The sequence below is a fragment of the Pseudomonas sp. RIT-To-2 genome, from assembly GCF_029623465.1.
Lineage (GTDB): Bacteria > Pseudomonadota > Gammaproteobacteria > Pseudomonadales > Pseudomonadaceae > Aquipseudomonas > Aquipseudomonas silvicola.
Genome location: NZ_JAPYKM010000007.1, coordinates 1 through 229,502, shown reverse-complemented (window position 1 = coordinate 229,502; position 229,502 = coordinate 1). Strand labels below are relative to the sequence as shown.

The following is a 229,502-nucleotide window of genomic DNA, read 5'->3' as shown; positions in this document are numbered from 1 at the left end:
AGATATCTCAATATCTAATTTTATTTTCCGAGAGTCGGGATTGTGCGGGGGTGGGTTTTGTGGCGCCCTTGAGAGCGAGCGCCGCCCGCGCGGCGCGTTCGCGAGCAAGCTCTGCTCCAATACCAGGCTGTACACCCAAGCGTCCCGGCTGCGCCAGGCCGCTGGCTGAAGACGCTCAGGCGTCGCTGACCCGTTCCACAAAGCCCCAGCGAGCGAATTCCGGTGCGAACTCATTGAGCGTCAGCAAGCCCATGCAAGGCACCGCGCCGGTCTGCTGCACTTGGCCGCGGGCCAGTTTGCACGCCAGAAGGACCGTGGCCATGCAGGGGATTTCCGGGCCGTTGCCATCCGGGGCGGTGAGGTGCCAGGTGCGGTCGGCTTGGCGGCCATCGGCCTGCTGGCCCTTCACGCGCACACGCATGCCGCCCAGATCGCTGCCGAAGCGGTCCAGCAAAATGTTGGCCAGGCGGTTCAGCCGCCCGGCGTGGCGGGCCACGGGAAGCGCCAGGCCTACCCGGCGCAGGGCAGCCACCAGCCACAGGCCCAGGTGCTGGATACGCAGTTCCAGCGCCGCATGAAAGCTGACCCGCTGCACACCCGGATAACGTTCGGGAAACAGCGCCAGGTCCGGTACGTCACAAGCTGCGCCCCAGCGGCTGCCCAGCTCGGCGAAGCTGAAGCGGCGCAGGTCCTGCCAGCCATGCACGGTGGCCCAACGCCCCGCCTGCCAGCGCTTGAAACCTTGGCCGGCGTAGCCGAACACGGCCTTGATGGTGGCCTCGCCCCGCGGTGCCTGCTGGCCCGGCGCGATGGCGACCTCGACAGTGTCAAGCCGCGTCCACCCCGTGGTCATCTGGTCTACCACCGCCGAGGACAAACCGGGCAGGGTGCTGGCCCCGGTGACGGCCAACACCCCGGCGGCGCGGGCGGCGGCGTCGACATGCTGGCTGAAGTCGGCGACGAAATCGCGGCCGTCCGACAGGTCCAGGTAATGCGCGTGTACCGCACAGGCCGCCAGCGCCACGCGGTAGTCCTGGCCTTGATAAGGGCCGGCGCAGTGGATCACGAGGTGGGGGCGCAACTGGGCGAGACGGGCCTGAAGGTCAGGGCTGTCGATATCCAGCGCCGCGGTCGTGATCTGGCTGGCCGGCCCGAAGCATTCGCTGCCGCTGACGGGTTTGCGGCCGGTGGCGATCAGTTCCAGGCCAGGTTCCAGGGCCAGGCGACGGCAGATGCGGGCACCGAAGTTGCCCAGGCCGCCGATGATGATGACGCGCATGGTCGTTCCTTGAGTGGGGGCGTGGGGGCAGTATAAGGGGGGACGGCCGTTGAGCGCATGGCTGGCTACCCCAATTCACCCCCCCTGCAACTGCCGCCGATACTGCCCCGGCGGCAACCCATGCAACTGCCGGAAGCGCCGCGAAAAATAAGCCTCGTCGGCAAACCCGCACTGCCGCGCGATATCGCCTACCGGCCTCAGGCTCCCCTCCAGCAACTGGCGCGCCAGGTGCATGCGTCGTTCCAGCACCAGTTCGCTGAAGCTCTTGCCGATTTCCTTGCGCAGCCAGTGGGTCAGGTAATGCGGCGACAGGTAGGTGGCGGCGGCGACCTTCTTGAGGTCCAGTTCGGGGTCGGCCAGGTGCTTGCGCACGTACTCGCTCATGCGCTTGAGTGCGTCGCGACGGCTGACCTGGGCGGCCTTGCCGCTGGCCAGGGCCTTGAGCGGTTCGGCGAACTGGCTGCATACCCCGCCGATCATCTGCAGCAACAGGCCCTTGAGCGACTCGCGCATGCCGAACTGGCGGTCGCGGTCCAGTGCCTGCATCTGCTCCAGCAGGCCGCACACCTGGGCAAATGCCTCAGGTTCAAGGATGAAGTCCAGGTGCTCCTGGAAACGGAAGGGCGCCAGCTCCGGCGCCTGGGCGATGGACACGTCTTCCAGGTCCAGCGGGTCGCACGCCAGGTGCGGCAGCAGGAACGCCTGGGAGAAATTGATCACGCGAAAGTGCGCCTGTAGCGGGTGCGGGATCATGTGCACCCGGTGCGGCAGGATGAACGCCAGGGCACGGGTGGGGAAAGGCCGCTGCACGTTGCCGATGTGCTGCACGGTATCACCGCCCAAATTGACCTGGATCTGGAAATACTCGTGGCGGTGCGGGGCGGTTTCGGCCTTGCGCACGTTTTCGTCGCGAATGTAGAAATCGGGGTGTTCACTGCGTTGCTGCATGCCGAAGGTGGGCACGCGGCTGGAAGACTGCATGGGCGTCGCTCCTGTTGGCCAGCCGTGGCGGGTGGGCGGTCAGGTCTGTTGTTTGGTGTGATTGTACGATCTCCTGTTCAGGTTTGCGCAATTTTGTGCCGTGGCCACTGTGCAAAAAGTCGAGTGCGAAGAATTTCGAAGCAACCGCTCTGCTTCCGCACGCGCAGCCATTCAAAGCCAGTTCTGGCGGCATTTTTCTTTTTGGACTTTTGCCTGTGCACTGCGCGCTCAGTGCAAAAACGTTCTAACCCTGCCATTGCTTTCCGGCGGTTGTACGATCACTTTGAGGGCGTCCCATTCGACATCTATCAACAATAATTAGAAGGTGTTCGTACCATGCAGACGACTCCCCGCGAGTACCTGGTCCCGTCCAGCCGGCAGATGCCCAATGTGGACCCCGACCTCACCACCGCCCCCCAACCCGAGGCGGTCGAACAGACCCTCAGCGCCGCCCAGCTCCCCACCCGCCGGCGCTGGTTCATGCTCTCGCTGTTGCTGATCGCGACCATCATCAATTACGTTGACCGGGTGAACATTTCCATCGCTGCGCCGTTCATGGCCAAGGACCTGGGCCTGGACAAGATCCAGATGGGCCTGGTGTTTTCCGGTTTCGCCTGGACCTACGCCCTGGCACTGGTACCCGCCGGTTTCATCGCCGACCGCTTCGGTTCCCGCTTCACCTACGGCTTGTCGTTGATCACCTGGTCGGCCGCCACCGTCGGCCAGGGCCTGGTGGGCGGTTTTGCTTCGTTGTTCGGCCTGCGCCTGGCCGTGGGGGCGCTGGAAGCCCCGGCCTTTCCAGCCAACAGCCGGGCGGTGACGGTATGGTTCCCGGCCAGGGAACGGGGCTTGGCCAGCAGTATCTACGTGTGCGGTCAATACCTGGGCACGGCACTGTTCACCGGTGGCCTGCTGTGGCTGGCCACCACCTATGACTGGCGCCATGTGTTCTACAGCACCGGGCTGGTGGGCATCCTGTTCGGCATCGCGTGGTTGTACCTGTACCGCGACCCGCTGGCCTGCAAGCGTGTCAGCGCCGCGGAGCTCAAGTACATCGAAGACGGTGGCGGCCTGGTCAAGAGCAGCCAGCAGCGTACCCGCTTCAATTGGCGCCAGGTGAGTGAACTGTTCGGCTACCGGCAGATCTGGGCGATCTGCATCGGCAAGTTCGCCAGCACCTCGGCGCTGTATTTCTTCCTCACCTGGTTCCCCACCTACCTGATCGAAGAGCGCCACCTGACCATGATCAAGGTTGGCATTTTCGCGGTGATGCCGTTCCTGGGCGCCACGGTCGGCATCCTGCTGGCCGGTATCGTGTCGGACACGTTGATCCGTCGCGGCTACTCCATGTCGTTTGCCCGCAAGCTGCCGCTGGTGGTCGGTTCGATGCTGGGCATGTCCATCGTGCTGGTGAACTTCACCGACTCGAACCTGGTGTGCATCGCCGTGCTCACCACCGCGTTCTTCGCCCAGGGCATTGCCTCGGCATCGTGGGCCGCAGTGTCGGAAGTGGCGCCCAAGGAACTCATCGGCCTGACCGGGGGTGTCACCAGCCTGGCGGCCAACATCGGCGGCATCGTCACCCCCATCGTGATCGGCGGGATCGTTCATGCGACCGGCTCGTTTGCCTATGCCTTCTGGTTCATTGGCGCGGTGGCGCTGTGCGGCACCCTGTCTTATTCGCTGCTGCTGGGGCGCCTGTATCGCATCCAGTTGCGTGCCCGATAGCACTGCTTTATCCATGACGGCGCTGGTTTCGTCCAACTTTTCCGGCCCCCGGCGACGTACGCTGGGGGTGTCTACCGCACTGCTGCGAGAACGCTCATGACCCCATACGTGTTTGCCCCCGCCCAAAGCGTGACCCTGGATGTGCAGGGCAGTGATGCGCGCTTTCCGGTCAACCGCATTTTCTGCCTGGGCCGCAACTACCCCTGGGGCGATGCCCAGGACGCGGTGCGCCAGGCGCCGTTGTTCTTCATGAAACCGGCCACTGCCGTGGTGCCGGCCGAAGGCGAACTGGCCTACCCGCCGCTGACGGGCGATTTCTGCCACGAGATTGAATTGGTCGTGGCCATCGGCACCGACGGTGGCGATATCCCTCAAGAGCAGGCGCTGGCCCATGTATGGGGCTACGCTGCGGGGCTGGACCTGACCCGCCGCGACCTGCAGATGGCCGCCAAGGCCGCCGGCCAGCCCTGGGAAGCAGCCAAGGCCTTCGACGGCTCGGCGCCCATCAGTGCCGTAGTGCCGGCCAGCCGCATCGGCCATCCCGACACGGGAGCGGTGTGGCTGCGTGTCAATGGCGTGGAGCGTCAGCGTTCCAGCCTTGAGCAGCAGATCTGGTCGGTAAGCGAAATCATCAGCCGCCTGTCCCAGTCCATCCGCTTGCGTGCCGGCGACCTGATCATGACCGGCACGCCGCCGGGCGTCGCCGCCCTGCAACCGGGCGATGTCATCAGCGCTGGCATCGACGGTGTCGGCCAACTGGACGTGCGCGTGGGCGCACGTCCTGACCTGAATTCGATTTGACCCAAGGAGCAACAATCATGACCGCAACCAACTCCCGCAAAGTCGCCCTGGTCACCGGCGCCGGCAGTGGCATCGGCCGCGCCGTGGCCCTGGGCCTGCTGGCCGACGGCTTTACCCTGGTGCTGGCCGGGCGCCGCCCCGAGCCCTTGCATGAACTGGTGGAAAGCGCCCGTGCCAGCGGCGGCGAAGCCTTGGCGGTGCCCACCGATGTACGTGACCCGGCTAGTGTCGACGCCCTGTTTGCGACGGTGGAAGAGGTGTACGGGCGCCTGGACGTCATCTTCAACAACGCCGGGGTCAACACCCCGGCGGTGCCCATCGATGAACTGGCGGTGGACCAGTGGTTGAACGTGATCAACACCAACCTCACGGGCGTGTTCCTGTGCAGCCGTGGTGCTTTCGGCCTGATGCGCCGCCAGCAACCCCAGGGCGGGCGCATCATCAACAATGGCTCGATCTCGGCTCATGCCCCACGGCCATTCAGTGCTCCGTACACCGCCAGCAAACACGCCGTGCTGGGCCTGACCAAGAGCCTGGCGCTGGACGGCCGCGAGTTCAACATCGCCTGCAGTCAGATAGACATTGGCAATGCCCTCACCGAACTGTCGGTGCGCATGACCAAAGGCGTGCGCCAGGCCAACGGCGAGATCGCCGTGGAGCCGATGGTGGACGTGCAGCATATCGCCGACGCCGTGCGTTACATCGCCGGGCTGCCGTTGTCGGCCAACGTGCTGAACATGACTGTGATGGCGACCAACATGCCGTTTGTGGGGCGTGGGTAAATCCGTCAGCGGCCCAAAGCCCTCGAGCCATGCACCAAGGCGGACCAGGTGATGCCACCGGCATCACTGGCCCGCCTTGTATGGCCTGCGCCGGAGCGCCGCGATGCCGTCAAGCATTCAATCATTCTGTTGAGGTCCTGCCATGAAACCCGAAATCCTCCAACTCAGCCCCATCCTCATCCCCGAGATCCGCGAGCGCCTGGAAACGCTGTTCACCGTGCGCCCCTATTACCAGCAAACCGACAAGGCCGCTTACCTGCGTGAGGTAGGCGGGCAGATTCGCGGGGTGGTCACCGGCGGGCACACCGGCATCACCCGCGAGGTCATGGCGCAACTGCCACGCCTGCAAGTGGTGGCGGTCAATGGCGTGGGCACCGATGCCGTGGACCTGGCCTATGCCCGCGACCGGGGCATTACCGTGACGGCGACCCTGGGCGCGCTCACCGATGACGTTGCCGACCTGGCCCTGGGCCTGCTGATCGCCGCCTGCCGCGGCCTGTGTACCAGCGACCGCTATGTGCGCAGCGGCCAGTGGCCGCACAGCGCTACGCCGCTGGCCCCCTTGCCCCTGGCCCGGCAGGTCAGCGGCATGCGCGTGGGTATCGTGGGCCTGGGGCGGGTGGGGCGCGCGGTCGCCACCCGGGCCGCGGCGTTCGGTTGCCCTATCAGCTACACCGACCTGCGGGCCATGGACGATGTGCCTTACACCTTCGTCGCCGACCTGGTGGAACTGGCGCGCCAGAGTGATGCGCTGATCATTGCCGCGGCGGCCGACAAGGCCGAGGGCATCATCGACGCCAACGTCCTGCGGGCCCTGGGCGAGGGTGGCTACCTGATCAATGTGGCGCGCGGCAAGTTGGTCAACGAGCAGGACCTGGTGGCGGCGCTGCAGGCCGGTCATATCGCCGGTGCCGGGCTGGATGTGTTCGTGGACGAGCCCCATGTGCCCGCGCCCTTGCTGGGCCGCGAGGACGTCGTGCTGCAACCGCACCGCGCCAGCGCCACGGTGCAGACCCGCACGCGCATGGGTGAAATGGTACTGGCAAGCCTTGTGGATACCTTTGCCGGCAAGCGCCCGGTCGGTTGCGTCACCGGCTGATGCAGGTGCGGCGGCCGGGTGTGTATCACGCCGGGCGCCATGGCCTACAAAGTCGAAATACTCCCGCTGTAGTGGCAGGCGCATAGTTTTTCCAGCGACGGAACGACACGCCAGAGGCGGGAGGCCCCATGAAAGGTTTGGCTGCTGCAATCGGATTGCTATTGAGTGTTACCGTGCTGCCTGGACAGGCAGCCACCTACTCCAACGGAACGGCCACGGCGACATTCCTCGTGTCGCTGACCATCACCGCCAGCTGTACGGTGTCGGCCAATGCCATGGCCTTCGGCAGCACCGGCCTGCTGACTACCGCCGTGACCGGCAGTACCACGCTGTCGGTGACCTGCAGCAACAGCACCCCCTACAACATTGGCCTCAACGCCGGCGGCGTCACCAGCTCCACGACCACCACGCGGCTGATGGCCGGCACCGCCACCGGCAATACCACCAGCACCGTGTCGTACAAACTGATGCAAGACTCGGCGCTCAGCACCAACTGGGGCAACACCCAGGGCAGCGACACGGTGGCCGGCACCGGTACCGGCAGTGCCCAGAGCCTGACGGTGTATGGCCAGGTACCGACCCAGACCACGCCTACCCCTGATACCTATAACTCGACGGTCACCGCCACGGTTTATTTCTGACGGGGAGTTTCACCCATGTCCATGTTTCGCAGCACGCTGTGCGGCCTGTGCGTGGCCGCGTGCCTGAACGCTCAGGTACTGGCAGCGACCTTGCAAGTGGCACCGGTCAAGGTGGACTTCACCCAAGGGCAGAACGCCGCGGGCCTGGCACTCGACAACCCCGGGGACACACCGGTGTACGGCCAGGTCCGGGTGTTCCGGTGGGACCAGGACGCCAACGGCGATGTGCTCAGCCCCAGCCCCGAAGTGGTGGCCAGCCCGCCGATCATTCAACTGGCCGGGCATGGTCAGCAATTGATTCGGCTGATACGGGTGCAAGCCGGCAACCCGGCGGTGGAGCAGAGCTACCGGCTGCTGATCGACGAGATCCCGCCGCCGGGCAGCGACCAGCCGGTGGGCGTGGCCATTCGCATGCGCTACTCGGTGCCGGTGTTCGTCGCCCCCGCCCGCACCGCGCCGGTGAGCCTGGCCTGGCGGGTGGTACGCGACGCGGGTCAGTGGCAGTTGCGCTTGGCCAACAATGGTCAGCGCCACACCCAGGTAGGCGCCTTGAGCCTGGTGGACAGCGCCGGCCACGCCTTGCAGGTCAGCAAGGGCCTGCTCGGGTATGCCCTGGCCGGCCACGCGCGGCAGTGGCCGTTGCCCGCCGCCAGCCCGGCGCGGCTGGATGGGCCGCTGCTGATCAAGGTCAACCTGGACGGCCGCCCCAGCACGTTCAAGGTGGCGGGCGAGGGCTGAGGTGGGGCGCTGGCATGGCAGGTTCGAGTGAGTCGAGATGAACCCCGTTCGCGCTCCTCGCGTTACCGGATGGTCCTGGCCATGGGCATGATGGCTGCCTTGGGCATGGCCGCGGGGCAGGCGCGTGCCGCGGGCGAGTTGTACCTGGAGGTGCAGCTCAACGGCCAGCCCACGGGCACCGTGGCACATTTCAGCGAGCAGGGTGGGCACCTGAGCACCGATGGTCAGTCGCTGGATGAGGTGGGGCTGAACCTGGCGGCTCTGGGGGTGAGCCCCTCGCGCGTGGTGCGCCTCGATGACCTGCCTGGGGTGACCTACCGTTATGACGCCGGCCAGCAGAGCGTGGACCTGCGCCTGGCCGACAGCCTGCGCAAGCCCCGCCACCTGAACCCCGGCGCCACGGCGCAGCCCCGGCCCAGCGCGGTGGACCGCGGCCTGGTGTTGAACTATGACGCCTATGCCTCGCACGATGACAGCGGCAACCGGCTGGCGTTGTGGAGCGAAGAGCGCTTCTTTGATGCCCATGGTGTCTACAGCACCACCGGTACCGCCTATTCCTACCCGGCCACCGCCGGCCAGCATTATGTGCGCTATGACAGTGCCTGGAGCCATTCGGACCCCGACACCCTGAGTACCTGGCAACTGGGCGACACCATCAGCGGCTCGCTGGACTGGACCCGTTCAGTGCGCCTGGGTGGCGCACAGTACAAGAGCAATTTTGCCCTGCGCCCCGACCTGGTGACCTTTCCGTTACCCACCTATAGCGGTTCGGCGGTGGTGCCGTCGGCGGTCAGCCTGTACGTCAACGGCATCCAGCAGTACAGCGGCTCGGTCAGTAGCGGGCCCTACATCATCGACCAGACGGTACCGGGCATTACCGGTGCCGGCCAGGCGACGGTAGTCACCCGCGACGCCTTGGGGCGGTCGGTCAGCACCTCGGTGCCGCTATACGTGGACACTCGCCTGATGGCACCCGGGCTGTCCAGCTATTCGCTGGAACTGGGCTACCTGCGACACAACTACAGCGTCGACTCGTTCGACTATTCGCCGCGCACCGCCAGCAGCGCGTCGGTGCGCTACGGCCTCAGCGATGCCTTGACCGTGGAAGGCCATGGTGAGGTGACGCCGGGCGTATACAACGCCGGTGGCGGTGCTCTGTACCGGCTGGGACAGCACGGCGTGGTCAATGCTTCGCTGGCGGCCAGCGCTGGCATGGCGGGCATGCAATGGGGGCTGGGCTACCAGTACATCACCCCGCGTTTCAGCATCAATGCCCAGACCTTGCGCACCGCGGGCAATTACGGCGACCTGGCGGCCCGCGACGGTACGCCGGTGCCCAGCGTCAGCGACCGCCTGACTCTGTCGTTCCCAATGGCCAGCAACCAGAGCCTGTCGCTCAGTTACCTGGGCTACAAGGTGCCGGGCAGCGGTGCCTCGCATGTGATCAGTGTCGGGCATTCCCTGAGCCTGTCCCATCGGCTGTCGGTGACGCTCAACCTGTACCAGGACGTGCGCGACCCTGCATCCCGCGGAGCGTTTGTGAACCTCAGTTACTCTCTGGGGGAACGTACGTCGGTGAGCAGCAGTGCCAGCTACCAGGGCAAACAGGCCGGCTATGCCGTCAGCGCCGCCCAGGCCCCGGACTACGGCGGTGGCTGGGGTTGGGGCGCGCAGACCAGTGGCGGGGGCGGCAGCGACTACCAACTGGCCCAGGTGCAGTACCTGGGCGACCACGCTCAGGTCACGGCCAGCACCCAGCAGGTCGCGGGCAGCCAGTTGTGGTCAGTGGACACCACGGGCGCGCTGGTGTGGATGGATGGCAGCGTGGAGACCGCCCGGCGTATCGGCGACGGTTTCGCCCTGGTGTCCACCGACGGCGTGGCCGGTATTCCGGTGGTTCACGAAAACCGCGAGATCGGTACCACCGACAGCAGTGGCCATTTCCTGGTGCCGGACCTGGATGCCTACCGTGGCAATCAGGTGTCGATCAACAGCCTTGGGTTGCCCGCCAATGTGCAGGTGGCCGCCACCAACCAGGCAGTGGTGCCGCAGTCGCGCTCCGGCGTGCTGGTGCGCTTTGCCCTCAAGCCCTACCAGGCGGCGTCGATCATCGTCCAGGACCTGGCCGGCAAGCCGTTGCCGGCCGGTTTGCGCGTTCACTCCATGGAAGCCGGGGCCGACACCGTCATGGGCTATGACGGCATCACCTTCGTCGACGGGCTGGTGGCGCTCAACCACCTGCGGGTGGAGGGGCCGCAGGTGCGATGCCAGGTCACGTTCGCCTTCAACCCGCCCACCGGGCAGGTGCTGCCTACCCTGGGGCCGTTTCCCTGTGTACCGCTCAAGGAGGGCGATTGATGAGGCAAGCCAGGATGATCAGGCCAGATCGGCGTGGGTACAGGAGTTGGCGTGGCGTCGGGATGAAACGCGTGTGCGCTGGCCTGTTCTTGCTGCTGACGCTGGGCTTCTGCGCGTCGGCGCAGGCGACCAATTCCTGCACCGCCAGCAGCTCCGGCGTGGCCTTCGGCACCATCAGCCCGATTGCCAACATCGCCACCAGTGCCAGCGGTTCCATCACCGTGACCTGTACCTGGGACGCGGCGACGCTGCTGCGCTATGTACTGGTGTGTGCCAACCTGGGCACCGGCGACAGCTCCAGCAGCGCCGCGCCCCGCAGCCTGGCCAATGGCAGCAACCTGCTCAGCTACAACCTGTACACCGACTCGGCGTATTCGGCCATCTGGGGCTCCACCAGCAACACCAGTGCCACCACCCCCTTGTCCATGACCCTGAGCAGCACGCTGGCGCTGGTGTCCACCAGCAGCTCCGCCACGGCGACGATCTATGGCCGGGTACCCGCGGGCCAGACCACAGTGCCCACGGTGAGCAATAGCAGCACGGTCTACAGCGAGAGTTTTTCCGGCGCGTACACGCGGCTCGACTATCAGTTCTACGAACTGATTGTCCCCACGTGTGCGTCCATGGCCGCCCAGACCGTGCGCTTTCCCTTCGTGGTCAACGCCACGGTCATCAACAATTGCAACATCACCACCACACCCCTGAGCTTTGGCAGTACCACCTTGCTGAACAGTGCCGTGACCTCGAGTACGAGCATCAGTGTGCAATGCACCAATGGCGATGCCTATGAAGTGGCGCTGGATGGCGGTACCACCAGTGGCACCGTCGCCAGTCGGCAGATGGTGGGTGCCAGTAGCGGCGGCAAGGTCAGTTACCAGTTGTACCTGGACAGTGCCCATGCCACGCCCTGGGGCGATGGAACCAACAGCACCAGCATGGCTGCGGGCACCGGCAGTGGCAGTGCCCAGGCGCTGACGGTGTACGGCCGTGTGCCCGTGCAGTCGGTGCCGACACCAGACAGTTACAGCGATACGGTCAAGGCCACCGTCTACTTCTGAGTCGGCTGGTCATGCAGAGCGGTGACGGCCTGCAGGCAGCCATTGGCCAGCCACGGGCAGGCTCGCTGCCAGTGGAACCGGGCGGTGGCGATGGCGTGCTCGTTGTAGAACACCAGGTCCAGCTGGCTGGCACTGAGGTCCAGCTTGACGAAACCGGCCTCGGAGGCGGCGAAGGCATGGGGTTGGTTGACGTGCAGCAACGGGTAGAGTTTCTGCCCGCCACCGCCGGAGATCACCCAGGCGGGTTCGCCCGGGCGCAGCAGCAACTGATGACTGTGGTCGTGGCCGGACAGGTACAGGTCCACGTGGTGGCGTAACAGCGTGGGTAGCAAGGCAGCGGCCAGTTGTGAATCCTCGTTGTGCTCACCGACATTACGCAGGGGGTGGTGGGCGGTGACAATGCGCCATACCGGTTCGGGTCCCGGTTGCTCGAAGGCCTGCTCCATGACCTGCACCTGAGCTTCCAGATCGGCGGCGGCCACCGATGTGTCGAGGAACACCACGCGCAGCAGCGGCCGGCCATCGACCTGGCCGAAGTCTCGGGTGTAGCTGTGGTCGGGCATCTGCCAACGGCCGGAGCCCACATGGCGATGCGCATAGTCGAGCTCAACCTGCTGCGACACCGGGTAGTCGTGGTTGCCCAGCACCGCATAAAACGGCACATGGCTGAGCCATCGGCCGCGGTAGACCTTCTCGAACCGGGTCTGCCAGCTGACGTCGTCGACACCGGTCAGGTCCTTGCCGTAGAAGTTGTCGCCCAGCAACGCCACCAGGTCCAGGCGCCCGTCACGCTCTGCCACCGTTTCCATGGCCCGGCCCACGGCCCATTGCTGCAGGCTGCCACTGCCCTGGTCACCCAGGGCGATCATTGCCACATGCCCGGGGGCCAGGCCGGTGAGGGGCGTATAGGCTGCCACTGGGTAGTAATACACCCAGCTCGCGCCCGCGAGGGCACAGGTGCCGCCAGTCAACAAGATAGCCAGCAAACCGTTGCGCAGCCGCCGCCAGCCGCTGCGCCGGTGTGGGGGAGTGTGGCGTATCGCACTGCCCATGGGTGTGTTGCCTTGCCAGGTGTCCCGGCATCAAGGGGTGGACGGGAGTCGCGGGTAGAACAGCAGGGTCATTTCGCCGCGGTCGTAGCGGGTAGCGCCGGTGGGCAAGATGGCCAGTTCACGTTTATCAGTCTGCGAGCGCACCCGCAACAGCAGGGCTACCGGCCCCGCCTGGCGCTGGCGGGCCAGCCATGGGTTGATGCCGTCCATGTCCACGGCACGGCCTTGGGCATCGGGGTAGCCCAGGCCGTATTGCGCTTCGCCGGTGACGTTGTACAGGGTGATGTCGGGGCGCCCGGTGTGCCAGGCCAGCCCCGACGCCGCCCCCAACTCGTTGCTGGCCAGGGCGTGGGCTTCACGCAGGGCATCGAGGTGCTGGGCAGTGAAGGTGTCCGGCGTTTCGCTGTCGGTGATGCTGCGCGGTACCGCTGCTGGCAGCACGGCCACCAGTGCGAGCATGGCCAGCGCCGGAGTCAGAGGGTGGCGTAACGGCCGCATCACTGCCAGGGCGTTGGCGACGGCGAATACCCCCAGCCCCAGGCTGATCAGCAGCAGGTGCAAAGGCTCATCCACGTAGAGCGGCCGGGTGAGTTGCAGGCCCGCCAGCACCAGCAGGGCAGCAGCCCCCAGCGCCAGGTTGAACAGGGCGTTGGCGCGCAGCCAGGCGCCGGCGCCCGCCCTCAGACGCTCCACCAGGGCATGGCCGATCAACAGGGCCAGGGGTAGCAGGCAGGGCATGATGTAGGTGGGCAGTTTGCCGCGGCTGAGGCTGAAGAACGCCAGTGGCAAGGCAAACCACAGCAACAGGAAGGCGATGGGCTGCGAACGTCGCTCCCGCCAGCCCTGGGCCAGGGCCTTGGGAAGCCACAGTGCCCATGGCAGGCTGCTGGCGACCAGAATGGGCAGGTAGAACCACAGGGGGCGGGCGTGCTGGGCATTGTCCGCGGCGAAGCGGCGTACGTGCTCATGCCAGAAGAAAAAGCGCCAGAAATCGGCTTCCTGCTGGTGGATGGCCAACGCCCAGGGCAGGGTCAGCAGCAGCGTGACACCGACCGCGATCAGCCCGTGGCTGACCAGTTCCGGCAGGCGACGTTGCCAGGCCATGTACGGCACGGCGACCAGTACCGGCAGCAGCAACGCCAGGAAGCCCTTGGTCATGAAGCCCAGGGCGCAAGCCGCGCCAACGAGTGCCCAGCCCACCCGCCGCTGGCGGCGGCCGGAGCTGGCCAGGGCAAACCACAGGCTGGCCAGGCTGGCATTGACCCACAGGGTGAACAAGGGGTCGAGGTTGGCGTAGCCGGCCTGGCCGGCGATCAGCCCAAAGCTCATGTACACCAGTGCGCAGCTCAGGCGCTTGTCGCTGCCCGGCCACAGGCGCCCGGCCAGGAAATAGGCCAGCAAGCCGCTGAGGCCCAGGCTGATGGCTGAGGCAATACGCACGCCGAACAGGGTCTGGCCGAACAGGGCCTGGCCCAGCGCCAGGAACCAGTAGCCGCCGGCGGGTTTTTCGAAGTAGCGCAGGCCCATGAAGTGCGGGGCTGCCCAGTGGCCGCTCGAGAGCATTTCCTGGCTGATCTGCGCATAACGGGTTTCGTCGGGAATCCATAAACCGTGGAAAGGCAACGGCACGGCATACGCCAGCACGAAGACTGCCGCAATCAACAATAGCCCATGGCGCGTAGTAGCCGCGCGCAGGACCGTGGCCGGCACGCGGTGTAACAAAGTATTCATCGTCAAAGACCCACGAAAGAGTATTACGGCGTGGTGATCAGGCACGCTGTTGTTACACAGTTATTAAGGGCGACAACTATAGAGTAATCAGTGATTGGAAATTAATGATGAAACTTCACATTACAAATTGCTCGGTGGCTGGGCCAACTTCAGGCGGGCGAGGGCCTGCGTCCATTTCTCCACGTTCATGACCCCGAGAACGGCCGCCTTGCCCTGTTCGTCCACGGTCATGAACAGTGCGCTGCTGTACTCGGCGCTGGCTGCGCGGGGGTAGCCCAGTTGCTTCTCCACATGGCCGATGCAGCCGCTGTGGGTCACCGCGACCAGGTTGCGCTGGGGCACCTTGTGGGCGATGACATTGGCCAGCAGCGAGGCGTCGCAGTCTGCCAGCCACTGTGGCGCGGGGACCGTGCGGTCGACCATGTAGAGGGCGGTCTGGGTGGTGCGGGTCAGGGGGCTGGCGAGCACGTCGGCATGGCCCATGCCCAGGCTTTTAAGGGCCTGGCCCACGGCCGCGGCGGTTTCGCCGCCCTGCCGGGTGATGCCATCGGCAGGCCCCAGGCAGGGGTTGCCGGAGCGGTCGCAGCGTTCGGCGTGCCGGACCAGCACCACCAGTTCGCCCGCCTGCCAGTGGGTCAGCAAGCCAGCCGCAAGCGCGTTGTCACCGCGGCCCAGGTCCATCGGCGAACGTGGCCACAGGCCGAACGCCCATAGCAGGCCCGCGATGATCGCCGCGGCCAGGGTGGTGGTCAGGGTCGCGCGCAGCCAGAGTGGCCGGCGCCGCGGTAGGGTGGGCGGCGAAGCGGCGGCGCTGAGGGTCTGGGCCATCGGTGATGCTCCTGCTGAACGGGGTGAACAGTGATTCACCGAGTTGAGTGCTCGATTGTTACAATGGAATGAGCACTAAGGGTGAGGAGCAAAATAAAAGGCAAGGCGTGGCAACGCGATGAAAAAGATGTAAAAAAATCGGAACGAGAAAGTGCAGGAGAAGTTGGGTTGGAGAATGTTCAGCGTTTGTTTGGGTGCCGGGTTGGAAAGTGTGTTAGCAGGAAATCTTTTGTAAGTATTTAATCAGGTCATTGCCTTTATCGGGCGCCGCAGAATCACAGGGGGCCAACAAGGCGGTCACGGTGAGCTCACAAACATGACGGGCCCGAAACAGAGGTGGGAGCCGAGCTTGCTCGCGAACGCGCCGCGCGGGCGGCGCTCTATCTCAAGTACGGCATGAACCCCATGCCATGCACGCCCTTACCCCGCCTTGCGCAAGGTAAAGTTGATGCGCTGTGGCCCCATCACCGGGTGGTGGCCTTCTTTGAGCGGCAGCACCCCGTGAAAGCGCAGGCGGTCGACACCTCCCCAGACCATCACATCGCCATGCAGCAGCGGCACCCTCAGCGCTCGATCGCTGCGCTGCAGGCCTCCCATCTGGAACATCGCTGGCAGGCCCAGGGACACGGAAACGATGGGCGCATCGAAATCGCGCTCATCGCGGTCCTGATGCAACGACATGCGCGCGCCGGGTACGTAGCGGTTGATCAGGCAGGCATCGGCCCGGAAATCGACGAAGCCGGCCTGGGCCGCCGCGGCGGCGGCAAGGCGCAGGAAACTCTGCGGCAGGCCAGGCCAGGGCAGGCCGGTCTGCGGGTCGACACCGGTGTAACGGTAGCCACGGGCGTCGGTGGTCCAGCCCAGCGGGCCGCAGTTGCTCAATGCCACCGACATGTTCTGCCCGCCTGGCGTCACCATGCGTCGAAAGGGCGCAGCCTTGAGTACCGCGCGCAAGGGTGGCAGCAAGTCGTCGATGAAGGGCAGGGCGAAGGCACGCAGCACGAAGGTCTGCGGGCCGATCTGCTCGGTTCTGGGCGGCTGATGGCTGGCCGCCTCGTCGAACAGGTCCAGGTTCATGGCGCGGGGTTACAGCGCCTTGCTGATACGAATATCGGTGATAGGGTCGGCGCCCTCGCCATGAATGGCCGCCAGGGCGGCCTTGGCTTCGTCCAGCGAGCCGGTTTCAAGGTGGGCGAAATCCCAGCGGCGTTCGCCGTTGATCTTGTAATGGATGACGTACTTGGTCACGGTGGTACCTGCAGGTAGGGTCAACTGAACTTGGAAGCCGAGCGGCGCACGATTTTGATCTTGTGGGTGAAGGCCTTGCGGTGCGCGCCCATGGCCAGCTTGGCGCCGGTGGTGTCGATGGTGATGTTCCAGAACCCGGTGCTCGGCGCAGTGATCTTGGCCGGGAAGGTATCGAACTGGCCGCCGTGGTAGGTGTGGCGCCCGCCATTCTTGAAGCTGCGGAAATTGGCGTCGCTCATCAGGCGAATATTGCAGCGCTGGGAGCATTCGATGACGACCAGGTCGTCTTCGTTGAGGTGCTCGCGCTGGTGTACGAATTTCATGCGTTTCTCCGGGATGCATCTTTTGGCAAACCAAAACGATACCATGGTCGGCCCTGCGCCGCCGTGTTTCATGCGCAGGGGCAGGAATATTTGCGACCAATTGGAGCAAATGGCCACTTGAGGTGGTCACACAGTCTTTTGCAAGGGAGTTTCGGGTATGAAATGGGCGTGGCTGGCGGTAGTGGGATTGCTGGGTGGATGTGCCAGCGTGGCGGAAATCGAAAAGAGCCCGGAGACCATGGCGGTCATTTCCGGCAAGTCGCCCCGCCAGTTCAGTGACTGCGTGGTGGGGCACCTGGCCGAGACGCGCAAGCCCTCCACGGTCGAGCCCTGGCGCGAGGGGTTCCGGGTTATCGTGCCGCAGAAGCTGTCTTCCAGCCCGGCGGCGATCATCGATATCGACAGACGCTCCAATGATGGCAGCAGCATCCGGCTTCACGAGCGCATTTCCAACGTGCCCATCCGGCCGCATGATGTGCAGCGGGCGGTCACGGCGTGTATTTCCGGGGAGTGAATGGTTGAAGGCCTGCCGTTGTGCCTTTATCGCCCTTGAGATCGCGCGCCGCCTGCGCGGCGCGCGATCTCAAGGGCGGCGAAAAGGCCAGAGGCACATACCTGGCAGGTTCTACTTGCACACCACCGTCACCGTGCGGCTCGTGTAGTTGCCGATGTCTGCCCCCAAGGTCTTGTCACTGTCCTTGGGGGCCGTGCCCGCTGTGCCGACGATGTCATAGCGGCCGCCGTCGCAGGCCTGGGCGGCTTTCTGGTAGCAGGCGTCCCACGACGCCGCGGCGCCAGAGCAGTCGATGCTCAGGCCTTGCTTGCCGTTTTTCAATACCGTGGGCGTGGCGGACGCACACCCACCCAAAGCCAGGACCGCGAAAAGTGCCAGGAGTCTGTTCATCAAAGGTTCATCATTGCAGAAAGGTGGAAGGGCGGCGACGCGAGGGTCGGCCATCCTGCCGCGGGCGCCAGGGTGCGCCATCGGGGGATGCCTGATGCTATACAAGGCGCCGGTCGGCGAACAGCCCTCGCGTGAAATTCTGCCTTGCGATGCTGGCGTCAACTGCTAAAACCATCCCCATGGGATGAAAATTGATGGCAGCATGGAACTATCTCCCCGTGGTTTTCTCTATTTCTCCATCGGTCGGCCAGTGGCAGGGCATTGTAAGGTGGCCGCCGCCTGATTAGACTGCGCCGAAACTCGTAAGCACAGCCCTTTGTAAGGACTCATATGATCAAGAAATGCTTGTTCCCAGCAGCCGGTTACGGCACTCGCTTCCTCCCAGCGACCAAAGCCATGCCCAAGGAAATGCTGCCGGTGGTCAACAAGCCACTGATCCAATACGGTGTCGAAGAGGCATTGGAAGCGGGTCTGAACCAGATCTCCATCGTCACCGGCCGCGGCAAGCGCGCGCTTGAAGACCACTTCGACATCAGCTATGAGCTGGAAAACCAGATCAAGGGCACCGACAAGGAAAAATACCTGGTCGGTATCCGCAAGCTGCTGGACGAGTGCACCTTCTCGTACACCCGCCAGACCGAAATGAAAGGCCTGGGCCACGCTATCCTCACCGGCCGCCCACTGATCGGTGACGAGCCGTTCGCCGTGGTGCTTGCCGATGACCTGTGCGTCAACCTGGAAGGTGACGGCGTGCTGGCGCAGATGGTCAAGCTGTACAACCAGTTCCGTTGCTCGATCGTTGCCATCCAGGAAGTCGACCCGTCGGAAACCAACAAGTATGGCGTGATCGCCGGCGAGATGATTCGCGACGACATCTACCGCGTCAACAGCATGGTCGAGAAGCCCAAGCCAGAAGATGCACCGTCGAACCTGGCCATCATCGGCCGCTACATCCTGACCCCGGACATCTTCGACCTGATCGAGCAGACCGAGCCAGGCAAGGGCGGCGAAATCCAGATCACCGACGCCCTGATGAAACAGGCCCAGAACGGCTGTGTGCTGGCGTACAAGTTCAAGGGCAAGCGTTTCGACTGCGGCGGCGCCGAAGGCTACATCGACGCCACCAACTTCTGCTTCGAGCACTTCTACAAGACTGGCAAGGCGTTCTAAGCCCAGCCCTGTCGCTGTACCCGAACACGCCGCGGCTCAGCCCGCGGCGTTTTCGTTTTCGCTTTGTGCCACAGCCGGCTGCGGTATATTGGCCGTCTGCCAAGGAGACCTGACATGGCCCACGATTTTGATCTGTTTGTAATAGGCGCCGGTTCCGGCGGTGTTCGCGCGGCGCGGTTTGCCGCTGGTTTTGGTGCCAAGGTAGCGGTGGCCGAGAGCCGCTACCTGGGCGGTACCTGCGTCAACGTCGGCTGTGTACCGAAGAAACTGCTGGTGTACGGCGCCCATTTCGCCGAAGACTTCGAGCAGGCCAAGGGGTTTGGCTGGACCCTGGGTGACGCCGATTTCAACTGGCAGACGCTGATCGCCAACAAGAACCGCGAAATCCAGCGCCTCAACGGTATCTACCGCAACCTGCTGGTCAACAGCGGCGTCACGCTGCTCGAAGGCCATGCCCGTATCGTCGATGCCCACCACGTGGAGGTCGACGGCCAGCGTTTCAGCACCGAGCGGATCCTCATTGCCACCGGTGGCTGGCCGCAAGTGCCGGATATTCCGGGGCGTGAGCATGCCATCAGCTCCAACGAGGCGTTCTTCCTGCCACAGTTGCCCAAGCGCGTGCTGGTAGTGGGTGGCGGCTATATCGCCGTCGAATTCGCCGGCATTTTCCATGGCCTGGGTGCGGAGACCACCTTGTTGTACCGCCGTGATCTGTTTCTGCGCGGCTTCGACCGTTCGGTGCGTGAGCACCTGAGCGAAGAACTGACCAAGCGTGGCCTGAACCTGCAGTTCAACAGTGACATCGCGCGCATCGACAAGCAGGCCGATGGCAGCCTGCTGGCCACACTCAAGGATGGGCGCGTGCTGGAAGCCGACTGTGTGTTCTACGCCACCGGCCGCCGGCCGATGCTGGATAACCTGGGGCTGGAAAACGTCTCGGTGAAGCTGGACGACAAGGGCTTCATTGCCGTGGACGAACTGTTCCAGACCAGCGAGCCGTCGATCCTGGCCCTGGGCGATGTGATCGGCCGCGTGCAACTGACCCCCGTGGCCTTGGCCGAAGGCATGGCCGTGGCGCGCCGCCTGTTCAAGCCTGAGCAATACCGCCCGGTGGACTACGCCCATATCCCTACGGCGGTGTTCAGCCTGCCGAACATCGGTACCGTGGGGCTCACGGAAGAGCAGGCACGGGAGCAGGGCTTCGACGTGCAGGTGTTCGAGAGCCGTTTCCGGCCCATGAAGCTGACGCTTACCGAGTGCCAGGAACGCACGCTGATGAAGCTGGTGGTCGATGCCGCCAGCGACCGCGTGCTGGGCTGCCATATGGTGGGCCCCGAGGCGGGCGAGATCATCCAGGGCCTGGCCGTGGCGATCAAGGCCGGTGCGACCAAGCAGGTATTCGACGAGACCATCGGCGTGCACCCCACGGCGGCCGAAGAATTCGTGACCATGCGTACGCCCGTGGCAACATAATGAATTGATACGTATTGGGATGTATCAACTGGTATTTCCAACAGTATCGGTGGATCCATCCCTACGGTATCGCCCTGGCCCTGTCGAGCTGTATTTGCGTTTTGTTACATCTTTGAAAGTGCCGCTTTTGAGCCTTTGTTGTGGGGCGGCGGGCATTTTCCGATAGCGCCAACGCTACCTTCCTACAGGCAGGGTCACCCCTGCCGGCATTTATTTTTGGTTTCCCGATTACATACTGCCGCCGCGCAATGAAGCGCAGGGCAATGGCACCACCGGTGCACTGCCTGCCAACGTATCCACGGGAAACTGAACGCATGAAAACCCAACGCGCAACACTGATTGTCGGCCTTTGCTCCCTGCTGGCCTTGCCAGCTGCCATGGCCGCTGATGGCCAGATCGACTTCGTCGGTGAAATCAAGGGCACTACGTGTGAAATCAACGGCGGCACGCCCGACTTCCAGGTAGACCTGCCCTCCGTGACCTTGACCGCCTTGTCTGCCCCCGGCCAAGGTGCCGGCCGTACACCATTCGACATCCGGCTGAGCAATTGCACGCCCGACAGTGGCCGGGTCATGACCTATTTCGAGCCGGGCCCTACCGTCAATCCCCTGACGGGGCGCCTGCTTATCGATGGCGGTGTTGATCAGGCCACCGAGGTGGAGGTGGGCCTGCTCAACGTCCGTCACGAGCCGATGGACGTCAGCAAAGGCGCCGGTGAGCAGAATTCCCAGGCCGTCGACCTGGTGGACGGCAACGCCCGACTGGATTACTTCGCTGAATACGTCGCGGTCGGCGCCGTCACCCCGGGTCAAGTCCAGACCCGCATTCTCTACTCCATCGTGCACCCCTGACGTGCTCGCGAGGCCGGCCGCTGCGCCGGCCTTCGCGCCTTCCTGCGCCTGAAGGGAATCATTGCGATGCTCAAATCATTTCTGGTTTCGCTGGCAGCCTTGCTGCTGGCAGGGACTGCCCATGCCAGTGTGGTCATCGGGACCACGCGGGTGATCTACCCGGCCGGCGCCGCCGAGGTGACCGTGCAGGTATTGAACCGCGACCCCACGCCGGCTTTGCTGCAGGTATGGCTGGATGACGGTGACGCCGCGGCCGACCCTCAGGCCATCCAGGTACCATTTCTGGTCAGCCCCGCCATGTTCCGCGTGGAGGCCGACAAGGGCCAGGCCCTGCGCATCATGCACACCGGTGAGCCATTGGCCAGCGACCGCGAGAGCCTGTTCTGGCTCAACATGCTGCAGATACCGCCGCGTGCCGAGGTACCTGCCAACCAGTTGCAAATGGCCATTCGCACGCGGATCAAGCTGATGTATCGCCCCCAGGGCCTGCCTGGCAAGGTCGCCGAAGCGCCCGCCGGCGTTCGCTGGCGCCTGGTGAGCGAGGGGGGCCGGCAGGTTCTGCTCGCTGACAACCCAAGCCCTTACGTGGTCAATCTGGGTGAGGTGAACCTGGTGTCGGGCGGGCGTGCGCTGCAAGCCGGTGCCGGGCATGTGCTGCCCTTTGCCCAGGCGCGTTTTTTTCCGGATGGCACCGCCTCCATGGGGGCCAATGCTTCTGTCCGGTACATTGCCCTCGACGATTATGGTGCCGGGCGGCCGGGTGAGGCCCAAGTGGGTATGCTATGAGCCGCTTGCCGGCGCGTGCGGTCGCCGTTGCTGCCTGTACCGCCATTCAGGGAGCCTTGGCGATGGAGCCCCGGGTTGAATTCGAGCCGCGTTTCCTGCGTCCAGGGGCTTCCGGCGACGTGGACCTGAGTGCCTTCTCCCTGCCGGCACAGGCGTTGCCGGGCGAGTATTGGCTGGACACCCAGGTCAACGGCCGTGCGCTGGGGCGCCTGTTGATCCCCTATCGCCGCGATGAGCGGGATGGGCGGGCTCACGCCTGTTTCGACCTGCCACTGCTCAAGCGTCTGGGCGTGGATATCAGCCGCCTGGCCAGTGCCGATGAATCCTGCCGTTGGCTGCCCGAGTGGGTCGCCGAGGCAGACCAGCAACTGGACCTGGCCGAACAGCGCCTGGCGTTGCAGGTGCCCCAGGCATGGCTGGCTCGTGAGGCCCGCGACCAGGTACCGGTCGAGCGCTGGGAGGCAGGTGTCAGCAGTGCGTTCGCAGGTTATGACCTGTCGTTTTTCGATGTCGACAGCCCCCAGGGTGGCGCCCGCACACAAGGCTACGCGGGCCTGTCCAGTGGGGTGAACCTGGGGGCCTGGCAATGGCGCCACCAGGGGGCATTGTCCAGCAACGGCGGTTACCAGGTGCTTGGCCATTACCTGCAGCGCGAGGTCGCGCCCTTGGGCGCTCAACTGCGCATTGGCCAATTGAACACCCAGGGTGAGTTATTCGAGTCCGTGCAGATGCGAGGGGCCTCGCTGTTCAGCGATGATCGGATGTTGCCCGCTTCCCAGCGTGGTTTCGCACCGGTGGTGCGGGGGGTAGCGCGCAGCAACGCACGCGTGGCGATCCGCCAGGGCGAGCGCCTGTTGCGCGAAACCGTGGTGCCGCCCGGCCCCTACGTGATCGATGACCTGTACGCAGCCACGGTGGGCGGTGACCTGCAGGTGACAGTGACCGAGGCTGACGGTAGTGAGCAGCGTTTTACCGTGACCAATGCCGCCGCGCCGCTGGCCTTGCGCAGCGGCCAATCGCGCTTCAGCCTGGGGCTGGGGCAACAGCTGGGCCACCAGCAGGAGAACGCGCCGTGGTTCGCCCAGGGTGCCTGGCAGCAGGGCTTCAACGACACCTTGACGGGCTATTCCGGCGCTATCCTGGCCGCCGATTACCAACAGGCGCTGCTCGGTGCGGCGCTCAACACACCCATGGGGGCCATGGGTCTGGATGTGGCTCAGGCCCGAGCCCGCGACGACCAGGGCCATCGGGCGCGGCTGTCCTGGGGCCATTTGCTGGCCGACAGTGACACCCGCCTGGGGCTCAGTGTGCAGCATGCCTTCAGCCCGGGTTATCAGTCGCTGGCGCAGGCTGGCCGCGCGCAGGGCAAAGGCGCAGACGCTCACTGGCGTGAACGTACGCGGGCCACCCTGAACCTGAATCAGCCGCTGGGCAGTGCCTGGGGCCAGCTCAATGTCAGCGCCTGGCGGTCCAGCGGCTGGGAGCAGAGCAGCGACTTCCAGGGGTATTCCTTGAGTTACGCCCACCGGTTCGCCGACCTCGGTTATGCGCTGAGCGCCAGCCGGGAGCGCGACGCCCACGGGCGTGACAGCACCCTGTTGCAGTTGAGCATGAACATGCCCCTGGGTGGGTCGCGTGGCAGCCTCACGAGTGGGCTGTCCCATAGCCCCCGCCTCAGCCAAGGGCAAGTGGGTTACCGCAACACGCACGGGCCGTTCAACTACGGCGCCAGCGTCAGCGCCAGCCAGCCCGGTGACAACGGCTACCTCAACGCCTACGCCGGCTGGCGGGAACCCTACGGCGAATACAACGTAGCTGCTGGGCAGGGGGCGGGCAGCCGTCAACTCTCGGCCAGTGCGCGCGGCGCGGTGGTTGCCCACGGCGGGGGAGTGACCCTGGCCCAACCTCTGGGTGAAACCTTCGGCATCGTCCAGGTGCCCGAGGCCAAGGGCGCTCGGCTGGTCAATGGCAGCGAGCTGCGGGTCGACGGCCGCGGGTTCGCCATCGTTCCCAACCTCATGCCCTACCAGGTCAACCGGGTGGACATCGATCCGCTGGGCTTGCCGCTGTCGGTGGAACTGGCCACCAACAGTCAGGAAGTGGTGCCGCGCGCCGGCGCCGTGACATTGCTGCGCTATCCCACCCAGTCGGGGCGTACGGCGCTGATTCACCTGCGCCTTGCCGATGGGCGGCTGTTGCCGTTCGGTGCGCAGGTGGCCGGTACCGACGGCGTGGCCCTGGGCGTGGTGGGCCAGGGTAGCCGGGTGCTGGCGCGCGGCCTGAAAGCCCAGGGGCAGTTGCGCCTGCAGTGGGGCGAGCGCGGTGAACACCAGTGCGCCGCCGATTACGCTTTGGGCAGGGCAACAGAAGCGCTGGAGGTGATCAGCGTGATGTGTGAGCAGACCATGGAGGAGGCGACATGAAACAGACCAAGGGCTGGGCGCTGGCGTGCCTGGTGGCGGCCAGTGGCCCGCTGCACGCGGCGTGCCAGTATTACGACGGGCAGGGTCCGGTGGTGGCCTTGGCCACCCTGGACTCCCCGATCGTGGTCTCCGCGCTGCTTCCGGTAGGGGCTACACTGAGCTCCCGCGTCTTCAGCGGCGGGTCCACGGGGTTGGCGTGCACCCGGGACACAGAGCTTGATACAGGCTGGGTTCACGCGCCGGCGGCAGGCGCGGGAACGACCGAGCTGGAGGGCGTATACGCCACCAGCGTGCCTGGCGTAGGCATCCGGATCCGCGACCAGGGAACGGACGAGGCGTATCACTGGCCGCGTCGGCGAACGCCGCTCGCCGCAGATCATTACACCCCTAGGGCAAGTTACCGGGTCGAATTGATCAAGACCGGCCACGTGGTCGAAGGGAGTCTGCGCTTGCCTGTGGAGGCGGTATCGCAGCAGTACGGGGAGCTGGAACCTACCCGCCTGCGGTTCTTGTCGCCAGAGGTCGAGGTCATGCTCGACAAACCAACGTGCGACGTCGCCTCGGACGCTCATGTGATGGAGGTGAACCTGGGCGAGCATCATCCCAGGGATTTCGGTGGAATGGGCAGCGGGACTGTCCCGCAGCCGTTCAGCTTGCGCCTGGCCTGCCAGGGTGGGCAAGGCGGGGACCCGCTCTTCGTGCACGTGACCCTGACCGACGCCACCGACCCCGGCAACCGTGGAGACGTGCTCAATCTGCGCAGCAGCGCTACCGCCACCGGGTTGGGCGTCCAGGTGCTGCGCCCCAATGGCCAGCCCGTGTCCTACGGCGCCGACTCACCCGTGGTCGGCAACCAGGGGCAGTTTCAGGCCGGTTCGGTCGTGTACGGCGAAGCGGTGTTCACGGTGCCGCTGCGGGCCCGTTACGTGCAGACGGGCCGTGTAGTCACCCCGGGGTCCGCGGGGGCCCTCGCAACCTTCACATTCGCGTACAACTGATCTTCATGCAATTCTTCTATATATTAGGCACGCTGATAGGCAAAACCAATCATGCAGATCAGCTTTGCCAATGAGCGTTCAGCGGCTCATGTGTCTAGTATGAGCCTCACAACGTTTTTCACCCGTTCGACAACCCATGGAGATTTACCGATGCCGATCATCAACAGCCAAGTCAAACCTTTCAAAGCCCAGGCTTACCACGGCGGCAAGTTCGTTGAAGTCACCGAAGCCGACCTGAAAGGCAAATGGTCTGTCGTATTCTTTTACCCAGCCGACTTCACCTTCGTCTGCCCAACCGAACTGGGCGACCTGGCTGACAACTATGCTCAGTTCAAAGACCTGGGCGTTGAGATCTACGGCGTGTCGACTGACACCCACTTTACCCACAAAGCCTGGCACGACACCTCGGAAACCATCGGCAAGATCCAGTACCCGCTGATCGGTGACCCGACCCACGCCATTTCGCGCAACTTCGACGTGCTGATCGAAGAAGCCGGTATCGCTGACCGCGGCACCTTCGTGATCAACCCGGAAGGCCAGATCAAGATCGTCGAACTGAACGACGGTGGTGTTGGCCGTGACGCTTCCGAGCTGCTGCGCAAGGTCAAGGCTGCTCAGTACGTTGCTGCCCACCCGGGCGAAGTCTGCCCAGCCAAGTGGAAAGAAGGCGAAGCCACCCTGGCTCCTTCCCTGGACCTGGTCGGCAAGATCTGAGTCCCCATGGCGATGATCAGCTGCATCATCCCATAGCTTCATCATCGCCCTGAACACGCCCGGGCGAATTCGCCCGGGCGTCGTTTTTTATACTGTCTGAAAAAGGAATCGCCCGCATGTTGGACGCCAATCTTAAAGCCCAGTTGAAGTCGTACCTGGAACGGGTCACCCAACCGATCGAGATCGTCGCCTCCCTCGATGACGGCGCGAAGTCCCAGGAATTGCTGAGCCTGCTGCGTGACATCCAGACGTTGTCGGACAAGATCACGCTGCTGGACAACGGGAATGACGCACGCAAGCCGTCGTTCTCCATCAACCGCCCTGGCGCGGATATCAGCCTGCGTTTCGCCGGCATCCCCATGGGCCACGAGTTCACCTCCCTGGTACTGGCACTGCTGCAAGTCGGTGGCCACCCTTCCAAGGCGAGCGCCGAAGTGATCGAACAGATCGCCGGGCTCAAGGGTGAATTCAATTTTGAAACCTACTTCTCGCTGTCGTGCCAGAACTGCCCGGACGTGGTCCAGGCGCTGAATCTGATGGCGGTGCTGAACCCCAACGTGCGCCATGTGGCCATCGACGGCGCGCTGTTCCAGGCTGAAGTCGACGCCCGCCAGGTGATGGCCGTGCCTAGCCTGTACCTCAATGGCGAAGTGTTCGGCCAAGGCCGCATGGGCCTGGAAGAGATCCTCGCCAAGATTGACACCAGTGCCGGTGACAAGGCGGCCGAGAAACTCAACGCCAAGGACGCCTTCGACGTGCTGGTGGTCGGGGGTGGCCCAGCCGGTTCGGCCGCGGCTATCTACGCTGCCCGCAAAGGCATCCGTACCGGCGTCGCCGCCGAGCGCTTTGGCGGCCAGGTGCTGGACACCATGGCCATCGAGAACTTCATCTCGGTGCAGCACACCGAAGGCCCGAAACTGGCCGTTGCCCTGGAAGAGCACGTCAAGGAATACGACGTCGACATCATGAACCTGCAGCGTGCCGAAGCGCTGATCCCGGGCAAGGATGGGCAACTGCACGAAGTGCGCTTCGCCAGCGGCGCGAGCCTGAAGGCCAAGACCGTGATCCTGGCTACCGGTGCGCGCTGGCGCGAAATGAACGTGCCGGGCGAGAAGGAATACCGCAACCGTGGCGTGGCGTACTGCCCGCACTGCGATGGCCCGCTGTTCAAGGGCAAGCGTGTGGCGGTGATCGGCGGCGGCAACTCTGGTGTCGAGGCGGCCATCGACCTGGCCGGTATTGTTGCCCACGTGACCCTGCTGGAGTTCGACAGCCAGTTGCGTGCCGACGCGGTGTTGCAGCGCAAGCTGCACAGCCTGCCGAACGTCACGGTCATCACCAGCGCCCTGACCACCGAAGTGACCGGCGACGGCCAGAAGGTCAACGGCCTGCGTTACAAGGACCGCCAGACCAGCGAAGTGCACACCGTGGACCTGGAAGGCATCTTCGTGCAGATCGGCCTGCTGCCCAACACTGACTGGCTCAAGGGTACCATCGAGCTGTCCCAGCGTGGCGAGATCATGGTCGATGCCCGCGGTGAAACCGACCTGCCGGGTATCTTCGCGGCAGGCGACGTGACGACCGTGCCGTTCAAGCAGATCGTCATCGCCGTGGGCGAGGGCGCCAAGGCTTCCCTGGCGGCCTTCGACCACCTGATCCGCACCTCCGCGCCGGCCTGATCACCCGGCACCTGCGAAAAAGCCCGCTGGCCTCATGAAGGTCAGCGGGCTTTTTTGTGGCAACGAGGGGGTGTCAGAAATTCGGCTGAATGATCTCTACCCAATATTCGTCCGGGTCCTTGATGAACGCGATGTTCTTCATGCGGCCATCGGTCAGGCGCTTCTGGAAGTTAACGCCCAGGGCTTCGAAACGCTCGCACGCGGCCTGGATGTCGGGTACCGACACGCAGATGTGGCCAAAACCGCGCGGGTCGGTATTGCCATTGTGGTAGGCGAAATCGGCATCGTGTTCGGTGCCGTGGTTGTGGGTCAGCTCCAGAATGCCCGGAATCGACTTCATCCAGGTGTGGCGTTCGGCGTCGTCACTCGGGATCTGCGCTTTGTCCACCAGCGCCAGGAAGTACAGGCTGAACTGGGCTTCAGGGAAGTCACGCTTTTCCACCAGGCTGAAACCCAGCACACGGGTATAGAAGTCCAGCGATTGCTCGATGTTCTTCACCCGCAGCATGGTGTGGTTGAAGACAAACTGCTGGGTGGCGGCATCAGGCTCGGCGGTCACGCCGGGGAAGGTATTCAGTTCATGCAGGCTCATGGGAACTCCGAACAGGAAAGATAGAAGGCGATGAAACGACCAAGTCGTTCCAGCACAATGGGATAAGAGTTCTTGTTAAGGCCTGCCATGATACGCAACTGTGTCGCTCAGGCCAAATGCGCGGGCAATAAACACAAATCGCGGGCAATAAGAAGCCCGCCGAAGCGGGCATTGGGGCGCTAGTCCATTAGCAGATTCCATCCTGTAAGATTCGATGTGAAAATCCTGTGAAAAAAAATCGACCTTACTCGCCGTTTGTCAACGACGGACCCAGCTTTCCACCGTCGCGGGCCCGTACTGCTGTTTCCAGGCCTTGAGGCCGCGGTGGTTGCCGCCCTTCGTTTCGATCAGCTCGCCGGTGTGCGGGTTCTCGTAGACCTTGACCGTACGCGGACGGCGATGCTGGCGCGGCGGGTTGAAGGCCGCGCGCTGCAGCCCCTGAGCAGGGTCGAGAATGGCGACGATATCGCGCAGGCCCTTGCCATACTGTTTCATCAGCTCCTGCAATTTCTGCTCGAACTCGATTTCCTTTTTCAGGCCTGTATCGTTCTTCAGGGCTTCCAGTTGGGCAAGCTGCAGCTGAAGTGCCTTTTCGGCGGCACGGAACTCGGCGAGTCTGGACAATGGCGTTCTCCAATCTTTTATTCATGAGCGTATCGGCCACGCGCCCGCATCGGCGGGAGGGCCGGGGCGCAGGGCAATGAAGTTGCGGGCACATCGTGAGGGCTACGGTGTGAAAGAGTAGTAGGCCTTGGTGGGGAAGTAAATGGTAATGCCTATGGACTTGTCAACTGTCACGGATGTTCGCGTTATTCATTGCTGTTTAATTGTAGGAAATAAAGGTTGGTAATTTCCGATAACTTTGTAAGAACTTTCTGGCGGTACTACAAGTTCTGCCTAAGTATTAATCAGTTGGTGCAAGTATGCAGCAAAGGGCGCTGCCTCCCCAGCGCACGGGTTTTGGCAGGATGGAGCGCCCGGGCCGCCGCTGGGCTCACAGCGCTGCGATGTGCTGGCGATAGTGGCGGTAAACCTGCTCATAGGCCTGTACGTGCGCACTGATCGGCCGGGCTGCCAAATCGTTGTCCAGGTGCACGCAGCGCTGGCACAACGTCGCCAGTTCGGCGACGTTGTCGCACCAGGCGGCCTGAATCGCGGCGCCCAGCGCCGCCGCTTCGGTCTCCCTCGGGCAGGTGATGTCAGTGTTCATGATATCGGCCACCATCTGCCGCCATGCGGCGCTGCGGGCACCCCCGCCTATCAGGCGGATACTCTGGCTGCTCAGGCCGGCGCCGCGCAACAGGTCCAGGCCGTAGCGCAGGCCGAAGGTGGTGCCTTCCACGGCCGCCCGGCACAGGTTCGCCGCCGTCAGGTTGCCTGGTGTCAGCCCCAGCAGGGTTCCGGTGGCGTTGGGCAGGGCGGGCACCCGTTCACCATTGAGAAACGGCAGCATCAGTACCCCGTCAGCCCCGATGGGGGCCATTTCCACCTGGCGGTTGAAAGCCTCCAGGCTCAGCGCGAACAGGTCCCTAACCACCCGGGTGACGTTGGTCAGGTTCATGGTGCAGATCAACGGTAGCCAGCCGCCGGTGGATGAGCAGAACGTGGCCACCTCCGGCTCCACGCTGACCCGGGGCTGGTCACTGAAGGCGTACACCGTACCGGACGAGCCCAGGCTCATGGTCACCACCCCGGGCTGGATGTTACCGGTGCCGATGGCCCCCATCATGTTATCGCCGCCGCCACTGCTGACCCGCGCCTGTGGGCTCAGGCCCAGGCGCCGCGCCACGTCGGGTAGCAGCGTGCCCACTGCCTGGCGCGGCTCGATCAGGGTGGGCAGGGCCTGTTGCAGCCGCCCGGCGGGGTCGATATCGCGCAGCATCTGCAGGTCCCACTGGCGTTGTCGGATATCGAAATAGCCGGTGCCGGAAGCGTCGCCATACTCGCTGCACGCGCGGCCCGTAAGCCAGAAATTCAAGTAGTCGTGGGGCAACAGGATGCGCGCGATCTGGCGGAATACCTCGGGGTGTTCCTCCAGGGTCCATAACAGCTTCGACACGGTGTAGCCCGGCGCGATGGCCACACCCAGGCGGTCCAGGGAGCCCCGGGTGCCGCCCATGTGGTCCAGCAGCCGCTGGTTCTGCGGGCTGGACTCGGTGTCGCACCATAGCTTGGCCGGGCGCAGCACATGGCCATGGCTGTCGAGCAGCACCAGGCCGTGCTGTTGGCCCGACACGCCGATGCCGCGCACCTGCTGGCCGTCGACACCCGCTTCGGCCAGTGCCTGGGCGGTGGCCAGGCACAGGGCCTCGACCCATTGGGCCGGGTCCTGTTCGCGCCGCCCACCGTCACCGCTGAGCATGTCGTGGGGGGCGCTGCCCTGGCCCAGCACGCGGCCGTTGATGGGGTCCAGCAACAGCGCCTTGGTGCCTTGGGTGCCGCAATCTATGCCCAGGTACATGGCCTTACTCCTCGTAGCTCAGCAGGCGTTCCAGGGTTTTGTCGACGCCCAGTTGGCGCAGGTGCTTGAGCTGGTTTTCGAAGGCCGCGATAAAAGCCGCCGACCTCGGGATGCGCGTGCCGAATATTTCTTCCACGCCCAGCAGGCGCTGGGTCAGCATCACGTCGTCGGCCACCAGCGCCTGGCAGAACTCGGCGCGTGGGTCGGGAATGCTGTAGTGGGTGCCTTTCTCGTCCACACCCTTGAGGTACAGCGCCCAGGCGGCCACGACCAGGGCGGCGCGGTCCAGCGCGGCGCCGTCCTCGATCAAGCGGTTGAGGGTCGGAATGGTGAACTTGGGAAACTTCGACGAACCATCCGAGCACACCCGCTCCAGCTGGTCGGCGATGGCCTGGTTGCTGAAACGCTCGATCAGGGTGTCCTTGTAGCCTTCCAGGTCAATGCCCGGCACCGAGGCCAGCTGCGGGGTCACGTCGCGGTCCATGTAGGCGCGGATGTAGCGCACGAACAGGGGGTCGTTCATGGTTTCGTGAACGAAGCGGTAGCCCTTCAGAAAGCCCAGGTATGTGAGGGCCAGATGGCTGCCGTTGAGCAGTTTGATCTTCATCTCTTCATAGGGCGTGACGTCGTCGGTGAACTGCACGCCGACGTTTTCCCACGCCGGGCGGCCGTTGTTGAACTTGTCTTCCAGTACCCATTGCACGAATGGCTCGCACACCACTGGCCAGATATCCTCCACGCCATGTTGCTCCAGCAGGTGGCGCTTGTGGGCCTCGCTGGTCATGGGGGTGATTCGGTCCACCATGGCGTTGGGGAAACTGACCTTTTCGCCTATCCAGCCGGCCAGCCCCGGGTCACGCAGGTGCGCGAACGCGAGCAGCGCCTTGCGCGCCACCGCGCCGTTATGGGGCAGGTTATCGCAGGACATCACCGTGAAGGCCGGTATGCCGGCCTCGCGGCGTCGCGCCAGGGCCGCGCAGAGGAAGCCGAATACCGTGCGCGGGCTGGCAGGGTGCTCCAGGTCATGCTGGATGGCCGGGAGGTGGGCCATGAACTCACCCGTGCTGTCGTCCATGCAGTAACCACCCTCGGTGATGGTCAGCGAGACGATGCGGATGGCCGGATCTGCCAGCTTGTCGATCAGCGTCCGGGGGTTGTCCTCGCCCAGCAGCATGCCGCTGATGGCCGCGATGACGCGTACCTCATGACCACTGCCGTCCCCCAGTTCCACCAGGGTGTAGAGCGAGTCCTGGGCGGCCAGGGCATCGCGCATCTTTTCGTCTTCCTTGCGCAGGCCGGCGCCGCAGATGGCCCAGTCCAGGCCTTCGCCGGTGTTCATCAGGGCGTCGGTGTAGAACGCCTGGTGGGCGCGGTGAAAGCCCCCCACGCCAATGTGGACGATGCCCTGGCTGATATCGCCCTGGTCATAGTGGGGGCGCTTGATGTGCTCGGCCAGTTGGCTGAGGTTGTCGCGGGTCAGTTTCATCGGTCCATATCCTTTCAGGCCGCGGCCTGCAATGGCTTGGCCACGGCGACGCCCTGGGCGTCGAACAGGTGGCAGTGGTGGGGCGGCAGGTGCAGGTTCAGGCGTTCGCCGTACTGGCTGGCCAGGTCGCCGCGTATGCGCAGGGTCAGGGGTTCGCCGGAGTCGGTGAGCACATGGCAAAAGGTGTCGCTGCCCAGGCGTTCGCCGACATCGGCGGTCACCGCCAGCGACGCCTGCCCGGGTTGGGCCAGTTCCAGATGCTCGGGGCGGATACCCAGGGTCACCTCGCTGCCTACGCTCAGGTTGGCATTGCTGCGCGGCAGGCTCACCCGGGTGCCCGCGGCCAGCTCCACTTCGCAGCCCTGGCTGTCGATGCGGCTGACCTTGCCCTTGAGAAAGCCCATCTTCGGCGTGCCCAGAAAACCGGCCACGAACAGGTTGGCCGGGTGGTGGTAAAGCTCCAGCGGCGAGCCCACCTGCTCGATGCGCCCGGCACTGAGCACCACCACCTTGTCGGCCAGGGTCATGGCCTCCACCTGGTCGTGGGTGACGTAGATCATGGTGGCTTGCAGTTCCTTGTGCAGCCGCGCGAGTTCCAGGCGCATCTGCACCCGCAGGGCGGCATCGAGGTTGGACAGCGGCTCGTCGAACAGGAAGATCTTTGGGTTGCGCACGATGGCGCGGCCGATGGCCACGCGCTGGCGCTGGCCGCCCGACAGTTGCTTGGGCTTGCGCTCCAGCAGCGGTTCCAGCTCCAGGATGCGCGCGGCCTCGCCGACCTTGCGTTGCACCTCGGCCTTGTCGGCGCCGGCCAGGTCCAGGGCGAAGGACATGTTCTTGCGCACCGTCATGTGCGGGTACAGGGCGTAGGTCTGGAACACCATGGCCAGGTCGCGCTTGGCGGGGCTGACCTGGGTGATGTCGCGGCCGTCCAGTTCGAGGGTGCCGCTGGTGACCTCTTCAAGGCCGGCGATCAGGCGCAGCAGGGTCGACTTGCCGCAGCCCGAGGGGCCGACGAACACCACGAATTCCTTGTCGTTCACCTGCAGGTCGATGCCCTTGATGATCGCCAGGCCTTCAAAGCCTTTTTTCAGGTTTTTTATTTTCAATGTGGCCATGAGCAACTCCAACGGTTTTGGTTCGACACACTCCCCTGTGGGAGCGGACGAAGCTCGGGAATCAGGCGACGCGGTACGTCAGGCAATAGGTGGTGCTGCGTTCCCGAGCTTCGCCCGGTCCCACAAAAAAAGCGTCATTTGACGGCACCGAACGACAAGCCGCGCACCAGCTGTTTCTGGCTGATCCAGCCAAAGATCAGGATGGGCGCACAGGCCAGGGTCGAGACCGCCGACAACTTGGCCCAGAACAACCCCTCGGGGCTGGAATAGGAGGCAATCAGCGCAGTCAGCGGCGCGGCGTTGGAGCTGGTCAGGTTCAGTGACCAGAAGGCTTCGTTCCAGCACAGGATCAGCGACAGCAGCAGGGTCGAAGCCAGGCCGCCCTTGCTGATCGGCAGCAGCACCCGCACCATTTCCTGCAGCAGCGTGGCGCCGTCCAGTCGCGCCGCTTCGAGGATGTCGCGGGGTATGTCCTTGAAGTAGGTGTACACCATCCACACCACGATCGGCAGGTTGATCAGGGTGTAGATCACGATCAGCACCAGCTTGCTGTCCAAAAGCCCGAAGCCCTTGGCCAGCAAGTAGATGGGCATCAGCACGCCCACCGGTGGCAGCATCTTGGTGGACAGCATCCACAGCAGCGTCTGCTTGGTACGCTTGGTCTCGTAGAAGGCCATTGAATAGGCCGCCGGCACCGCGATGAGCATGCACAGCAGCGTGGCGCTGAACGAGATCAGCACCGAGTTCCAGGCGAAGTGAAAGTAGTCGCTGCGTTCCTGGATGTGCAGGTAGTTCTCCAGCGTCGGGGTAAAGATGAACTGGGGTGGCGTGGCGAAGGCGTCGATCTCGGTCTTGAAGCTGGTCAGCACCATCCAGAAGATCGGAAAGAACAGTACCAGGGCGATGACCCAGGCCAGCAGGCCCAAGCCCACGCTTTGCAGGCGCCGGTGTTGCTTGAGTGTCAGGTTCATGGCACGGGCCTCAAGGCTGGTCGGTGAGGTTTTTGCCGATCATCCGCACCAGGATGATGGCGGCGATATTGGCGATGACCACGGCGATCAGGCCGCCGGCCGATGCCATGCCCACGTCGAACTGCACCAGTGCCTGGTTGTAGATCAGGTAGGCCAGGTTGGTGGAGGCAAACCCCGGCCCGCCGTTGGTGGTGGTAAAGATCTCGGCGAACACCGACAGCAGGAAAATGGTCTCGATCATCACCACCACGGCAATCGGCCGGGCCAGGTGTGGCAGGGTCAGGTGCCAGAAAATAGCGACTGGCCCGGCACCGTCCAGGCGCGCGGCTTCCTTCTGTTCCTGGTCCAGAGACTGCATGGCCGTCATCAGCAGCAAAATGGCAAAGGGCAGCCACTGCCAGGAAACGATGATGATGATCGACAGCAGCGGGTAATTGGCCAGCCAGTCCACCGGCTGGGCGCCGAACACGCGCCACAGGGCGGCGAGGATGCCCGACACCGGGTGGAAGATCAGGTTCTTGAAGATCAGCGCACCCACCGTGGGCATGATGAAGAACGGTGAGATGAGCAATACCCGCACGATGCCGCGGCCGAAAAACTCGCTGGCCTCCAGCAGCGCGGCGATCAGCACGCCCAGTACCACGCTGATCAGCAGCACGCTGCCCACCAGCAGCAGGGTATTGGTCATGCCGGGTATGAAGCCTTCATCGGTGAAGAAGAAGGTGAAATTGCCCAGGCCGGTGAAGGTCTTCTCGCCACCGTCGAGCAGGTTGTAGCGCATCAGCGAGAAGTACAGGGTCATGGCCAGCGGCACCACCATCCACAGCAGCAACAGCGCCACGGAGGGGGTGACCAGAAACCAGCCAGGGTTGTTGAGGCGGTGCTTGCCTGGGTCCGGCTGGACCTCAAGCTGCGCCTTGGCAGTGGACGTGCTCATGATGGGTACCTTGAGTGGCCGAACAGGCTGGCCAGCCCCAGGCCGGGGCTGGCCATGGCAGCGCTGTTACTTGGGGTAGCCGGCGCGCTTCATTTCGCGCTCGGTGGTCGCCTGGGCGTCGGCCAGGGCCTTGTCCACGGTGCTGGTCCCCACCAGGGCGCCGGCGAACAGCTTGCCCACCTGGGTGCCGATACCCTGGAACTCGGGGATGGTCACCAGTTGGATGCCCACGTAGGGCACAGGCTTGGCCGAGGGGCTTTTCGGGTCAACCGACTTCAAGGACTCCAGGGTGATCTTCGCGAACGGCGCAGCCTTCATGTAAGCGTCGCTGTAGGTCGACGCCCGGGTGCCCGGCGGCACGTTGGTGATGCCGTCCTTGTCGGCCACCAGCTTGGCGTACGCCTCGGAGGTTGCCCACTGGGTGAAGGTGCTGGCAGCGTCCTTGGCCTTGGAACTGGTGGGGATGGCCAGGGCCCAGGAGTACAGCCAGGCCGAGCCCTTGTCGGTTTTTTCATGGGGCGCGTAGGTGAAGCCGACGTTGTCGGCCACTTTGCTCTGAGCCTTGTCGGTGACGAAAGAGCCGGCCACCGTGGCATCGACCCACATGGCGCACTTGCCGCTGTTGAACAGCGCCAGGTTTTCATTGAAACCGTTGCTGGAGGCACCGGGCGGGCCGTACTGCTTCATGGTGTTGACGTAGAAGTTCAGCGCACCGGTCCATTCCGGGCCGGTGAATTCAGGCTGCCACTTCTCGTCGAACCAGCGCCCACCCCAGGCGTTGGCCAGGGTGGTGATCAAGGCCATGTTCTCGCCCCAGCCGGCCTTGCCACGCAGGCACATGCCGTACTGGCCCTGGTCGGGCTTGTTGAGCTTGGCGGCAAACTCGCCCATCTGTGTCCAGGTAGGCCGCTCGGGCATGGTCAGGCCTGCCGCCTTGAACAGGTCGGTCCGGTAGTAGGTCATCGAGCTTTCGGCATAAAAGGGCAGGGCATACAGCGTGCCCTTCACCGACAGGCCGTCGCGCACCGAGGGGAATACGTCATCGAGCTTGTAGTCGGGGGGCAGGTCCTTGATGGGCTCCAGCCACCCCTTGGCGCCCCAGAGTGCCGCTTCGTACATGCCGATGGTCAACACGTCGAACTGGCCACCCTGGGTGGCGATATCCGTGGTCAGGCGCTGGCGCAGCACATTTTCTTCCAGCACCACCCATTTGAGCTTGATATCGGGGTGTTGTTCTTCGAAGGTTTTCGACAGCCGCTGCATGCGGATCATGTCGCTGTTGTTGACCGTGGCAATGGTCAGGGTCTGATCGGCCTGAGCCGTGGCGCAGAGCCCCAGCAGGGCAGCGAAGCTGGTACGGGCGAGTAGGGTCTTGATGGGCATCGACATCACACACTCCTCTTCGGGCCCGGTGGGCGCGAAGCCTGGTTATTGTTGTTGTGTCTTCCTGAAGTGGGGAAGCAGCTGCGTTGATTACAGACCTAAAACGGCCGGGGGACAAATCCGCGAAGGCAGTTGCGCTGATACTATTTTGCACTGGCCGCCAAGGCCGGGCGCTGCGCGGCACCCGGCACACCGGCCTGTACCGCCGCCGCGGCCAGGTCCGCTGCAGAGGGCGGGAATGCCTCAGGCGTTGCGCGGGTGCTGCTCGGTGACGCGCTGCACCGCCAACCTGCGGTAATCGGAAGGGGTCATGCCCTTGAGCTGCTGAAAGCGCCGGTTGAAGTTGGAAATGTTGTTGAAGCCGGACTGGAAACACACGTCGGTCACGGCCTTGCGCCCATCGGCCAGCAGTTCGCAGGATTTGCTGATGCGCAGCCGGTTGACGAACTCGACAAAACAGCGCCCCGTGGCCTGTTTGAATACCCGCGAAAAATACGTCGGCTTCATGCCCAGGTGCTGGGCCACCTCTTCGAGCGGCAGGTCGCGGCTGTAGTGGCTGAAAATATAGTCCACCGCGCGGTTGGTACGGTCGATGCTGTTCTCGTCGGCCAGCGGTGGCGCGTTGCTGTCGGACAGCAACTGGTAGTCCTCGCACGCCGCCAGACGCTCCATCAGGATCAGGAAGTAGCCCAGGCGGCTGACACCGCGGCTGTCGGCGATGCATTGCATCAGTGTCGTGGCCTCGGCCAGGGTGCGGGGGCAGCGGAACTCGATGCCATGGCGGGCGCGCTCCAGCAACGGGCTCAGGCCCTTGAGCTCGCTGAACACTGGCAGGGCATTGTCGAATAACTCGTCCGTGAAGTTGACCAGCATGTCGCGCTTCTCCACCACCTGGTCTGGCGCCACCTGGCTGATCCAGTTGTGGGGCAGGTTCGGGCCGGTGAGGAACAGGCTGTTGGGGTGGAAATTGCCGATGTAGTCGCCAACGAACACCTTCCCGGAACTGGCCACGATCAAGTGCAGTTCGTATTCCTTGTGAAAATGCCAGCGCACCAGCGGGCACGGGAAGCCGTGCTGGCGGTAGATGATCGACAGGCCTTCGTGGTCGTCCATCAACTCATAGGACGGATCGGTGATTCTGCTGGGTCTGGTCATGCCGTGGCCGCTTATTGTTGTTTGCCAGGGACCCCCAGCCTACTCATAAAGCCATCGCCTCGGCAATGGCGGTTCACGCACAGCCCTTGCGTTGCACATACCTGAGTGCGTCTTCGGCCAGGCGGATGGATTCGTTCACCGGCTCCAGGTTGCGCAGGCGCACGGCACTGGCCAGCGCCTCGATCATGACCAGCATCGCCACCTTGGAGTTGCGCAGCACCGGGTGCGTGGGCGGTGCGAACAGGCACTGGTGGGCCACGGCCATCATGGGCGAAGCCGGCGAGTCGGTGATCGCCATCACGGCCGCGCCGCGGCTGGCGGCGTACTGCGCCAGGCGTAATGTGTCGTTGGCATAGGGCTGCAGGGCCAAGGCCAGCAGGGTATCGCCGGGGCCGATGGCCGCCATGCGATAGGCGGCGTTTTCACTGCCACCTTCCATGTTCAGCGCGACCACGTGGGCACAGTGGGGCACCAGGCAGGTGGTAGCCAGCCCGGCCACGTAGTGACAGTTGCCAAAACCCAGCACGTACAGGTGCCGGGCCTGGGCCAGGCTGCCGACCACGTTGTCGAAGCGTTCGTCATCATTGGCGCTGAGGGTGGCGTCGAGGTTGCCATTGCTCAGACGTACCTGCTGGCCCAGGCCGAAACCGCGCTCGGGATGCTGGGCCACCTCTGCCCGTACCCAGTCGGCGGGCGATACCAGTTCAAGCAAGTGCAGTACCAGGGCCTCGCGCAGGCCAGTGAAACCGTTCATGCCCATGTAATTGGCCAGGCGGTTGACAGCTGCCGTGGACGTACCGGCGCCAGCGGACAGGTGCTCGATGTTCAACGTCGGTGAAAGCCAGGGGTTCTGCAGGATGTAATCGGCTACCTTGTACAGCGCCGGCTGACGGTCATGCGCAAGGCCCTGGCGAGCCAGCTCCTTGGCGACCTGGACCATGCGTTGCATCAGCGGCGTTTTATAGACTTTATGGCTGAAGTCGGGAGCTGAGGTATCCATCATGACAGCGGCAACCTATGCGGGTTGGTGGGGAAATATCCACGGCTCCCGGCAGTGTAGACGCTTTTTTATATTGGATCCAATATCTCGGTATTTTTTCGCTTGGCCTCGATCCACTGGGCCATGTACTGGGTGCTCTTGTGCTGGTGATGGCGCAGCATGGCGCCGGTGAAATTACCCAGGCGGTGGGTGTCCAGGTTGTGGCGCAGGGTGTCGATGCGTGCCAGCAACGCATCGGCATGGGGACGGTAGCGGTAGCGAGCCTGCAATAACGCAGGGGCGTGGGCGTTGGCCTGCTGCCAGGCGGCTTCATCCTGGTACAACGTGACCGCGGCGTTCACCAGGCCCTCCACGTCACTGGCGACCAGGCCTGGCCACGCCAGCGTGCCATGCATGCCCTCGGCGCCAATGGGCGTGGTGACGCTGGGGGTGCCACAGACCATGGCGTCGAGCAACTTGCCCTTTATACCCGCACCGAAGCGCAGCGGGGCCAGGGCCACGCGGGCATCGCCCATCACCTGCAGGGCGTCCTCGGCCCAGTTCAGCACGCGAAAACCCTGCGCCGGGTTGTTCAGTGCCGTGGCCTTGGGCGGGGTGTAGGCGCCATACACATGCAGCTCGGCCTGGGGCAGGCGTTGTCGAATTCGTGGCCACAGCACGGTCTTGAGCCACAGCACGGCATCCCAGTTGGGCGCATGGCGGAAATTGCCGATGCTGAGGAAATGCGCACGCTGCTCAAAGGATTTGCCGGGGCCTGAGGCCTCGACCATCAGGGGGCAATGGTGCAGCAGCGCGCCGGGCACGCGGAACTGGCCGGTCAGCAGTTCGATCTCGGGTTCCGAGATCATCAGGCTGAGGTCACTGCGGTAGATCGCCGCCACTTCTCGCTGGCTGATGTCCGCCGCCGCCATGTGGCGGTACAGGTCGGGATGGTCGAGGCCGAACAGGGTGCTGAAGTCGTCGCGCTGCGGGTCCGCCTTGAGGGCGTCCTTGAGCCGCAACTGACGCGCATCGCGCAGGCTCTGAAGGTCGCTGGTTTCCAGCACCCGCAGGGCGGTGGGGCAGTGTTTCTCCACCCGCCAGCCAAACTGTTCTTCCATCATGAACCGGTCGAACAGGACCACGTCGGGGTTCAGTTCGGTGATGAAGCGGTCGAAGCTTTCGTCGTTCAGCTTGATGGCCTGGCGGGCAATGCCCAGCGCGGCCAGGTCGGCCATGTGCTCGCCATCGCCGGCGGGGCTGGCGAAGGTGACCTGCCAGCCCTGGTCGAGGAAGGCCTGAAGTATCTGCATGATGTGCCCGCCGGCTGCAGAAGAACGGGGTTCCGGCCAGACGTAGCCGATGACAAGGAGGTGGGCGGGTGGCATGGGTTGAACATTTCCGAAAAAGGTAGAAGGTAAACCTGACTGTATGCCAGACCAACAAGGCGGCCTAGGCAATGGGACAGACATAACTGGCCCGAAACAGATGCGGTCTAAAGGGCCCCAAAAGCATCAAGCCATGCACCTGGCGGCCCTGACCCAATCTCCAGGCGAACAACCGAGGCGGTCCAGGCAATCCCACAGACATAACTGGCCCGAAACAGATGTAGGAGCGGGCTTGCTCGCGAAGCGCCGCGCGGGCGGCGCACGGTCTCAAGGGCGCTGGAGAAACCCAAGCCATGCACCTGGAGGCCATGATGCGGTCTCAAGCCGGAAAAACAAGGCGGACAAGGCAATCCCACAGACATAACTGGCCCGAAACAGATGTAGGAGCAGAGCTTGCTCGCGAAGCGCCGCGCGGGCGGCGCACGGTCTCAAAGGCGCTGGAGAAACCCAAGGCATGCACCTGGAGGCCATGATACGGTTTCATGACAGGCTTTTGGGACCCAGCTGGAGATTTCATCATGGCCACCAAGCGCCAGTCGATGGTTTTGTAGCGCCCTTGAGACCGTGCGCCGCCCGCGCGGCGCTTCGCGAGCAAGCCCGCTCCTACATCTGTTTCGGGCCAGTTATGTCTGTGCCATTGTCTGGACCGCCTTGTTGGTTTGGCTTGGGATTGGGTCAGGGCCTCCATGTGCATGGCTTGGTTTTTCCGGCGCCCTTGAGACCGTGCGCCGCCCGCGCGGCGCTTCGCGAGCAAGCCCGCTCCTACATCTGTTTCGGGCCGGTTATGTCTGTGCCATTGTCTGGACCGCCTTGTTGGTTTGGCTTGGAATTGGGTCAGGGCGGCCATGTGCATGGCTTAGGTTCACCGGCGCCCTTGAGACCGTGCGCCGCCCGCGCGGCGCTTCGCGAGCAAGCCCGCTCCTACATCTGTTTCGGGCCAATTATGTCTGTGCCATTGCCTGGACCGCCTTGTTTTTCCGGCTTGAAACCGTATCAAGGCTGCCAGGTGCATGGCTCAAGGTTTCTGGCGCCCTTGCGACCGGGCGCCGCCCGCGCGGCGCTTCGCGAGCAAGAGCTCGGCGCCCCCCCTCGCTCCTACACCTGTTTCGGGCCAGTTATGTCTGTGAGATTACCTGGCCCCCCCTGGGTGCCAGGCGCCAGATTCGCAGCGCAGCGATCAGCCCTGCGCCAGTATTCCCTTGACCTTGTCGCGCAGCTGGTCGATGGAGAAGGGCTTGCCAATGCTGTGCATGCCAGGGGGGATGTCGATGTTTTCAGCATAGCCACTGGCAAACAGGATCGGCAGGTCGGGGCGTTTAGCGCGGGCGGTCTTGGCCAGTTCAGACCCGGAAGTGTCCGGCAGGCCCTGGTCAGTCATCATCAGGTCGATGGGGGCATCGCTGTCATTGATGTGCGCCATTGCCTGCTCGCCATCGGCAGCCTCCAATACCCTGTACTCCAGCTCCTCGAGCACGTCGACAATCAACATGCGCACGATCGAGTCATCCTCGACGACAAGAATGGTGTGGGGGGTGGTTTCTGGCATTGGAGCGATCCTGGACGGTGACGAGGAGGCGCAGGCTGCGCCGCCAGTCTTTAATAGTAAGCGGCGCTTTCGGCAAGTTCCGTACCGCGGCAGCAAAAGTGAAAATTACCGGCGCCTAGGATACCGGCGCGGGGTGCATATGCAAAATATCCCCCGCAAATACTGGCCAAAACCTTTGCGGCCTTCTAGAAAGCGTAGGAGATCAAGAAAAGTTCAATAAGAAATTTCTTCATCTGGTGCGGGAAATTTTGGATCTTTTACATGGAATTCCGGCAAACTCTGCCGTTTTACCACCATCTCCAAGGGCGCATGGACATGAGCAAACCCTCCAGCATCGATGAGCAGAGTTTTCGCAAGCTGCTGACTCGCAACGTCAGCCTGCCCTTGGGCGTGGGCCTGCTCAGCGGCGTGGTGTTCGTTGGCATCATTGCCTACCTGATGAACACCATCGACTGGGTCGAGCACACTGACCGGGTCATCAACAACGCCAATGAAGTCGCCAAGTTGTCCATCGACATGGAAACCGGCATGCGCGGTTACCTGCTCAGCGGCAAGGAAGACTACCTGGACCCCTTCGAGCTGGCGAAGCCGCGCCTGGCCGCCGAAGTCCCGGCGTTGCAGCAATTGGTGGCGGATAACAACACCCAGGTTGACCGCCTGACCCGCATCATGGCCCTGCAGAAAGAGTGGATGGCGTACTCACAGGCCATGATCGACATGAAGCGTACCTCCGGTGATTACTCATCGGTGGTCCAGACCGGCCGCGGCAAGCGCCTGACCGACGCCATCCGCGGTGAGTTCGACGATTTCATCGCCATGGAGCACTCACTGCGCGTCCAGCGAAGCGAAGACGTCAGCCACACCATCACCCTGTCGGTGACCCTTTATATCCTGTTCCTGGTGCTGATCAGCGGGGCGCTGGCGTTCTTTGGCCGTCGCGACATGGTCAGCCTCTCCACCACCTATGGCGAAAACCTCGACGCCCAGCGCCGCAGCGCCGAACGCCTGGAAGGCCAGGCGTGGCTGCGCACCGGGCAAACGCAACTGGCCGAGCAGGTGCTGGGCCAACTGACCCTGCAGATGCTGGGCCGCAACATGCTGCAGTTCTTCGCCGCCTACCTGGGCAGCGTGGTCGCCGCCGTGTACGTGCGCGAAGAGCACGGCAGCCTGCGCCGCGTCGCCACCTATGGCTTCTCGCGCGAGCAGGAAAACCAGGACCAGATCATCATCAGTGGCGAAGGCGTGATCGGCCAGGCCGCCCAGACCGGGCGCCTGATGCGCCTGGACGATGTACCCCAGGACTATTTCAAGTTCGCCTCCGGCCTGGGCGAAGGCCTGCCCCACAGCGTGTTGATCATGCCGACCCACAACGATGACGGCATCAACGGCGTGGTGGAACTGGGCTTCCTGCGCCCGTTGAGCGACCGCGACGTCGAGCTGCTGGAACTGCTGGCCAGCAACCTGGGCACGTCGATCGAGGCTGCCCGCTACCGCCAGCGCCTGCAGGAAGTGCTGGCCGAGACCCAGCAGCTCAACGAAGAGCTGCAGGTGCAGCAGGAAGAGCTCAAGACCGCCAACGAAGAGCTGGAAGAACAGTCGCGGGTGCTCAAGGAGTCCCAGGCCCACCTGGAAACCCAACAGGCGGAACTGGAACAGACCAACGAGCAGCTGGCCGAGCGTACCGACGCCCTGGCCGAGCAGCGTGATGCCCTGGACCTGAAGAACCTGGAACTCAACCGTGCCCAGGTCGAGCTGGAAGAGCGCGCCGAAGAGTTGCAGCGCTCCAGCAAGTACAAGTCCGAGTTCCTGGCCAACATGTCCCATGAACTGCGCACCCCGCTCAACAGCTCGTTGATCCTGGCCAAACTGCTGGCCGAGAACGCCGAGGACAACCTGACAGGCGAGCAGGTCAAGTTCGCCGAGTCCATCTATTCGGCCGGCAACGACCTGCTCAACCTGATCAACGATATTCTCGACATTTCCAAGGTCGAGGCCGGCAAGCTCGACGTGCGCCCCGAGAACACCAGCACCGCGCGGCTGGTCGATGGCCTGCGGACCCTGTTCGAACCCCTGGCGGCCGACAAGCAGTTGAGCTTTACCGTCGAACTGCTGGAGGGCACGCCGGCCCACCTGTTCACCGACCGCCAACGGGTCGAGCAGATCCTCAAGAACCTGTTGTCCAACGCCCTGAAGTTCACCGAAAAGGGGCAAGTGACCCTGATCGTCGCGCCGCAACCGGACAATGGCATTGCCTTCCATGTGCGTGACACCGGCATCGGCGTGGCGGTGGACCAGCAGCAGGCGATCTTCGAAGCCTTCCGCCAGGCCGATGGCACCACCAACCGGCGCTACGGCGGCACCGGCCTGGGCCTGTCGATTTCACGCGACCTCGCCAACCTGCTGGGCGGCTACATCAGCGTCAGCAGTACCCTGGGCAAGGGCAGTGAGTTCACCTTGATCCTGCCCCAGCATTACGAAGACATGGAACGCACCGAGGTGCACCCGGCGCCCACGGTGATCCAGGCCCCGGCCATCGCGGTCAACGAGCCTGCGCACGTGGCGGTGCCGGACGTGATCATCGCGCGCTTCCCCGATGACCGCGACAAGGGCCCCTTCGAGCGCCGATGCATCCTGGTGATCGAGGACGAGCCGAACTTCGCCCGCATTCTCTACGACCTGGCCCACGAGCTGAACTACCACTGCCTGGTGGCCCACGGCGCCGACGAGGGCTTCAACCTGGCGGCGCAGTTCGTGCCCGATGCCATTCTGCTCGACATGCGCCTGCCTGACCATTCAGGCCTGACCGTGCTGCAACGCCTCAAGGAACTGCCGGCCACCCGGCACATCCCGGTGCACGTCATTTCCGTGGAAGACCGCGTCGAGGCGGCCATGCACATGGGGGCCGTTGGGTATGCGGTGAAACCCACCACCCGTGACGAACTCAAGACGGTTTTCGCCCGCCTGGAAGCCAAACTCACGCAGAAGCTCAAACGGATTCTGCTGGTGGAAGACGATGACCTGCAGCGCGAGAGCATTGCCCGCCTGATCGGCGATGAAGACATCGAGATCACCGCCGTTGGCTTGGCCCAGGAAGCGCTGGACCTGCTGCGCGAGAACGTCTACGACTGCATGATCATCGACCTCAAGCTACCGGACATGCTCGGCAATGACCTGCTCAAGCGCATGTCCACCGAAGAGATCTGTGCATTCCCGCCCGTGATCGTCTACACCGGCCGCAACTTGACCCGCGACGAAGAGGCCGAGCTGCTCAAGTATTCTCGCTCGATCATCATCAAGGGCGCGCGTTCACCCGAGCGTCTGCTGGACGAAGTGACGCTGTTTCTGCACAAAGTCGAATCCCAGTTGTCTCAGGAAAGGCAGAAGATGCTCAAGACCGCGCGCAGCCGCGACAAGGTCTTCGAGGGGCGCAAGATTCTGGTGGTGGACGACGATGTGCGCAATATCTTCGCCCTCACCAGTGCCCTGGAGCACAAGGGCGCGATCGTTGAAATCGGTCGCAACGGCCGCGAGGCCATCGACAAACTCAATCAGGTGGAAGACATCGACCTGGTGCTGATGGACGTGATGATGCCGGAGATGGACGGCTACGAAGCCACGCGCGAGATCCGCAAGGACACCCGCTGGCGCAAGCTGCCGATCATCGCCGTCACCGCCAAGGCCATGAAGGACGATCAGGAGCGCTGCCTGCAGGCCGGCGCCAATGATTACCTGGCCAAGCCCATCGACCTGGACCGTCTGTTTTCCCTGATTCGTGTGTGGTTGCCACAGTTGGAGCGCATTTAGTGCCGTACAGCGTCATTACCCAGGGGCACCGTCCATGACGGTGGAGCGCAATACCGATATCGAGATCCGTCTGCTGATCGAGGCTATCTACCTCAAGTACAGCTACGATTTTCGCGACTACTCCGGGGCTTCCATCAAGCGCCGGATACACCATGCGTTGCGTCAGCTGGACTGCGCCACGATTTCCGCGTTGCAGGAGCGGGTGCTGCACGACCCCACCACGTTCATGCAGTTGCTGCAGTACCTGACGATTCCGGTCAGCGAGATGTTTCGCGACCCCGAACACTTCCTGGCCATACGCCGGGAAGTGGTGCCGCTGTTGCGCACGTATCCGTCCATCAAGGTCTGGATCGCCGGCTGCAGTACCGGGGAGGAGGTGTACTCCATGGCCATCCTGCTGCGCGAGGAAGGCCTGCTGGACCGCACCATCATCTACGCCACGGACATCAACCCGCAGTCGCTGGAGAAAGCCAAGCAAGGCATCTACTCCATGGAGAACGTGCGCACCTACACCGAGAATTACCAGCGCGCGGGGGGCTGTGAAGCGTTTTCCAGCTACTACACCGCAGCCTACGGCAATGCCATTTTCGACAGTTCGCTGCGCGAGAACGTGACCTTCGCCGACCACAGCCTGGCCACCGACAGCGTGTTTTCCGAAACCCAGCTGGTGTCGTGCCGCAATGTGCTGATCTATTTCAACAAGAAGCTCCAGGACCGGGCCTTCGGGCTCTTCCATGAGTCCCTGTGCCACCGCGGCTTTCTGGTGCTGGGCAGCAAGGAAACCCTGGACTTCTCCGCCTACAGCGGCCGGTTCGAGGCCCTGGCCAAACCTGAGCGGATCTACCGCAAGACATGAACCCACGGGCAGGCTATTCGGCAGTAGTGGTTGGGGCATCGGCTGGCGGGGTCGAGGCCTTGCTGCGGGTGTACGGCATGCTGCCGGCCAGCTTCGCCCTGCCGGTGCTGACCGTGTTGCACCTGCCCGATGACCGCCACAGCCAACTGGCCGAGGTGTTCGCACGGCGCATGCACCGCGCGGCCAAGGAGGCCGTGGACAAGGAAGACATACAACCAGGGATGTTCTATTTCGCGGGTCCCGGGTACCACCTGTCGGTGGAGCAGGACCGCAGCCTGTCGCTGAGCCAGGAAGAGCGCGTGCATTACTCGCGCCCCTCCATCGACATCCTGTTCGAATCGGCGGCCGATGCCTATGGCGCACAGCTGGTCGGGGTGTTGCTCACCGGTGCCAACGAAGATGGTGCACAGGGCCTGGCAACGATTGGCGAACGCGGTGGTCTGACCATCGTCCAGGACCCGGCCGAGGCGCGCGTGGCGATCATGCCCGAAGCGGCGATGCGCCTGCGCCGACCCGACCATATTCTCCCATTGAATGGCATAGGCTCATTGCTCGCCAAGCTGGAACGAAGCGCATGCTAAGCCCCATAAAAGCCAAATTGCTGATCGTTGACGACTTGCCGGAAAACCTTCTGGCCCTGGAAGCGCTGATCAAGGCTGACGACCGCGAGGTGCACAAGGCACTCTCCGCCGATGAAGCCTTGTCGCTGCTGCTGCAACACGAATTCGCCCTGGCCATCCTCGATGTGCAGATGCCGGGCATGAACGGTTTCGAGCTGGCCGAGCTGATGCGCGGCACCGAAAAGACCAAGAGTATTCCCATCGTCTTCGTCAGCGCTGCCGGGCGCGAGATGAACTACGCCTTCAAGGGCTATGAAAGCGGTGCGGTGGACTTCCTGCACAAACCGCTGGAGATTCATGCGGTGAAAAGCAAGGTCAATGTGTTCGTTGACCTGTACTGCCAGCGCAAGGCCCTCAAGGAGCAGCTCGAAGCCCTGGAGCGCAGCCGCCAGGAGCAGGAAGTATTGCTGAAGAAGTTGCAGGCCACCCAGAATGAACTGGAGCACGCGGTACGCATGCGCGATGACTTCATGTCCATCGTCTCTCACGAAGTGCGCACGCCGCTCAATGGCCTGATCCTGGAAACCCAGTTGCGCAAGCTGCACTTGGCCCGGGACAACGCCGATGCCTTCACCCTGGACAAGATGCGTGGCATGGTCGAGCGCGACGAACGTCAGATCCAGAGCCTGATTCGCCTGATCGAAGACATGCTCGACGTTTCGCGCATACGAACCGGCAAGCTCTCCATCCGCCCCAGCCAGTTTGACCTGACGCAGCTGGTGGCCAACCTGCTGGACAACTTCGCTCCGCAAGTCGCCGCCGCCGAATGCGCCCTCAGCCTGCACGCTACCGAACCGGTGGTGGGCACCTGGGACGAGTTTCGCATCGAACAGGTGATTTCCAACCTGGTGTCCAACGCCTTGCGTTATGGCGGGCGCGGCCCCATCGAGGTCAGTGTGTACGCTCACAAAGGCAACGCACGGGTCGAGGTGCGTGACCACGGCATCGGCATCAGCAAGGAAAACCAGGCACGTATTTTCCAGCAGTTCGAGCGGGTATCGGCCACCCATGTGGTGGCGGGGCTGGGGCTGGGACTGTTCATTTCCGAGCAGATCGTGGTGGCTCACGGCGGTTCGATCACGGTGGACAGCGCGCTGGGCGAAGGCTCGACGTTTATCGTTAGCCTGCCGCTATAGGAATGTTCCCAACGGCACGCAACCTCTACCGGCGGCCAGGGTCACATAGGCAGCCAACCAGACAGTACATAGGCGTTACCATGAGTGAAGATGCACAAGACGTAGTCCTCATCGTCGAGGATGAGCCCTCGATTTTGATGGTGTTGTCCGATTACTTGAGCGGTGAGGGTTACCACGTGCTGCAAGCGAAGGACGGCGAGGAAGCATTCGAAATCCTGGCCCGCAAGCCGCACCTGGACCTGATGGTCACCGACTATCGCCTGCCCAAGGGCATTTCCGGCGTGCAGATCGCCGAGCCCGCGGTGAAGTTGCGGCCGGAGCTGAAGGTGATCTTCATCAGCGGCTACCCCCAGGAAATCGTCGACTGCGATAGCCCGATCACCCGCAAGGCGCCGATCCTGGCCAAACCGTTCGACTTGAATACGCTAGGCGAACAGATCCAGCGCCTGCTGGTGTGAGCCCCTGCGACGAGGTCGGCCTGAGCCTGGGCGCGTAGGGCGGCCCGATGAGCGCCTTGCTGGTCGGCTGGGTGGCACGGCTGTCGTAACGCTGCTGCAGAGCCAGGGCGGTATCGCTGCCCAGGTCCCGCGGGGCATCGCTGGTCTGCGTGCACGCGCACAGGCACGACAGCAGGGCAAGTACCAGGAGCACTCTGGCTCGGGCGGTCATCAGTGGGTTCACCTCAGGGTGACGCGCAGGTAGCGAGAAAACATCAAGGTGGTGCTGTTGGCGGGGGCTGGGTTGATGGCATAGTTGATGAAAACCGAGTTACCGATGTTGGCGTTGTACACATTGTCGGGGATGGTGAAGGTTGCCCAGTAATTCTGCTGGTCGAACATCGGCTCCCAGCCGCTTTGCCAAATGCGGCTGTCCGTGGTGAACCGCACGACATCGACTCGCGCGATGTGGGTACCCGATTGCCCGGTGTACTGCACGGTAATGTCCTTGCCGTGGATCTGAGGCGCCACCAGCGTGTACGGGTAAGGGTCAACGGTGACTGTCAAACGTTGGGATGTATAAGGGATGCCTGCGGCGTCGGTGATCACGTAGGTGACCTGAACATCGAGGCCCACGTTATCGATGAACTCTCGCCGCGGAACCCGCACCACCTTGATGCCGGGAGCGCCGACGGGCTGGATCTCCGACTCCCAGGTCGCGCGACCTTGCCAGATCAAATGAAAGCGGTCGCTGCCCTGAGCGGTGGAGAGCGGTAGCTCCACGCTCAGCGCTTGGTCATTGTAAAGGTCGCTCATCCTCAGGAACTCATGGCCGGGTTGCTTGGTATAGGCCTTGGGAATGGTGACGGGGGCCAGAGTCCTGCGCGCGTTGATGATGCGGTAGGTGCGGATCGGAAAGGTGAAGACGCTGGTGGTGGATCCGGCGGTGTCTGCGGGCTGGTTCATGGCGTGGCTCCGGCTGAAGGAGTCACCATTAAAAACAGTCGTGCGCCCTGCTGCTACTGACAGAACTGACAGGGTTGACGGGCCAGCCGGCACGGATCATGATCGAGAGCTTTCTAGCTTTCGATCATTTCCCGCACCTTGGCCGTCAGTCGGTCGAAGGTGAATGGCTTGGTGATCATCTGCATGCCTGCATCCAGAAAACCACCCCGCACCGCCGCATGCTCGGCATAGCCCGTGACGAACAACACCTTGAGGCCCGGGCGCAATTGGCGGCCGATCTCGGCCAGTTGCCGGCCGTTCATGCCGCCGGGCAAGCCGACATCGCTTACCAGCAAATCGATGCGCTGGGGCGAGTTGAGCACCGGCAGGGCGCCGCTGGCCTCGGCGGCCTCGATGTAGGCGTAGCCCAGTTCGCGCAGCACTTCGCACACCAGCAGGCGTACCGCGCTGTCATCCTCCACGACCAATACCGTTTCGCCGCTGCGGGCCCGGTGGGTTTCGCCGGCAGGTTGAGGCGAGGTAACCGGCGTGTCGCCCTTGAAACGCGGCAGGTAGAGGTTGACGGTGGTGCCTTTGCCGATCTGGCTTTCGATGGCCACATGGCCGCGCGATTGCTTGCTGAACCCATAGATCATCGACAGGCCCAGGCCGGTGCCCTGGCCGATGGGCTTGGTGGTGAAGAAAGGGTCGAATGCGCGGTTGATCACGCTTTGCGGCATGCCGCAGCCAGTGTCGCGGACGCTCAGGCGCACATAATCGCCCACCGCCAGAGCCCCCTGTTGGCGGGTGTAGGCCTCGTCCAGGGTGTGGTTGCTGGTTTCCACCACCAGGTCACCGCCATTGGGCATGGCATCGCGTGCGTTGATCACCAGGTTGAGCAGGGCGCTCTCCAGCTGGTGGGGGTCGGCTTCTGCCACCCACAGGCCGGGGTCCAGGTGCATGTCCAGGCGAATGCTCTCGTCCAGGCTGCGTTGCAGCAGCTCGTCCATGGCCAGCACCAGGCGGTTCATTTCCACGGGCTGCGAATCCAGCGACTGGCGGCGCGAAAACGCCAGTAGCCGGTGGGTCAGCCCGGCTGCGCGGTTGGCCGAGGTGATGCCCAGGTCGATGAGGTTGCCCAGGTCTTGCGTCTTGCCTCGCGACAAGCGCCGGCGCATCAATTCGAGGCTGCCGATGATGCCGGTGAGCATGTTGTTGAAGTCGTGGGCGATACCCCCGGTCAACTGGCCCACGGCTTCCATCTTCTGTGATTGGCGCAGGGCTTCCTCATTCTGCAGCACCTGAGCGGTGCGTTCCTGCACCTGCTGCTCCAGGGTTTCGTTGAGTTGGCGCAAGCGCTCTTCTCCCAGACGTCCGGCGTCCAGCGCGCTCTGCAGCCGTTGCTGGCTTTCGCCGAGGTCGTGCAGGCGGTCACGCGCTTCATATTGGCGGCGCCGGCCACGGATGGCGGTGCTCACCAGGCTGATCAGGGCCACCGGGTGGAAGGGGCGTTCCAGGAATGTAACGTTACCCAGTTGTTTGCCCAGGCGCATCGACGGCGGATGGTCGGGGCCGCCATGGTGGGTGATCAATACGATGGGCAGGTCGGACCACGCAGGCTGTTGCTGCAGGTACGCCACCAAAGGCGCGATGTCGGCACCGTTGAACGCCTCCTCGGCAATCACCGCCATACCCGCGCCGTCGTGCAGTTGGGTGCAGAGTTCGTTCAAGGTACCGGCGGCCTCTCCCTGATAGCCGGCTTCACCTATGATCGACAGCGCCACCTGGCTGTCGCGGCCCAATGGGGCGAGGACCATGACGCGTTCCGGCGCGGCAGCTACAGGGGTCACGGTCGTGGGTCCTTCAGCAGCGGGTTGCTTTCACCCACATAGGTGGGTACCCCGCGCAGCACTCCCTGGAAGTCATACAAGGGCTCCCCGACGGTCATGCCCTGGTTGCCTATCTTGTACTCGCGGATGGTGGACTCGTGGCCGCCATAGCGTTTCTTGATCACCGACATGGCCCGGCGCACCTGGCCCACAGCTTCGAAGTAGCGCAGCAGGATGACCGTATCGGCCAGGTAGGTCAGGTCCACGGGGGCCTTCATGTCGCCCACCAGCCCCTGCTGCGCCACCGTCATGAAGGTGGCGGCACCGCGGCGGTTGAGAAACAGCAGCAGTTCGTGAATATGCAGCACGGGTGAGCCTTCGCCCATCATCGCTGCCTGGTAGCCGTTGATGCTGTCGATGATCACGGTCTTGATCGCGTTCTCGTCGACCTTGCTGCGCACCCGGTGGGCGAATTCGCCGGGGGACAACTCGGCGGCGTCCACCTGTTCGATGATCATGTTGCCGCTGCGCTGCATGGCATCCAGGTCAATGCCCAGGTACTTCATGCGCTCGAACAGCAGACCCAGCTCCTCGTCGAAGATGAACAGCGCCACCTTCTCCCCCCGGGCCACGGCGGCCGCGGCGAATACCATGGCGATCAGCGATTTGCCGGTGCCCGCAGGGCCGAGTATCAGAGTGCTGGAGCCGTTTTCGACGCCACCCCCAAGCAGCGCATCGAGGGCACCGATGCCGCTGCTCAGCGGGGTGCGTTCATAATGGGCGCGGTGTTCGGCTGCCACCAGGCGCGGGAATACCTGGATGCCGCTCTGGTGGATAGTGAAATCGTGGTAGCCACCCCGGTACTTCTGCCCGCGGTATTTCATGATGCGCAAGCGCCGGCGTTCGGCGCCGTAGTCGGGTGCCATCTCTTCCAGGCGGATGACCCCGTGGGCGATGCTGTGCAGAGTCTTGTCCAGCGGCTCGCTGGTCATGTCGTCCAACAGCACCACGGTGGCATTGAAGCGCGCGAAGTAGTGCTTGATGGCCAGGATCTGGCGGCGGTAACGCAGCGAACTCTGGGCCAGCAGGCGCACTTCCGAGAGGCTGTCGAGTACCACGCGGTCGGGTTTGATGCGCTCCACCACGTCGAAGATCTGCCGCGTGGCCTCGCCCAGTTCCAGGTCGCTGCTGTACAGCAGGCTCTGTTGCTGCTGGGCATCGAGAATCATCTCTGGCGGCGTCAGCTCGAACACTTCGATGTGCGGGTCCAGCTCCCAACCATGGGACAAGGCCCCCTCACGCAGTTCGCGCTCGGTTTCCGAGAGCGTGATGTACAGGCAGCGCTCGCCCTGGGCGGCGCCCTCGAGCAGGAACTGCAAGGCTACCGTGGTCTTGCCCGCACCCGGTTGGCCTTCCAGCAGGAAAATGTGGCTGCGGCTCAGGCCGCCATTGAGAATGTCATCCAGGCCGGTGATGCCGGTGGAGGCTTTCGGTTTCATCAAGCGGGGCTCCTCGCGTCACGATGGCGTTGGCGCAAGGGCCTTGCCAGGGGCCGCTGCACTTACACTGGACAGCGGGCCCGTGGCGCAGTTCAACGAGAAGTGCCGCCCCGGCGTGCGCGGGCTAGCGAGGGCGGCGCTCCTTCAAGGGCTGACCACCTGATCGCTGGCCGAGTAAATGAAGGGGGAGGTCTGGCTGATGGAGAAGCGCACCACGGGGACGAACTTGCCCGTGACGTTCTTGTAGTCGCGTTGGATGTTCTGGGCGCCTGCTAGCCCGGCACCGCGGGTATTGGCGTTGTGGTAGAAAATAGCTTCAAGGGGCAGGTCGGTGCGGTTCTGCGGCCACGTCTTGAGCACCACCTCATTATGGAAGCGTCGGTCGGCGGCTACCTGGAACGCGGGGCGCACGGACAGCCCGAGTTGGAACATGCTTTGACTGCCGGCGAAGCTGCATTGGTGCTGGTTGCGCGCGCTGAATGATCCCGAGCCCGCCACCGCGTGGTAATGAGTCGCCCACTTGGCGACGGTGTTGATGCCTTGCGTGGAGCAATAGATGCTTTGGCTCGGGTAGGTTGGGTGAGCACCGCAGCCGTTATTGGCTCGGTAAATGCTGGCGGCGTCCGTGGGGAAATAACAGAGGAGTGTAATGAAGTAGTTGCCGTCGCGAATCGAGGCGTTGTAGTTCTTGAATATCAGCCCTTCCGACAGTGGCTGGTTCCAGGCCAGTTCGGTGATGGCCTGGTCACGCCTCAAATAACTGAACGACACGCCGCCCAGGGTCACGGAGGCTGGGCCGGGGTTCCACACGTGGTAGCCGGGGCCATAGGTGGTCATGCGGATCAGCACGCCGTCGCAGTAGAAAGCGGCCTGGCCATTGCAGCTGTTGTCCAGTTTCAGGAAGCGCCGGTTGAGCTCCGCCGCCACGCCCGCACCGCGGTCGCCCGTGGCGTTGGGCAGCAGGAAGGCATTGCGGTCCGGCGCCCTCAGGTCCAGCTTGACCACGGGGATGAGTTGGCCGGTGGCCGCCTGATAATCCTTTTGCAGATTGACGGCGTACGGCTGTGCTGCCGGCTGGCTGGCGTCGTAGAAAAAAGCTTCGATGGGCAAGCGGTCCGGCCGGCTGGGGTCCCAGGTCGCCACCACCAATTCATTGGCCCATGCAGCCTTTGCAGCGCCGCCCTGATGGCCCTCCAGGCTGGCTCGGAATTGGGTGGTGTTGGCGCTGAGCGAGCATTGGTTGTGGCTGTCATGGCCATGGGCTGCAAAGTTGGCCAGCCATAGCGGCCCGGTGATGGCTGGCGGGTTCGCAGACTGACAACTGCTTTGGTCGGCCTCGGGTGCCGCCTGCGAGGGGCTGGCGGGCGCGGTGGAGGTGGTGGCGAAACCGCAGCCGTTGGCAGGCCGCCCCTGGATGCCCGCCGTGAAGGGGTAGATACAGCGAATCTGCGGGGCCTTTCCGGCTGCGGCGGCTGTGCTGTAGTCGCTGTAGATGAAACCGACGCTGCCTTGCAGTGAACCGGTGCTGATATCGCTGCGTACCCAGCTGAAACTGACCGAGCCCAAAGCCGTCGCCGCGGGGCTGTGGGTCCAGAATTTATAGGAGGTGCTGTAGGTAACGGTGCGCAGCATGATGCCAGAACAGTAATAGGCAGGGGTGCCACCGTCGCAGGCGCCTACCTCGTTCTTGAAGCGCGTGTTCAGGCGGGCAACCAGCGCCGCGTCCTGCACTCCTGCCTCGGTGACCGCCTGGGCAGGTGGCGCGCTGGTCATTTCCGGGGGCGCGGGAGGGGCGGGCTGGGTGCAGGCGTATAGAGCGGCGGTGAGGGCAAGAACCAATGGTCGTTTCATGGTGCGCGCCTCAAGGGTGGGCCTTCATTAAAGAGGCCCGGGCCGGTGTGGCGAAACTGTCAAATCTTACAGGTGGCGACCAGTGGCGGTCACAACCCCTGTTGCAAGGCGGGGTCGTCGGGGTTCTGCTGTTCCAGCTCGGCCAGCAGCACTTGCACGTTCTGCAACTGCCCGGTCTGCTTCCAGTATTCGATCAGCAACACCCGCGCCTTGCGGTTGGCGGGCTGCCTGCGCAATATCTCGTCCAGTTGGCGCTGAGCGGCTTCCACCTGGTCCATCTGATGCAGGGTGACAGCCAGGTTGTAGCGGTAGTCGCTGTTGTCCGGCTCCAGTTCCGATGCCCGCGCCAACGCCAGCAGGGCGTACTCACCCTGGCCGTGGCGAATCAGCCACTGGCCCAGTTCGTGCTGCAGCAATGCCGAGTCGGGGTGGGCGATCAATTGTTCGGCCAGCAGTTGCCGTGAGGCATCATTCTGCCCTTGTTTTTCCAGCACGCGCACTTGCACCGCCACGGTTTCCAGGTCGCCGGGCACCAGTTCGTGGGCGTGCGCGAGCGTCGCCAGGGCTTGGGTGTAGTCGTCGTTGTAGAGGTAGATCTTCGCCAGCTCCAGTTGGCCGTCGGCATCATCCGGGGCGCTGATCAACGCTTGCACGTAATCATCCAGCACGGCATTGAGACGGGCGAAATACAGCCCCAGGTCATCGGGCGACAGGCCCAGCAGGGCCCGGGCCACATGGAAGCGGATGTCTTCATCGTCGTCATCCAGCAGCGGCCCCAGCAGCAGGCTGCGCTGTGCGTCGGGCACCAGGTGGCTGACAGCGTCGATGGCGCCGTGGCGCACCAGCAGGTTCTGGTCTTCCTTGAGGTCGGCCTTGATCAGTTTCAATGCCTGGGGGCTGGGGTAGTTGGGGAGTTCGGCCAGCAGGCTGATGCGCCTTACGGGGGAAAGGTCGGTGCGCGCCAGTTGCTGGTAAAGGACCCGTGCCGCGCCGGGCTTGCCGTTGTGAGCCTGGTCCAGCGCCTTGGAGTAACTGTGCCGCAGCTCCGGCGACGCAGGTGTCGGGGCAGGGCGCAACAGGTGCCAGGCGACACCCAGGGCAACGATGAGCAGGGCAGACAGCAACAGGGAGCGAACAAGCTTGGGCATTGACCAGTCCGAAGCGCGGCGGCTTTTCCAGGGACGGTCAGCTTGGGGCAGACGAGGGGTGGAGTCAAACGCCGGTGCAGGGCCTGCCCGTACCAATGCCGCGGGCAGGCCCTTGGGGTCACGCGGCGCTGTCGTAGGCGCCGGCTTTCTTCTGCACCTGACTGCGGCAGGCCTGGCCGAAGGCTTCGAAGATTTTCACCGAGTCGGGGTTCTGCGCGGCCTGCCATTCAGGGTGCCACTGCACGGCGAACAGGAAGGGTGACAGGCTTGGGCCATGGATGGCTTCCACCAGCCCGTCTTCGGCGCGGGCGATGGCTTCCAGGCCTTTGCCCAGGGTTTTCAGGCCTTGGCCATGGAGCGAGTTGACCTGGATCGAGTCGCTGCCCAGCAATGTGTGCAACCAGCTGCTGGCGGCCACCTGGACGCTGTGGGCGGGTGCATACTGCACGTTCACCGGGTCGTCCGGGTTTTCGCGGTGGTCATTGAAGCCGGGCTCGGCATAGACCTTCTGATACAGGTCGCCGCCCAGGGCCACATTGATTTCCTGCATGCCACGACACACGCCGAAAATCGGCAACCCGCGGGCAATGGCCGCGCGCACCAGGGGCAGGTCGAACAGGTCGCGGTCGCGGTCCTGGCCCTTGCCGGGGGTCTGGTTCTCCTGGCCGTAGAGCGCCGGATCGATGTTGCTGCCGGCGCCGGTCAGGTACACGCCGTCGGCCATGTCCAGGTACTGCTCCAGGTCATCGGTGCCGCAGCAGGTCGGAACCAGCACCGGCACACAGCCAGCGTGTTCGACCAGAGGAAGGATGTATTTGTGGGTCATGACCTGATAATCGTGCCCCTTGCGTTCCTGGGCACCCATGGACATGAGGACGACGGGTTTGCGCGATTTTTGTTTTTTATTGCCAATGTTGCTGTTGGACATATATCACCTTGGGACAGGCACAGCCTATCGTTTCTGTGCAGGCGCGCCGTTCGTGAAGGCAGGCGCTACCTGAGGTTCCGAGCACTGCCGGTCATGGCGCGAAGGGGCGATGCCGGTCGGTAACCTGGGCGATAGCGTGCCAGAGCCGTTTATTATGTCAAACGCTTTTGTTGTGAGGTGTGCAAAATATTTTTATGTTTGGAGCTCAGGTGAGGGTCGTGATTCCTCTCGGCGCCCTTGAGGCCGAGCGCCTTCCGTGTGGCGCTGGGCCTGAAGAACACGGAAACTTCAAGCCAGGCACTTCTTGCGAGCTGAACACCCCACCAGACCGTCCCAAATTCAGAACACCCGCCCCGTCCATAATATGCAACCCCCCGTGACCAATCGTCACCAACCCCTCTACCCCGTTGTACCGGTGCCCCCCCAGGCGTAGAATTCTGCTCATCTGGCTTCACCCTCTAATACCCATAAAAATCCGACTGAACGCTCTGCCCCGGGCCATCCACGGTCCTGGCAGGGCGTTTTTGCGTGGATTTTTCGAGGGGGTGCAGTCTTTATCCAGAAGAGGCAATGACGGCACTTCATGAATATCACCGATACCCGCAACGGCAGTTGGCTGAGCGTGATCGCCCTGGCGCTGGCCGCTTTTATCTTCAACACCACCGAGTTCGTGCCGGTGGGGTTGCTCAGCGCGATCGGCGGCAGCTTTCAGATGACGCCGGCCCAGGTCGGCCTGATGCTGACCGTGTATGCCTGGGTGGTGTCGCTGATGTCGCTGCCGATGATGCTGCTCACCCGCAACATCGAGCGGCGCAAGCTGCTGATGTTCGTCTTCGGCCTGTTCATCGCCAGCCATGTCCTGTCGAGCCTGGCGCCCAGTTTCGGCGTTCTGCTGGTGAGCCGTATCGGCATCGCCGTGGCCCACGCGGTGTTCTGGTCGGTGACCGCTTCGCTGGCGGTACGCGTTGCGCCCGCTGGCAAGCAGGTGCAGGCACTGGGGTTGCTGGCCACGGGTACGTCCCTGGCGATGGTGCTGGGTATTCCACTGGGCCGCGTGGTGGGCGAATGGCTGGGCTGGCGCTCGACGTTCCTGGCCATCGCCGGTGTATCGGCCGTGACCGTGCTGGGCCTGGCTCGCTCGTTGCCGCTGCTGCCCAGCCAGAACTCCGGCAGCCTGCAGAGCCTGCCGATTCTGTTCAGGCGCCCGGCGCTGATGTCGCTGTACCTGCTGACCGCGGTGGTGGTGACTGCGCAGTTCACTGCCTACAGCTACATTGAACCGTTCGCCCAGAGCGTCGCCCACCTGAGCGGCGAGATGACCACCGTGCTGTTGCTGCTGTTTGGTGGCGCCGGCATCATCGGTTCGATTGTCTTCAGCTTGTTCAACAACCGTTTTCCGCGCGGTTTACTGATTGGCTCCATCGGTGCTCTGGCACTGTGTCTGGCACTGCTGTTGCCGCTGGCCGGGCATGCGGCCGGGCTGGGTAGCATGAGCGTGGTGTGGGGCATGTCGATCATGTGCTTCGGCTTGATCCTGCAGGCCCGGGTACTGTCGCTGGCGCCTGACGCCACGGACGTGGCCATGGCCCTGCATTCGGGTATCTACAACGTTGGCATTGGCGGCGGGGCATTGCTGGGTAGCGTGGTCAGCAGCCACATGGGCGTGACCAATGTCGGTGTAGTGGGGGGCGTCCTGGCGCTGGCCGGCCTGGCCTGGTGTGGCATCCTCACGCACCGTTATGGCCAGCCCCAGGTGGCCGCGAACGAACATTCAGGCCGCGAGCGCACCCAGGAAGCCTGAGCGCCCCGCCAGAATTCGTGCTTTAGTGTCCTCATGCATGCTTGCCCGAGGACACCGCCTGATGCGTCATGACCCCTTTCGAATTCCTACCGATGCCGAGATAGACGCTGCCGAGCAGCGTCTGGGCATGGATTTCCCCGAGGCCTACCGGGCCTTCCTCAAGGGCGGCAGTGATGTCGCCGACGCTCGCTTCGAACCTGCCGTGGTATTGCCCGGCTCCGCGGACCTGGACCTGATCGACATGGCCCATACGGCCTGGAAGCGCCAGGGCGTCCCCCGGGATCTGCTGCCGTTCATTGAAGACAACGGCGATTACTTCTGTGTCAACGCCCGCGGCCAAGTGTTGTACTGGTCTCAGGAAGGGCCGCCACAGCCGCGCTGGTCCAGTTTCAAGGTCTGGCATGAACAGGTCTGCCAGGCCACCGACTGAGATCGCTTGCCGCCCGGCGTGACATGTTGTAAAACATTGGCTCGATAAAGGTTGTCCATAATCTATTTTCAACAACAACAGGAAACCCGCCATGCCCCTCGTGCGTATCGATGTTGCTCAGGACACCTCTGCTGAAACGGTCAAGGCCATCAGCGACGTGATCTACGACGCCATGATCCACACGGCCAACGTGCCGACCCATGACAAGTTCCAGATCATCAACCGCCACGCCCGTGACGAGTTGGTGTACCCGGCCGAGGGCTACCTGGGCATCCAGTACAGCCCGCGTATCGTGTTTGTTCAGGTGACCTGGAACAGTGGGCGAAGCGTGGACGTGAAGCGGGCGTTCTACCAGGCGGTGGCCAACGGTATTCACGAGCGTACTGGTGTGCCCAGGGAAGATGTGTGGATCAGCCTGGTAGAGGTGAACCGCGAGGACTGGTCGTTTGGCCAGGGTGAAATGCAGTACGTGCCCAAGGCCTGATCGACACTGTTCAAGGAGCGCCCCATGCTGTCCAATCTCGTCGCCAGCCGCCTGGCCCCGCGCAATGTCCACTATGGCTGGGTGGTGGCCGCCACGACCTTCCTGACCATGCTGGTGATGGCGGGGGCCATGGGCGCCCCCGGCGTGTTCATTGTGCCCCTGCAGCAGGAGTTCGGCTGGAGTAGCGCGCAGATCTCGTCGGCGCTGGCGGTTCGTTTCGCCTTGTACGGGCTGATGGGGCCTTTCGCCGCGGCCTTCATGAACCACTTCGGCCTGCGCCGGGTGGTGCTGGTGGCGTTGGCCGTGGTGCTGGGCGGGTTGCTGGGTTCGATGTTCATGAACCGCTTCTGGCAACTCGTGTTGCTGTGGGGCGTGGTCGTTGGGGTCGGCACCGGGCTGACGGCCATGGTGCTGGGGGCCACGGTGGCCACCCGCTGGTTTTCCAAGCGTCGCGGCCTGGTGGTGGGACTGCTCTCGGCCAGCACCGCTACCGGGCAACTGGTGTTCATGCCGCTGTTGGCATCGCTCACCGAGCACCATGGCTGGCGGGTGGGGTTGTCGCTGATCTGCGGCGCCATGGCGGTGGCCGCGGTGGCGGTGCTGGCGCTACTGCGCGACCGCCCGGCCGACCTGGGCCTGACGGCCTACGGCGATGCCACGGTGGTCGCGGCGCCAGGCAAGGCGAGTCTGTGGGCGATGCTGGCCAGCCCGTGGCGAGTGTTGCGTGACGTCAGTGGTAGTTGGACGTTCTGGGTGCTGTTCCTGACTTTTTTCGTCTGCGGCGCCAGCACCAATGGCCTGGTGCAGACGCACTTCATCAGCCTGTGCGGTGACTACGGCCTGGTGGCCACCAGTGCCGCGGGCATCCTGGCGATGATGGGCATCTGTGATTTCTTCGGTACTGTGGGTTCAGGGTGGCTGTCCGACCGGTTCGATAACCGCTGGCTGCTGTTCTGGTATTACGGGCTGCGGGGTGTGGCGTTGATGATTTTGCCGTTCACGGACTTCACCGTCTGGGGGCTGTCGTTCTTCGCGGTGCTGTACGGCCTGGACTGGATCGCCACGGTGCCGCCCACCGTCAAGCTGGTGGCCCAGACCTTCGGCAGCGAGCGGGCCAACATTGTCTTCGGCTGGGTATTCGCCGGCCACCAGTTGGGCGCGGCGTTCGCCGCCTACGGCGCGGGCTTGACCCGCACGCTGATGGCAAGCTACCTGCCGGCGTTTTTCGTCGCGGGGTTGCTGTGCGTGCTGGCGTCGCTGATTGCTTTGTCCATCCCGGTGCTGCGCGCCAGGACGGTGCTTGCTCGCTGAAGGTCTGCTGCTTCCCTGTGGCACCGGGCGAGGCCTGGTCCCACAGGGAGAGTGGTGTCACACCTTCTGCAGGTTCAACAGGTTATCGGCGGCGGTGGCGTTGGAGCTGGTACGCAGGAACGTCCCGTCGATGACTTCAACTTCGGCGCCGTCGCGCCAGTCCTCGCCGTCTTTGTAACGCGTCTTGAAGCACAAGCCCGAATTGATCAAGTGGGCGACAAAGGCGCGGGGCACCAGGTAGCTTTCGTTGGTCTTGCGCTTGCGCACCCGTACGGTTTCGATGTGTTCAGCGGCGCTGTCCAGACGGATACCGTTGATGAAATATTGCTGGGTCATGGTCACTCCTGAGGGTTGTGGGTGTGTCTGCCGACCTTTGTGCGTTGTCGACAAGACCCGTTGTATCGAGAAGTACAGGTTCGGGCTGTAGGAAAATTCCCAAGATGCAATTGGAAATATCCGGCGGGCAAGGTATGAAGGCGTCGGGAAATTAGACGCAGTTAGCTGCATGCGCTATCGTCGCGCCCGCGATAGTGCGCCGTTCGAACAGGGAGTGATTGATGCAAACGCTTTTCAGAGGCCGGAGTGCGGTTGTGCTCCTGGGGATCGCTTTCGTGGTGGCCGATCAATTGGTCAAACTGCTGGCGCTGTCAGCCTTGCAGGCCGGCGGTTTTCGTCTGGGCGCACGTCCGGTGAGCCTGGCGCTGGAACTGAGCCTGAATCCCGGTGCCTTCCTCAGCCTGGGCGCGGCGATGCCCGAGTGGGTCAAGCAGATGATCTTCGTCCTCGGCGTTGCCGGGGTAGTGGGGTGGGCCGGTTACTGGGCGCTGCGCAACTGGGCAGTGTCCACTCGCCAAGCCATGGCGGTGTACGCGATCGCGTTGGGCGGGGCCGGCAATCTGATTGACCGGGTGTTTCGCCATGGTCACGTGGTGGACTACATGATCATCAACGTCGGTTCGCTGCACACTGGCGTGTTTAACCTGGCTGATATCGCCATCACGGCCGGAGCGCTCTTCCTGGCCTTGGACATGCTGCGCACGCCGCGCCCAGGTCCATGATACCTCTGGCGGGAGCCGCTACTGGTTATAACGATAGTCTATATCGTTCTAAACGTTCATAACGGAAGCGGCTATGCTGCCCGCCAGTTTTTGCGCGTGATTTAAGGCTCAGCAATGGATGTCGGTAATTTCGGTTTTGTGGTTGCGGGGCTGATCGTCGGGTTCGTGGTAGGCATGACGGGTGTAGGCGGCGGGTCACTGATGACGCCGATCCTGCTGTGGTTCGGGATCAACCCGGCGACGGCGGTGGGCACCGACCTGTTGTATGCGGCCATCACCAAGTCGGGTGGCGTGCTGGTACACCGCAAGAACAAGAACATCGACTGGGGTGTGACCGGCTGGTTGACCCTGGGCAGTGTCCCGGCAGTGGCCGTGACCCTGTGGTTCCTGAAGAATTTCGACACCAACCCCAAGGCCCTCAACGCGGTCATTACCCAGGCGCTGGGCATTGTGCTGCTGCTCACGGCGGGCGCTGTACTGTTCAAGCACAAGCTGCTGGCCTTCGCGCACCGCAACAGCGGTGACAAGTCGCTGTTCACCGGCACCAGGCTGAACGTGCTCACCGTCATCACTGGCCTGATCCTGGGTACCATGGTCGCCCTGACCTCCATCGGCGCGGGGGCCCTGGGCACGGTTGCCCTGTTCATTCTCTACCCGCTGTTGCCCACCCGTCGCCTGGTCGGCACCGAGATCGCTCACGCCGTGCCGCTGACCCTGGTGGCTGGCCTGGGCCATGCCAGCATGGGCAACATGAACTGGGAGTTGCTGGGTTTTCTGCTGATGGGCTCGCTGCCGGGTATTTACCTGGGCAGTCACCTGACCGGGCGCGTGCCTGACAAGGTACTGCGCCCCTGCCTCGCTTTCATGTTGTTTGCCATTGGCTACAAGCTGGCCTTCTGAGGCCTGAGCGGGTCCCTGTTCCGCAAAGGTGCAACAACATGTGTATCCGGCGAACCTTGCCCTTCGCCGGGCGTCCGAGCTGTGTAGTGAATGTTACGCAGCCCGGAGATCCCGCCTTTTGAAAGATGCCATTCGCAAGAAATACCGGTTGATGATCAAGACCCTCGGGTACGTCGGCTGGGCGCTGTTCTGGTTGTTGATCTGGGACATTCTGGTGACGGTGGATTTCATGCTCTACCTCAACAGCAAGGTCACCCTGCCGCTGATGCCCCTGACCCTGCTGGGTTCGGCGCTGGTGGTGCTGATCAGTTTTCGCAACAGCAGTGCCTATAACCGCTGGTGGGAGGCCCGTACCCTGTGGGGCGCGGTGGTCAATAGCTCGCGTAGCTTCGGCCGCCAGGTGTTGACCCTGGTGGACGACGAAAATGGTGACGTCAATCCGGTCAAGGCCGCTTTGTTGCGCCGCCAGGTGGCCTACGTCCACAGCCTGACGGCCAGCCTCAAGGGCACCCCGTGCCCCGTGGAGTTGCAGGCGTTCGTGCGCGCCGAAGAATTCGAGCGTCGTGGGCGTTCCAACAACTTCTCCAACGACATCCTCAACGGCTCGGCCAACCTGCTGGCGCGCGAATACAAGGCGGGGCGGTTGGACAGCATCCGCCTGGCGCGGCTGGAATCGACCCTGGTAGACCTGTCCAACAGCCAGGGCGGTCTGGAGCGCATCGCCAACACGCCGCTGCCGTACCCTTACGTGTACTTCCCACGCCTGTTCATTTCGCTGTTCTGCCTGATCGTGCCGGTGGGCCTGGTGGAATCACTGGAGTGGTACACGCCGCTGGCCTCCACGGTGGTGGGCTTCATGCTGCTGGCCATCGAACGCATCGGCACCGACCTGCAAAGTCCGTTCAAGCCCAGCGAGCACCAGATCCAGATGGACACCATTTGCGAGACCATCGAGAAGAACCTCGAGTCGATGCAACGCGAAGCGCAGCATGCAGAGTTGATCGACTGATTCCGCCATCGGCCCCTGGCCCCGCAGGCGAACCCGCCCCGTATAGCCAACCCTGTGGACCGGGCGCCAGCTCGCGAAGCAGGCGCCGCGTGGCGTCAGGCCTGTCGCGTCAGGGCCTACCCCCAGTCCCACAGGGGGATCACTTTTGCGGTGGCAAGGCGATCCATTCGCTCTGGGCCTGGCGGTAGGCGCCGGTCACCTTGGCCAGGTGCAGCCACTGGTCCACGTACAGCTTCCAGGTGATGTCGTCCCGGGGCAACAGGTAGGCTTTCTCGCCGTATTGCAGGTACTGCGCGGGGTTGACCGCGCACAGGCCTGGGCTCAGCTTCTGGTGGTACAGGGCTTCGGAGGCGTCGGTGATCATCACGTCGGCCCGGTGCTCGCGCAGTTCGTCGAAGATGCTCACGTTGTCGTGCAGGCTCAGGCGCGCCTGGGGCAAGTAGGCATGCACGAACGCTTCATTGGTGCCGCCCGCCGGTTCCACCAGGCGGACTTCGGGGCGGTTCAATTGCGCCACGCTCTGGTACTTGGCCTGGTCTTCGCAACGCACCAGCGGGACCTTGCCGTCCACGTCCAGGGTGCTGCTGAAATAGGCTTTTTTCTGCCGCTCCAGGGTCACCGAGATACCGCCCACGGCGATGTCGCAGTGGCCAGCCAGGAAGTCTGGCATAAGGGTTTTCCAGGTGGTGGGCACCCAGTTCACGGTCGCCCCCAGGCTCTGGGCCAGTGACTGGGCGAGAGTGATGTCGATGCCTTCGTAGCCGCCATCGGCTTTCTTGAACGTGTAAGGCTTGTAGTCGCCGGTGGTGCACACATTCAACTGGCCGCGTTGTTGCACCTGGTCCAGGTGCGAGGGTGCGGCGTCCGCCAGAACCAGGCCTGGTAGCAGGGCGCTCAGCAGCCAGGGCAGGGGGGCAAGCTTCATTCGGTGCTCTCTTGTTGTCGTGGATGGCCGGGGGATGAAATCACAGTCAGGCAGGGCCGTCCACGGCCGGCACAGGCCATGGTTTTGCGGCTGAATCAGCCTGTGGCTTGACCCACATCACTGGACAGGATAAATGGCTGAAATCAAACGGAAACATTGTTGTCCTACAGTCCACGCCCAGATAACGAGGACCGACAACGTGAACCGAGCTGCAAGACACCTGCGCAAAACCCTGGACGCCGTGGCCGCCAACAACGAATCGGCGGCCTTGGACGTGATGCGCACCCTGGACCGCCTGGGCGACGAAGTGCTGCGTCAGCGCCTGCTGGGTGTGATCCACCGCTTGAACCAGGACGCGGCGGAACTGCGCCTGGCCCGCGACGACGTGCAGGGCAGCGAGTGCAAGCGCGCCTGACGTATCGCCTGCGCTAATGGGGCATGGGCAATGGTGGTTTCCCCCCGGGCCGTCTTGCAACCGGGTCGGGGCTGATAGGTGCATGGCTTGATTCTTCTGCCGCCCTTGAGACCGAGCGCCGCCCGATCTCAAGAACCCCACAACACCATCGCCTGGCGCTTGGAGGCCCTGACGCAATCCCCAGCGAGGAATATCGAAGAACCCTCGATAGGCCTGTCTTGCAACCGGGTCGGGGCTGATAGGTGCATGGCTTGATTCTTCTAGCGCCCTTGAGACCGAGCGCCGCCCGCGCGGCGCGTTCGCGAGCGAGCTCTGCTCCAACGTTTGTTTCGGGCCAGTTATGCCAGTGGCATCACCTGGTCCGCTTTGTTGGTTCACTGCAGATCTGGGTTGATGCCAACAAGGCGGTCGCGGTGATCTCACAGGCAAAATTGGCCCGAAACAGATGTTGGAGCAGAGCTTGCTCGCGAAGCGCCGCGCGGGCGGCGCTCGATCTCAAGAACCCCACCACACCATCGCCTGGCGCTTGGAGGCCCTGACGCAATCCCCAGCGAGGAATATCGAAGAACCCTCGATCGGCCTGTCTTGCAACCGGGTCGGGGCTGATAGGTGCATGGCTTGATTCTTCTAGCGCCCTTGAGACCGAGCGCCGCCCGCGCGGCGCGTTCGCGAGCAAGCTCTGCTCCAACGTTTGTTTCGGGCCAGTTATGCCAGTGGGATCATCTGGTCCGCTTTGTTGGTTCACTGCAAATCTGTGTTGCTGCCAACAAGCCAGTCAGGCCTGCGGCCACGAAAGCCAGCCACTGATGGCGATGGCCGGCCGGGCTCACGCCTTGAGCCGCGCGGTGTACTCGGCGACACGGCGGCCCAGCAGCTTGGCGGTTTCAAGGTCGCCGCTGCGCGGCGCTTCATCAGGCGAGGCGTCCGAGGGCGATACGGCCAGGGCACCGGCGAAGCCTGCGGTCCAGTTGATGTCATCGGGGCCGTGGGCCTTGGTGTTGGCGGGCATCAGGCCGGTGCCGATCCACACTTGGGCATGCTGCTGGGACAAGGTCCAGAAGTAGGCGATGGTGGAGAATTTGTCGCCATTGACCGACGCTGAATTGGTGAAGCCCGCCGCGACCTTGTCTTTCCAGGCCTGGGTAAACCAGGGTTTGGAGGAGGTGTCGGCGAATTTCTTGAATTGCCATGCCGGGCCGCCCATGTAGGTGGGGCTGCCGTAGATGATGGCGTCGGCGGCGCTGATGGCTTCCCAGGCTGCATCGCTGAGGTCGCCGTTGGCGTCGATCTGATACAGGGTAGCCTGGGTGCCGGGTGCGGCGGCCGCGCCGGCGTGCACGGCTTCGGCCTGTTTGGCAGTGTGGCCGTAGCCGCTGAAGTAGACAATGGCGATAGCAGTCATGGGGTGCTCCTGTCAGTCAAAGGAACAAGACACTATAGGTGCAATTTGGCATCGTGTTGAATTAACCCAAGCGTTGCGCCAGCGCGGGCAGCACCTCATCGCAGGCGCTTTCCAGTTTGAGGGCCAGCAGGTCATCGCCGCGCGTATGGCCCAGGTTGATCGCCACCACCGGCTGGCCACGCTCCGCCACGCTGCGGCATAGGCGGAACGCCGAGTAGGCCATCAGCGAAGAACCCACCACCAGCAGGGCAGGGGCCGCAAGGGCCAAGGCCATGGCGCGCTCGGCGGTGGCGGCAGCGACGTTCTCGCCGAAGAACACTACGTCGGGTTTCAAGCGTTCACCGTGGCAATGGGGGCACACCGGCAGCTTGAAACGCGCTTCGAAGCGAGGGTCCAGCAGGGTGTCGCCATCAGGCGCCTGGTGGGCATCCACGCCCGCCAGGTAAGGATTTTCGGCCTCCATCACGGCCTGGATATCGTCACGGGCCATGCGCTGGCCGCAGTCCAGGCACAGCACCCGGTGCAGGTTGCCGTGCAGTTCCACCACGGCGGTGCTGCCGGCCTGGTCGTGCAAACCGTCGACATTCTGGGTGATCAGGCCACTGACATGGCCGCGTGCCTGCAGGTCGGCCAAGGCCTGGTGGGCGACGTTGGCGCGGGCCTGGCGCACCTTCGGCCAGCCGAGCATCGCCCGGGCCCAGTAGCGCTGGCGCAGGGCCGGGCCGCTGAGAAATTCCTGGTACATCATCGGCGCGCGGCCGCGGCGCACGCCTTCGCGGTCGCGGTAGTCGGGAATGCCCGAAGGTGTGCTGATGCCGGCACCGGTCAGCACCACGAACGGCTGTTCGGCGAGGAGTGTGCACAGGGTGTCGAAGTCGGTCATGGGCAGCCTCCGGAAAACACCTAGCATAGCCGCCATCGCCTTCCCCGTGGCAGCGGCCGTGAAGCCGCGCCAGGGGCACAGCGGCACGTCAGCGTCGGTGTTGCTTCACCGTGGGGCGAAACAGCAGGCTCAGTAAAAACATCACCGTCTTGAAGTCCAGCAGTTTCAGCGCTGCCCGCGCTTCCTCCGGGCGCACCTTGGCAATCATCGGCATGGCGCCGAAGATCTTGCCCTTGAGCACCAGCTCGTTGCCCTTGCGCTCGATGGTGCTCACGGCCATCAGCTCACTGTTGTCGCTGCCAAAAATCTTCATCAGTCGCTCCTCGTTGTGCGTGTCACTTGTTCAAACTGTCGAAATCCATGCCCAGGTCATCGAACATCTTGATGGCCGTGCCACGTCCGGCCCCGAACACCCCTCCGCCGGGGTGCATGAACGGTCCCACCAGGTACAGGTTGTCCAGCCCCGGCACGCTCAGGCGGCCCAGGTCAGGGGTAGGGCGGTGGGCGAAGTTCTGGTAGAAGTAAGGCGCCACGCCATGCACGTCACCCTTGACCATGGAGTTGGGCGAACTGCGTTCCAGGTCCAGTGGCGAGCACAGCGTGCGGGCGATGATGTTGTCGGGCGTGAGGTTCTTCACGAACCGCCGGTAGGCCTGCAGGCTGAGGTCGCCGAATGCTTCCTTGTACTCGTCCCAGCGTGCCGCGCCGCCGTCAGCCAGGTTGTAGGGGGCGAAGGTCATGCCGTGGAACATGCCCTTGCCGGCCGGTACTCGCGTCGGGTCGTTGATGCTCTCGTCCCCGCCGGCCACCAGGCGCCGCTGTGACACGCGGCCACGCCGCAGTTCGTCGAAGTCGTCGAGCATATCGCTCAGGCGGTCGCTGCTCATCATGGTCAGCATGGTCGCGCGCCCTACGTCGGGCCCGGCGTGAAACTCGGCGTTGCGGTGCAGGTCATAGTGGCTGACGAAGAGGCTGAAGGGGGCCAGGCTGGCGCGTTCGGCCCGTTGCACCACGCCGGCGTCCAGGCCGTCGACAAAGCGGCTGATGACATGGGGGTGCAGGGCGCCGATCACCGCGTCGCGGGCCAGGATGCGCTCGCCATCGCTCAACTCCACTCCGGCGGCGCGGCCATCGCTGACGATCACCTTGTGCACCTCGCTGTTGCAGCGGATCTCCCCGCCATGGTGCTCGATGCAGCGGGCCAGCGACTCTGCCAGCTTGCCGCTGCCACCCACTGGCTGTGACACGCCGTGGCTGTGCATGATGCCCACGAAGGCGTACACGCCCATACCGGTGCCCAGCTCATCCGGCATCTGCAGGTTCTCGGCAATCACCCGCAGCAGGTGGATCTTGACCTTGTCGTGCTCGAACAGGTGGTCGATGATGTCCAGGGTACTGCGCTGCATGGCGTCGAACAGCTCGCGGCCTTCCAGGCTCTGGTCGAGCATGGCGACCATGGCGCCCATGGGCAGCGGCGGGGAATAGAACCCCGACATGAACATCGGCAGCAGGCCCATGGCCTTGGTCGCCAGGCGCCGGTAGGTTTCCGCATCGCGTGCCGACACGCTGGCGATCGACTCGCAGGCCTTGTCCAGGTCGCGGTAAGTGATCAGCGCGCTGCCATCGGCGAAGACCGTGGCGTGGGGAATGTCGGAGTAGTTGTATTTCAGTCCGAAGTGCTTGAACAGGCCCAGTTCGTCCTGGGTGATCATGGGGTTGCCCTGGATCATGATGTGCACGCTGGAGTGCTCGTCATGCCAGAAACCCGGCGTGTTAAGCTGGCGTGTCGACACGCCACCGCCCACGTAGTCCTTGCGTTCCAGTACCAGGACTTTCTTGCCGGCCTTGGCCAGGTAGGCCGCGGCCACCAGGCCATTGTGCCCGCCGCCGATGGCGACGACATCGTAGTGATTCATGGGGACCTTCCGCGTCTTGTTGTTCTTGTCTTTCAGCCCGTTTGGCTGACGGGGCGATGATAGGAGCAGCCCGACGGTGGGCGGAAGATCGCACTTTTATGTGGGTCGGTTACCTTCATGTGCGTACCCTGCGCCAATGACAAGGAATACAGCGTGAACGACGATGCACAACGCCAGGCCCTGGACCAGCTGCGCGCTCGGGTGCGGCACAACGGCAACGCCCCCCAGGGCCCCATCCGCGATACCCTGGCGCGCCTGGGCGACCGTTGGAGCCCATTGCTGCTGCTGATACTGCGCCACGGCATGCTGCGTTTCACGGAACTGCAGCGTGAAGTCAACGCCATGGCCGACAGCGAGTTGTCCCAGCGCATCCTCACCGTGAAACTGCGCGCGTTCGAGCGTGACGGGATGGTCAGCCGCACGGTGATCCCCACCATACCGCCGCAGGTGGAATACCGGCTGACGCCGCTGGGGGAGGCGCTGGTCGCAAGGCTCGAAGCGCTGGTGGGGTGGCTGGAAGAGCAGGCGCCTGCCATCGCGGCGGCGCGCGCGGCCTATGACGGCCAATGACGCACCCCGAAGCCGCCGCCACAAGGCTACGCTTACAGCTGGACATTCCCCCGCCGAGGCGACTGCAATGAAACAGCCATCTGCCGACCACCCCATCACCGTCACCCCGTTGCCCGGTACGCTGGAGGTGAAATTCCACGGTGTAGCCGTCGCCCGTACTCGTGGGGCGCTGGCGCTGAACGAGGCCCACTATCCAGCGGTGTATTACCTGCCGCGTGCCGACATCGTGGCGGCCCATTTTCGCCCCTCGACCCACTCCAGCCACTGCCCCTACAAGGGCAAGGCGAGTTATTTCACCTTGGTAGTGGGTGAGCAGGTGAGCGAGAACGCGGTGTGGAGCTATGAAGCGCCTTTCCCATCCGTGGCCGCGATCGAAGGGTACGTGGCCTTCTACCCAGACCGGGTAACGTTTACCCACAGCGCCGCTGGTGTGTAGCGGCGGCTGTCTGTGTGGCAGCTCGGTGTCAGCCGCGCTTGGGCAATTTCCAGCCCGGGCGGATGAAGTGGCACGTGTACCCATTGGGAATGCGCTCCAGGTAGTCCTGGTGCTCCGGCTCCGCTTCCCAGAAAGGCCCCGCCGGTTCGATCTCGGTCACCACGCGGCCTGGCCACAGCTTTGAGGCGTCGACGTCCGCGGCGGTATCTTCGGCAATGTCGCGCTGGGCTTCACTGAGGTAGTAGATGGCCGAGCGGTAGCTGCGACCACGGTCGTTGCCCTGGCGGTCGGGTGTGCTGGGGTCGTGGATCTGGAAGAAGAATTCCAGGATCTGCCGGTAGCTGATGCGCGCCGGGTCGAAGGTGATTTCGATGGCTTCGGCGTGGTCACCGTGGTTGCGGTAGGTGGCGTTGGGCACATCGCCGCCGGTGTAGCCGACGCGGGTCGAAATCACCCCGGGGTAGCGGCGCAGCAGGTCTTGCATGCCCCAGAAGCAGCCGCCGGCGAGAAGGGCGGTTTCAGTGTGTGTGGTCATGGTCGGTGCTTCCCCTTTTGCGGTGTGAATGCGCTTGTAATGAGGGCGCTTTATGACTTTGCAAGGGCCTCAGGCGAGGTTCGCCGCCGTCTCGATCATCAGGTTGCGCAACCATGCCAGGCCCGGGTCATGCTGCTGGTACCGGTTCCATTGCAGGCTGATGGTCATCTGCGGCGCCGCCCAGGGCGTAGGTAGCAGGCGCAACGGCAGGTATCGGGCCCAGCGTTCGGCCAGACGCTTGTGCATGGTAGCGATGCGCGAGGTACCGATCAGGTACGGCGGCACGCTGTTGAAGGTGTGGGTGGTGACCTCGACCTTGCGCTCGAAGCCGAAGCTGCGCAAGAACCAGTCGTCCACCGTGGGGGCGCGGTGTTCGGTACCAAAGCGCACCAGTACATGCCCAAGGGCCTTGTAATCATCGAACGACAGGGCCTGGGGCCCGCTGTCCTGGCATACCACGCAGACGAACTCGTCACTGAACAGCGCTGAGGATGGGTGCTGTTCCAGGATGTGGGTGTCAGGCAGCAGCAGAAAGTCCACGTGCCCGCGCTCGACTTCCAGGGCCGCGTCGTCGGTGGGTGAAAATAGCTCGATAGCGCATTGCGGGGCGATGCTGTTCAGCCGCCGGCTGACTTCAGGCATCAGCACCATGCCGACGTAGTCGGAGGCCATCAGGGTGAACGTGCGGCTGGACAGGTGTGGCTGGAACTGGCTGCGGTTTTCCAGGGTGGAGCGCATCTGGATCAACAGGTCGCGCACCGGCTGGGCCAGGGTTTCGCCCATGGGCGTGCGCACCATCTTGCGCCCGATCTGCACCAGCAGGTCATCCTCGAAATAGCTGCGCAACCGGGCGAGGGCGGCGCTGGTGGCCGGTTGGCTGAGGTGCAGGCGCTCGCCGGCGCGGGTGATGTTCTGTTCGGCGAGCAGCACGTCCAGCACCACCAGCAGGTTCAAATCCAAACCATGGAAACGCATGGTCTTGCTCCGTTTTTCTTATGATTGTGGGCACAGGCATTTATCGCCTTTATACCTGTGAGCCACCTTGCGGCTCAATGGGCGCGATGAAGCGATGGCTTTTCTCCGAACAACTTCTGGTATTGGGCGCAGAAATAACTGGTGTGCTCGAAACCCCAGTGCGCGGCGATGTCGCTGATGCGGGCTTCGGGGCTGTGGCTCAGCGCGCGGCGTGCTTCATTGAGGCGCACCGAGCGCAGGTACTGCACCGGATTGACGTCGGCGACGCTCTGGAAGCTGTATTGCAGGGTGCGGCGGGAGATCCTCAGGCGCTTGCACAGGTCCACCAGGCTGGCGATGCCCTGGGGGTCTTGAACCACGAGTTCATGGCAGCGCTGAACGATATAGTGGCGGGTACTGTAGCTGGGCTGCAAAGCGGGCAGGGCGTCCAGGCCTGCGAGCAACTGGCAGGTCAGGTCCAGCACCCGTTGCCGCGCATGGGCAGGCTCCGGGCGGCACAGAAGCTCAAGCAGCTCGCGGCGGGCATGCTGGTGCAGCGGTGCCGCCAGGCTCACACCGCGCACCGCCTGGCTGGCGCGGCAGCGGGCCAGGGTGGCGTCGCTGAGCAGGCCGTGCAGCTCGGCATACGGCATGGACAGGCACAGCACGTCCATGCCGGCGCCGCTGACCGTGCGAAATTCGCTCTGGCTGGGCAGCAGGTTGAGGCCGTCGAGCAGCCACGGCTGCTGGGCGTCGCGCTGGGGCCAGGCCAGGGGAAAGATCAGGTTGAGGTGTTCGCGGGGCAGTTGCATGTGCTGCACCGCGGCCTGGTTCAGGCGCTCGCGGAACAGGCGAATGGGGCCGATGTCCAGCACCCAGAGCGCGGCGTCCACGGGGCCGCCGCTGAGTTGGTCATAGCGTTGTTGCCAGCCGCTGAGGCGGCTGGCGTGTTCGGCCATGTCGGTGGACTGAAAGAAGTGCAGCATCAGACGACCTGTTCATCAAAGGGGAGGCAGTCGTAGCAAAGCCTGTGCCGGCCCCTGGCACTGCGCGGTGGCTGGGGCGCGGCCTTATGGCCGTTTCACCACCAGGGTCAGGATGTCATAACTGGCCACCACCTCATCCCGCTGGTTGGTCACCTCCACATCCCAGGTCACTACCCCCTGCGCAATGCCTTGGGGGCTGGCCTTGCCCTGGTCGGTCTTGCGCTTGCAGGTCAGGCGCGCCCGGATGGTGTCGCCGATGGCCACCGGGTTGATAAACCGCAGGTTGTCCAGCCCATAGTTGGCCAGCACCGGCCCTTCACCTGGCGAGACGAACAATCCGGCGGCGGCGGACAGCACGAAATAGCCATGGGCGATGCGCTGGCCGAACTGGGAGTTGCGGGCGGCGATGTCGTCGAAGTGCATGTAGAAGTGGTCACCCGACAGGCAGCCGAAATTCACCAGGTCGGTTTCGGTGACGGTGCGGCGATGGGTGAGCAGGGACTCGCCAATCTGTACGTCCTGGAAGTGCCGGCGGAACGGGTGCACGTCGGTTTCGATCAGTGCCGCGCCACGCACGTACTCACCGGTGATGGCTGCCAGCATGGTCGGCGAGCCCTGGACGGCTGCGCGTTGCAGGTAGTGCTTGACGGCGCGCAGGCCACCGAGTTCTTCGCCGCCGCCGGCGCGGCCCGGGCCGCCGTGCTTGAGTTGCGGCAGCGGTGAGCCATGGCCGGTGGACTCCACGGCAGCCTGGCGGTCGAGCACCAGCAGGCGCCCGTGCCAGGCGGCCGCGGCAGGGATGACCCTGGCGGCGATCTGCGGGCTGCGGGTGACCAGGCTGGCCACCAGGCTGCCCTTGCCGCGGGCAGCCAGGGCCACGGCTTCGTCCAGGTCGTCGTAGGCCATCAGGGTGCTCACCGGGCCGAAGGCCTCGATGTCATGGGCACCGCCTTCGGCGTGCGGGTCACGGGCGTGCAACAGCGTCGGGGCGAAGAACGCGCCTTCGCCGACGCCTTCGCCGCGCGGGCTGAAGCCGTCGGCGGCACTGAACAGTGTGTCGCAGCTCTGCTGCAGCAGGGCCAGGCGCTCGGCCACGTCGCGCTGTTGCGCATGGGAAGCCAGTGCGCCCATGCGCACGCCGTCCACCGACGGATCGCCCACCACCACCTTGGCCAGGCGCTCGCGAATGCGCGTGGCCACGGCATCCAGATGCTGGCGGGGCACTATGGCGCGGCGAATGGCGGTGCATTTCTGCCCGGCCTTGGCGGTCATTTCCCGCACCACTTCCTTGACGTACAGCTCGAACTCTTCATCGTCCGGGGTCACGTCGGGGGCCAGGATGGCGCAGTTCAGCGAGTCGGCTTCGGCGGTGAACGGCACCGAGTGGCGGATCAGGTTCGGGGTGACACGCAGTTTCGCCGCTGTGTCCGCGGAGCCTGTGAAGGTCACCAGGTCCTGCCCTTGCAGGCGGTCGAGCAGGTCACCGGTGCTACCAATCACCAGCTGCAGGCTGCCGGCGGGCAACAGCCCGGACTGGTCCATCAACCGCACCACGGCCTCGGTCAGGTAGCTGGTGGCGGTGGCGGGCTTGACCACGCACGGCATGCCCGCCAGGAAGCACGGGGCGAATTTTTCCAGCATGCCCCAGATAGGGAAGTTGAAGGCATTGATGTGCACCGCCAGGCCACCCCGTGGCACCAGGATATGGCTGCCGGCGAACTGGCCAAGTTTGCCCAGGGCGACCGCCGGGCCTTCATGCACCACGTTGCCGGAGGGCAACTCGCGGCTGCCGAAGCCGGCGTAACTGAACAGGGTGGCGTTGCCGCCCTCGATGTCCACCCAACTGTCGGCGCGAGTGGCGCCGCTGTGGTGGGACAAGGCGTAGAGCTGCTCCTTGCGCTCGGCCAGGTACAGGGCCAGGGCCTTGAGGCGTTGGGCGCGTTGCTGAAAGTCCAGCGCGTGGAGGCTCTGGTTGCCGACACGGCGGCCGTGGTCAATGGCCTCGGCGAAGTCCGGGGTTTCCTCGTGGGTACGGGCCAGGGGCTGGCCATTGAGCGCACTGCGCAGGGGCTGCGCGCCATGCTGGCCGACCCAGCGGCCGGCGATGAAGGATTGCAGGATGGGGGTCATGAAGTGCTCCGCGAATATATTGGAATTGTTTTGGTCGGTGCAGGTGCTGGCTTGCCAGCGAGCTGTTCAGGGGTTCAACAGCTCGCAGGCAATCCGCTTGCCACGCCATTCGCACGGTTCTTGAGGTAACGGTCAGATCTGGTCGAAGTCGAGCACCACCCTTTGGCTGATGGGGAAGGTCTGGCAGGACAGCACGTAACCGGCGGCCACTTCGTAGTCTTCAAGGGCGTGGTTGGCGTCCATCTCCACTTCGCCCTCGATCACCCTGCACTTGCAGGTCGAGCACACCCCGGCCTTGCAGGAATACGGCAGTTCGGCGCCAATGGCATTGCCGGCATCGAGCACGCTGACGGTGTTGCGCGGCAAGTCGAACGCCAGGGCGCGGCCGTCGCTGATCACGGTGATCTGGCTGACCGCCGTGTCCAGCTGGCGAGCAGCCTCGCGAGCTTCACGCTTGCTGTCGTCGGTGGCCGCGCCGAACAGTTCGAAGTGGATGCGGCGGCTGTCCATGCCATGGGCCTTGAGCTGGTCGCGCACGGTCTCGGTCATGGCCTGGGGGCCGCAGATGAAGGCGGCGTCCAGGGTCTTGACCTCGACCCAGCGGCTGAACAGGCGCTGGCATTTGTCGGCGTCGATGCGGCCGTTGTACAGGTCCACGTCCTGCTGCTCACGGCTGAACACGAAGACCAGGTTCAGGCGTTGCAGGTAGCGGTTCTTGAGGTCTTCCAGCTGTTCGCGAAACAGCGCGCCGGCGCTGGAGCGGTTGCCGTACAGCACGGTGACATGGCTGTGGGGTTCGTGTTCCAGGGTGGTCTTGACGATCGACAGGATCGGCGTGATACCGCTGCCAGCGGCCACGGCCAGGTAGCGGCCGTGGCGCGCCGGGTCCAGCGGTACGCTGAACTCGCCGGCCGGTGGCATGACCTCCAGGCAGTGGCCAGGCTGCAGTCGCTCATTGGCGTAGGCCGAGAAGCGCCCGCCGGCTACCTTCTTGATAGCCACCCGCAGCTCGTCATCGTTGACCCCGGTGCAGATGGAGTACGAGCGGCGCACTTCCTCGCCGTCCAGGTGGGTGCGCATCACCAGGTGCTGGCCCTGGGTGTAGCGAAATTCCTCGCGCAGGTGCTCGGGCACGTCGAAGACGATGGACACGGCGTCGCGGGTCTCAGCACGTACCTGCTTGATGGTCAGGCTGTGAAACTGGCTCATGGTTGATCTCCGTTGGCCATCAGATGCACTTGAAATAGTCGAACGGCTCGCGGCAGTCGCAGCAGCGGTACAACGCCTTGCAGGCGGTGGAGCCAAACTGGCTGAGCAGCTCGGTGTGGGCGCTGCCGCACTGCGGGCACAGCACCTGGGGCGCCTCGCCCAGCAGCGTGCGCTTGCTGGTGCTGCCGTCGGGCGGGGCGATGCCGTACTCGCGCAATTGCGCGCGGCCGCGTTCGGTGATCCAGTCGGTGGTCCAGGCCGGGGTCAGCCGACGCTGCAGGCGCGGCGCATGGAAACCGGCTTGCACCAGGGCGTCGCGGATGTCGCTTTCGATCACCTCGGTGGCCGGGCAGCCGGAGTAGGTGGGGGTGACCACCACCTCCAGGTGCCCCGCCTGCCAGGCCAGGCCGCGGACGATGCCCAGGTCGACCACGCTGACCGCCGGCACCTCCGGGTCCATGACCTGGCCCAGCACGTGCCAGGCCTGCGCCAGGTCATCGGGCTGGGCCGGCCGTGCGCCGCGGTCGCTGGCGATCAGCTCACCAGACCGCATCGGGGTAGGCTCGCGGCAGGTACTGCATTTCGGCCAGCAGCAGGCCCAGGTGTTCGCTGTGCAGCCCTTCGCGCCCATTGAGGTAGAAGGCGCTGGCGGGCTCGGGCACTGGCAGGGTGGCGCGGGTGAACACCTCGGCCACCTTGGCGTGCCACGCCGCCGCCAGCGTTGCCGGGTCACCGATCAGGCCGGCCGCGGCCAGGCGTTGCTCACCGGCGTCGGCATTCACCAGCTCGACCGTGAAACGCCACACCTTGGGCAGGGCGGCGAGCATGCGCGCATGGCTTTCGTCAGTGCCATCGCCCAGGCGCTCCACCCATTCGCTGGAGCGGCGCAGGTGGTAGGTCACCTCCTTGAAGCCCTTGGCCGCGATGCCGGCGATGCGCTCGTCACGGGAGCCGCTCAGTCCCTGCAGCACCTGACAATGCCAGGCGTCGTAGAAGAACTGCTTGAGCATGGTGACCGCATAGTCGCCGTTGGGTTGTTCCACCAGCAACAGGTTGCGCAGTTCCCGCTCGGTACGCAGGAAGGCCAGGGCATCGGCATCGCGGCCGTCGTCCAGCCGTTCGGCGGCGTAGTCCAGCCAATTGCGCGCCTGGCCGAACAGGTCCAGGCCGACGTTGGCCAGCGCCAGTTCCTCTTCCAGGGCCGGCGCGTGGCCGACCCACTGGCTCAGGCGCTGGCCCTGGATCAGGGCGGTGTCGCCCAGGTGCAGCAGATAGCGGGTCAGATCGTCTTCAATACTCATGGTCGGCCTCACATGTGCCCGACTTCGGGTGGCAGCTCGTAGAAGCTGGCATGGCGGTAGACCTTGTCATCGGAGGGGTCGAACAGCGGGTCCTTGTCGTCGGGCGACGAGGCGACGATCAGCGCCGAGGGCACCACCCACAGGCTCACGCCTTCGCTGCGCCGGGTGTACAGCTCTCGGGCGTTCTCGATGGCCATGACGGCGTCGGCGGCGTGCACGCTGCCCACATGTTTGTGATTGAGGCCGTGCTTGCTGCGCACGAAGACTTCGAACAGGGTCCAGTCGGACATGGGGTTTCTCCAGCTCAGGCAGCGTGCTTGTCGTGTTGTTTGCGGGCGTAGGCCACCGCGGCCTCGCGCACCCAGGCGCCGTCTTCGATGGCCTGCTTGCGGGTAGCCACGCGCTCGGCGTTGCAGGGGCCGTTGCCCTTGAGCACTTCGTAGAATTCGTCCCACTGGATGGCGCCGAAGTCGTAGTGGCCGGTTTCGGCGTTCCACTTCAGGTCCGGGTCGGGGCAGGTGCAGCCCAGCAGCTCCAGTTGGGGGATGGTCTGGTCGATGAAGCGCTGGCGCAGCTCGTCGTTGCTCTGGCGCTTGATCTTCCAGGCCATGGACTGGGCGCTGTTGGGGGAATGTTCATCGCTGGGCCCGAACATCATCAGCGACGGCCACCACAGGCGGTTGATGGCGTCCTGCACCATGTCCTTCTGGGCCTGGGTGCCGTGGCGCATCATGGTCAGCAGTATTTCGTAGCCTTGGCGCTGGTGAAAACTTTCCTCCTTGCAGATGCGCACCATGGCCCGGGCGTATGGCCCGTAGGAGGTGCGCTGCAACACCACCTGGTTGACGATGGCGGCGCCATCCACCAGCCAGCCCACCGCGCCCATGTCGGCCCAGCTCAGGGTGGGGTAATTGAAGATGCTCGAATACTTCGCCTTGCCGGCGTGCATCTTGGCGATTTCCGTATCGCGATCGGCGCCTAGCGTCTCCATGGCGCTGTACAGGTACAGGCCGTGGCCGGCTTCGTCCTGGATCTTGGCCATCAGTTGCAGCTTGCGCTTGAGCGTGGGGGCGCGGGTCAGCCAGTTGCCCTCGGGCAGCATGCCGACGATTTCCGAGTGGGCGTGCTGGGAAATCTGCCGGATAAGGGTCTGGCGATAGGCGTCGGGCATCCAGTTCTTGGCTTCGATCTTGATCTCGGCGTCGATCTTTTCCTGGAAGGCGCGTTCCTGGTCACTCATTTCGTCCAGGGTCTTGAGGCGCTTGACGCCGGTTTCCACTAGCTGTGCGTACATGAAGGGTCTCCAGCCATGCAGGGGGATGGCTATTGTTATAAGTGATACAGAATTAAATATCAAACACAAAAAATAGGTATCAGATAGGTTTCTGTATCACGAACTTCAAGCGCGCTTGTCGAAGACGTGCGCAGCCTTGCCTTCCGAGCGTTTGAGGGTCTGGGCTGGCTGCAGCACCACCCGGGTACTGATCCCGATGTGGGTCTTGATCTGTCGGCTCAGCTCGCTGCACACCGCTTGTTGTTCGGCACTGCCCAGGTGCAGATGCTCGGGGCGCAGTTCGACGTGGATATCCACCGAGTCGAGGTTGCCGTTGCGATACAGGTGCATCTCATAGCACTCGCACAGCTGTTTGGTTTTGAGCACCTGTTCTTCCACCTGGGTGGGGAACACGTTGACGCCGCGGATGATCAGCATGTCGTCGCTGCGCCCGGTGATCTTGTCCATGCGCCGCATGGGCCGGCCACTGCCGGGCAGCAGCCGGGTCAGGTCGCGCGTGCGGTAACGGATCATCGGCAGGGCCTCCTTGCTCAGCGAGGTCAGCACCAGTTCGCCGAATTCACCGTCAGGCAACACCTGGCCAGTGACCGGGTCGATGATTTCCGGGTAGAAGTGATCTTCCCACAGGGTCGGGTGGCCACGGCTGTCGGCGCATTCCATGGCCACGCCCGGGCCCATGATCTCCGACAGGCCGTAAATGTCCTGGGCCTGTATGCCCAGGCGCCGCTCGATGGCGCCACGCAGCTCATCGGTCCAGGGTTCGGCGCCGAAGATACCCAGGCGCAGGGCCAGGTTGGCCGGGTCGATACCCTGGCGTTCCAGTTCGTCAGCGATGTTGAGCATGTACGACGGAGTGACCATGATGATGTCGGGGTTGAAGTCGCGGATCAGTTGCACCTGTTTCTCGGTCTGCCCGCCTGACATGGGGATCACCGTGCAGCCCAGGCGCTCGGCGCCGTAATGGGCGCCCAGGCCGCCAGTGAACAGGCCGTAGCCGTAGGAGATGTGCACCTTGTCGCCTTTGTGACCACCCGCGGCGCGGATCGAGCGGGCAACGATGTTGGCCCAGGTGTCGATGTCGTTCTGGGTGTAGCCCACCACGGTGGGCTTGCCGGTGGTGCCGCTGGAAGCGTGCAGGCGAACCACGTCCTGCAGGGAGACCGCGAACATGCCGTAGGGGTAGTTGTCGCGCAGGTCGTTCTTGCCGGTGAAGGGGAAGGCCGCCAGGTCATCCAGCGATTTCAGGTCTTCAGGGTGCAGGCCCAGGGCATCGAAGCGCTGTCGGTACAGCGGCACGTTCTGGTAGGCGTGGCCAAGGCTCCAGCGCAGGCGTTGCAGCTGGTGTTCGCGCAGGCGGTCGACGCTGGCGGTTTCGAAAGGGTCCAGCAAGGCATCTGGGTTAAGGTGCATGTTCATGGCTTCACTCGAATTGTTTTTGTGTGAGTGTCCGGCCGCCTCGCGGGTGGTCCGGGGGCTGGGTAACAGGCTACAGGCGTTCAGGGGTCAAAGCGTCACTTGTCGATGGCCTCCTGGGCAAGCACGGTGCCGCGCACCTGGTAGGACTTGCCCCGGAACAAGGCGACTGGCTGGCCGTGCTGGTTGTCGATGCGCACGTCATAGGTGCCGGTGCGTTTGCCCCGGTGCAACTCCTGGGCGTGGGCCACCAGTTCGTCGTCCAGTTGCCCGGGCACCAGGTATTCGATGCTGCAGCCCTGGGCCACGGTGGCCGCGTCATGGCTGTTGCAGGCCAGGGCAAAGGCGGTATCGGCCAGGGCGAAGAGGAAGCCGCCGTGGCAGGTGCCGTGGCCTTGAAGCATGTCGTCGCGCACGCGCATGCTGACTTGGGCCCTGCCGGGCGCGGCGCTGATCAGGGTGATGCCCAGCGCACGGCTGGCGGCGTCCCGTTGCAGCAAGGCTTCGGCGCAGCGCCGGGCCACATCGTGTGGGTTCAGGTCAGTCATGCAGGCGGCTCCCCTCGGCCAGGTGGCGACGCAGCAGCAGGGAAGGGCGGTAGCGCTCTTCGCCGTAGGCGGCTTGCAGGTTTTCCAGCACCTTGACCACGGTGTCCAGGCCCAACGTATCGGCCCAGGCCAACGGGCCCCTGGGGTAGTTGACCCCGGCGCGCAGGGCCAGGTCGATGTCGGCCACCGAGGCCACGCCTTGCAGGGCCGCGTCGGCGCCTTCATTGGCGAGCATGGCGACGGTGCGCAGCACGCACAGGCCGGGGCTGTCGCCCAGGGCGCTGACGGTGAGGCCGGCGCGGTTGAGCAGGGCCACCGCCTGCGCCACTGCCGTGGGCGCGGTGTTGTTCGCCCAACTGATGCCCACCCGGGTGGCCGTGGCGAAGTCCAGGGCCAGGTCCAGCAGTACCAGGTTCTGCACGCCCTGGTCATGGGCGCGCTGGCTGGCCATGCGCCCGTCGGACAGCGCCAGCACCGCGTCGCCGCACCGCAGCACGCCGTTGCCCGGGCGCCGCGTCACTGCCACGCCCTGGTCTTGCAGGCGCGTCAACAGGCCGTCTAACAGCGCCGGCAGGCCCTCGGCCACGCAATGGGTGACCGCGGCATCGCTGCTCAGCGCCTGTGCACGGGGGCGCTGCGCGCCTTCGCGGTAATCGTAGAAACCCTGGCCGCTCTTGCGCCCCAGGCGCCCGGCGTCGACCAGTTCTTTCTGGATCAGCGAGGGCTGGAAGCGCATGTCCTGGTAGTAGGCGTCGAACACCGAGCAGGTCACCGCATAGTTGACGTCGTGACCAATCAGGTCGGTGAGCTCGAAGGCGCCCATGGCGAAGCCGCCGGCCTCTCGCAGCAAGGCATCGAGGGTGGCGCAGTCAGCCGCGCCTTCCTGCAGCAGGCGCAGGCTCTCGGCGTAGAACGGCCGTGCCACGCGGTTGACGATGAAGCCGGGGGTGGAGCGCGTGTGAACCGGCTGTTTGCCCCAGGCGCGGGCGCTGTCGTACAAGCTGGCGGCCACGTCGGGCGCGGTGGCCAGCCCGCTCACCACTTCCACCAGGGACATCACCGGGGCCGGGTTGAAGAAATGCAGGCCGGCGAAGCGTTCGGGGTGCTTGAGTTCGGCGGCCAGGGTGGTGATGGACAGCGATGAGGTATTGCTGACCAGCAGGCAGTCGGCGCGGCACAGGGCTTCCAGTTCCCCGAACACCTGGCGCTTGACCGCCAGTTGTTCAACGATGGCCTCGATCACCAGGTGGGCATCGGCCAGGGCGGCGAGGGTGTCGCAGGCCTGCAGATTGGCCAGGCACGCCTGGCGGGCGCTGTCGGCCAGTTTGCCGGTGGCCACGCGGCGGCCCAGGCGCTGGTCGATGTCACCGATGGCCTGGGCGGCCGCGCCGGGGCGGTTGTCGTAGAGCAACACCGGGTGGCCGGCCTGGGCGGCTACCTGGGCGATACCGGCACCCATGGCACCGGCGCCGATCACCGCTACCTGAGCGGTCAGAGGCAGGGCGGCCATGGTTCAGTTCCCCTTGAATACGGCGGGGCGTTTTTCCATGAACGCGGCCACGCCTTCGCGGTAATCGTGACTGCGCCCGGCCAGGCGCTGCAGGTCGCGTTCCAGGTCCAGTTGCTGGTCCAGCGTGTTGTCGAAGCTGGCATTGAGGCTGCGCTTGATCAGCGCCAGGCCGTAGGTGGGCTGGCTGGCCAGGTGGCGCGCCAGGGTCAGGGCTTCGTCACGCAGGGCGGCATCGTCGACGCAGCGGTAGATCAGCCCCCATTGTTCGGCCTGCTCAGCGCTCAGGCGGTTGCCCAGCATGGCCAGCGCCTTGGCGCGGGCCACGCCCACCAGGCGCGGCAGGCTCCAGGTACCGCCGGAGTCGGGCAGCAGGCCGATCTTGCAGAACGCCTGGATGAAACTGGCCGAACGCGCCGCCAGCACCAGGTCGCAGGCCAGGGGAATATTCGCCCCGGCGCCGGCCGCCACACCGTTGACTGCGCAAATCACCGGCATCGGCAGCTCACGCAGGCTGCGAATCAGCGGGTTGTAGAACTGCTCCAGCGACTGGCCCAGGTCCGGGGCCTCGGCGCCGGGGGCCACGCTGCGGTCGGCCAGGTCCTGCCCGGCGCAGAAACCCCGGCCTTCACCCGTCAGCAGCAGCACCCGCACGCTCGCGTCCTGGCGCACGCGCTTGAGGGCTTCGCGCACTTCAGCGTGCATCTGCCCGTTGAAGCTGTTCAGTTGCTCGGGTCGGTTGAGGCTCAGCAGGGCCACGCCGTTGTCGATGGAAAACACAATGGTTGCGAATGTCATGGGGGTGCCCTCGGGGGTGAACGGGAAGGGGTTATTCGCCGCGATAGCGCGGCCGACGTTTTTCCTGGAAGGCGCGAATGCCTTCGTTGCGGTCGTGGGTGCCGGCCAGCAGGGTGAAGGCATGGCGTTCCAGGCGCAGGCCGCTGGCCAGGTCGGTGTCCTGGGCCTTGAGCAAGGCCTCTTTCGCGAGGCGCACCGCCAATGGCGCCTGGCCGGCGATGCGCTGGGCGATGTTCAGCGCGCGTTCCACCGTCAGCTCCGGTTCGGTGACTTCGCTCACCAGCCCGGCCGCCAGGGCCTGGCGAGCACTGATGGGCTCACCGGTCAGCACCATCTGCATGGCCAGGGACTTGCCCACCGCCCGCAGCAACCGTTGGGTGCCACCGGCGCCAGGCATGATGCCCAGGTTGATTTCCGGCTGGCCGAACTGGGCGTCACGGCCGGCAATGAGGATGTCCGCGTGCATGGCCAGTTCGCAGCCACCGCCCAGGGCGTAGCCGTTGACGGCGGCGATCAGTGGTTTGCTGAACGCCGTGATGCGTTGCCAGAACGCCACCCGCGGGTCGTTGAGGATCCCCACCAAGTCACGCTCGGCCATTTCCTTGAGGTCGGCGCCTGCGGCGAATGCCTTGCGGTTGCCGGTCAGTACCACCGCGTGGGTGGAGGGGTCGTGTTCGACGCGGGCCAGTTCGTCGGCCAGTTCGCCGAGCATTGCGGTCGTCAGCGCGTTGAGCGCCTCGGGGCGGTTGAGGGTGACCAGGCGGACCGATTCCAGCTGTTCGACGGTAAGCAGCGCAGGCATGGCGTGGCCTCGAGGTGTGCCCGGCGATCGGGGCAGGGCTGATTATTGGGAAGGCTGGGGTGGCCTGTGGGCTCAGTATAGCCATAATGCGATACAGAAAAACAATACAAAAATTCAAAATGGTGTCTTAATGGTGGGGCGCTCGCGTTCGTGTCATTGGCAGGCAACCAAAGCCATCTGGCACGCAGGCAAAAAACATCCCTGGGACGTTTCATTAAGCTGGGGCCATGCCCCTCTGGAAGGAATCATCATGAGCAGTCAAACCGTTCGCCCGCTGGACAGCGTCAGCGCATTCCTCAAGCGCCAGCACGGCCTTTACATTGATGGCGGCTGGGTGGCGGCCCGTGGTCAGGGCACGCTCCCGGTGTTCAACCCGGCCACCGGCGAGCAGATCGCGACCACGGCCGATGCCGATGAAGCCGACGTCGACCAGGCGGTGCGGTCCGCCCACCAGGCGTTCGTTTCCGGTGTCTGGTCGCGCCGCCTGCCGGCCGAGCGCGAGCGGATCCTGCTGCGCTATGCCGACCTGCTGGAGCAGCACACCGAGGAGCTGGCACAGCTGGAAACCCTGGAGCAGGGCAAGTCCATCGCCATTGCCCGCGCTTTCGAAGTCGGCAGCACCCTGAACTGGATGCGCTACACTGCGGGCCTCGCGACCAAGGTATCGGGGCGCACCCTGGACCTGTCGATTCCCATGCCGGAGGGGGCGCGCTACACCGCCTTCACCCGCAAGGAGCCGGTCGGTGTGGTGGCGGGTATCGTGCCGTGGAACTTCCCGCTGATGATCGGTATGTGGAAGGTCATGCCGGCCCTGGCCGCGGGCTGTTCCATCGTGGTCAAACCCTCGGAAATCACCCCGTTGACCTTGCTGCGCATGGCCGAGCTGGCCACCGAGGCTGGCGTCCCACCTGGCGTGTTCAACGTTGTCACGGGCAGTGGTGGGGTGTGCGGCCGGGTGCTGACCAGCCATCCACTGGTGAGCAAAGTCAGCTTCACCGGCTCCACGGCCACCGGCAAGGGTATCGCCAGAGGCGCGGTGGACAGCCTGAAACGTATCACGTTGGAATTGGGTGGCAAAAATCCGGCCATCGTCCTCAGGGACGCTGATATCCAGCAAGTGGTGGAAGGCCTGATGATGGGCAGCTTTCTCAACCAGGGCCAGGTGTGTGCCGCCAGCTCGCGCATCTATGTGGAGGCGCCGATCTTCGACCAGGTGGCCGCGGCGTTCGAAGGCGCGGTCAAGGGCCTGACCGTGGGCCCGGGCATGGACCCCGGCTTCCAGATCAACCCGCTGGCTTCCCAGGCTCACCAGGCCAAGGTGCTGGGCTACCTGGAAGACGCCCGTCGCCAGGACGCCGAGCTGATCCGCGGTGCCCAGGGCCCGAACGGCAATGGCTTCTATGTGTCGCCGACGCTGGTGCTCAACCCTGACAACCACCTCACACTCACCCGCGAGGAAGTGTTCGGCCCGGTGCTGTCCCTGAGCCGTGTTGATGATGTGGAGCAGGCTCTCGCGCTGGCCAACGATTCGGATTACGGGCTGACGGCGAGCTTGTGGACCCGCGACCTCAACGCCGCGATGAACCTTACCCCACGCATCCAGGCTGGCACCGTGTGGGTCAACAGCCACACCCTGATCGACGCCAACATGCCGTTTGGCGGCTTCAAGCAATCGGGCACCGGCCGCGACTTCGGTGCCGACTGGCTGGACGCCTATACCGAAACCAAGTCGGTGTGCATCCGCCACTGATTCTGCCCCACCGCTTGCTGCGCCTCACCCCCTGCGGGTTGGGCGCGGCAAGCCACCCGCCTGAGACACAACAACATGACTGCGAAAGCAAAAGTCAGTCGATACCTGCCGGCCTTGGCCCTGCTGGCGACCTTCGCCCAGGCTGACACCGGCCAGGCAATCATCGACGCCGACCAGCATCCGGAAAACTGGTTGAGCCACGGCCGCACCTATTCCGAACAACGCTTCAGCCCGCTGGACCAGATCAACACCCACACTGCCAAGAACCTGAAGATCGCCTGGTATCACGACCTGGACACCAACCGCGGCCAGGAAGGCACGCCGCTGGTGGTGGACGGGGTGATGTACGCCACCACCAACTGGAGCAAGGTCAAGGCGTTCGATGCGGCCACTGGCAAGCTGCTGTGGCAGTACGACCCCAAGGTGCCAGGAGACGTGGCTGTGCGTGGCTGCTGCGACACGGTCAACCGCGGCGCGGCCTACTGGAACGGCAAGATCATTTTCGCCACCTTCGACGCCCGCCTGATTGCCCTGGACGCCAAGACCGGCACACTGGCCTGGAGCGTCGACACCCTCCCGCGCGATGCCCACCTGGGCAATGTGAAAAGCTACACCATTGATGCCGCGCCACGGGTGGCCAAGGGTGTGGTGGTAATCGGCAATGGTGGCGCCGAGATGGGCGCCCGGGGTTTTGTCTCCGGCTTCGATGCCGAGACCGGCGCTTTCAAGTGGCGCTTTTATACGGTACCTGCCCCTGATAACACGCCCGACCATGCCGTTTCCGACCGGCCCTTGAGTGAACTGGCCTACAAGACCTGGGGGCCCAATGGCACCTGGCGCCAGTCCGGCGGGGGCGGCACGGTCTGGGACTCCATGACCTACGACCCGGTCACCGACCTGCTGTACATCGGCGTCGGCAATGGCTCGCCGTGGAACTACAAGCTGCGCTCCGAAGGAATAGGCGACAACCTGTTCCTGGGCAGCATCGTCGCCGTGCGCCCGGAAACCGGCGAGTACGTGTGGCATTTCCAGGAAACGCCCCAGGACCAATGGGACTTCACCTCCACCCAGCACATCATCACCGCCGATATCCCGGTGGCGGGCAAGCCGCGCCACGTGATTCTGCACGCGCCCAAGAACGGCTTCTTCTATGTGATCGATGCCGCCACCGGCGAGTTTCTGTCGGGCAAACCCTATGTCCCGGTGAACTGGGCCACGGGCCTGGACCCCAAAACCGGCCGCCCGCACACGGTGCCCGATGCCCTCTACTCGCTGACCGGCAAGCCCTGGCTCGGCCTGCCCGGTGACCTGGGCGGGCACAACTGGCAGCCCATGGCCTACAGCCCGCAGACCGGCCTGGTGTACATCCCGGCCCAGCAGATTCCCTTCGGCTATGTGGCCAGCGACAACCCCCAGCTGCACTCGGTAGGCCTGAACCTGGGCCTGGACATGGCCAGGATTGGCCTGCCCGACGATCCCAAGGTCAAGACCGAGGCGGCCAAGGCGTTGCAGGGTTGGTTGCTGGCCTGGGACCCGGTGGCGCAGAAGGAAGTGTTCCGCGTCGACCACAAGGGGCCGTGGAACGGTGGTGTGCTGGCCACTGGCGGCGGGCTGGTGTTCCAGGGCCTGGCCACCGGTGACTTCCATGCCTATGACGCACGCACCGGCCAGGACCTGTTTCGAGCCTCGTTGCAGAGCGCGGTCATGGCGCCACCCATCAGCTACGCGGTTAACGGCAAGCAGTACATTGCGGTGGAGGTGGGCTGGGGTGGCATCTACCCGCTGCTGATGGGCGGTATCGCCCGTACCGCCGGCTGGACGGTGAACAAGTCGCGGATCGTGGTGTTCGCTCTGGACGGTGACAAGACCTTGCCGCCGCTCAACGACAAAGGCTTTCTGCCGGTCAAGCCACTGGCCAACTTCGACAGCGCCCAGGCCGAGCGTGGCTACGGTGATTACATGACCTTTTGCGCCGCCTGCCACGGTGACAACGGCGAGTCGGGCGGCGTGCTGCCGGACTTGCGCTGGTCCGGTGCCATAACGGCTCGCGACGCGTTTTACCGTGTGGTGGGCCAGGGTGCGCTGACCGCTTATGGCATGGACCGTTTCGACGGTGCCATGCACGCCGAGCAGATCGAGGCCGTGCGCCAGTTCCTGCTCAAGCGCGCCAATGCCACCTTCGCGCGCGAAGTGCAGGCCCGGCAGAACGCCGACGGCACCCCGGACAACATCGGCCCGGTGTTCAAATGACAGGGGGAGCCATGAAAACATTGATGCTGTGGATCGGCATGGCCCTGGCCCCGACCGTGTGGGCGGGGCAGGCACCCGCGGTCAGCCGTGGTCAGTACCTGGCCAGGCTGGGCGATTGCGCGGCGTGCCATACGGCGGTGCAGGGGCCGCTGTTCGCGGGTGGCCTTGCCATTGAATCGCCGCTGGGGCGGCTGTACTCCACCAACATCACGCCAGACCGGAAAACGGGGATCGGTGGTTATTCCCTGGACGATTTCCGCCGCGCCGTCACCGAGGGCGTGCGCCAGGATGGCACCAGCCTTTACCCGGCCATGCCGTACCCGTCCTATGCACGCATGAGCGAGGCGGACATCGCCGCGCTGTACGACTATTTCATGCATGAAGTGCCTGCCGTGGCGGCGTCCAACCGGCCCGTGGACATGCCCTGGCCGCTGTCGCTGCGCTGGCCGTTGCGGGTCTGGCGGGCGATGTACGCGCCAGCGCCGACGCCCTTCGAGGCCAGCCGTTACGCTGACGCCCAGGTGGCCCGCGGCGCGTATATCGTGCAAGGGCCCGGGCATTGCGGGTCGTGCCATACCGAGCGGGGCCTGGCCCTGCAGGAAAAGGCCCTGGACGACCATGACGGCGCGGCGTATCTGGCCGGCGGCTCGATCATCGACGGCTGGTCCACCCCCAACCTGCGCGGCAACGCGCGGGGCGGCCTGGGAAACTGGAGCGAGGATGACCTGGTACGCTTCCTCAAGACCGGCCGCACCGACCACACCGCGGCGTTCGGCGGCATGGTCGATGTGATCGCCTGGAGCACCCAGTACCTGGACGACGATGACCTGCGGGCAGTGGCCAGGTACCTCAAGAGCCTGCCTGCCGACGGCCCGCAACCGCCACGTCAGGCCCCGTTGGGTGTACTCGCGGCAAGCGCTGGCGAGCAGGGTTACCTGGCGCATTGCGCGCTGTGCCATGGCGCCGACGGCCAGGGCGTGGCGCGGATGTTCCCGGCGTTGGCGGGCAATAACCTGGTGATCAATGATGCGCCGCAGTCGTTGCTCAAGATCATCCTCGACGGCGCGAGCCTGCCGCCCAGCCACTGGGCGCCGTCGACGGTGCACATGCCGGGGTATGCCAGCGTGCTGTCGGACCCGCAAATAGCGGCCATCAGCAACTACGTGCGGCAGGCCTGGGGCAATGACGCCAGGCCGCGGGTCACCGCCCAGGCGGTAGCCCAGTCACGGTCGCCGCTGCCGGAAGAGCTGGGCAAGGACCGCCCGGACATCGGCTGGCAAACCGTGCGGCCGCAGCCTTACGGCAGCCAATGGTCGTTCTCCATCCAGCCCCATGGAGCCGACAGGGAGTAGCGGCCACCCCCGTGGGACCGGGCCAACCACAGCCTGCGGTTGGGCGTCAGCCCTCAGTGACAGCGCTTGCGATATTCACTCGGGGCCACGCCAAACCGGGCCTTGAAGGCCGTGGTGAAGTAGCTGCTGTTGATGAACCCGAACTGGTCCGCCACCCCCGCCATTTTGCCCCGCGCGCTGCCGTCGCGCAGGCCTTGGGCGCACCGGTCCAGGCGGCGGTCGCGGATGTACTGGGCCACGCTCTGACCGTGACGGCCGAAGGCCCGGTACAGGCCGCGCAGGGAGATGCCGCAGTGCCGGGCTACCTGTTCAGGGCTCAGTTCGGCTTCGCACAGGTGCCGCTCTATCCAGTCCACACAGCGCCGGTAGGCTTTCTCCTGAGCGTCCCGGGGCGGGTCATCCTTCAGCAGCGCCGGGCGCAACAGGCTGACCAGCGAGTCCAGCACCGCCTCGCTCTCGCCATGGGAAAGGTCGTCGCGGCCCTGGGTGCCGAGCAGCAGTTGGGTGGCCAGCCCGGCCACCGCTACCTGGGCCGCCACTTTTTGCCCGGCGCGCAGGGTGCCGTGCGTGAGCAGTGCCTCCACGCGTTCATGGGGAAGGATCAGCGACAATTGTCGGGCTCGGCCTTCGAAGGTGAAGTCGCTGGGGTAGCGGTTGTCGATGAACATGATGTCGCCGGCGCGCAGGGTTTCCTGCGCGTCACCCTGGCGCATGTGGGTGGCACCTTCCAGCTGGAACACGGCGAAATAGTGGTGGGCGGCACTGCGAGCCACTTCGCCGCGCTGGCGGACCAGGCGCGCATGGGCGGCCTGCACCACGCTCATCTTCAGCGCGCCTTGGCGCGTTTCAATGATATCGCCCTGGAATGCATCGCCAGTGGCGTGGCCGGTGAAGGCATCACAAATGCGGTTGATCGAATTCAGCCAACCTTCGAAGGCGGCAGGGGAAGGGGTCATGGTCGTGCCTCACACCGTTGTAGTCATTATGTGTGTGCAGCGCTCGGGCGCCTGACCGAAGTAAACCCGTTTGAAGGGTGAAATGCCAGTTCCACGGAGCAAATGGCGAGCGATATCAACTTAAGCGATACATGAAAATTAATTAATGGTAGATTTATTGTAATGCAATAATCGCCGAGGACGCCCATGCCCTGTTACAGCCTTGACGGCCTGACGCCCGTCGTCGACCCCACCGCCTATGTACATCCCACGGCCGTGCTCATCGGCGACGTGATCATCGGTGCGCACTGTTACGTCGGCCCCCTGGCCAGCCTGCGCGGCGATTTCGGCCGTATCATTCTGGAGGAGGGCGCCAACGTGCAGGATACCTGCGTGATGCATGGCTTCCCGGACAGCGACACCGTGGTGGAGCGCAATGGCCACATCGGCCACGGCGCCGTTCTGCACGGCTGCCGCATCGGCGCTGACGCGCTGGTCGGCATGAACGCGGTGGTCATGGACAATGCCCGCATCGGCGCGCGCAGCCTGGTGGGGGCCACGGCCTTCGTCAAGGCAGGCTTCAGTTGCGCGCAGCAATCGCTGGTGGTGGGCAACCCGGCCAGCGTCACGCGGGTACTGGGCGACCAGGAAGTTGCCTGGAAGCAAGCCGGTACCCGCGAATACCAGGCGCTGGCCCGGCGTTGCCTGCAAGGCTTGCTGGAATGCGTGCCGTTGCCAGCAGCCGAGCCTGATCGTCCACGCTTGCACGTCAGCGACCATCAGCCCAAACGCAGCGCCCTGTGATACTGGCGGTGGCCTGTGAAGGGCCGCAGTCGGTATATTTCTCCTTTTTGTCTGACTCGGGCTGCCCATGTCGTCGCTTACCCCCCTCAATCACCTGATTGCCCGCTTCGCGCAACAGGTGCCGATCCGCGCCAGCTCGCTGATCGTCACCCTCTATGGCGATGCCATCGAGCCCCACGGTGGCACGGTCTGGCTGGGTAGCCTGATTCGCCTGCTGGAACCGATGGGCATCAACGAGCGGTTGATCCGCACCTCGATCTTTCGCCTGACCAAGGAAAACTGGCTGACCGCGGAAAAAGTCGGGCGGCGCAGTTACTACAGCCTGACCGGCACCGGCCGTCGCCGTTTCGACAAGGCCTTCAAGCGGGTCTACAGCGCCACGCAGCCCGCCTGGGACGGTGCCTGGTGCCTGGTATTGCTGACCCAGCTCCCGGCGGCGCTGCGCAAGGCCGTGCGGGAGGAATTGGAATGGCAAGGGTTTGGCGCCGTGGCACCGACCATGCTGGCGAGTCCGCGCATCGAACGCGGTGACCTCAACACTACCCTGGCGGACCTGGGCGCGCTGGACGATACCATTGTCTTCGAAACCACCGGCCAGGATGTGCTGGCCTCCCGGGCCTTGCGGTTGCAGGTCAAGGAAAGCTGGAACATCGAGGAACTGGCGGCGCACTATAGCGAGTTCATCCAGTTGTTCCGCCCGTTGTGGCAGGCGTTGCGCGAGCAGGAAAGCCTGGACCCGGAAGAAAGCTTCCTGGCCCGCACCCTGCTGATTCATGAATACCGCAAGCTGCTGCTGCGTGACCCGCAGTTGCCAGACGAACTGCTGCCCGGCGACTGGGAAGGGCGCGCCGCACGGCAGCTGGCGCGAAATATCTACCGACTGGTGTGCGCCCCGGCCGAAGCCTGGTTGAACACCGTGATGGAAACGGCCGACGGGCCATTGCCGGAGGCGGGGGAAAGCTTCTACCGCCGCTTCGGCGGGCTGCGCTGACAAACAAGTATCAGCGGACCTGGCCGCGTCACAAGCGCCGCGCCGTGTCAGGCATACCGTGTGTGCGTTCGACGCGGCCGGGTCCGCTGCTACGGGGCGTTTGTTCGGTTCATTTCGGTGTGTTGAGGTTCAAGGTCGGGGTTTCATCGAAGAAATTCCACGGCTTGAGCAGCATGTGCACCCACTCGGTGGGCATGATGGGCCATTCCTCGGCGCGGGCCACATGGGTGGTGCCGGTGGTCAGCCACACCACGTCGTCGGTGTTGTCGATGGGCTGGTTGTCCTGGGTGTACTGGCCAAGCCCGGTGTCCCTGTCGGAGCGGTTCGGGTACTTGCCTTCCGGGTAGCGCTCGTCGGGGTTGTAGCGGGTCACCCAGATCTGCTTGTCCATGAAACTCAGGCGGTGGTACAGCCACTCATCCTTGCCGAAGTTGGCGCCCTTGGCTACCGGGTGGGTGCCGCCGGCATAGGGAATCAACTGGTACGACACCGGGTTGCCCATGCGGTTTTCCTTGTTGGGGTTGCTCAGCAGGCGCACGGTGGCCGGGTCGAACTTCTGCGCGGCGTCCTGCTCGTGGGTCACTTTCTGCTGCTGGATCTGCATGGTGCTGGTGCGCGGGCCGCCACGGTCATTCCCGGCCACCACCGGGTTGACCTCCACCAGGGTGTTGTTCTCGCCGTCGATGTCCATGTCCAGGCGGAAGTTGTAGATGTGCTGGTGGGTGGTGCCGACGATGTGGGTGTCGATCAGCGTGCCGTATTTCGTGTCTTCCTTGGCCGTGGCATCATGCATGGTCTTGCTCTTCACGCCTTTGACCGCCTCGATGCCCGTGGCGCCGGCGTCGATGCCGATGGTGCCGTTCTGCTGGAACACCCAGTCGAAGATGTAGTCGTAGTTGCCCACGGTGCTGATCCAGCGTATCACCAGCTCCCGGCGCTCGGTGCTGAGGTTCGGCTGGCCCATTTCCTGATGCTTGTACTCGGGCCCCGCATACCGCTCGAAGATGGCCATGGCGTGGGGGATGGTCGTCGGCTTGCCGGTATAGTCGGCGATGGTGGCGTCCAGCAACACAGCGTTCTGCGGTGCGTCCTTGCCGCGCTGGAGGGGAGAGGTGAGGGTGCCCATGCCGTAGTCGCCGGAGTCCAGGTAGGCCTTGAAGTACCAGCCCACATCCGGGTCGCCGTAGGGCACGATCATCCCGCCCAGGCTGCCTTCGTACATGATCTTGCGCTTGGTGCCCTTGTCGTCATAGGTGACGGTGGAAAGGATCGGCCCCACCCGCGAGTCCAGGCGCAGGTGCAGGTCCCAGTTCTGCCAGTGGATGCTGTTGCCGCTGATGGTGTAGTTCTTGCCCTCGGGCTCGATGATCTCCAGTGGCTTGACCGTGGCGGCCTTGCGGCCCCGGCCGTCGTAGGGGGTGGGCTTCATCGGTACCGGAACCACCCCGGCGTCTTCGATCTTGATGACTTTTTTCTGTTCCAGGTCTACCACGGCCACGAGGTTTTCGATGGGGTGGGCCCAATAGTTGCCATCACCCACGTCCAGGTAGCTGACCACCTTGAGCAGGCGCTTGTCCTGGGCCAGGCCGTCCTTGCCGTCGAAATAGCCGACGGTCAGCGGCGTGGTCACCACCTTCTTCACATCATTGATGCCACGGGTTTTCAGGGCCTGGGCGTACTCGCCGCTGCTTTCGATGATCGACTGCACGGCGCTGAAATCATCCAGCAGCACCATGCCGTGGGCTCCGACGACGGGCTTCCAGGACAGCACCTGGCGGGTCTTGAGGTCGACAGTGCTCTCGATCACGTGCTTGCCGTCCAGCACCACGACGTTGGCTTCGCGCGGTTCGCTGACCGGGTTGCCGGTGTAGACGAACGTCCATACCTGGTCCTTGGCCGGTTCGTGGAGGGAAATCTCGGTGAAGCGGAAATTGGCCTGGTAGTGGGGGGACGCCTTGATCGCGTCCACGGCCGCTTTGATTTCGTCGGCGCTCAGGGGGTTCAGCGGGTGAGGGCGGGTCTCCACCTGGAACGTCCTGTCCAGGCCCGACTGGAACACTTCGTTGATGAAGTCGTGGGACATGTACGCGGTGTTGCCCTTGAACACCACCGGTACCTGGAGTTCGATGCGCTTGCCGTTGAGCATGGCCACCCGGGTGTTGGGCTTGACCTTGACATAGGCGCCGTCCTTGGCAATCACGAAGACGTTGGCGTAGTCATCCCACTTGACGCTGGCGCCGAAGCTTTCCAGGGTCGATTGCAGCGGTACCATCTCGGCCGCGCCGCCGTGGGCGCTGGCCTGGGGCAGCCAGCAGGGGAGGCTCAGGGAGACAGCCAGGGCCAGCCTGGCCATCGGGACATGGGTGAGTCGGGTGAGCGCATTGAACATGAAGGTTTCCTCGACGGAGCACTGGCGGCTCCTTCCTGCAGTCGGTGGGCGTCGCGGGTCCGGTCCCGCACGGTTCGACTCTAGGGCAGGTGCACGAGGGGCAAGTAGCACAAATCGGCAATGCGACAACCGCATGGCCCGTGGTAACGTCGGGCGGGCCTGCAAGACAATAATAAGGAGTACCGACATGATGGATCACAACTCGCCTCCACCACCCCGTGGCGCCCGGCCCTTTCTGGGCGCCGGAATCTTCCTGGGCACCCTCCAGGTGCTCTGCGGCATCTGCGAGCGCCACCACTGGGGCTTGGCCGTGGTCGGGGCGCTGCTGGCCACGGGGGTGTGGGCCTGCCATGAGTGGCAGCAGCACCGCCGTCAGATGCCGAGGGGATGGTTGGCCTGAGGAGGGCGCTGGAGAAACCCAAGCCATGCACCTGGCGGTCCTGATGCGATTTCATGACAGGCTTTTGGGGGCCCCGCTGGAGATCTCATCATGGCCACCAAGCGGTAGTCGATGGTGTTGTAGCGTCCTTGAGACCGTGCGCCGCCCGCGCGGCGCTTCCCGGGCAAGCCCGGTCCCACATCTGTTTCGGGCCAGTTATGTCTGTGCCATTGCCTGGTCCGCCTTGATTGTCCGCCTGGAGATTGGGTCAGGGCCGCGCCGCGCGGGCGGCGCACGGTCTCAAGGGCGCCGGAAACCTTGAGCCATGCACCTGGCGGCCTTGATACGGTTTCAAGCCGGAAAACAAGGCGGTCCAGGTAATCCCACAGACATAATTGGCCCGAAACAGATGTAGGAGCAGAGCTTGCTCGCGAAGCGCCGCGCGGGCGGCGCACGGTTTCAAGGGCGCCGGAAACCTTGAGGCATGCACCTGGCGGCCCTGATGCGATTTCATGACAGGCTTTTGGGGGCCCCGCTGGAGATCTCATCATGGCCACCAAGCGGTAGTCGATGGTGTTGTAGCGCCCTCGAGACCGTGCGCCGCCCGCGCGGCGCTTCGCGAGCAAGCTCTGCTCCTACATCTGTTTCGGGCCAATGATGCCTGTGCCATTGCCTGGACCGCCTTGTTGGTTTGGCTGGGGATTGGGTCAGGGCCTCCATGTGCATGTCTTGGTTTCTCCAGCGCCCTCGAGACCGTGCGCCGCCCGCGCGGCGCTTCGCGAGCAAGCCCGCTCCTACATCTGTTTCGGGCCAGTTATGTCTGTGCCATTGCCTGGACCGCCTTGTTGGTTTGGCTGGGGATTGGGTCAGGGCCTCCATGTGCATGTCTTGGTTTCTCCAGCGCCCTCGAGACCGTGCGCCGCCCGCGCGGCGCTTCGCGAGCAAGGGCTCGGCGCCCCCCCTCGCTCCTACATCTGTTTCGGGCCAGTTATGTCTGGGGGATTGCCTGGACCGCCTTGTTTGTTTGGCTTGGGATCGGGTCAGGGCCACCAGGTGCATGGCTGGATGCTTCTGGCGCCCTCGAGACCGTGCGCCGCCCGCGCGGCGCTTCGCGAGCAAGCTCTGCTCCAACGTTGTTTCGGGCCAGTTATGTCTGTGGGATTGCCTGGACCGCCTTGTCCTTCATCACCCCTGCGGTGGGGCCGGCCACCCACCTCCCAGCGCGCCATACAGGTTCACTTCCGCTACCCACTGCGCCAATTGGTCGGTGATCAGGCCTTCCTGGGCGGTGAACAACGAGCGTTGTGCGTCGAGAAATACCAGGTTGCTGTCCAGCCCGCTGCGGTAGCGATGCTGGGCCAGGCGGTAGTAGCGCTCGTTGGCGGCGACCAGGTCGCGCTGGGCCTGCAGTTGGCGCTGGTAAGTGGCGCGGGCGGCGAGGCCGTCGGCGACTTCCTGGAAAGCCCCCTGAATAGCCTTCTCGTAGTTGGCTACCTGCACGTTTTCCTGCAGGCGCGCGTAGTCCAGGCTGGCGCGCAGGCTGCCAGCGGTGAAGATCGGGACGCTCAACTGCGGCTCGAACACCCAGGAACCCGAACCTCCCCGGAACAGCCCCGACAGCTCGCTGCTGGAGGTGCCCGCGGTGGCGGTCAGGGTGATGCTGGGGAAGAACGCGGCACGGGCCGCACCGATGGCCGCGTTGGCAGCCTGCAACTGGTATTCGGCCTGGCGAATGTCGGGGCGCCGTTGAAGCAGGTCCGAGGGGAGCCCGGCCGGCAGACTGGCCAGCGGAGGCTGGTCCAGGGCCAGCCCCGACGGGCTGTCGGCCAGGGGCGTGCCTACCAGGGCGGTGAGCTGGTTGAGGTCCTCGGCCACCTGGCGCCGGTACCGGGCCTGGGCAGCTCGGGTGCTGTAGACCGGCGTGCGCGCCTGCACCTGGTCCAGCGCCGATACCGTGCCGGTCTGGCGTTGGCGAGTCGTCAGGCGCAGGCTTTGCTCATCGGCGGCCAGGGTCTGGCCCGCCAGGTCGAGCAAGGCCTGGTCGGCCCTCCAGGTGAGGTAAGCGCTGGCCACGCTGGTGATCAGGCTCAACTGCACACTGCGCCGCGCCTCCTCACTGCCCAGGTAAGTCAGCAGCGCCTGGTCGCGCAGGCTGCGCACCCGGCCGAACAGGTCTACCTCGTAGGCGCTGATGCCCAGGGTGACCGAATCGGTATCGGTAATCACCGCCGCACCGGTGCCGGTCAGGCTGGCCGGTACCCGTTCGCGGTCGCGCTGGGCGCTGGCGTCCACCTGGGGCAGCAGGGCCGCGCGCTGAATGCGGTATTGCGCGCGGTAACTTTCCACTGTCAGCGCCGCCACCCGCAGGTCGCGGTTGTTGGCCAGCGCCTGGTCGATCAGTTGTCGCAGGGCAGGGTCATGGAACACCTGACGCCAGTCATCGGCGGCCACGGCTTGCGTGTGGGCATCGGCAGCGGTGGTGCCCGGGTAGTGGGCCGCGGTGGGTAGCGCGGGGCGCTGGTAATCGGGAATCAACGAACAGCCGGCCAGCAGCAGGGCCGGCCAGGCGAGCAGGTATCTGGGCATTGGGCAGTCTCGTGCTGAAAAGGTGTCAGGCGCTGGCCATCCAGCGCACCAGGCCGTGCCGGCCACTGACCCCAAGCTTGGCGGTGGCCCGCTTGAGGTAGGTTTCCACCGAGCTGTGCTTGACGTTCAAACGCTGAGCCATCTGCTCCATGGTGATGCCGGTCAACAGCCCCAGGCACACCTCCTGTTCGCGCGCTGACAGGCTCACGGCATCCTGGGCCAGCCGCCCGCTGAAGGCTTGCTGCAGGCCACTGCCCTCGGGCTCGGCGGAGGTCGAACCGGCGGTGCCTGTCAGCTGCGCATGCTGTTCCACCAACGGCAGCAAGGTATCGGAGAGGCTTTTGAGCAGTGACAGTTCGGCCAGCGAGAAGGCCCGCAGGCTGGCCTTGCGGTGAAAGCCGATGATCCAGCGTCGGTCGCCCTGGCAAGACACCACGTTGCACTGGTGGGCGCTGCGTTGCGGGTGTGGGCGGCCCGGCACGGTGCGCAGCTGAATCAGCAGGGGCGCGTCCATGGTCATGACGCTCTGCAGCAAGGGGTGGGGTACATGGTCGGGGGTGGTGATACAGGGTTGCGGACCGGTCGCGCCCAGGCACCTGATCTGGTCAACCCGGCGCTGCGCGACGTTCAGCACCCATTCGCCCAGGTCCAGGCCATGAATGGGTACGCGGTAGTCGACGAACGCCAGCATGCGCTCGGCGAAGGCAGTGTCGCCGGCGCTGGACACCAGTTCACCCAAGTGCATGTACAGTTGATGATCGTGCGCGCCATTGAGGCTGTGTGTCAGTTTCATTGTGCATCTTCCTTGATTCTGACGAGATAAAAAGCGGCTCACGGGCAGTCTGCGCCCGTCAAATGATGATAACCGCTATTCAACCTAGAGTTTCACCTTGCGTCTGTACTGGAAAACCGGGACACCAATACAAATGGCCATCATTTTTTGGAACTATGCCCCCGTGCCCTGACAAGCAGGTTACAAGGGGCTATGCCGCCGGTCAGGGCGCTATACATGCCACACAATGGGGCGTCTGTCCGGTGTTTCGGGGACATACAAGGCCGAGAGAGCGGTGGTTGAATCCGCTGCCAATCTGCCAAGAAGGACCTTGCGCCATGACTGCTGCCGCCGTCTTCCCCCTGACCGCCGCCCAGCGCGATGTCTGGCTTGACCAGATCAGCCACGGCCAATCGCCACTGTATAACATCGGTGGCTACGTGGAGCTCACCGGCCCGTTGGCCCCGGCCTTGCTGCATCAGGCGTTGCACCAGTTGGTGGCCAGCCATGATGGGCTGCGCACCGTCCTGGTGCCTGGCGCGGGTGAAGACGGTCTGCCGCTGCAAACGTTTGCCGCCAGCATGGATGTACCGTTGCCGGTGCATGACTTGCGTGGCCACCCCGAGCCGACCGAAGCGGCCTTGGCCCTGATTCGTCAGCAGATGCAGCAGCCCTATGTGCTGGAAGGGCAACCGCTGTGGCGCTTCGCCCTGATCTGCCTGGGCCCCGACCACCACTGGCTGGTGACTCAGGCGCACCACTTGATTCTCGATGGCTGGGGCTTCGGGCAGATGCTCAAGGCATTGGGCGAGCACTACACCGCCTTGACCCAGGACACCGCGGCACCGGGCCCGGCGCCTTCCTACGCCGAATTCATTGCCGATGACCGCCGCTACCACGACTCGGCCCGCCACGCCCGCGACCAGGCCTATTGGCTGGAAAAATACCGCGACCTGCCCGAGCCCCTGCTGGCGCCGCGTCACCATCACCGCCGTGCTACCGACCCGGCCCCCTCGCACAGCTGCGTGCAAGCCTTTCCAGCGGCCTTGCATGTGCGCATGCAACAGTACGCCGAGCACTGCGGTGCCTCAGCATTCCACGTATTGCTGGCGGCCCTGCATGTGTATTTCACCCGCACGGCCCAACGTCAGGAATGGGTGGTTGGCCTGCCCTTGCTCAACCGCGGTGGCGCGCGGTTCAAGTCGACCCTGGGGCACTTCGCCCAAGTCAGTGCCGTGCGCCTGGCCTGCGCCGATGACCTGAGCTTCAAGCAACTGATCAGTGAGGTCCGGGACACCCTCAAGCGCGACTTCCGTCACCAGCGTTTTGCCCTCAATGAACTCAACCGAACGCTCGGCCTGGGTGGGGAAGCGCGCGGGCAATTGTTCGATGTGTCGGTGTCCTATGAACAGGACGACCACGACTACCGCTACGGCGCGGCCCTGGCCCATACCGTGAAAGTTTCCAACGGCCATGAAACTACCCCCCTGGCCATTCACCTGCGCAGCAACCGGTACAACGACAAGGCCTGGCTGCACCTGGTGCACCACCGGGCCTGGTTCGACAACGCCGAGGCCCAGGCCCTGGCCGAGCGCCTGGTGCATATCCTTGAGCAGGGCCTGGAGCGCCCGGACCTGCGCGTGGCCGATTTCGAACTGCTGACCGCTACCGAGCAGCAAGCTCTGGTGAGCTGGAATGCCAGCGCAGCGGCATTCGCCGACGCACCGGTGATCCATCGCCGCATCGAGGCCCAGGCCTTGGCGCAGCCCGACGCCATTGCCGCCTGGCACCATGGCGCCGGCCTGAGTTACGCCGACCTTAACCGCCGTGCCAACGGCCTGGCGCACCACTTGACCGGCCTGGGTGTGGGCCCTGAAGACCGGGTTGCCGTGGTCGCCCGTCGGGGCCTGGAAACCCTGGTGGGGCTGTTGGCTGTGCTCAAGGCGGGGGCGGCCTACGTGCCTATCGACCCGGCGCAGCCCCACGAGCGCCTGGCCTACCTGCTGCAGGACAGCGCCCCCGTGGCAGTGCTGACCCAGGCGGCGCTGGCCGAGCGGCTGCCGCCTGTCACCGTGCCGCTGATCGAGCTGGACGATGGCCAATGGCAAGAAGGCCTTGATGGCAACCCCAAGGTGGCGGGTCTTGACCGGGACAGCCTGGTGTACGTGATCTATACCTCCGGCAGCACGGGCCAGCCCAAGGGGGTAATGGTGGAGCACCATACGCTCGCCAACCTGGTCGACTGGCATTGCCAGGCCTTCGCCCTGGTGGCGGGTGACCACATGTCGTGCCTGGCCGGGTTCGGTTTCGACGCCATGGCCTGGGAGGTGTGGCCGGCCTTGTGCGCCGGTGCCACGTTGCACCTGGCGCCTAACCAGGAGGGCGGCGAAGACCTCGATGCGCTGTTGCAGTGGTGGCGCGGGCAGCCTCTGGATATCAGCTTCCTGCCCACCCCAGTGGCTGAGTATGCGTTCGGCCAGCCCTGGGAGCACCCGACCCTGCGCACTCTGTTGATCGGCGGCGACCGTTTGCGCCAGTTCACCCACGACCGCCGTTACTCGGTGGTCAACAACTATGGCCCGACCGAGACCACGGTGGTGGCCACTTCGGGCCCGGTGCACGCCGCCGGTACCCTGCACATTGGCCGGCCGATCGCCAACGCTCAGGTGTACGTGCTCGACGCTCACCTGCAGCCAGTGCCCCCAGGCGTGCCGGGTGAGCTGTACATCGGCGGCGCGGGCGTGGCCCGTGGTTACCTCAACCGTGTCGAGCTCACCGAAGAGCGTTTCGTCGCCGACCCGTTCAGCACCCGTCCTAACGCCCGGCTCTACCGAAGTGGCGACCTGGTGCGCTGGAACAACGACGGCACCCTCGATTACCTGGGGCGCAACGACGACCAGGTGAAGATTCGTGGTGTGCGCATCGAACTGGGCGAGATCGAATCGGTGCTGGCCGGCCAGCCGGGCATCAAGGAGGCCGTGGTGATGGTGCGCGACCAGCACCTGCTGGCCTGGTACACCGAGCAATCGCCGGTGGCCCCGAGCGCCCTGCGTGAAGCGCTGCGAGCACACCTGCCCGCCTACATGGTACCTCGGGCCTTCACGCGGCTGGGCGCGTTGCCGCTGACCGCCAACGGCAAGCTTGACCGCCGGCGCCTACCCGACCCGGACCCTTCGGCCCTGGCCGGCCCCGCCTACGAGGCCCCGCAAGGCGCCACGGAAGTCGCGATGGCGGCGATCTGGGCGCAGGTGCTGGGGGTGGAGCGGGTAGGGCGCCACGATAACTTCTTCGAACTGGGCGGCCACTCGCTGCTGGCGGTCAACCTGGTGGCGCAACTGCGCAAGGCTGGCCTGGCGGCCGATGTCCAGGTGCTGCTGGGCCAGCCCACCGTGGCCGCCCTGGCCGCGTGCGAGGCGCGTGGCACGGCAGTGGTGGTGCCCGCCAACCGCGTACCGGCTGGCTGCACGCACATTACCCCCGACCTGTTGAGCCTGGCCACGCTTGACCAGGCGGCCATCGACCGCATCGTTTCCACGGTGCCGGGGGGCGCCGCCAATGTGCAGGAAATCTACCCGCTGGCGCCGCTGCAGGAAGGCATTCTCTACCACCACCTGAGCGCCGATGAGGGCGACCCGTACCTGCTGCAATGGCGCCTGGCCTTCGACAGCCCGGCGCGGCTGCACGCCTGGGCCACCGCGCTGCAACAGGTCATCGACCGTCACGATATCCTGCGCACCGCCGTGGCCTGGCACGGCCTGGAAAACCCTCAGCAAGTGGTGTGGCGCCAGGCACCGCTGGCAGTGCAGGCCGTCGACGCAAGCACAGGCGACGGCGCCGTGCTGGAGCGTCTGCAACAGCGTTTCGATGCCCGTCACCATCGCCTCGACCTGACCCAGGCACCGTTGATGCGCCTGTTGCACGCCGACGACCCCGCCAACGGCCAGGTGGTGGCCGTGCTGTTGTTCCACCATCTGGTGCTGGACAACACCGCCATGGAGCTGGTGAGTCGCGAAATGCAGGCGTTGCTCGACCCGCAGCAGCCACCGTTGCCTGCGTCGGTACCGTACCGCCATTACGTGGCCCAGGTACGCCTGGGCGCCGACGACGCCGGCCACGAGGCCTTTTTCCGCGCGCAGTTGGGCGATATCGACGAGCCGACGCTGCCCCTTGGCCAGCAAGACGTGCGCGGTGACGGCCGCGACATCGAGCAGGCGCGCCGCGCCCTCGACGCCGAGCTGGCCTTGCGCTTGCGGGAACAGGCCCGGCACCTGGGCGTCAGTGCTGCCAGCCTGATGCACCTGGCCTGGGCCCGAGTACTGGCCGTGCTGGCCGGGCGCCGCGACCTGGTGTTCGGTACGGTGTTGCTCGGGCGTCTGCACGGGGGTGAAGGCGCCGACCAGGCGCTGGGCGTGTTCATCAATACCCTGCCGCTGCGGGTCGATACCGACCTGGGTGTGCGTGAAGCCGTGAAAGCCGTGCATGGTGGGCTCACGGCACTGCTGGCCCATGAACAGGCCTCCCTGGCGCTGGCCCAGCGCTGCAGTGGCGTACCGGCTGGCGCGCCGTTGTTCAGCGCCTTGCTCAATTACCGCCACAGCGCCAAGGTGCAGGCGGCGCAATGGCAAGGGGTGCGGGTACTGGGTGGCGACGTGCGCAGCAACTACCCCCTGACCCTCAGCATCGATGACCTGGGCGCCGGCTTCGACCTGCAGGTGCTGGCTGCGCCGGGCATGGGCGCGGAGCGTATCGGAGGCTGGGTGCACACCACCCTGGCGCACCTGGTGCAGGCGCTGGAACAGGGGGCCACGGCGGCCCTGGCCGACTTGCCGATGCTGTCGAGCCAGGAGCGCCACCAACTGCTGCATACCTTCAATGCCACGGCGCAAGCGTACCCCCGCCAGCACACGGTGCACGCGCTGGTGCAAGCCCAGGTGGAGCGCACGCCCCACGCCGCGGCGGTGGTGCAAGGCTCGCGAGTGCTGACCTATGCCGCCCTGAACCAGCAGGCCAACCGCCTGGCCCATCACCTGATCGGCCTGGGCATTCAACCTCGGGACCGCGTCGCCCTGTGCTTGCACCGCGGGCCGGCGCGGGTGGTGGGGCTGCTGGCAGTGCTCAAGGCCGGCGCGGCCTATGTGCCCATCGACCCTGGCTACCCGCCAGAGCGTATCGCCTACCTGGTGCAGGACAGCGCGCCACGCCTGGTGATGACCGACGCCGCCACTAGCGCCCAGGTAGGCACTGTGCGCCAGGTCAACCTCGACCGCGATGCCTGGCATGCCGAAGCCGATGGCAACCCTCAGGTGCAGGGCATCGACGACCAGGACCTGGCCTATGTGGTGTATACCTCCGGCTCCACGGGCCAGCCCAAGGGCGTGATGGTGGAGCACGGCACGCTGGCCAACCTGGTGCACTGGCATTGCCAGGCCTTTGACCTGGGTGCCGGCAGCCATACCAGCAGTGTCGCCGGCTTCGGCTTCGACGCCATGGCCTGGGAAGTCTGGCCGGCCCTGTGCGCCGGGGCCGTGCTGCACCTGCCACCCGCCGAGGTAGGCAACGAGCATGTGGACGAATTGCTCGACTGGTGGCTGGCGCAGCCGCTGGCCGTGAGCTTTCTCCCTACGCCCGTGGCCGAGCAGGCCTTCGGCAGGCCGCGCCAGCACCCGACCCTGCGCACCCTGCTGATCGGCGGTGACCGCCTGCGTCAGTTCGACCGTGACCCGGGCTTCGCCGTGATCAACAACTACGGCCCCACTGAAACCACGGTGGTCGCCACCTCGGGCCCGGTGCGCGTGGGTGGGGCACTGGACATTGGCGCGGCCATCGCCAACACCCGCTTGTACGTACTGGACCCCCAGCGCCAACTGGTGCCCCTGGGTGTGCCAGGTGAGCTGTACATTGGCGGTGCAGGGGTTGCCCGTGGCTACCTCAACCGCCCACAGCTGACCGAAGAGCGTTTTGTCGCCGACCCTTTCAGCGCCGAGCCCGGGGCGCGCCTGTACCGCACCGGCGACCTGGTGCGCTGGAACGCCGACGGCACCCTGGATTACCTGGGCCGCAACGACGACCAGGTGAAGATTCGCGGCATGCGCATCGAACTGGGCGAGATCGAGGCGGCGCTGGCCAGCCAGCCCGGGGTGCAGGACGCCGTGGTGCTGGTGCGCGGCGAGCGCCTGCTGGCCTGGTACACCGCCAGTGCTGCCATCAGCGTGCACGCCCTGCGTGAAAGCCTGGGGGCACGCCTGCCGGCCTACATGGTGCCCGTGGCCTTCACGCCGCTGGCCACCTTGCCCTTGACCCAGCACGGCAAGCTTGACCGCCTAGCGCTGCCCGACCCTGACCCGACGACGCTGGCCAGCCGGCCCTTCGAGGCCCCGCAAGGCACGGTGGAACAAGCCATGGCCGACATTTGGGCGCAGGTACTGGGCCTGGAGCGGGTAGGGCGGCACGACAACTTCTTCGAGCTGGGCGGCCATTCGCTGCTGGCCGTGAGCCTGGTGGAGCGCTTGCGCAACGCCGGCCTCAGCGCCGACGTGCGAGTGTTGCTGGGCCAGCCGACCGTGGCCGCTCTGGCCGCGTCGGTGGGCAGCGGCCGGGAAGTGCAGGTGCCGGCCAACCGTGTGCCGGCCGGTTGCACCCGCATCACCCCTGAGCTGTTGAGCCTGGCGCAGTTGGACCAGGCCGCCATTGACGGTATTGTCGCCGCCGTGCCCGGTGGCGCCGCCAACGTTCAGGAAATCTACCCCTTGGCGCCGTTGCAGGAAGGCATCCTCTACCACTACCTCACGGCCGGGGACCGCGACCCGTACCTGCTGCAGTTGCAACTGCGTTTTGACAGCCCGCAGCGCTTGCAGGCAGTCGCCGCGGCCCTGCAGAGCGTGATCGCCCGCCACGACAGCCTGCGCACCGCCATCGCCTGGCAGGGGCTGGAAACTCCGCAGCAGGTGGTATGGCGCAGCGCGCCTCTGGTGGTCGAGGAGCGTGCTGCCGGCGTCACGGCGTACCCGGAGCGCCTGGACCTGAGCCAGGCCCCCCTGCTGCGCCTGGTGTACCGCCGCGAGCCGGGGCGTGACAGCCTCTCGGCGACCTTGCTGTTCCACCACATCGTGCTCGATGCCACCGCCCTGGACGTGGTGCGCGAAGAGCTGCTGGCCATTCTCCAGGGGCTGCCAGGCAACGGCCAGCCGCCAGTGCCTTACCGCAACTATGTGGCCCAGGCGCGCCTGGGCGTCAGTGAAGCCGAACATGAGGCGTTCTTCCGCACGCAACTGGCGGATGTCGACGAACCCACGCTGGCGTTCGGCCTGCGTGACGTGCAAGGCGATGGCGCGGCCCTGGAAGAGGCGCGCCTGGCGCTGCCCGATGATTTGGCCCGACGCCTGCGCAGCCAGGCGCGGCAGCTGGGGGTAAGCGTTGCCAGCCTGTTCCACCTGGCCTGGGGCCGGGTACTCGCCGCGGCCACCGGCCAGGCGCGGGTAGTGTTCGGCACGGTATTGCTGGGGCGCCTGCAAGGTGGCGAGGGGGCCGACCGCGGCCTGGGCATGTTCATCAACACGCTGCCGTTGCGCGTGGACCTGGCCGGTGTCGGCGTGCGCGACGCAGCCCAGGCCACGCACCAGTGCCTGGCGGCGTTGCTGGCCCACGAACATGCGTCCCTGGCCCAGGCGCAGCGCTGCAGCGGGGTACCGGCGCCGCTGCCGCTGTTCAGCGCCATCCTCAATTACCGTCACGCCGCGGCCCAGGCCCGACAGGACGCCCGCGAAGGGGCGTGGGAGGGATTGCAGATCCTGCCCAGCGAGAAACACAGCAACTACCCCCTGAGCCTCAACGTCGACGACCTGGGGGACGCCCTGCGCCTGAACGTCATGGTGCCTGGGGACATTGGTGCCCAACGGATCTGCGACTACGTGGGGCATGTACTTCACGGCCTGGCCGATGCCCTGGAGGGGCACCCCGACCAGCCCTTGCTGCACGTGCCGGTCCTACCAGCCGACGAGCGCCGGCAAGTGCTGCACGCGTTCAATGCCACCGCCACCGAGCATGATCGCCAGCAGACCTTGCATGGCCTGTTCGAAGCGCGGGCCGCGGCAACACCGCAGGCCATTGCCGTGCGCGACGAGGCCGGCGAACTGAGCTATCGGCAACTGAACGAGCAGGCCAACCGCCTGGCCCATCACTTGATCGCGCTGGGGGTACAGCCTGATGAGCGGGTGGCGATCTGCGTCGAGCGTGGCCTGCCCATGGTGGTGGGCTTGCTGGCCATCCTCAAGGCCGGCGGCGCCTACGTGCCGCTCGACCCTGCCTACCCGCCCGAGCGCCTGCGCGGCATGTTCGACGACAGTGCCCCGACCGTGGCGTTGGTACAGGCCAGCACCGGTGCCCTGCTGGGCGAGGTCAACGTGCCCCAGGTCGACCTGGGCGAGTTGGACGGGTTCGCGCTGCCCAGCGCCAACCCCTCGGTCGAGGGGCTCACGGCCAGCCACCTGGCGTACGTGATCTACACCTCGGGGTCCACGGGGACGCCCAAGGGCGTCATGGTCGAACACCGCAATGTGGTCAACCTGGTGCACTGGGCGTCGAGCCTGTGCACGACTGGCGTCGTGCTGCACAAGACCCCGCTGAGTTTCGACGCGTCGGTGTGGGAGCTGTTCTGGCCCCTGTGCAGCGGGCTGCCTCTGGTGCTGGCACGGCCTGACGGCCAGCGGGACCCTGCGTACCTGGCGCGGTTGATCCAGCAACAGCACGTCAGTGTGGTGCAATTCGTGCCGGTGCTGCTGCAACAGTTCCTGGACCTGGACCATAGCGCGGGCTGCAGCAGCCTGACCGACATTGTCTGCGGTGGCGGCGAACTGACCCCGGCGCTGGCGACGCAGTTGCGCCAGCGCCTGCCGGGCGTGCGCCTGCACAACGTCTACGGCCCTACCGAAACCACGGTGGATTGCAGTGCCTGGACCCTGGAACCCGAGCAACCGATACCCGAAGGTATCCTGCCTATCGGCCGGCCGGTGAGCAACACCCACCTGTACGTGCTGGGCAGCGATGACCAGCCCGTGCCCCTGGGCGTGGTGGGCCACCTGCACATTGGCGGCGCCGGCGTCGCCCGCGGCTATCGGCATCTGCCGCAGGCCCAGGCCGAGCGTTTCATCGCAAGCCCCTTCAACCCGGGTGAGCGCCTGTACCGCAGCGGTGACCTGGTGCGTCAGCGGGCCGATGGCCTGTTGGAGTTCATGGGCCGTAACGACGACCAGATCAAGGTCAACGGCCTGCGCATCGAGCCCGGTGACATTCAGGCCTGCCTGGAGCGCCACCCCGGTATCGAGCAGGCCGTGGTCATGGCCCGTGACGACCAGCCGGGTGGCGCGCGGCTGGTGGCTTACTACACCGGTGCGCCGGTGGCCGTGGAAGCGCTGCGGCACGCCCTCGCCGCGCAATTGCCGGACTACATGGTGCCGGCCCTTTATGTACACCTGCAGGCCTGGCCCCTGAGCCCCAACGGCAAGCTTGACCGCAAGGCCCTGCCGCAACCGGGTGCCGACGCCGGCCTGGCACGCCCCTACGCGGCTCCCCAGGGCGACACCGAAACCCTGCTGGCACGGCTCTGGGCCGACCTCCTGGGGCTGGAGCGGGTAGGGCGGCACGACAATTTCTTCGAACTGGGCGGCCATTCGCTGCTGGCGGTCAGCCTGACCGCGCGTCTGCGCCAGGAAGGCGTGGAGGCGGATGTGCGCGCCCTGTTCGAACACCCCACGCTGGCTGCCTACGCAGCCATCACAGAGAGCATGGAGATTATCCTGTGAGCATCAACGAACTCTTGGCGACATTGAAGGCCAACGACATCCAGCTGACGGTCAAGGACGGCCAGCTGGTGGTGCAGGGTAACCGCCGCGCCCTCGGTGACCACGGGCTGGTGGAGCACCTGCGCGAACACAAGCCGGCCCTGATCGCGCTGATCGAGCAGGGTGCCTACCAGCCGGCCCAGCGCGGCCCTGCGCCTGTGCCGGCCAATGGCATCGCCGCCGGTTGCACGCGCATCACCCCGGCCATGCTCAGCCTGGTCAGCCTTGACCAGGCCGTGATAGACCGCCTGGTGGAATCGGTGCCCGGTGGTGCCGCCAACGTTCAGGACATCTACCCCCTGGCGCCCTTGCAGCAGGGCATTCTCTACCACCACGTCAGCGCCGCTGATGCCGACCCCTATGTCATGCAGGTGCAATTCGCCTTCGCGGACCGGGCCCGCCTGGAAGCTTTCGCCCAGGCCCTGCGCCAGGTGATCGCGCGGCATGACATCCTGCGTACCTCGGTACACTGGCAGGGCCTGGCCACGCCAATGCAAGTGGTGTGGCGCCACGCCGAACTGCAGGTTGGCCCGTTGCCGACGGGGACGCGGCTGGACCTGGGCCAGGCGCCGCTGCTGCGCCTGGTGCATGGCAGCGCCGTGGAAGGGCCGGACGTCAAGGCCACGTTGCTGTTCCACCACATCGCCATGGACCACAGTGCGCTGGAGGTCGTGCGCCAGGAAATCCAGGCCTGCCTGCAAGGCGAGGGCGAGCGCCTGGGCACGCCCGTGCCGTTTCGCAACTACGTGGCGCAGGCCTTGCTGGGCGTCACCGAACAGGAACACCAGGCCTTTTTCAGCGACATGCTGGGCGACCTTGATGAACCCACCCTGGCCTACGACCGCCAGGACCTCAGCGGTGACGGCGAGAGCATCGGCGAGCACAGCCTGGGCCTGGACCTGGTGCTGGGCCGGCGCCTGCGAGCCCAGGCCCGCAGCCTGGGCGTGAGTGTCGCCAGCCTGTTCCACCTGGGGTGGGCGCGGGTACTGGCCGGCCTGACCGGCCGCCAGCGGGTCGTGTTCGGCACGGTGCTGATGGGCCGCCTGCTGGGGGCCGAGGCCACCGAGCGGGCCTTGGGTATTTTCATCAATACCCTGCCGCTGCGCCTGGACCTGGAGGCCCGGGACGTACGAGCCGCGGTCATCGCTACCCACCAGCGCCTGACCGCACTGATGCGCCACGAGCACGCGCCCCTGGCGCTGGCCCAGAGCTGCAGTGGCGTGGCCGCGCCCACGCCGCTGTTCAACGCCTTGCTCAACTACCGCCACAGCGCCGGCGTGGAGGCCGGCGGCGAAACCTGGGAAGGCATCGAGGTGCTGCACGCTCAGGAGCGCAGCAACTACCCCGTGGTGATGAGTGTCGACGACCTGGGGGATGCGTTCGGGCTGACCGCCCAGGCTGCCGCGGGCATCGACCCGCAGCGCTTGTGTGGCTACCTGGAATGCGCCATGGCGCAGTTGGTCGAGGCCCTGGAACAGGCGCCACACACCGCGGTGGCGCAGTTGCCGATTCTGCCGGCCGGCGAGCGTACCCAGTTGCTGCGCAGCTTCAATGCCCAGCACAGTGGCCCGGCGAGCCCACTTGCCCTGCACCAGCGGATCGAAGAGCAGGCCGCGCGACAGCCTCGAGCCATCGCCGCACAGGCCGGCGACCAGGCCCTCAGCTACCAGGCCCTGAATGCCCGGGCCAACAGCCTGGCCCACCACCTGATTGCGTTGGGCGTGAGCCCGGACGACCGTGTGGCCGTGGTAGCCCGGCGCGGGCTGGACACCCTGGTCGGCTTGCTGGCAGTGCTCAAGGCCGGGGCTGGTTATGTACCCGTGGACCCGGCGCACCCCGATGAGCGCCTGTGCTACCTGCTGGACGACAGCCAGCCGACCGCGGTGCTCACCCAGCAGGCGCTGCGCGCTCGCCTGCCGGAACGCGGCGTGCCGGTACTGGCACTGGATGCGCCGTCCTGGCCCGAGCAACCGCACAACCCACAGGTGCCGGGCCTCACCCTGGCGCACCTGGCGTACGTGATCTACACCTCCGGTTCCACCGGCCAGCCCAAGGGCGTGATGGTGGAGCACCACACCCTCAACAACCTGGTGGACTGGCACTGCCACGCGTTCGACCTGCAGGCCGGCACCCACACTGCCAGTGTCGCCGGTTTCGGTTTCGACGCCATGGCCTGGGAGGTCTGGCCAGCGCTGTGCACCGGGGCTACCTTGCACCTGCCCCCCGCCGAGGTAGGCAACGAGCAGCTCGACGCCTTGCTCGACTGGTGGCAGGCGCAACCGCTGGAGGTCGCCTTCCTGCCCACGCCAGTGGCCGAATATGCCTTCAGCCGTGACCTGCGCCATCCCACCCTGCGTACCCTGCTGATCGGCGGCGACCGCTTGCGCCAGTTCACCCGTGACCCGGGCTTCGCGGTCATCAACAACTACGGTCCCACCGAAGCCACGGTGGTCGCCACGTCGGGCCAGTTGCTGCCGGGCGGCGCGCTGGATATTGGCCGGCCCATCACCAACACCCACGCCTACTTGCTGGACGCTGGCCAGCAACTGGTGCCGTTCGGCATCGCTGGCGAGCTGTACGTAGGCGGTGCGGGCGTGGCCCGGGGTTACCTCAACCGCCCGGACCTGAGTGCCGAACGCTTTCTGCGTGACCCGTTCAGCCATGTTCCCGGCGCGCGCATGTACCGCACCGGCGACCTGGCGCGCTGGAATACCGACGGGACCCTGGAGTACCTGGGCCGCAACGATGACCAGGTGAAGATACGCGGCGTACGCATCGAACTGGGCGAGATCGAGGCCCAGTTCAGCCAGTTGCCCGGTATCGAGGAGGCCTTGGTCCTGGCCCGCGAAGACCAGCCGGGCCAGCCGCGCCTGGTGGGCTATTACAGCGAGCGTGACGCTACCCCCGCACTGACCGTGGAGGCCCTGCGCGCCGCCCTGCAGGCTCGGCTGCCGGCCTATATGGTGCCCAGCGCGCTGGTGCGCGTGGCCACCTGGCCGCTGACTGCCAACGGCAAGGTCGACCGCCGCGCCTTGCCGCTACCTGACCGCGAAGCGCTGCACAGCGGTGAATACCAGGCGCCCGAGGGCGAACTGGAAACCGCCCTGGCGAGCCTGTGGGCCGAATTGCTGCACGTGCCGCAGGTGGGCCGCCACGACCGCTTCTTCGACCTCGGTGGCCATTCGTTGCTGGCCATGCGCATGGTCGCCCACGTGCGTGAGCGCCTGGGTATCGAGCTGAGCCTGGGGGCGGTGTTCGCCCAGCCGCAACTGTCGGCGTTGGCGCAGGTGCTGGCCCAGGCCGGCGTTGGCCAGCAGCCGCCGATCGTGGCGGTTGCCCGTGACCAGGCGTTGCCGTTGTCGTTCGCCCAGCAGCGCCTGTGGTTCCTGGCCCAGATGGAAGGGGGCAGCAGCGCCTACCATATTCCCGCTGGCCTGCGCCTGCGCGGGCGCCTCGACCAGAAGGCCCTGACGCAGGCCCTGGACCGCCTGGTAGCCCGCCATGAATCCCTGCGTACCACGTTCGTGGAGCAGGGCGAGCAGGGGCCGCTGCAACGCATCGCCAGCGCCGATATCGGCTTCAGTCTGCACCGCGTCGAAGCCAGCGAGGAGGCGCTTGCCGGGATCGCCGCCCGTGAGGCTGCCGAGCCCTTCGACCTGAGCCAGGGGCCGCTGGTGCGGGGCCGGCTGGTGCGCCTGGCCGATGATGACCACGTACTGTTGCTGACCCTGCACCACATCATCGCCGACGGCTGGTCAGCCGCGGTGCTGACTCGCGAGCTGGGTGCCCTGTACCAGGCGTTCTGCCAGGGCGCCGGCGACCCATTGCCGGCCCTGGCGGTGCAGTACGCCGACTATGCCGCGTGGCAGCGCGAATGGCTGAGCGGCCCAGTGCTGCAACAGCAGACGCAGTACTGGCAGCAGGCGCTGGCCGGCGCCCCGGCGCTGCTGGCCCTGCCCACCGACCGCCCACGCCCGGCAGAACAGGACTACCGCGGCCAGCGCCTGGAACTGGCGCTGGACGCCTCGCTTGTCGCCAGCCTCAAGGCCTTGAGCCAGCGTCAGGGCACCACGTTGTTCATGACCGTGCTGGCGGCCTGGGCAGCGGTGCTCAGCCGTCTGTCCGGTCAGGACGAGGTGGTGATCGGCACGCCCGTGGCCAACCGCTTGCGGGCTGAAGTGCAGGACTTGATCGGCTTGTTCGTCAACACCCTGGCTATCCGCGTCGAGGTGGCCAGCACCCTCGACGTCGAGGCCTTGCTGCAACAGGTCAAGGCCACCACCCTGGCCGCTCAGGCCCATCAGGACCTGCCGTTCGAGCAGGTGGTCGAAGCCCTGCGGCCCCAGCGCAGCCTGGCCCACACGCCGATTTTCCAGGCCATGCTGGCCTGGCAGGACACCGGTGATCAGGTCCTGAACCTCGATGGCCTGAGCCTGGAAAGCCTGCAGACCCAACAGCGTACCGCCAAGTTCGATGTGCTGCTGGAGGTCAGCGAGGTGGGCGAAGGGCTGCATGCCAGCCTGGAATACGCGACAGCCTTGTTCGACGAAGCGACCATGCAGCGCTGCCTTGGCTACCTGCAGGCGCAATTGCGCGGCATGGCCGCCGATGCCCAGGCGCGGGTGACCGCCATACCCCTCCTGGACGCTGACCAGCGCCAACAGGTGCTGGAGCGCTTCAACGCCACTGCCGTCGACTACCCCACCAACCTTACCCTGCATGGCCTGTTCGAGGCCCAGGTGGCGGCCAACGGCGGCGCCGTGGCCGTCACGGGCGAGCAGGGCAGCCTCGGCTACGACGCCCTCAACCGCCAGGCCAACCGCATTGCCCATCGGTTGATCGGCCTGGGCATCGGCCCGGACGACCGCGTGGCCATCTGCGTGGACCGCAGCCTGGAAATGGTTGCCGGGTTGCTGGGTATTCTCAAGGCAGGCGCCGCTTATGTGCCGCTGGACCCCGACTACCCCCAGGACCGCCTGACCTACATGCTGGGCAATTGCGCCCCAGCGGTGGTGCTCACCCAGCAGGCCCTGCGTGGCGTGCTGCCGGCCAGCGACGTGCCAGTGCTGTTGCTCGACCCCGAGCACGCCGAGCGCGAAAGCTTCCTGGCACAGCCTGACCATAACCCGGCGCGGGCCCAGGTACGGCCCGATCACCTGGCCTATGTCATCTACACCTCCGGTTCCACGGGGCAGCCCAAGGGCGTGATGAATGAGCACCGTGGCGTGGTCAACCGCCTGCTGTGGATGCAGGACGAATACGGCCTGGGCGCGTCCGACAGCGTGCTGCAGAAAACCCCGTTCAGCTTCGATGTGTCGGTGTGGGAGTTTTTCTGGCCGCTGTTCAACGGCGCCCGGCTGGTGATGGCCCGCCCTGGCGGGCACCGCGACCCAGGCTACCTGCGCGAGGTCATCCGCGATCAGGGCATCACCACCTTGCATTTCGTGCCCTCCATGCTCGACCTGTTCCTGGCCCACGGCGCCACCGACTGCAATGGCCTGCGCCGGGTGATGTGCAGCGGCGAGGCGCTGCCGGGGCACCTGGTGCGGCGCTTCAAGCAGCAACTGCCTGAGGTTGGCCTGTTCAACCTCTATGGCCCCACCGAGGCAGCGGTAGACGTGACTGCCTGGGACTGCGCCGGGCCGCTGGAGCAGACGCCCGACAATATCCCCATCGGCAAACCGGTGGCCAACACGCGCATGTACCTGCTGGACAGCCACTGCCAACCGGTGCCCCCGGGTGTGGCCGGTGAGCTTTACATCGCTGGGGTGCAGGTGGCGCGCGGTTACCTGAACCGCCCGCAGTTGACCGCCGAGCGGTTCCTGGACGATCCGTTTCAGGGTGGGCGCATGTACCGCACCGGTGACCTGGGGCGCTATCTGGCCGACGGCAACATCGAGTACCTGGGGCGCAATGACGACCAGGTGAAGATTCGTGGCCTGCGTATCGAGCTGGGGGAAATCGAGGCCGCCCTGGCGGCCTGCGCCGGCGTCAAGGAAAGCGTGGTACTGGCCCGCGAGGACAACCCCGGCGAGAAGCGCCTGGTGGCCTACGTCACCGCGCAACCGTCCGGTACGATGCTGGCCATCGAAAACCTGCGCAGCCACCTGCAGGCGACCCTGCCGGACTACATGGTGCCGGCGGCCTACGTACAGCTCGACGCGCTGCCGCTGACCCCCAACGGCAAGCTCAACCGCAAGGCCCTGCCGGCGCCGGATGCTGGCGCACTGATCCAGCGTGACTACGAAGCCCCCGAAGGCGCCACCGAAACGGCACTGGCGCCGCTGTGGGCCGAACTGCTGAAGGTGGAGCGGGTGGGGCGCCATGATCATTTCTTCGAGCAGGGCGGCCATTCATTACTGGCCGTCACGCTGCTGGCGCGCATGCGCCAACTGGGCCTGCACGCCGATATCCGCGCGCTGTTCGCGCAACCGACCTTGGCCGGGCTGGCCGCCGCCGTGGGCGGCCAGCGCGCGGTGGACGTGCCGGTCAACCTCATCGGGCCGGAATGCGAGCACCTGACCCCGGCGCTGCTGCCGCTGGTGGCGCTGGAGCAACCCCTTATAGACCGAATAGTCGCCAGTGTGCCTGGCGGTGTCGCCAACGTGCAGGACATCTACCCGCTGGGGCCGCTGCAGGCCGGTATCCTGTACCACCACCTCAGCGCGGGGGAGCACGACCCGTACGTGCAACAAGCGCATTTCACCCTCGCCGATGCCGGGCGCCTCGCTGCTTTCGGTCAGGCGTTGCAGCAGGTGGTGGCGCGCCATGACATCTTGCGCACGGCGCTGTCCTGGGAAGGCCTGGCCGCCCCGGTGCAGGTGGTGTGGCGCCAGGCTTCGGTGCCCGTGGAGGCGGTGCCTCTGGAGGCACTGGCACAGGTACCGGCGATGGACCTGACCCAGGCGCCGCTGTTGCGCCTGGTGCATGCCACCGACCCGGCCACTGGCCGCATCACCGCCGTGCTGCGCTGGCACCACGTGGTCATGGACCACATCGCCCTCGATGTACTCGGCCAGGAGTTGCAGGCCCTGCTCGCCGACCAGGCGCAGGCATTGCCGGCGCCAGTGCCGTACCGCAATTATGTGGCCCAGGTGCTGCAAGGGCCGGGTGAGGCCAGCCACGAAGCGTTTTTCCGCGAGCAGTTGGCCGACCTTGATGAACCCACCTTGCCCTATGGCCTGGCCATGAGCGCCGATGCCGGAATACCCGGCGAAGCCCGTCTGGCCCTGCCGCCAACCCTGGCGGCGCACCTGCGTGAACAGGCGCGCCAGCACGGCGTCAGCGCCGCCAGCCTGTTTCACCTGGCCTGGGCCCAGGTGCTGGGGCAATTGGCAGGCCGCGACAGCGTAGTGTTCGGTACCGTGCTGCTCGGCCGCTTGCAGGGCAGCGAGGGCGTTGAAAGGGCGGTGGGGGTGTTCATCAATACCTTGCCCCTGCGCCTCGACCTGGCAGGCCAGACCGTGCGCGAAGCGGTGCTCGATACCCAGCGCCGGCTCAATGAGCTGTTGGCCCACGAGCACGCGCAGCTGGCCCTGGCCCAGCGTTGCAGTGGCCTGGCCGCGGGCGTGCCCTTGTTCAGTACCCTGTTCAACTATCGTCATGGTGCGCCGGCAAGCACCCGGGATGCCACTGCCTGGGCGGGCATCGAGCTGCTTCACGCCGAGGAGCGCAGCAACTACCCGTTGACCCTGAGTGTCGACGACCTGGGCGAGGCCTTCGAGCTGACCGCCCAGGCCGCATCCGGGCTGGACCCGGCGCGCCTGTGCGGTTACCTGCAGCAAGCCCTGGCCAACCTTGCCGAAGCCCTGGCGCAGCAGCCCTCCACAGCGCTGGACCACTGTTCGGTGGTGCCTGAAGCCGAGCGCGAGCAACTGCTGCGCACGTTCAACGACAGCCGCCGCGACTACCCCCGCGAACCGGTACACCGGCTGTTCGAGCAGCAGACGGCGGCGCAGCCCCAGGCCGTGGCCGCGGTGCACGGTGACGAGTCGCTGACCTACCGGGCCCTCAATACCCGCGCCAACCGCCTGGCCCATTACCTGATCGAACAGGGTGTGCAACCGGGCGACCACGTGGCTATCCTGCTGCCACGCTCCCTGGCCTTGCTGGTCAGCCAACTGGCCATCGCCAAGTGCGGCGCCGCCTATGTGCCGCTGGACATCCACGCCCCGGCCGAGCGCCAGGGCTACATGATCCTCGACTGCCAGGCGGTGGCGGTGCTCAGCCACAGCGCCACCCACACCGAACTGGCCTGCCGGCGCATCGACCTGGATGGCCTGGACCTGAGCCGGCAACCCAGCCACGACCCGCAACCGCGTGGCAGTGCCGACAGCGTCGCGTACGTCATGTACACCTCCGGCTCCACCGGTGCGCCCAAAGGCGTGCGGGTGGCCCACCGTGGCATCGCCCGCCTGGTGCTGAACAACGGTTTTGCCCCGTTCACGGCCAGCGATCGTTTTGCCTTCGCGTCCAACCCGGCGTTCGACGCCAGCACCCTGGAAACCTGGGGGGCGCTGCTCAACGGTGGCCAGGTACGGGTCATCGACCATGACACCCTGGTGGAGCCCGGCCTGCTGGGCGCGGCCCTGCGCCAGGGCGAAGTCAGCGTGCTGTTCCTGACCACGGCGCTGTTCAATCAATACGCCCACGGCTCGCCCGAAGCGCTGGCCAGCCTGCGGGTATTGCTCACGGGGGGCGAGCGCGGCGACCCGGCCGCTTTCCAGGCCTTGCTGGCCCACGCGCCGCAGGTGCAACTGATGCACGTGTACGGCCCCACCGAAACCACCACCTTCGCCACTGCCTGCACCATCGCCGAAGTGCCTGAGGCTGCGCAGACACTGCCCATCGGCCGGCCCATCGGCAATACCTGCCTGTACGTGCTGGATGAACACCGGCGCCTGGCGCCACTGGGCGTCACGGGTGAGTTGTACATCGGCGGCGATGGCGTGGCCCTGGGTTACCTCAACCGCCCCGAGTTGACGGCAGAGCGGTTCCTCGACGACCCGTTCAGCGAGCAGCCGCAGGCGTTGCTGTACCGGACCGGCGACCTCGGCCGCTGGCTGCCCGACGGCCAGCTGGAGTGCCTGGGGCGCAACGATGACCAGGTGAAGATTCGCGGTTTCCGCATCGAACTGGGGGAAATCGTCAGCCGCCTGCATGCGCTGCCAGGTATCAACGAAACCGTGGTGCTGGCCCGCGATGACGAACCCGGGCCCCTGACCCTGGTGGCCTATTTCACCGTCAGCCCCGGCGCCGAGGCCCTGGCACCGGCACAGATGCGCCAGGCCCTGCAAGCCAGCCTGCCGGGGTACATGGTGCCAGCGGCCTTCATCGAACTGGCGGCGCTGCCGCTGACCGCCAATGGCAAACTCGACCGTCGGGCGTTGCCACGGCCGGAACGCGCGGCGCTGTTCGAACACACCTATGTACCGCCCCAGGGTGAACTGGAATCCGCCCTGGCCGAGATCTGGGCCCAGGTGCTGCAAGTGGAACGGGTAGGGCGCCACGATCATTTCTTCGAGCGTGGCGGCCATTCCCTGCTGGCCATGCGCATGGTCTCGCAGCTACGGCAGCAACTGGGTGTCGAACTGCCCCTGGGCGAGCTGTTCGCCCTGGGTGAACTGGCGGCGGTGGCCCAGGCGCTGGCCGGCGCCGGTCGCAGCCTGTTGCCGGACATTGTGCCCGCGCCCCGGGACCAGGCGCTGCCTGCCTCCTTCGGCCAACAGCGGCTGTGGTTCCTGGCGAAGATGGACGGCGGCAACCAGGCGTATAACATCGCCCTCGCGTTGAGCCTGCGCGGAGCGCTGGACAGCACCGCCCTGCAGCATGCACTGAATACCCTGGTGCAGCGCCATGACACCCTGCGCAGCCGGTTTGTCGCCGCCGGGCAGGGCGCCCAGGTGCTGACGGGTGCCATGGAGGAGCAGGCCGGGTTGCACACCCTGGACCTGCGTGCCCAGCCCGACGGCCTCACCCCCTGGCTGCGCGAGGCGGCCGCTGCGCCCTTCGACCTGGTCAATGGCCCGCTGTTGCGTGCCAGCCTGCTGCAACTGCACGAGGACTATCACGTCCTGGCACTGACAGTGCACCACATCGTCGCCGATGGCTGGTCCATGGGCGTGCTGACCGAAGAACTGCTGAGCCTGTACCGGGCGTTCCAGCAGGGTACGCACAACCCGTTGCCGCCCCTGGCCATCCAGTACGGCGACTACGCCCTGTGGCAGCGCCGCTGGCTGACCAGCGAGCGCCTGCAAGGCCAGGCCGACTACTGGCAGCGTACCCTGGACGGTGCCCCGGCCTTGCTGATGCTACCCACCGACCGGCCGCGGCCGGCGCAGCAGGATTTCAGCGGCGCCAGCGTGGCGGTGCATCTTGGCGCCGAACTGGGCGCTGGCCTGCGGGCCCTGGCCCAGCGTCAGGGCGTGACCCTGTACACGGTGCTGATGAGCGCCTGGGCCGCACTGCTGGCGCGGCTATCGGGCCAGGCCGAAGTGGTCATCGGCAGCCCCGTGGCGGGGCGTGGCCGTGCTGAACTGGAAGCCATGGTCGGCTTGTTCGTCAATACCCTGGCGGTACGCATCGACACCGCGGCCAGCCCCACGGGCACAGCGCTGCTGGCTCAGGCCAAGGCGCGCCTGCTGGAAGCTCAGGACCACCAGGACCTGCCGTTCGAACAGGTGGTAGAGATCGTCCGCCCGGCGCGCAGCCTGGCCCATGCCCCGTTGTTCCAGACCACCCTCAACTGGCTGCCGGGCCAGGTCAGCCTGCCGGACTTGCCGGGGTTGACGGTGGCGTTGGTGGAGCAGACGACCCAGGTGGCCAAGTTCGACCTGTCACTGAACCTGGGCGAACAGGGCCAGGCCCTGGTGGGCAGCCTGGACTACGCCACGGCGCTGTTCGACGCGGCCACGGTGCAGCGTTATGCCGGCTACTTCGAATGCCTGCTGCAAGCCCTGGTCGCCGACGAACAGGTGGTGCTGGCGCAGGTAGCCCTGGTGAATGCGCAGGAGCGTACCCGCCTGGTCGACGGCTTAAATGCCACTGACCGGACGTACCCCCAGGGGCATACCGTGCACGCGATGGTCGAGGCCCAGGCGTTGCTGGCACCCGAAGCCATCGCCGCCCAGGCCGGCGACCGCTCGCTCACCTATGGCCAGCTGAACAGCCAGGCCAACAGCCTGGCCCACTACCTGACAGGCCTTGGCGTGCGCCCGGACGACCGCGTGGCCGTGGTGGCCCGGCGCGGCCTGGACACCCTGGTCGGGTTGCTGGCGGTGCTGAAGGCCGGTGGCAGCTACGTGCCCGTGGACCCGGCGCACCCGGATGAGCGCTTGCAGTACCTGCTCGACGACAGCAAGCCCGTGCTGGTCTTGACCCAGCAGGCCTTGCGCCCACGGATACCCGACTTGGGTGTACCGGTGCTGGCGCTGGACCGCCCGCACTGGTACGAACAACCGAGCAACCCCCAGGTGCCCGGCCTGACCGAGCGCAGCCTGGCGTATGTGATCTACACCTCCGGTTCCACCGGCCAGCCCAAGGGCGTGATGGTGGAACACCAGACCTTGAACAACCTGGTGCACTGGCACTGCCAGGCCTTCGACCTGCACGCCGGCAGCCACACGGCCAGCGTCGCGGGCTTTGGCTTTGACGCCATGGCCTGGGAAGTCTGGCCGGCCCTGTGCGCGGGGGCGGTGCTGCACCTGCCGCCGGCGCAGGACGGCGGTGAGGACATCGAAGCGCTGTTGGCGTGGTGGCGTGAGCAACCGCTGGACGTCAGCTTCCTGCCCACGCCAGTGGCCGAACACGCCTTCAACCAGGGCCTGGGCCACCCGACCCTGCGGGTGTTGCTGATTGGCGGCGACCGCTTGCGCCAGTTCAGCCGCGACCCCGGTTTTGCGGTGATCAACAACTACGGCCCTACCGAAGCGACGGTGGTCGCCACTTCGGGCCAACTGTTGCCGGCAGGCCGTCTGGACATTGGCCGGCCGATCGCCAACACCCGTGTCTACCTGCTGGACGCCCATCAGCAACTGGTGCCCCAGGGCGTGGCCGGTGAGTTGTACGTGGGCGGTGGGGGCGTGGCGCGGGGTTACCTGAACCGGCCCGAGCTGACCGCCGAACGCTTTGTCCGCGACCCCTTCAGCGATGAGCCGCGCGCACGGCTGTACCGCACCGGTGACCTGGCACGCTGGAACGCCGACGGTACCCTGGAGTACCTGGGCCGCAACGACGACCAGGTGAAGATCCGCGGCGTACGCGTGGAACTGGGTGAAATCGAAAGCCTGCTGGGGCAACTGCCCGGGGTCGAAACCGCCCTGGTCATGGCCCGCGAAGACCAGCCCGGTCAGCCACGGCTGGTGGGCTACTTCAGCGAGCAGGCTGGGGGCAACCTCAGTATCGGCGACCTGCGCGCCGCGTTGCTGGCACGCCTGCCAGCCTACATGGTGCCTGCGGCGCTGGTGCGCCTGAGCACCTGGCCGTTGACCGCCAACGGCAAGGTCGACCGCCGCGCCTTGCCCGCGCCTGACCGCGAGGCGTTGTTCACCGGGCAATACGAGGCGCCTGAAACCGATATCGAGCAACAACTGGCGCTGATCTGGGCCGAGCTGTTGCAGGTTGAACGGGTAGGGCGCCACGACCACTTCTTCGAGTTGGGCGGCCATTCGCTGCTGGCCGTGACGCTGGTCTCGCGCCTGCGTCAGGTCGGCCTGGAAGTGGATGTCGGTGCACTGTTCGCCCAACCGACCCTTGCCGCCCTGGCGGCTGCCGTCGCCACGGCCAGCGCGCCACCGCTGGCGGCAAGCCTGATCGAGCCGGGTTGCCAGCGCATCACCCCGGCGCTGCTGCCGCTGGTGAGCCTGAGCCAGGACGCCATCGACCGCATCGTCGCCCGGGTGCCGGGCGGCGTCGGCAATGTGCAGGACATCTACCCCCTGGGGCCGTTGCAGGCCGGCATCTTCTACCATCACCTCAGTGCGGGCGATGATGACCCGTACCGCTTGCAGGCGCGCTTCGCCTTCACCGACGAGGGCCGCCTGCAGGCGTTCAGCGCCGCCTTGCAGCAGGTGATCGAGCGCCACGACATCCTGCGTACCGCGCTCTTCTGGGACGACCTGCCAGCCCCGGTGCAAGTGGTATGGCGCCAGGCACCATTGCCTATGGTCAAAGTGCCCCTGGAACAGTTGGCCACGCTCTCGGACCTGGACCTTGCCCAGGCGCCCTTGCTGCGCCTGGTGTACGCCGCTGACCCGAGCAACCAGCGCCTGGTCGCAGTGCTGCAATTCCATCACGTGATCATGGACCACATGGCCCTGGAGCGCCTGGCGCTGGAACTGCAAGCGGTGCTGCTGGGCCAGGAGGCGCAGTTGCCCGCGCCGGTGCCGTACCGCCAGTACGTTGCCCATAGCCTGGGCGGCCTGGATGATGGCGCGCACGAGGCGTATTTCCGCGAGCAACTGGCTGACATCGATGAGCCGACCCTGCCATTCGGCCAGCCCCTGAGTGCCCAAGGCACGCCTGATGAAGCGCGGTTGACGCTGGACCCCACCCTGGGTGTGCGGCTGCGCGAGCAGTCGCGGCACCTGGGCGTCAGCGCCGCCAGCCTGGTGCATATGGCCTGGGCCCAGGTATTGGGCCACCTGTGCGGCCGCGACCGGGTAGTGTTCGGTACCGTGCTGCTGGGCCGTCTGCAAGGCGGCGAAGGCCTGGACCGTGCCTTGGGCGTGTTCATCAACACCTTGCCGCTGCGCCTGGACCTGGGCATGCAATCGCCTCGCGACGCCGTGCTCGACACCCATCGCCGGCTGACCGGCCTGCTGGCCCACGAGCACGCACCGCTGGCCCTGGCCCAGCGGTGCAGCGCCTTGCCGGCCGGCACGCCGCTGTTCAGCGCGCTGCTGAACTACCGTCACAGTGCGCCGAGCCAGCCTGAGCGAGGCAGCGCACAGGCTGCCTGGCAGGGTATCGAATTGCTGCACACCGAAGAACGCAGCACGTACCCGCTGACCCTCAGCGTCGATGACCGTGGGGACGGCTTCGACCTGACGGCACAGACCGCCGGGGGTATCGAGGCGCAGCGCATCTGCGCGTACCTGGATCAGGCGCTGAGCAGTTTGCTGCAGGCCCTGGAGCAGGACGAACAGACTCCGGTGAGTGAGCTGGGCGTGCTGCCTGACGCTGAGCGCCAGTGGCTGCTGGAAGGGTTCAACGCCGAGGTGGCCACCTGGCGTACCGACCTGACCATCGCCCAGCGCATCGAAGATCAGGCGCTGCGCCACCCCCATGCCATCGCTGCGCAGGTGGGTGATGAGGCGTTGAGCTATCAGGCCCTCGACCATCGCGCCAACGGCCTGGCTCAGGTGCTGATCACGCAGGGCGTGAGGCCCGATGACCGGGTGGCCGTGGTCGCGCGCCGTGGCCTGGATACCCTGGTGGGGCTGCTGGCAGTGCTCAAGGCGGGCGCCGGGTATGTGCCCGTGGACCCGGCGCACCCGGATGAACGCCTGCAGTACCTGCTGGCCGACAGCCAGCCGGCCGCGGTGCTGGTGCAGCAGGCGCTGCGCGGGCGCCTGCCTGGCCTGGATGTGCCGGTGCTCGACCTGGAAGGGCCATGGCCCCAGTGGCCAGACAGCCCGACGGTGCCGGGCCTGGCGAGCACGCACCTGGCGTATGTGATCTACACCTCCGGTTCCACCGGCCAACCCAAAGGGGTGATGGTGGAGCACCAGACGCTCGACAATCTGGTGGACTGGCATTGCCAGGCTTTCGACCTGCACGCCGGCAGCCATACCGCCAGCGTCGCCGGCTTCGGTTTCGACGCCATGGCCTGGGAAGTCTGGCCGGCGCTGTGCGCGGGGGCCACGTTGCACCTGCCGCCGACCGACATCGGCAACGAGCAACTCGACGCACTGCTCGACTGGTGGCTGGCGCAGCCGCTGCAGGTGGCGTTCCTGCCCACGCCCGTGGCCGAGTACGCCTTCAGTCATCAACTGCGGCACCCGACCCTGCGCACCCTGCTGATCGGCGGTGACCGCCTGCGTCAGTTCAACCGCGACCCCGGTTTTGCCGTGATCAACAACTATGGCCCGACCGAAGCCACGGTGGTCGCCAGTTCCGGGCAGATGCAGGTGGGTGGCGTGCTGCACATCGGCAAGCCGATCACCAATGCCCGGTTGTATGTGCTCGATGAACGTCGCCAGCCCGTGGCGCTCGGGGTGCCCGGCGAGCTGTATGTGGGGGGCGCGGGTGTTGCCCGTGGCTACCTGAACCGCCCGGAGTTGACCGCCGAGCGCTTCCTGCAGGACCCGTTCAGCCCGCTGCCGGGCGCACGCATGTACCAGACCGGCGACCGCGTGCGCTGGCTCGCTGACGGCACCCTGGAATACCTGGGCCGCGACGACGACCAGGTGAAGATCCGCGGGGTGCGGGTCGAGCCCGGCGAGGTTGAACGGGCGTTGCTGCTGCGCGCCGGTGTCGGCGAGGCCGTGGTGGTCGCGCAGAGCCTGGAACAGGGTGGGCCGCGCCTGGTGGCCTATTTCACCCGTCACGACCCGGCACTGGATGCCACGGCGCTGCGCAGCCACTTGCAGGCGTTGTTGCCGGAATACATGGTGCCAAGTGCCTTCGTGGCCCTGGAAGCGTTGCCGCTGACCGCCAACGGCAAAGTCGACCGCCGGGCTCTGCCGGCGCCGCTCGCCGATGCCTGGGCCAGCCGTGAGTACCAGGCGCCGGTCACGGTGCTGGAAACCCGACTGGCCGGACTGTGGGCCGCGCTGCTGGAAGTGGAACGGGTGGGCCGCCACGACAGCTTCTTCGAGCTGGGCGGGCACTCGCTGTCGGCTATCCGCCTGGTCAGCCAACTGCGCAAGGCCGAGCTGCCAGTGACCCTGGCCGAGCTGTTCCAGCACTCCAGCGTGGCGGCCCTGGCCGAGCTGCTGGAGCGCCGCGGGGCTGTACTTCAGGCCGAGCCCGAACTTGTCACAGTGCGTGCCGAAGGCAGTGAACCGCCGTTGTTCCTGGTTCACGACTTCACCGGCCTGGATGCGTATTTCCCCGTGCTCGCCCAGCATCTGGGCGAGGGGTTCCCCATCCATGGGCTGCCTGGGGTCGGCCTGGGCCAACCCCAGCTCGATACGGTGCCGTGCCTGGCCGCGCGCCTGGTGGCACGGATCCGCGAGGTGCAGCCCGAGGGGCCGTACCGCCTGGCGGGCTGGTCGTTCGGCGGCATAGTGGCCTATGAAGTCGCGACCCAGTTGCTGGGTATGGACCAGTCGGTCGGTTTCCTCGGCCTGATCGACACCTACGTGCCGCGGCTCACGGACCAGGGCAAGGCGCGCTGGCAAGGGCCGGACCTGGTGCAGCGCCAGTTGCTGGCGCACTGCGCCGCGTACTGGCAGGCCCAGGGCGAGGCGGGTACGGCGCCCGGGCTGCTGCTTGAAGCGCTGGCCGCGCAACCGGCCAGCTTCGAGCACCTGCTGCAACAGTGCCGCGAGCAGCACCTGTTGCTGCCGGAACTGGACGAGGCCAGCGACGAACAGGTGCTGCATTACCTGGCTCGCGAAGTCGCCCACGGCCATGCCCTGGCCCATTACCGCCTGGAGCCACTGAACCTGCCGATTCACCTGTTCCGCGCCGAGCAGCGTGACCCGCAGCGGGCCGACGGCAGCGCCACCCTGGGTTGGCAGGAGGCTCAGGTCACCCATCAGTTGCACTGCATCGACGTGCCGGGGGACCACCTGAGCATGATGCAGGCCCCCCATGTGCAGGTGCTCGGCAAGGCCATCGACCATGCGTTGGCCACGCCGCAGGGGCCACGGCCACCCTCTGCCTACCAGCCATTGCTGGCGATCCAGAGCGGCCAGGCCGCGAAGGCGCCGTTGTTCTGTGTGCCGGGGGCGGGTGACAGCGTGACCAGCTTCATCGGCCTGGCCGAGGCACTGGGGCCGGATTGGCCGATCTACGGGGTGCAGGCTCGTGGCCTGGGCGGCGATGCCGTGCCGCACAGCCGCGTGGAAACGGCTGCCGACTGCCATGTGCGGGCCATCGAGGCGCAGTACCCCCAGGGGCCGTTGCACCTGGTGGGGCATTCGTTCGGCGGCTGGGTGGCCCATGCCATCGCGGTGCGCTTGCAGGCCCGTGGCCGCGAGGTGCTATCGCTGACCCTGGTGGACACCGAGGCGCCGGGCGGCCCAGGCAGTCTGGGCAAGCCCTGCACCACTACCCAGGCGTTGCAGCGCTTGGTGGAGTCGCTGCAGTTGGCCAGCGGCAAACCATTGGGGTTGCCGGCCCAGGCCTTCGCCGAGGCCGATGACAGCACGCAACTGCAATGGCTGCACGCGGCCATGACCGACGTCGGCCTGCTACCGCCGCGCATGGCGCCTCAGGCGTTGCATGCCATTGCCCGCACCTTCGCCAGTGCCTTGCGCACCGTGTATGTGCCACAGGCCACGTATGACGGCCCTGCGAGCCTGGTGCTGGTCAGCGACCCGACCCTGGACAGTGCCGGCAACCGGCGCGAGCAGGCCGCCATGGTCAATGGCTGGGAAGCATTGCTGCCGCAGTTGGCGGTGTGGGAGGGGCCGGGCAACCACTTCAGCGTGCTGAAGGCGCCGGACGTGTACAGCCTGGCGGCCTGGTGGTACGACCGCCAGGCCGTGGCCAGCACCCAGACCTTGTCTTGAAACCCTGATGGCGGGGCCTGTCGGCAGGCCCCGCCGCGCATTGAACAGTAGGCAGCCATGAACAAGTCGAAAGGACGCAAGATCGCAGCAGGCACCACCCTGGCCCTGGTGGCCTGCGCGGTGCTGTACGCCGTGGGCGGGCCGCAGAAGCCGCCCACCTACATCACCGCCCAGGTGCAGCGCAGCGATATCGAGAACGCCGTGCTCGCCACCGGGGTGCTGGAAGGCATCAAGCAGGTTGATGTGGGCGCGCAGGTCTCGGGGCAACTGAAATCGTTGAAAATCAAACTGGGTGACAAGGTCAGGAAAGGCCAGTGGCTGGCCGAGATCGACCCGTTGGTGCTGCGCAACACCCTGCGCCAGGCCGAGGTCGACGAGGAGAAGCTGCAGGCCGAGCGCATGTCCACCAAAGTCCAGATGGACCAGGCCAAGCGCCTGTTCGAACGCTACAAGGACCTGCAGGCCGACGAGTCGATTTCTCGTCAGGACTACGACAACGCGCAGTCCGACTACGAGGTTCAGCAGGCCAACCTGCGCTCCCTGGACGCGCAGATCAAGAGCGCCCAGGTGCAGATCGACACCGCCAAGGTCAACCTGGGCTACACCCGCATCATCGCGCCCATCGACGGCGACGTGGTGGGTATAGTCACCCAGGAAGGCCAGACGGTAATCGCCAACCAACTGGCGCCGGTGCTGCTCAAGCTGGCCGACCTGGACACCATGACCATCAAGGCCCAGGTCTCGGAGGCCGACGTGATTCACATCAGCCCCGGCCAACCGGTGTACTTCACCATTCTGGGCGAGGACAAGCGCTACTACGCCACCTTGCGCGGCACCGAGCCGGCGCCGCAGAACTACCTGGACACCGACGCCACCGGCAGCAAGACCAAGCAGGACAGCGCGGTGTTCTACAACGCGTTGTTCGAGGTGCCCAACCCCGACCACCGTTTGCGCATCGCCATGACCGCCCAGGTACGCATCGTGCTGGGCACGGCGCAGCAGGCCCTGACGGTTCCGGTCGCTGCGCTGGGCCCGCGCAATACCGACGGCAGTTACGTTGTGCAGGTGGTGGACACCAAAGGCTTCGCCCAGGCGCGTACCGTGCAGGCCGGCATCAACAACAATGTGCAGGTGCAGATCACCCAAGGCCTGGCCGAGGGTGACAAGGTGGTGATCGGCGAACTGGCCACGGCCACGGCGGGGAACTAGGCATGAACCTCAAAGTAGACCTGGAGGCCCTGCACGAGACCCGCGTCGAGGCCGGCCTGCCTTTGCTTCGACTCAAGGGCGTGAGCCGCAGCTTCATGGCCGGTGACCGCGAGTTCCTGGCCTTGCGGCACATCGATCTGGAGATCTACCCCGGCGAACTGGTGGCGATCATCGGTGCGTCGGGGTCGGGCAAATCGACCCTGATGAACATCCTGGGTTGCCTGGACCACGCCAGCAGTGGCAGCTATCAGGTACAGGGCCAGGAAACCCGTGACCTTGACGATGAAGCCCTGGCGGCATTGCGGCGGGACCATTTCGGTTTCATTTTCCAGCGCTACCACTTGCTGCCGCACCTGGACGCGGTGCACAACGTGGAAATTCCAGCGGTGTACGCCGGCACCGCGCCAGGCCAGCGCCACCAGCGCGCCGAGCAGTTGCTGACGCGTCTGGGGCTGGCTGGCCACCTTGAGCACCGGCCCAGCCAGATGTCCGGCGGCCAGCAACAGCGGGTGAGTATTGCCCGGGCGCTGATGAACGGTGGCCAGGTGATCCTGGCCGACGAGCCTACCGGCGCGCTGGACACCACCAGCGGCAAGGAGGTGATGAACATCCTGCTGGAGCTGCACGCCGCTGGCCACACGGTGATCCTGGTGACCCACGACCCCAAGGTGGCGGCCCATGCCGAGCGCATCATCGAGGTCAGCGACGGGCAGATCATCGCCGACCGGCGCACGCCGCCTACACCCACGCCGGCGCCGGTGGCTGCCGGGCACACGGCCGCCAGGGTGATGCCACGGCGCCTGGTGGCGGGCCTGGGTCTGTTTCGCGAGGCCTTCAACATGGCCTGGATAGCCTTGGTGTCGCACCGCATGCGTACCTTGCTGACCATGCTGGGCATCGTCATCGGCATCACCTCGGTGGTGTCCATCTCGGCCATTGGCGAAGGCGCCAAGCGTTATGTGCTCAAGGACATCCAGGCCATCGGCAGCAACACCATCGACGTCTACGCGGGTGCCACCTTCGGTGACAGCCGGGCCAAGTCCATCGAAACGCTGGTGCTGGCCGATGTCACCGCCCTCAATCAGCTTTACTACATCGACAGTGCCACCCCGGTGATCGGCCAGAGCACGTTGGTGCGCTACCGCAACATTGATGTCGACGCCCAGCTCAATGGGGTCAGCAACCGTTATTTCCAGGTGCGCAACATCCGCATGGCCGCCGGCATTACTTTCAGCGAGGACGACGCGCGGCGCCAGGCCCAGGTGGTAGTGATCGACCACAACACCGCCCAGCGCCTGTTCGGCAATGGCACCGACCCGCTGGGCCAGGTGATCCTGATCGGCAACCTGCCGTGCACGGTGATCGGCGTGGCCGCCGACAACAAGAACCTGTTCGTGGCCAACAAGAGCCTGAACATCTGGGTGCCGTATGAAACGGCTGCCGGCCGCGTGCTGGGCCAGCGGCATCTGGACAGCATCAGCGTGCGCATCAAGGACGGCATGCCCAGCAAGATGGTGGACGAACAGGTCAACAAATTGATGCTGCAGCGCCATGGCACCAAGGACTTTTTCACCAATAACCTCGACAGCGTGATGCAGACCGTGCAGAAAACCAGCCGTTCGCTGACCTTGCTGTTGTCGCTGATCGCGGTGATTTCCCTGGTGGTGGGGGGCATTGGGGTGATGAATATCATGCTGGTGTCGGTCACCGAGCGCACCCGCGAGATCGGCATCCGCATGGCCGTGGGCGCGCGCCAGTCCGACATCCGCCAGCAGTTTCTGGTGGAAGCGGTGATGGTGTGCCTGATGGGGGGCGTGGTCGGGATAGCCTTGTCCTACGGCATCGGCTACTTGTTCACCCTGTTCGTCAAGCAGTGGGAAATGGTGTTCTCACCGGCCTCCATCGTCACCGCTTTCGCCTGCTCAACCCTGATCGGTGTACTGTTCGGCTTCGTCCCGGCCCGCAATGCCGCCCGGTTGGACCCCATCGAAGCGCTGGCGCGGGATTGAGCCTGCCCGTTCAACCTGTGGGCGCCCGGCTTGCTGGCAACGAGCCTGGCGCCACAGGTCGGTGGGTTCGAACGAAGGCTTTGGTACTGTTGATCCATCCAGTGGTTGGCGGTATTCTGTGCGGAGAACATTTGTACTCCACACTTGGCAACCTTATGCTCATGACCGATGACCTCATGAATTTCCCTGACCCAGCGCCGTTTCCTTCGCCATTGGAGCTGCTGGAGCACCAGTGCCTGTTGTTGAGCAACGAGCTGGATGAAACCAACGCCGAGCTGCGCGCCTGCCGCCAGCGGATCGCGGCGCTGGTGACCATGCATGGCAGCGACAGCAATGAAATAGCGCGGTTGCGCCGCGAGCTGGCCGGCCGGGGCGCAGCAGGCCCAGCGCAGGCATAGTGTGCAGAGGGTATGCATCGCCCTGCTCACGGGCAGGACGTCGGTTCGTCGGCCTCGTTGAAGTAGCAGTATTTGCCGCGCTCCGGGCTGTAGTGGAAGCTGTCGCCCACCGGGCCGCTGGCACGGTCGCGCAGGGCCTGGGCCAGGCGGTCGCAGGAGGGCGTGCCGTTGTTGTCGCGAAACAGCGAGGTTTGTTCCTTGTCGCAGCGCTGGCGCAGGTCGGCGGTCAGGGCGGCGGTGCGCGCTTCGTAATCGCTCTGGATCCTCGCCAGGTGGTCGCACGAGGGTGTGCCGTTATTGTTCCTGAACAGCGACGTCTTTTCCTTTTCGCACTTGAGGTTCAATTCGTCCATCTTGTTCAGCGGCGCACCGCTGGCGACGGTGCTGGCCAACAAGGCCACGACCATCCCTGAATATCTCATGGTGTTGCTCCCCATCACATGAACAACCGGCGGTCCTGCCAGGCGCAGGGAATGCTAGTCCCTTTGCGGGCTGGTGCAAAGCCGCGCCCGCAGTGAGATATGGCGTGTGGGGGCCTCAAGACGCAGCAGGCGTGATGATCACCGTGCAGGTCGTCCCCGCGGCCAGTACCCTGTCCTCCGGCACCGCGTCCAGGTGAATGCGCACCGGCACCCGCTGGGCCAGGCGCACCCAGTTGAACGTCGGGTTGACGTCGGCCACCAGCTCGCGGCTTTCGGGGTTGTCGCGGTCGTAAATGCCCCGCGAAATACTCTCCACATGCCCTTGCAGCACCTCGCCACTCATCATCTGCAATTGCGCCGGGTCACCCACGTGCACGTTGGGCAGCTTGGACTCCTCGAAATAGCCATACACCCAGAACGAATGCCGGTCGACCACGGCCATTTTCGCCTCGCCCACCTTGGCGTAGTCGCCGGGGTGCACGTTGAGGTTGGTGACGTAGCCGTCAGCGGTCGCCAGTACCTCGGTGCGGCTCAGGTTCAACTCGGCGGCGGCCAATTGCGCCTGGGCCTGCTGGTAATCGGCCTCGGCGGCGCTGGCGGTGTTGCCAGCGTCTTCGCGGCTTTCCTTGGACACCACCAGGTTGTCCATGTCGGCACGGCGCTTGGCATTCACCTCGCGCATCTGCCAGGTGGCCTTGCGCGACGCGACCAGGGCCTTGGCCTGGGCCACCGCCACCTGGTAGTGCGCGGGGTCGATGCGCATCAACACATCGCCCTTCTTCACCAACTGGTTGTCGTGCACCGGCACGGCTACTACTACGCCGCTGACATCAGGCGCGACGTTGATGATGTCGGCGCGCACACGGCCATCGCGGGTCCAGGGCTGGGCCATGTAATGGTCCCACAAGGTGTGGCCGAGCAAGGCGGCAACGGCGACCACCAACAGGGTGGCCACCACGCTGAAGAGTTTTTTCATCGGGGCGGTCTCAACGGTAAACGTTCAGCGCCAGGGCGCTGAACAGGCAAATGAACAGGCTCAGGCGCACCAGCGGGGCATGCCAGAAGAAGCGGTACAGGTTCAGGGCGATCAGCAGCCGGTCGAGCAACCAGGTCAGCAACGCGCCGGCACCCAGCAAAAACAGCAGCGTGGGCAGGTAGAGTTCGAGGAACATCAGTTCGCGGGGCATGGTCGACTCCGGGTCACAGCTGGGCCAAGGGCGAGCGTGGGTTGAGCAGGGCGCTGCGGATAAAGTGCAGGTAGGCGGCCGCCGGTTGCGTCGGCTGCTGGTCCAATGCCTGGTCCAGCGCCTGCAGCGCGTCGCTTCGGCGGCCCTGGGCAGGGCGTTCGAACAGCCGCGTCAACGCTTCGCCAACGGCCGCCGGGGCCTGCCCCAGTTCACGCAGGCGTACCCATGCGTGGCCCACGTCCTGCACGCTGAGGGCCCATTGCAGCAGGTTGTCCTGTACCGCCGGGCGCGCCGCCGATAGCGACGTGGCGTGTTGCAGCACGTCGCGGGTGCGGCTTTCGAAGCGCTGGCGCAGGTGCTTGAGGTTGCCATGGACGGCAAAGCCGACCTGGCGGCGCAGGTCCTGGTGCAGGTGGCGCCAGGCCCATGGCGCGTTGGTGGGCAGCACCACCGCGCCGGCGATGGCACAGAGGCCGAAAGCCAGGATGTTGGCGATGCAGTCATTGATGAAGCCCGACGGGTTATAGACCGTCAGGTTGGCCGGGATCGAGCCCGAGGCGAAGGTAATCAGAAACCCCAGCCCGATCCCCATGGTAGACATCCGGGTGGTCAGAAACCCACCCAGCAGCAGCGCCGGCGCCAACACAAAGCACAGCAGCGCGAAGCCGTCGATGTGCGGGTACACCAGGAAGTATTCGATGAAACCCACCACGCTGCTCAGAACTACACCCAGGCCCATCTGCACCCCGGCGCGCCATGGATTGGGTGTGGAGGCGGTCAGGCTGATGCCCGCGGCGGCGGAAATCATCAGGCTGATGCCGCTGGGCCAGGCGGTCGCCAGCCAGAAGCTGGCCGCCAGCGCCACGGTGATGAAACCGCGCACACCCGAGGCGACGCACACCCACAGGTTGGTGCGCGGGGTGAAGCCCACGGCCCATTGCTCGCGCGGGTGGCGGTGGCTGGCCAGGGAGGCATGGGTCTGGGCGTAGTCATGCAGTTCGTGCAGCAGGCCCATCAGCAACTCGCCGGCGGTATCCAGGTCCTGCTGGTGCAGGGTGGCGGGTAACTGCGCCAGGCGTTCGGCGGTCATGGCCTGCAGTTTTTCCAGGCGCGCCACCAGCGGCACCGCGCTGGCGCTGTCCAGGGGCTGGTCACGGTAGTCCTCCAGCAGGCTGTTCAGCCCGGCCAGCGCCGGTTGCAGGTCAAGCCAGGCAATGGGGGCCTCATGGCGCAGGCGTTCAAGTTGCTGGTACAGCGCGTTGAAGCGCGTGGTGCATTGCATGAATTCGCTGTTCAGGCGGCTCAGCCGGCCGCTGCGCCAGTGGGTCAGGGGGTCTTCGAACACGGTGACGCTGCGCAGGTTTTCCAGGCCCACGGCCTCGGCCACCAACCGCCGGTTGTGCTGGGCAAACGCGCCCTCGGCGAGGCGCCCCTGCAGGCTGTCGGCGGCGAACGCGGCGAAGCTGCCCAGGCGTTTGCCCAGCAGCGCGCGCAGGGCGGAGCGGCTGCTCTGCGGGAACATCACGGCCGAGACCACGCCGCTGCAGATCACCGCCAGGCCGATCTCGACGGCACGCCATACCGCGGACAGGTACACGCCCTCGGGATGAGCCAAGGCGGGTACGCCGACGATGGCGGCGGTGTAGCCCGTGAGCACGAAGGCGTAGGCCTGAAAATTTCGATAGCGCGCCGACAGGCCGCAGCACAGCCCGACCCACAGGGCGAGGCAGCCGAGAAACACATCGCTGTGCTGGCCGAACAGGGCGATAAGGGCGACCACCACGACCAGGCCCAGCAGTGTGCCCAGCAGGCGCCAGGCGCTCTTGGCGATCACCGGGCCACTCTGCGGCTGCATCACGATGAACACCGTGACCAGCGCGGTGGAGGGCTGCGGCAGTTCCAGGCGCAGCGCCACCCAATAGGTGAGGAAGGCGGCGGTCAGCAGCTTGAACAGGTAGATCCAGGTGACGCCGTCACGCTGCGCCCAAGCCTGCAAGGCCGGGCGCCAGTCCGAGGCCAGGCTCATGGCGCCTGCTCCCCGCGCAGCAGCGCCAGGCCCGGTTTGGCCGGTTGCGCGCGGGCCGGGTCGGGACTGTCGCTGCCGGCGTGCACGCCACCGCCCAGAGCGATCACCAGGGACGCCTGGGTCTGCAGGCGTGCGGCCTGTACTTGCTGCTGAATCTGCTGTTCACGGAACAGCTGGGTCTGGGCGTTCAGTACGTCCAGGTAGCCGGTCAGTCCACGCTGGAAGGCTACCCTGGCGATGTCGTAGCTGCGCTGGGCCGCGGCCACGCCCTGGTCGGCGAGCCCGGCCTGGTTGTCCATGGAGCTGCGGCGAATCAGTTGGTCACTGATGTCCTTGAGGGCTCGCACCAGCGTCTGGTTGTACTGGGCCACGGCCACGTCATAGCCCGCCGACGCTTCGCCCAGCTGGGCACGCAGGCGACCACCGTCGAAAATCGGCAGGCTCAGGGCCGGGCCCACGCTGCCACCGAGCTTGTTGGCGGTCAGGAATTCCAGCACCCCACCGCCAGTGCCGCTGAAGCCCAGGCTGGCGCTCAGGTCGACATCCGGGTAGAAGCCGGCGCGGGCCACTTCGATACCCCGGGCCTGGGCGTTGACCCGCCAGCGGCTGGCGACCACGTCGGGGCGCTGGCCCAGCAATTGCGCCGGCAAATGCGCGGGCAGGGGCAGAGGCGCCGCCAGGGCCAGGGCAGGGCGCTGCAACAGGTGTGCGGCGCCGGGCCCTTTGCCGGCCAAGGCGGCGAGCTGGTTGCCGGTGAGGGCGATGGATTCGTCGAGGCTGTCGATCTGGCGGCGGGTTTCCGGCAACGAGGTTTGCGCCTGGCTGACTTCCAGCTGGGTACCGATGCCATGGTCAAAGCGTTTCTGCGCCAGGTCCAGAATCTGTTGTTGCTGGGTGAGCAGCGCCTGCAGGATGTCGCGCTGGGCGTATTGTTCGGACAACTGGATATAGCTGCGCACAATGTTGCCTTGCAGTTCCAGTTGCGCGGCGCGGCCTTGCGCGGCGGCCGCATGGGCGCTGTCGAGCGCCTGTTCCGTGGCGCTCTGTTCGCGGCCCCACAGGTCCAGCGAGTAGCTCAGGCCCAGGGCGGCGTTGTTGTCGAAATTGGTGACGTCGGCCAGTTCACCGGGGCCGTAGTAATTGTCAGTGGGCCATTTGTGCCGGGTGATCGACGCCTTGGCGTTGAGCTGTGGCGCTTCATTGGCCTCGGTCACGCCGGCCAGCGCCTTGGCCTGGCGCACGCGGGCAGCGGCTTCGGCGAGGGTCGGGCTGTTGCGCTGGGCATCCTCGACCCAGGCATTCAGCTGGGTATCACCGTAGGCCTGCCACCAGCGCTCGGCCGGCCAGTGGGCGTCACTGCTGGCGTGGGCAATGGCCGCGTCGGTCTGCAACTGGTTGGCTGCCAGGGCTTGGCTGTGAGGGGCGATGCCGTGGGTGCTGATGCAACCGCTGATTGTTAACGTGAATGTCAGTACCGCGAGGGGTAATGCACAGGTTGCAAAAGTTCGTTTCACCGCTGGTCAATCCCCGGTATGCCCGTTGAGTCTGGATGGGGAAGGATTTTACCGGGTGACGATCCATGCAATAAACGCAACAAAACATGATTGTTTGTTGTAATTAATTTTATAATTGCCACCGGCTCTCACACGCGGCATCACGGCCCCATCCTTGTTTTTGCAGAGGCGACGATGAACATCTTCCAATACATGCGCGCCTTCGTAGCGGTGGCCCAGACCGGCAGCTTCACCCTGGCCGCCGAACAGATGAACACCACCACCGCCAACCTGTCCCGGGCGGTGTCGAACCTGGAAACCCACCTGCGCACGCGGCTGCTCAACCGCACCACCCGGCGCATCGCCATGACCGAGGCGGGCAAGCGCTATTACCAGCGCTGCGAAAGCATCCTGGCCTCGGTGGCCGAGGCCGAGGCCGAAGCGGAAGCCACCCAGGACTACGCCGCCGGCAGCCTCAAGGTGCACGCCATGGCCGGCATCGGCATGCATTACGTGATCGAGGCCATGGCCGACTACCGCGAACGCTTCCCCGAGGTGAGCTTCGACCTGCACCTGAGCAACCGCGTGCCCGACCTGATCGAAGACGGCTTCGACGTGTCCATCGTGCTGGCGGCGCAGTTGCCCGACTCGGGCTACATTTTCCAACGCCTGGGCACCATCTACAGCGTGCTGTGCGCCGCGCCGCGTTACCTGCAGCGCCGAGGTGCACCACAGACACCGGCCGAACTGGAAAACCATGACTGCCTGTTGATGAGCAGCGTCGCCTACCCGGACAACCGCTGGCAGTTCGAAGGTCCGGACGGCCCGGTGGTGGCCGCGTTGCGGGCCACGCCGTTTCAGGTCAATGCCATCGATGCCATGCGCGTGGCCATTCGCAGCGGCATGGGCATAGGCGTGCTACCCAGCTACTCGGCCATCGACGGCCTGCGCAACGGCGAGCTCAAGCGGGTACTGCCGGGGTACCGGCTGCAGCGCCTGAACCTGTACGCCATCTACCCGTCACGGCTGTACCTGGACGCCAAGATCCGCACCTGGGTCGAGCACCTGCGCGCCTCGTTGCCCCAGGCGCTGGCGGAGGAGGAGAGCGATTTGAATGCGCAGGTGGACGAGCGCGGGACGCATGCCGATGTCACGGGTTGACGAACGTCGCTCGGGCGGGTGACCCTGCGCCCCTGACATCTCACTGAAAAGGGCCTCCCATGGCTGACAGCCCCATCCGCATCACAGGCAAGGTGCTGCTCTCGGACAACTGGTACCTGCTGAACAAATACACCTTCGACCTGCGCCGCCGCGATGGAAGCTGGCAGACCCAGACCCGTGAGGTGTACGACCGCGGCAACGGCGCCACCATCCTGCTCTACAACCTGGCCAGGCGCACGGTGGTGCTGGTGCGCCAGTTCCGCCTGCCGTGTTTTCTCAACGGCAGCGATGGTTTCCTGATCGAAACCGCTGCCGGTCTGCTGGACAACGCCAGTCCCGAGGAGCGCATCCGCCTGGAAGTCGAGGAGGAGACCGGCTACCGGGTCAAGGCAGTGGAGAAGATCTTCGACGCCTTCATGAGCCCCGGCGCGGTCACCGAGCGCATTCACTTTTTCATCGGTGAGTACGAAGACCGCGACCGGGTCAATGCCGGTGGCGGTCTGGAACAGGAGGGTGAGGACATCGAAGTGCTGGAGCTGGGCTTCGACGAAGCCCTGGCCATGGTCAGCAACGGCCAGATCAACGACGGCAAGACCATCATGCTGTTGCAGTACCTGGAACTGCGCATCATGCCAGGCCGCCGCTGCTGATCGCCGCCATGCTCAGGCACAAGCACACCAGCGCTGCCTTTCAGCGCTGCAGCACCTGAGCCCCGGCCTGGCTGGGCAGTTTCACCGCGTCCACCAGGGCGATCAGGCCCAGCACGGCGATGCCGATGAACGCCACGCGAAAGTCGCTGGGCTGGGCGTGGGCCGCATGGTGCTGGACACTCATGGACAGGCGCACCAACAGCGCCGCCGCAGCCACGCCCACACCCATGCCCAGTTGGAAGAACATGCTGAACAGGGTTGAAGCTTCGCTCATGCGATCCTTGGGCACGTCGGCGAAGCCGATGGAGTTGTAGCAGGTGAATTGCATCGACCGCGACAGGCCGCCAATGAACAGCACCAGCGCCACCATCGGCCAGGGGGTGTCGGCGCTGAACAGCGCGCAGGCCGCGATGGAGGCCACGCCGATCAGGCCATTGACCAACAGCACCTGCCGGAAACCGAAGCGGCGCATGATCGCCGTGGTGAAGGGCTTCATCGCCAGGTTGCCCGCGAACACCGCCAGCACCAGGGTACCGGCATACACCGGAGAAAAGCCGAAGCCTACCTGGAACAGCAGAGGCAGCAGAAACGGCAGGGCGCTGATGGCCACGCGAAACAGTGAACCGCCAAATATGCTGACGCGGAAGGTGTCGATACTCACTGGGCCCAGGGGCAGCAAGGGGGTTGGATGGCGACGGCAATGGCGAATGGCGAGCACCGCCAGCACCGCGCCCCCCAGCAGCAAGGCGATGCCGGTTCCCAGGTGTTCACTGCCGCCCAGCCACTCCAGGCCCAGCATCAGCGCCGCGCAGGCACCGGCCAGCAGCAGGAAGCCAAGGCTGTCGAAGGGGCGGGTATTTTCAGCGGTGCCTTTTGGCACCATCCACAAGGCCCAGGCCAGGGCGATCAGGCCAAGGGGCAGGTTGACATAGAAAATCCAGGGCCAGGACGCGTGTGTCACGATCAGCCCCCCCAAGGGCGGGCCAAGAATCGGCGCCACCAGGCCGGGCCAGGTAATCACGGCGATCATCTTCACCAGGTCTTTCTTCTCGGTAGTGCGCAGCACCGCCAGGCGCCCGACCGGCACCATCATCGCGCCGCCGATGCCTTGCAGCACCCGCGCGGCGACGAAACTCTCAAGGCTGTGGCTCAGGCCGCACCATAACGACGCCAGGGTGAACAGGCTGATGGCCAGGGAAAACACCCGTCGGGTGCCGAACCGGTCAGCGACCCAGCCCGACAGCGGAATGAAAATGGCCACCGCCAGCAGGTAGGCGCTGATGCCGATGTTCAGGTCAACGGGGGCCTTGCCGAATTGCTCGGCTATCTGCGGCAACGCGGTGCTGATCACCGTGGCGTCGAGGTTTTCCATGAAGAAGGTCACGGCGACCAGGAGGGCGATCCAGGTGGCGGACGGGGTGCGTTCGGCGGGCACTGTGGGGTTCCTTGTGTGGCCAGGGGGGTAGTTTGCCTGTGACGACAGCTTTTGTAACAGGGTTTTGCCGACGGCGCTCGATCTCAAGGACCCAAAAACATCATGTCATGCCCCAGCGAAGCTTGATAAAAACCGCGACAGGCATCTGCTACCCACATGCCACCCAAAGCGTTCCCTGTTCACAGATCTGTGGATTCAATCACTGGACACCCCTCAAACCCCTTCGAAAACCACCCGCTCCGGTACTCGCGTCATCAGTACTTTCCCCCCACGAATCGACACCCGCGCCTTGGCCTGGCGCCGCACCGCTTCGTAATCGTTCTCTGCATCCAGCACCACCAGGTTCGCCGGTCGGCCCACCTCGACGCCATAACGCTCGCCCAGGTTCAAGGTGCGGGCGCTGTTGTCGGTCACCAGGTCCAGGCTGCGGGCCAGGTCTTCAAAACCCATCATGTGACAGATGTGCAACCCGGCATCCAGTACCCGCAGGATGTTGCCATTGCCCAATGGGTACCAAGGGTCCTTGATCGAGTCCTGGCCAAAGCACACATTCATGCCGGCACGGTCCAGCTCGGCCACGCGGGTCACGCCGCGGCGTTTGGGGAAGGTGTCGAAGCGGCCTTGCAGGTGAATGCTCTCGGTGGGGCAGGAAACGAAGTTGAGGCCCGAGCGCTTGAGCAGCCGGAACAATTTCGAGCAATACGCGTTGTCGTAGGAGCCCATGGCCGTGGTGTGGCTGGCGGTGACCCGGCTGCCCATGCCGCGTACCCGAGTTTCCTCGGCCAGCACCTCGAGGAAGCGTGAGCTGGGGTCGTCGGTCTCATCACAGTGCACGTCCACCAGGCAGCCGGTACGTTCGGCCAGGTCCATCAGGAACTTGATCGAGCTGACACCCTGTTCCCGGGTGTTTTCAAAATGCGGAATGCCGCCCACCACGTCGGCGCCCATGTCGATGGCTTGCTCCATCAGTGCGCGGCCATTGTCGAACGACTCGATGCCTTCCTGAGGAAAGGCGACGATCTGCAGGTCGATCAGGTGGCGGGCTTCCTCGCGCACCTCAAGCATGGCCTTGAGCGCACCGAGCGTCGGGTCGGTGACGTCGATATGGGTGCGCACGTGCTGAATACCGTGTTCGGCGAGCATGCGGATGGTGGTGTGGGCCCGCTGTTTGGTGTCTTCGTGGGTAATGGTTGCCTTGCGTTGGCCCCAGCGCTCGATGCCTTCGAACAGGGTGCCGCTCATGTTCCATTCCGGCTCGCCCGCGGTGAGGGTGGCGTCCAGGTGAATGTGGGGCTCCACCAGCGGCGCGATCAGTAACTGGCCGTGGGCGTCGATGTCACCCGGACGGGCAGTGACAGGGGCAGCCTGAGCGGTGATGGCGCTGATCGCTGCGCCGTCGCACGTCACGGTGAACAGGCCCTGACGTTTGCGCAGGGTGGCGTTGATGATGTTCATGGTCGGTCCTTGAGCTGGGCCTCGGCCATGCGCCATACCCGCGGCGCCACCGAAGCATTCAGGCGGAAAAAGGCCTCATCGAGCGACTGCTCGCTGAGCGGTTCAATGGTCAGGCTCACAGGTCCTCCTGCAATTGTGGCGTGTGCTGGCCGCTCAGGTACAGCAGCACCAGGTAGCTGGCGGCGGAGGCGGCGATGCCCACCAGCGGTGCGACCCACGGCGAACTATAGGCCGCCACCGCGCCCACTGCATAAGCCGCCAGCCCGGCCAGGTTGAAGCGCGGCAGGCGTGCGTCGGCCAGGCGCGGGTACTTTCCGCGGTGGCGGCCCCAGAAGTCAGCCATGATCACCCCGCCAATGGGTGGAATGATAGAGCCCAGCAGGATCAGAAAGGGGATCAACCATTCGTACATGCCTCCGATGGCCAGCATCACGCCGATGGCCGCGGCCGCCAGTGTCATGGTGCGCCGGCGTTCGCTGCGCAGCAGGTGGCAGGCGGCGGCCGAGACGTTGTAAATGGTCGGCCCCTGGATGGTCCACAGGTTCAGGCACAGCATGACCACGGCGGCGAACGACAGGCCCTGCAGCATCATCACCTCAACGATGTCAGCCTGTTGGTAGACGATGGCGCACCAGGCGCCGGCGACGATCATCAGGCCGTTACCCACCAGGAAGCTGACCATGCTGGCCACCACCGCGACGCGGCCGCTGCGGGCCAGGCGCGTCCAATTGGTGGCTTGTGTGGCGCCGCTGGCAAAGGTGCCGAAGACCATGGTGATGGCTGCCGATACACTCATGGCCTGTTGCGGCAGTACCGCGCTGAGGCCTTGCCAGCCGCCAATGGTGCGGGTAGCGATGACCATGGACACTGCCAGCAGGCAGAACATCAGCGGCACGCCAATGCGCGACAGCACATCCAGGCCCTTGTAGCCCACCAGTGCGGTCAGGCAGAAACCGAAGCCGAACAGCACCATCAGCGGCAGGGTCAGGCTGGGGGGCAGGTCCAGCAGTTTGACCAGCACGATGGCCACGGTGGCCGTGCCCCATGCGTACCAGCCCAATTCGGCGAAGCCCAGCAGACAGTCGGACAGGCGGCTGCCTACCTCGCCGAAGCAGAAGCGCCCCATCAGTACGGTGTTCAGACCGCTGCGTGCGGCGATCAGGCCCAGGCTGGCGGCGTACAAGGCCAGCAGGCTGTTGCCGAAAAAAGCGATCCACAGCATGTCGCTGACGCCGAAGGCCAGGCCCAGTTTGCCGCCGGCGAACATGGTGCCGGTGAAGAAGGTGAAGCTGAAGAGGACCATGGCGATGGACAACAGGCCTTTGCGGGTTTCTCGTGGGGTTTCGCTCAGGGGGTATTCGCTGGTTGAATTCATTGGCTGGCTCCATGCGCGGTCAGGGGTGTATGGCGTGGAAGGAGCAAGTTGCGGGCCAGTCTGCCAGCAGGGCGCTGTTGCTGGTGCTGTGCTTCTCGGGGGATCGTGCGTATATCCAATGGGTTGGGCGCGACCACGGACGGTTCCGGCCTTACGCCGGGTCACTTTTTGGCAGTCGCCCCAAAAAGTAACCAAAAAGGGCTCGCCCCTGCTGGGGCCCTGCGCTGCGCTCCGGGTACCCACCTTCCGACGCCGACCAGGGGGCAAACGGCCCCGGCTATAGAAGCTTGCCGGGGCCGTTCCTCGGCTGAAGCCTCGGGCCCTGCGGGCAGCCCCCTGGTCGACGCCGGAAGGTGGCCCAGGCGCTTAAAGGGGCGGTAGATCAACAGCAAGATCAAAAGCCACAGCAAAAGCAAAAGCCACAGCAGAAGCAACGCTGCGCTGTGAGGGCGGCCGCGCCTTGGCTTTTGATCCCGCCTTTGACGTTGCCTTTGATGTTGCTTTTGCTTTTGCTTTTGATGTGCCGCCCCGTAAAGCGCCTGGGCCTTCTTCCGGTGTCGACCAGAGGGCAGCCCGCAGGGCCCGAGGCTTTAGCCGAGGAAACGGCTCCGGCAAGCTTCTATAGCCGGGGCCGTTTGCCCTTTGGTCGGCGCCGGAAGAAGGGGACCCGGAGCGCAGCGCAGGGCCCCAGCAGGGGCGAGACTTTTTTGCTTACTTTTTTTGTCGTCTGAAAAAAAGTGAGCCGGCGTAAGGCCGGAACCGCCAGTTGGGCCCCCAATCCCTTCGGATATGTACTCAGGTTGAAAAGCCACGCTTCTAATGAAAAGCCACGCTTCTAAAGGGATTGCACACATATCCAATGGGTTGGGCGCGCCCACCGACGGTTTCGCCCTTACGGCGAGTCACTTTTTGGCAGTCGCCCCAAAAAGTAACCAAAAAGGGCTCGCCCCTGCTGGGGCCCTGCGCTGCGCTCCGGGTACCCACCTTCCGACGCCGACCAGGGGGCAAACGGCCCCGGCTATAGAAGCTTGCCGGGGCCGTTCCTCGGCTGAAGCCTCGGGCCCTGCGGGCAGCCCCCTGGTCGACGCCGGAAGGTGGCCCAGGCGCTTAAAGGGGCGGTAGATCAACAGCAAGATCAAAGGCCACAGCAAAAGCCACAGCAAAAGCCACAGCAAAAGCCACAGCAAAAGCAAAAGCAAACGCCACAGAAAACGCTCTTTCGCGCCGCGTGCCTCAAATTGCGGCGCCATCGCACCCCGGCAGTGCGCACTGCATCCATCCACCGCACAAATGCCTCGTATGCCAACAAACAATTTCCGGCATGGCTTGCCGATCTCTAAGGTAGCTCCATAGCCGGCCGGCACCCCCCACCAGGCCGCTAACCATAACAACAAGACTGGAGACATCCCCATGCCGTGCCCTTCGTCGTTACCCCCCACCTGATTGCCCTTTCGCTGTTCCCACAGGCAGGCGCCACGCCGTCGCGTGTGTTGCCGCCCGGATTTTATTGGTTGCATGAGGAATGCTTGATGAGCGACATCGCAAAAGTGCTGATCGTCGGCGCCGGTATTGGTGGCCTGAGTGCCGCCATTGCCCTGCGCAATGCCGGGGTGGAGGTCGATATCGTCGAGATCAGCCCCCAGGCCAAGGTCTACCACGTGGGCATCGTGGTGCAGGCCAACTGCATCCGCGCCATGGCCCAGCTGGGCATTGCCGACGCCGCCGTGGCCGCCGGGTTTCCCTACAAGGGCCTGCGTATCTGCAACCAGCAGGGCCAGGTCAAGGCTGAACTCAGTGGCGCGCAACTGGCCGGCCAGCACTACCCGGCCAACCTTGGCCTCACTCGGCCCGCCTTGCACAAGGTGCTGCTGGACGCGGTCGCCGACAGCGGGGCCAACCTGCGCCTGGGCCTGACGTTCACTGACATCGAACAGAGCACCGAACAGGTGGCGGTGCGCTTTACCGACGGCACCCGCGGCAGCTATGACCTGGTGGTGGGCGCCGACGGCGTGTACTCGAAAGTCCGCACCACCGTGTTCGGCGAAGCGTACAGGCCGCGTTTCACCGGCCAGGGCGTGTGGCGCTACAACCTGCCGCGGCCCAAGGACCTGCTGTGGTCGCACATGTTCGAAGGCAAGCCCGGCGGCAAGGCCGGCTATACGCCACTGACCGAAGACAGCCTGTATGTGCTGTCGGTGTTCGAGGAGCCCGGCAACCCGTTCTTTGCCCCGGACACCCTGGCCGCCGAGTTTCGCAAGCGCCTGGATGGCTATGGCGGCCTGGTGCCGCAACTGCGCGAGCAGATCACCGACAACAGCCAGGTGGTGTACCGCCCGCTGGAAGCCTTGCTGGTGCCCGCGCCCTGGTATCGCGGCCGGGTGCTGCTGATTGGCGATGCCGCCCACGCCACCACGCCGCACATGGGCCAGGGCGCGGCGCAGGCGGTGGAGGACGCGGTGGTGCTGGGCGAGTTGTGTGGCACCGCCGGCCTGAGCCTGGGCCAGGTGCTGGAAGGCTTCATGGCGCGGCGCTTCGAGCGCTGCAAGTTCATCAATGAAGGCTCGGTGCAGATCGGCGAATGGGAACAACGCCCCAGCGCCGACGCCGACTTCACCGGCTTGATGGCGCAGATGATCAACGTCGTCGCCCAGCCCATCTGATAAGGAATGCAACGGATGAACCACAACCCTCTCAAAGGCTGGCAAGTGGACCGAGACGCCATCGGCTTCATCGGCCGCGACCTGCAACGGCCCGAATGCATCATCGCCCAGCCTGACGGCAGTCTGTGGGCCGCCGACGCTCGTGGCGGGGTCATGCACATCGCCCTCGACGGCGAACAGACCCTGGTCGCGCCCAGGCAGGCGGTCAGTGACGATGCATCCTTCGAGTCGCGCTATGTGCAGTCCCAGGGCGCCTCGCTGCCCAATGGCCTGGCGTTGACCGAGCAGGGTGACTTCATCATCTGCAACTGGGGCCTGGACCGCATCGAAAAACTCGATCGCCAGGGCAATGTCCAGGTGCTGTTCGACCAGCTTGACGGCAAGCCGCTGGGCAAGACCAATTTTCCCCTGCGAGATCGGCAGGGGCGTATCTGGTTCACCGTCACCACGACGATGCAACCGTGGACCGATTCGATCAATTCGGGCGTGCTGGACGGCTACATCGGGGTGATCGACGACAAGGGCATCCGCATCGTCGCCGAGGGTTTTGGTGGCACCAACGAAATTCGCTTTGATGACAACGAAGAGTGGCTGTACGTGGTGGAAAGCAACGCGCGGCGCATCAGCCGCCTGCGCCTGAACGCCGATGGTTCGCTGAGCGACCGCGAGGTGTTCGGCCCTGCGGAGCTGGAAGGCTTTCCCGACGGGTTTGCCTTCGACTGCTTCGGCAACCTGTGGGTGACCCTGGTGATGACCGACAAGCTCATCGCCCTGACCCCGCAGGGCGAAGTGCTGACACTGCTGGACGACAGCAACCCTGAAGCCACCGCCGAGCTCAACCGCCACTACCACGCCAAGACCCTCACCCCGTCGATCATGCAGGCGGCCCACGGCACCCTGGCGCCGTGGATGGCCAGCATCAGCTTCGGCGGCCCGGACTTGCGCACGGTGTACCTGGGCAGCCTGCAAGGTACGCGCATTCCCTTCTTCCAGGCCCCGGTGGCCGGCCAACCGCTGATCCACTGGCGCTGAACCAGAATCCAGGAACACTAAGGAACCGACCCATGATCCGTCATCTCAAGAAAGGCAAACCGGCCGAACAGAAGGCCGAACTCAACGCCCAGGTACGTGACACCGTCGAGCAGATCATCAAGGCCATCGAGCTGCGTGGCGAGGCGGCCGTGCGTGAGTATTCGCAACAGTTCGACCGCTGGAACCCTGCCAGCCTGCGCCTGAGCCAGGAAGAAATTCAGGCCTGCATCGACAGCCTGTCACCCCAGGCGATCGAGGACATCAAGTTTGCCCAGGCGCAGATTCGCCGTTTCGCCCAGATCCAGCTGATGTCGTTGCGCGACGTGGAGGTGGAGACCCTGCCCGGTGTGGTGCTGGGGCACAAGAACATTCCGGTGAACTCCGTGGGCTGCTATATCCCTGGCGGCAAGTACCCGCTGCTGGCTTCGGCGCACATGAGCGTGCTGACCGCCAAGGTGGCTGGGGTGAAGCGCGTGATCGCCTGCGCGCCGCCGTTCGATGGCAAGCCTTCGCCCGAGATCATCGCCGCCATGGCCCTGGCCGGTGCCGATGAAATCTATGTGATGGGCGGTGTGCAGGGCGTGGCCGCCATGGCCCTGGGCACCGAGCATATCGCCGCGGTGGACATGATCGTCGGCCCGGGCAACGCCTATGTGGCCGAAGCCAAGCGCCAGTTGTACGGCCGCGTGGGCATCGACCTGTTCGCCGGGCCTACCGAGACCATGGTCATCTGCGACGACACGGTGGACGCTGAACTGGTGGCCGTCGACCTGCTCGGCCAGGCCGAGCATGGCCCGACTTCGCCGGCGTTCTGCGTGACCACCAGCACGCGCATCGCCGAGGAACTGCCGGCGGCCCTCGAGAAAGTGCTGGCCCGCCTGGACACCGCGCCCATTGCCAGTGTGGCCTGGCGCGATTATGGCGAGATCATCCTCTGCGACAGCGATGAAGAGATGCTGGCCGAGTCCGAACGCATCTGCTCCGAGCACGTGCAGGTGATGACCCGCGACCCTGATTGGTTCCTGGCGCGCATGACGAACTACGGTGGCCTGTTCCTGGGGCACCGCACCAATGTCTCCTATGGCGACAAGGTGATCGGCACCAACCATACCTTGCCGACCATGGGCGCCGGGCGCTACACCGGCGGGCTGTGGGTGGGCAAGTTCATCAAGACCCATACCTACCAGCGCGTACTCACCGACGAGGCCAGCGTGGCCATCGGTGAAGTGTGCTCGCGCCTGTGCGCGCTGGAGCATTTTTCCGGGCACAAGGAACAGGCCGACATTCGTGTGCGCCGCCTGAAGAAGGCCTTGTGATGAAGGCCCTGGAAGGCAAGGTGGCCGTGGTCACTGGCGCCACGGGCGGGTTGGGTGGGGCGATATGCGCTGCCTTGGCCCAAACCGGTGCGCGGGTCGTGGTCGGCTATAACCGCCGTGCCGACGCGGCCCACGCGCTGCTAGCCGAACTGCCGGGGGATGGCCACCTGGCCGTGGCCACGCCGGTCACCGACAGCGCCGCCCTGGGGCGGCTGGCCGCCACGGTGCAGGACCACTTTGGCCGCTGCGATCTGTTGGTGAACTGCGCGGGTACCACGCGCTTTGTCACTCACGCCGATCTCGACAGCCTGGACGACGTACTGATAGACAGCATCCTGGCCACCAACGTGCGAGGCCCCATTGCCTGCGTGCGCGCCCTGGCGCCGCTGCTCAAGGCCAGTGGCGACGGTCTGGTGGTGAACATCAGCTCCATTGCCGCGCGCACCGCCATGGGCAGCAATATTGCCTATTGCGCGTCCAAGGCAGCGGTCGACAACCTCACCCGGTCGCTGGCCCGTGCCCTGGCGCCCCAGGTGCGGGTGGTGTCGGTGGCGCCGGGGCTGGCCGACACCGAGTTCGTCCAGGGCCTGGCCCAGGCCTGGCGTGACGAGCAGGCCGCGCGCACGCCGCTGGGGCGCCTGGCGCTGGCGGCGGAAGTTGCTCGCGCGGTGGTGGCCCTGGCCACGCACCTGACCTTTACCACTGGCGCCGTCATCCCTGTGGATGGCGGGCGGCCGCTGAGCTGAGGAGGGCGCCCATGTTCGCGATCAAGCCCCACCATGGCGGTATCAGCGTGCCGAACCTGGACGAGTCGATCGGCTGGTACCGGCTGATGCTCGGGTTCGAAGTGGAAAGCCGTGCCTTTATCGAGCAGATCCCGGCGCACATCGCGTTTATCCGCTGTGGCGACTACCGCATCGAACTGTTCCAGCTGGAGCAGGCCAACGCACTGCCGCCCGAGCGCCGCGAGCCCCACCTGGACCTGCGTACCCACGGCCACAAGCATCTGTGCTTCGCGGTGCAGGACGCCTTGGCGGCGTTTGCCGAATTGCGCGGCAAGGGCGCCGATATTGTCTTCGAGAATGTCATCGGTGGCACGCCCATGGGCTTTTTGCGCGACAACAGCGGCAACCTGCTGGAACTCATTCAATTTCCTGCCTTGTGGCCGGAACAAGGAGTACACCCATGAAACTGGCAACCCTCAAAGACGGCAGCCGTGACGGCCGCCTGGTGGTCGTGTCCCGCGACCTGCGTCGTGCCGTGCTCGCCACTGGCATCGCCGCCACCCTGCAGGCAGCGATCGAAGACTGGGCGAGGTGCGAGCCCTTGCTGCAGCAACTGTCGGTGGCGCTGAACCGCGGGGACGCGGGCCAGGCGTTCGATTTCGAGCCACGCGAGGCCATGGCGCCCCTGCCACGGGCCTATCAGTGGGCCGACGCCTCGGCGTTTCTCAACCACGGTATGCTGATGGAGCGTGCGTACAATCTGGACATCAGGAAAGACCCTGGCGTGCCTATCATCTACCAGGGCGCCGGCGACGACTTCATGGGGGCCCATGACGACTACCCGGTGCCCGGTGAAGCGCATCAGATCGATTTCGAAGGGGAGGTGGCCGTGGTGCTCGATGACGTGCCCATGGGCGTGCAGCCTGCCGCAGCCGCCGGGCACATCAAGTTGCTGATGTTGCTCAACGACGTCAGCCTGCGCGCTCACCTGTTCAAGGAAGTGAGCATCGGCTTCGGCCCGCTGCGGGCCAAACCCAGCACGGTGTTCGCCCCGGTGGCAGTAACCCCGGACGAACTGGGCGGGGCTTGGCACGAAGGACGGGTCAAGCTGCCCCTGCACGTGCAGTGCAACGGCGAGCGCTTCGGCGAACCCAATGGCAGCGAGATGGACTTCAGCTTTCCGGAATTGGTGATGCACCTGGCCCGTACGCGCAAGCTGGGCGCTGGCACTGTCCTGGGGTCGGGGACCTTCTCCAACCGCGAGTACAAGGTGACGGGCTCCGCGTGCCTGGCCGAGCGCCGGGCCGTGGAAACCATCGAGCAGGGCGCCGCCAGCACGCCATTCCTCAAGTTCGGCGACCGCCTGCGCTTCGAGATCTTCGGCCTGGATGGTGTCAGCGTGTTCGGCGCCATCGACCATCGATTCGTGGCGGCGGAGGCCTGACATGCACATCCTCATCACCGGCGCCAACGGCTTTGTCGGCGCGACCCTGGTGCAGCGGCTGCTGAACAGCCCCGGGGCCCTGCCGGGCTGGACCCGGTTGACCCTCCTGGACCTCGGCTTCGATATCCCGTGCCACGACCCCCGGGTTCGCGCCCTGGCTGGCAGCCTGGACGACCCCCGCCTGTTGGCCGACGCGCTGGAAACGCCGGTCGACATCGCCTTCCACCTGGCCAGCGTGCCTGGCGGGCTGGCCGAGCGTGACTATGGCCTGGGCAGGCGGGTGAACCTGGATGCCACCCTGGCCCTGCTCGAAGGCCTCAAGGGCCAGGTGCGGCCGGCGCGGGTGGTGTTCGCCAGCACCATCGCCGTGTACGGTTCGCCCCTGCTGCAGCCGGTTGACGACCACACGCCGCTGCACCCGCAACTGAGCTATGCCACCCAGAAGATCATGGGCGAACTGCTGGTCGAAGACTTCAGCCGCCGTGGCTGGGTGGACGGCATCAGCCTGCGCTTGCCGGGTATCGTCGCCCGGCCACCGCAGCCGTCGGGTCTGCTGTCGGCGTTCATGAGCGAGATGTTCTGGAAACTCAAGGCGGGCGAGCCATTCGTGTGCCCGGTGTCGCCAGCGGCGCAGGCCTGGTGGATGTCGGCGGCGCGGTGCGTGGACAACCTTCTGCATGCCGCCCGGCTGCCGGCCGAAGCCCTGCGGCCGCGGCGGGTGTTCGCCTTGCCGGTGCTGCACCTGAGCATGGCGCAATTGATCGATGGGCTGTGCGCGCGTTTTGGCGAGAACCGTCGGGCACAGGTCAGCTACGCGCCTGACGCGCACCTTGAAGCCAACTTCGGTCGCTACCCACCACTGCGCGCCGAAGCCGCCGAAGCGTTGGGTTTGCGCCATGATGGCAGCCTGGAAGCGCTGATCGCCAACACACTGCCACGGACGGTTGACGTTTTACCTTTATAACAATAATCCGGAGAGGCCATGAACGCTCCCACTCGCATCACCCAGTCCAAGGCAACGTTCGCCACCTACCTGCTGCTGTTGATCAACTGCCTGTCGCCCATGGCGGCGATCGTGGTGGCGCCCAGCCTGCCGCAGATGCAGGCGCACTTCGCCGCGGTGCCCAACGTCGAGTTCCTCATTCCCGTGGCCCTGACCGTCCCGGGGCTGCTGGTGGCATTGCTCAGCCCGGTGGTGGGCATTCTCGCCGACCGCCATGGGCGCAAGCGCCTGTTGGTGGCGTCCATCGTCGGCTACGGCATCTTCGGCCTGATGCCCATGTTCCTCGACTCGCTGTACGCCATCATCGTCAGCCGCGTGGCGCTGGGGTGCGTGGAGTCGGTGGTGGTGACGGTCAGTACCCTGCTCATCGGTGATTACTACAGTGGCGCGCAACGGCAGAAATACCTGGCGCTGCAGACCACTTTCGCCTCGGCGTCGGCCATTGTGTTCTTCATGGTCGGCGGCGCCCTGGGCGAGATCGGCTGGCGTGCGCCTTACGTGGTCTATGCCGTGCCGCTGCTGCTGGCACTGGTCAGCAAAGCGCTGCTGTGGGAACCGCAGGCCGCGAGCATGGCGGCCGATGAAGAGGGCGCCAATGCACCGCTGCGCTTTCGTCCGCTGTTGCTGGCCGGCATCTGCCTGGTCACCTTTATCGGCGCGGTGATGTTCATGATCCTGCAGATCCAGATGGCCTACCTGCTGGGCGACATCGGCGAGCACTCGCCGCAGACCGCTGGCCTGGTGGCGTCGGCGTGCAGCGTGATGATCGTCATCGGTACCCTGAGTGTCCACATGCTCGCGCGCCTCGGGCTGCGCACCCCACATTGCCTGGCGTTGGCGTTCGGCCTGATCGCCGCCAGCTTCCTCGCCATCCCAGCCATGCACAGCTGGCAGGGCATCATGGGCGTGGCCTTGATCAACGGCCTGGGGTGCGGCCTGATGCTGCCCACCCTGGCCATCTGGAACATGCGCGAGCTGCCCTGGCAGCGCCGCGGCCTGGGCACCGGCATGTGGTACGGCAGTTACTGCCTGGGCATGTTCTTCAGCCCCTTGCTGGTGGTCGCGGTGACCAAGACCAGCGGCAGCCTGGCCACCACCGTGAGCTGGGCCGGTGGCCTGTGCGTGCTGGTGGTCATCGCGGCCCTGGGCGCCAGCCTGTTCAAGCGCGCCAAGACCCGCGACCTGAGCCTGGCGGCGGTGAACCTGGAAGATGCCTGACCCCCTGACCCCCTGACACACCCCGGTGCGCCCACGCGCCGGGGCGGACAGCCTCATCCTCAAAACAACAATAAAGAGACCGAACATGACCCAGCGAGCGGCGGTTGGCTGTGCCCTGATGATCACCCTGGCAGGCCCGGTGATGGCCGATGAACAAGGCCCGGTGGCCGACACCATGGCCACTGAATACCCCAACCAGAAGATCGGCCCACGGGTGCTCAATGTCGAGCCCAACGCGCCGGCGGCCAGCGACAAGCTGTTGGCCGAGCAGGGCAGGTGGCTCAACGAACAGGGCATCAGCCCGCACTTGTCCATGACCGAGATCTACCTGCGCAACCCCAGCGCGGGCCTGAGCACCGGCAACCACGAGGCACTGACCCTATTTGCCCTGGGCGGTGACTTCGACCTGGACAAGCTGGTGGGCATCCCTGGCGGTACGCTGCATTTCGAGCAGTTGTACGTACCCTGGACCAGCAACCTGGCCTACGGCAGCCAGGTGGGCGATGTCATTGCCGGCAAGCCGGGGCCGTACATCCCGCGGGTCAGCCACCTGAGCCTGTTCACCTATGAACAGAAACTGCTGGACGACACGCTGGCCATCGAAGTGGGCAAGAGCAACGCGGGCAACTATTTCGCCCTGCCGCTGTGCAATGTGCCGCTGGGCTGCGTCAACGCCATCCTCCAGGACACTGCGGGCATCAACCCGCCGCCTTACGCCAACTGGGGCGCGCGCATCGGTTACGACCTGACCCCAGCCCTGCGTGCCCAGGCAGGCGCCTGGCGCAGCAACAATGCCTACCCGTTCACCAACGGCTGGGAGCGTACCACGGGCGATAGCGGCGGCACCCTGAGCACCCTGTACCTGGCCAACCTGGCCTACCGCACTGACTACCACATGGAGGCCTACCCGCAGACCTATGAGCTGTTGGGCTTTCACAACAACGGCGAACAGACCGACCCGTACTACACCGTGAACGGCACCTCGAAGGTCCGCGACAGCAGCGCCGCTGCCCGCACCAGCAAGGGGGTCAGCGGTTTCTATGTGGGCGCGAAGAAGACCTTCTGGCGCCGGGACGGCGGCAAGGGCAGCGACCTCAACCCCACGGCGCTGACGGCTTACGCCAGTCTCACTCACACCGTGGATCAGGACACCGCCAATGGCGTCGGCACACAGGGCAACGCCGGCTTGATCCTGTCGGCGCCGTTTCGCAGTCGGCCGTTCGACAGCTATTCGGTGAACCTCAACTGGGCGCAATTGACCGAGCGTGAACAGCGCTTCCTGGAAGAGGCGCACGCCGCGTCCGGGGGTGGTGACTACCGCCCTGGCCGCAACGAATACGGCCTCTCCGTGGACGCCAACTTCGTGCTGACCGACAGCATCGTGGTCAGCCCTTTCCTGTTGCGCACCTGGGGCGCCAGTACCTGGCTCAACCCCTACACCGGTATCAGCCCGCGGGACGGTTACGCCGCCGGGCTGCTGTTTCATATCCAGTTCGACGAACTGCTTGGCCTCAACAGCCACCACTGACCCGGCAGAGTGCTGCTCAACCCTGCAAAGGAGCTGCAGCGATCAGCCGCGGCGAAGTACCCGCTACACCGTGCGCCACCGACGCGGCCAGGGTATTTGCGGTGCTGGTGCGCGGCGCTCGCAGCCATCCACGGCATGGATACATCCCATGCCGACAAACAATTGGTGCCCACGCCCGCAGCTTCGTACGCTGGCTTGGCAACCGCGTTCAACAAGGACAACAACAATGCATCGCTACCTGAATTTCGAGGAGGCCTGACATGGCCATCATCGGCATCGATACCCTGCTGTACGGCGTCGAGGACCTGGCCCGGGCCTCGCACTTTTTCGACGATTTCGGCCTGGTGCGCCTGAGCGCCAACGCCGAGGAAACCCTGTACCGCCTGGACGAAGGCTCGACCATTATCGTTCGTGCCCTGGAGCACCCCTCCATTCCGGCGTCGCGGTACGAAGGCTACGGGGTCAAGGAAACCATCTGGGGCGTGGACAGCGCCGACAACCTGCGACGCCTGGTGGATGACCTGGCCCGTGACCGTGACGTGCGTCTGGGCGACGACGGCGCTTGGCACTTTCTCAGCGATTGTGGCCAGGCCCTGGGCCTGCGGGTGTTCAGCCGCAAGAAGGCGACCTACGCCCCGGACCCGATCAATGCCGCCGGCAACGTCAACCGCCTCAACCAGCATCGCAAGTGGCGCACGCGGGCGCGGCCCAAGACCATCAACCACGTGGTGTTCGCCGTGGACGATTACTGGGCAAGCTTTGCCTTCTTCCGCGACCGCCTGAACTTCCGTCTTTCCGACCACCAGAAGGGTGTGGGTACCTACCTGCGCGCGGATGGCGCCAACGAGCACCACAACACCTTCCTGCTTAACAACAAGGCCCCAGGCGCCGGAGGCGTACCGCGCTTCCACCACACCTGTTTCGGTGTCGAGGACTTCGACGAGGTCATGGTCGGCTCCAACTACATGACCCGTCGCGGTTGGCAGCATGGCTTCCTGGGTACCGGCCGGCACCGCATCGCCTCGGCGATCTTCTGCTACTTCGATTCACCCACGGGCGGCGAGGCCGAATACGGTGCCGACACCGATTACCTGGACGACAACTGGGTGCCCCGCGAGTGGGAGTTCCGCTTCGGCACCGCGCAATGGATGGGCAACCCGCCGGCGTTCATGCAGGACGAGATTCCCTGGGACGTGACCTTCTACCAGGGCGAAGAACCGGCCATGCGCCGCTGACCAGCACAAGGACAACAACCGATGTTCCAGTATTTCGAAAGCAACTACGTGTGGAGCCTGGCGGTGGCGGCGGCCATCGAGATGGGCGGCAAGATCGGCGAGATCGAGGCCATGTGCCGGCCACTGGTGGACATCGCCAGGCGCGGTGATGACGAAGGTACCCAGGCTTTCCTCGCGGCCTGGGAGGCCGGTGGCGATAACCTGGTGGCCCTGGCTGAAGAGGACAAGGCCGCCGGCCGGCTGTTGAGCGCCGGTGACAAGTTCAACCGGGCGGCGGTGTATTTCATCACCGCAGAGCGCATGCAGGCCCACGGCTATGCGCCGCGCAAGGCGCTTTACGCCAAGTTCCTGAGCACCTTCGCCGAAGGCGCGCGGTTGTCCCGTGAGCCACTGCAGCGCGTGGAAATACCCTACGGCGGTGCCCACCTGGCGGGCCTCTACACCCCGGCCGAAGGTGCGCAGGGGCCAGCACCCTGCCTGGTGATCATCAATGGCCTGGACAGCACCAAAGAGATGGTTTACCGCGCCGGGCTATTTCCACAGTTGCTGGCCAGGCGCGGCATCGCCAGCCTGTTTCTCGACCAGCCGGGCACCGGCGAGGCCCTGCGCCTGCATGGCATGACCGCTGTCGCGAACACCGAAGTGTGGGCGAGCAAGGTAGTGGACCACCTGCAGACCCGCGCCGACATCGACCCGGCGCGCATCGGCTTGCTGGGCGTATCCCTGGGCGGCTACTACTGCCCACGGGCGGTGGCATTCGAGCCACGTTTCGCGTTGGGCGTGGTATGGGGCGCCAACCACAACTGGGGCGAGGTGCAGAAGCGCCGTCTGGCGCGGGAAGGTGAACGGCCGGTGCCGCACTACTGGGAACACGTGCGCTGGGTGTGGGGCGCCAGCGACATGGATGAATTCATGGCAATCGCCGAGCACGTCCACCTGGACGGCGTGATGCAGCGCATCAAAGTACCGTTCCTGGTGACCCATGGCGAGGCCGACCGGCAGATCCCGCTGGCCTATGCGCACCAATCATTCGACCAGCTCACCGACAGCCCTGACCGTGAACTGAAGATCTTCACCCCGCGCGAAGGCGGCATCCACCACAGCAGCCTGGACAACACCGCCAACGCCGGCGCCTGGATCGCCGACTGGGTCGCGCAGCGCCTGGGTGGCCGCCTGGAATAGCGTATTGGCCCTATCGCCGATCCCGCAGGTGCACCGCCTTCGGCCAGCCTCCACGAACCCCTGCAACCCCTGTGGGACCGGGCTTGCCCGGGAAGGGCACGGCGCGGTGTTTCTGGAACACCGCGCCGTGCTCTTCCCGAGCTTCGCCCGGTCCCACACAGAAAACCCACACACACACACACACCGCAGCTACCCCTGTGGGACCGTGCGCCGCGGTGGGCAGGGCTATACGCGGTGCCGCCTTCCCGATTCGCAGGTTGCCACAGGGTGGGTGATCACGTACCCGGTACGCCCGCCTGCCACTGCGACCAATGTGTGGTGATGTCCTGCACCAGGGCGTTGCCCGCGCGGTAGAGGTTGTCCAGCGCGGGCACGAAACCGCCTTGGTCGGCGTACTTGAGCAGGTTGTCGACTTCGCTGTAACCAGGGTAGGGGCGGTCGAAGTCGGAGCCGGCGCGTATCACCGCCAGGCGCTGGATATCCACCCGGCCCATACGGCTGGCCCGCAGCAAGGCTTCATAGGTGGAGTTGTCTTCCTGCTGCGTCGTGCAGTAGGTGCCCTTGTTGTCGGTCAGCAACCTGGTCCAGGCCTCGGCCCGTTCGCTCAGGCGTGTGCCCGAGTACCAGGTGTTGCCAGCCAGGGTGTCACAGCGGGTCACTACCGGCGGCTGGTTGGCGGGCGCGTACGGGTAGTGCTGACGCCAGGCGGCCGATTCCTTGCTTTCCGTCAACGCCACCTTCTGTGACAGGGCATAGGCTTTGGCCTGCAGCGCCGGGTTGAGCTCGAACACCTCGGTCTTGTAGTCCAAAGGTGGTTTCTGACCGGGGTTCTGGGTGTTGATGCCCAGGTAGCCAGTCGGCCAGTCCTTGGGTACGTCCCGCGAATCCAGTTCCCACTGCGTGCCGAACTCCACCAGGTAGTGCGCCCAGGCCGGTGTGCCAAGCGTGCCTTCATGGGGGTTGATGCCGGCGATGCCCGCCACCACGAACCAGGTCTTGCGCAGGTCGAACTGGCTCGACAGTGCCAATGCCAGGGTCGAGGCCGCGGCGTTGGTCTGGCCCATGCCCGTGGTCATCAGGCACACCTGCTGATGGTTGCACAGCACGTCGGGGTAATCGGCGGACAGGCCCGGCACCGCGACTTTCTCCGTCAGTTGCAGGTGGTCGATCCAGTTCTTCGCCTCGGGGGCGAACATGGTGATCAGCATCACCCTGGGTTGCAACGGCGCGGCGACGGCAGCCGGGCTGGTGGCGGCGGCCGTGGCGAGGGCCAGGCCGGTGAGGGGGGCAAGCAAGTGGCGCATGAAAGGTCCTTTTTCAGGGGGCGATCAGCTCAAGTGGGAAGGCGAACTATAGCAAGGCCCTGTGTCGGTCTTGCGACGCAGGGCCCGGTTCAAGCGTGTTCAGCCAGGTACTGCAGCACCACCCGGTTGAAAGTGGCGCTGTCACTGACGCTGGACGCATGGCCGCCATAGTCGAGTACGTGCAGGCGCCCATTGGGCAAACCGTCGGCCAACACCCGGGAGCGCTGCCAGGGCACCAGCATGTCGTCACGGTTGGCCAGCAGCAACGTTGGGGTATGGATCTGGGCAAGGTGGGCGTCGACGTTGAACGCCTGCAGGGCCGCGATGCGCTTGAGCAGGTTGGCGGGGTCCGGGAAGTGCGCCAGGGCATGGGCGTCATCCTCGGCCAGTTGGGCGCTGTTGGCGGCGATCCAGTCGGCGGGGTAGAGGAACAGTGCCTGGGCCTGCACGTAGGCCGCCGGGCCACTATGGTTGAGCAGGTTCTTGCGTACCGCGAAGCAGCGCGCGCTGTGGGGGTTGGGGCTGCTCCAGGCGTTGACCAGTACCTGGCTGCGCAACAGCGCCGGGCGCTGCAGCGCCAGTTCCAGCCCCACCAGCCCGCCCAGGGCATGGCCCATGAAGTGGCAGTGGCTGACCTCCAGCTGGTCAAGCAGGGCCAGCAGTTCGGCGGCCATGGTGGCGATGCTGTAGCCCTCGGGCAGGGTGGCCGGGCTGCGGCCGCTGCCGGCGTGGTCGTACACCAGTACGCGAAAACGCTCGCCCAGCTCAGTCAGTTGCGGGCCCCAGAAACGCGCGGAGCCCCCAAGGCCGGAGCTGAGTACCAGCACCGGTGCGTGTGGGTCGCTTCGACCCAGCCATTCGTAGTACATGGTATGAATATCCTTAGCCGACGTGGGCGATGCTCGCGATTTCGATCAGCGCGTCCGGTTTCACCAGGCCGCACTGGATGCAATAGCGGGCCGGTTTTTCCCCGGCGAAGTATTCGGCGTACACCCCGTTGATGGCGGCATAGTCAGCCCAGTCGCGCAGCATGATCATGTTGAAGGTGACGTCGTCGAGGCTGCCACCGGCCGTCTCCACCACACCCTTGATGGTCTCCAGCACATGGCGCGTCTGGGCGGCGGCATCGCCCACGTGCACCACATTGTTGTCCTTGTCGAACGGCAAGGTGCCGGAGACATACAGGATGCCGTCGGCCAGGGAGCCCGGGACGAAGGGGGCGATGGGCACGCCGGTGCCCGCGGGGATAATGGCTTTCTTGCTCATGGTCGAATTCCTCTCAGGCACTGGCCGTGGCGAAGGTGGTGCAGAAATCCTCGACGCTGGACACCCAGCCGAAGAACGTCTCGATATTGAACAACGCCGCCTGCTGGGCGAAGGCCGGGCCGGCCTGGTGGGTGGCGTCTGCCAGTACCACGCCGAAGTACTCCAGGAAAAAACCATCGCGCAGGGTGGATTCCACGCACACGTTGGTGGCGATGCCGGTGAACACCAGGTTGCGAATGCCGCGGCTGCGCATCAGGCTGTCGAAATTGGTGTTGAAGAAGCCGCTGTAGCGGGTCTTGGGCACCAGAATATCGCCAGGCTGCGGTTGCAGCTCGTCCACCAACTGGTAGTCCCAGCCACCTTTGGCCAGCAGCGTGCCATGCAGCTCGGGGCGCTGACGCATGGTTTTCAGGGCGTTGGACTTGTGCCAGTTGGGCGAGCCGGGGCCGCCGGCTTCCACGTACTCGGCGTCCCAGCCGTTCTGGAAGAACACCACCGGCATGCCGGCGGCACGTGCCGTGGCCAGGGCCTTCTGAATGTTGGCGATCACCGGGCCGGTGCTGCTGACGTCGAACCCGGCCAGGTCCAGGTAACCCCCCAGGCTGGCGTAGGCATTTTGCATGTCGACCACCACCAGCGCCGTTTCGCTGGCCTTCAGGCTCAACGCTTCCGGGCGTGCGGGCAACGTACGGGCGGGTAGCGGGTCAGCCGGCAGGGCGTAGCCGCTGAAAGGGGCGGGGGCGTTCATCAGGCGGTTTCCTTGAGCAGGTTGATGTGCTGGCGGCTGGTCATCAGCGGCTGAATCTTTTCGCCGAAGTCTTCCACCCCTTGCACGAAATCATCGAAGGTCAGCATCACGCCTTGGGTGCCGGGCACCGTGGCCACCTCGTCGAGCATTTTTGCCACACTGCTCCAGGAGCCCACCAGCGTACCCATGTTGATGTTCACCGCCGAGGTCGGGTCGGCCATCTGGCGCATGTTCGAGCCGGGGCTCTGGTCAGCCGCGCCCTTGTCGGCCAGCCAGGCGATGGCCTCCTGGTCGGCGCCTGCCTTGTACAGCTCCCAGCGCTCGCGGGCCTGCTCGTCGGTGTCGGCGGCGATGATCATGAACAGCACGCAGGACGTGACATCGCGGCCGGTTTTCGCATTGGCCTGGATAAGGCGCTCGGCGGTGGGCGCGAAGGCGGTAGGGGTATTGACCCCCTTGCCGAAGCAGAAGTTGTAGTCGGCGTACTGCGACGAAAAGGCCATGCCGGCATCGCTCTGCCCCGCACAGATCACTTTCACGTCGGCCTGGGGCTTGGGGCTGACTCGACAATCGTCCATGGTGAAGTATTCGCCCTTGAGGTCGCTGTGCCCGGTGCTCCACAGTTCGCGCAGCACCTGGGCGTATTCAGCCAGGTAGGCGTAGCGGGTATGGAAGAATTCATCGCCGGGCCACAGGCCCATCTGCTCGTATTCAGGCTTCTGCCAGCCCGTCACCAGGTTGACGCCAAAGCGCCCGCCGGAGATCGAGTCGATCGTGCTGACCATGCGCGCGACAATGGCCGGGGGCAGGGTCAGGGTGGCGGCGGTGGCGAACAACTGGATGCGCGAGGTAACCGCGGCCAGGCCCGCCATCAGGGTGAAGGATTCCAGGTTGTGCTCCCAGAATTCGGTCTTGCCGCCGAAGCCACGCAGCTTGATCATCGACAGGGCAAAGTCGAACCCGTAGTGCTCGGCCTTCTGCACGATAGTCTTGTTCAGCTCGAAGGTAGGCTTGTACTGGGGGGCTGTGGTGGAAATCAGCCAGCCGTTGTTGCCGATGGGGATGAAGATTCCAACGTCCATGGGTGATCCTCTTGCACGGGGCGGGAAAAGACCCCATGGCACTTGCACTAACCAGGCCATCTTTGTTTTTGTTCTTGTAAACAATGGGTTGTAATTTATGACGGACCAATTGGTCTGTGCTGGAGCACCTGGTTTGTGCACGCTGCACGGGGTTGGGGCGTAGCGGGGTAGTTGCCTCTGACGGCGCGCGCGGTAAAGTGCGACTGTTTTTCCGTCGGTTACAGGATGCCCGTGTGAAGAAAGAACCCGCTGCCCCGGCCAAGACGCCGCGTACGCCCAGCGCCTCCACCCTCAAGCGTCGCCACCGGTTGGTGGAAGGCAAGCGTGCGGTGATCCTGGACGCTGCCCTGCAACTGTTCTCCCGTTTCGGCGTGCATGGCACCAGCCTGGACCAGGTCGCGAGCCTGGCCGACGTGTCCAAGACCAACCTGTTGTACTACTTCAGCAGCAAGGACGAGTTGTACCTGAGCGTGCTGCGCCAACTGCTGGACGTGTGGTTGCGCCCCTTGCGCGGCTTCAGCGCCGAGCAGGACCCGGTACAGGCCATCGGCGATTACATCCGCATCAAGCTGGAACTGTCCCGCGACCACCCGGCCGAGTCGCGGCTGTTCTGCCTGGAGATCGTCCAGGGCGCGCCGTTGCTGCTCAAGGAATTGCAGGAGCCGCTGCGCGAGCTGGTGGACAGCAAGGTGAAGGTGATCCAGGCCTGGATCGATGCCGGCCAGTTGGCGGCCATCGAACCGCACCATCTGATCTTTTCCCTGTGGGCCACCACTCAGCATTACGCCGACTTCGCCAGCCAGGTGGCGGCGTTGACGGGGAAGGGGTTGAGTGACCCGGTGTTTTTCCAGGAGGTGTTGGGGAATGTGCAGGGGCTGATTCTCAATGGGCTTCGGCCGCGGGGGTGAGGGGTGTTGAACCGCCTCACCTTACCGTCACCTGATTTTTCGTACGGACCTGGCCGCGTCACGCTTCATACGCTGTGCCAGGCATACCGCAGTGCCGGGGGGCGGCGGGTCATCAGGCCCTTACGGGTTGACGAAATCCTGATAGTTGGCTTTGGTGATCAATTGGTAAGGAATGGTCAGTTCCGCCTCGTAGGGCTGCTTGCGCACCATCTGTAACGCCAGGTCGATGGAGCCGGTGGCCTGGCCCTTGTTGTCCTGGTACACGGTGACCGCCAGTTCATCACGTTTGATCGCTTCCAGGCCCGCTGCCCCGCCGTCGCTGCCGCCTACCAGGATATCCTTGCCCGGCTCCAGGCCGGCCTGGCGGATGGCCATGGCGGCGCCAATGGCCATTTCGTCAGCGTTGGCCGCCACGGCGTCGATTTTCTTCCCGGACACAATCCAGTTGTTCATCAGGTCCATGGCCTTGCTGCGCTGCCAGTCGGCGGTCTGTTCTTCCACCACGTGGATGTTGGGGTAGTCCTTGAGCACGGTCTTTACCCCCAGGGTACGGTTGTGTGTCGCGTTGTTGGAGAGCAGGCCGAGCATGATCGCCAGGTTGCCTTTGCCGCCCATCTTGTCGGCCAGGTAGCGCATCTGCATCTCGCCGGCCTTGACCTCATCCGAGCCGACGTAGCCGACCCCCGGCGGCAACTGGTCGCCGTCGGGCCGGCGGTTCACGTACACCAGGGGAATGTGGGCCTTCTGGGCGTCGTCGGTGATCTTGGCCGTGGCGGCGGTGTCCACCGGGTTGACGATGATCGCGTCCACCCCCTGGCTGGTGAAGTTCTGCACCTGGTTGAGCTGGCGCACCACATCGCCCTGGGCATCCTCGAACTGCAGGGTCACGCCGGGCAGTTGCTTGGCATGGGCCGCCATGTAGTCGCGCATCTGCGCCAGGAACACATCATCGACCTGGGCGATGCTGACGCCAATGCGCACATCGGCCAGGGCCAGGGGGGAGAGGGCTGCGGCGAACAGCAGGGCGAGCAGTTGCTTTTTCATGGTGGTGCTCCGGTCTTGTTGTTGTTTTTGAATAACCTTGAAGGGGCCTCAGGCCCGGCGCTTGGCGCTCTGCCGTGCCACGCGCTCGGCGAAAGTTTCATAGGGCCAGCGCTCTTGCAGCGCCTGTACCATCAACTGTTGGCCGGTCTGTGGTGCAAGGCCGTGCAGCGGCGGGTCGGTGTCCAGGTTGGTGGGAAAGGCATAACCGTCGGCGCAGCAGGCCACCACGGCGGCCAGGCTCTCGGCGTCCAGCAAGTGGTCTGTGGCCTGTTGCAGCAGGTGGGGGTACAGGGCGAGCATCATGCGCTGGCGGTCCAGGGTTTCCATGGGTTTGCCAAAGGCCGAGCTGATCTGCAGCAGGTTTGCCATGCGGTGCAGGTCGGCCGTGTGGTTGCTGCCAGCGGCATGGAACAGCGCCGGGTTGAAGAACAGCAGGTCACCTTTGGCCAGCGGCAATTGCACGGCGTGTTGCTGGAAATAGTCGATAAAGTCAGGGCGGCGCCAAGCCAGGTAGCCCAGGGGGTATTGCTGGGAAAACGGTAGCAACTGGGTCGGGCCGCTGGCCAGTGGCATGTCGGTGTGGGCTACGGCGCCCTGCAGGGTCAGGTATTGGGACAGCACGTGCAGGGGCAGAGGGTAGCGTTGCACCACCTCCTCGGTCTGGAACCCCAGGTGGTAGTCGCGGTGCGGCTGTTGGGCCTGGCCACCGGGGCGAACCACGTTGACCTGCGCGGTGACCTGGAAGTCCGGGCCCAGCCAGGCTTCGGCGATCAGCCCGAGCAGGGGGTTGGCATAGTACTCCACGAACGAGGCGGGTGAGCACAGGGCTGCCTTTTGCAGGGCGTTCCAGATGCGGCCGTTGCTGCCCGCCTTGGCGAAGTGGTCAGCCGCCACGCCAGCCTCGGCTTCCGTGGCGAAGATGGCTTCGAACACGGCGCTGTGGCGGTCGATGACCGCGGGGTCGTAGAAGCCTTGGCGCACCACGAGCACGCCGGGGCCCTGGCTGAACACGCGGTGCAGTTCATTGAGCACCGCTTGGCGGTCGCTTGTGCGCAGGCGGTGGCCTTCATAGATCGGCACATTGGCCTGCACCTCAGCGCAGAGGGGGTAGTGTTCGCGTCGGGCCTGCTGTTCGCACAACAGGCTGAAGTCTTGCAGGCGCACGGCGTCGGCGCGGACGAAGGCGTCGCTCATCATTCACCCTCCGCCAGGTGCAAGGGCTGTGCGGGGCGCGGGCTGCCGCCGTCGCCGCAGCCGAGCACACCTTGCTCCAGGTCGATGATGGCACCGGTCATCATCCCCGACTCGCCAGACAGCAGGAATGCCACGCTCTGGGCCACTTCCTCAGGCTTGAGCAGGCGCCCGAAGGGCTGCGCCTGTTCGGCCGCCTGCAGCCAGCCGTCCTGGGCGCCGTGGTAGTGGCGCTGGATCTCGTCTTCATGGGGGGTGTCCATCCAACCGATGTTCAGGCCGTTGACCCGGATGCGGTTGTGCAGGGCGCTGAACGCCACGTTCTTGCTGAGGATGGCCAAAGCGCCCTTGGACGCTGCGTAGGCGGTGAGAAACGACTGGCCGCCGTGGCCGGTCACGCTCTGGATATTGACGATGGCGCCTGCCACCTTCTGGCTGATCATCAGCTTGATGGCCTCCTGCATGAGGAAGAACGGCGCGCGCACGTTGACGGCGAACAGGCGGTCGAACAGTTCCGGCGAAGTGTCGAGGATGGTGCCACGGTCCGACATGCCAGCGCAGTTGACCAGCCCGTGCAGGGTGCCAAAGTGGGTGCGGGCCGCGGCGATCACCGCACGGCAGTCGGCCACTTGCTCAAGGTCGGCCTGAACGAAATGGGCCTGGCAGTCCAGGGCTGCCAACGCTCGAACCTGGGCCTGGCCCTGATCGGCGCGGCGCCCGCAGATGATCAGCCCGGCGGCACCGCGGTTGGCCAGGGTGCGAGCCACGGCCGCCCCCAGGCCCTGGGTGCTGCCAGTGACCACAAAATACTGGCCCGTGAAGGACGTGGCGAGGTCGGTTGAGGTCATGAGGTTCTCCTGAGGTTTTTTGTTATGGGCTTTGCAGGCCGGGCGCCTCGACGCCTGGCGAAACTGAGACTAGCATTGCCATTACCTCGTAAAAGCCCGAAAAGACCTCATAAAAACCTCAGGCTCGACCCCATGCTAGAACGCGCCAAACACTTCTCCATCAAGCAACTGGCCACCCAGGCGGGGGTCAGCAAAGCCACCGTCGACCGCGTGCTGCACCAGCGCGGCAGCGTGCATTACCAGACCCACCGGCGTATCGAGCAGGCCCTGGACGAGCTCGAGGCCCAAGAGAAAAATGGCCTGGCGGTGGGGCGTACCTTTCATATCGACGTGATCATGCACACGCCCCGGCGCTTCAGTGCGGCCGTGCAGGCCGCGATCACTGCGCAACTGGGCAGCCTGGCGCCGTTTCGTATCGCCCCGCGCTTCCACCTGTTCGAGGAAATCGAACCCCAGGCCATGCACGATCAACTGCTGCGTTGCCTGGCCACCGGCAGCCAGGGGGTGGTACTCAAGGCCGCCGACGAGCCAGCGGTCAACCTGGCGGTCAAGCAACTGGCCGCCGCCGGTATCCCGGTGGTCACCCTCGTCACCGACTTGCCCCATAGCGATCGCATCGGCTATGTCGGCATGGATAACCGCACCGCCGGCCAGACCGCTGCCTACCTGTTGTCGCGCTGGTTGCCGGCACAGCCCCAGGACGTGGCAGTGGTGATCGGCAGCGAGCTATTTCGCGGCGAGGAAGAACGCGAGATGGGCTTTCGCATGTGGCTGCGTGCCCGGGCGCCGTATTTGCAAGTGCTGGACATCAGCGGTGGTTACGGGGTTTACCCACGCACCTTCGAGCGGGTCTGCGCAGCGCTGGACCAGCACCCGGGGCTTCGGGCGGTGTACAGCGTGGGCGGCGGCAACCGTGCCATCGTCGACGCCTTCGCCGCCCGGGGGCGGGCGCTGGACGTGTTCATTGGGCACGACCTGGACGAAGAGAACCGCCAGTTGCTGGCCGAGGAAAAAATCGCGGCGATCATCGACCACAACCTGCAGATCGATGCCCGTCATGTGTTCCTGCACATCCTGCAGTTTCACCGGCTATGGAAAACCGGGCCCATTGCGCCCTCCCAGGTGCAGATCGTCACGCCGTTCAATTTGCCCTACTGATTCACGCAGTCGTTTCCCTGTACAACAACAATCCCAGGAGTTCGATCATGCTTAGAGTCGCTGTTCTCGGTGCTGGCCGCATCGCCACCATCCATGCCGCCAACGTCGCTGCCCACCCTGATGCCACCCTGGTGCTGGTCGCCGACCCCTGGCGCGCCGGGGTCGATGCCCTGAGCGCCCAACTGGGCTGCGAGGCTGTCTACGATTGCAATGCCGCCCTGGCGCGCGACGACATCGACGCCGTGGTGATCGGCACGCCCACCGACACCCACATCGACCTGATGCTGGCGGCCGTGACGCGCGGCAAGGCGGTGCTGTGTGAAAAACCCATTGACCTGGATATCGCCAAAGCCCGCGCCGCTGCCGACAATGTCGAGCGCCAGGGCGGGCGGGTGATGCTGGGTTTCAACCGCCGCTTCGACCCGGACATGCTGCGCCTGCGCCAGGGTATCGATGCCGGGCAGATCGGTGCGGTGCGCCAGGTGATCATCACCAGCCGCGACCCGGGCCTGGCACCGCGTGAATACCTGGCTCACTCCGGCGGCATCCTGCGGGACATGACCATTCACGACTTCGACACCGCGCGCCACCTGTTGGGCGAAGAGCCCACGCAGGTCAGCGCCATCGCCAGCCGCCTGGTGGACCCCAGCCTTGAGGAAATCGATGATTTCGACAGCGTGATGGTGCTGCTGCGTACCGCCTCCGGCAAGCAATGCCATATCAACTGCTGCCGACAGGCCGTGTATGGCTATGACCAGCGGGTGGAAGTCTCTGGCGCCTTGGGCGTGCTGCTGACCGATAACCACCGGCCCAGTACGCTGCGCCACTGGAATGCCGAACACACCGAGGCGCTGGAGCCGTTGCAGCATTTTTTCCTGGAGCGGTATGCCGAGGCGTACCGCAATGAGCTGGGCGCGTTTATCCAGGCGCTGACGGCGGGCACGGCGTTGCCCACCGGGGTGCGGGACGGGTTGTATGCGCTGCAGTTGGCGGATTGTGCGTTGGAGTCGATTCGCACGGGGAGGGTGGTGGCGTCAGGGCTGCCAGGTGCATGACCTGATGTTTTTGGCGTTCTTGAATGTCGAGCGCCGCCCGTGCGGCGCTTTACCGTACAAACCCGATGAACGCCTTCAACGCCGCCGGCAGATGCCGCCGCCCCGGGTAATATAGGAACGGCCCGCTGAACGTCTGCCACCAGGGCTCCAGCACGGGCTCCAGCGCGCCGCTGGCCAGGTAGGGCGCAAGCCAGTCCTCGAACAGGTGAATAACCCCCAGTCCTTGCACCGCAGCATCCACCGCCAGGTCGACGGCGCCACCGATGCGCACTTTCAACGGCCCGGTGGGCTCGACCCGCACCACTTCGCCGTCCCGCTCGAACTCCCATGCCGGCATCAGGCCGCTGCTGAACTGCCCGCGCAGGCAGGCATGGTCCAGCAGTTCGCGCGGGTGGGCAGGGCGGCCATGGGTGTTCAGGTAGGCCGGGGCGGCAGCGGTGGCGAAGCGCTGGGTGCGCGGGCCGATGGGCACGGCAATCATGTCCTGTTCCAGCCGCTCGTCGTAACGGATGCCGGCGTCGCAGCCAGCGGCCAGGATGTCGACGAAGCTTTCCTCGACGATGACCTCCACCTTGATCTCGGGAAAGGCGTTGAGGAATGGCGTGAGGATACCGGGCAGCACCAGCCGCGCCGCGCTCAGGGGCACGTTGAGCTTGAGGGTGCCGCTGGGGCGCTCGCGAAAACCGTTGACCACGTCCAGGGCGGCCTCCACCTCGGCCAGCGCGGGTACCAGGCGTTCCAGCAGTCGGGCACCGGCCTCGGTGGGGGCCACGCTGCGGGTGGTGCGGTTCAGCAGCCGTACGCCAAGCCGTGCCTCGGCGCGTCGCACCGCGTCGCTCAGGCTTGACGCCGACTTGCCGCTGGCACGGGCGCCTTCACGAAAGCCACCCGCCTGGACCACGGCGTGGAAGGCAAACAGGTCCTGCAGGTTGTTGTTCATTGTGCGCTCATCCGTACGGGCTGTGCCGATTCCACTGTATTTTCACACACTCGGTCAATGCCTATAGTCAGTGGCCTACCCACCGAGGATCTACCCATGACCACATCGTCTTTCACGCTGGGCCACCGCACCGTCAACCGCATGGGCTATGGCGCCATGCAACTGGCCGGCCCGCAGGTATTCGGCCCGCCGAAGGACCATGGCGCAGCGTTGGCGGTATTGCGCGCGGCCCTGGAGGCCGGGGTCAACCATATCGATACCAGCGATTTCTACGGCCCCTACGTCACCAACCGGTTGATCCGCGAAGCCCTGGCGCCGTACCCGCAAGACCTGGTGATCGTCACCAAGGTGGGCGCCCGCCGGGGTGACGACGGCGCCTGGCTGCGTGCCGACAGCCGCCAGGAACTGATCGACGCGGTGCACAGCAACCTGCGCCATCTGGGGCTGGATGTGCTGGAAGTAGTGAACATGCGTGCCTGGGGCAACCTGCATTCGCCGGACGAGTCCTCTATAGAGGCGCCATTCACCGTTCTGGCTGAGCTGCAGCAACAGGGCCTGATCCGCCACCTGGGGGTGAGCAATGTCTCGGCGGCGCAAGTGGCCCAGGCGCGCGCGATCGCACCGGTGGTATGCGTGCAGAACCACTACAACCTGGTGCACCGTGACGATGATGCGTTGATCGATACGTTGGCGGCGGATGGCATCGCCTATGTGCCGTTTTTCCCCTTGGGCGGGTTCACGCCGTTGCAGTCGTCGAAGCTGGATGAAGTGGCCCGGCGGTTGGGGGCTACGCCCATGCAGGTGGCGTTGGCGTGGTTGCTGCAACGTTCGGCGAATATTCTGCTGATACCCGGGACTTTGTCGGTGGGGCATTTGCGGGAGAATCTGGCAGCGGTGGAGGTGGAGTTGTCGGCGGAGGTGACGGGGGTTCTGGAGGGGGTTTGAGGGGAAATCGGGCCTGAAAACGCTGATCAAATCAACGACCTGCACCCAAAACCGACCGCCCTCCCGACCACTCGCCGCTTTCAGCTTGCGCCGTCAACTCACGTGGAGTACAAATGTACTCCATGACTACTTTATCCCCAAAACGCGCCGCCATACTCACTTTCATCCGTGACCGCATTGCCGATCACGGCCAGCCGCCGAGCCTGGCGGAAATCAGCGAGGCCTTCGGGTTTGCCTCGCGCAGTGTGGCGCGCAAGCATATCGTGGCCTTGACCGAGGCTGGTTTCATCGACGTCACGCCCAACCAGGCGCGGGGCATTCGCCTGGCGCGGCATCAGCGCCGCCCCGAGGTGCTGGAGATTCCGGTGCTGGGCCGGGTGGCGGCGGGGCGGCCTATCGACCCTGACGTGGGCGTGCACGACCACCTGGTGTTCGATGCGCGAATGTTCGCCCGCACGCCGGACTTTCTCCTGCAGGTGGCCGGCGACTCGATGATCGGCGACGGCATCCTCGACGGTGACCTGGTGGGCGTGAAGCGCCAGCATGATGCCCGCAACGGTCAGATCGTGGTAGCTCGCCTGGACGGCGAGGTGACCATCAAGCGCCTGGAACTGAACCGCGACAGCGTGCGATTGATGCCACGCAACCCGGCCTATGAACCCATTGTCATCGACGCCGAGCAGGAACTGGTGATCGAAGGCATCTTCTGCGGCCTGGTGCGTCGCTGATGGGCGCGGTGGTCAGCCTCGATGGCCTGCTCGACGAGCGGCGGGTGTGGAAGGGCCGTGCCCAGGCCCAGCCCGTGGCCACCCAGCCCACGGGCCATGCTGCCCTGGACCGTGCCCTGCCCAGTGGTGGCTGGCCGCCTTCGGCCCTCAGCGAAATCCTGTTGCCCAGCGCCGGCAGTGGCGAGCTGCGCCTGCTGTGGCCAACCCTGGCGCGCCTGAGCCAGGCCGGCGAACGCATCGTGCTGGTGGCGCCGCCTTTCATTCCCTACCCGGCGGCCTGGGAAACGGCCGGGGTCGACCTGCGTCAACTGGCGATCATCGAAGCCCGGGGCAACGAGGCCTTGTGGGCCGCCGAGCAGTGCCTGCGCTCGGGCAGTTGCGCCGCGGTGCTGTGCTGGCCGGACAAGGCCGATGACCGTGCCCTGCGGCGTTTGCAGGTAGCCGCCGAGACCGGCCAGACCTTGGGCTTCGCCTGCCGCCCCCGGCAGGCCGCCAACAACCCTTCGCCGGCGGCCCTGCGTATCGCCATCGACCTGCGCCCGGCGCAATTGCGCGTGCTCAAATGCCGCGGTGGCCTGGCCCCGGCCGCGCCTCTGGCGTTCAGCGCCTGAGGTCGCCATGCTCTGGGCCTGTATCCTGTTTCCGCAATTGGCGCTGGACAGCGCTCGGCGGCGCCGTGAAGACCCCGACGCGCCACTGGCCCTGATCAGCGGCCCGGCCCAGCGCCGTGTGTTGCAGGCGGTCAACCCGGCGGCCAAGGCGTTGGGGTTGCGCCCCGGGCAGACGCTGACCGCTGCCCATGCCCTGAGCCGTGACTTTGCCACCCTGGCCCATGACCCGGCCGACATCGACCAGTGCCAGCAGTTTCTCGCCGCCTGGGCCTACCGTTTCAGCTCCCAGGTCAGCCTGCATTACCCCCGCGCCCTGTTGCTGGAGGTGCAGTCGAGCCTGGGCCTGTTCGGCCCCTGGCCGAAGTTCGAGACACGGCTGCGTGACGAGCTCAAGGCCCTGGGCTTCAGCCACCGCATTACCCTGGCCCCCAACCCTGTGGCCGCGCGCATGCTGGCCAATGCCCATGACGGCCTGGCGGTGCTGGAGCCCAAGGCCTTGCCGACAGCCCTGGCGCCCTTGTCCATCGAGCGCCTGGGGTTGCCCCGGGACACCGCCACGGCCTTCGCGCGCATGGGCCTGCGCAGCTTCGGCCAGGTGCGGGCCTTGCCCCGTGACACCCTGGCCCGGCGCTTTGGCGCTGGCGACCTGCTGCACCTGGACACCCTCGACGGCCTGCGCCCCCAGGCCCTGGCGTTCTATACCCCGCCAGACTTTTTCGAGCAGCGCATCGAGCTGAATTTCGACGTGGAATCCCATCAGGCCTTGCTGTTCCCCCTGCGTCGCCTGATCAACGACCTGGCCGCCTACCTGGGCGGGCGCGACAGTGGCGTGCAGCGCTTCACCCTGCACCTGGAGCACGCCGAAGGCGAGGACACCCTGGTGCCCGTGGGCCTGCTGGGCGCCGAGCGCGACCCCGGCATGCTCTTTGAACTGGCGCGCGGGCGCCTGGAGCCGGTGCAGGTCAAGCGCCCGGTGCGCAACGTGCGCCTGGTGGCCCGTGACCTGCCGCGTTTCGTGCCCAGCCACCTGGCCCTGTTCGACGCCCGCCCGCAGCAGTCCCAGCCCTGGGAACAGTTGCGCGAACGCTTGCGGGCACGCCTGGGCGACGATGCCGTCAACGGCCTGGGAGCCCGCGCAGACCATCGCCCCGAACGCGCCTGGGTGCCGCAGGCATTGCCCAAGACCCTGGCGGCCGGTGAGCGCCCGGCGCGCCCCGGCTGGCTGCTGGCCGAGCCCCTGGCCTGGACTGACGGCGACATTCGCGTGCTGGCCGGCCCCGAGCGCATCGAGTCGGGGTGGTGGGACGGTGGCGACGTGCGCCGCGATTATTACCTGGTGGAGACTGCCAGCGGCCAGCGCGCCTGGGCCTATGAAGCCGTGGGCGAGCAGGGCCGCCTGTGGCTCCAGGGCTGGTTCGCATGAGCCTGGGCTACGCCGAACTGCACTGCCTGTCCAACTTCAGCTTCCAGCGCGGTGCCTCCAGCGCCCAGGAACTGTGCGAGCGCGCCAGGCGCCATGGCTATCAGGCCCTGGCCATCACCGATGAATGCACCTTGGCCGGTATCGTGCGTGCCTGGCAGGCCGCCAAGGCCTGTGGGCTGCCCTTGGTCGTCGGCAGCGAAATGCGCATCGACAACGGTCCGAAGGTGGTCTTGCTGGTGGAAAACCTGGCCGGTTACCAGAGCCTCTGCCAGTTGGTCACCCTGGCCCGGCGTCGGGCCGCCAAGGGCGAGTACCAGGTGTTGCGCGAGGACTTCGCCCAGGTGCCGCTGGATGGCCTGCTGGCCCTGTGGCTGCCCGACAACCCCCGCGACCTGGCCCCGGGCCATTGGCTGCGTGGGGTGTTCGGCGACCGTCTGTGGCTAAGCGTGCAACTGCACCGCGGCCCCGACGACGCCCGGCGCCTGCAGGAACTGCTGGCCCTGGCCGCGCAGTTGAAGCTGCCGGCCGTGGCCAGCGGCGACGTGCACATGCACGCCCGCGGCCGCCGCGCATTGCAGGACACCATGACCGCCATCCGCCATCACTGCACCGTGGCCGAGGCCGGGCAGCACCTGTTCGCCAATGGCGAACGGCACCTGCGGCCCCTGGCGGCCCTGGCTGAATGCTACCCCCAGGCCTTGTTGGACGAGTCGGTCCATATTGCCCGGCGCTGCACGTTTGACCTGGGCCAGCTCAAGTACCAGTACCCGCGTGAACTGGTGCCTGATGGCCACACCGCTGGCCAGTGGTTGCGCGAGCTGACCGAGCGCGGCATGCGCTGGCGCTGGCCCCAGGGGCCCACGCCCCAGGCCCGGGCGCAGATCGACAAGGAACTGGCGCTGATCATCGAGCTGGGCTACGAGAGCTATTTCCTGACCGTGCACGACATCGTGCGCTTTGCCCGCGAACGGCAGATTCTCTGTCAGGGCCGCGGCTCGGCGGCCAACTCGGTGGTGTGTTTTGCCCTGGGTATCACCGAGCTGGACCCGGCACGCATGAACATGCTGTTCGAACGCTTCATCTCCAAGGAGCGCAACGAGCCACCGGACATTGACGTCGACTTCGAACATGACCGCCGCGAAGAGGTGCTGCAGTACGTCTTCAACCGTTATGGCCGGCGCCGCGCGGCCCTCACGGCCGTTGCCAGCAGCTACCGGGGGGCCGGGGCCATTCGCGATGTGGCCAAGGCCCTGGGCCTGCCACCGGACCAGGTCAACGCCCTGGCTGACTGCGTGGGCCGCTACAGTGACCGCGTGCCCCCCGTGGACCGCCTCGACGAGGCCGGCTTCGACGCCGACAGCCCGGTGCTGCGCCGGGTGCTGGCACTGACCAGTGAGTTGATGGGGTTTCCACGCCACCTGTCCCAGCACCCGGGCGGCTTTGTCATCAGCGAGTACCCGCTGGACACCCTGGTGCCGGTGGAGAACGCCGCCATGGCCGACCGCACCATCATCCAGTGGGACAAGGACGACCTGGACGCCGTGGGGCTGCTCAAGGTCGACGTGCTGGCCCTGGGCATGCTCAGCGCCCTGCGGCGCAGTTTCGAACTGCTGCGCCGCTACAGTGGCCGCGAACTGACCCTGGCGAGCATTCCGGCCGAGTGCGAGCGCACCTACGCCATGATCAGCCGGGCCGACACCGTGGGGGTGTTCCAGATCGAGTCGCGAGCGCAGATGGCCATGTTGCCACGGCTGCGGCCAAGGACTTTCTATGATCTGGTCATTCAGGTGGCCATCGTGCGGCCGGGGCCGATCCAGGGCGACATGGTTCACCCCTACCTGCGCCGGCGCAACAGGGAAGAACCGGTGGTCTATCCCTCCGAGGCGCTGAAGAAGGTCTTCGAGCGGACCCTGGGCGTGCCGCTGTTCCAGGAACAGGTGATGGAGCTGGCCATCGTCGCCGCCGACTACAGCCCCGGCGAGGCCGACCAGTTGCGCCGTTCCATGGCCGCCTGGAAGCGCCATGGTGGCCTGGAGCCGCACCAGGTGCGCCTGACCCAGGGCATGCTGCGCAATGGTTACAGCGAAGCCTTCGCACAGAAGATCTTCGAGCAGATCAAGGGCTTTGGCAGCTATGGCTTCCCCGAGTCCCATGCGGCCAGCTTCGCGCTGCTGACCTACGCCAGTTGCTGGCTCAAATGCCATGAACCGGCGGCCTTTACCTGTGCGCTGATCAACAGCTGGCCCATGGGCTTCTACAGCCCCGACCAGCTGTTGCAGGACGCCCGCCGTCACCAGTTGCAGACCCGTGCCGTGGACGTGCGCCACAGCGACTGGGACTGCACACTGGAGCCCAGCGGGGAAGGGCAGCCGGCCATTCGCCTGGGCCTGCGGATGATCCGCGGTTTTCGTCAGGAAGACGCCTTGCGCATCGAACAGGTACGGGCCCGGCAGCCGTTCAGCGACGTCAGTGACCTGTGCCTGCGCGCCGGCCTGGACAACCGCGCCCGCGCCTTGCTGGCCGATGCCGACGCCCTGCAGGGCCTGGCCGGCGACCGTTTTCGCGCGCGCTGGGAAGTGGCCAGCGTCGAGGCGCAACTGCCGCTGTTCGCCGACCTGCCCAGCCGCCGGGACACACCGGTGGCGCTGCCGGTACCCAGCGTCGGCGAGAACCTGGTGGCCGACTACGCCACGGTCGGCACCACCCTGGGGCCTCATCCGCTGACCTTGCTGCGCCCACAGTTGGCACGTTTGCGCTGTCGCAGCTCTCAGGACTTGATGAACGTCGAGCATGGCCGCCATGTCAGCGTCAGCGGCCTGGTCACGGGGCGCCAGCGCCCGCAGACCGCCAGCGGGGTGATTTTCGTCACCCTGGAAGACGAGTTCGGCATGATCAACGTGGTGGTGTGGAACGACCTTGCCCAGCGTCAGCGCAAGGCACTGGTGGGCTCGCAACTGATGCAGGTGCACGGCCGGCTGGAGTGCGAGAGCGGCGTGCGGCATGTGATCGCCGGCAAGCTCACCGACCTCAGCGGCCTGCTGGACGGGCTGGACACCCGCAGCCGCGACTTTCGTTGACGCCGCGCCGGGCAGGGCGCCCGACGCGGCGGTCGATCAGGGCCGCTAAGCTGGCGCGGCGGTGTTGAACAGCGGTTTGAAGTGCTGCTCGGCCTGGGCCCTGCCGAGGGCCCCGCGGTGGATCAGTGCTTCATTGCCCTGGGCGGCCTGCCATTGCTTGCCCAGGCTGCGTTGGCGCGCCAACTTGATATGCGCCACGGTGAAGCCGTCAAAGCCCGTGGCCCCCCGGGGGTAATGGAAATGGGCGTACCACAGCGCCCTGGGCGGCTGCTGGCCAAGGTCGCGGATTTCGTATTCGACAACGAAGTCTTCGGCATCGACCCCGCCCGGCAAGCGGCCCTTGTCGACGATGGCCACTCGGCCTTGGGCTAGCAGGAAATCCAGGTCGCCGGCCTGCGGGGTGGCCCAGGCCAGGGTGGTCTGCAGGCGCCGCCTGAGCCCTGCGGCGTCGAGGTCCGAGGCCTTGGTGGTCAGCGACTCGATCAGCGAGTCTTCGGGGGCCAACTCCCGCACCCGCGTGGCCTGGTCGCGAAGCCGTTGGGCCAGGGCCTGGTAGGTATGTTCCAGGTTGCGCGGGCTGTAGTTGATGTAGCCTTCTGCCGTTTGAATCTGCCGGTCTATGTCCTTCAGCAGCGCCTGCCCCTGTTCCAGCTCACGCTGGCGGTCACGGACCTGGGCGGCCCGCTGGGGCGCGGGGTTCAGATGGCGGCCGCGGCCGTCGGTGCCGATGGCCCAGTGCTCCTTGGCGTTGTTGGCGCCGTCCAGGGTATAGAGGCGCTCGTTGGGCTGCAGGGTATAGCGGGCCAGCGTGGCACTGTCGTCCACCTCTTCAGCCACATAGTGCAGGTGGTCCGGCGTTTCGAAGGCACGTCGGGCCCCGCTGCGCGATGATGGCCGTTGTGGTTTGGTCGGGCTTGGCCGCGCCGGCTGGGCAGTACCGGTTGGCTGGTCCAGGTGCGCCAGTTGCGTGCGGTAGCTGTCGATAATGGTGTCCAGTGCCTGCATGGCCCGGGGGTAGAGCGTCAGGTCATAGAATTCGGGGTACAGCACACTGGTGGACGCGATGAAGTCCTGATAGTCGACCACGTGGTTCAGGCAGGTGGTGAAAATCTGCCGCTGCTGGCGTGGCGAGAGCAGGTCCTGCAGGTCATCGTGGTTGCGCACCGCACGGGTGAAACGCTCGCGCAGCCGCGTCAGTTGCACCAGGTGCTCCCAACCCGCCGGGGTGTTGTCGACCAGCACATGGGTGAGATCGAGCACGGTGTCGATGCGCCGGTAACGGTAAAAGCGGTCGTTCAGCATGTCCAGGGTATGCTGATGTTCGCCCACTGAACGCGGCCGCGGTGTCTGCTCGCGTCTGGCCCAGTCGGCCAGCTCGGCCATGTGCACGCTGATGCTGTCCTGCAACGGCAGCATGCGCTGCTGGGTGTCGCGGATGCGTGCCACCAGGTCGAGGCGGTCTGGGGTCTGGTTGAGGGCCATGGCGGCGATGCGAACTTCCCCCATCAAGCGGTCCAGGCGTCCTTTCTCCAGGTGCAGCAGGTTCTGCAGCCAATTGCTGACCGAGGTATTGGCGTCGCGCTGCAGTTCCAGGAGCATGCTGCGCCGGTTGCGGTCGCGGGACAGCTCCTTGATCTGGCGCAGCAGGTCTTCCAGGCCGCGATGGCCATCGATCAGGTCAGTGTGGATGCGCCGCGCGGCCTCGTAGAGTGCCTCGGTGGTCACGTGCCTGCCCAGGTCATTGCTGTCGAAGGAGGGCAACGCGTTGATCGTGTCCACCAGGTCACCATGGCGGCGTTCCAGGTCTTTCAGGCGGCGGGCATCGTCGCGGGGAGAGCCGCCGGCCAGGCCGCCATCCAGCAACTTGCCCGTGACGGCACCGTGGGTATCCCACTCGCCGTCGGCATCGAGCGTGATGGGCTGGCGGTAGGTGCGGGTGGCTGTGCCTGACAGCCGCCAGGTCTGTGCGGCGTCGTCCCAGCGCACTTGGCAGGCCTGGCCGTCCCTGACGATAAAGTCGCCCGCAGCCAGCCGGTACACCTGGCGATAGCGGCCATGGGTACCGGGCGAGGCGCCGGCGAAGTCGAGCACGCCGGGGTGCTCGTACCCGGCGAAGGGGCGCGCGGCCGCAGGCCCGATACCGTTTGGCCGGTGGGGCGGGGCATGGCGCAGCCGCCGGGCCTGGGCCCGCCACTGTCCGGGGTTGCGCCTGGGCAAACGGCCATGGGCGCCGGGCGCCAGGGTCATCAGCGCATCCGCCAGTGATTCGAGCACCGTGTGCACATGCTGGCGGCCCTCTCGGTCGTTGCCCTGGTGAAAGGCCAGCAAGGCATCGCGTACCGCCTGCAGGCTGTCATAGGCCTGGATGAGCGTGCCCACCAGCGGCATCATACCCAGGGCCATGCGTGTGTACAGCAAGGCGTTGTGGACATTGAACAGGAACGCCTCCACATCGATCTGGTGGTTGCTGCGAGAGGTCTGGCTGTTGGCGTGCAGCCAGCGCGCCAGTTGCTGCGACACCAGGTAGTCGGTCAGGGAGCGGTTGGTAGTGGGCTTGAACAGCATGAACACCTGGTCATCGCGGTCCTGATAGGCGCGGAACAGGCGGGCGGTATGGTTGGCCTTGTCGCCCACCATCACCCGGTCGGCCAGGTAATCGATGAAGTGCGGGTCGAGCAGGTCGTCAAACAGTGCCTGGCGCGCGGCCGCCAGGCTGGCGAAGGCGCGCACGGTCTTGCGCGGGTTGAAATCCGCCAGGTACAGCAGGGTCTGGCCGGTGGCGGGGTCGACGATGAACACCACCCCCGACACGGTGCCCTTGCGCTGCTGGGTATCGGCGTGCGGGGCCAGGTACAGGCTGACCAATTGCACCGGTGCCGTGCCGGGGGCGTCGATGGCACGTTCCAGCAGTGCCTGGCCAATGGCGTCCAGTCGGCCGGTGCGCAGGGCGGTCAGGCTGTGCAGCTGCAGCATCAGGCGTACCGGTTCGCTCAGGCATTCGTGGCGGTACTGGCGCTGGAAGGCCGACTCTTCCCGCGTGCCCCAGTAGGCGTTCCGGACGCAATCGGCGTAGGCGCTGGCCATGTTCAATTCACGCACCAGGGTGATGAGGTAGGCCTTGGTGAGGCCCGCCTTGACCGTGGCGCGTTCGGCCTCGTTGCCGCCGGCCACGGTAACCACCTGGTAATCGAGCTGCTCGGCCACCCGGGTATCGATGTTCAGCAGGCTCAAGGCTTCCAGGCTCAAGGTCATGCGGGCCTGGCTGGGGGTGCGTACTTCCTCGTAGCGCGGCACATTGTTGAGGGTCGGCACCGGGCGCCGTGAATGGATGACCTCCACGGGCAGGTTCAAGCTGACGTCGAGGGCGCCACTGACAGTGAAGTCCTGGCGCAGGCGAGCCTGTAGCGCGGCGCGCGCAAACCGCTCACGCTCGGGAACCTCGCGCTCGTGGAGGGCCTGGGCGCGGTCGCTGGCCCGCAGGAAGCGTTCGAGCAGGTCGCGCCAACGCTTGCGCTCGGCCATCGGCAGGGTGTCCAGCCAGCCCGGCAGTTTACCGCGAAGGGCCTCGCTGCGCTGGTGCTTGAGCAGTTGGGCGCTGGCGCTGTCGCGGGCATCGTGGTGGGACACCTGCAACCGGTAGTGGCTGGCTTCGCACAGTTGGCCCAGGGCTTGACCCTGGGCGTCGTCGGGCTGCGGGTGAGCCAGCAGCAGCGCCTGGGCGCTGGAGGCAATCTGCAGCCGCTGGGCGTCGAGGCTTTGGGCGGCCGGCTCACCGGTAAACGTGGTGGCCCGCAGGGTGGTGCCCGGGGCCTCGCCGTGCGCTAACGCTTGCTCCAGCACGGCCCGTGACGCGAAGCGTTGCAGGCCGCCTGCCATGCCGGGCCAATAGAGCAACACGCTATCGGCCGACGGCGGGTTGGCCAGGGCTGCGATGGGGCCCACCAGCACCACGCCCGTCAGGGGCTGTTCGCTGCCGTCGGGCAGTTTCAAGGCCAGGGTGGCGGCGCCGTTGCCGGCCGAGGTATCGCTCAGGTACTGGTGCTCCTGCGCAGTGATCTGGCTGAGGGCCAGTTGGATATCGGCTTCCGCTTTCAGCGCATCGCGCCGGGCCTGCAGCAGCGAGGGGTAATGCGGGTGCTGGTCCAGTTGCGTCAGCGCTTGGGGTGTGTCGACGTCCAGCAGCACGCCGATGGCGGTATCGGCCCGGGTCTGCGCTTCAAGACGGCGGGCCAGCAGGGCCTGGAGGTTGCGCATTGCCGGTACGTTGTGATCGCCGATGAAGTGATCGCCCAACAGGGTCTCGTAGGCGTCCAGGTGTAGCTGGATCATGGCCTCGCGCTGGGCGGTGGGCAGGTGGGCGGGCAGGTGCCCGAAGCCAGGCGCCCACACTGAGTGATCGGGGTCAGGTGTGGCCGGTGTGCTCGGCGGCAAAAGGGGGAACAGGGTGCTGAAGGCCGGCGCCGTGGCACGACGGCGCAGCGTGTCGAGCCAGGTTGTGAAGCCCTCCTGCGCCCCACCCGGCTGGGGTGCCCAGACTACAAGGCTGGCCTGGGGCACGTCTGGCCACAGGCCAGCGGCGTGTTGGGCCAGCCAGGTGTCGAGTGCTGGCCTGTCAGCGAACGGGACGAGCGCCGGTTGGGCGGCGGGGTTGAACAGCAACGGCCCGGCAGCGCCGGCGTCCTGGCTGAACACCAGGGCACCGTGCAAAGGGTGGTGCAGGCCCTGCGCGTCCACGGTGCTCACGCGGTTGACAGTGATGCCGGTTACCGGGCCGTCCAGGCATTGGCGGGCGAGGGAGAGGGCCGCGGACGGCACGCGTGCCTGGGCCCATTCCCAGTCCACATGGGCCTCCAGCAGGCGCAGGTACTGGTGGGTGGCAGCCTGGCGGCGGGACAACGGGGTGCCGGGGGCGCGGGCGTTCCAATAGCGATCAACGGCGATGGTTTCGCCGAGGGGCGCGCCGTCGAGCAAGGCGAGCAAGGCCTGGCGGGCATCGGCGGCGTGCTCGATTGCGTGTTCGAGCAGCGCAGGGTCAACGATGTCCAATGGGCGAGCGGGTAGGGTCATGATGATGGCCTCCATGGCCGGGAAGCAGCGCCAGCCGCTGCTTTATCCAGGCCATTGGAAGGCATGCCCCGTGGGACGGGGTGGCATATATGTGGGGGCCTTGCCGGGGCCTGTCAGCGCGGCGTCGCTCGCCCTGGACGCCTTATCGGCCGGCTGGCCCATCACCCTGCAAAATACTGGCCGCCTGGCCTGCGGTCAGCGGGTAGTCGAAGAAGCGCTGGTAGAACGCTTGAGTCAAAGGCCCCATCTGCACGTTCTGAAACAGCGCGGGGTGCAGTTGCTGCGCCGCCCAGGGCAGCTGCAAGGCGATCTCGGTGCCGTACCGGTCCCAGGGGAACACCCCCGCCGGGTTGCGCAACAGGTGGCCACTGGTCACGGCGTGCAGTTGCTTGAGCAACGGCACCTGGTCCAGCGAGCCGGCGTCGGCGGCCAGGATGACCACGTCGGGTTGCCAGGCCAGCACCTGCTCGGCGTTGACCACCTGCAGGTTGCCAGTCAGGCCGGTGGCCGCGTTGCGGCCGCCCGCCAGGCCTATCCAGTCGTCGATCAGGGTGCCTGCGCCGTCGACCTTCAAGGGCTTGAGCGAGGCGATGTGCAACACCCGTGGCCGCTGCTCTGCAGGCAGGCCCTGAAGGCGCTGGCGAATGGTTTCGACCTGTTGGTCCAGATAGGCGTCATAGGCCTGGGCCCGGGCCAGCGCCTCGGGGCTGCCCAGGGCCTGGGCGCTGGTCAGCAGCGAGTGCTTGAGCCCCGGCAGGTCGTTGAAACCCATGTACACCACGGCAATACCGGCCTGCTCATAGGCCAGGGCATGGCGGTCGCCGGTGCTGGCGAACACCAGGTCGACCTTGGCCGCCAGCAGGCTCTCGACGTTGAACGCCGTGCCATCCACGGTCAGCGCCTGGTTCAGCGACGGTTGCACGGTGAACATCCACGGCTGGCGCTGGGCATGGTTGACGGTGGCGACGATGCGGTCGCCGGCGCCCAGGGTCATCAGCAGCGCATGGTGGGCGAACCAGGCATCGGCTATATGCCGGGGCTGGTCGGGCACGGTGACCGTGCGGCCCTTGTCGTCCACCACCTGGCCGGCCAGCGCCATGGTGCTGACCAGCCCCAGGGCCAGCCCCAGCCCGCGCCACCTCACAGGTCCACCTGGATCGAGGCCTGCAGCATGCGCGGCGCACCCAGCTGGGCGCTGGCGTTGCCCGCCGCACTGTAGCCGTTCAGGCCACCGGGCACGATGTTGGTCCAGTAGCGTTCGTTGGTCAGGTTGGTGACCTCCAGGCGGTACACGGTGTTGCGCTGCATCAGGCGAGTGGTGAAGCTGGCGCCCAGGTCGAAGGTTTCGTAGCTGGACACCCAGTGGCTGTCGGTGTTGTCAGTGGGGCGCGGGCCCACGTATCGGGCGTTGACGTTGACCGCCAGGCCGGGCACCTGGGGTACCTGGTATTCGGTGAGCAGGCTGGCGGTGTAGCGCGACAGGCCCACGATGCGCGTGTCGCTGGTGGCATCGCTGCCAGTGTCGAGCACTTTGGGGTCCAGCCAAGTGATGCCGCCGAACAGGCGGACGTTGCTGCCGACCTTGCCGTCGGCCATGAATTCCAGGCCACGGTTGCGCTGCTCGCCAGCCACGGCGTAGTCCAGGTTGGTCTGGGTAAACGCGTAGGGCCGCTTGATCTGGAAGGCGGCCAGGGACAGGTTGACGCCATCCAGGGCCAGCTTGCCGCCGATTTCCCACTGGCGGCTGCGGTACGGGGCCAGGATGGTGTTGGCATTGGTGGTGCCGGTGGGGGCGGTGTCACCCTGCTGCAGGCTGTCGGCATAGGTGACGTACAGGGTCAGGTTGTCGACCGGCTTGTACATCAGGCTGCCGGCGCCACTCAGGCCGTGGTCGTCGGAGCCACTGGTGGTGGCGCCGGTCTTGCCATAATTGCGCACCGACATCAGGCTTTGGCTGCCCGTGACCATCAGGCTCCACTGCGGGGTGAAGGTCAGGGTATCGCCGACGATGAACGAGCGCTGGGTGGCGGTGGCCGAGTGGTAGCGGTCGGTGAAGTCGGGGTAGTCCGGTTCGTTGAAATTGACCGGGTCGTTGAGGCTGGCGGTGCCCAGGGTCTGGGTGGCGCCATTGACGGGGTTGAAGTTCTTCCAGTCAAACCCGCTGAAGCCGAAGGTCAGGTCATGGCGCACCGAACCGGTCCACTCGGTACCGTTGAGGTTGGCCAGGTAGCTGTTGAGGGTGAAACGGCTGGCGGTGGCGGTGGCCACGGTGCTGGTATAGGTGTTGCCGGTGGCGGCCAGGGTGTTGGTGACGGCGGTGGATTCGCGGTCGGCGATCTGGCGCAGCAGGCCCACGTCCAGTTTCCAGTTGCCGTTGAAGTCATGCTTGATGTGCAGGCTGGCGGTGTCGGTGGTGTCGTCGTCGCCGGCGTAGTTCTGCCCCAGGTTGTGCCGGGTAGGGTCCAGGGCGCCGGGGAAACTGGCATTGGTGGCCAAGGCGAACTTGCCCGGCAGGCCCTTGGCCAGGTAGTTGTAGTGGCTGAAATTGGTCTGCACCACCGTGTCGTCGCTGACCTGGAAGTCCAGCGCCAGGCTCACCAGCTGGCGGCGCAGGGTACTGCCGGGGCTGTAGCTGTGGCCTTGCTCGTCGAGCAAGTTGAGGCGGTACTTGATCTTGCCTTCGGGGTCGAAGGGGCCGCTGAGGTCGGCGGCTTTCAACCAGCTCAGGCCTGTGCCCACGCCCACGGTCACGCGGTTCAGGCGCTCGTCGGTGGGGCGCTTGGAAATGAAGTTGAAGGTACCCGCCGGGTTCGCCGGGCCGTACAGCGAGCCCGCCAGGCCGTTGAGTACCTGCACGTCGTCGAACTGCTCGGCGGGGTAGTCGGTGGTCGACACCACGTTGAGGCCGTCCAGGCGGCTGTTCTGCACCACGCTGCCCTGCAGGCCGCGGCTCTGGGGGCGGGCGCCGTCGCCCTGCACCGAAGGCAGGTAACGCAGGATGTCCTTGACGCTTTTGAGCTGCTGGTTCTGGATCAGGTCGTGGGGCACCACGTTGATCGAGTAAGGGGTGTCCAGCAGGCGTCGTTCACCCAGTGGGCCAAGGTTGGCGCTTTTCTCGCGGGCCGCGCGGGCATCCTCTTCAGCCTGGGTATCCTGGGTGCCGGTGACGGTGACCGCGCCCAGTTGAATCGGGGTGCTGTCGGCGGCGTGGGCCAGGTTGACGGCGGCCGCCAGCAGCAGCGGGGCATAGGGGAGATGCTTCATGCAGTCACTCTCACAGGGGAACGAAAAATCGGTGGTGGGCGCTGTCGATCTGGCGCACGGGTACGCCGTACAGGCGCTGCATCAGCGCCGCGTCGATGACCTGGTGCGGCGGGCCGTCGGCAATCAGTTGTCGCTCATGCAGCACCCAGGCGCGGTTGGCGCCGGCCAGCGCCTGTTCAGGGTGGTGGCTGGTGGTGAGGATGGCCAGGCCGTCGGCGGCCAGCTGTCGCAGGCGCTCCAGCAGGCGCAACTGGTGGCCGAAGTCCAGGCCGGCCACGGGTTCGTCCAACAGGATCAACCGGGCTTCCTGCACCAGTGCCCGGGCGATCAGCACCCGCTGCCGTTCACCACCCGACAGTTCGGTGTAGGTGCGCTCGGCCAGAGGCTCGATGCCCATGGCCAGCAGGGCCCGGCTCACGGCGTCGAGATCGGCGGCAGCGGGTGCGCGGCCCAGGCCGGTGATGGGCAGGCGGCCCTGGGTGACGACCTGGCGCACGGTGTAGGGAAAGCTGGGCACGTGGCTCTGGGGGACATAGGCCAGTTGCCGGGCGATGTCGCGGCGGTCAAGGCGCTGCAGGGCCTGGCCGTTGAGCTGTACCTGGCCGCTACTGGGCTTGAGCAGCCCCAGTAGCACTTTCATCAGCGTGCTTTTACCGGCGCCGTTGGCGCCCAGCAGCGCGATGCAGTCACCAGGGGCGATGCTCAGGCTGACGTTCTCGAACACGGTGCGTGCGCCCAGGCGGTACCCCAGGCCTTCGGCCTGCAACAGCGGTGGGTTCATAGCCAGCCCCTGCGCACACGGTGCAGCACCAGCACGAAGGCCAGCGCACCGAGCAGTTCGGTGACCACTCCCAGAGGGACCTCGCCCGCGCCCAGGCTGCGCGCCAGGGCGTCGGCGGCCAGCAGGAAGCAGGCACCCAGGCCGGCGCTCACCGGTAACAGGCGCGTGTTGGCCGGGCCCACCAGCAAGCGAGCCAGGTGCGGCACCAGCAGGCCCACCCAGCCGACCATGCCAGCCAGGCTGACGGTCAGCGCGCTGATCAGCGTGGCCAGCACGATTACCCCATAACGGATGCGGCGCACCGGCACGCCCAGGCTCAAGGCTTCATCGTCACTCAGTGACAAGGCATCGATGGCCCTGCCCAGCAGGCACAGCACGCCGATGGCCAGCAGCAGCACCGGCGCGGTGAACGCCAGCGCGTGCTGGTCCACGGCGCTGAGACTGCCCAACAGCCAATAGACGATAGTGGGCAGTTGGCTCTGCGGGTCGGCCACGTACTGGGTGATGGACAGCAACGAGGTAAACAGGGCGTTGGCTACGATGCCGCCCAGCACCAGCATCAGGATCGAGGTCATGCCGAACAGGTTGCCGATGGTCACGCCCACCGCCACGGCCACCAGCCCCGTGGCGCAGGCCAGCAGGGGAATCCACAGGCCGTGCAGGTCGGCGACGATGCCCACGGCGGCGCCGAACGCGCAGCCGCTGAGCACCCCCAGCAAACCCGGCGACACCAGCGGGTTGCGAAACACCGCCTGGTACGCCGCCCCCGACACCGACAGCCCGGCCCCGACCAAGGCCCCGGCGATGACGCGGGGCAGGCGGCTGTCGAAGACCACGCTGTGCAGCAGGGTGTACTGGTCATCGGGCAAAGACGAAAGCCCGGCCCAGGCGCCAAGGAAGGACATCAGTTGCGAAAGGGGAACGGGGTAACGGCCGATGGTCAACGCCACCAGGCTGGCGACAATCACGGCAAGCAGGCTGAAAGCCGCAGGGTAGAGCGGGGTAGCTCGGGGCATCGGGAAGGGTCGGGTGGTGGCGGTGTAACAAAAAGTATATAGCGGTCAGGGGGAATGGACTAGGTCGTACATTGCAATCTTCATGGAAGGCCGCCCGCGTCAGGCAAAAAAAAGGGCCATGTCCACCCGGGGGGAGCAGGTGACATGGCCCAATGCGGGGCGTCGAGCAGTTGGTAACCTCGACGGCCGGCAATGTATCAGCGGCCTAGTTTGTTAGCCAGCTAACAAAACGCAAAGATATATTCCGTTGGAAGCAACAATGCGGCTCCCGCATACGTGCGTTATCCGTTCAACAACTCCCGCGCCCGGGCAAAGCACTTCTCGGCCACCGCCGACCGCGGTTCCGTGCGGCGCATGATCAGCCCCAGCGGCGCCAGTACCTCGGCATCCGGCAGGGCCAGCACGCCCATGTGCTCGTTCAAGCCTTCAAAACCACCTTCCAGCGGCATCACCGCGCAACAGAACCCTGCCTGCACGGCCTGAATCAACTGAAAGGTGGAATCGCTTTCCAGCACCGGCCGCGGGTTCAGCCCGCGACTGCGGAAGCTCAGGTCCACCGATTTGCGAAAGTGCATGCCGTTGAGGATCATCCCCAGCGGCAGCTCGGCGGCGGCCTCCCAACTGATCTGCGGGCTGTCGAAGGTGAAGAAGCGCGTGTCATAGAGCACGCCGATGCGCGTGGACGACAGCTCGAAGAATTCGAAATGGCTGGCGTTGACCTGGTCCAGGTAACAGATGCCCAGGTCCACCTGATTATTGGCCAGGGCGGCGACGATATCGTCGCTGGTCATGGTCGAGACACTGAACCCCAGTTCCGGAAAGTCCCTGGCCAGGGCCTGGATGAACTGGGTGGTGTTGAAACTGCTCAGGGGCACCATGCCCAGGCGCAGGTCGCCGATCAGTTGCCCACGGCACGCGGCCGCTTCGGCATACAGGCCATCGTGGGCAGCGATCAGCGTACGCGCCCAGGCCAGCACCCGCTCGCCCGCCGGGGTGAAGCCCTCGAAGCGCTGGCCGCGGTTGACCAGCACGATATTGAGTTCGTCTTCCAGGTTGCGCAAGCGCATGGACAAGGTCGGTTGGGTGATGTTGCAGCGCGCCGCCGCCTGGCCGAAGTGGCGAGTCTGGTCGAGGGCGATGAGGAATTTGAGTTGTTTGATATCCAAGGGCATTACCGGGTGGTCAGTCGGGCGGGTGGGCGGCTAAGGCCTAGGCGCTGTTATCCCTGTGGGACCGGGCGAAGCTCGGGAAACAGGCGCTGCGGTAGGGCAGCCAGTGCGCGGTGGGTCGTTCCCGAGCTTCGCCCGGTCCCACAGCATCTTGGTCCTGACCGTCCAGGGGCGACCGGGTCAGCCGCCGGTCATGTTCATGAAGCGTACCACCTGTACGTCATCATTGAGCTGAAAGTCGTGCCGGTAGGGCTTGATCTTCATGGCGTCGACAATGGCCTGCTCGACTTTCTGCGGCTGCCCCGGGTGGGCACGCAGCACGGCCTTGAGGTCCACGGCGTGCTCATTGCCCAGGCACAGCAGCAACCGGCCCTCGACAGTGACGCGCACGCGGTTGCAGGTGGCGCAGAAGTTGTGGCTGTGGGGCGAGATGAAGCCGATGCGAATGGCGGGGGCTTCAGCCAGGCGCCAGTAGCGCGACGGGCCTTGGGTGGATTCGGCGGAGTCGAGCAGGGTGTAGCGCTGGCTGATGACCTCACGCACCTGGGCGCTGGAGAAAAACGCACCGGCACGGCTGTGCTCGCTGATCACCCCCAGCGGCATCTCTTCTATAAAGGAAATGTCCAGGCCACGGTCGATGGCGAACGCCACCAGGTCGTTGATCTCGTCGTCGTTGCGGCCCTTCATCACCACGCAATTGAGCTTGGTGTGTGTAAACCCGGCAGCGTTGGCCGCATCGATCCCCTCGATGACCTTGTGCAAGTCGCCGGTACGGGTCAGCTCGCGAAAGCGTGCCGGGTCCAGGCTGTCGAGGCTGATGTTCAGACGCTTGACCCCGGCGTCCTTGAGCGGCTGGGCCAGGCGGCCCAGTTGCGACCCGTTGGTGGTCATGCACAGTTCGCGCAGGCCGGGCAGGGCGGCGATGCGTTCGCACAGGCCGACGATGCCCTGGCGTACCAGTGGCTCGCCACCGGTGAGGCGGATCTTGCGAGTGCCCAGGGCCACGAAGTGCTGGGCCAGTTCGGCGATCTCTTCCAGGCTGAGGATGCGCTGGCGCGGCAGGAACGTCATGTCCTCGGCCATGCAGTACACGCAACGGAAATCGCAGCGGTCGGTCACCGACAGGCGCACATAGTCGACGCGTCGGGCGAAGCCGTCGATCAGCATCCGGTCAGCCATGTACACCTCTTGGGGCAGATTATGTATCCAGAATAAAACGCCACGGGCGCCAGGTCTAATTACTTCGAGCGAATAAACGATCGATGGGGTCTATCGTCAGGTGATAGAGCCCGTCGATCGTGCAGTCACTAATAGCGATTGGACACCTTTGCGACCGGGGCATAGCCTGACATTCTGAATTCATTGCCTCACGGAGTGCCCCAATGTCCCAGGTCGAACGCTATAAACCCTATAAAGGTGCCGCCGCCGGCTGGGGCGCCCTGGTGGCGGTGACGCGCAGCTGGCTGGGCAGCAAGAAGGCACTCACCAACATCCGCGCCATGCTCAAGACCAACCAGAACGGCGGCTTCGACTGCCCGGGTTGCGCATGGGGCGAGTCGCCGGAAAACGGCATGGTCAAGTTCTGCGAGAACGGCGCCAAGGCGGTGAACTGGGAAGCCACTGGCCGCCTGGTGAACCCGGCGTTCTTCGCCAAGCATTCGGTGTCGGCCCTGGCCGCGCAGACCGACTACTGGCTTGAATACCAGGGCCGCTTGACCCACCCCATGCGTTACGACGCCGCCACCGACAAATACGTGGAAACCAGCTGGGAAGATGCCTACGCGCTGATCGGTCGCCACTTGAACGCCCTGGAGTCGCCGCACCAGGCCGAGTTCTACACCTCGGGCCGGGCCAGCAACGAAGCCGCGTTCCTGTACCAGCTGTTCGTGCGTGCCTTCGGTACCAACAATTTCCCCGACTGCTCCAACATGTGCCACGAAGCCAGTGGCGTGAGCATGAAAGAGACCTTGGGCGTGGGCAAGGGCACCGTGGTATTCCACGACCTGGAGCACGCCGATGCCATCTTCGTGATCGGCCAGAACCCTGGCACCAACCACCCGCGCATGCTCGAACCGCTGCGCGAAGCGGTGGAGCGTGGCGCCCAGGTGATCTGCATCAACCCGCTCAAGGAGCGTGGCCTGGAGCGTTTCCAGCACCCGCAGCACCCGCTGGAAATGCTCGGCAACGGCTCCAAGCCCACCAGTTCGGCTTACCTGCGCCCGGCCCTGGGCGGCGACATGGCGCTGTTCCGCGGCATGGCCAAGTTTCTGCTGCAATGGGAGCGCGACGCCCAGGCCAGCGGTGAGCCGGCGGTGTTCGACCACGCCTTCATTCAGGAACACACCACCGGGATGGACGCCTACCTGGCCGAAGTCGACGCCACGCCGTGGCCGCACATCATCGAACAGTCGGGCCTGAGCCTGGCCGATATCGAGATGGCCGCCGCCATGTACCGCAAGGCCGAACGGGTCATCATGTGCTGGGCAATGGGCCTGACCCAGCACAAGCACTCGGTGCCGACCATCCAGGAAGTGATCAACGTACAACTGCTGCGCGGCAACGTCGGCCGCCCGGGTGCCGGCCTGTCGCCGGTACGTGGCCACAGCAACGTGCAAGGCGACCGCACCATGGGCATCGACGAGAAACCGTCGAAAGCCCTGCTGGACGCCATCGAGCAACGCTTCAAGTTTACCGTGCCCCGTGAAGTCGGGCATAACGCGGTCCAGGCCATCGGCGCCATGGAGCGCGGCGAGGCCAAGGTGTTCATCGCCCTGGGCGGCAACTTCGCCCAGGCCACCCCGGATACCCCGCGCACCCATGAGGCGCTGCGCAAATGCGACCTGACGGTCCATATTGCCACCAAGCTCAACCGCAGCCACCTGGTCACGGGGCGTGACGCGCTGATTCTGCCGTGCCTGGGCCGTACCGAGATCGATGTGCAGGTCAATGGCCCTCAGGGCATCACCGTGGAAGACACCTTCAGCATGGTGCACATTTCCCACGGCCAACTGAAACCGCGGTCGCCGGCCCTGCGCTCGGAGCCGGCGATCATCGCCGGCATGGCCGCCGCCACCCTGGGCAACCACCCGGTGGACTGGCACTGGCTGGTGGGCGACTACAGCCGCATCCGCGACTTGATCGCCGACACCCTGCCAGGCTTCGCCAACTTCAACGAGCGCCTGCAGCACCCGGGCGGTTTCCACCTGGGCAACAGCGCCGCCCAGCGCGTATGGAAAACCGCCAGCGGCAAGGCCCAGTTCACCGCCAGCCTCCTGCCGGATGACCTGGTGAACGCCGGCGTACGCAAGATGAACGTGACGCCGGACCTGATTCTGCAGACCATGCGTTCCCACGATCAGTACAACACCACCCTGTACGGCCTGGACGACCGCTACCGCGGTGTGTACGGCATGCGAGAGGTCGTGTTCGTCAGCGAAGCCGATATCCGCAAGCTGGGCATGCAACCGGGTGACAAGGTCGACCTGGTAGCGCTGTGGGACGACAACCGCGAGCGTCGGGTCAAGGGTTTCACCTTGATTGCCTATGACATCCCCGAGGGCCAGGCTGCTGCCTACTACCCGGAAACCAACCCGTTGGTGCCGCTGGAAAGTTACGGTGACCGCACTTACACGCCGACCTCCAAGTTCATCGCCATCAAGGTGGAGAAGGCCAGCGCCAGCAACCTCATTTCTGCGGCTGTCGCCTGATTCAGCAACCGGCGCCGGCCCCGGCGCCATAATTGCCCCACCCAGGCCTGAATTTCTCCGAGGCGCTGTGTTCCAACAGCGATGCCCCGGAGAATGGACGCCATGAACCCACCTCGCCGAACCCTGCTCAAGGCCCTGCTGGGCGCCTGGACGGCCGCGCACATCCCCTTTGCCCTGGCTGAGCCGGTGGGTAGCCAGGCCCAGGGCGATTTCCTCGCCTTGTCGGCACTGATCGCTGGCCAGCAAGCCCTGGACCGCGACCTGGCCAATGCTCTGTACCTGGCCCTGACCCAGCAATATCCGGCCTTCGCGGACCAGGCCAGCCAGTTGCTCAGACTGATGGAGGCCCGCCACCTCGACCCCGCCACCCTGCAGGCCACCCTCGACACCGAGCAATCGCCCCTGGCCAAGGTGCCCAGGGTGTTGGCCCGTGCCTGGTTCATGGGCGTGGTAGGCAGCGGCACTCAGGCCCGCTGCGTGGCTTACGAACAGGCGCTGAACGCCCGCATGGTCGCCGACGTGCTGCAACCGCCCAGCTTCGCCCTGGGTGGCTATGGCGTGTGGAGCGCCAAGCCTGAGGGGAGCGCCGAGCATGGCTGAAGCCTCGAGCGCCGATGTGGTCGTGATCGGCAGTGGCATTGTCGGCGCCACGGCGGCGCGGCGCCTGGCAGAGCGGGGCGCTTCGGTGTTGATCCTGGAAGCGGGCGGCGAGATCGACCATGCCCAGGTCGTGGCGGCATTTCGCGCCTCGCCACGCAAGCACGACTGGCTGGCGCCGTACCCCTTCCATGACTGGGCACCGCACCCCCTCTACCAGCCCGAGCCCAACGACTACCTCGACCAGGCCGGGCCCTATCCCTATCAGACCCAGTACATCCGTGGCGTGGGTGGCACCAGTTGGCACTGGGCGGCGCAAGCCTGGCGCCTGCTGCCCAATGACTTTCGCCTCAAGAGCCTGTATGGCGTGGGCGTGGACTGGCCCTTGAGCTATGACGACCTGGAGCCTTTCTACCATCAGGCCGAGCTGCTGATGGGCGTCTCCGGTGCCGACAACACCGGCTCCCCGCGTCGCGACCCGCTGCCCATGGCCCCCGTGGCCGAACCCTACGCCATGGCGCGCATCCGCGAACGCCTGGCACCGGCCTACCGGGTGGTAGGCAATACTGCCGCGCGCAATAGCCAGGTCTACGACGGCCGGCCGCCGTGCTGCGCCAGCAACAGTTGCCAGCCCATCTGCCCGATCAATGCCCAGTACCACGGTGGTATCGCCATCCAGCAGGCGCTGGCCGCCGGCGTGCGGTTGCAGACCCGGGCGGTGGTGTACCGCCTGGAGCATGATGAGCAAGGCCGGATCGTCGCCGCGCACTATTACGACCCCGACAAGCAGACGCACCGGGTCACGGGCAGTACTTTCATTCTCGCCGCCAACGGCATCGAAAGCCCCAAGTTGCTGCTGATGTCGGCCAGCGACCGCTATCCCCAGGGCCTGGCCAATGGGTCCGGAAACGTGGGCCGCCACCTCATGGATCACCCCAGTACCTCCCTGAGTTTCGACGCCGATGAGGAACTGTGGCTGGGCCGGGGTCCGCAAAGCCCCAGTTCCATCAATACCCTGCGCGACGGTGGCTTTCGGCGCCATCGGGCGGCCTATCGGCTGGACTTCACCAACGTCTCCCGGGTGGATACTGCGACCGAGGCGCTACTCAAGGCCGGGGTCTACGGGCCGGCCTTCAAGACCCAACTGCGCCACCGCGCGGCGTTCGAAATGAGCGTCAAGGATGTGCTGGAGCAACTGCCGCACCCGGACAACCGCGTCACCCTCAGCGACCGTCGTGACAAACTGGGCCTGCCCACACCGCGCCTGCACTATGCTATCGACGACTACACCCGGCGCGGCGCCGAGGCCTCGCGCCAGGACTTCCTCGCCATCGCCCGCTTGATGGGGGCCAGCAACCTGCGCCATAGTGCCGACGGCGCGTTTTCCAACAACCAGCACATCACCGGTACGTTGAGCATGGGCCACGACGGGGCTCGCTCGGTATGCGATGGGTTCGGCCGCTGCCATCAGCATGACAACCTGTTTCTGTGCGGCACTGGGGTGATGCCAACCTCGGCCACCGTCAATTCCACCCTGACCGCCGTGGCCCTGGCGTTGCGCAGTGTGGGGCAGATTGATAACTGAAACTCATCAACTGCTTTGAAAAACAAAATTATCAAAACAATGCTCCGGCGGGACAATCGGTGGTGGCTTGCCAGCGAGCTTTTCCAGTTCCCAGCACCTAATAACAACGAGGTATCACCATGCAAGACGTCGTCATCGTCGCCGCCACCCGCACCGCGGTCGGCAGTTTCCAGGGCTCCCTGGCAGCCATCCCGGCCGTTGACCTGGGGGCTGCCGTAATCCGCCAGTTGCTGGCCCAGACGCGCCTGGACGGCAGCCAGGTAGACGAAGTCATTCTTGGCCAGGTGCTGACTGCCGGCGCTGGCCAGAACCCCGCGCGCCAGGCCGCGATCAAGGCCGGGCTGCCTGCGGCCGTGCCGGCCATGACCCTGAACAAGGTCTGCGGCTCGGGCCTCAAGGCGTTGCACCTGGGTGCCCAGGCGATTCGCTGTGGCGACGCCGAGGTGATCATCGCCGGTGGCCAGGAAAACATGAGCCTGGCCAACTACGTACTGCCGGGTGCCCGTACCGGCCTGCGCATGGGCCACGCGACCATGGTCGACACCCTGATCAGCGACGGCCTGTGGGACGCGTTCAACGACTACCACATGGGCATCACTGCCGAGAACCTGGTGGACAAGTACGGCATCAGCCGTGAAGCCCAGGACGCCTTCGCCGCCCAGTCCCAGGCCAAGGCGGCGGCCGCCATCGAAGCCGGGCGCTTCGTGGCCGAGATCACCCCCGTGCTCATTCCCCAGCGCAAGGGCGACCCCGTGCCCTTTGCAACGGACGAACAGCCCCGCGCCGGGACCACGGCCGATAGCCTGGCCAAGCTCAAGCCGGCGTTCAAGAAAGACGGTACCGTCACGGCGGGCAACGCGTCGTCGCTCAATGATGGCGCTGCCGCGGTCATCCTCATGAGCGCTGCCAAGGCCCGGCAACTGGGCCTGCCGGTGCTGGCGCGCATCGCCGCCTATGCCAACGCGGGCGTCGACCCGGCCATCATGGGCATCGGCCCGGTGAGCGCTACGCGCCGTTGCCTGGAAAAGGCTGGCTGGACCCTTGAGCAACTGGATTTGATCGAAGCCAACGAAGCCTTTGCCGCGCAGGCGTTGGCGGTGGGGCAGGAACTGGGATGGGACGCTGCCAAGGTCAACGTCAACGGCGGTGCCATTGCCTTGGGCCACCCCATCGGGGCATCGGGGTGCCGGGTGCTGGTGACCCTGCTGCATGAAATGATCAAGCGCGATGTCAGGAAAGGTCTGGCGACCTTGTGCATCGGCGGTGGTCAGGGCGTTGCCTTGGCGCTGGAACGCCCCTGACAGACCGGTGACGCGGCCTTGCGGCCGCGTCGGGCCCCGCGCTTAGTCGGCGCGGGTCGCATGGGCCCAGCGGTAATCCAGGCGCGGTACCCGCACCTTGATCCGGCGCTTGGCCGGGGTCAGCACCGGCTCATGCACCGGTTCCGGGTCGCGCAGGAACACGGTCATCACCGCACTCAGGGCGTACAGCCCGGAAAACGCCCACACCACACCTTCCAGGCCGAATCGCTCGCTGAAGATCGCCACCACCGCAGGGCCGACCCACGTCGAAGCACCCGCGCCCAGGCTCAGCACCGACAGCGCGGCCGCCTTGTTCTGCGGCGCCAGCGCCGGGGCCAGGGCCGACAACGGCACGAAGCAGGCCAGGGTCAGGCCATAGAACGCACCGAACACCGAGGCCAGCATGAAGTTGTGCGGAAAGGCCTGGGGCATGAAGAAGAACAGCGGCGTACTGATCGTGCTGCCCACGGCGCCCAGCCACAGGATGGTGTTGCGGTAGCCGATGCGCGTGCTGATGACGCTGGACGTCATGTTGCCGATGATGTTGAACACGAACACGATGGTCAGCAGGCGTAGCCATTGCTCCAGGGTAAAGCCCACGGTATGCATGAAAAACCCGGGCATCACCACCAGGAAACCGAACATGGACGCCGTGTTGATCACCCGCACCAGGCCGGCCAGTGAGACTTTTGGCTGGGTCCACATGATGGTGATGTTCTTGGCCATAGACACCAGCGGCTTTTCCCCCTCCGGTGCCAGGCGGCGCATGCCGTGGGCTTCACGCATGCCTACCAGGCCGATCACGCCGCCGATGACCACCAGCCCGAACGACAGCCAGAACGTTTGCAGCGCGCCGATCACCGGGATACTGATGCTGGCCACCAGTGACCCCAGGGTCGGCAGGCCTGCCGCATACGCTACCCAGAACCAGCCCACTGCCAGGCCCATTTTGCGCGATGGCGTGGCCGCGGCGATCCATACCAGGAAGCCGTAGGCAAACAGCGGGTAGCCAAAGCCGCGCAGGCCATAGGTCAGCAGGATCATCGGGTAGCTGAGCTTTTGCAGCCCGTAGACCAGGAACAGCGCTTCGAAGACGCTCCAGATCACCAGGCCGAGCATCATCACGCGCTTGGGGCCCCACAGGTTGGACAGCGCACCGGCGAGCCACGACGAAATGCCGACGGTGACGCCATACAGGGTGAAGACCATGGCGATATGGTTTTCGGCCATGCCGCGCTGGCTGAGGAAGGGTGAGAGGTAACCGAGTTCGACGCCATCGCCGATCATGAAGATCAACAGGCCGACGAAGCCCCAGAAGAGGGGGTAGGGAATGCCGATTTTATCGCACAGGCGGGCGAGGGGAGAGTGCGGAGTGGATTGATCGCTCAATGTTCCGTTTCCTTGTGTGCAGCAGGTGCTTGGGCGCACCCATGAATGGCCTCAATGAGGTTGAAGGGCAGGTTTACGCCGCAATGGCGTGGGTAAAGCGACCGGACGGAAAAGGAAATGCAGGATCGACGAAAAACGCGTTCGATGCCGGGGTGATTTCTATCTTTTGTAGGGGTTCGGGTCGTTCACCTTTTTAGTTATCGCACCTGAAACGGTTTAGCGCAACCGTTTGCGGGGTGTTTGCCTGCGACATTGCGCCCGGTTGTCAGGCCTCTGGCCACCATGGGGCGGGGCCTTTAGGCACATGAAAAAAACTGCCGCGGTTGTGTCATTTTTCGTAGCGCGCCAGGTATCGCATCGCACGTGAGGGGGCGATTACCCTGCGGGATCAGCCATGGAGGGCAGACGCATGAACGGCAATCGCAGAGCGTTTTCGCTGCGTACGGGGCGCTTTAGCGAGCGCGGGCAGATCTATGTGGTCACGACGGTCACCGAGGGTCGACTAGCGCATTTCGAGGACTTGCAGCTCGGTCGCTTGCTGGTAAAGGAAATGCGCGCGGCTGAACAGGCGGGGCGGTTGTCGTCGCTGGCGTGGGTGGTGATGCCTGATCATTTGCATTGGCTCTTCGAGCTGCGCACCGGATCGTTGGGCGACGTGGTCGGGCGCGTCAAGGCGCGCAGTGGTTACGCGATCAACACGCGGCTGGCGTTACAGGGGCCGTTGTGGCAGAAGGGGTATTACGACCGCGCGCTGCGCAAGGAAGAAGATCTCAGGCAAGCCGCCCGGTACATCATTGCCACTCCGCTGAGTGCAGGGTTGGTCCAGCGTGTAGCCGACTACCCCCTCTGGGATGCCGTATGGCTGTAGCAGTGGACCCGGCCGCGTCCAGGGCGCCGCGCAGTCTCAGGCACACCGCATGCACCCCGACGCGGCCAGGTCCGCTGCTACGCGGGATGGGCTTTACGCTGGCATGCCAGCGCACTCAAGGCTATCGCCAATCCTGCCACGCCGAATACCCACGGTGCCGAGGTGACCGGCAGCAATACGCCGGCCAGCAATGGCCCTAGCCCCGCGCCTACGTCGCGCCAGACCGCATTGGACGCCAGGGCCTGCACGCGCGCTGGCCCCGGGTTGCGCTCGGCCACCAATGTCGCCACCAGCGGCAGTTGCAAGGCACGCAATACCAGTACGGCGGCACCGCCGACGATCACCCAGTGGTTGCCAAACACGCTCAAGGCCACAGCACTACTGATGGAAAACACCAGCAGCATCGCCGTCGCCCCAAAACGCTGCGCCGCCCACCCGCCCAACGGGCTGAGCAACAGTTCGGACAGGTAGCGCAGGCCCATCAGAACCCCGGCGATCATCATGGCGTCGCCGCCCAGTACCTTCTGCGCCTGCAAGGACAGGCCGAATATGAACAGCCCGTCCAGCGCCACGCCTTCGATGAAGGACCACACCGCCACGCTGTCGGGCTTCTTGAAGCGCTTGCCACCCGCCTGCAAGGCATGGGGCTGCTGCGGCAGGCGTCGGGCAACGAAGAAGCCCAGGGTGCAAGTGCCGGCAAGAATGAAGAAAATCGCCCGCGGCCCTAGCCACAGGCTCAAGGCCGCCCCCAGCGGCAAGGCCAGCATGGGCCCGATGGCCGCTAGCGCTCGCGCTCGCCCGGAACGTCGCGCAGCACCTGCCGGTTCATGGGTGGCCATGACCTGGGTAGAAAGGTTGAACGCCGCAAAACACAACCCCCACACCAGGCGCAGCCCCAGCAACCAGGCGAACCCTGACAGCGTGGCGTTGCCCAGCGCGCACAGGGCCGCGGCACCTGCCGCGATCATGCTGGTGAGGCGGTCGCCCTTGCGCGCATAGAACTGCACCACCTGGCTGTAGCCGACAATCCGCACCAGGCGGTTGGCCGCCAGCAGAATACCGGCCTGGGCCAGGCTGATGCCGAAGGCCTGGGGCTGCATGGGCAGGAGCAAATAAAGCAACACGTCACTGGGCAGGCACAGGGCCATGACCGTGGCGGCGAGGCGGGATTGTCGATCGGCGATCTGCGAAACGCTGGGCACTGCGCTCTCCACCCGGGGAAGGGGGAGCCATCATGCCGTGGGGAAGTGGATCCGGGCAAGCCTGGCGGCCTGCCCGGTACCCGGTCAGAAGATGTAATCGGTGGTCAGGAAGTTCGACTTGCGATCGTGAATGATATCGCTGATCAACGTCTTGTTGGCGTCCTGGAACTTGGTCGCCACCAGCGTGCGGATCGAGAAGGTGCGCAGGGCGTCGAACACCGACAGGGTGCCTTCGGCCGAGTTCTTGCGGCCGTTGAACGGGTAGGTGTCCGGGCCGCGCTGGCACTGCGCGTTGATGTTGATGCGGCCCACCTGGTTGGCGAACAGGTCCACCAGCTTGCCGACCTGGGTAGCGTCGGTGCCGAAGATGCTCGCTTGCTGGCCGAAGTCCGACTCCAGCACGTAGTCGATCACCGTTTCCAGGTCACGGAACGGCACGATCGGTACCACGGGGCCGAATTGTTCTTCCTGGTAGACGCGCATCTGCGGGGTGACCGGGAACAGTACCGCAGGGTAGAAGAACGAACCCCGAATGGCGCCGCCATTGGGGTTCACGACCTTGGCGCCATGGGCCTCGGCGTCCTTGACCAGCGCCGACAGGTAGTCGGTCTTGCCTTGCTCCGGCAGCGGCGTCAACGACACGCCCGGTTCCCACGGCATGCCGGATTTCAGCGCGGCGAGTTTCTGGTTGAATTTCTCGATGAAACTGCCCACCACGTTCTCGTGCACGAACAGGATCTTCAACGCGGTGCAGCGCTGGCCGTTGAACGACAGCGAGCCGGTGATGGCTTCGTTAACGGCGTTGTCCAGGTCTACCTCGGGCAGCACGATGCCAGGGTTCTTGGCGTCCAGGCCCAGGGCCGAGCGCAGGCGGTGTGGCTTGGGGTGCAGTTTCTTCAGGTCGCTGGCGGCCTTGTGGGTGCCGATGAAAGCGAAGATGTCGATCTTGCCACTGGCCATCAGCGCGCTGACGGTCTCGCGGCCGCTGCCGTAGATGACGTTGATGACACCGGCAGGGAAGCTGTCGCGGAAGGCTTCCAGCAACGGACGAATCAGCAGCACGCCGAACTTGGCCGGTTTGAACACCACGGTGTTGCCCATGATCAGCGCCGGGATAAGGGTGGTGAAGGTCTCGTTCAGCGGGTAGTTGTAGGGGCCCATGCACAGCGCCACACCCAGCGGCACGCGGCGGATCTGGCCCAGGGTGTCCTGTTCCAGCTCGAAGCGGCTGGACTTGCGATCGACGTCCTTCAAGGCATTGATGGTATCGACGATGTAGTCGCAGGTGCGGTCGAACTCTTTCTGCGAGTCCTTGAGGTTCTTGCCGATTTCCCACATCAACAGGTTGACCACCGCGTCGCGCTGTTCACGCATGCGCGCCAGGAAACCTTCGACGTGGCGGATACGCTCGGCCACCCGCAGGTTCGGCCAGGCGCCGCGGCCCTTGTCGTAAGCGCGCACGGCGGCGTCCAGGGCGGTTAGGGCGGTGTCGGCATCGAGCAGCGGTGTGCTGCCCAGAATGACCTGTTGATCACCCTCGGGGGTATTCAGGAAGATCGGGCTGCGCACGGTGGCCAAGGGGCCATCCCAGCGACGCAGTTCGCCGTCCACCAGGTAATCGCGTTGCTCGACCTGGCCGCTCAGGCGGTACTGTTCGGGGATATCCGCTGCTGTGGGGTACAGACTGCTCAGTGGATCTTGGCTCATGACGCTACCTCCATGGATGAACGGTGACAAAGGATTCAGCATAGCGCTATTGGTTGCGGGCTGAAACGTGTCAGCTCCAAATTTGGTCGGGTTTTTTCAGTGTGCACTCGGGTGGTGCGTGCCCCGGCCTGCTACCATGCCCCCGCACCGCACCCACGAGGAACCTCCCGTTTTGCCTGATATCCCCGCCCTTGACCCGCTGCCAGATGTGCGCAACCCCCTGGTGCAGTACCTGGCCCGCCTGGTGCCTTCCAGCCAGTTGACCATGAAATACGTGCTGCAGGACGCGTCCGACCGCTTGGGTTTCGCCGACACCGACATCCGCGACGTGCCATGGCACGTGTTGCAGCCTGGCCACATCACCGGGCTGGTGGCCGCCTTGCGCGAGGACGGTTACGCGCCCAACACCTCGTCACTGTACGTCAACGCCATACGTGGGGTGATGAACGAAGCCTGGCGCCTGAGTCTGATCGACCAGGACCACCTGCTCAAGATGCGCTCGGTCAAGCCCGCCGCCGGCACACGCCTGAGCCAGGGGCGTAACCTCAAGCGCACGCTGATCCGCGAACTGATGGACGTCTGCGCCGCCGACCCCCGCCCCCAGGGCCTGCGCGATGCGGCCGTGATCGCCATCCTGTACGGCTCGGGCATGCGCAAGTCCGAGTCGGTGAACCTCGACCTGGCGCAGGTCGACTTCAGCGAGCGCAGCCTGCAGGTGACGGGCAAGGGCAACAAGCAACTGATCAAGTACGCCCCGGCCTGGGCCTTTGAAAAGCTCAACGCCTGGCTGGCCTACCGTCGTGAGCACCTGGGGGAGGGCGAGCAGGACGACAGCTTCCTGTTCAACCGCATCCGCCGGGGCAGCCACATCACCCGCGAGCGCATCACCAAGCACGCCATCTATTACATTGCCCGCCAGCGTGGGACGCAGGTGGGGGTGAAGATCATGCCACACGACTTTCGACGCTCGTTCATTACCCGGGTGATCGAAGAGCACGACCTGTCGATCGCGCAGAAACTGGCGCATCACACCAATATCCAGACCACGGCCAACTACGACGTACGCGATGACAACGAGCGGCGGCGGGCGGTGGATCGGTACGACTTGTGATCCGTGAGCGTAGCTAGCCGGGGAAAATCCCTGTTGCGGTGAGCACGCGGGAGCGCGGTGCATGCTTCGCTAGCAAGCTGTGCTCCAACAGGCCCGGGATCTCAGTGAGCATCGGCTGAGGGCGTTGCGGGCGGCACGACCTTGCGCATCAACGGCACCATCGCCGTGGCCACTATGAAGCACACCATGATTACCAGAAAGGCATCGGCATAGGTTTGCGTCTGCGCCTCGCGGTAGGTCAGGTTCCACAACTGCCTGAGCGCCGCCGGGTTGCCTTCCAGGCCCATCTGCCCCAAGCTGGCCCCCACGTTGCTCAGCCACTGGTTGAGGTTTTCGTTGGTGCTGTTCAAGTGTTCCGCCAGCCGGGTGAAATGCAGGTTGGTGCGGTCATTGAGGAGGGTTGCGCAGGCCGCGATGCCGATCGCGCCACCCAGGTTGCGCATCAGGTTGAACAGCCCCGAGGCCTGCTTGAGCCGTGATTGGGCCAAGGCCCCCAGGGTCAGGGTCACCGTGGGCGGCACTGCCAACTGCTGGGCCATGCCGCGTAAGGCCTGGGGCAATAGCAGCTCCTTGGCGCCCCAGTCATGGGTGATGGGCGAGAAGTCCCACATGGACAAGGCAAACAACCCAAGGCCGGCCATCATGATCCAGCGCAGGTCCACGCGGTTGGCCAGGAACGCGTACACAGGGATCGACAGAATCTGGAACACCCCGGTTGAAAACACCGCCAGGCCAATGTCCAGGGCGCTGTAGCCGCGCACCCGGCCAAGAAACAGCGGCGTCAGGTAGATGGTGGCAAACAGGCCGATACCGGTGACAAACGAGAAAAAGCACCCCAGGGCGAAATTGCGCTCGCCCAGGGCGCGCAGGTCTACCACCGGGTTGCTCACCGACAACGTGCGGCCAATGAACGCCAGGGCCGCCAGCCCTGACACCCAGGCGGTGATCAGGATGGTGCTGTCACTGAACCAGTTCCACCGCGGGCCTTCCTCCAGGGTGTATTCCAGGCAGCCGAGGAACAGCGCCATGAACACCATGCTCAGGTAGTCGGCGCCCTTGAGCAGGCGCAAGTCCGGCTCGTCGATGCGCACCAGCATCGGCACTGCCACGGCGACGAAAATGCCGGGCACCAGGTTGATATAGAACAGCCAATGCCAGGAGTAATGGTCAGTGATCCAGCCACCGATGGTCGGCCCCAGGGTTGGCGCCAGGGAGGCGATGGCGCCGATGGTGGCGGCGGCGATGACCTTCTGCTTGCCGGTGAAGAAAAAGAACGCGGTAGTGAACACCAATGGGATCATCGACCCCCCGAGAAAACCCTGCAGGGCACGAAAGGCGATCATGCTCTGGATGTTCCAGGCCATGCCGCACAGCAGGCTCGACAGCGTGAACCCCACCGCCGACGCACAGAACAGCCAGCGCGTGGAGAATACCCGTGACAGCCAGCCCGACAGCGGAATGACGACGATCTCCGCGATCAGGTAGCTGGTTTGTACCCAGGCCGTCTCGTCGGCGCCGGCCGACAGCCCGCCGCCGATGTCGCGCAGCGAGGCGGAGACGATCTGGATATCCAGCAGAGCGATGAACATGCCCACGCACATGGCGGCGAAGGCGAAGACTTTTTGCCCGGTGGGCATCGAGGCGGGGTCGAAGGGTAGGGTGCGTGTCATAGCGAGGGCCATGGAATAGGATGCAAGACATCATATTATGACCATAATACTATCGTGTCCAGCGCCGCTTTAGGCCGGAAGGAAAGTGGAGTGCCCCTGCTTCATCCGCCGGGGGAACGGCCCGGAATCGTCACAATTAAACTTGATATGTAAGTGTAATGATTGGGCTGCGCTTGCAGTTCCTGAAAATGTTAATACGGTAATTGCGAAGGTTCTTTGACTTCGCTACGATCAATTAAAGTTATTGCGTGGCCTCGTCTTTTTTGTTCTTGAAAGGAGAGCGTCTCATGTCCAGAGTAAAGGCCTTGGACTCACAAGCAGTTTCCTGGCAAAGGTTGATTTATTTCAAAGTACGCTACATGGATGATACTCAGCCCCACGGGGAGTGGCCGCTCTTCAGGAATGGCAACCAGCGTATACGCGTGAAAATATCGTTTCTTGCAGTCGATGCTGCGAATATTCCTGTTGAGATTCCAGCTGCGCAGATCCACGCCAACCTGACGCTAGTCAATTATGAAGGGGGTACTGCACCTGTCCATGTCGGACCTGCATTTGTCGATGGCTGGTCAGCTACCATAGACGGTCCCAATCAGGGGCGGTTTCAGTATGGCGAAGGATTCATCCGCCAAACTTCGATCCCAGGGCGTGTTGGAGACGTGGATATAAAGCCGCTACCCCCGGGCTATCTGCATAACATTGTTGTTCAGGAGATGCAGGCGGGTAGTGAACAGATTGGACGGCTGGAAGCGTTGAAGGCCGCCGTGGGCACACAGGGAACCCCAGGTCCTGATACAGCGGAACAGCTCGATCAGATCCAGGCTGAGCTGGCGGGTACCAATAGTCGGCTGTTGGAGTTGCAACAGCTATCGGAAGTGAAAGCCGACGAACCACCTGAGACGGAAACGTACCGGCTGAATGGCATTGACTACGCCCTTCAAGGCCATATTCTGCATGTCGCGACCACCAGTACCACGTCCAGAACACTGGCGGCACGGTTCGTCAACGGGAACATCAGCTTCATTACCAATACACATACCATTAGCGACCCCGTGGGTGAGGGGGTGGGTGGGAAGTTCAACAGTTCAGTCAAGATCATCCCTTATGCACCGCTGGACCCACCGAAGGCTGCATATGGACTTGAAGAGCTGAGTATGGGTAATGATACATACCAGACCTACATCAGTTGTATTGTGCAGGGGCAGGAGGTCAAGTTTCTGTCGATACTTTATGAGGGGAGTATTAATTGGTCAATCACGCGTCACAATGGCGAATATAACAACTGGGAGTGGGGTTTCACGTTTTGTGGCCAGCCCGGTAGCACGATTCGCGGGCAGAACATGCAACCTTACCTATGCCGAGCCGGTAGCAATGTGTACCGAAATATTTACGATTACATGGCCTATTCGATCAAGAAGCCGCGAGAGGGTCAGCCGGTTATTGCCGAACGGCTTGGCAAAGACCACAGCCGCTTTTACTGGGCCGTAGGCGGCAATCCCGCTGAGTACCCCACGAAAAATCTTGAAGTGGTCGACGTGCATGGAAATGTCCATCGTGTGCGTGCTCATTTTCAAGGTGCGAAGGGTTTCCAGTTCGTCTACATCGATAAGTACTGATCACTACAACCCAGCAGGTGAAAACCATGACAAGCCCCAATACCCCAGACCCTCAATGGCGCTTGACAGCACTTGAACTTGAGGTTTTAGGGGCCATGGCTTTATACGCCAACGGCAATCAACAGGTTGTGATTCAGGTCTACCTGAAAGCTGTAGTTGGCGCGCCCGAAGACTTGGACCCTGTGGAGGTTGAACTGACCGCCCAGGAGGTAGCAAGGCTGCAGATATTCACGTTCGAAACCGAGCAACCCGTTGGCTGGGATCAGTCCGGTCCGGGTTGGTCTGTTTCCATGGTTGCTAAAGGATATGATCCTTTTCCGGCAGCCGCAGTCGAACCATTTGTTCGTAGCAGCCCTTCGCGAGTGGGTGGCCAATACTGGCGGTTTTACCTGTCAGGGTTTAGGAACGCAGATGTGGTGCCGGGTGTGCCCAGCCGTTTTGTTCTGTCGGTGCGCGGTGACAACGGTATTCGCTACCTTTCCAACGGCAAGTTCTGGGACGCCGAAGGTAAGCGTAACGACCGACGTGCCTTCACATCGTCCGTCAACATTACCCCGGTCAAGACACCGGACTACCTTGCCGACAATTTCCGGTTGAGCAAGACGCAACTGGCATTCGGAACGCTGGACTCGTCGTCCGCGGAACCATCCGATCCTGTCGCCAGTTTCATGTTTGTCCTTTCGCTGGTAGTGGACGGCGAGGTAATCAGGGTGCGGCACTTGACGAGCGAGCCGGCCGGGATGATCCAGTGGTATCGTAATTTTCCCGGTGAGTCATTTGCCTCTTACACGGGCTTTGCCGGGCCGCAGGACACTGCATTCCAATGGAACACAAATATCGGGCAGGGCAATTCGCAACCCCCTTTGCTACCGCCTTCGCAACGGGGCAAAGCCATGCTGGTCCTCGCAGGACGCGTCGATATTCCCTACACGCCCAACCAACCGGGTGGTCCCTGCGCGTTGAGCATCATTGATGCTAACGGCAACAGCCATCATCTCAATGCGCAATTTGCTGACACATCGCCATCGGGGCGCTGGGAATTGACGCTGACCGATTGACCCGTCTGGAGCTGTCATGAAAGGCATTGCACAGGGTGCGGAAGGGCTTCACTCCAATGCGCTGAATTTCGTCAGCGCCCAGGTCGACCCTCGCACAGGTCAGTTTGGCGCGGCCATCAATCTTCCGGTGGGGGCGGCGAACGCGCTGAAGGGGCCTTCTCCTGCTTTGGCAATAGGTTTCAATGCCTTGCTGCCCGCTTCTCAAGGTTTCGGCAATGGCTGGCAGTTGGGACTCAGCCAATGGCATAGCCGTACGCGCAGGCTGTCATTGTCCACCGGTGAATCATACATAACCCTGCCGGGGGCCGAAGAGGAGTTCGAGTTCGTTGATTGCAAGTTGCCTTCGTTCAGACTACTGACCGAAGGCGCGGGCCAGTTGAAGATCCTGCACAAGACCGGACTGATCGAGTACCTTGCCAGCGGTGCCACCGAAATCTATCGCACGGTGGCCTTGCGCTCCCCTGAAGGCCACAGGGTCCGCCTGGAGTACACGGCAGGTGGCGAGCCACGCCTTGAACGGATGATCGATGACAGTGGGAGCGTGCTGTTGCACATCACTTACTCCGACGGTGGTGCATCGGTAAGGTTGTTCCCGGAAGACGACACGCGCGCGGCCATAACCCTGATATTCATGGTTCACGAAGGGCAACTACGCGAAGTGCGGCTACCTGACGATAGCGCCTTCAGCTTCAGCTACCTGAACCATCATAGCGGCCTGCTGCTCTTGCAGTCCTTTACCTGGCCGATGGGAGGCATTCAATGGGTACGTTATGGCGATGACCTGCTGGCTCTGCCGACAGGGGCGCCAATGGCCCACCTGCCCGCAGTCCAGGAGTATTTCCAGGTGCCTGGCGCAAGGCAGCCGGCCAGCGAGTCTTATTTCACCTATAGCTTGAACAATGCCCATGGTTATGGCGCAGTGCAGCGATGGTCGGCCCTTGAGGACAACCTCTATCGTGTTCTCGAAGACTACCGCTACAGCTGCAACGAAATTCAGTACTTGGAAAACAGACCGGTACGAACGATATTTCGCGAATACAACCGTTTCCACCTGCAGACTCATGAAAGGGTGGTCGAGAACGGCCATGTGCGCGAGACGTTGACCCAGTACTACGACCGTCCCACCTTGCCCTTCGCCCAGCAGCCCGCCTATTTTCAGCTACCTGAACGCATAGCCACCCGCTATTGGACTGCCGGAGATGAGACGTTGGTCCGCGAGCAGATCGAGCAGTACCGCTATGATGATTCAGGCAACCTGATCTGGGCCTGTGATGCGACGGGACGGGTCGATGAACACCAGTATTTTCCGGTGCACGGCAAGAGCGACGCATGCCCTGCGGATCCGCTGGGGTTCGTTCGCTTCCTCGAAAGCAGCCGGTCCTCTCCTGCCGCTGGTACCCAAGGGCCTATCCGCGTCACGCGGTACTCCTTCACGGTGCTGCCCGCCACTGATGGAGACTTTGACCACGTGGTGCCGCGCGAAACCTGGCGCACTGAAGTCGTCGATGGAGTGGAGCGAGCCATTGACGCGCGCAAGGAACAGTTCGTCATCGGGGGCGAGCATCATGGGCGAATGGCGTGGTACGACGCGATCTGTAACGGGATGACTACTCGTACCGCGTATCACTACTCGTTGGTCAGTGCGCGTCACCAGCCTCTGTTGCTCAGGCCTGTGCCCACTCTGTACACCACGACGATCATCATCGGTTTTGACGGATCGACGCTATCGAGCAGCGAGGCACGCTCGCTGGTCACCAGCCAGCGGGTGCTGGTGAGTCCCGAGGCCGGTAGTGCCCAGGTATTCGACTATGACAGTCTAGGCAGGCGTGTGACCGTAACCCGCGCACCAGGTACGCGTTTCGAGGCTTCCCAGTCGTACATCCACGAGGTCTCTCGGGACGGTAGCAAGCGGACAACGATAGGGCCCACCGGCGTTGTTTCCATCCTGTCGTTCGATGGCCTGGGGCGCGAAATCCAGCGTCAGGAAACCAGTCGGCAAGGTGGGCTCTACCAGGCTTGGGAGGGTACTTACAATGGGTTGGGCCAGTTGGTGAGCAGCGTGGAGCATGAGCCCCAAGTGCCGCAGGTAGACGGCCAGCTTCGGGACCTGCGGCTGGAAACCCGCTATGGCTACGACCATTGGGGGCAACTGGCCAGAACCTATCGCCCGGATGGTGTGGTGGAATGCAGTGACCATGACCCTATCACACGTGTAACCGAGACTTGGTTGGAGGCAGGCGGTAGCATAAGTGAGCACACCACCACCGAAATGGACCTGATGGGGCGTCCACTGTGCATCACCCAACAGCATGGGCACCAGGCAGTCGTGGTCGAGCGCAATGAGTACGACGGGGTAGGGCGCCGGGTGTTGCGCCAGGATGCAGAAGGCAACATCACCCAGTGGGCCTACGATGGATTTGATCGTCAGGTTTCCAGTGAGCTGGGTGACGGCGCGGTGGTCTGCCATACCTATGCTCGCCATGGTCCGGGTGACATGCCCACTGAAATCAGCATCGAGCATTCAACCCTTGGCGCGGGGGCGCGGGTGCTGGGTACTCAAGCATTCGACGGCCTTGGCCGCCCGGTTTCGCGCACGGTGGGCGGGCGTGAGACCCGCTATGAGTACGCTCAGGGTTACACTCAGCCCGAACGCATTATTTCGCCTGGCGGCAGGGTCAGTGGGTGTACCTACGAACCGGCACTTGACCAGGCACTCACGTCGTTCGTTGCACGCCACGGAGCAGGCCCGAGCGAAACCCTGGGTTATGACTACCATCCGCTGCTGGGTGAGCGGGTGTCTGCAACGAATGAATCGGGCACCGACGCTACCGTATACGATCAATGGGGCCAGCTGGAAAGCGAAACGTTTCTTCGCGATCAAGTGTCGTGTAGCCGCTGCTATTACTACAGTGCTGCAGGGCGTCAAGTGGCCCAGTGCGGGATTGATGGCGAGCAGGTCACGCTTCGGTATGACAGGTTCGGAAGGCTGGCTAGCCGGCAGGGCGCTGACGTGACCGTCGCCTATGCCTACGACGAGTATGGACGGGTGGCGGGCGTTCATACCCAGACCACGCAGGCTCCCTGGCGCTCCTTGAGCCAGGCCCTTGAGTTCGACAATGTCGGCCGAGAGATCTGCCGCACGCTTGTCAGCCAAGCTGCCGAGGCAGGGACGACCACTGAAGTGATCCAGCAGGCCTATACGCTCTCCAACAAGCTGCGCGAGCGGTCGTACACAGTGCAAGGCGCCCTGGTGCGCCGGGATACGTTTGCGTACGACGTACGCGGGCGCATGGTCCGTCATGCGAGCAGTGGCAGCGAAGGCCCCAGCGACGCGCAGGGTAACCGCTTTGCTCAACAGGGTTTTACCTTTGATGCAGTGGACAACGTCACAGGACTGGAAACCCAGCTGGTCGACGGGCGATTAAACCACACAACATTCGGGTTCAGTTTTGCTGACCCGACGCAACTGGCGTCGATACGCCACAGCTTGGCCAGCAGTGGCTACCAGCCCGTGGATTTGAGCTACGATCTCGATGGCAACCTGGAACATGACGAGCAGGGCCGGTCATTGACCTATGACGCCCAAGGCCGCTTGGCTTCCGTGGGAATGCCAAGCGGCCCGCGCTGTTACAGGTATGACGCTGCCCGGCATTTGGCAGCCGTGGATGAAGGGGGAGGCACAGCGTACCGCTATTATCACAACAATGTGCTGAGCAATGAGTGTCATGCCGGGACTGGGGGGGATATTCGATATACCCATGCCCATGGCCACGCGGTTGCGCAAAGCCAGTTGGCTAATGCGGTGCGGCAGGTCACTGTGCTGGGCAGCGACAGCCAGGGGTCGGTGCACAGCCAGGTGTCCGATGCCTTGCTTCGCAGTACCTACAACGCCTATGGGGCACAAGCGGTTGAAAGCGGCCCGGCGTTGATCGGGTTTGCCGGCCAGCGGCGTGAGCAGGGTATCGGCTGGTACCTGCTGGGCGGCTACCGCGCCTATAACCCGGTATTGATGCGCTTCCATAGCCCCGATGTGTTCAGCCCGTTCGACAAGGGTGGGCTCAACGCATATGCCTATTGTTCAGGTGACCCTGTCAACCGTGTCGATCCCCACGGCACCGCCTGGTGGAAATGGCTGGTGGCGGGGGTGGGCACAGCCCTGGGGATCATGGGTACGGTGCTGACGGTGGGGGCCTCGGTTGTGCTGATGGGGGCCATGGTGGCTGGCGGGATATCGCTGACCCTGGCGTCGGCCACGACCATCGGGGCAGCCGGGCTGGGCGTCATTTCCATGTGGGTTGGTATTGCCAGCCTTTCGATGGAGGCTGCAAAGATGGACGGCAAAGCGGGAGAGATACTGGGGTGGGTGGCGCTGGGGACGGGGCTAGCGTCGCTGGGGCTTGATAAAGCGGGGGGTAAACTGGCGTCGTCGGCCATAGCAGCCGTTGATGATGTAGCCGACATGCCCCGCGACATGGGCAAGGTCTTCAACCAGGAAGAGGGAATCTACTTCACGTCGAAGATGTATGGCTCCGGGTTGGCCTACAACACGCATGGCTTGCCAGATCATACGCTGATGAATCAAGCCGGAGTCATGGTAAGGCCTGAAGCGGTGGCAGCGGAAATTGCAACAGAAATTTCCCAGGTTGTTCCTGCTCCTGGCCCTCACGAGCCTTTAACGCTCATCGCCTGTTATGGCGCCAACGGTGGCGCAAACAGCCCAGCCAAAGCGGTTGCAAACTATTTGGAGCGGCCTGTGATCGCATACCACGATGTAATAGGGGCCCCCGGCGTCAGGTCGATGGAAATGCCTAAGGGGCAACGGTTTCAGCTTTCCAATGGGGAGGTGTTCTCCAACAATATCACTCGGTCCGGCCCAAAAGTGCACGCGGCGGCAGCTCACGCCAAACAGCACGGCCGCCGGCCACCCACATTGAAACGTGCGACGCCCTATCGATTTTTACCCGACAATTGGGATTGGGAGGCGTTCCCTGACGGGTAGATGACGCAGTCCTGTGCCCGTCGAGCGTGCCCCGTCTCACTGGGCACTGGCCTGTCCCTGATGAACAGCCACCCCCTCCCGCGTATCCACCTCGGCCGTCACCGACAACCCCGGCCGCAGTTGCCCCAATTGTCCATCCACCGGGTCCAGCAGAATCCGCACCGGCACCCGTTGAACGATCTTGGTGAAGTTGCCCGTGGCGTTCTCCGGCGGCAGCACGCTGAATTGTGCGCCGGTGGCCGGCGCCAGGCTGTCCAGGTGGCCGTGGAAGACCTTGCCGGGCAGTATGTCGGCGCGCACCTCCACGCGTTGGCCGGCCTGCATGGCCGCCAACTGGTCCTCCTTGAAGTTGGCGTCAACCCACAGGCCGTTGGCGGGCACCACGGCCAGCAACTGGGTGCCAGCCGCGGCGTAGGCGCCAACGCGCGCCCGACGGTTGCCCACCACGCCGTCCACCGGGGCGCGCAGTTCGGCGTAGCCGAGATTGAGGCGGGCCATGTCCAGGTCGGCGTCAGCCTGTTGCAGGGCCGCGCGCGCCTGCTGTTTCTGGGTGTCGATCACTTGCACCTGGCGCTGGGCGGCCAGCAGTTGCGCCTGGGCGCGGGCGCTGTTGGCCTGGGCGGTCTTGAAGGTGGCGTCCACCTGCTGGGCGTCCTGCAGGGACACCGCCGAGGATTTGGACAGCGTCTGATAGCGCAGGTTGTCGTTGCGCGAGCGCACCTGTTCGGCGGCGGCCACGGTGATGCCGGCATTGGCCTGGTCGATCACCGCTTGCTGCAAGCGTTCGGTGGCGTCGAGGTTGGCCAGCAGCGCCTGTTGCGCGGCCACCGCACCCTGGGCCTTGGCCAGGGCGGCGCGGTAGTCACGGTCATCGATCTTCACCAGCAGGTCGCCCGCCTTGACCCGCTGGTTGTCGGTGACCGCCACCTGGGCAATGTAACCCGAGACCTTGGGGCCCACCACCGTGGTGTTGGCGCCGATGTAGGCATCGTCAGTGCTTTGCACAAAGCGGCCGGTCAACCACCAGTGGCTGCCATACCAGGCCAGCAGCGCCAGGGCCAGCAGGGCACCCACGGTTAACAGCAGGCGTTTGCGGGCCTTGCTCGGGGCAGGGGTGACAGGCGTGTCGGCGGCGGCAAGGCTGGTCATGGCGAGGGTCCATGGATGGGCTGATGAGCGTAATATTATGATCATAATATCAAGCCGTCCAGCACTGCTTTTCCATAAACAAAAGGCATGGCACCCACAAACGAATGCATTTTTCCCCTCCGTCCACCCATGCGACCCTCGAACGCAATAAAAACAACAACGAGGAGCCGCCATGAAATGGTTCGGCAAGCTGTACATCCAGGTGCTGATCGCGATGGCCCTGGCCATAGCCCTGGGGCTGCTGGCGCCAGACGTCGCCGTGCAGATGAAACCCCTTGGCACCGCCTTCATCGCCCTGTTGAAGATGCTGCTGGGGCCGATCATCTTCTTCACCGTGGTCCACGGCATCGCCCACATCGGCGACTTTCGTCGGCTGGGGCGCATCGGTATCAAGACCCTGGTGTATTTCGAGGTGGTCAGCACCCTGGCCATGCTCACCGGCTTCGTGGTGGTGTCGCTGGTACGCCCCGGTGACGGGCTGCACCTGCACATGGCCGATACCCTGACCGGGGACGCCGCAGGACAGAGCGCTGCGCTGGCAGCCGACAGCTTCAGCCTGAGCCACTTCATGCTGTCGATCATTCCGCGCACCTTGGGCAGCGCCTTCGTCGACGGTGACATCCTGCCGGTGCTGTTTGTCTCGCTGCTGGTGGGCGTGGCCCTGGCCCAGTGCGCCAAGCCCGACTGGGTGGGCATGCGCTTGCTCAATGAAGGCCAGACCGTCATTTTCAAACTGCTGGGCTATATCATGCGCCTGTCACCCCTGGGGGCGTTCGGCGCCATGGCCGCGGCGGTGGGCAGCTACGGGCATTCGACGCTGTTGTACCTGCTGCGCTATATCCTCACCTATTACGCCAGTGTGCTGATTTTCATTTTCCTGATCCTGGGCAGCGTAGCGGCGCTGGCTGGCTTTTCGCTGCTCAAGATTCTGCGGGTGATCAAGGATGAAGCCATCATCGCCATGGGCACCGCGTCCAGCGAAGCGGCGTTTCCCCGGCTGGTGGACAAGCTCAAGCACGCCGGCTGCGACGAGGCGGTGGTGGGCTTCGTGCTGCCGGCCGGCTACAGCTTCAACATCGATGGCGCCTGTCTGTACATGGCCTGCGGCCTGGGGTTCCTGGCCCAGGCCACGGACACCTCGCTGTCGCTGGGGCAGCAACTGAGCCTGCTGGGCGTCATGCTGCTGACCTCCAAGGGCGGCGCCGGCTCGGCTGGCGGGGCGGTCATCAAGCTGGCCGCCACCCTGCAGACGGTGCGCGTGCTGCCCATGGGCGCGGTAGGGCTGCTGTTCGGCATCGACCGGGTGCTGGCCATCGCCACGTCGACCACCAACGTGATCGGTAACAGCGTTGCGGTGTTCGTCATCTGCCGCTGGGAAAAGCTTTTCGATCGCCAGCGCTTCGACGCTTACCTTGCCTCCCCTGACCGCGCCTGCGCGGTACCGCTTGCCACCTTGCCAGAGAGTTCAAAATGAAAGATCACAGCCTTCGCATCGCGTTGATCGGCTTCGGAGAAGCCGGCGGCATCCTCGGCCATGACCTGGCCGCCCAAGGCCTTGAGGTGCGGGCCTATGACCGCCTGGGCGAGCCCCTGCGCGCCAAGGCCGTGGCCTCGGGTGTAGCGTGGTGCGCCAGCGCCGCCGACGCCATGGCCGGCGCCGACCTGATCATCAGTGCCGTGACCGCCGGCTCTGCCTTGGGGGTGGCTGAGCAGGTGGCCGCGCTGATGACGCCCGAACAGGTGTTCATGGACATCAACTCGGTGGCGCCGAACACCAAGCGCACCGCCTGCCACGCCGTGAATGCCGCGGGTGGGCGCTACCTGGACGCCGCCGTCATGGCGCCGGTGCCGCCGCAGCGCTTGCAGACGCCGATACTGCTGGGCGGTGAGCCGGCGGAACAAGTGGCGGCCTGGCTCACGCCCCTGGGCTTCAACGTGCGGGTGGTGGCGGACGACATTGGCGTGGCGTCGGCCATCAAGATGTGCCGCAGCGTGATGATCAAGGGCCTGGAAGCCCTGACCACCGAATGCCTGGCCACCGCCCGCCAATACGGCGCCGAAGACGCCGTGCTGGCCTCGCTGCACAAGAGTTTTCCGAGCATGGGTTGGGACGCTGAGCTGCCGCATTACCTGGTCAGCCGCGTGGCCGAGCATGGCCGCCGGCGTGCCGAGGAAATGGAAGAAGTGGCCAAGACCGCCGCTGACGTCGGCGTGACGCCACACATGAGCCAGGCCATCGTCGCCACCCAGCGCGGGCTGGTGGAGCGCATGGCGCAGCAGGGGCTGACCTATGCCGACACGCTGCCGTTCGACTGGACGCGGCTGGTGGACACCCTGGAGGCAACGCGGCGTTGGTGATGCGGCCCTGCGGCACCCCCAATCACAAGACGAACCAACAGGCGGACCAGGCAATGGCACAGACATAACTGGCCCGAAACAAACGTTGGAGCAGAGCTTGCTCGCGAAGCGCCGCGCGGGCGGCGCACGGTCTCAAGGGCGCCGGAGAAACCCAAGCCATGCACTTGGTGGCCCTGACCCAATCTCAAGCCAGAAAAACAAGGCGGTCCAGGCAATGGCACAGGCATAACTGGCCCGAAACAAACGTTGGAGCAGAGCTTGCTCGCGAAGCGCCGCGCGGGCGGCGCACGGTCTCAAGGGCGCCGGAAAAACCAAAGCCATGCACCTAGAAGCCCTGATGCAGTCTCAAGCCGGAAAAACAAAGCGGCGAGGCAATGGCACAGGCATAACTGGCCCGAAACAGATGTAGGAGCAGAGCTTGCTCGCGAAGCGCCGCGCGGGCGGCGCACGGTCTCAAGGGCGCCGGAGAACCCCAAGACATGCACCTGGAGGCCCTGACCCAATCTCCAGGCGGACAATCAAGGCGAACCATGCAATGGCACAGACATAACTGGCCCGAAACAGATGTAGGAGCAGAGCTTGCTCGCGAAGCGCCGCGCGGGCGGGCGGCGCACGGTCTCAAGGGCGCCGGAAAAACCCAAGCCATGCACTTGGTGGCCCTGACCCAATCTCAAGCCAAACCCACAAAGCGGTCCAGGCAATGGCACAGACATAACTGGCCCGAAACAGATGTGGGACCGGCCTTGGCCGGGAAGCGCCGCGCGGGCGGCGCACGATCTCAAGGGCGCCGGAGAAACCCAAGCCATGCACTTGGTGGCCCTGACCCAATCTCCAGGCGAACAACCAAGGCGGACCAGGCAATGGCACAGGCATAACTGGCCCGAAACAGATGTAGGAGCGAGGGGGCGCCGAGCCCTTGCTCGCGAAGCGCCGCGCGGGCGGCGCACGGTCTCAAGGGCGCCGGAGAAACCCAAGACATGCACTTGGTGGCCCTGACCCAATCCCAAGCCGAACCAACAAGGCGGACCAGGCAATGGCACAGACATAACTGGCCCGAAACAAACGTTGGAGCAGAGCTTGCTCGCGAAGCGCCGCGCGGGCGGCGCACGGTCGCAAGAGCGCCATTAAACCAAAGCCATGCACCTGGCGGCCCTGATGCGATTTCATGACAGGCTTTTGGGGGCCCCGCTGGAGATCTCATCATGGCCACCAAGCGCTAGTCGATGTTGTTGTAGCGCTCTTCAGACCGTGCGCCGCCCGCGCGGCGCTTCGCGAGCAAGCTCTGCTCCTACATCTGTTTCGGGCCAGTTATGTCTGTGGGATTGCCTCGACCGCCTTGTTTTTCCGGCTTGAGACCGTATCAAGGCGCCAGGTGCATGGCTCAAGGTTTCCGGCGCCCTTGAGACCGTGCGCCGCCCGCGCGGCGCTTCGCGAGCAAGCTCTGCTCCTACATCTGTTTCGGGCCAATTATGTCTGGGGGATTACCTCGACCGCCTTGTTTGTCTGGCTTGGGATTGGGTCAGGGCCTCTAGGTGCATGGCTTGGGTTTCTCCAGCGTCCTTGAGATCATGCGCCTCTCAGGTGGGGTTGTACGATGACTGACCGTTTATCGTTTGCTTGCTATCTATAGTGGAATTAACCAAACGGTACATGTAAAATCACCGGCATTCGGCCAACGAGCCGCAGGAGCCAGCCTCCTTACTTCTTATAAAAAAGCCCGTCCATGCGACGGGCTTTTTCGTTTCCGCTTTTTGATTCACAGTCGCGCACGGACTGCGCATCCCTGTACCTTTTAGAGAGACCCCTACCCATGCTGCGCCTGGTCCTGCTTTTCCTGTTGCAAATGTTTCGCCGCTTGTTCAGTGGTACCTCGGTCAGCCCGCGGGCCGAGTTGCAAGGCACCCACGCCGATGAAGACGAAGGCCGCTGGACCGCCACCTCCATCGCCATCATCTGCGCCCTGGTGATCTACATCATCGGCGGCCTGGGCCTGTACGGCAAAACCCACATCTGGGACACCCTGACCCCCGCGCAGAAAGACTTCATCGTGCAATCGATGATCACCGACCAACAGGTCCTCTGACGACCATCGGCACTGTTTCAGCCGGTGGGCGCCCCCAGCTCCCACCAGGCCAGGCAGCGGCCCCGGCGATGCGGATATTACCGAGTGGCCTTCAGGCCACTGCGCTGGCCATGACGCTCCAGCGCCAGGTCGATCAGCCGGCTGACCAGTTCGGTGTAGGTCAACCCCGCCGCCAGCCATAGCTGCGGGTACATGCTGATGCGGGTGAAGCCGGGCAGGGTGTTCAGTTCGTTGATGATCACCTCGCCGCTGTCTGCGAGAAACACATCTACCCGCGCGAGCCCGCTGCAGCCCAGTACCTGGAAGGCTTCGATGGCCAATTCGCGCACGCGCTCGCTGGCTTCGGCCGGAATGTCCGCCGGCACCAGCACCTGGGCCGCGTCAGCATCGATGTATTTGCTGTCGTAGGAATAGAAACCGTCCTTGACCACGATCTCGCCACAGCCGCTGGCGATGGGCTGGTCATTGCCCAGCACGGCGCACTCGATTTCGCGCCCCTTGACGGCGGCTTCCACCAGTACCTTGTCGTCATAGGCCAGCGCCAGTTCCACGGCCTGCCAGTAGGCAGCTTCGTCCTCGACCTTGCTGACCCCCACCGAGGAGCCCAGGTTCGCCGGTTTGACGAACAGCGGCAGGCCCAGTTCGGCCTGCACCTGGGCAAAGCCGCGGCGCCGGGCGTTGGCGCGGTTGAGGCTGATGAAGGGGGTAATGGCCAGCCCGGCGTCGCGCAGCAGGCGCTTGCTGATGTCCTTGTCCATGCACACCGCCGAGGCCAGCACGTCGGAACCGACGAAGGGCAGGTCGGCCATGCGCAGCAGGCCTTGCAGACAGCCATCCTCACCCTGGGTGCCGTGCACCACCGGGAAGATCACGTCGATATGGGCCAGCGGCGAAACGCCGGTTTCCACCAGTTGGCGCTCGGCCTTGCCGGGCACCAGGGCCAATTCGCGGTTGGAGCGGTTGAGGGCGATCAGCGCCGGGTCATCCTGATTGAGCAGGTAGTCGCCGGCGTCGTTCAGGTGCCACTGGCCGTCTTTGTCGATGCCGATCAGCACCGGCTCGAAGCGTTCGCGGTCCAGGGCATCGACGATGTTGCGCGCCGACTGCAGGGACACCTCGTGTTCGGCCGAACGGCCTCCAAAAATAACCCCTACGCGCAGCTTGGCCATCACGGTGTTCCTTATAGGTTTGGGCGGCTGAATCGGCACTGTTACACTGACTGCAAGAATGCATTGTCAAAGCCGATTTGTCCTGAAGGCAGGACAGGCATAATCTGACGCACTGAATTGTCATGTTCAACACAGGAATCACGATGTCCCAGTTCCCCATTGTTCGTCCACGGCGCCTGCGGCGTTCCGAGAACCTCCGTTCGCTGTTCCAGGAAACCGAGTTCAGCCTGGACGACCTGGTGCTGCCGATTTTCGTCGAAGAAGAAATCGATGACTTCGTGCCCATCACCAGCATGCCGGGGGTGATGCGTATCCCCGAATCGAAATTGGCCGGCGAGATCGAGCGCTACGCCCGTGCCGGCATCAAGTCGGTGATGACCTTCGGCGTCTCCCACAAGCTGGACGCCGACGGCAGCGATACCTGGCAGGAAAACGGCCTGGTGTCGCGCATGGCGCGCATCGCCAAGGACGCCGTGCCGGAAATGATCGTCATGGCCGACACCTGCTTCTGCGAATACACCTCCCACGGCCACTGCGGTGTGCTGTGCGACCACGGCGTGGACAACGACGCCACCTTGCGCAACCTGGGCAAGCAGGCCGTGGCCGCTGCCCGTGCCGGTGCTGATTTCATCTCGCCATCGGCCGCCATGGACGGGCAGGTGCAAGCCATTCGCAGTGCTCTGGACGAAGCCGGTTTCATCGACACCTCGATCATGGCCTATTCGACCAAGTTCGCCTCGGCCCTGTACGGCCCGTTCCGCGAAGCCGGTGGTTCGGCGCTCAAAGGTGACCGCAAGGCTTACCAGATGAACCCGATGAACCGCCGCGAGGCAGTGCGCGAGTCGCTGCTGGACGAGCAGGAAGGTGCCGACGCCATCATGGTCAAGCCCGCCGGCGCGTACCTGGACATCATCCGCGACATCCGCGAAGCCTCGCGCCTGCCCCTGACTGCCTACCAGGTCAGCGGTGAATACGCGATGATCAAGTTCGGTGCCCAGGCCGGTGCCATCGACGAAGCCCGCGTGGTGCGGGAAAGCCTGGGCGCCATCAAGCGCGCTGGGGCCGACCTGATCTTCACCTATTTCGCCATGGACATCGCCCGCGACGGGATCTGATTCCGCGTGTCCCCTCGCTCGGTCCCACAAGGTGCGATGCTGCCCTGTGGGGCCCGGCAAAGCTTGGTAAAAAGGCCCCACAGTATTCCGCCCCAGGCGAATAGCCTTTTCATCCCACGGAATAATCATTCGCCAGACCTGTGTGACAATTGCAGCTTAACCATCCAAGAGGCATTCGATGGACACTCTGCAAAACATGCGCACCTTCGTCTGCGTCGCCGAAGCGGGCAGTTTCAGCCATGCCGCCAAACAGTTGAACGTGGCCGTGGCCACGGTATCGCGCAGCATCGCGGCCCTGGAAGCCCACCTGCGCGCGCGCCTGCTGAACCGCAGTACCCGTCATGTCGCCCTCACCGAAGTCGGCCAGCGTTACCTGGCCCGCTGCGAACAGATCATCGCTCATGTCGATGAAGCCGAAAACGAGGCAGGCAACACTCAGTTGCGCCCCAGCGGCCGCCTGAGGGTGCATTCGATGATGGGCGTGGGGCGGCACTACGTGGTGCCGGCCATCGCCGATTACCGTCAGCAGCACCCCGACGTCAGCTTCGAGCTGACCATGGCCAACCGCATGCCCGACTTGATAGAAGAGGGCATCGACGTGGCCATTGTCCTGGCGGCGCAACTGCCGGACTCCGGTTACGTCAGCCAGCGCATCGGCCAGTCCTACAGCGTGCTCTGCGCCTCCCCCGACTACATCGCGCGCCACGGCGTACCGTCTACCCCCCAAGGCCTGCGGGACCATGAGTGCCTGCGGCTGATCAACCCCAGCAATGTCACCGACCACTGGGAGTTTCACGGTGATGATGACGTGCAGCGCATCAACCTGGGGCCGTCGGCATTCCAGGTGAACATGGGTGATGCCATGATCGACGCGATCGAGTCAGGGATGGGGGTAGGGGCGCTGCCGGTGTTCTCGGCACAGAAGGGGATCGACAGCGGCAGCCTGGTGCGGTTGTTGCCGCAGTACCGGCTGCAATGCCTGAACGTGTACGCGGTGTACACCAACCGGCGCTACCTGGATGCCAAGATCAAAGTGTTGATCAGCCAACTGCGTTCGGTATTGCCGGGTGGTCAGGCGCTGACGCAGTAGGATTCAGTCCTGGGCGTGGGTGTGCTGCGACGCCACCAGCGCCCGGCGACGAGCCTGGCCGCGGCGGTATTCACGGCGATGGTCCACGGCGATGCCACAGGAAATCAGAAACAGCAGCGCGTAGGCGACGAGTCGAAGCATGGGGCGGTCCTTACAGGGTCTTCCAATCCGGCGCTACTCTACCAATGGCTAGGGTGCGACGCTAGGTCGCAGGGTGCAAGGCTGTGTTCCCGATCCGGTAACAATCCCCCTGAGCGGACCTGGGCTCAGGCCGGGATGGCCCCGTGGAACGGACAACCTGTAGCGCCCAGCTCCCAATAGTGCGGCTGATGGTGGGCATGCACCGCCCTCACGGTTACCCTCGGCTCATTCAACCGCCGCTGGAGCGCTGCATGTCGTTGCCCGAAACACCCCTGGCCATTCGTTCTCCCGTGCGCACCACCCTGGCGCTGGCGGCGGTGGTGCTGTTGACCGGCATCGGCGCCGGCCTGGGCGGCATGCTCCTGGCCTTGCTGCTGCACGGTATCCAGCACCTGGCCTACGGCTACAGCCAGGACCACTTGGTGGGCCACGAAAGCTTTCTGTTCGGTGTGACCGCTGCGGCCCCCGAACGCCGCGTGTGTGCCCTGATGCTGTGCGGCTTGGTCGCGGGCCTGGGCTGGTGGCTGCTGTACCGCTTCGCAAAACCGCTGGTCAGCGTCAAGAAAGCCGTCAGCGACCCTGATGCGCGCATGCCCGCACTCGCCACCCTCGGCCATGTGCTGTTGCAGATCATCACTGTCGCCTTGGGCTCGCCGCTGGGCCGGGAGGTGGCGCCCCGTGAGCTGGGCTCGCTGATCGCCGACCGCCTTTCGCGCGGGGCAGGGCTGGACGCCGACACTCGCCGGCTGATGATCGCCTGTGGCGCCGGTGCCGGCCTGGCGGCGGTGTACAACGTGCCGCTGGGCGGCGCGGTGTTCGTGCTGGAGGTGCTGCTGGCACGGTTTGCCTGGCGCGAGGCGATCATGGCCTTGGCGACTTCGGCCATTGGCGCCGCCGTGGCCTGGACGGGCCTGGGCGCCGAGGCGCAGTACAGCGTGCCGGCCTTTGTCATCAGCCCTGGCCTGATTGCCTGGGCGGTACTGTGCGGCCCGCTGTTCGGCCTGGCCGCGCACGGTTTCACCCGCCTGACCGGTGCCGCCCGTGCCCGTGCGGCTCGGGGCTGGTCATTGCCGGTACTGGCACTGGTCAATTTCACCCTGATCGGCTGCCTGGCCATCTACCTGCCCCAAGTGCTGGGCAACGGCAAGGGCCCCGCGCAACTGGGCTTCGACGATCAGCTGACCATCGCCCTGGCAGCAGTGCTGTTGCTGGCCAAGCTGGTGGTTACCAGCAGCAGCTTGCGTGCGGGCGCCGAAGGCGGCCTGCTGACCCCGGCCCTGGCTTGCGGCGCCTTGCTGGCGGTGATGCTGGGGGGTGGTTGGAACCTGCTGTGGCCCGGCGTGCCGCTGGGGGCGTTTGCCATCGTCGGTGCCGCGGCTTTCCTGGCTTCATCCATGAGCATGCCACTGACGGCCATCGTGCTGGTGGTCGAGTTCACCCGTATTGACCACGACTTCCTGGTACCCATCATCCTCGCGGTGGTCGGCTCGGTGTGCGCCAGCCGCCTGTGCCAGCGTGTGTGACCCTTACTTGGGGACCAGCGCGACCACGTATTCACAGGTGTCGCGGTATATTGCGTCTCGTGTTCTGCCCAGTTGAACCGCGCAGGGCGCTACAGCGCCATGGACATCCTGAGCGTGCGGTTCTTTTTGCTGTTGCTGGTCACCGGCTGGGTGGGCAGGGACAACCTGCAGCAACTGTTCACGCTCGACACGACGATGCTGGTCCAATTGGTGGAGCTTGCCATCGTCAGCGTGCTGTTACCGGTATTCGGCCTGCAGTTCGCCATCCAGCAATTGGGGGGCGGCCGCGCTGGATGAGAGCAGGCTGGTGGCGCGCCTGGACCATGCTGGCTCCAGCGCTGGTCAGCCAGTCGGCCTATCACCTGGCGTGGGCCTTCTACGCCGGTGGCATGGTGATGGGGCTGTTCGCCCTGTTGATGTGGGCCTTGTCACGCTCCACGGCCTATGGCGAATGCCTGTACCGGGATGGCGTGGCAGCGCATCAACCTTTGTCGCAGCCGTCACCCAACCGGGTGTAGTTGAGTTCGTGCTGCACACCCTTGCTGTCGATGTACGTCATGTGGCCCTGCACCGGGCCGCACTCGCTGCCAGCGCGGGTGTTCATGCGTATTACCTTGGCGATGTCCAGGTCCTGCGAGTAATCGTAGCTAGAACCGGGTTGGGATTGCGCGGCCTTGGTGGCCGCGGCGTCATCGGCACGGGCGAACGAGGTGAAGGCGGCCAGCAGGGACAGCGCGAGGGCGATGAGGTATTTCATGATGTGCTCCCCTCCATCGGGGTGTTCAGGGCATGGCGCCATTTTAGGAAGGCGGGCCCCGGTCTTTGAAATGGAGGGTGTCGATACCGGCCATCATCCAAACTGATGCTACCTGCCAGCGGCCCCCAGCCCGCGTCGGCGGTAGAGGCGGTGTGCCTGATACTGCGCGGCGGCTGTGACACCGCCGGGTCCGCTACAGGTCATCGACGGGGGGAGGCGGGGGGTTACGCACGCCCAGGGGGCTGCGCGCCAGGTAATCGAGCAAGGTTGCCGCCGGGTGATCGCCGGTGGCCAGGGCCACGTAGCCATCCGGGCGCACCAGGTACAGCGCATGGCGTGCGAAGCCGGCATGGCCGTGGTCCGCGTGCCAGTCGAAGGTGTGCAGGCGCAGGCCTTCACCGGCACACACGGCTCGCAGGTCGTCACCGGCTTTTCCGTAAACGTGCACCTGCCATTCGATAGCCTGCAAGGGTGTGAAGTTGTCGCGCCCGTCGACGTTGACCCAGGGCAGCCGGTCGCCGCCGTGGATATGACCGGCAGCGCCGTCGCTGAGGGCGCTGTGGCGGTAGTTCAGGGTCAGTTGCGACACCGTGCGAAACAGCCACTCGCGCACCGGGCCCAGGGCCAGCGCCTTGGGAATGAGCAGCGGCGCGAGGCGGGTGCGCAGCAGATCGGCCATGGGGCCCTGGGCCGTGGCGAAGGTGAATACCCGGTCGGTGGTGGCCACCAGTTGCCGGGCGAAGCCGATGCGTTCGGGTTCGTAGCTGTCCAGCAGGGCTTGATCGGCATGCCCGTTGAGCACACTGGCCAGTTTCCAGGCCAGGTTGATCGCATCGCCGATGCCGGTATTCATGCCCTGGCCGCCCGCCGGGCTGTGCAAGTGCGCGGCATCGCCGAGCAGGAAGGTGCGCCCCACGCGAAACTGCTCGGTGACGCGGTGGTGAACGCGGTAGGTGGAGAACCAGTTGAGCTGGTCCACCTGCACCTTGAGGTGGTCGATGGCCCGGTGGCTGATGTCCTCGAATCGCAGGCTTTCGGCCCGCGCGGCGCGTTCGTCGCGCACGGTGCCGATCAACCGGGCGCGGCCGCTGCCGGCAAGAGGGAACACGGCGAGGAAATCGGCCTCATCCAGGTCCACATGCAGCTCGCCATTGAACGCTGGGCCCTGGCCCTGCACGTCGGCGACATAGAACACCTGCTGGTAGGTGCCCCCGGGAAAGCCGCTGCCCAGCCCGTGGCGCACGGTCGAGCGAGCACCATCGCAACCAGCCAGGTACAGGGTTTCGGCGGACTCCACGTGCCCGTCGGGGTGTTGCAGCTGCACCAGCACCTGCGCGCCCTGATCCACGAAGCCACGCAGCTCGACGCCACGTTCCACGCTGATACCCTGTGCTTCAAGGCGTTCGATCAGCAGGCGTTCATGTTCGTCCTGGGGGAATATCTGCAAAAAGCTGTAAGGCGTCAGGCCCTCGCCAATAGGGGCAAAGGGCAGGTGCGCCGCGGTTTCGCCCTTGACCCACAGGTTGATCGCCGCCACGGTGTGGCCGTGCTGCAGCACGTGCTCGGTGAGATTCAGTTGCCGATACAGTTCCAGCGTCCGGGCTTGCACGGCGAGCGCGCGGGAAGTGGTGCCGGGTTGCGGGTTCAGGTCGATGATCCGTGGCCGCACGCCTTGCGCCGCCAGCCACAGGGCCAGGACCAGGCCGGTGGGGCCGGCGCCGACGATGAGTACGTCGCTGCGGTGCATGGGCAAGGCCTCGTTTTTTCTGGGGCGGTTTCTGGAGTATGGCAGGTGTGGGGCTGGGGGCATGCCGTGGTGGGTCCCGCGTTCTTTAGATCGAGCGCCGCGCGGGCGGCGCTGGGTCTCAAGGCCGCCGAAAACCTCATGCAATCCCGATTCAGCTCACACCTCGAAACCAGCCTCACCCAAACGTAAACGCATAAGCCGCTACCCCAGGGTCCAGAAACTCGATACTGAACGTATGCTCCCCAACCCCCCCAGGTTGCCGCACCAGCTGATACAACCGCTGCTCCGTCACTTGCCCGCTACCATCGGGCGCTACATCGGTGCCATGGGCATCGCCCGGGGCCTTGCCGTCGACGGTGACCTTGAACCGAACCGGCCGGCCGTTGCTGCCCGGGCCCAGTACCAGGTGCAGGTCGCGTGCCTGGAAGCGGTAGGCGATGCGCCCATTGGCCTGGGCCAGGGTGGCCTGCTCGGCGCCGATGGTCCAGTGGCCTTCCACGCCCCACTGGTTCAGTTGCGGCTGGGCCGGCAATTGGTACTGGGTTTCCTTGTCGCCGGCCACTGCCGGGGTCGAGGCGAAGTGCTCGGCGCGGCGGTAACCCACGTAGGTTTCCGGTGAGCGCATGTCCTGGTTGTCGGCGGCCTGCTGCACGCCCTGGGCCTCAGCCTGCACCAGGTCGCTGCTCACCTGGGTATGGCCGGCTTCGCGCAGGAGCTGCTGAATCACGTGTTCGGACTGGTCGTAGTCGCCTTCACCGAAGTGGTGGTAACGGATATGGCCCTGGGCATCGACGAAGTAATGGGCCGGCCAGTACTCGTTGTCGAAGGCGCGCCACAGCGTGTAGTCGTTGTCGATGGCCACCGGGTAAGTGACGCCCAGCTTCTTCATGGCCGCGGTGACGTTGCCCACATCGCGTTCGAAGGCGAATTCGGGGGCGTGCACGCCGATCACTACCAGGCCCTGATCGTGGTATTTGGCGGCCCAGGCCTTGAGGTAGGGCAGGGTACGCAGGCAATTGATGCAGGAGTAGGTCCAGAAATCCACCAGCACCACCTTGCCGCGCAGGGCTTCGGCCGTCAGCGGTGGCGAGTTCAGCCACTGCACCGCACCACTCAGGGCGGGAAGGTCGCCCTCCACGGGCAGCGGTTGGTTGTCGGCCACCTTGACGGCGGCGGCCTGGCTGGTTCTGTTCTTCTCACCGAGCACGCGGTCGACCAGGTGTTGTTCCAGCCCCCCGGTGGAGGCGGTGGACAATTGCGCCAGCACGCCGGTGTCCAGCCCCAGCGCAATGGCGGCGACCCCTGCCAGCATCAGTACGCCCAAACCCCGGCGAATCCACTCGCCCGCGCCCAGGGCGCGTTTCATCGCCGTGAACAGCTTGCCGCCAATCAGCAGTGCCGCGGCCAATGAAGTCGCCGCACCGGCGGCATAGGCCAGCAGCAACAGGGTGGTGCCGATGCTGGCGCCCTGCAGTGCCGCACCGGTCAGGACCAGGCCCAGGATCGGCCCCGCGCACGGTGCCCACAGCAGGCCCGTGGCCACGCCGATGAGAAACGACGCACCCGGGCGGGGGCGGCTGTCGTGGCCAGCGGCCTCGGAAAGGCGGCTGCCTGCGGCAACCAGAGGCCGGGTCAGGCGCTCGGCCAGTTGTGGCAGCAGCAGGGTCAGGGCAAACAGCGCGACAAACACCAGCGCCAGCCAGCGGCCATATTGGTTGAGCTGCACCACCCAGGCCCCGCCGACGGCGGCCAGTGAAGCAACCAGGGCAAAGGTCATGGCCATGCCCGCCAGCAGTGGCAGCCCACTCTTGACGAAGGGCTGGCCGGTGCGGGCGAATACGAACGGCAGCACGGGCAGGATGCAGGGGCTGACGATGGTCAGCACACCCCCCAGGTAGGCAAGCAATAGCAGCAGCATGGTGTGGCCCTTGTAAGCGTTGGTGAAGGATGAGGCTGATGCTAGCGCGCTGGCCCGTGCGAAATCCTCACGGGTAGTTAAACATTTTGTGATACCTGGCGCGCCAATCAATCGGCCCAGGCCCAAGGCCGGCGTACACGTCGCGGTCCGCATCCAGCGCTGGGCTGGCAAGCACATAGCGCTTGCGTCCATGATGGCGCCCTCACGCCCACAAGGAAGCTCACATGAAAGTCAGCGCACGCAACGTGTTCAAAGGTACTGTCAGCCAGGTCAACGAAGGCGCGGTGAATGCCGAGGTGGCCTTGACGCTGCCGGGCGGCGAGGCGTTGGTGGCCGTGGTGACCCTGGCCAGCGTAAAGAGCCTGGGCCTGGCGGTGGGCAAGGACGCCGTGGCGCTGGTGAAGGCGCCCTGGGTGGTACTGATGACCGACGCCGGTGGCTATCGCCTGTCGGCGCGCAATTGCCTGCAAGGCCAGGTGGTACGGGTCGGTGACGGCGCGGTAAACGCCGAGGTGGTGCTGCGCCTGCCCGGCGGTACCGAGGTGTTCGCCATCGTCACCCGCGAGGCCGTGCAGGAACTGGGCCTGGCCCCGGGTGTAGCGGCCACGGCGGTGATCAAGGCCTCGCATATCATCCTGGGCGTGGCCGACTGATCACATCAGCACGCCGTCCACCGGCTCCTCGGGCAGCGGCGCCGGTACCTCCAGCAGTTCCTGCACGGCAATCTCGATGTTGCGGCACATGGCGTGCAGCGGCAGGTCGTTGGGTTGCAGGTCGAACGGGTCGGCGATCTGGTCGCCCAGGGCGTCCAGGCCGAAGAAGGTATAGGCCAGGATGCACACCGCCACCGGCGTGAACCAGCCGATGCTGTCGATCAGGCAGAACGGCAGCAAGAAGCAGTAGATGTGCACCGTGCGGTGCAGCAGCAGGATGTAAGGGTAGGGGATGGGCGTGCCCTTGATGCGCTCGCAGCCGCCCAGCACATAGGACAGGCGCGTGACCTGCTGGTCGATGCTGACCTGGACCTGCTCCCCGGCGCCGGCCTGGCGCGCCGCTTCCTGATAACGCTTGCCCAGCAACCCCAGCAATGCACTCGGCGGGTTCTGGTGGCCCAGCACCAGGTGCCGCGCGTGCTCATCCAGGTGCTGCAGCGTTTGCGGCGCCACGGCCTCCCGGCGCAGGTAATGCTTGAGCACGTGGGCGAAGCCGATCAGGCCCTGGCCCAGCAGTTGGCGCTGCTCAGGCGCCAGGCTGGGCAGCAGGCTCAGGGTCTGCCGGGTCAGGTTGCGGCTGACGATCAGCAATTCCCCCCACAGCGTGCGTGCTTCCCAGAAGCGCTGGTAGGCCACGGTGTTGCGAAAGCCGAGGAAGATCGCCAGTGTCAGCCCCCATAGCGTGAACGGCGTGGCCGTGAGCACCACCTTGAAATGGAACAGTGTGCCGTGAATGGCGACCACCGCCGAGCTGATCAGCACCGTGAACAGCACCTTGCGCCAGATGGCCGGAATGATGGAGCCCTTCAGGGAAAACAGCAGCGTCAGGGCGGACGGGTTGTGGGGGCGGACGATCATGCGGGGGTCGGGCTCCTGTGGCATCAAGGTATTTGCGATAGGCAGGACTAGCGCTATATCATTTGGTATATAGCGAATGCCGCTGCTGCATCCTACCTGTTCATTTTGGCCCCTGGAACGCTGCAATGCGCGAAAGAATCTACCCCTACACCGCCTGGCTGCTGACCCGCAGCTTCCAGCCCCTGGAGATCGAGCTGATCGGCCCCGGTTATGCGGCCAGTGGTTACGACCGTACCGAGTCCGGGCGCAATTACCACGTGGACGAGCTGTACCCCAGCAAGGCCGCTGCCATTGCCTGCGGCGAAGACCGCCTGGCGGAGCTGGCCGCGGATATCGCCAAGCGCCAGGCCAGCCTGGACAAGCGTCGCGACGCACTGTACCGGCACAAGTGAAGTTGGCAGGAAACCTGCAATAGCTGACTTATAAGTCAGCTTTTCAGGTGGAAGCCATCGTTATATGCACTGCTATATAGCGATACATGAAAACAGTGCCCTATCCCAGTGCTGCCACCTGCGAAAGCCTTTGTATGCCCATGCCGAGGTGTTTTGCCATGTCGATGATTGCTATTCGCGAACTGCTGTCCCCGCCCGCTAATTGCACCTTCGAAGCCAATGACTGGCAGGTGCTGGCCCAGCACTGGTACCCCGTGGCCAGGGTGCAGGACGTTGAAGACAAACCCGTGGCCGCGCAATTGCTGGACGTGCCCCTGGTGTTGTTTCGCACGACGGCGGGCATCACCATTGCCCGCGATATTTGCCCGCACCGTGGCGTGCCCCTGAGCATGGGGTGGGTAGCGCACGATGAAATCGTCTGCCCCTACCACGGCCTGCACTACGGGGCCGACGGCCGATGCAGCAAGATCCCGGCGCAGCCGGACCTGACCCGCATCTCGCCGCGCTTCACCCTCAAGACCTTTCCCGTGGTGGAGCGTTTCGGCCTGGTGTGGACCAGCCTGCACAGCCTGGAGCCCAACCTGCCGCAACTGCCCACCTGGGACGACCCCGACCACCAGCCTATTTTGCCGCCCTGGGTGGACATAGCCGGCTCCAGTGGCCGTCAGTTGGAAGGCTTCATCGACGTGGCGCATTTCGCCTGGGTGCACCACGAAGCCTTCGCCGACCGCGACAACCCGGTGGTGCCGTCCTATGACACGCAATTGACCGACTATGGCCTGCGCACCGAGTACTGGAGCGGGGTGAGCAACTACCCCAAGGCCCTTCAGTACCTGGAGCCCGAAGGCTTTCGCTGGCTGCGAGTGTTCGACGTCTACCCGCCCTTCAGCGCGGTGCTGACCGTGCATTTTCCCGATGACGGCCGCCTGTGCATCCTCAACGCGGCCTGCCCGGTGTCCGCGCGCAAGACCCGCCTCTTCGTGCCGCTGACACGTAATTTCGACAAGACCGGTTCGGTGGAGGATGTGTATGCCTTCAACGCGCAGATATTCGCCGAAGACCAGGCCATCGTCGAATCCCAACGGCCGGAAGACTTGCCTCTGGACCCCTTGCTGGAGGCGCATTTCCAGGCCGACCGCAGTTCCACCGCCTACCGTCGTATCCTGTTGAACATGGGCCTGGGGCGCCAGCAGGTGGGGTGAGCCCATTCATGGCTTTTGGTGATACACCTCACACTACGGCATGAATGTGAAGGCCCCTCGACGGTGGGCTTTCGTCGATCGCGCCGTATAACGTTGTTACATATGCCTCGCGCCGACCCGCCATTGGCGGGGGCTGAATGGATTAAACAGCCCAAGCAATTTCCATACCCAGGCCCGGCGCCATGGGCTTGCTTGGGTGTGGGTCAATTTGACAGTATCGAAGATGGCACATAGATTGTTCGCAGGGTGTTCTGTACGCGAGCCGTCTAACTTCCTACGCATTCTTAGCTGTTCTTCACGGTATAAAAAAGCATGACCGGGCGTTTGCGCGGGCGGTGCACAACAATGTGGGGATTCACCAAGGAGCGCCAAATGATAACAAAAATAAGGTTCAGGGTTTTTTCACCAACCCTCGTGGCCGTTGCCGTCGGGTGTGCGGTCAGTTTCGACGCACAGGCCGTCAACTTCAATATCGGCGAAATCGAAGGGCAGTTCGACTCGTCCCTGTCGATTGGTGCCAGTTGGAGTACCCAGAGCCCGTCGCAGAAACTCATCGGTTCGGCGAACGGTGGGCATGGCTTTACCCAGACCAACGATGACGGTCGCCTGAACTTCGACAAGGGCGAGACTTTCTCCAAGATATTCAAAGGCATCCATGACCTGGAATTGAAATACGACAACATGGGCGTATTTACCCGGGTCAAGTATTGGTATGACTTCGAACTTCAGGACGAAAACCAGGACTTCAAGAACGTCAGCAATGACGGCCGCCAGGAAGCCGCCAAATCTTCCGGTATCGAGCTGCTGGATGCCTTCGCTTACTACAACTACCAGATCGACGATAAACCTGGCAGCGTACGCTTGGGCAAGCAAGTGGTCAGTTGGGGTGAAAGTACCTTCATCGGCAACAGTATCAACTCCATCAACCCCATCGATGTCTCGGCGTTCCGCCGCCCGGGCGCTGAAATCAAGGAAGGGTTGATCCCGGTGAACATGCTGTACGTCTCCCAGGGCCTGACCGACAAGTTGTCTGCCGAGGCGTTTTACCAGTTGGGCTGGGACAACACCATCCTCGACAACTGTGGCACCTTCTTCTCCAGCACCGACGTGGCGGCCAAGGGGTGCCGGGCCAACTACAACATCCTCGACGCCACTACCGTGGGCGCTCTCAACCAGCCCGGCACCAAGGCGGCACTGGCCTCCCTGGGCGTGGGCGTGACCCCCGAAGGCCTGATCGTGCCACGCGGTTCCGATAATGAAGCGCGCGACTCAGGGCAGTGGGGCCTGGCCCTGCGCTGGCTGGGTGACAACACCGAGTATGGCGCCTACGCCATGAACTACCACAGCCGCACCCCTTACGTGAGCGTGCAGAATGCTGGCCGTGCCGACGTCATCAGGGCGTTGACCACCCCGGCCCTGGCGCAACCGATTCTGCTGGGGCGCGGCAATTACTTCCTGGATTACCCCGAGGACATCCGCCTGTACGGCCTGAGCTTCGCCACCACCCTGCCCGAGGGCACCGCCTGGAGCGGCGAGATCAGCTACCGGCCGAACATGCCGCTGCAACTGAACACCACTGACGTCACCACCTTGCTGGCCAGCAGCGTCGCCACCGCGGCGGCCACGGGCGGCGCGGCAGCGGCGCTGGCCCAGGCAGGCGCGATCAACACGGGGTACGTACGCAAGGAAGTCACCCAGGCACAGACCACCTTCACCCACTTCTTCGACCAGGTCATGGGGGCCCAGCGCCTGACCCTGATCGGCGAGGTTGGCGTCGACCATATCGCCGGGGTCAGCGACACCGCCGGCAACCGCTATGGCCGAGACTCGGTGTTCGGTATTCCGGAAAACGCCGCGGCCGACGCCGAATATGGCTCCGGTGGCTTTTACACCAGTGTTTCGTGGGGCTACCGCGCCCGTGCCATCTGGGATTACGCCAACGCCATCGCCGGCATCAACCTCAAGCCCAACGTCGCCTGGTCCCATGACGTGCACGGTTACGGGCCGGTGTTCAACCAAGGGGTCAAGGCGGTCAGCCTGGGCCTGGATGCCGACTACCAGAACACCTACACCGCCAGCCTCAATTACACCAATTTCTTTGGCGGCGATTACAACACCGTGTCTGACCGCGATTTCATCGCCCTCAGCTTCGGCGTGAACTTCTAAGGTGGGGAACCTCATGATGATTGGCAAGCAGGCAATGCAATGCGCCGCCCTGGCCCTGAGCCTGGTGGCGGCGAACGTGATGGCGGCCGTCAGTGCCGACCAGGTGGCCAAGCTGGGCACCAGCCTGACCCCGCTGGGCGGGGAAAAGGCCGCGAACAAGGACGGTAGTATCCCGGCCTGGGACGGCGGCCTGAAAACCAACGCCGCGCCTGTCTCCAGCAACGGGTTCATTGGCGACCCCTATGCCGGTGAGAAGCCGCTGTTCACCATCACCGCGAAGAATGTGGACCAGTACAAGGCCAAGCTGTCGGCGGGGCAACTGGCGATGTTCAAGCGTTACCCCGACACCTTTGTGATCCCCGTCTACGTGACCCACCGCAGTGTCTCGGTACCGGCCAACGTCGAGGCTGCGGCCAAGGCCAGCGCTGCCAAGGTCAACCTGGTGGCAGACGGCAACGGCCTGGAAAACTTCGACCAGACCCGCTTCTACGCTTTTCCCATTCCACAGAACGGCCTGGAGGTGATCTGGAACCACATCACCCGCTACCGCGGCGGCAACCTGAGCCGTGTGTACACCCAGGCTGCGCCACAGACCAATGGTTCCTACAACATCGTGCAGCTTCGCGACCAGGTCGGTTTCCCCGACCAGATGCCCGGCATCGACCCCGAAGAAGCGAAGAATGCGCTGCTGTACTTCAAGCAAGAGGTTACCGCCCCGGCGCGGCTGGCCGGCGACGTGCTGCTGGTGCACGATTCGCTGAACCAGATCAAGCAGGCACGCGAAGCCTGGGTCTACAGCGCCGGCCAGCGCCGAGTGCGGCGTGCTCCCCAGGTGGCCTACGACGGCCCGGGCACGGCGTCCGACGGCATGCGTACCTCGGATAACTTCGACATGTTCAACGGCGCGCCAGACCGGTACGACTGGAAGCTGATAGGCAAGCAGGAGCTGTACATTCCCTACAACAACTTCCGCCTGACCCAGCCGACGGTGAAGTACGCCGACATTCTGAAGGCCGGCCATACCAACCAGGCCGATGCCCGTTACGAGCTGCACCGGGTGTGGGTAGTGGAGGCCACTCTGAAGCCCAGCGCCCGCAATATCTATGGCAAGCGCACGTTCTATGTGGACGAGGACAGCTGGTACATCGCCATGTCCGACCTCTACGATGGCCGTGGTCAACTGTGGCGGGTAGGGCAGGCGATGCTGGTGCCGTGGTACCACCGCCAGGTGCAGGCCGAAGCGTTCGAAGCGCTGTTTGACCTGCAGAACGGGCGCTATATCGTGACCGGCATGAGCAACGAAGAGCGCAACTTCGTGCAGTTCGACCTGAAGATGACGCCTGCCGACTACACCCCCAACGCCCTGCGCAGCGCCGGTACCCGCTAGACGGCGCCTCTCCTGTCGGACCGGGCTGCCCCGGGAAAAGAACGCCGCGGTGTACCTGATGCACCGCGGCGTTCTTTTGCCGAGCTTCGCCCGGTCCCACAAGGCAAAAATGGTTACAATACCTGCACATCGCGTGCTCGCCGCTTGGCCAGCGTTCACAATTGTCATTTGAATGGGCATTCGCCGTGACGCGAAGGCGTTACGTGCGTCTATGACTTAGACCCGTCACGTTGCCCCGGCAACGTTGGCCCACAGCACACCGTACAGGGAGCTCTCTACATGATCATCAAACCACGCGTTCGCGGCTTCGTCTGCGTGACTACCCACCCGACTGGCTGCGAAGCCAACGTCAAGGAGCAGATCGAATACGTGAAGCAGCACGGCACTATCGGCAATGGTCCGAAGAACGTGCTGGTGCTGGGTGCTTCCACCGGTTACGGCCTGGCCGCGCGCATCAGCGCCGCATTTGGCGCCGGTGCCAAGACCCTGGGTGTGTTCTTCGAGCGTGAAGGCGACGAGAAGAAGGCCGGTACCGCTGGCTGGTACAACACCGCCGCGTTCCACAAGTTCGCTGCCGCCGAAGGCCTGTACGCCAAAAGCATCAACGGCGACGCGTTCTCCGACGAGATCAAGCGCCAGACCATCGAAGCCATCAAGCAGGACCTGGGCAAGATCGACCTGGTGGTCTACAGCCTGGCCGCCCCACGCCGCCTGCACCCCAAGACCGGTGAATTGCTGAGCTCCACCCTCAAGCCGCTGGGCAAGTCCGTGACCCAGCGCGGCGTCAACACCGACAAGGGCACGGTTGAAGAAACCACCCTGGAACCGGCCACCCAGGCCGAGATCGACGGCACTGTCGCGGTCATGGGCGGTGAAGACTGGAAGATGTGGATGGATGCCCTGCAGGAGGCCGGTGTGCTGGCTGAAGGCGCCAAGACCACCGCGTTCACTTACCTGGGCGAGAAGCTGACCCACGACATCTACTGGAACGGTTCGATCGGCGAAGCCAAGAAAGACCTGGACAAGAAGGTGCTGGATATCCGCGCCAACCTGGCCCCACTGGGCGGCGACGCGCGCGTGTCGGTGCTCAAGGCCGTGGTGACCCAGGCCAGTTCGGCCATCCCGATCATGCCGCTGTACCTGTCGCTGCTGTTCAAGGTGATGAAAGAGCAGGGCACCCATGAAGGCTGCATCGAGCAGGTCTACGGCCTGTTCAAGGACAGCCTGTACAACGCCGAGCCGATCGTCGATGCCGACGGCCGCCTGCGCGCCGACTACAAGGAACTGGCCCCTGAAGTCCAGGCCAAGGTCGAGGCCCTGTGGAACGAAGTGACCACCGAGAACCTCAGCGACCTGACCGATTTCGCCGGCTACAAGCACGAGTTCCTGCGCTTGTTCGGTTTCGAGCTCGCGGGTGTGGATTACGAGGCTGACGTCAGCCCGAAAGTCGACATTCCCAACCTGATCCAGGGTTGAAAAAAGGGGCGCGAAAGCGCCCTTTTTTCATGGGCTCCCTGTGGGGTCCGCGTGGTACTTGCACGTCCCGGTGGGAGCGTAGCTTGCTAGCGAAAAGGGCCGTGCGGTGTACCTGGCGGACCGCGTTGTGCCCTTCGCCAGCGAGCTGTGCTCCTACAGGTTCGCGGGGTCTGCGTGGTATTTGCACGTCCCGGTGGGAGCGTAGCT

General features: G+C 64.9%; 174 protein-coding genes. 87 read left to right on the top strand and 87 right to left on the bottom strand.

Annotated elements, in window-relative coordinates; translation table 11 throughout:
- Positions 1–175: 175 nt before the first annotated feature.
- Together QBK88_RS09160 and QBK88_RS09155 are read right to left on the bottom strand one after the other, a co-directional pair.
- Complete coding sequence (locus QBK88_RS09160) at positions 176–1,279, bottom strand: saccharopine dehydrogenase (RefSeq protein WP_277961816.1); 1,104 nt, start codon at positions 1,277–1,279, stop codon at positions 176–178.
- A 75-nt stretch (positions 1,280–1,354) separates the two neighbouring features.
- Positions 1,355–2,260, bottom strand: coding sequence for a helix-turn-helix domain-containing protein (locus QBK88_RS09155; protein WP_277961815.1), 906 nt, complete (start codon positions 2,258–2,260; stop codon positions 1,355–1,357).
- Positions 2,261–2,641: 381 nt separating this feature from the next.
- Here QBK88_RS09155 and QBK88_RS09150 point away from each other — a divergent pair, with 381 nt between their 5' ends.
- The 8 genes from QBK88_RS09150 to QBK88_RS09115 all read left to right on the top strand — a co-directional run bounded on the left by QBK88_RS09150 (position 2,642) and on the right by QBK88_RS09115 (position 11,465).
- A complete protein-coding gene (locus QBK88_RS09150; protein ID WP_445764917.1) occupies positions 2,642–3,988 on the top strand; it encodes an MFS transporter in 1,347 nt (448 codons plus the stop codon).
- A 96-nt stretch (positions 3,989–4,084) separates the two neighbouring features.
- Positions 4,085–4,789, top strand: a complete 705-nt coding sequence (locus QBK88_RS09145) for a fumarylacetoacetate hydrolase family protein (protein WP_268142761.1) — start codon at positions 4,085–4,087, stop codon at positions 4,787–4,789.
- A 17-nt stretch (positions 4,790–4,806) separates the two neighbouring features.
- Complete coding sequence (locus QBK88_RS09140; RefSeq protein WP_277961814.1) at positions 4,807–5,571, top strand: SDR family oxidoreductase; 765 nt, start codon at positions 4,807–4,809, stop codon at positions 5,569–5,571.
- A 142-nt stretch (positions 5,572–5,713) separates the two neighbouring features.
- On the top strand, positions 5,714–6,670 hold the full coding sequence (locus QBK88_RS09135; RefSeq protein WP_277961813.1) for a 2-hydroxyacid dehydrogenase: 957 nt from the start codon (positions 5,714–5,716) through the stop codon (positions 6,668–6,670).
- Positions 6,671–6,798: 128 nt separating this feature from the next.
- Positions 6,799–7,311, top strand: coding sequence for a spore coat protein U domain-containing protein (locus QBK88_RS09130; RefSeq protein ID WP_277961812.1), 513 nt, complete (start codon positions 6,799–6,801; stop codon positions 7,309–7,311).
- A 15-nt stretch (positions 7,312–7,326) separates the two neighbouring features.
- Positions 7,327–8,049 carry a fimbrial biogenesis chaperone gene (locus QBK88_RS09125; protein ID WP_277961811.1) on the top strand — a complete coding sequence of 241 codons (723 nt, stop codon included), beginning with the start codon at positions 7,327–7,329 and terminating at the stop codon, positions 8,047–8,049.
- A gap of 27 nt (positions 8,050–8,076) precedes the next feature.
- The gene (locus QBK88_RS09120) at positions 8,077–10,407 is read left to right on the top strand and encodes a fimbria/pilus outer membrane usher protein (RefSeq protein WP_277961810.1); all 2,331 of its coding nucleotides are present in this window, start codon (positions 8,077–8,079) and stop codon (positions 10,405–10,407) included.
- A 62-nt stretch (positions 10,408–10,469) separates the two neighbouring features.
- Positions 10,470–11,465, top strand: coding sequence for a Csu type fimbrial protein (locus QBK88_RS09115; protein WP_277961809.1), 996 nt, complete (start codon positions 10,470–10,472; stop codon positions 11,463–11,465).
- On the opposite strand, the gene QBK88_RS09110 is transcribed toward QBK88_RS09115, so the two are convergent.
- From QBK88_RS09110 to QBK88_RS09085, 6 genes are all read right to left on the bottom strand, one after another.
- Complete coding sequence (locus QBK88_RS09110) at positions 11,456–12,517, bottom strand: metallophosphoesterase (protein WP_277961808.1); 1,062 nt, start codon at positions 12,515–12,517, stop codon at positions 11,456–11,458. The genes QBK88_RS09115 and QBK88_RS09110 overlap by 10 nt on opposite strands.
- 30 nt (positions 12,518–12,547) lie before the next feature.
- On the bottom strand, positions 12,548–14,248 hold the full coding sequence (gene arnT, locus QBK88_RS09105; RefSeq protein WP_277961807.1) for a lipid IV(A) 4-amino-4-deoxy-L-arabinosyltransferase: 1,701 nt from the start codon (positions 14,246–14,248) through the stop codon (positions 12,548–12,550).
- Positions 14,249–14,368: 120 nt separating this feature from the next.
- Positions 14,369–15,076, bottom strand: a complete 708-nt coding sequence (locus QBK88_RS09100; RefSeq protein WP_277961806.1) for a lipopolysaccharide core heptose(II)-phosphate phosphatase PmrG — start codon at positions 15,074–15,076, stop codon at positions 14,369–14,371.
- Between the two features lie 420 nt (positions 15,077–15,496).
- Positions 15,497–16,153 (bottom strand): DNA oxidative demethylase AlkB, encoded by a 657-nt coding sequence (gene alkB / locus QBK88_RS09095; protein WP_277961805.1) that lies wholly within the window; start codon positions 16,151–16,153, stop codon positions 15,497–15,499.
- Between the two features lie 9 nt (positions 16,154–16,162).
- The gene (locus tag QBK88_RS09090) at positions 16,163–16,324 is read right to left on the bottom strand and encodes a hypothetical protein (RefSeq protein WP_277961804.1); all 162 of its coding nucleotides are present in this window, start codon (positions 16,322–16,324) and stop codon (positions 16,163–16,165) included.
- 20 nt (positions 16,325–16,344) lie between these two features.
- A complete protein-coding gene (locus QBK88_RS09085) occupies positions 16,345–16,647 on the bottom strand; it encodes a DUF1883 domain-containing protein (protein ID WP_027977603.1) in 303 nt (100 codons plus the stop codon).
- Between the two features lie 157 nt (positions 16,648–16,804).
- Between QBK88_RS09085 and QBK88_RS09080 the strand changes: the two genes are divergently transcribed.
- Complete coding sequence (locus QBK88_RS09080; protein ID WP_268142737.1) at positions 16,805–17,161, top strand: hypothetical protein; 357 nt, start codon at positions 16,805–16,807, stop codon at positions 17,159–17,161.
- A 111-nt stretch (positions 17,162–17,272) separates the two neighbouring features.
- Here the strand turns inward: QBK88_RS09080 and QBK88_RS09075 are convergent, their stop codons facing one another.
- Positions 17,273–17,551 (bottom strand): hypothetical protein, encoded by a 279-nt coding sequence (locus QBK88_RS09075; protein WP_268142735.1) that lies wholly within the window; start codon positions 17,549–17,551, stop codon positions 17,273–17,275.
- A 330-nt stretch (positions 17,552–17,881) separates the two neighbouring features.
- Here QBK88_RS09075 and galU point away from each other — a divergent pair, with 330 nt between their 5' ends.
- From galU to ahpF, 8 genes are all read left to right on the top strand, one after another.
- A complete protein-coding gene (gene galU / locus QBK88_RS09070) occupies positions 17,882–18,721 on the top strand; it encodes a UTP--glucose-1-phosphate uridylyltransferase GalU (RefSeq protein WP_277961803.1) in 840 nt (279 codons plus the stop codon).
- Between the two features lie 114 nt (positions 18,722–18,835).
- Positions 18,836–20,194: a glutathione-disulfide reductase gene (gorA, locus tag QBK88_RS09065; RefSeq protein WP_277961802.1), complete on the top strand. Its 1,359-nt coding sequence runs from the start codon at positions 18,836–18,838 to the stop codon at positions 20,192–20,194.
- 314 nt (positions 20,195–20,508) lie between these two features.
- Positions 20,509–21,045: a fimbrial protein gene (locus tag QBK88_RS09060; protein ID WP_277961801.1), complete on the top strand. Its 537-nt coding sequence runs from the start codon at positions 20,509–20,511 to the stop codon at positions 21,043–21,045.
- A gap of 66 nt (positions 21,046–21,111) precedes the next feature.
- Positions 21,112–21,831: a fimbria/pilus periplasmic chaperone gene (locus QBK88_RS09055; RefSeq protein WP_277961800.1), complete on the top strand. Its 720-nt coding sequence runs from the start codon at positions 21,112–21,114 to the stop codon at positions 21,829–21,831.
- Entirely contained in the window at positions 21,828–24,254 is a 2,427-nt protein-coding gene (locus tag QBK88_RS09050) for a fimbria/pilus outer membrane usher protein (protein WP_277961799.1), read from the top strand. The genes QBK88_RS09055 and QBK88_RS09050 overlap by 4 nt, the downstream gene beginning before the upstream one ends.
- Positions 24,251–25,252 carry a fimbrial protein gene (locus tag QBK88_RS09045; RefSeq protein WP_277961798.1) on the top strand — a complete coding sequence of 334 codons (1,002 nt, stop codon included), beginning with the start codon at positions 24,251–24,253 and terminating at the stop codon, positions 25,250–25,252. The genes QBK88_RS09050 and QBK88_RS09045 overlap by 4 nt, the downstream gene beginning before the upstream one ends.
- Positions 25,253–25,402: 150 nt before the next feature.
- Positions 25,403–25,966, top strand: coding sequence for an alkyl hydroperoxide reductase subunit C (gene ahpC / locus QBK88_RS09040; protein ID WP_277961797.1), 564 nt, complete (start codon positions 25,403–25,405; stop codon positions 25,964–25,966).
- A 116-nt stretch (positions 25,967–26,082) separates the two neighbouring features.
- Positions 26,083–27,645 (top strand): alkyl hydroperoxide reductase subunit F, encoded by a 1,563-nt coding sequence (ahpF, locus tag QBK88_RS09035; RefSeq protein WP_277961796.1) that lies wholly within the window; start codon positions 26,083–26,085, stop codon positions 27,643–27,645.
- Positions 27,646–27,718: 73 nt separating this feature from the next.
- Here ahpF and gloA read toward each other — a convergent pair whose 3' ends face one another.
- From gloA to QBK88_RS08975, 12 genes are all read right to left on the bottom strand, one after another.
- Entirely contained in the window at positions 27,719–28,237 is a 519-nt protein-coding gene (gene gloA / locus QBK88_RS09030; RefSeq protein WP_277961795.1) for a lactoylglutathione lyase, read from the bottom strand.
- A 258-nt stretch (positions 28,238–28,495) separates the two neighbouring features.
- Positions 28,496–28,861, bottom strand: a complete 366-nt coding sequence (locus tag QBK88_RS09025) for a histone-like nucleoid-structuring protein, MvaT/MvaU family (RefSeq protein ID WP_277961794.1) — start codon at positions 28,859–28,861, stop codon at positions 28,496–28,498.
- Between the two features lie 370 nt (positions 28,862–29,231).
- A complete protein-coding gene (gene xylB / locus QBK88_RS09020; RefSeq protein WP_277961793.1) occupies positions 29,232–30,698 on the bottom strand; it encodes a xylulokinase in 1,467 nt (488 codons plus the stop codon).
- A 4-nt stretch (positions 30,699–30,702) separates the two neighbouring features.
- A complete protein-coding gene (locus QBK88_RS09015) occupies positions 30,703–32,184 on the bottom strand; it encodes a mannitol dehydrogenase family protein (RefSeq protein WP_277961792.1) in 1,482 nt (493 codons plus the stop codon).
- Positions 32,185–32,198: 14 nt separating this feature from the next.
- Positions 32,199–33,302, bottom strand: a complete 1,104-nt coding sequence (locus QBK88_RS09010) for a sn-glycerol-3-phosphate ABC transporter ATP-binding protein UgpC (RefSeq protein WP_277961791.1) — start codon at positions 33,300–33,302, stop codon at positions 32,199–32,201.
- A gap of 134 nt (positions 33,303–33,436) precedes the next feature.
- Positions 33,437–34,273, bottom strand: coding sequence for a carbohydrate ABC transporter permease (locus QBK88_RS09005; protein ID WP_277961790.1), 837 nt, complete (start codon positions 34,271–34,273; stop codon positions 33,437–33,439).
- A gap of 10 nt (positions 34,274–34,283) precedes the next feature.
- Positions 34,284–35,210: a carbohydrate ABC transporter permease gene (locus QBK88_RS09000; protein WP_277961789.1), complete on the bottom strand. Its 927-nt coding sequence runs from the start codon at positions 35,208–35,210 to the stop codon at positions 34,284–34,286.
- Between the two features lie 66 nt (positions 35,211–35,276).
- On the bottom strand, positions 35,277–36,599 hold the full coding sequence (locus tag QBK88_RS08995) for an ABC transporter substrate-binding protein (RefSeq protein WP_277961788.1): 1,323 nt from the start codon (positions 36,597–36,599) through the stop codon (positions 35,277–35,279).
- 237 nt (positions 36,600–36,836) lie between these two features.
- Positions 36,837–37,748 (bottom strand): AraC family transcriptional regulator, encoded by a 912-nt coding sequence (locus tag QBK88_RS08990; protein WP_277961787.1) that lies wholly within the window; start codon positions 37,746–37,748, stop codon positions 36,837–36,839.
- A 73-nt stretch (positions 37,749–37,821) separates the two neighbouring features.
- Positions 37,822–38,751, bottom strand: a complete 930-nt coding sequence (locus QBK88_RS08985) for a MurR/RpiR family transcriptional regulator (RefSeq protein ID WP_277961786.1) — start codon at positions 38,749–38,751, stop codon at positions 37,822–37,824.
- Positions 38,752–38,816: 65 nt separating this feature from the next.
- The gene (locus QBK88_RS08980) at positions 38,817–40,115 is read right to left on the bottom strand and encodes a glycosyltransferase (protein WP_277961785.1); all 1,299 of its coding nucleotides are present in this window, start codon (positions 40,113–40,115) and stop codon (positions 38,817–38,819) included.
- 1,177 nt (positions 40,116–41,292) lie between these two features.
- A complete protein-coding gene (locus QBK88_RS08975) occupies positions 41,293–41,661 on the bottom strand; it encodes a response regulator (RefSeq protein WP_277961784.1) in 369 nt (122 codons plus the stop codon).
- A 315-nt stretch (positions 41,662–41,976) separates the two neighbouring features.
- Between QBK88_RS08975 and QBK88_RS08970 the strand changes: the two genes are divergently transcribed.
- The 5 genes from QBK88_RS08970 to QBK88_RS08950 all read left to right on the top strand — a co-directional run bounded on the left by QBK88_RS08970 (position 41,977) and on the right by QBK88_RS08950 (position 48,535).
- Positions 41,977–45,465 carry a response regulator gene (locus QBK88_RS08970; RefSeq protein ID WP_277961783.1) on the top strand — a complete coding sequence of 1,163 codons (3,489 nt, stop codon included), beginning with the start codon at positions 41,977–41,979 and terminating at the stop codon, positions 45,463–45,465.
- A gap of 34 nt (positions 45,466–45,499) precedes the next feature.
- Positions 45,500–46,321, top strand: a complete 822-nt coding sequence (locus tag QBK88_RS08965; RefSeq protein ID WP_277961782.1) for a CheR family methyltransferase — start codon at positions 45,500–45,502, stop codon at positions 46,319–46,321.
- Positions 46,318–46,902, top strand: coding sequence for a chemotaxis protein CheB (locus QBK88_RS08960; protein ID WP_277961781.1), 585 nt, complete (start codon positions 46,318–46,320; stop codon positions 46,900–46,902). The genes QBK88_RS08965 and QBK88_RS08960 overlap by 4 nt, the downstream gene beginning before the upstream one ends.
- The gene (locus QBK88_RS08955; RefSeq protein WP_268142703.1) at positions 46,896–48,077 is read left to right on the top strand and encodes a hybrid sensor histidine kinase/response regulator; all 1,182 of its coding nucleotides are present in this window, start codon (positions 46,896–46,898) and stop codon (positions 48,075–48,077) included. Before QBK88_RS08960 ends, QBK88_RS08955 begins: the two co-directional genes overlap by 7 nt.
- 80 nt (positions 48,078–48,157) lie before the next feature.
- Entirely contained in the window at positions 48,158–48,535 is a 378-nt protein-coding gene (locus tag QBK88_RS08950) for a response regulator (RefSeq protein WP_268142701.1), read from the top strand.
- A 219-nt stretch (positions 48,536–48,754) separates the two neighbouring features.
- Here the strand turns inward: QBK88_RS08950 and QBK88_RS08945 are convergent, their stop codons facing one another.
- From QBK88_RS08945 to QBK88_RS08920, 6 genes are all read right to left on the bottom strand, one after another.
- Positions 48,755–49,480: a hypothetical protein gene (locus tag QBK88_RS08945; protein WP_277961780.1), complete on the bottom strand. Its 726-nt coding sequence runs from the start codon at positions 49,478–49,480 to the stop codon at positions 48,755–48,757.
- 113 nt (positions 49,481–49,593) lie between these two features.
- Complete coding sequence (locus QBK88_RS08940) at positions 49,594–51,309, bottom strand: ATP-binding protein (protein ID WP_445764915.1); 1,716 nt, start codon at positions 51,307–51,309, stop codon at positions 49,594–49,596.
- The gene (locus QBK88_RS08935; RefSeq protein ID WP_277961779.1) at positions 51,306–52,787 is read right to left on the bottom strand and encodes an ATPase domain-containing protein; all 1,482 of its coding nucleotides are present in this window, start codon (positions 52,785–52,787) and stop codon (positions 51,306–51,308) included. Before QBK88_RS08935 ends, QBK88_RS08940 begins: the two co-directional genes overlap by 4 nt.
- Positions 52,788–52,931: 144 nt before the next feature.
- A complete protein-coding gene (locus QBK88_RS08930) occupies positions 52,932–54,638 on the bottom strand; it encodes a hypothetical protein (protein ID WP_277961778.1) in 1,707 nt (568 codons plus the stop codon).
- Positions 54,639–54,727: 89 nt separating this feature from the next.
- On the bottom strand, positions 54,728–55,786 hold the full coding sequence (locus tag QBK88_RS08925; RefSeq protein WP_277961777.1) for a tetratricopeptide repeat protein: 1,059 nt from the start codon (positions 55,784–55,786) through the stop codon (positions 54,728–54,730).
- 118 nt (positions 55,787–55,904) lie between these two features.
- Positions 55,905–56,714 (bottom strand): type 1 glutamine amidotransferase, encoded by an 810-nt coding sequence (locus QBK88_RS08920; RefSeq protein WP_277961776.1) that lies wholly within the window; start codon positions 56,712–56,714, stop codon positions 55,905–55,907.
- Between the two features lie 583 nt (positions 56,715–57,297).
- Here QBK88_RS08920 and QBK88_RS08915 point away from each other — a divergent pair.
- From QBK88_RS08915 to QBK88_RS08900, 4 genes are all read left to right on the top strand, one after another.
- The gene (locus tag QBK88_RS08915) at positions 57,298–58,515 is read left to right on the top strand and encodes a sugar transporter (RefSeq protein ID WP_277961775.1); all 1,218 of its coding nucleotides are present in this window, start codon (positions 57,298–57,300) and stop codon (positions 58,513–58,515) included.
- A 61-nt stretch (positions 58,516–58,576) separates the two neighbouring features.
- A complete protein-coding gene (locus QBK88_RS08910) occupies positions 58,577–58,945 on the top strand; it encodes an SMI1/KNR4 family protein (RefSeq protein WP_268142690.1) in 369 nt (122 codons plus the stop codon).
- 91 nt (positions 58,946–59,036) lie between these two features.
- Positions 59,037–59,429: a tautomerase family protein gene (locus tag QBK88_RS08905; protein WP_277961774.1), complete on the top strand. Its 393-nt coding sequence runs from the start codon at positions 59,037–59,039 to the stop codon at positions 59,427–59,429.
- 24 nt (positions 59,430–59,453) lie between these two features.
- On the top strand, positions 59,454–60,740 hold the full coding sequence (locus tag QBK88_RS08900; protein WP_277961773.1) for an MFS transporter: 1,287 nt from the start codon (positions 59,454–59,456) through the stop codon (positions 60,738–60,740).
- A 57-nt stretch (positions 60,741–60,797) separates the two neighbouring features.
- Here QBK88_RS08900 and QBK88_RS08895 read toward each other — a convergent pair whose 3' ends face one another.
- Entirely contained in the window at positions 60,798–61,076 is a 279-nt protein-coding gene (locus QBK88_RS08895; RefSeq protein ID WP_277961772.1) for a DUF3892 domain-containing protein, read from the bottom strand.
- Between the two features lie 254 nt (positions 61,077–61,330).
- Between QBK88_RS08895 and QBK88_RS08890 the strand changes: the two genes are divergently transcribed.
- The 3 genes from QBK88_RS08890 to QBK88_RS08880 all read left to right on the top strand — a co-directional run bounded on the left by QBK88_RS08890 (position 61,331) and on the right by QBK88_RS08880 (position 63,707).
- Positions 61,331–61,798 (top strand): signal peptidase II, encoded by a 468-nt coding sequence (locus QBK88_RS08890; protein WP_445764914.1) that lies wholly within the window; start codon positions 61,331–61,333, stop codon positions 61,796–61,798.
- A 114-nt stretch (positions 61,799–61,912) separates the two neighbouring features.
- Entirely contained in the window at positions 61,913–62,698 is a 786-nt protein-coding gene (locus QBK88_RS08885) for a sulfite exporter TauE/SafE family protein (RefSeq protein WP_277961770.1), read from the top strand.
- Between the two features lie 118 nt (positions 62,699–62,816).
- Positions 62,817–63,707, top strand: coding sequence for a bestrophin family ion channel (locus QBK88_RS08880; RefSeq protein ID WP_277961769.1), 891 nt, complete (start codon positions 62,817–62,819; stop codon positions 63,705–63,707).
- Between the two features lie 139 nt (positions 63,708–63,846).
- Here QBK88_RS08880 and QBK88_RS08875 read toward each other — a convergent pair whose 3' ends face one another.
- Positions 63,847–64,632 (bottom strand): transporter substrate-binding domain-containing protein, encoded by a 786-nt coding sequence (locus QBK88_RS08875; RefSeq protein ID WP_277961768.1) that lies wholly within the window; start codon positions 64,630–64,632, stop codon positions 63,847–63,849.
- A 199-nt stretch (positions 64,633–64,831) separates the two neighbouring features.
- On the opposite strand from QBK88_RS08875, the gene QBK88_RS08870 reads away from it, so the two are divergent.
- The gene (locus QBK88_RS08870) at positions 64,832–65,047 is read left to right on the top strand and encodes a hypothetical protein (protein ID WP_158153344.1); all 216 of its coding nucleotides are present in this window, start codon (positions 64,832–64,834) and stop codon (positions 65,045–65,047) included.
- Between the two features lie 826 nt (positions 65,048–65,873).
- Here the strand turns inward: QBK88_RS08870 and QBK88_RS08865 are convergent.
- From QBK88_RS08865 to QBK88_RS08850, 4 genes are all read right to left on the bottom strand, one after another.
- Positions 65,874–66,449, bottom strand: coding sequence for a flavodoxin family protein (locus tag QBK88_RS08865; RefSeq protein WP_277961767.1), 576 nt, complete (start codon positions 66,447–66,449; stop codon positions 65,874–65,876).
- 61 nt (positions 66,450–66,510) lie between these two features.
- A complete protein-coding gene (locus QBK88_RS08860; protein WP_277961766.1) occupies positions 66,511–67,332 on the bottom strand; it encodes an NAD-dependent protein deacetylase in 822 nt (273 codons plus the stop codon).
- 88 nt (positions 67,333–67,420) lie between these two features.
- Entirely contained in the window at positions 67,421–67,645 is a 225-nt protein-coding gene (locus tag QBK88_RS08855; protein ID WP_277961765.1) for a hypothetical protein, read from the bottom strand.
- Between the two features lie 22 nt (positions 67,646–67,667).
- Positions 67,668–69,248 (bottom strand): phytoene desaturase family protein, encoded by a 1,581-nt coding sequence (locus tag QBK88_RS08850; protein WP_277961764.1) that lies wholly within the window; start codon positions 69,246–69,248, stop codon positions 67,668–67,670.
- A 153-nt stretch (positions 69,249–69,401) separates the two neighbouring features.
- Here QBK88_RS08850 and QBK88_RS08845 point away from each other — a divergent pair, with 153 nt between their 5' ends.
- Together QBK88_RS08845 and QBK88_RS08840 are read left to right on the top strand one after the other, a co-directional pair.
- Complete coding sequence (locus QBK88_RS08845) at positions 69,402–69,818, top strand: winged helix-turn-helix transcriptional regulator (protein WP_277961763.1); 417 nt, start codon at positions 69,402–69,404, stop codon at positions 69,816–69,818.
- Between the two features lie 67 nt (positions 69,819–69,885).
- On the top strand, positions 69,886–70,254 hold the full coding sequence (locus QBK88_RS08840; RefSeq protein ID WP_277961762.1) for a DUF427 domain-containing protein: 369 nt from the start codon (positions 69,886–69,888) through the stop codon (positions 70,252–70,254).
- A 28-nt stretch (positions 70,255–70,282) separates the two neighbouring features.
- Here the strand turns inward: QBK88_RS08840 and msrA are convergent, their stop codons facing one another.
- From msrA to paaF, 14 genes are all read right to left on the bottom strand, one after another.
- Positions 70,283–70,789, bottom strand: coding sequence for a peptide-methionine (S)-S-oxide reductase MsrA (gene msrA, locus QBK88_RS08835; protein WP_277961761.1), 507 nt, complete (start codon positions 70,787–70,789; stop codon positions 70,283–70,285).
- 69 nt (positions 70,790–70,858) lie between these two features.
- Complete coding sequence (locus tag QBK88_RS08830) at positions 70,859–71,764, bottom strand: LysR family transcriptional regulator (RefSeq protein WP_277961760.1); 906 nt, start codon at positions 71,762–71,764, stop codon at positions 70,859–70,861.
- A gap of 74 nt (positions 71,765–71,838) precedes the next feature.
- On the bottom strand, positions 71,839–72,729 hold the full coding sequence (locus tag QBK88_RS08825; protein WP_277961759.1) for a helix-turn-helix domain-containing protein: 891 nt from the start codon (positions 72,727–72,729) through the stop codon (positions 71,839–71,841).
- An 84-nt stretch (positions 72,730–72,813) separates the two neighbouring features.
- Positions 72,814–74,859, bottom strand: coding sequence for a phenylacetic acid degradation bifunctional protein PaaZ (gene paaZ, locus QBK88_RS08820; protein WP_277961758.1), 2,046 nt, complete (start codon positions 74,857–74,859; stop codon positions 72,814–72,816).
- Between the two features lie 132 nt (positions 74,860–74,991).
- The gene (paaE, locus tag QBK88_RS08815) at positions 74,992–76,068 is read right to left on the bottom strand and encodes a 1,2-phenylacetyl-CoA epoxidase subunit PaaE (protein WP_277961757.1); all 1,077 of its coding nucleotides are present in this window, start codon (positions 76,066–76,068) and stop codon (positions 74,992–74,994) included.
- 19 nt (positions 76,069–76,087) lie between these two features.
- Positions 76,088–76,621, bottom strand: a complete 534-nt coding sequence (gene paaD / locus QBK88_RS08810) for a 1,2-phenylacetyl-CoA epoxidase subunit PaaD (protein ID WP_277961756.1) — start codon at positions 76,619–76,621, stop codon at positions 76,088–76,090.
- Positions 76,608–77,369, bottom strand: coding sequence for a 1,2-phenylacetyl-CoA epoxidase subunit PaaC (gene paaC, locus QBK88_RS08805; protein ID WP_277961755.1), 762 nt, complete (start codon positions 77,367–77,369; stop codon positions 76,608–76,610). The genes paaD and paaC overlap by 14 nt, the downstream gene beginning before the upstream one ends.
- Positions 77,370–77,377: 8 nt before the next feature.
- Positions 77,378–77,659 (bottom strand): 1,2-phenylacetyl-CoA epoxidase subunit PaaB, encoded by a 282-nt coding sequence (paaB, locus tag QBK88_RS08800; protein WP_158153925.1) that lies wholly within the window; start codon positions 77,657–77,659, stop codon positions 77,378–77,380.
- Positions 77,660–77,673: 14 nt separating this feature from the next.
- Positions 77,674–78,663 (bottom strand): 1,2-phenylacetyl-CoA epoxidase subunit PaaA, encoded by a 990-nt coding sequence (gene paaA, locus QBK88_RS08795; RefSeq protein ID WP_277961754.1) that lies wholly within the window; start codon positions 78,661–78,663, stop codon positions 77,674–77,676.
- A gap of 105 nt (positions 78,664–78,768) precedes the next feature.
- Complete coding sequence (gene paaK / locus QBK88_RS08790) at positions 78,769–80,079, bottom strand: phenylacetate--CoA ligase PaaK (protein WP_277961753.1); 1,311 nt, start codon at positions 80,077–80,079, stop codon at positions 78,769–78,771.
- 95 nt (positions 80,080–80,174) lie between these two features.
- The gene (gene paaI, locus QBK88_RS08785; RefSeq protein WP_277961752.1) at positions 80,175–80,624 is read right to left on the bottom strand and encodes a hydroxyphenylacetyl-CoA thioesterase PaaI; all 450 of its coding nucleotides are present in this window, start codon (positions 80,622–80,624) and stop codon (positions 80,175–80,177) included.
- Positions 80,617–82,134 (bottom strand): 3-hydroxyacyl-CoA dehydrogenase PaaH, encoded by a 1,518-nt coding sequence (gene paaH, locus QBK88_RS08780; RefSeq protein WP_277961751.1) that lies wholly within the window; start codon positions 82,132–82,134, stop codon positions 80,617–80,619. The genes paaI and paaH overlap by 8 nt, the downstream gene beginning before the upstream one ends.
- Positions 82,135–82,137: 3 nt before the next feature.
- Positions 82,138–82,929, bottom strand: a complete 792-nt coding sequence (paaG, locus tag QBK88_RS08775) for a 2-(1,2-epoxy-1,2-dihydrophenyl)acetyl-CoA isomerase PaaG (protein ID WP_268142632.1) — start codon at positions 82,927–82,929, stop codon at positions 82,138–82,140.
- Between the two features lie 31 nt (positions 82,930–82,960).
- Positions 82,961–83,731, bottom strand: a complete 771-nt coding sequence (gene paaF / locus QBK88_RS08770) for a 2,3-dehydroadipyl-CoA hydratase PaaF (RefSeq protein WP_277961750.1) — start codon at positions 83,729–83,731, stop codon at positions 82,961–82,963.
- 250 nt (positions 83,732–83,981) lie between these two features.
- Between paaF and QBK88_RS08765 the strand changes: the two genes are divergently transcribed.
- From QBK88_RS08765 to QBK88_RS08755, 3 genes are all read left to right on the top strand, one after another.
- Positions 83,982–85,481: an aldehyde dehydrogenase family protein gene (locus tag QBK88_RS08765; protein WP_277961749.1), complete on the top strand. Its 1,500-nt coding sequence runs from the start codon at positions 83,982–83,984 to the stop codon at positions 85,479–85,481.
- 75 nt (positions 85,482–85,556) lie between these two features.
- The gene (locus QBK88_RS08760) at positions 85,557–87,731 is read left to right on the top strand and encodes a PQQ-dependent dehydrogenase, methanol/ethanol family (protein ID WP_277961748.1); all 2,175 of its coding nucleotides are present in this window, start codon (positions 85,557–85,559) and stop codon (positions 87,729–87,731) included.
- Between the two features lie 11 nt (positions 87,732–87,742).
- Positions 87,743–89,083 carry a cytochrome c gene (locus QBK88_RS08755; protein WP_277961747.1) on the top strand — a complete coding sequence of 447 codons (1,341 nt, stop codon included), beginning with the start codon at positions 87,743–87,745 and terminating at the stop codon, positions 89,081–89,083.
- Positions 89,084–89,136: 53 nt separating this feature from the next.
- Here the strand turns inward: QBK88_RS08755 and feaR are convergent, their stop codons facing one another.
- A complete protein-coding gene (gene feaR, locus QBK88_RS08750; RefSeq protein WP_277961746.1) occupies positions 89,137–90,039 on the bottom strand; it encodes a transcriptional regulator FeaR in 903 nt (300 codons plus the stop codon).
- 186 nt (positions 90,040–90,225) lie between these two features.
- On the opposite strand from feaR, the gene paaY reads away from it, so the two are divergent.
- Positions 90,226–90,822 (top strand): phenylacetic acid degradation protein PaaY, encoded by a 597-nt coding sequence (gene paaY / locus QBK88_RS08745; protein ID WP_268142622.1) that lies wholly within the window; start codon positions 90,226–90,228, stop codon positions 90,820–90,822.
- A gap of 67 nt (positions 90,823–90,889) precedes the next feature.
- Positions 90,890–91,813: a phenylacetic acid degradation operon negative regulatory protein PaaX gene (paaX, locus tag QBK88_RS08740; protein ID WP_277961745.1), complete on the top strand. Its 924-nt coding sequence runs from the start codon at positions 90,890–90,892 to the stop codon at positions 91,811–91,813.
- A gap of 109 nt (positions 91,814–91,922) precedes the next feature.
- On the opposite strand, the gene tynA is transcribed toward paaX, so the two are convergent.
- A complete protein-coding gene (tynA, locus tag QBK88_RS08735; protein ID WP_277961744.1) occupies positions 91,923–94,202 on the bottom strand; it encodes a primary-amine oxidase in 2,280 nt (759 codons plus the stop codon).
- 187 nt (positions 94,203–94,389) lie between these two features.
- Here tynA and QBK88_RS08730 point away from each other — a divergent pair, with 187 nt between their 5' ends.
- Positions 94,390–94,602 (top strand): hypothetical protein, encoded by a 213-nt coding sequence (locus QBK88_RS08730; protein ID WP_277961743.1) that lies wholly within the window; start codon positions 94,390–94,392, stop codon positions 94,600–94,602.
- A gap of 1,164 nt (positions 94,603–95,766) precedes the next feature.
- Here QBK88_RS08730 and QBK88_RS08725 read toward each other — a convergent pair.
- Together QBK88_RS08725 and QBK88_RS08720 are read right to left on the bottom strand one after the other, a co-directional pair.
- A complete protein-coding gene (locus tag QBK88_RS08725; protein ID WP_277961742.1) occupies positions 95,767–97,167 on the bottom strand; it encodes an efflux transporter outer membrane subunit in 1,401 nt (466 codons plus the stop codon).
- 25 nt (positions 97,168–97,192) lie between these two features.
- On the bottom strand, positions 97,193–97,960 hold the full coding sequence (locus QBK88_RS08720; protein ID WP_277961741.1) for a LuxR family transcriptional regulator: 768 nt from the start codon (positions 97,958–97,960) through the stop codon (positions 97,193–97,195).
- A gap of 317 nt (positions 97,961–98,277) precedes the next feature.
- On the opposite strand from QBK88_RS08720, the gene QBK88_RS08715 reads away from it, so the two are divergent.
- From QBK88_RS08715 to QBK88_RS08695, 5 genes are all read left to right on the top strand, one after another.
- On the top strand, positions 98,278–107,736 hold the full coding sequence (locus QBK88_RS08715; protein ID WP_277961740.1) for a non-ribosomal peptide synthetase: 9,459 nt from the start codon (positions 98,278–98,280) through the stop codon (positions 107,734–107,736).
- Positions 107,733–125,456 (top strand): non-ribosomal peptide synthetase, encoded by a 17,724-nt coding sequence (locus tag QBK88_RS08710; RefSeq protein ID WP_277961739.1) that lies wholly within the window; start codon positions 107,733–107,735, stop codon positions 125,454–125,456. Before QBK88_RS08715 ends, QBK88_RS08710 begins: the two co-directional genes overlap by 4 nt.
- A gap of 57 nt (positions 125,457–125,513) precedes the next feature.
- Positions 125,514–126,665 (top strand): macrolide transporter subunit MacA, encoded by a 1,152-nt coding sequence (gene macA / locus QBK88_RS08705; protein ID WP_277961738.1) that lies wholly within the window; start codon positions 125,514–125,516, stop codon positions 126,663–126,665.
- Between the two features lie 2 nt (positions 126,666–126,667).
- Complete coding sequence (locus tag QBK88_RS08700; RefSeq protein ID WP_277961737.1) at positions 126,668–128,674, top strand: MacB family efflux pump subunit; 2,007 nt, start codon at positions 126,668–126,670, stop codon at positions 128,672–128,674.
- A gap of 176 nt (positions 128,675–128,850) precedes the next feature.
- Positions 128,851–129,072, top strand: coding sequence for a hypothetical protein (locus QBK88_RS08695; RefSeq protein ID WP_277961736.1), 222 nt, complete (start codon positions 128,851–128,853; stop codon positions 129,070–129,072).
- A 26-nt stretch (positions 129,073–129,098) separates the two neighbouring features.
- On the opposite strand, the gene QBK88_RS08690 is transcribed toward QBK88_RS08695, so the two are convergent.
- From QBK88_RS08690 to QBK88_RS08670, 5 genes are all read right to left on the bottom strand, one after another.
- Positions 129,099–129,494, bottom strand: a complete 396-nt coding sequence (locus tag QBK88_RS08690) for a hypothetical protein (RefSeq protein WP_277961735.1) — start codon at positions 129,492–129,494, stop codon at positions 129,099–129,101.
- Positions 129,495–129,609: 115 nt separating this feature from the next.
- Positions 129,610–130,470 (bottom strand): efflux RND transporter periplasmic adaptor subunit, encoded by an 861-nt coding sequence (locus QBK88_RS08685; protein ID WP_268142605.1) that lies wholly within the window; start codon positions 130,468–130,470, stop codon positions 129,610–129,612.
- Positions 130,471–130,480: 10 nt separating this feature from the next.
- Positions 130,481–130,681 carry a DUF1656 domain-containing protein gene (locus QBK88_RS08680; protein WP_268142603.1) on the bottom strand — a complete coding sequence of 67 codons (201 nt, stop codon included), beginning with the start codon at positions 130,679–130,681 and terminating at the stop codon, positions 130,481–130,483.
- 13 nt (positions 130,682–130,694) lie between these two features.
- Positions 130,695–132,707, bottom strand: coding sequence for an FUSC family protein (locus QBK88_RS08675; RefSeq protein ID WP_277961734.1), 2,013 nt, complete (start codon positions 132,705–132,707; stop codon positions 130,695–130,697).
- Positions 132,704–134,221 carry an efflux transporter outer membrane subunit gene (locus QBK88_RS08670; RefSeq protein WP_277961733.1) on the bottom strand — a complete coding sequence of 506 codons (1,518 nt, stop codon included), beginning with the start codon at positions 134,219–134,221 and terminating at the stop codon, positions 132,704–132,706. The genes QBK88_RS08675 and QBK88_RS08670 overlap by 4 nt, the downstream gene beginning before the upstream one ends.
- Positions 134,222–134,395: 174 nt before the next feature.
- Between QBK88_RS08670 and QBK88_RS08665 the strand changes: the two genes are divergently transcribed.
- Together QBK88_RS08665 and QBK88_RS08660 are read left to right on the top strand one after the other, a co-directional pair.
- A complete protein-coding gene (locus tag QBK88_RS08665) occupies positions 134,396–135,361 on the top strand; it encodes a LysR family transcriptional regulator (protein ID WP_277961732.1) in 966 nt (321 codons plus the stop codon).
- A gap of 59 nt (positions 135,362–135,420) precedes the next feature.
- Positions 135,421–136,011 carry an NUDIX domain-containing protein gene (locus tag QBK88_RS08660; protein WP_268142597.1) on the top strand — a complete coding sequence of 197 codons (591 nt, stop codon included), beginning with the start codon at positions 135,421–135,423 and terminating at the stop codon, positions 136,009–136,011.
- 40 nt (positions 136,012–136,051) lie between these two features.
- On the opposite strand, the gene QBK88_RS08655 is transcribed toward QBK88_RS08660, so the two are convergent.
- The 4 genes from QBK88_RS08655 to codB all read right to left on the bottom strand — a co-directional run bounded on the left by QBK88_RS08655 (position 136,052) and on the right by codB (position 140,276).
- Positions 136,052–137,494: an MFS transporter gene (locus QBK88_RS08655; protein ID WP_277961821.1), complete on the bottom strand. Its 1,443-nt coding sequence runs from the start codon at positions 137,492–137,494 to the stop codon at positions 136,052–136,054.
- Between the two features lie 165 nt (positions 137,495–137,659).
- On the bottom strand, positions 137,660–138,901 hold the full coding sequence (gene codA / locus QBK88_RS08650; RefSeq protein ID WP_268142596.1) for a cytosine deaminase: 1,242 nt from the start codon (positions 138,899–138,901) through the stop codon (positions 137,660–137,662).
- The gene (locus tag QBK88_RS08645) at positions 138,898–139,020 is read right to left on the bottom strand and encodes a hypothetical protein (protein ID WP_268151742.1); all 123 of its coding nucleotides are present in this window, start codon (positions 139,018–139,020) and stop codon (positions 138,898–138,900) included. The genes codA and QBK88_RS08645 overlap by 4 nt, the downstream gene beginning before the upstream one ends.
- Positions 139,017–140,276, bottom strand: a complete 1,260-nt coding sequence (gene codB, locus QBK88_RS08640; protein WP_277961731.1) for a cytosine permease — start codon at positions 140,274–140,276, stop codon at positions 139,017–139,019. Before codB ends, QBK88_RS08645 begins: the two co-directional genes overlap by 4 nt.
- A 1,529-nt stretch (positions 140,277–141,805) precedes the next feature.
- On the opposite strand from codB, the gene QBK88_RS08635 reads away from it, so the two are divergent.
- From QBK88_RS08635 to QBK88_RS08585, 11 genes are all read left to right on the top strand, one after another.
- On the top strand, positions 141,806–142,936 hold the full coding sequence (locus tag QBK88_RS08635; protein ID WP_277961730.1) for an FAD-dependent oxidoreductase: 1,131 nt from the start codon (positions 141,806–141,808) through the stop codon (positions 142,934–142,936).
- 15 nt (positions 142,937–142,951) lie between these two features.
- Entirely contained in the window at positions 142,952–143,968 is a 1,017-nt protein-coding gene (locus QBK88_RS08630) for an SMP-30/gluconolactonase/LRE family protein (protein WP_277961729.1), read from the top strand.
- A 32-nt stretch (positions 143,969–144,000) separates the two neighbouring features.
- The gene (hisD, locus tag QBK88_RS08625) at positions 144,001–145,284 is read left to right on the top strand and encodes a histidinol dehydrogenase (protein ID WP_268142584.1); all 1,284 of its coding nucleotides are present in this window, start codon (positions 144,001–144,003) and stop codon (positions 145,282–145,284) included.
- On the top strand, positions 145,284–146,030 hold the full coding sequence (locus tag QBK88_RS08620) for an SDR family oxidoreductase (protein ID WP_277961728.1): 747 nt from the start codon (positions 145,284–145,286) through the stop codon (positions 146,028–146,030). Before hisD ends, QBK88_RS08620 begins: the two co-directional genes overlap by 1 nt.
- An 11-nt stretch (positions 146,031–146,041) precedes the next feature.
- Entirely contained in the window at positions 146,042–146,473 is a 432-nt protein-coding gene (locus QBK88_RS08615) for a VOC family protein (RefSeq protein WP_277961727.1), read from the top strand.
- Positions 146,470–147,453 (top strand): fumarylacetoacetate hydrolase family protein, encoded by a 984-nt coding sequence (locus QBK88_RS08610; protein WP_277961726.1) that lies wholly within the window; start codon positions 146,470–146,472, stop codon positions 147,451–147,453. The genes QBK88_RS08615 and QBK88_RS08610 overlap by 4 nt, the downstream gene beginning before the upstream one ends.
- A gap of 1 nt (position 147,454) precedes the next feature.
- The gene (locus tag QBK88_RS08605; protein WP_277961725.1) at positions 147,455–148,417 is read left to right on the top strand and encodes an NAD-dependent epimerase/dehydratase family protein; all 963 of its coding nucleotides are present in this window, start codon (positions 147,455–147,457) and stop codon (positions 148,415–148,417) included.
- A gap of 18 nt (positions 148,418–148,435) precedes the next feature.
- Positions 148,436–149,674, top strand: coding sequence for an MFS transporter (locus QBK88_RS08600; RefSeq protein WP_277961724.1), 1,239 nt, complete (start codon positions 148,436–148,438; stop codon positions 149,672–149,674).
- 85 nt (positions 149,675–149,759) lie between these two features.
- Entirely contained in the window at positions 149,760–151,202 is a 1,443-nt protein-coding gene (locus tag QBK88_RS08595; RefSeq protein WP_277961723.1) for a carbohydrate porin, read from the top strand.
- Positions 151,203–151,462: 260 nt separating this feature from the next.
- Positions 151,463–152,437, top strand: coding sequence for a VOC family protein (locus QBK88_RS08590; protein ID WP_277961722.1), 975 nt, complete (start codon positions 151,463–151,465; stop codon positions 152,435–152,437).
- A 21-nt stretch (positions 152,438–152,458) separates the two neighbouring features.
- Positions 152,459–153,619, top strand: coding sequence for a prolyl oligopeptidase family serine peptidase (locus QBK88_RS08585; RefSeq protein WP_277961721.1), 1,161 nt, complete (start codon positions 152,459–152,461; stop codon positions 153,617–153,619).
- Between the two features lie 275 nt (positions 153,620–153,894).
- Here the strand turns inward: QBK88_RS08585 and QBK88_RS08580 are convergent, their stop codons facing one another.
- The 5 genes from QBK88_RS08580 to rutA form a co-directional block, all read right to left on the bottom strand.
- Positions 153,895–154,923 carry a purine-nucleoside phosphorylase gene (locus QBK88_RS08580; protein WP_268142569.1) on the bottom strand — a complete coding sequence of 343 codons (1,029 nt, stop codon included), beginning with the start codon at positions 154,921–154,923 and terminating at the stop codon, positions 153,895–153,897.
- Between the two features lie 89 nt (positions 154,924–155,012).
- A complete protein-coding gene (gene rutD / locus QBK88_RS08575; protein ID WP_277961720.1) occupies positions 155,013–155,792 on the bottom strand; it encodes a pyrimidine utilization protein D in 780 nt (259 codons plus the stop codon).
- 13 nt (positions 155,793–155,805) lie between these two features.
- Positions 155,806–156,189 carry a pyrimidine utilization protein C gene (gene rutC, locus QBK88_RS08570; RefSeq protein ID WP_277961719.1) on the bottom strand — a complete coding sequence of 128 codons (384 nt, stop codon included), beginning with the start codon at positions 156,187–156,189 and terminating at the stop codon, positions 155,806–155,808.
- 13 nt (positions 156,190–156,202) lie between these two features.
- Positions 156,203–156,937 (bottom strand): pyrimidine utilization protein B, encoded by a 735-nt coding sequence (gene rutB, locus QBK88_RS08565; protein WP_277961718.1) that lies wholly within the window; start codon positions 156,935–156,937, stop codon positions 156,203–156,205.
- Positions 156,937–158,019 (bottom strand): pyrimidine utilization protein A, encoded by a 1,083-nt coding sequence (gene rutA, locus QBK88_RS08560; protein ID WP_268142560.1) that lies wholly within the window; start codon positions 158,017–158,019, stop codon positions 156,937–156,939. The genes rutB and rutA overlap by 1 nt, the downstream gene beginning before the upstream one ends.
- A gap of 233 nt (positions 158,020–158,252) precedes the next feature.
- On the opposite strand from rutA, the gene rutR reads away from it, so the two are divergent.
- The gene (rutR, locus tag QBK88_RS08555; protein ID WP_268142558.1) at positions 158,253–158,927 is read left to right on the top strand and encodes an HTH-type transcriptional regulator RutR; all 675 of its coding nucleotides are present in this window, start codon (positions 158,253–158,255) and stop codon (positions 158,925–158,927) included.
- A gap of 120 nt (positions 158,928–159,047) precedes the next feature.
- On the opposite strand, the gene QBK88_RS08550 is transcribed toward rutR, so the two are convergent.
- The 3 genes from QBK88_RS08550 to QBK88_RS08540 are packed head-to-tail and all read right to left on the bottom strand — an operon-like array spanning position 159,048 to position 162,010.
- Positions 159,048–159,971: a sugar ABC transporter substrate-binding protein gene (locus QBK88_RS08550; RefSeq protein ID WP_268142556.1), complete on the bottom strand. Its 924-nt coding sequence runs from the start codon at positions 159,969–159,971 to the stop codon at positions 159,048–159,050.
- A gap of 48 nt (positions 159,972–160,019) precedes the next feature.
- Positions 160,020–161,168, bottom strand: coding sequence for a phytanoyl-CoA dioxygenase family protein (locus QBK88_RS08545; RefSeq protein ID WP_445764913.1), 1,149 nt, complete (start codon positions 161,166–161,168; stop codon positions 160,020–160,022).
- Positions 161,165–162,010: an SDR family oxidoreductase gene (locus QBK88_RS08540; protein WP_268142554.1), complete on the bottom strand. Its 846-nt coding sequence runs from the start codon at positions 162,008–162,010 to the stop codon at positions 161,165–161,167. The genes QBK88_RS08545 and QBK88_RS08540 overlap by 4 nt, the downstream gene beginning before the upstream one ends.
- A 132-nt stretch (positions 162,011–162,142) precedes the next feature.
- Between QBK88_RS08540 and QBK88_RS08535 the strand changes: the two genes are divergently transcribed.
- A complete protein-coding gene (locus QBK88_RS08535) occupies positions 162,143–163,168 on the top strand; it encodes a LacI family DNA-binding transcriptional regulator (protein WP_277961717.1) in 1,026 nt (341 codons plus the stop codon).
- 47 nt (positions 163,169–163,215) lie between these two features.
- Positions 163,216–164,223, top strand: a complete 1,008-nt coding sequence (gene iolG, locus QBK88_RS08530; protein ID WP_277961716.1) for an inositol 2-dehydrogenase — start codon at positions 163,216–163,218, stop codon at positions 164,221–164,223.
- Positions 164,224–164,272: 49 nt separating this feature from the next.
- Here the strand turns inward: iolG and QBK88_RS08525 are convergent, their stop codons facing one another.
- A complete protein-coding gene (locus tag QBK88_RS08525; protein ID WP_277961715.1) occupies positions 164,273–165,163 on the bottom strand; it encodes a LysR family transcriptional regulator in 891 nt (296 codons plus the stop codon).
- 96 nt (positions 165,164–165,259) lie between these two features.
- Between QBK88_RS08525 and QBK88_RS08520 the strand changes: the two genes are divergently transcribed.
- The 5 genes from QBK88_RS08520 to QBK88_RS08500 all read left to right on the top strand — a co-directional run bounded on the left by QBK88_RS08520 (position 165,260) and on the right by QBK88_RS08500 (position 171,947).
- Complete coding sequence (locus QBK88_RS08520; RefSeq protein ID WP_277961714.1) at positions 165,260–166,108, top strand: aldo/keto reductase family oxidoreductase; 849 nt, start codon at positions 165,260–165,262, stop codon at positions 166,106–166,108.
- A 113-nt stretch (positions 166,109–166,221) separates the two neighbouring features.
- Entirely contained in the window at positions 166,222–166,836 is a 615-nt protein-coding gene (gene lexA / locus QBK88_RS08515; protein WP_268142544.1) for a transcriptional repressor LexA, read from the top strand.
- Positions 166,836–167,447: a translesion DNA synthesis-associated protein ImuA gene (imuA, locus tag QBK88_RS08510; RefSeq protein ID WP_277961713.1), complete on the top strand. Its 612-nt coding sequence runs from the start codon at positions 166,836–166,838 to the stop codon at positions 167,445–167,447. The genes lexA and imuA overlap by 1 nt, the downstream gene beginning before the upstream one ends.
- A 7-nt stretch (positions 167,448–167,454) precedes the next feature.
- Positions 167,455–168,870, top strand: a complete 1,416-nt coding sequence (locus QBK88_RS08505; protein ID WP_277961712.1) for a Y-family DNA polymerase — start codon at positions 167,455–167,457, stop codon at positions 168,868–168,870.
- The gene (locus QBK88_RS08500) at positions 168,846–171,947 is read left to right on the top strand and encodes an error-prone DNA polymerase (protein WP_277961711.1); all 3,102 of its coding nucleotides are present in this window, start codon (positions 168,846–168,848) and stop codon (positions 171,945–171,947) included. The genes QBK88_RS08505 and QBK88_RS08500 overlap by 25 nt, the downstream gene beginning before the upstream one ends.
- A 45-nt stretch (positions 171,948–171,992) precedes the next feature.
- Here QBK88_RS08500 and QBK88_RS08495 read toward each other — a convergent pair whose 3' ends face one another.
- From QBK88_RS08495 to moaA, 7 genes are all read right to left on the bottom strand, one after another.
- A complete protein-coding gene (locus QBK88_RS08495) occupies positions 171,993–177,014 on the bottom strand; it encodes a dermonecrotic toxin domain-containing protein (protein ID WP_277961710.1) in 5,022 nt (1,673 codons plus the stop codon).
- Positions 177,015–177,156: 142 nt separating this feature from the next.
- On the bottom strand, positions 177,157–178,158 hold the full coding sequence (locus QBK88_RS08490) for an ABC transporter substrate-binding protein (protein ID WP_277961709.1): 1,002 nt from the start codon (positions 178,156–178,158) through the stop codon (positions 177,157–177,159).
- Positions 178,155–180,278, bottom strand: a complete 2,124-nt coding sequence (locus QBK88_RS08485; protein WP_277961708.1) for a TonB-dependent siderophore receptor — start codon at positions 180,276–180,278, stop codon at positions 178,155–178,157. The genes QBK88_RS08490 and QBK88_RS08485 overlap by 4 nt, the downstream gene beginning before the upstream one ends.
- A gap of 10 nt (positions 180,279–180,288) precedes the next feature.
- Positions 180,289–181,059, bottom strand: a complete 771-nt coding sequence (locus QBK88_RS08480; protein ID WP_277961707.1) for an ABC transporter ATP-binding protein — start codon at positions 181,057–181,059, stop codon at positions 180,289–180,291.
- The gene (locus tag QBK88_RS08475; protein ID WP_277961706.1) at positions 181,056–182,075 is read right to left on the bottom strand and encodes an iron ABC transporter permease; all 1,020 of its coding nucleotides are present in this window, start codon (positions 182,073–182,075) and stop codon (positions 181,056–181,058) included. The genes QBK88_RS08480 and QBK88_RS08475 overlap by 4 nt, the downstream gene beginning before the upstream one ends.
- Before the next feature lie 281 nt (positions 182,076–182,356).
- The gene (locus QBK88_RS08470) at positions 182,357–183,241 is read right to left on the bottom strand and encodes a LysR family transcriptional regulator (protein WP_277961705.1); all 885 of its coding nucleotides are present in this window, start codon (positions 183,239–183,241) and stop codon (positions 182,357–182,359) included.
- A gap of 183 nt (positions 183,242–183,424) precedes the next feature.
- The gene (gene moaA / locus QBK88_RS08465) at positions 183,425–184,423 is read right to left on the bottom strand and encodes a GTP 3',8-cyclase MoaA (RefSeq protein WP_277961704.1); all 999 of its coding nucleotides are present in this window, start codon (positions 184,421–184,423) and stop codon (positions 183,425–183,427) included.
- Positions 184,424–184,626: 203 nt separating this feature from the next.
- Between moaA and QBK88_RS08460 the strand changes: the two genes are divergently transcribed.
- From QBK88_RS08460 to QBK88_RS08445, 4 genes are all read left to right on the top strand, one after another.
- Positions 184,627–186,951: an FdhF/YdeP family oxidoreductase gene (locus QBK88_RS08460; protein WP_277961703.1), complete on the top strand. Its 2,325-nt coding sequence runs from the start codon at positions 184,627–184,629 to the stop codon at positions 186,949–186,951.
- A gap of 102 nt (positions 186,952–187,053) precedes the next feature.
- On the top strand, positions 187,054–187,551 hold the full coding sequence (locus QBK88_RS08455; protein ID WP_277961702.1) for a sugar dehydrogenase complex small subunit: 498 nt from the start codon (positions 187,054–187,056) through the stop codon (positions 187,549–187,551).
- Positions 187,544–189,133, top strand: coding sequence for a GMC family oxidoreductase (locus tag QBK88_RS08450; RefSeq protein WP_277961701.1), 1,590 nt, complete (start codon positions 187,544–187,546; stop codon positions 189,131–189,133). The genes QBK88_RS08455 and QBK88_RS08450 overlap by 8 nt, the downstream gene beginning before the upstream one ends.
- Before the next feature lie 119 nt (positions 189,134–189,252).
- A complete protein-coding gene (locus tag QBK88_RS08445) occupies positions 189,253–190,434 on the top strand; it encodes an acetyl-CoA C-acetyltransferase (RefSeq protein WP_277961700.1) in 1,182 nt (393 codons plus the stop codon).
- A 42-nt stretch (positions 190,435–190,476) separates the two neighbouring features.
- Here the strand turns inward: QBK88_RS08445 and QBK88_RS08440 are convergent, their stop codons facing one another.
- Entirely contained in the window at positions 190,477–191,823 is a 1,347-nt protein-coding gene (locus QBK88_RS08440; RefSeq protein ID WP_277961699.1) for an MFS transporter, read from the bottom strand.
- Between the two features lie 409 nt (positions 191,824–192,232).
- Between QBK88_RS08440 and QBK88_RS08435 the strand changes: the two genes are divergently transcribed.
- Positions 192,233–192,691, top strand: a complete 459-nt coding sequence (locus QBK88_RS08435) for an REP-associated tyrosine transposase (protein ID WP_277961698.1) — start codon at positions 192,233–192,235, stop codon at positions 192,689–192,691.
- Between the two features lie 77 nt (positions 192,692–192,768).
- Here the strand turns inward: QBK88_RS08435 and QBK88_RS08430 are convergent, their stop codons facing one another.
- Together QBK88_RS08430 and QBK88_RS08425 are read right to left on the bottom strand one after the other, a co-directional pair.
- Positions 192,769–193,839: an MFS transporter gene (locus QBK88_RS08430; RefSeq protein ID WP_445764916.1), complete on the bottom strand. Its 1,071-nt coding sequence runs from the start codon at positions 193,837–193,839 to the stop codon at positions 192,769–192,771.
- Between the two features lie 138 nt (positions 193,840–193,977).
- A complete protein-coding gene (locus QBK88_RS08425; RefSeq protein WP_277961696.1) occupies positions 193,978–195,600 on the bottom strand; it encodes an NADP-dependent glyceraldehyde-3-phosphate dehydrogenase in 1,623 nt (540 codons plus the stop codon).
- Positions 195,601–195,772: 172 nt separating this feature from the next.
- Between QBK88_RS08425 and QBK88_RS08420 the strand changes: the two genes are divergently transcribed.
- Positions 195,773–196,711, top strand: a complete 939-nt coding sequence (locus QBK88_RS08420) for a site-specific integrase (protein WP_445764912.1) — start codon at positions 195,773–195,775, stop codon at positions 196,709–196,711.
- Positions 196,712–196,812: 101 nt separating this feature from the next.
- Here the strand turns inward: QBK88_RS08420 and QBK88_RS08415 are convergent, their stop codons facing one another.
- Positions 196,813–198,381: a DHA2 family efflux MFS transporter permease subunit gene (locus QBK88_RS08415; RefSeq protein ID WP_445764911.1), complete on the bottom strand. Its 1,569-nt coding sequence runs from the start codon at positions 198,379–198,381 to the stop codon at positions 196,813–196,815.
- A gap of 287 nt (positions 198,382–198,668) precedes the next feature.
- On the opposite strand from QBK88_RS08415, the gene QBK88_RS08410 reads away from it, so the two are divergent.
- Genes QBK88_RS08410 through QBK88_RS08400 form a run of 3 tightly spaced genes read left to right on the top strand, consistent with a single transcriptional unit; the run spans position 198,669 to position 206,051 of the window.
- Entirely contained in the window at positions 198,669–199,994 is a 1,326-nt protein-coding gene (locus tag QBK88_RS08410) for a hypothetical protein (protein WP_277961694.1), read from the top strand.
- Between the two features lie 26 nt (positions 199,995–200,020).
- Positions 200,021–201,052 (top strand): hypothetical protein, encoded by a 1,032-nt coding sequence (locus QBK88_RS08405; RefSeq protein ID WP_277961693.1) that lies wholly within the window; start codon positions 200,021–200,023, stop codon positions 201,050–201,052.
- Positions 201,053–201,068: 16 nt separating this feature from the next.
- Positions 201,069–206,051, top strand: coding sequence for an RHS repeat-associated core domain-containing protein (locus QBK88_RS08400; protein WP_277961692.1), 4,983 nt, complete (start codon positions 201,069–201,071; stop codon positions 206,049–206,051).
- A 36-nt stretch (positions 206,052–206,087) separates the two neighbouring features.
- On the opposite strand, the gene QBK88_RS08395 is transcribed toward QBK88_RS08400, so the two are convergent.
- A complete protein-coding gene (locus QBK88_RS08395) occupies positions 206,088–207,200 on the bottom strand; it encodes an HlyD family secretion protein (protein WP_277961691.1) in 1,113 nt (370 codons plus the stop codon).
- Between the two features lie 172 nt (positions 207,201–207,372).
- Between QBK88_RS08395 and QBK88_RS08390 the strand changes: the two genes are divergently transcribed.
- The 3 genes from QBK88_RS08390 (at position 207,373) to QBK88_RS08380 (ending at position 211,641) form a co-directional block, all read left to right on the top strand.
- The gene (locus tag QBK88_RS08390; protein ID WP_277961690.1) at positions 207,373–208,674 is read left to right on the top strand and encodes a cation:dicarboxylate symporter family transporter; all 1,302 of its coding nucleotides are present in this window, start codon (positions 207,373–207,375) and stop codon (positions 208,672–208,674) included.
- Entirely contained in the window at positions 208,671–209,558 is an 888-nt protein-coding gene (locus tag QBK88_RS08385) for a DUF1932 domain-containing protein (protein ID WP_277961689.1), read from the top strand. The genes QBK88_RS08390 and QBK88_RS08385 overlap by 4 nt, the downstream gene beginning before the upstream one ends.
- Before the next feature lie 1,810 nt (positions 209,559–211,368).
- Entirely contained in the window at positions 211,369–211,641 is a 273-nt protein-coding gene (locus QBK88_RS08380; RefSeq protein ID WP_158153369.1) for a hypothetical protein, read from the top strand.
- A gap of 77 nt (positions 211,642–211,718) precedes the next feature.
- Here QBK88_RS08380 and ddlA read toward each other — a convergent pair whose 3' ends face one another.
- On the bottom strand, positions 211,719–212,810 hold the full coding sequence (ddlA, locus tag QBK88_RS08375) for a D-alanine--D-alanine ligase (protein ID WP_277961688.1): 1,092 nt from the start codon (positions 212,808–212,810) through the stop codon (positions 211,719–211,721).
- 143 nt (positions 212,811–212,953) lie between these two features.
- Here ddlA and hemB point away from each other — a divergent pair, with 143 nt between their 5' ends.
- Together hemB and QBK88_RS08365 are read left to right on the top strand one after the other, a co-directional pair.
- The gene (gene hemB, locus QBK88_RS08370; RefSeq protein WP_277961687.1) at positions 212,954–213,925 is read left to right on the top strand and encodes a porphobilinogen synthase; all 972 of its coding nucleotides are present in this window, start codon (positions 212,954–212,956) and stop codon (positions 213,923–213,925) included.
- Positions 213,926–214,103: 178 nt separating this feature from the next.
- Positions 214,104–215,015 (top strand): LysR family transcriptional regulator, encoded by a 912-nt coding sequence (locus tag QBK88_RS08365; RefSeq protein ID WP_277961686.1) that lies wholly within the window; start codon positions 214,104–214,106, stop codon positions 215,013–215,015.
- A 3-nt stretch (positions 215,016–215,018) separates the two neighbouring features.
- On the opposite strand, the gene QBK88_RS08360 is transcribed toward QBK88_RS08365, so the two are convergent.
- Positions 215,019–215,156, bottom strand: a complete 138-nt coding sequence (locus tag QBK88_RS08360) for a hypothetical protein (RefSeq protein ID WP_268142497.1) — start codon at positions 215,154–215,156, stop codon at positions 215,019–215,021.
- 251 nt (positions 215,157–215,407) lie between these two features.
- Here QBK88_RS08360 and QBK88_RS08355 point away from each other — a divergent pair, with 251 nt between their 5' ends.
- From QBK88_RS08355 to QBK88_RS08345, 3 genes are all read left to right on the top strand, one after another.
- Positions 215,408–216,679, top strand: coding sequence for a chloride channel protein (locus QBK88_RS08355; protein WP_445764910.1), 1,272 nt, complete (start codon positions 215,408–215,410; stop codon positions 216,677–216,679).
- 99 nt (positions 216,680–216,778) lie between these two features.
- Positions 216,779–216,976 (top strand): hypothetical protein, encoded by a 198-nt coding sequence (locus QBK88_RS08350; RefSeq protein ID WP_277961685.1) that lies wholly within the window; start codon positions 216,779–216,781, stop codon positions 216,974–216,976.
- The gene (locus tag QBK88_RS08345; RefSeq protein ID WP_277961684.1) at positions 216,973–217,197 is read left to right on the top strand and encodes a hypothetical protein; all 225 of its coding nucleotides are present in this window, start codon (positions 216,973–216,975) and stop codon (positions 217,195–217,197) included. Before QBK88_RS08350 ends, QBK88_RS08345 begins: the two co-directional genes overlap by 4 nt.
- Here the strand turns inward: QBK88_RS08345 and QBK88_RS08340 are convergent.
- The 3 genes from QBK88_RS08340 to QBK88_RS08330 form a co-directional block, all read right to left on the bottom strand.
- Positions 217,161–217,436: a DUF2790 domain-containing protein gene (locus tag QBK88_RS08340; protein WP_277961683.1), complete on the bottom strand. Its 276-nt coding sequence runs from the start codon at positions 217,434–217,436 to the stop codon at positions 217,161–217,163. The genes QBK88_RS08345 and QBK88_RS08340 overlap by 37 nt on opposite strands.
- Positions 217,437–217,629: 193 nt before the next feature.
- On the bottom strand, positions 217,630–219,183 hold the full coding sequence (locus QBK88_RS08335; RefSeq protein WP_277961682.1) for an FAD-dependent monooxygenase: 1,554 nt from the start codon (positions 219,181–219,183) through the stop codon (positions 217,630–217,632).
- Between the two features lie 175 nt (positions 219,184–219,358).
- Positions 219,359–221,101 (bottom strand): cytochrome c biogenesis protein DipZ, encoded by a 1,743-nt coding sequence (locus tag QBK88_RS08330; RefSeq protein ID WP_277961681.1) that lies wholly within the window; start codon positions 221,099–221,101, stop codon positions 219,359–219,361.
- A 224-nt stretch (positions 221,102–221,325) separates the two neighbouring features.
- Between QBK88_RS08330 and QBK88_RS08325 the strand changes: the two genes are divergently transcribed.
- Positions 221,326–221,754, top strand: coding sequence for a TOBE domain-containing protein (locus tag QBK88_RS08325; RefSeq protein ID WP_277961680.1), 429 nt, complete (start codon positions 221,326–221,328; stop codon positions 221,752–221,754).
- Here QBK88_RS08325 and QBK88_RS08320 read toward each other — a convergent pair whose 3' ends face one another.
- Positions 221,755–222,672, bottom strand: a complete 918-nt coding sequence (locus QBK88_RS08320) for a bestrophin family protein (RefSeq protein ID WP_277961679.1) — start codon at positions 222,670–222,672, stop codon at positions 221,755–221,757. It abuts the gene before it with no gap.
- A 125-nt stretch (positions 222,673–222,797) separates the two neighbouring features.
- On the opposite strand from QBK88_RS08320, the gene QBK88_RS08315 reads away from it, so the two are divergent.
- The 5 genes from QBK88_RS08315 to fabV all read left to right on the top strand — a co-directional run bounded on the left by QBK88_RS08315 (position 222,798) and on the right by fabV (position 229,295).
- Positions 222,798–223,064: a hypothetical protein gene (locus QBK88_RS08315; RefSeq protein WP_158158293.1), complete on the top strand. Its 267-nt coding sequence runs from the start codon at positions 222,798–222,800 to the stop codon at positions 223,062–223,064.
- Between the two features lie 158 nt (positions 223,065–223,222).
- On the top strand, positions 223,223–224,266 hold the full coding sequence (locus tag QBK88_RS08310) for an aromatic ring-hydroxylating oxygenase subunit alpha (protein WP_277961678.1): 1,044 nt from the start codon (positions 223,223–223,225) through the stop codon (positions 224,264–224,266).
- Between the two features lie 372 nt (positions 224,267–224,638).
- Positions 224,639–226,432 (top strand): DUF1302 domain-containing protein, encoded by a 1,794-nt coding sequence (locus QBK88_RS08305; RefSeq protein ID WP_277961677.1) that lies wholly within the window; start codon positions 224,639–224,641, stop codon positions 226,430–226,432.
- A gap of 13 nt (positions 226,433–226,445) precedes the next feature.
- Complete coding sequence (locus tag QBK88_RS08300) at positions 226,446–227,819, top strand: DUF1329 domain-containing protein (RefSeq protein WP_445764909.1); 1,374 nt, start codon at positions 226,446–226,448, stop codon at positions 227,817–227,819.
- 279 nt (positions 227,820–228,098) lie between these two features.
- Complete coding sequence (fabV, locus tag QBK88_RS08295; RefSeq protein ID WP_277961676.1) at positions 228,099–229,295, top strand: enoyl-ACP reductase FabV; 1,197 nt, start codon at positions 228,099–228,101, stop codon at positions 229,293–229,295.
- Positions 229,296–229,502 lie beyond the last annotated feature (207 nt).

Coding starts and splice junctions, on each gene's coding strand:
- QBK88_RS08485 (WP_277961708.1), bottom strand. CDS start 180,278: ATGAAGCATCTCCCCTATGCCCCGCTGCTGCTGGCGGCCGCCGTCAAC.
- rutA (WP_268142560.1), bottom strand. CDS start 158,019: ATGGACGTTGGAATCTTCATCCCCATCGGCAACAACGGCTGGCTGATT.
- paaB (WP_158153925.1), bottom strand. CDS start 77,659: ATGTCCGACTGGACCCTGTTCGAAGTCTTCGTGCGCAGCAAGCACGGC.
- QBK88_RS08435 (WP_277961698.1), top strand. CDS start 192,233: ATGAACGGCAATCGCAGAGCGTTTTCGCTGCGTACGGGGCGCTTTAGC.
- QBK88_RS08855 (WP_277961765.1), bottom strand. CDS start 67,645: ATGAAGATTTTTGGCAGCGACAACAGTGAGCTGATGGCCGTGAGCACC.
- QBK88_RS08445 (WP_277961700.1), top strand. CDS start 189,253: ATGCAAGACGTCGTCATCGTCGCCGCCACCCGCACCGCGGTCGGCAGT.
- QBK88_RS08755 (WP_277961747.1), top strand. CDS start 87,743: ATGAAAACATTGATGCTGTGGATCGGCATGGCCCTGGCCCCGACCGTG.
- QBK88_RS09075 (WP_268142735.1), bottom strand. CDS start 17,551: ATGAACAGACTCCTGGCACTTTTCGCGGTCCTGGCTTTGGGTGGGTGT.
- QBK88_RS08430 (WP_445764916.1), bottom strand. CDS start 193,839: ATGGCCCTGTGCCTGCCCAGTGACGTGTTGCTTTATTTGCTCCTGCCC.
- QBK88_RS08910 (WP_268142690.1), top strand. CDS start 58,577: ATGCGTCATGACCCCTTTCGAATTCCTACCGATGCCGAGATAGACGCT.
- QBK88_RS08455 (WP_277961702.1), top strand. CDS start 187,054: ATGAACCCACCTCGCCGAACCCTGCTCAAGGCCCTGCTGGGCGCCTGG.
- fabV (WP_277961676.1), top strand. CDS start 228,099: ATGATCATCAAACCACGCGTTCGCGGCTTCGTCTGCGTGACTACCCAC.
- paaI (WP_277961752.1), bottom strand. CDS start 80,624: ATGACTGACCTGAACCCACACGATGTGGCCCGGCGCTGCGCCGAAGCC.
- QBK88_RS08310 (WP_277961678.1), top strand. CDS start 223,223: ATGTCGATGATTGCTATTCGCGAACTGCTGTCCCCGCCCGCTAATTGC.
- QBK88_RS08580 (WP_268142569.1), bottom strand. CDS start 154,923: ATGCGCCACTTGCTTGCCCCCCTCACCGGCCTGGCCCTCGCCACGGCC.
- QBK88_RS08990 (WP_277961787.1), bottom strand. CDS start 37,748: ATGACCAGACCCAGCAGAATCACCGATCCGTCCTATGAGTTGATGGAC.
- QBK88_RS08840 (WP_277961762.1), top strand. CDS start 69,886: ATGAAACAGCCATCTGCCGACCACCCCATCACCGTCACCCCGTTGCCC.
- paaZ (WP_277961758.1), bottom strand. CDS start 74,859: ATGACCCCCATCCTGCAATCCTTCATCGCCGGCCGCTGGGTCGGCCAG.
- QBK88_RS08865 (WP_277961767.1), bottom strand. CDS start 66,449: ATGACTGCTATCGCCATTGTCTACTTCAGCGGCTACGGCCACACTGCC.
- QBK88_RS08525 (WP_277961715.1), bottom strand. CDS start 165,163: ATGAACAACAACCTGCAGGACCTGTTTGCCTTCCACGCCGTGGTCCAG.
- QBK88_RS08980 (WP_277961785.1), bottom strand. CDS start 40,115: ATGCCACCCGCCCACCTCCTTGTCATCGGCTACGTCTGGCCGGAACCC.
- QBK88_RS09140 (WP_277961814.1), top strand. CDS start 4,807: ATGACCGCAACCAACTCCCGCAAAGTCGCCCTGGTCACCGGCGCCGGC.
- QBK88_RS08930 (WP_277961778.1), bottom strand. CDS start 54,638: ATGAAACGACCATTGGTTCTTGCCCTCACCGCCGCTCTATACGCCTGC.
- paaA (WP_277961754.1), bottom strand. CDS start 78,663: ATGTACGCACAGCTAGTGGAAACCGGCGTCAAGCGCCTCAAGACCCTG.
- QBK88_RS08975 (WP_277961784.1), bottom strand. CDS start 41,661: ATGCCAGAAACCACCCCCCACACCATTCTTGTCGTCGAGGATGACTCG.
- QBK88_RS08700 (WP_277961737.1), top strand. CDS start 126,668: ATGAACCTCAAAGTAGACCTGGAGGCCCTGCACGAGACCCGCGTCGAG.
- QBK88_RS08610 (WP_277961726.1), top strand. CDS start 146,470: ATGAAACTGGCAACCCTCAAAGACGGCAGCCGTGACGGCCGCCTGGTG.
- QBK88_RS08505 (WP_277961712.1), top strand. CDS start 167,455: ATGCTCTGGGCCTGTATCCTGTTTCCGCAATTGGCGCTGGACAGCGCT.
- paaE (WP_277961757.1), bottom strand. CDS start 76,068: ATGAGCCAGTTTCACAGCCTGACCATCAAGCAGGTACGTGCTGAGACC.
- QBK88_RS08730 (WP_277961743.1), top strand. CDS start 94,390: ATGATGGATCACAACTCGCCTCCACCACCCCGTGGCGCCCGGCCCTTT.
- QBK88_RS08825 (WP_277961759.1), bottom strand. CDS start 72,729: ATGCTGCACTTCTTTCAGTCCACCGACATGGCCGAACACGCCAGCCGC.
- QBK88_RS08410 (WP_277961694.1), top strand. CDS start 198,669: ATGTCCAGAGTAAAGGCCTTGGACTCACAAGCAGTTTCCTGGCAAAGG.
- QBK88_RS08330 (WP_277961681.1), bottom strand. CDS start 221,101: ATGCTGCTGCTATTGCTTGCCTACCTGGGGGGTGTGCTGACCATCGTC.
- msrA (WP_277961761.1), bottom strand. CDS start 70,789: ATGACCACACACACTGAAACCGCCCTTCTCGCCGGCGGCTGCTTCTGG.
- QBK88_RS08495 (WP_277961710.1), bottom strand. CDS start 177,014: ATGACCCTACCCGCTCGCCCATTGGACATCGTTGACCCTGCGCTGCTC.
- QBK88_RS08690 (WP_277961735.1), bottom strand. CDS start 129,494: ATGAGATATTCAGGGATGGTCGTGGCCTTGTTGGCCAGCACCGTCGCC.
- codA (WP_268142596.1), bottom strand. CDS start 138,901: ATGAACATCATCAACGCCACCCTGCGCAAACGTCAGGGCCTGTTCACC.
- QBK88_RS08460 (WP_277961703.1), top strand. CDS start 184,627: ATGTCCCAGGTCGAACGCTATAAACCCTATAAAGGTGCCGCCGCCGGC.
- QBK88_RS08950 (WP_268142701.1), top strand. CDS start 48,158: ATGAGTGAAGATGCACAAGACGTAGTCCTCATCGTCGAGGATGAGCCC.
- paaC (WP_277961755.1), bottom strand. CDS start 77,369: ATGAGTATTGAAGACGATCTGACCCGCTATCTGCTGCACCTGGGCGAC.
- QBK88_RS09155 (WP_277961815.1), bottom strand. CDS start 2,260: ATGCAGTCTTCCAGCCGCGTGCCCACCTTCGGCATGCAGCAACGCAGT.
- QBK88_RS08365 (WP_277961686.1), top strand. CDS start 214,104: ATGGACACTCTGCAAAACATGCGCACCTTCGTCTGCGTCGCCGAAGCG.
- QBK88_RS08600 (WP_277961724.1), top strand. CDS start 148,436: ATGAACGCTCCCACTCGCATCACCCAGTCCAAGGCAACGTTCGCCACC.
- QBK88_RS08300 (WP_445764909.1), top strand. CDS start 226,446: ATGATGATTGGCAAGCAGGCAATGCAATGCGCCGCCCTGGCCCTGAGC.
- iolG (WP_277961716.1), top strand. CDS start 163,216: ATGCTTAGAGTCGCTGTTCTCGGTGCTGGCCGCATCGCCACCATCCAT.
- QBK88_RS08885 (WP_277961770.1), top strand. CDS start 61,913: ATGGATGTCGGTAATTTCGGTTTTGTGGTTGCGGGGCTGATCGTCGGG.
- QBK88_RS08900 (WP_277961773.1), top strand. CDS start 59,454: ATGCTGTCCAATCTCGTCGCCAGCCGCCTGGCCCCGCGCAATGTCCAC.
- QBK88_RS08595 (WP_277961723.1), top strand. CDS start 149,760: ATGACCCAGCGAGCGGCGGTTGGCTGTGCCCTGATGATCACCCTGGCA.
- QBK88_RS09100 (WP_277961806.1), bottom strand. CDS start 15,076: ATGGCCCAGACCCTCAGCGCCGCCGCTTCGCCGCCCACCCTACCGCGG.
- paaX (WP_277961745.1), top strand. CDS start 90,890: ATGTCGTCGCTTACCCCCCTCAATCACCTGATTGCCCGCTTCGCGCAA.
- QBK88_RS08590 (WP_277961722.1), top strand. CDS start 151,463: ATGGCCATCATCGGCATCGATACCCTGCTGTACGGCGTCGAGGACCTG.
- QBK88_RS08535 (WP_277961717.1), top strand. CDS start 162,143: ATGCTAGAACGCGCCAAACACTTCTCCATCAAGCAACTGGCCACCCAG.
- QBK88_RS08830 (WP_277961760.1), bottom strand. CDS start 71,764: ATGCGTTTCCATGGTTTGGATTTGAACCTGCTGGTGGTGCTGGACGTG.
- gloA (WP_277961795.1), bottom strand. CDS start 28,237: ATGAGCCTGCATGAACTGAATACCTTCCCCGGCGTGACCGCCGAGCCT.
- QBK88_RS09110 (WP_277961808.1), bottom strand. CDS start 12,517: ATGGGCAGTGCGATACGCCACACTCCCCCACACCGGCGCAGCGGCTGG.
- QBK88_RS08350 (WP_277961685.1), top strand. CDS start 216,779: ATGGACATCCTGAGCGTGCGGTTCTTTTTGCTGTTGCTGGTCACCGGC.
- QBK88_RS08380 (WP_158153369.1), top strand. CDS start 211,369: ATGCTGCGCCTGGTCCTGCTTTTCCTGTTGCAAATGTTTCGCCGCTTG.
- QBK88_RS08970 (WP_277961783.1), top strand. CDS start 41,977: ATGAGCAAACCCTCCAGCATCGATGAGCAGAGTTTTCGCAAGCTGCTG.
- hemB (WP_277961687.1), top strand. CDS start 212,954: ATGTCCCAGTTCCCCATTGTTCGTCCACGGCGCCTGCGGCGTTCCGAG.
- QBK88_RS08360 (WP_268142497.1), bottom strand. CDS start 215,156: ATGCTTCGACTCGTCGCCTACGCGCTGCTGTTTCTGATTTCCTGTGGC.
- hisD (WP_268142584.1), top strand. CDS start 144,001: ATGATCCGTCATCTCAAGAAAGGCAAACCGGCCGAACAGAAGGCCGAA.
- QBK88_RS09060 (WP_277961801.1), top strand. CDS start 20,509: ATGAAAACCCAACGCGCAACACTGATTGTCGGCCTTTGCTCCCTGCTG.
- QBK88_RS08395 (WP_277961691.1), bottom strand. CDS start 207,200: ATGACCAGCCTTGCCGCCGCCGACACGCCTGTCACCCCTGCCCCGAGC.
- QBK88_RS08585 (WP_277961721.1), top strand. CDS start 152,459: ATGTTCCAGTATTTCGAAAGCAACTACGTGTGGAGCCTGGCGGTGGCG.
- QBK88_RS08760 (WP_277961748.1), top strand. CDS start 85,557: ATGACTGCGAAAGCAAAAGTCAGTCGATACCTGCCGGCCTTGGCCCTG.
- QBK88_RS08450 (WP_277961701.1), top strand. CDS start 187,544: ATGGCTGAAGCCTCGAGCGCCGATGTGGTCGTGATCGGCAGTGGCATT.
- QBK88_RS09000 (WP_277961789.1), bottom strand. CDS start 35,210: ATGAGCACGTCCACTGCCAAGGCGCAGCTTGAGGTCCAGCCGGACCCA.
- QBK88_RS08680 (WP_268142603.1), bottom strand. CDS start 130,681: ATGCCCCGCGAACTGATGTTCCTCGAACTCTACCTGCCCACGCTGCTG.
- codB (WP_277961731.1), bottom strand. CDS start 140,276: ATGAATTCAACCAGCGAATACCCCCTGAGCGAAACCCCACGAGAAACC.
- lexA (WP_268142544.1), top strand. CDS start 166,222: ATGTACTCCATGACTACTTTATCCCCAAAACGCGCCGCCATACTCACT.
- QBK88_RS08995 (WP_277961788.1), bottom strand. CDS start 36,599: ATGTCGATGCCCATCAAGACCCTACTCGCCCGTACCAGCTTCGCTGCC.
- QBK88_RS09010 (WP_277961791.1), bottom strand. CDS start 33,302: ATGGCCACATTGAAAATAAAAAACCTGAAAAAAGGCTTTGAAGGCCTG.
- QBK88_RS09130 (WP_277961812.1), top strand. CDS start 6,799: ATGAAAGGTTTGGCTGCTGCAATCGGATTGCTATTGAGTGTTACCGTG.
- ahpF (WP_277961796.1), top strand. CDS start 26,083: ATGTTGGACGCCAATCTTAAAGCCCAGTTGAAGTCGTACCTGGAACGG.
- paaK (WP_277961753.1), bottom strand. CDS start 80,079: ATGAACATGCACCTTAACCCAGATGCCTTGCTGGACCCTTTCGAAACC.
- paaD (WP_277961756.1), bottom strand. CDS start 76,621: ATGCGGTCTGGTGAGCTGATCGCCAGCGACCGCGGCGCACGGCCGGCC.
- QBK88_RS08965 (WP_277961782.1), top strand. CDS start 45,500: ATGACGGTGGAGCGCAATACCGATATCGAGATCCGTCTGCTGATCGAG.
- paaY (WP_268142622.1), top strand. CDS start 90,226: ATGCCCTGTTACAGCCTTGACGGCCTGACGCCCGTCGTCGACCCCACC.
- QBK88_RS08305 (WP_277961677.1), top strand. CDS start 224,639: ATGATAACAAAAATAAGGTTCAGGGTTTTTTCACCAACCCTCGTGGCC.
- QBK88_RS08660 (WP_268142597.1), top strand. CDS start 135,421: ATGGCTGACAGCCCCATCCGCATCACAGGCAAGGTGCTGCTCTCGGAC.
- rutD (WP_277961720.1), bottom strand. CDS start 155,792: ATGTACTACGAATGGCTGGGTCGAAGCGACCCACACGCACCGGTGCTG.
- QBK88_RS09045 (WP_277961798.1), top strand. CDS start 24,251: ATGAAACAGACCAAGGGCTGGGCGCTGGCGTGCCTGGTGGCGGCCAGT.
- QBK88_RS08925 (WP_277961777.1), bottom strand. CDS start 55,786: ATGCCCAAGCTTGTTCGCTCCCTGTTGCTGTCTGCCCTGCTCATCGTT.
- QBK88_RS09055 (WP_277961800.1), top strand. CDS start 21,112: ATGCTCAAATCATTTCTGGTTTCGCTGGCAGCCTTGCTGCTGGCAGGG.
- QBK88_RS08630 (WP_277961729.1), top strand. CDS start 142,952: ATGAACCACAACCCTCTCAAAGGCTGGCAAGTGGACCGAGACGCCATC.
- ddlA (WP_277961688.1), bottom strand. CDS start 212,810: ATGGCCAAGCTGCGCGTAGGGGTTATTTTTGGAGGCCGTTCGGCCGAA.
- macA (WP_277961738.1), top strand. CDS start 125,514: ATGAACAAGTCGAAAGGACGCAAGATCGCAGCAGGCACCACCCTGGCC.
- QBK88_RS08385 (WP_277961689.1), top strand. CDS start 208,671: ATGAAAGATCACAGCCTTCGCATCGCGTTGATCGGCTTCGGAGAAGCC.
- paaH (WP_277961751.1), bottom strand. CDS start 82,134: ATGGCCGCCCTGCCTCTGACCGCTCAGGTAGCGGTGATCGGCGCCGGT.
- QBK88_RS09160 (WP_277961816.1), bottom strand. CDS start 1,279: ATGCGCGTCATCATCATCGGCGGCCTGGGCAACTTCGGTGCCCGCATC.
- QBK88_RS08545 (WP_445764913.1), bottom strand. CDS start 161,168: ATGATGAGCGACGCCTTCGTCCGCGCCGACGCCGTGCGCCTGCAAGAC.
- QBK88_RS08390 (WP_277961690.1), top strand. CDS start 207,373: ATGAAATGGTTCGGCAAGCTGTACATCCAGGTGCTGATCGCGATGGCC.
- QBK88_RS08480 (WP_277961707.1), bottom strand. CDS start 181,059: ATGAACCCACCGCTGTTGCAGGCCGAAGGCCTGGGGTACCGCCTGGGC.
- QBK88_RS08765 (WP_277961749.1), top strand. CDS start 83,982: ATGAGCAGTCAAACCGTTCGCCCGCTGGACAGCGTCAGCGCATTCCTC.
- QBK88_RS08985 (WP_277961786.1), bottom strand. CDS start 38,751: ATGATGGATACCTCAGCTCCCGACTTCAGCCATAAAGTCTATAAAACG.
- QBK88_RS08315 (WP_158158293.1), top strand. CDS start 222,798: ATGCGCGAAAGAATCTACCCCTACACCGCCTGGCTGCTGACCCGCAGC.
- QBK88_RS08695 (WP_277961736.1), top strand. CDS start 128,851: ATGAATTTCCCTGACCCAGCGCCGTTTCCTTCGCCATTGGAGCTGCTG.
- rutB (WP_277961718.1), bottom strand. CDS start 156,937: ATGAACGCCCCCGCCCCTTTCAGCGGCTACGCCCTGCCGGCTGACCCG.
- moaA (WP_277961704.1), bottom strand. CDS start 184,423: ATGGCTGACCGGATGCTGATCGACGGCTTCGCCCGACGCGTCGACTAT.
- imuA (WP_277961713.1), top strand. CDS start 166,836: ATGGGCGCGGTGGTCAGCCTCGATGGCCTGCTCGACGAGCGGCGGGTG.
- QBK88_RS08895 (WP_277961772.1), bottom strand. CDS start 61,076: ATGACCCAGCAATATTTCATCAACGGTATCCGTCTGGACAGCGCCGCT.
- QBK88_RS08405 (WP_277961693.1), top strand. CDS start 200,021: ATGACAAGCCCCAATACCCCAGACCCTCAATGGCGCTTGACAGCACTT.
- QBK88_RS08335 (WP_277961682.1), bottom strand. CDS start 219,183: ATGCACCGCAGCGACGTACTCATCGTCGGCGCCGGCCCCACCGGCCTG.
- QBK88_RS08935 (WP_277961779.1), bottom strand. CDS start 52,787: ATGAAACCGAAAGCCTCCACCGGCATCACCGGCCTGGATGACATTCTC.
- QBK88_RS08960 (WP_277961781.1), top strand. CDS start 46,318: ATGAACCCACGGGCAGGCTATTCGGCAGTAGTGGTTGGGGCATCGGCT.
- QBK88_RS09005 (WP_277961790.1), bottom strand. CDS start 34,273: ATGAACCTGACACTCAAGCAACACCGGCGCCTGCAAAGCGTGGGCTTG.
- QBK88_RS08635 (WP_277961730.1), top strand. CDS start 141,806: ATGAGCGACATCGCAAAAGTGCTGATCGTCGGCGCCGGTATTGGTGGC.
- QBK88_RS08540 (WP_268142554.1), bottom strand. CDS start 162,010: ATGACCTCAACCGACCTCGCCACGTCCTTCACGGGCCAGTATTTTGTG.
- QBK88_RS08605 (WP_277961725.1), top strand. CDS start 147,455: ATGCACATCCTCATCACCGGCGCCAACGGCTTTGTCGGCGCGACCCTG.
- QBK88_RS08915 (WP_277961775.1), top strand. CDS start 57,298: ATGAATATCACCGATACCCGCAACGGCAGTTGGCTGAGCGTGATCGCC.
- xylB (WP_277961793.1), bottom strand. CDS start 30,698: ATGTACCTGGGCATAGATTGCGGCACCCAAGGCACCAAGGCGCTGTTG.
- galU (WP_277961803.1), top strand. CDS start 17,882: ATGATCAAGAAATGCTTGTTCCCAGCAGCCGGTTACGGCACTCGCTTC.
- QBK88_RS08355 (WP_445764910.1), top strand. CDS start 215,408: ATGTCGTTGCCCGAAACACCCCTGGCCATTCGTTCTCCCGTGCGCACC.
- QBK88_RS08725 (WP_277961742.1), bottom strand. CDS start 97,167: ATGCCCAGATACCTGCTCGCCTGGCCGGCCCTGCTGCTGGCCGGCTGT.
- QBK88_RS08685 (WP_268142605.1), bottom strand. CDS start 130,470: ATGAAAAAACTCTTCAGCGTGGTGGCCACCCTGTTGGTGGTCGCCGTT.
- QBK88_RS09050 (WP_277961799.1), top strand. CDS start 21,828: ATGAGCCGCTTGCCGGCGCGTGCGGTCGCCGTTGCTGCCTGTACCGCC.
- QBK88_RS08320 (WP_277961679.1), bottom strand. CDS start 222,672: ATGATCGTCCGCCCCCACAACCCGTCCGCCCTGACGCTGCTGTTTTCC.
- tynA (WP_277961744.1), bottom strand. CDS start 94,202: ATGTTCAATGCGCTCACCCGACTCACCCATGTCCCGATGGCCAGGCTG.
- gorA (WP_277961802.1), top strand. CDS start 18,836: ATGGCCCACGATTTTGATCTGTTTGTAATAGGCGCCGGTTCCGGCGGT.
- QBK88_RS09135 (WP_277961813.1), top strand. CDS start 5,714: ATGAAACCCGAAATCCTCCAACTCAGCCCCATCCTCATCCCCGAGATC.
- feaR (WP_277961746.1), bottom strand. CDS start 90,039: ATGACCCCTTCCCCTGCCGCCTTCGAAGGTTGGCTGAATTCGATCAAC.
- rutC (WP_277961719.1), bottom strand. CDS start 156,189: ATGAGCAAGAAAGCCATTATCCCCGCGGGCACCGGCGTGCCCATCGCC.
- QBK88_RS08715 (WP_277961740.1), top strand. CDS start 98,278: ATGACTGCTGCCGCCGTCTTCCCCCTGACCGCCGCCCAGCGCGATGTC.
- QBK88_RS08475 (WP_277961706.1), bottom strand. CDS start 182,075: ATGCCCCGAGCTACCCCGCTCTACCCTGCGGCTTTCAGCCTGCTTGCC.
- QBK88_RS09145 (WP_268142761.1), top strand. CDS start 4,085: ATGACCCCATACGTGTTTGCCCCCGCCCAAAGCGTGACCCTGGATGTG.
- QBK88_RS09125 (WP_277961811.1), top strand. CDS start 7,327: ATGTCCATGTTTCGCAGCACGCTGTGCGGCCTGTGCGTGGCCGCGTGC.
- QBK88_RS08415 (WP_445764911.1), bottom strand. CDS start 198,381: ATGACACGCACCCTACCCTTCGACCCCGCCTCGATGCCCACCGGGCAA.
- QBK88_RS08325 (WP_277961680.1), top strand. CDS start 221,326: ATGAAAGTCAGCGCACGCAACGTGTTCAAAGGTACTGTCAGCCAGGTC.
- QBK88_RS08850 (WP_277961764.1), bottom strand. CDS start 69,248: ATGAATCACTACGATGTCGTCGCCATCGGCGGCGGGCACAATGGCCTG.
- QBK88_RS08345 (WP_277961684.1), top strand. CDS start 216,973: ATGAGAGCAGGCTGGTGGCGCGCCTGGACCATGCTGGCTCCAGCGCTG.
- QBK88_RS08340 (WP_277961683.1), bottom strand. CDS start 217,436: ATGAAATACCTCATCGCCCTCGCGCTGTCCCTGCTGGCCGCCTTCACC.
- QBK88_RS08920 (WP_277961776.1), bottom strand. CDS start 56,714: ATGTCCAACAGCAACATTGGCAATAAAAAACAAAAATCGCGCAAACCC.
- QBK88_RS08860 (WP_277961766.1), bottom strand. CDS start 67,332: ATGACCGACTTCGACACCCTGTGCACACTCCTCGCCGAACAGCCGTTC.
- QBK88_RS09150 (WP_445764917.1), top strand. CDS start 2,642: ATGCCCAATGTGGACCCCGACCTCACCACCGCCCCCCAACCCGAGGCG.
- QBK88_RS08550 (WP_268142556.1), bottom strand. CDS start 159,971: ATGAAAAAGCAACTGCTCGCCCTGCTGTTCGCCGCAGCCCTCTCCCCC.
- QBK88_RS08720 (WP_277961741.1), bottom strand. CDS start 97,960: ATGAAACTGACACACAGCCTCAATGGCGCGCACGATCATCAACTGTAC.
- arnT (WP_277961807.1), bottom strand. CDS start 14,248: ATGAATACTTTGTTACACCGCGTGCCGGCCACGGTCCTGCGCGCGGCT.
- QBK88_RS08425 (WP_277961696.1), bottom strand. CDS start 195,600: ATGAGCCAAGATCCACTGAGCAGTCTGTACCCCACAGCAGCGGATATC.
- paaF (WP_277961750.1), bottom strand. CDS start 83,731: ATGCCTGCGCTGCTTACCGTCGAACAGCTGGAATCGGTCCGCCTGGTC.
- QBK88_RS08675 (WP_277961734.1), bottom strand. CDS start 132,707: ATGAGCCTGGCCTCGGACTGGCGCCCGGCCTTGCAGGCTTGGGCGCAG.
- QBK88_RS08945 (WP_277961780.1), bottom strand. CDS start 49,480: ATGAACCAGCCCGCAGACACCGCCGGATCCACCACCAGCGTCTTCACC.
- QBK88_RS08520 (WP_277961714.1), top strand. CDS start 165,260: ATGACCACATCGTCTTTCACGCTGGGCCACCGCACCGTCAACCGCATG.
- QBK88_RS08615 (WP_277961727.1), top strand. CDS start 146,042: ATGTTCGCGATCAAGCCCCACCATGGCGGTATCAGCGTGCCGAACCTG.
- QBK88_RS08905 (WP_277961774.1), top strand. CDS start 59,037: ATGCCCCTCGTGCGTATCGATGTTGCTCAGGACACCTCTGCTGAAACG.
- alkB (WP_277961805.1), bottom strand. CDS start 16,153: ATGAACCTGGACCTGTTCGACGAGGCGGCCAGCCATCAGCCGCCCAGA.
- QBK88_RS09115 (WP_277961809.1), top strand. CDS start 10,470: ATGAAACGCGTGTGCGCTGGCCTGTTCTTGCTGCTGACGCTGGGCTTC.
- ahpC (WP_277961797.1), top strand. CDS start 25,403: ATGCCGATCATCAACAGCCAAGTCAAACCTTTCAAAGCCCAGGCTTAC.
- QBK88_RS08620 (WP_277961728.1), top strand. CDS start 145,284: ATGAAGGCCCTGGAAGGCAAGGTGGCCGTGGTCACTGGCGCCACGGGC.
- QBK88_RS08875 (WP_277961768.1), bottom strand. CDS start 64,632: ATGAAGCTTGCCCCCCTGCCCTGGCTGCTGAGCGCCCTGCTACCAGGC.
- QBK88_RS09080 (WP_268142737.1), top strand. CDS start 16,805: ATGAAATGGGCGTGGCTGGCGGTAGTGGGATTGCTGGGTGGATGTGCC.
- QBK88_RS08400 (WP_277961692.1), top strand. CDS start 201,069: ATGAAAGGCATTGCACAGGGTGCGGAAGGGCTTCACTCCAATGCGCTG.
- QBK88_RS09085 (WP_027977603.1), bottom strand. CDS start 16,647: ATGAAATTCGTACACCAGCGCGAGCACCTCAACGAAGACGACCTGGTC.
- QBK88_RS08955 (WP_268142703.1), top strand. CDS start 46,896: ATGCTAAGCCCCATAAAAGCCAAATTGCTGATCGTTGACGACTTGCCG.
- QBK88_RS08665 (WP_277961732.1), top strand. CDS start 134,396: ATGAACATCTTCCAATACATGCGCGCCTTCGTAGCGGTGGCCCAGACC.
- QBK88_RS09015 (WP_277961792.1), bottom strand. CDS start 32,184: ATGAAACTGACCCGCGACAACCTCAGCCAACTGGCCGAGCACATCAAG.
- paaG (WP_268142632.1), bottom strand. CDS start 82,929: ATGACATTCGCAACCATTGTGTTTTCCATCGACAACGGCGTGGCCCTG.